This window comes from Paenibacillus sp. D2_2 (genome assembly GCF_031199965.1).
In the GTDB taxonomy this organism is placed as follows: Bacteria; Bacillota; Bacilli; order Paenibacillales; family Paenibacillaceae; genus Fontibacillus.
Window position 1 is genome coordinate 5,238,014 of record NZ_CP133605.1, and the last position, 230,686, is coordinate 5,468,699.

163 protein-coding genes, 46 pseudogenes and 4 riboswitches (2 of these 213 cut by a window edge) are annotated in these 230,686 nt (G+C 46.7%); of the genes and pseudogenes, 82 read left to right on the forward strand and 127 right to left on the reverse strand.

Going from position 1 to position 230,686, the window contains the following annotated elements:
* The 23 genes and pseudogenes from upp to cls all read right to left on the reverse strand — a co-directional run.
* A protein-coding gene (upp, locus tag RE628_RS26885; protein WP_309156414.1) for a uracil phosphoribosyltransferase crosses the window boundary here: on the reverse strand, positions 1-312 show its 5' portion. It extends 318 nt beyond the left edge of the window; 312 of the gene's 630 nt are visible here — the first part of the coding sequence; the start codon lies at positions 310-312; the stop codon falls past the left edge of the window.
* Between the two features lie 499 nt (positions 313-811).
* A pseudogene (glyA, locus tag RE628_RS26890) lies at positions 812-2,060 on the reverse strand (serine hydroxymethyltransferase).
* Between the two features lie 167 nt (positions 2,061-2,227).
* Positions 2,228-2,812: a TIGR01440 family protein gene (locus RE628_RS26895; protein WP_309156415.1), complete on the reverse strand. Its 585-nt coding sequence runs from the start codon at positions 2,810-2,812 to the stop codon at positions 2,228-2,230.
* Positions 2,813-2,986: 174 nt separating this feature from the next.
* A riboswitch (ZMP/ZTP riboswitch) is annotated at positions 2,987-3,069 on the reverse strand.
* A 250-nt stretch (positions 3,070-3,319) separates the two neighbouring features.
* Positions 3,320-3,919 (reverse strand): low molecular weight protein arginine phosphatase, encoded by a 600-nt coding sequence (locus tag RE628_RS26900; RefSeq protein WP_309156416.1) that lies wholly within the window; start codon positions 3,917-3,919, stop codon positions 3,320-3,322.
* Positions 3,920-3,999: 80 nt separating this feature from the next.
* A complete protein-coding gene (locus RE628_RS26905) occupies positions 4,000-4,512 on the reverse strand; it encodes a manganese efflux pump MntP (protein ID WP_309159584.1) in 513 nt (170 codons plus the stop codon).
* Between the two features lie 142 nt (positions 4,513-4,654).
* Positions 4,655-6,681 (reverse strand): annotated as a pseudogene (locus RE628_RS26910) (Na+/H+ antiporter).
* Positions 6,682-6,818: 137 nt separating this feature from the next.
* Entirely contained in the window at positions 6,819-7,685 is an 867-nt protein-coding gene (locus tag RE628_RS26915) for a DUF72 domain-containing protein (protein ID WP_309156417.1), read from the reverse strand.
* 83 nt (positions 7,686-7,768) lie between these two features.
* A complete protein-coding gene (locus tag RE628_RS26920; RefSeq protein WP_309156418.1) occupies positions 7,769-9,049 on the reverse strand; it encodes an L-threonylcarbamoyladenylate synthase in 1,281 nt (426 codons plus the stop codon).
* Between the two features lie 167 nt (positions 9,050-9,216).
* Positions 9,217-9,357, reverse strand: coding sequence for a hypothetical protein (locus RE628_RS26925; RefSeq protein ID WP_309156419.1), 141 nt, complete (start codon positions 9,355-9,357; stop codon positions 9,217-9,219).
* A gap of 257 nt (positions 9,358-9,614) precedes the next feature.
* The gene (gene spoIIR / locus RE628_RS26930; RefSeq protein ID WP_309156420.1) at positions 9,615-10,334 is read right to left on the reverse strand and encodes a stage II sporulation protein R; all 720 of its coding nucleotides are present in this window, start codon (positions 10,332-10,334) and stop codon (positions 9,615-9,617) included.
* 484 nt (positions 10,335-10,818) lie between these two features.
* Positions 10,819-12,006 carry an FtsW/RodA/SpoVE family cell cycle protein gene (locus RE628_RS26935; protein WP_309156421.1) on the reverse strand — a complete coding sequence of 396 codons (1,188 nt, stop codon included), beginning with the start codon at positions 12,004-12,006 and terminating at the stop codon, positions 10,819-10,821.
* A gap of 377 nt (positions 12,007-12,383) precedes the next feature.
* Positions 12,384-12,482 (reverse strand): annotated as a pseudogene (locus tag RE628_RS29890) (protein-(glutamine-N5) methyltransferase, release factor-specific); the annotation flags it as partial.
* A gap of 116 nt (positions 12,483-12,598) precedes the next feature.
* Positions 12,599-13,057, reverse strand: a pseudogene (locus tag RE628_RS29895) (HemK family protein methyltransferase); the annotation flags it as partial.
* A gap of 91 nt (positions 13,058-13,148) precedes the next feature.
* Positions 13,149-14,216 (reverse strand): peptide chain release factor 1, encoded by a 1,068-nt coding sequence (prfA, locus tag RE628_RS26945; protein ID WP_309156422.1) that lies wholly within the window; start codon positions 14,214-14,216, stop codon positions 13,149-13,151.
* A gap of 478 nt (positions 14,217-14,694) precedes the next feature.
* A complete protein-coding gene (locus RE628_RS26950; protein WP_309156423.1) occupies positions 14,695-15,150 on the reverse strand; it encodes a TM2 domain-containing protein in 456 nt (151 codons plus the stop codon).
* Entirely contained in the window at positions 15,150-15,494 is a 345-nt protein-coding gene (locus RE628_RS26955) for a TM2 domain-containing protein (RefSeq protein WP_309159586.1), read from the reverse strand. Before RE628_RS26955 ends, RE628_RS26950 begins: the two co-directional genes overlap by 1 nt.
* 217 nt (positions 15,495-15,711) lie before the next feature.
* A pseudogene (ychF, locus tag RE628_RS26960) lies at positions 15,712-16,813 on the reverse strand (redox-regulated ATPase YchF).
* A gap of 105 nt (positions 16,814-16,918) precedes the next feature.
* Positions 16,919-17,746, reverse strand: coding sequence for an energy-coupling factor transporter transmembrane component T family protein (locus tag RE628_RS26965; protein ID WP_309156424.1), 828 nt, complete (start codon positions 17,744-17,746; stop codon positions 16,919-16,921).
* A pseudogene (locus tag RE628_RS29900) lies at positions 17,743-19,561 on the reverse strand (DUF3744 domain-containing protein). Before RE628_RS29900 ends, RE628_RS26965 begins: the two are co-directional and overlap by 4 nt.
* A gap of 16 nt (positions 19,562-19,577) precedes the next feature.
* A complete protein-coding gene (locus RE628_RS26985; protein ID WP_309156429.1) occupies positions 19,578-20,138 on the reverse strand; it encodes an ECF-type riboflavin transporter substrate-binding protein in 561 nt (186 codons plus the stop codon).
* A 112-nt stretch (positions 20,139-20,250) separates the two neighbouring features.
* A pseudogene (fni, locus tag RE628_RS26990) lies at positions 20,251-21,278 on the reverse strand (type 2 isopentenyl-diphosphate Delta-isomerase).
* A gap of 271 nt (positions 21,279-21,549) precedes the next feature.
* Complete coding sequence (locus RE628_RS26995; RefSeq protein WP_309156430.1) at positions 21,550-22,833, reverse strand: phytoene desaturase family protein; 1,284 nt, start codon at positions 22,831-22,833, stop codon at positions 21,550-21,552.
* 64 nt (positions 22,834-22,897) lie between these two features.
* Positions 22,898-24,404 (reverse strand): annotated as a pseudogene (gene cls, locus RE628_RS27000) (cardiolipin synthase).
* Positions 24,405-24,610: 206 nt separating this feature from the next.
* Between cls and RE628_RS27005 the strand changes: the two are divergent.
* The 3 genes and pseudogenes from RE628_RS27005 (at position 24,611) to RE628_RS27015 (ending at position 28,791) form a co-directional block, all read left to right on the forward strand.
* Positions 24,611-24,979: a TetR/AcrR family transcriptional regulator gene (locus tag RE628_RS27005; protein WP_309156431.1), complete on the forward strand. Its 369-nt coding sequence runs from the start codon at positions 24,611-24,613 to the stop codon at positions 24,977-24,979.
* Positions 24,976-25,524, forward strand: coding sequence for a hypothetical protein (locus RE628_RS27010; RefSeq protein ID WP_309156432.1), 549 nt, complete (start codon positions 24,976-24,978; stop codon positions 25,522-25,524). The genes RE628_RS27005 and RE628_RS27010 overlap by 4 nt, the downstream gene beginning before the upstream one ends.
* Positions 25,525-25,573: 49 nt before the next feature.
* A pseudogene (locus RE628_RS27015) lies at positions 25,574-28,791 on the forward strand (efflux RND transporter permease subunit).
* Positions 28,792-28,874: 83 nt separating this feature from the next.
* Here the strand turns inward: RE628_RS27015 and RE628_RS27020 are convergent.
* Positions 28,875-29,561 carry a TorD/DmsD family molecular chaperone gene (locus RE628_RS27020; RefSeq protein WP_309156433.1) on the reverse strand — a complete coding sequence of 229 codons (687 nt, stop codon included), beginning with the start codon at positions 29,559-29,561 and terminating at the stop codon, positions 28,875-28,877.
* A gap of 195 nt (positions 29,562-29,756) precedes the next feature.
* Positions 29,757-30,389 (reverse strand): molybdenum cofactor guanylyltransferase, encoded by a 633-nt coding sequence (locus RE628_RS27025; protein WP_309156435.1) that lies wholly within the window; start codon positions 30,387-30,389, stop codon positions 29,757-29,759.
* Positions 30,390-30,537: 148 nt separating this feature from the next.
* Between RE628_RS27025 and RE628_RS27030 the strand changes: the two genes are divergently transcribed.
* Both RE628_RS27030 and RE628_RS27035 read left to right on the forward strand, forming a co-directional pair.
* Positions 30,538-31,752, forward strand: a complete 1,215-nt coding sequence (locus RE628_RS27030) for an MFS transporter (RefSeq protein WP_309156437.1) — start codon at positions 30,538-30,540, stop codon at positions 31,750-31,752.
* 162 nt (positions 31,753-31,914) lie between these two features.
* The gene (locus RE628_RS27035; RefSeq protein ID WP_309156440.1) at positions 31,915-32,892 is read left to right on the forward strand and encodes a LacI family DNA-binding transcriptional regulator; all 978 of its coding nucleotides are present in this window, start codon (positions 31,915-31,917) and stop codon (positions 32,890-32,892) included.
* Between the two features lie 45 nt (positions 32,893-32,937).
* Here RE628_RS27035 and RE628_RS27040 read toward each other — a convergent pair.
* The 19 genes and pseudogenes from RE628_RS27040 to RE628_RS27140 all read right to left on the reverse strand — a co-directional run bounded on the left by RE628_RS27040 (position 32,938) and on the right by RE628_RS27140 (position 52,566).
* Positions 32,938-34,124, reverse strand: a pseudogene (locus RE628_RS27040) (cation:proton antiporter).
* Positions 34,125-34,228: 104 nt separating this feature from the next.
* On the reverse strand, positions 34,229-35,926 hold the full coding sequence (locus RE628_RS27045; RefSeq protein ID WP_309156441.1) for a glutamine--tRNA ligase/YqeY domain fusion protein: 1,698 nt from the start codon (positions 35,924-35,926) through the stop codon (positions 34,229-34,231).
* Positions 35,927-36,078: 152 nt separating this feature from the next.
* Positions 36,079-36,564: a GNAT family N-acetyltransferase gene (locus RE628_RS27050; protein WP_309156442.1), complete on the reverse strand. Its 486-nt coding sequence runs from the start codon at positions 36,562-36,564 to the stop codon at positions 36,079-36,081.
* 88 nt (positions 36,565-36,652) lie between these two features.
* Positions 36,653-37,883: pseudogene (locus RE628_RS29905) on the reverse strand (MFS transporter).
* A 48-nt stretch (positions 37,884-37,931) separates the two neighbouring features.
* Positions 37,932-40,001, reverse strand: a complete 2,070-nt coding sequence (locus RE628_RS27065) for a molybdopterin-containing oxidoreductase family protein (protein ID WP_309156445.1) — start codon at positions 39,999-40,001, stop codon at positions 37,932-37,934.
* Positions 40,002-40,292: 291 nt separating this feature from the next.
* Positions 40,293-41,112, reverse strand: a pseudogene (locus tag RE628_RS27070) (formate/nitrite transporter family protein).
* A gap of 440 nt (positions 41,113-41,552) precedes the next feature.
* Positions 41,553-42,422, reverse strand: a complete 870-nt coding sequence (locus RE628_RS27075; RefSeq protein WP_309156447.1) for a M15 family metallopeptidase — start codon at positions 42,420-42,422, stop codon at positions 41,553-41,555.
* A gap of 330 nt (positions 42,423-42,752) precedes the next feature.
* A pseudogene (locus RE628_RS27080) lies at positions 42,753-44,422 on the reverse strand (AarF/UbiB family protein).
* Between the two features lie 3 nt (positions 44,423-44,425).
* Positions 44,426-44,734, reverse strand: a complete 309-nt coding sequence (locus RE628_RS27085) for a phasin family protein (protein WP_309156449.1) — start codon at positions 44,732-44,734, stop codon at positions 44,426-44,428.
* Between the two features lie 58 nt (positions 44,735-44,792).
* Positions 44,793-45,652, reverse strand: a pseudogene (locus RE628_RS27090) (uroporphyrinogen-III synthase).
* Between the two features lie 115 nt (positions 45,653-45,767).
* Positions 45,768-46,844, reverse strand: a complete 1,077-nt coding sequence (locus tag RE628_RS27095) for a GerAB/ArcD/ProY family transporter (RefSeq protein WP_309156452.1) — start codon at positions 46,842-46,844, stop codon at positions 45,768-45,770.
* A gap of 32 nt (positions 46,845-46,876) precedes the next feature.
* Positions 46,877-47,095, reverse strand: coding sequence for a hypothetical protein (locus RE628_RS27100; protein ID WP_309156454.1), 219 nt, complete (start codon positions 47,093-47,095; stop codon positions 46,877-46,879).
* The gene (locus RE628_RS27105; RefSeq protein ID WP_309156456.1) at positions 47,092-48,294 is read right to left on the reverse strand and encodes a Ger(x)C family spore germination protein; all 1,203 of its coding nucleotides are present in this window, start codon (positions 48,292-48,294) and stop codon (positions 47,092-47,094) included. The genes RE628_RS27100 and RE628_RS27105 overlap by 4 nt, the downstream gene beginning before the upstream one ends.
* Positions 48,281-49,785: pseudogene (locus RE628_RS27110) on the reverse strand (spore germination protein). Before RE628_RS27110 ends, RE628_RS27105 begins: the two are co-directional and overlap by 14 nt.
* Before the next feature lie 153 nt (positions 49,786-49,938).
* Entirely contained in the window at positions 49,939-50,127 is a 189-nt protein-coding gene (locus RE628_RS27120; RefSeq protein ID WP_309156459.1) for a hypothetical protein, read from the reverse strand.
* A complete protein-coding gene (locus RE628_RS27125; protein WP_309156460.1) occupies positions 50,124-50,492 on the reverse strand; it encodes a methyl-accepting chemotaxis protein in 369 nt (122 codons plus the stop codon). Before RE628_RS27125 ends, RE628_RS27120 begins: the two co-directional genes overlap by 4 nt.
* Positions 50,431-51,189 carry a methyl-accepting chemotaxis protein gene (locus RE628_RS27130; protein WP_309156461.1) on the reverse strand — a complete coding sequence of 253 codons (759 nt, stop codon included), beginning with the start codon at positions 51,187-51,189 and terminating at the stop codon, positions 50,431-50,433. Before RE628_RS27130 ends, RE628_RS27125 begins: the two co-directional genes overlap by 62 nt.
* A 187-nt stretch (positions 51,190-51,376) precedes the next feature.
* A complete protein-coding gene (locus RE628_RS27135; protein WP_309156462.1) occupies positions 51,377-52,195 on the reverse strand; it encodes a winged helix-turn-helix transcriptional regulator in 819 nt (272 codons plus the stop codon).
* Positions 52,177-52,566: a Fur family transcriptional regulator gene (locus RE628_RS27140; RefSeq protein ID WP_309156463.1), complete on the reverse strand. Its 390-nt coding sequence runs from the start codon at positions 52,564-52,566 to the stop codon at positions 52,177-52,179. The genes RE628_RS27135 and RE628_RS27140 overlap by 19 nt, the downstream gene beginning before the upstream one ends.
* A 200-nt stretch (positions 52,567-52,766) precedes the next feature.
* Between RE628_RS27140 and RE628_RS27145 the strand changes: the two are divergent.
* The 9 genes and pseudogenes from RE628_RS27145 to RE628_RS27185 all read left to right on the forward strand — a co-directional run bounded on the left by RE628_RS27145 (position 52,767) and on the right by RE628_RS27185 (position 61,247).
* A pseudogene (locus tag RE628_RS27145) lies at positions 52,767-54,324 on the forward strand (FAD-dependent oxidoreductase).
* A gap of 192 nt (positions 54,325-54,516) precedes the next feature.
* Positions 54,517-54,843 (forward strand): PadR family transcriptional regulator, encoded by a 327-nt coding sequence (locus tag RE628_RS27150; RefSeq protein WP_309156464.1) that lies wholly within the window; start codon positions 54,517-54,519, stop codon positions 54,841-54,843.
* Entirely contained in the window at positions 54,840-55,436 is a 597-nt protein-coding gene (locus RE628_RS27155; RefSeq protein ID WP_309156465.1) for a DUF1700 domain-containing protein, read from the forward strand. Before RE628_RS27150 ends, RE628_RS27155 begins: the two co-directional genes overlap by 4 nt.
* A gap of 60 nt (positions 55,437-55,496) precedes the next feature.
* Positions 55,497-56,384 carry a DUF4097 family beta strand repeat-containing protein gene (locus tag RE628_RS27160; protein WP_309156466.1) on the forward strand — a complete coding sequence of 296 codons (888 nt, stop codon included), beginning with the start codon at positions 55,497-55,499 and terminating at the stop codon, positions 56,382-56,384.
* Positions 56,385-56,614: 230 nt separating this feature from the next.
* A pseudogene (locus RE628_RS27165) lies at positions 56,615-57,957 on the forward strand (Nramp family divalent metal transporter).
* 432 nt (positions 57,958-58,389) lie between these two features.
* Positions 58,390-59,661, forward strand: coding sequence for an ArnT family glycosyltransferase (locus RE628_RS27170; RefSeq protein ID WP_309156467.1), 1,272 nt, complete (start codon positions 58,390-58,392; stop codon positions 59,659-59,661).
* Between the two features lie 201 nt (positions 59,662-59,862).
* The gene (locus RE628_RS27175; RefSeq protein WP_309156468.1) at positions 59,863-60,567 is read left to right on the forward strand and encodes a glycosyltransferase family 2 protein; all 705 of its coding nucleotides are present in this window, start codon (positions 59,863-59,865) and stop codon (positions 60,565-60,567) included.
* A gap of 1 nt (position 60,568) precedes the next feature.
* Positions 60,569-60,916, forward strand: coding sequence for a DUF2304 domain-containing protein (locus tag RE628_RS27180; RefSeq protein ID WP_309156469.1), 348 nt, complete (start codon positions 60,569-60,571; stop codon positions 60,914-60,916).
* Positions 60,900-61,247, forward strand: a complete 348-nt coding sequence (locus RE628_RS27185; RefSeq protein WP_309156470.1) for an EamA family transporter — start codon at positions 60,900-60,902, stop codon at positions 61,245-61,247. Before RE628_RS27180 ends, RE628_RS27185 begins: the two co-directional genes overlap by 17 nt.
* A 79-nt stretch (positions 61,248-61,326) precedes the next feature.
* Here RE628_RS27185 and RE628_RS27190 read toward each other — a convergent pair whose 3' ends face one another.
* The 3 genes from RE628_RS27190 to RE628_RS27200 form a co-directional block, all read right to left on the reverse strand.
* Complete coding sequence (locus RE628_RS27190; protein WP_309156471.1) at positions 61,327-62,520, reverse strand: methyl-accepting chemotaxis protein; 1,194 nt, start codon at positions 62,518-62,520, stop codon at positions 61,327-61,329.
* Positions 62,484-62,816 carry a hypothetical protein gene (locus RE628_RS27195; RefSeq protein WP_309156472.1) on the reverse strand — a complete coding sequence of 111 codons (333 nt, stop codon included), beginning with the start codon at positions 62,814-62,816 and terminating at the stop codon, positions 62,484-62,486. The genes RE628_RS27190 and RE628_RS27195 overlap by 37 nt, the downstream gene beginning before the upstream one ends.
* 320 nt (positions 62,817-63,136) lie before the next feature.
* Entirely contained in the window at positions 63,137-65,104 is a 1,968-nt protein-coding gene (locus RE628_RS27200) for a stalk domain-containing protein (protein WP_309156473.1), read from the reverse strand.
* A 183-nt stretch (positions 65,105-65,287) separates the two neighbouring features.
* Here RE628_RS27200 and RE628_RS27205 point away from each other — a divergent pair, with 183 nt between their 5' ends.
* From RE628_RS27205 to RE628_RS27235, 7 genes and pseudogenes are all read left to right on the forward strand, one after another.
* A complete protein-coding gene (locus RE628_RS27205) occupies positions 65,288-65,710 on the forward strand; it encodes a hypothetical protein (protein WP_309156474.1) in 423 nt (140 codons plus the stop codon).
* 95 nt (positions 65,711-65,805) lie between these two features.
* Entirely contained in the window at positions 65,806-67,053 is a 1,248-nt protein-coding gene (locus tag RE628_RS27210) for a sensor histidine kinase (RefSeq protein ID WP_309156475.1), read from the forward strand.
* On the forward strand, positions 67,050-67,658 hold the full coding sequence (locus RE628_RS27215) for a response regulator (protein WP_309156476.1): 609 nt from the start codon (positions 67,050-67,052) through the stop codon (positions 67,656-67,658). Before RE628_RS27210 ends, RE628_RS27215 begins: the two co-directional genes overlap by 4 nt.
* Positions 67,659-67,696: 38 nt before the next feature.
* Positions 67,697-68,611 carry a helix-turn-helix domain-containing protein gene (locus RE628_RS27220; RefSeq protein ID WP_375143012.1) on the forward strand — a complete coding sequence of 305 codons (915 nt, stop codon included), beginning with the start codon at positions 67,697-67,699 and terminating at the stop codon, positions 68,609-68,611.
* Between the two features lie 162 nt (positions 68,612-68,773).
* Positions 68,774-70,092 (forward strand): annotated as a pseudogene (locus RE628_RS27225) (extracellular solute-binding protein).
* Positions 70,093-70,196: 104 nt separating this feature from the next.
* A complete protein-coding gene (locus RE628_RS27230) occupies positions 70,197-71,072 on the forward strand; it encodes a carbohydrate ABC transporter permease (RefSeq protein WP_309156477.1) in 876 nt (291 codons plus the stop codon).
* Positions 71,073-71,089: 17 nt separating this feature from the next.
* A complete protein-coding gene (locus RE628_RS27235) occupies positions 71,090-71,965 on the forward strand; it encodes a carbohydrate ABC transporter permease (protein ID WP_309156478.1) in 876 nt (291 codons plus the stop codon).
* A 128-nt stretch (positions 71,966-72,093) separates the two neighbouring features.
* Here RE628_RS27235 and pdaA read toward each other — a convergent pair whose 3' ends face one another.
* The 3 genes and pseudogenes from pdaA to RE628_RS27250 all read right to left on the reverse strand — a co-directional run bounded on the left by pdaA (position 72,094) and on the right by RE628_RS27250 (position 75,442).
* Entirely contained in the window at positions 72,094-72,936 is an 843-nt protein-coding gene (gene pdaA / locus RE628_RS27240; RefSeq protein WP_309156479.1) for a delta-lactam-biosynthetic de-N-acetylase, read from the reverse strand.
* A 57-nt stretch (positions 72,937-72,993) separates the two neighbouring features.
* A pseudogene (locus RE628_RS27245) lies at positions 72,994-74,408 on the reverse strand (amino acid permease).
* A gap of 149 nt (positions 74,409-74,557) precedes the next feature.
* Positions 74,558-75,442, reverse strand: coding sequence for a cidABC operon transcriptional activator CidR (locus RE628_RS27250; RefSeq protein WP_309156480.1), 885 nt, complete (start codon positions 75,440-75,442; stop codon positions 74,558-74,560).
* A gap of 141 nt (positions 75,443-75,583) precedes the next feature.
* Between RE628_RS27250 and RE628_RS27255 the strand changes: the two genes are divergently transcribed.
* The 3 genes and pseudogenes from RE628_RS27255 to gdhA all read left to right on the forward strand — a co-directional run bounded on the left by RE628_RS27255 (position 75,584) and on the right by gdhA (position 78,508).
* Positions 75,584-75,955, forward strand: a complete 372-nt coding sequence (locus RE628_RS27255; RefSeq protein WP_375143138.1) for a CidA/LrgA family protein — start codon at positions 75,584-75,586, stop codon at positions 75,953-75,955.
* Positions 75,955-76,635 (forward strand): CidB/LrgB family autolysis modulator, encoded by a 681-nt coding sequence (locus RE628_RS27260; protein ID WP_309159589.1) that lies wholly within the window; start codon positions 75,955-75,957, stop codon positions 76,633-76,635. Before RE628_RS27255 ends, RE628_RS27260 begins: the two co-directional genes overlap by 1 nt.
* Before the next feature lie 498 nt (positions 76,636-77,133).
* A pseudogene (gene gdhA, locus RE628_RS27265) lies at positions 77,134-78,508 on the forward strand (NADP-specific glutamate dehydrogenase).
* A gap of 216 nt (positions 78,509-78,724) precedes the next feature.
* On the opposite strand, the gene RE628_RS27270 reads toward gdhA, so the two are convergent.
* The 3 genes and pseudogenes from RE628_RS27270 to RE628_RS27280 all read right to left on the reverse strand — a co-directional run bounded on the left by RE628_RS27270 (position 78,725) and on the right by RE628_RS27280 (position 81,603).
* Positions 78,725-79,903, reverse strand: a complete 1,179-nt coding sequence (locus tag RE628_RS27270) for an NAD(P)/FAD-dependent oxidoreductase (RefSeq protein WP_309156482.1) — start codon at positions 79,901-79,903, stop codon at positions 78,725-78,727.
* A gap of 57 nt (positions 79,904-79,960) precedes the next feature.
* Positions 79,961-80,398 (reverse strand): helical membrane plugin domain-containing protein, encoded by a 438-nt coding sequence (locus RE628_RS27275; RefSeq protein WP_309156483.1) that lies wholly within the window; start codon positions 80,396-80,398, stop codon positions 79,961-79,963.
* A 288-nt stretch (positions 80,399-80,686) separates the two neighbouring features.
* Positions 80,687-81,603 (reverse strand): annotated as a pseudogene (locus RE628_RS27280) (LysR family transcriptional regulator).
* 512 nt (positions 81,604-82,115) lie between these two features.
* On the opposite strand from RE628_RS27280, the gene RE628_RS27285 reads away from it, so the two are divergent.
* Entirely contained in the window at positions 82,116-85,427 is a 3,312-nt protein-coding gene (locus RE628_RS27285; protein WP_375143140.1) for a X2-like carbohydrate binding domain-containing protein, read from the forward strand.
* Between the two features lie 227 nt (positions 85,428-85,654).
* On the opposite strand, the gene cydC is transcribed toward RE628_RS27285, so the two are convergent.
* From cydC to RE628_RS27320, 7 genes and pseudogenes are all read right to left on the reverse strand, one after another.
* Positions 85,655-87,412, reverse strand: a complete 1,758-nt coding sequence (cydC, locus tag RE628_RS27290; protein WP_309159590.1) for a thiol reductant ABC exporter subunit CydC — start codon at positions 87,410-87,412, stop codon at positions 85,655-85,657.
* Positions 87,402-89,143: pseudogene (gene cydD / locus RE628_RS27295) on the reverse strand (thiol reductant ABC exporter subunit CydD). Before cydD ends, cydC begins: the two are co-directional and overlap by 11 nt.
* The gene (gene cydB / locus RE628_RS27300; RefSeq protein ID WP_309156485.1) at positions 89,143-90,156 is read right to left on the reverse strand and encodes a cytochrome d ubiquinol oxidase subunit II; all 1,014 of its coding nucleotides are present in this window, start codon (positions 90,154-90,156) and stop codon (positions 89,143-89,145) included. Before cydB ends, cydD begins: the two are co-directional and overlap by 1 nt.
* Positions 90,146-91,545, reverse strand: a pseudogene (locus RE628_RS27305) (cytochrome ubiquinol oxidase subunit I). The gene cydB and the pseudogene RE628_RS27305 overlap by 11 nt, the downstream one beginning before the upstream one ends.
* 282 nt (positions 91,546-91,827) lie before the next feature.
* Positions 91,828-93,489, reverse strand: coding sequence for a hypothetical protein (locus RE628_RS27310; RefSeq protein ID WP_309156486.1), 1,662 nt, complete (start codon positions 93,487-93,489; stop codon positions 91,828-91,830).
* Positions 93,482-94,276, reverse strand: a complete 795-nt coding sequence (locus RE628_RS27315) for an ABC transporter ATP-binding protein (protein ID WP_309156487.1) — start codon at positions 94,274-94,276, stop codon at positions 93,482-93,484. Before RE628_RS27315 ends, RE628_RS27310 begins: the two co-directional genes overlap by 8 nt.
* Before the next feature lie 202 nt (positions 94,277-94,478).
* Positions 94,479-95,936, reverse strand: a complete 1,458-nt coding sequence (locus RE628_RS27320) for a catalase (protein ID WP_309156489.1) — start codon at positions 95,934-95,936, stop codon at positions 94,479-94,481.
* 288 nt (positions 95,937-96,224) lie between these two features.
* On the opposite strand from RE628_RS27320, the gene RE628_RS27325 reads away from it, so the two are divergent.
* The 3 genes from RE628_RS27325 to RE628_RS27335 are packed head-to-tail and all read left to right on the forward strand — an operon-like array spanning position 96,225 to position 100,041.
* Entirely contained in the window at positions 96,225-98,015 is a 1,791-nt protein-coding gene (locus RE628_RS27325; RefSeq protein WP_375143013.1) for an ABC transporter ATP-binding protein, read from the forward strand.
* Positions 98,012-99,865 carry an ABC transporter ATP-binding protein gene (locus tag RE628_RS27330; RefSeq protein ID WP_309156491.1) on the forward strand — a complete coding sequence of 618 codons (1,854 nt, stop codon included), beginning with the start codon at positions 98,012-98,014 and terminating at the stop codon, positions 99,863-99,865. Before RE628_RS27325 ends, RE628_RS27330 begins: the two co-directional genes overlap by 4 nt.
* A gap of 44 nt (positions 99,866-99,909) precedes the next feature.
* On the forward strand, positions 99,910-100,041 hold the full coding sequence (locus RE628_RS27335) for a DUF4023 domain-containing protein (protein ID WP_309156493.1): 132 nt from the start codon (positions 99,910-99,912) through the stop codon (positions 100,039-100,041).
* A 72-nt stretch (positions 100,042-100,113) separates the two neighbouring features.
* Here the strand turns inward: RE628_RS27335 and RE628_RS27340 are convergent, their stop codons facing one another.
* The 3 genes from RE628_RS27340 to RE628_RS27350 all read right to left on the reverse strand — a co-directional run bounded on the left by RE628_RS27340 (position 100,114) and on the right by RE628_RS27350 (position 102,007).
* Entirely contained in the window at positions 100,114-100,326 is a 213-nt protein-coding gene (locus RE628_RS27340) for a hypothetical protein (RefSeq protein WP_309156495.1), read from the reverse strand.
* Between the two features lie 59 nt (positions 100,327-100,385).
* On the reverse strand, positions 100,386-101,114 hold the full coding sequence (locus RE628_RS27345; protein ID WP_309156497.1) for a DUF6081 family protein: 729 nt from the start codon (positions 101,112-101,114) through the stop codon (positions 100,386-100,388).
* A 68-nt stretch (positions 101,115-101,182) separates the two neighbouring features.
* On the reverse strand, positions 101,183-102,007 hold the full coding sequence (locus RE628_RS27350; RefSeq protein ID WP_309156499.1) for a prenyltransferase: 825 nt from the start codon (positions 102,005-102,007) through the stop codon (positions 101,183-101,185).
* Between the two features lie 447 nt (positions 102,008-102,454).
* On the opposite strand from RE628_RS27350, the gene RE628_RS27355 reads away from it, so the two are divergent.
* Positions 102,455-102,958, forward strand: a complete 504-nt coding sequence (locus RE628_RS27355) for a hypothetical protein (protein WP_309156501.1) — start codon at positions 102,455-102,457, stop codon at positions 102,956-102,958.
* A 26-nt stretch (positions 102,959-102,984) separates the two neighbouring features.
* Here RE628_RS27355 and RE628_RS27360 read toward each other — a convergent pair.
* A pseudogene (locus tag RE628_RS27360) lies at positions 102,985-103,931 on the reverse strand (1,4-dihydroxy-2-naphthoate polyprenyltransferase).
* 225 nt (positions 103,932-104,156) lie between these two features.
* Between RE628_RS27360 and RE628_RS27365 the strand changes: the two are divergent.
* Both RE628_RS27365 and RE628_RS27370 read left to right on the forward strand, forming a co-directional pair.
* Entirely contained in the window at positions 104,157-106,853 is a 2,697-nt protein-coding gene (locus RE628_RS27365; protein WP_309156503.1) for a putative bifunctional diguanylate cyclase/phosphodiesterase, read from the forward strand.
* A 113-nt stretch (positions 106,854-106,966) separates the two neighbouring features.
* Entirely contained in the window at positions 106,967-107,983 is a 1,017-nt protein-coding gene (locus RE628_RS27370) for an LCP family protein (RefSeq protein WP_309156505.1), read from the forward strand.
* Positions 107,984-108,056: 73 nt separating this feature from the next.
* Here the strand turns inward: RE628_RS27370 and RE628_RS27380 are convergent.
* Positions 108,057-109,318: pseudogene (locus tag RE628_RS27380) on the reverse strand (diguanylate cyclase domain-containing protein).
* 373 nt (positions 109,319-109,691) lie between these two features.
* Positions 109,692-110,213 carry a hypothetical protein gene (locus RE628_RS27385; RefSeq protein ID WP_309156506.1) on the reverse strand — a complete coding sequence of 174 codons (522 nt, stop codon included), beginning with the start codon at positions 110,211-110,213 and terminating at the stop codon, positions 109,692-109,694.
* Between the two features lie 315 nt (positions 110,214-110,528).
* On the opposite strand from RE628_RS27385, the gene RE628_RS27390 reads away from it, so the two are divergent.
* The 4 genes from RE628_RS27390 (at position 110,529) to RE628_RS27405 (ending at position 115,025) form a co-directional block, all read left to right on the forward strand.
* On the forward strand, positions 110,529-111,167 hold the full coding sequence (locus RE628_RS27390) for an SDR family NAD(P)-dependent oxidoreductase (RefSeq protein ID WP_309159594.1): 639 nt from the start codon (positions 110,529-110,531) through the stop codon (positions 111,165-111,167).
* 216 nt (positions 111,168-111,383) lie between these two features.
* Positions 111,384-112,499: an alanine dehydrogenase gene (gene ald, locus RE628_RS27395; RefSeq protein WP_309156507.1), complete on the forward strand. Its 1,116-nt coding sequence runs from the start codon at positions 111,384-111,386 to the stop codon at positions 112,497-112,499.
* A 193-nt stretch (positions 112,500-112,692) separates the two neighbouring features.
* Positions 112,693-113,739: an LLM class flavin-dependent oxidoreductase gene (locus RE628_RS27400; protein WP_309156508.1), complete on the forward strand. Its 1,047-nt coding sequence runs from the start codon at positions 112,693-112,695 to the stop codon at positions 113,737-113,739.
* Positions 113,740-114,170: 431 nt separating this feature from the next.
* A complete protein-coding gene (locus RE628_RS27405; protein WP_309156509.1) occupies positions 114,171-115,025 on the forward strand; it encodes an SDR family oxidoreductase in 855 nt (284 codons plus the stop codon).
* A gap of 107 nt (positions 115,026-115,132) precedes the next feature.
* Here the strand turns inward: RE628_RS27405 and RE628_RS29910 are convergent, their stop codons facing one another.
* The 11 genes and pseudogenes from RE628_RS29910 to RE628_RS27455 all read right to left on the reverse strand — a co-directional run bounded on the left by RE628_RS29910 (position 115,133) and on the right by RE628_RS27455 (position 125,432).
* Positions 115,133-115,219, reverse strand: coding sequence for a beta-xylosidase family glycoside hydrolase (locus RE628_RS29910; RefSeq protein ID WP_375143143.1), 87 nt, complete (start codon positions 115,217-115,219; stop codon positions 115,133-115,135).
* 83 nt (positions 115,220-115,302) lie between these two features.
* A pseudogene (locus tag RE628_RS29915) lies at positions 115,303-115,437 on the reverse strand (hypothetical protein); the annotation flags it as partial.
* 20 nt (positions 115,438-115,457) lie between these two features.
* Complete coding sequence (locus RE628_RS27415) at positions 115,458-116,174, reverse strand: family 43 glycosylhydrolase (RefSeq protein ID WP_309156511.1); 717 nt, start codon at positions 116,172-116,174, stop codon at positions 115,458-115,460.
* A gap of 11 nt (positions 116,175-116,185) precedes the next feature.
* Entirely contained in the window at positions 116,186-116,584 is a 399-nt protein-coding gene (locus tag RE628_RS27420; RefSeq protein WP_309156512.1) for a family 43 glycosylhydrolase, read from the reverse strand.
* Between the two features lie 82 nt (positions 116,585-116,666).
* Positions 116,667-117,625: pseudogene (locus RE628_RS27425) on the reverse strand (carbohydrate ABC transporter permease).
* 2 nt (positions 117,626-117,627) lie between these two features.
* Positions 117,628-118,575, reverse strand: a complete 948-nt coding sequence (locus RE628_RS27430; protein WP_309156513.1) for an ABC transporter permease — start codon at positions 118,573-118,575, stop codon at positions 117,628-117,630.
* Between the two features lie 82 nt (positions 118,576-118,657).
* Positions 118,658-120,332 (reverse strand): annotated as a pseudogene (locus tag RE628_RS27435) (sugar ABC transporter substrate-binding protein).
* Between the two features lie 162 nt (positions 120,333-120,494).
* Positions 120,495-120,665, reverse strand: coding sequence for a helix-turn-helix domain-containing protein (locus tag RE628_RS27440; RefSeq protein ID WP_309156514.1), 171 nt, complete (start codon positions 120,663-120,665; stop codon positions 120,495-120,497).
* 41 nt (positions 120,666-120,706) lie between these two features.
* On the reverse strand, positions 120,707-122,029 hold the full coding sequence (locus RE628_RS27445; protein WP_309156515.1) for a response regulator: 1,323 nt from the start codon (positions 122,027-122,029) through the stop codon (positions 120,707-120,709).
* Positions 122,030-122,072: 43 nt separating this feature from the next.
* A pseudogene (locus RE628_RS27450) lies at positions 122,073-123,877 on the reverse strand (sensor histidine kinase).
* Positions 123,878-123,893: 16 nt separating this feature from the next.
* Positions 123,894-125,432 carry a response regulator transcription factor gene (locus RE628_RS27455; RefSeq protein ID WP_309156516.1) on the reverse strand — a complete coding sequence of 513 codons (1,539 nt, stop codon included), beginning with the start codon at positions 125,430-125,432 and terminating at the stop codon, positions 123,894-123,896.
* A gap of 173 nt (positions 125,433-125,605) precedes the next feature.
* On the opposite strand from RE628_RS27455, the gene RE628_RS27460 reads away from it, so the two are divergent.
* Positions 125,606-126,229, forward strand: coding sequence for a polysaccharide deacetylase family protein (locus tag RE628_RS27460; protein ID WP_309156517.1), 624 nt, complete (start codon positions 125,606-125,608; stop codon positions 126,227-126,229).
* Between the two features lie 150 nt (positions 126,230-126,379).
* Here RE628_RS27460 and RE628_RS27465 read toward each other — a convergent pair.
* The 7 genes and pseudogenes from RE628_RS27465 to RE628_RS27495 all read right to left on the reverse strand — a co-directional run bounded on the left by RE628_RS27465 (position 126,380) and on the right by RE628_RS27495 (position 131,033).
* A pseudogene (locus tag RE628_RS27465) lies at positions 126,380-126,988 on the reverse strand (alpha/beta hydrolase).
* A pseudogene (locus tag RE628_RS27470) lies at positions 126,985-127,933 on the reverse strand (ring-cleaving dioxygenase). The pseudogenes RE628_RS27465 and RE628_RS27470 overlap by 4 nt, the downstream one beginning before the upstream one ends.
* A gap of 54 nt (positions 127,934-127,987) precedes the next feature.
* Positions 127,988-128,386: a DoxX family protein gene (locus RE628_RS27475; protein ID WP_309156519.1), complete on the reverse strand. Its 399-nt coding sequence runs from the start codon at positions 128,384-128,386 to the stop codon at positions 127,988-127,990.
* An 89-nt stretch (positions 128,387-128,475) separates the two neighbouring features.
* Positions 128,476-128,916 (reverse strand): MarR family winged helix-turn-helix transcriptional regulator, encoded by a 441-nt coding sequence (locus RE628_RS27480; RefSeq protein ID WP_309156520.1) that lies wholly within the window; start codon positions 128,914-128,916, stop codon positions 128,476-128,478.
* A gap of 191 nt (positions 128,917-129,107) precedes the next feature.
* A complete protein-coding gene (locus RE628_RS27485) occupies positions 129,108-129,488 on the reverse strand; it encodes a cytochrome-c oxidase (RefSeq protein ID WP_309156521.1) in 381 nt (126 codons plus the stop codon).
* A gap of 112 nt (positions 129,489-129,600) precedes the next feature.
* Positions 129,601-130,071 carry an FAD-dependent oxidoreductase gene (locus RE628_RS27490; protein ID WP_309156522.1) on the reverse strand — a complete coding sequence of 157 codons (471 nt, stop codon included), beginning with the start codon at positions 130,069-130,071 and terminating at the stop codon, positions 129,601-129,603.
* Positions 130,072-130,088: 17 nt separating this feature from the next.
* Positions 130,089-131,033 (reverse strand): FAD-dependent oxidoreductase, encoded by a 945-nt coding sequence (locus RE628_RS27495; RefSeq protein ID WP_309156523.1) that lies wholly within the window; start codon positions 131,031-131,033, stop codon positions 130,089-130,091.
* Between the two features lie 244 nt (positions 131,034-131,277).
* On the opposite strand from RE628_RS27495, the gene RE628_RS27500 reads away from it, so the two are divergent.
* Positions 131,278-132,480, forward strand: a complete 1,203-nt coding sequence (locus tag RE628_RS27500; protein WP_309156524.1) for an MFS transporter — start codon at positions 131,278-131,280, stop codon at positions 132,478-132,480.
* 268 nt (positions 132,481-132,748) lie between these two features.
* Here the strand turns inward: RE628_RS27500 and RE628_RS27505 are convergent, their stop codons facing one another.
* Positions 132,749-133,228 carry a TetR/AcrR family transcriptional regulator gene (locus RE628_RS27505; RefSeq protein WP_309156525.1) on the reverse strand — a complete coding sequence of 160 codons (480 nt, stop codon included), beginning with the start codon at positions 133,226-133,228 and terminating at the stop codon, positions 132,749-132,751.
* Positions 133,229-133,389: 161 nt separating this feature from the next.
* On the opposite strand from RE628_RS27505, the gene RE628_RS27510 reads away from it, so the two are divergent.
* From RE628_RS27510 to RE628_RS27535, 6 genes are all read left to right on the forward strand, one after another.
* Positions 133,390-134,034 (forward strand): FMN-dependent NADH-azoreductase, encoded by a 645-nt coding sequence (locus tag RE628_RS27510; protein ID WP_309156526.1) that lies wholly within the window; start codon positions 133,390-133,392, stop codon positions 134,032-134,034.
* Positions 134,035-134,060: 26 nt separating this feature from the next.
* A complete protein-coding gene (locus tag RE628_RS27515; RefSeq protein WP_309156527.1) occupies positions 134,061-134,438 on the forward strand; it encodes an SDR family NAD(P)-dependent oxidoreductase in 378 nt (125 codons plus the stop codon).
* A complete protein-coding gene (locus RE628_RS27520) occupies positions 134,387-134,773 on the forward strand; it encodes an SDR family oxidoreductase (RefSeq protein ID WP_309156528.1) in 387 nt (128 codons plus the stop codon). The genes RE628_RS27515 and RE628_RS27520 overlap by 52 nt, the downstream gene beginning before the upstream one ends.
* 39 nt (positions 134,774-134,812) lie before the next feature.
* Complete coding sequence (locus RE628_RS27525; protein WP_309156529.1) at positions 134,813-135,733, forward strand: VOC family protein; 921 nt, start codon at positions 134,813-134,815, stop codon at positions 135,731-135,733.
* A gap of 133 nt (positions 135,734-135,866) precedes the next feature.
* The gene (locus tag RE628_RS27530) at positions 135,867-136,343 is read left to right on the forward strand and encodes a MarR family transcriptional regulator (RefSeq protein WP_309156530.1); all 477 of its coding nucleotides are present in this window, start codon (positions 135,867-135,869) and stop codon (positions 136,341-136,343) included.
* 63 nt (positions 136,344-136,406) lie between these two features.
* Positions 136,407-136,637 (forward strand): DUF2798 domain-containing protein, encoded by a 231-nt coding sequence (locus tag RE628_RS27535; RefSeq protein ID WP_309156531.1) that lies wholly within the window; start codon positions 136,407-136,409, stop codon positions 136,635-136,637.
* 144 nt (positions 136,638-136,781) lie between these two features.
* Here RE628_RS27535 and RE628_RS27540 read toward each other — a convergent pair.
* Positions 136,782-138,382: pseudogene (locus RE628_RS27540) on the reverse strand (bifunctional metallophosphatase/5'-nucleotidase).
* Between the two features lie 172 nt (positions 138,383-138,554).
* Here RE628_RS27540 and RE628_RS27545 point away from each other — a divergent pair.
* The 8 genes and pseudogenes from RE628_RS27545 (at position 138,555) to RE628_RS27580 (ending at position 145,739) form a co-directional block, all read left to right on the forward strand.
* Positions 138,555-139,540, forward strand: a pseudogene (locus tag RE628_RS27545) (phosphate/phosphite/phosphonate ABC transporter substrate-binding protein).
* Between the two features lie 120 nt (positions 139,541-139,660).
* A complete protein-coding gene (gene phnC, locus RE628_RS27550) occupies positions 139,661-140,437 on the forward strand; it encodes a phosphonate ABC transporter ATP-binding protein (RefSeq protein WP_309156532.1) in 777 nt (258 codons plus the stop codon).
* Positions 140,434-141,237: a phosphonate ABC transporter, permease protein PhnE gene (gene phnE / locus RE628_RS27555; RefSeq protein ID WP_309156533.1), complete on the forward strand. Its 804-nt coding sequence runs from the start codon at positions 140,434-140,436 to the stop codon at positions 141,235-141,237. Before phnC ends, phnE (RE628_RS27555) begins: the two co-directional genes overlap by 4 nt.
* A complete protein-coding gene (gene phnE, locus RE628_RS27560) occupies positions 141,234-142,037 on the forward strand; it encodes a phosphonate ABC transporter, permease protein PhnE (RefSeq protein ID WP_309156534.1) in 804 nt (267 codons plus the stop codon). The genes phnE (RE628_RS27555) and phnE (RE628_RS27560) overlap by 4 nt, the downstream gene beginning before the upstream one ends.
* 192 nt (positions 142,038-142,229) lie before the next feature.
* A pseudogene (nirB, locus tag RE628_RS27565) lies at positions 142,230-144,631 on the forward strand (nitrite reductase large subunit NirB).
* Positions 144,632-144,644: 13 nt separating this feature from the next.
* Complete coding sequence (nirD, locus tag RE628_RS27570; RefSeq protein WP_309156535.1) at positions 144,645-144,965, forward strand: nitrite reductase small subunit NirD; 321 nt, start codon at positions 144,645-144,647, stop codon at positions 144,963-144,965.
* A 4-nt stretch (positions 144,966-144,969) separates the two neighbouring features.
* Positions 144,970-145,182, forward strand: a complete 213-nt coding sequence (locus RE628_RS27575; protein WP_309156536.1) for a hypothetical protein — start codon at positions 144,970-144,972, stop codon at positions 145,180-145,182.
* Complete coding sequence (locus RE628_RS27580) at positions 145,155-145,739, forward strand: formate/nitrite transporter family protein (RefSeq protein WP_309156537.1); 585 nt, start codon at positions 145,155-145,157, stop codon at positions 145,737-145,739. The genes RE628_RS27575 and RE628_RS27580 overlap by 28 nt, the downstream gene beginning before the upstream one ends.
* A 64-nt stretch (positions 145,740-145,803) precedes the next feature.
* Here the strand turns inward: RE628_RS27580 and RE628_RS27585 are convergent.
* The 7 genes and pseudogenes from RE628_RS27585 to RE628_RS27615 form a co-directional block, all read right to left on the reverse strand.
* Positions 145,804-146,798 (reverse strand): annotated as a pseudogene (locus RE628_RS27585) (LacI family DNA-binding transcriptional regulator).
* A 104-nt stretch (positions 146,799-146,902) separates the two neighbouring features.
* Positions 146,903-150,264: pseudogene (locus tag RE628_RS27590) on the reverse strand (GH36-type glycosyl hydrolase domain-containing protein).
* 122 nt (positions 150,265-150,386) lie between these two features.
* Positions 150,387-151,994, reverse strand: a complete 1,608-nt coding sequence (locus RE628_RS27595) for an extracellular solute-binding protein (RefSeq protein WP_309156538.1) — start codon at positions 151,992-151,994, stop codon at positions 150,387-150,389.
* A gap of 242 nt (positions 151,995-152,236) precedes the next feature.
* Positions 152,237-152,764 (reverse strand): carbohydrate ABC transporter permease, encoded by a 528-nt coding sequence (locus RE628_RS27600; protein WP_309156539.1) that lies wholly within the window; start codon positions 152,762-152,764, stop codon positions 152,237-152,239.
* Positions 152,761-153,138 (reverse strand): ABC transporter permease family protein, encoded by a 378-nt coding sequence (locus RE628_RS27605; RefSeq protein ID WP_309156540.1) that lies wholly within the window; start codon positions 153,136-153,138, stop codon positions 152,761-152,763. Before RE628_RS27605 ends, RE628_RS27600 begins: the two co-directional genes overlap by 4 nt.
* 19 nt (positions 153,139-153,157) lie before the next feature.
* Complete coding sequence (locus RE628_RS27610; RefSeq protein WP_309156541.1) at positions 153,158-154,117, reverse strand: ABC transporter permease; 960 nt, start codon at positions 154,115-154,117, stop codon at positions 153,158-153,160.
* 20 nt (positions 154,118-154,137) lie between these two features.
* A complete protein-coding gene (locus RE628_RS27615) occupies positions 154,138-154,788 on the reverse strand; it encodes an alpha/beta hydrolase (RefSeq protein ID WP_309156542.1) in 651 nt (216 codons plus the stop codon).
* 628 nt (positions 154,789-155,416) lie between these two features.
* On the opposite strand from RE628_RS27615, the gene RE628_RS27620 reads away from it, so the two are divergent.
* The 4 genes and pseudogenes from RE628_RS27620 (at position 155,417) to RE628_RS27635 (ending at position 158,705) form a co-directional block, all read left to right on the forward strand.
* On the forward strand, positions 155,417-156,328 hold the full coding sequence (locus RE628_RS27620; RefSeq protein ID WP_309156543.1) for a serine hydrolase domain-containing protein: 912 nt from the start codon (positions 155,417-155,419) through the stop codon (positions 156,326-156,328).
* Between the two features lie 118 nt (positions 156,329-156,446).
* Positions 156,447-156,626: a DUF2524 domain-containing protein gene (locus RE628_RS27625; RefSeq protein WP_309156544.1), complete on the forward strand. Its 180-nt coding sequence runs from the start codon at positions 156,447-156,449 to the stop codon at positions 156,624-156,626.
* A 178-nt stretch (positions 156,627-156,804) separates the two neighbouring features.
* A pseudogene (locus tag RE628_RS27630) lies at positions 156,805-158,048 on the forward strand (sugar MFS transporter).
* A 147-nt stretch (positions 158,049-158,195) separates the two neighbouring features.
* Positions 158,196-158,705 carry a DUF2165 family protein gene (locus RE628_RS27635; protein ID WP_309156545.1) on the forward strand — a complete coding sequence of 170 codons (510 nt, stop codon included), beginning with the start codon at positions 158,196-158,198 and terminating at the stop codon, positions 158,703-158,705.
* Between the two features lie 123 nt (positions 158,706-158,828).
* Here the strand turns inward: RE628_RS27635 and RE628_RS27640 are convergent.
* Positions 158,829-161,113: pseudogene (locus RE628_RS27640) on the reverse strand (glycoside hydrolase family 65 protein).
* A 109-nt stretch (positions 161,114-161,222) separates the two neighbouring features.
* On the opposite strand from RE628_RS27640, the gene RE628_RS27645 reads away from it, so the two are divergent.
* The gene (locus tag RE628_RS27645) at positions 161,223-161,969 is read left to right on the forward strand and encodes a helix-turn-helix domain-containing protein (protein ID WP_309156546.1); all 747 of its coding nucleotides are present in this window, start codon (positions 161,223-161,225) and stop codon (positions 161,967-161,969) included.
* 294 nt (positions 161,970-162,263) lie between these two features.
* Here RE628_RS27645 and rlmN read toward each other — a convergent pair whose 3' ends face one another.
* Positions 162,264-163,325 (reverse strand): dual-specificity RNA methyltransferase RlmN, encoded by a 1,062-nt coding sequence (gene rlmN, locus RE628_RS27650; RefSeq protein ID WP_309156547.1) that lies wholly within the window; start codon positions 163,323-163,325, stop codon positions 162,264-162,266.
* A gap of 279 nt (positions 163,326-163,604) precedes the next feature.
* A riboswitch (cyclic di-GMP riboswitch) is annotated at positions 163,605-163,696 on the forward strand.
* A 106-nt stretch (positions 163,697-163,802) separates the two neighbouring features.
* Positions 163,803-163,890: riboswitch (cyclic di-GMP riboswitch) on the forward strand.
* Between the two features lie 131 nt (positions 163,891-164,021).
* On the opposite strand from rlmN, the pseudogene RE628_RS27655 reads away from it, so the two are divergent.
* A pseudogene (locus RE628_RS27655) lies at positions 164,022-164,632 on the forward strand (hypothetical protein).
* 78 nt (positions 164,633-164,710) lie between these two features.
* Here RE628_RS27655 and RE628_RS27660 read toward each other — a convergent pair.
* From RE628_RS27660 to RE628_RS27700, 9 genes are all read right to left on the reverse strand, one after another.
* The gene (locus tag RE628_RS27660) at positions 164,711-167,749 is read right to left on the reverse strand and encodes an S-layer homology domain-containing protein (RefSeq protein ID WP_309156549.1); all 3,039 of its coding nucleotides are present in this window, start codon (positions 167,747-167,749) and stop codon (positions 164,711-164,713) included.
* 2 nt (positions 167,750-167,751) lie between these two features.
* Positions 167,752-169,533 carry a MucBP domain-containing protein gene (locus RE628_RS27665; RefSeq protein WP_309156550.1) on the reverse strand — a complete coding sequence of 594 codons (1,782 nt, stop codon included), beginning with the start codon at positions 169,531-169,533 and terminating at the stop codon, positions 167,752-167,754.
* Entirely contained in the window at positions 169,530-169,730 is a 201-nt protein-coding gene (locus RE628_RS27670) for a hypothetical protein (protein ID WP_309156551.1), read from the reverse strand. Before RE628_RS27670 ends, RE628_RS27665 begins: the two co-directional genes overlap by 4 nt.
* A gap of 186 nt (positions 169,731-169,916) precedes the next feature.
* Positions 169,917-170,019, reverse strand: a riboswitch (cyclic di-GMP riboswitch).
* Positions 170,020-170,161: 142 nt separating this feature from the next.
* The gene (locus RE628_RS27675) at positions 170,162-170,902 is read right to left on the reverse strand and encodes a Bax inhibitor-1/YccA family protein (RefSeq protein WP_309156552.1); all 741 of its coding nucleotides are present in this window, start codon (positions 170,900-170,902) and stop codon (positions 170,162-170,164) included.
* 130 nt (positions 170,903-171,032) lie between these two features.
* A complete protein-coding gene (locus tag RE628_RS27680) occupies positions 171,033-172,145 on the reverse strand; it encodes an FAD:protein FMN transferase (RefSeq protein ID WP_309156553.1) in 1,113 nt (370 codons plus the stop codon).
* Positions 172,146-172,261: 116 nt separating this feature from the next.
* Positions 172,262-173,410 (reverse strand): hypothetical protein, encoded by a 1,149-nt coding sequence (locus RE628_RS27685; RefSeq protein ID WP_309156554.1) that lies wholly within the window; start codon positions 173,408-173,410, stop codon positions 172,262-172,264.
* A 196-nt stretch (positions 173,411-173,606) separates the two neighbouring features.
* On the reverse strand, positions 173,607-173,867 hold the full coding sequence (locus RE628_RS27690; RefSeq protein WP_309156555.1) for a hypothetical protein: 261 nt from the start codon (positions 173,865-173,867) through the stop codon (positions 173,607-173,609).
* 121 nt (positions 173,868-173,988) lie between these two features.
* Positions 173,989-174,405 (reverse strand): hypothetical protein, encoded by a 417-nt coding sequence (locus tag RE628_RS27695; protein ID WP_309156556.1) that lies wholly within the window; start codon positions 174,403-174,405, stop codon positions 173,989-173,991.
* A gap of 11 nt (positions 174,406-174,416) precedes the next feature.
* On the reverse strand, positions 174,417-175,586 hold the full coding sequence (locus tag RE628_RS27700) for a M20/M25/M40 family metallo-hydrolase (RefSeq protein WP_309156557.1): 1,170 nt from the start codon (positions 175,584-175,586) through the stop codon (positions 174,417-174,419).
* Between the two features lie 315 nt (positions 175,587-175,901).
* Between RE628_RS27700 and thrC the strand changes: the two genes are divergently transcribed.
* Entirely contained in the window at positions 175,902-177,290 is a 1,389-nt protein-coding gene (thrC, locus tag RE628_RS27705; RefSeq protein WP_309156558.1) for a threonine synthase, read from the forward strand.
* A gap of 91 nt (positions 177,291-177,381) precedes the next feature.
* On the opposite strand, the gene RE628_RS27710 is transcribed toward thrC, so the two are convergent.
* Positions 177,382-178,404: an SDR family oxidoreductase gene (locus RE628_RS27710; protein WP_309156559.1), complete on the reverse strand. Its 1,023-nt coding sequence runs from the start codon at positions 178,402-178,404 to the stop codon at positions 177,382-177,384.
* 214 nt (positions 178,405-178,618) lie between these two features.
* Here RE628_RS27710 and RE628_RS27715 point away from each other — a divergent pair, with 214 nt between their 5' ends.
* The 4 genes from RE628_RS27715 to RE628_RS27730 all read left to right on the forward strand — a co-directional run bounded on the left by RE628_RS27715 (position 178,619) and on the right by RE628_RS27730 (position 183,122).
* Complete coding sequence (locus tag RE628_RS27715) at positions 178,619-179,308, forward strand: response regulator transcription factor (RefSeq protein ID WP_309156560.1); 690 nt, start codon at positions 178,619-178,621, stop codon at positions 179,306-179,308.
* Positions 179,309-180,313 (forward strand): sensor histidine kinase, encoded by a 1,005-nt coding sequence (locus RE628_RS27720; RefSeq protein ID WP_309156561.1) that lies wholly within the window; start codon positions 179,309-179,311, stop codon positions 180,311-180,313. It abuts the gene before it with no gap.
* A 99-nt stretch (positions 180,314-180,412) separates the two neighbouring features.
* Positions 180,413-181,183, forward strand: a complete 771-nt coding sequence (locus RE628_RS27725; RefSeq protein WP_309156562.1) for an ABC transporter ATP-binding protein — start codon at positions 180,413-180,415, stop codon at positions 181,181-181,183.
* Positions 181,173-183,122, forward strand: coding sequence for an FtsX-like permease family protein (locus RE628_RS27730; RefSeq protein ID WP_309159595.1), 1,950 nt, complete (start codon positions 181,173-181,175; stop codon positions 183,120-183,122). Before RE628_RS27725 ends, RE628_RS27730 begins: the two co-directional genes overlap by 11 nt.
* Positions 183,123-183,168: 46 nt before the next feature.
* Here the strand turns inward: RE628_RS27730 and RE628_RS27735 are convergent.
* Positions 183,169-184,229: pseudogene (locus RE628_RS27735) on the reverse strand (LLM class flavin-dependent oxidoreductase).
* Positions 184,230-184,446: 217 nt separating this feature from the next.
* Here RE628_RS27735 and RE628_RS27740 point away from each other — a divergent pair.
* Positions 184,447-185,436 carry a tetratricopeptide repeat protein gene (locus RE628_RS27740; protein WP_309156563.1) on the forward strand — a complete coding sequence of 330 codons (990 nt, stop codon included), beginning with the start codon at positions 184,447-184,449 and terminating at the stop codon, positions 185,434-185,436.
* 82 nt (positions 185,437-185,518) lie between these two features.
* Here RE628_RS27740 and RE628_RS27745 read toward each other — a convergent pair whose 3' ends face one another.
* Positions 185,519-186,106, reverse strand: coding sequence for an NAD(P)H-dependent oxidoreductase (locus tag RE628_RS27745; protein ID WP_309156564.1), 588 nt, complete (start codon positions 186,104-186,106; stop codon positions 185,519-185,521).
* Positions 186,107-186,215: 109 nt separating this feature from the next.
* On the opposite strand from RE628_RS27745, the gene RE628_RS27750 reads away from it, so the two are divergent.
* The gene (locus tag RE628_RS27750; RefSeq protein WP_309159596.1) at positions 186,216-186,668 is read left to right on the forward strand and encodes a MarR family winged helix-turn-helix transcriptional regulator; all 453 of its coding nucleotides are present in this window, start codon (positions 186,216-186,218) and stop codon (positions 186,666-186,668) included.
* 80 nt (positions 186,669-186,748) lie between these two features.
* On the opposite strand, the gene RE628_RS27755 is transcribed toward RE628_RS27750, so the two are convergent.
* On the reverse strand, positions 186,749-189,163 hold the full coding sequence (locus RE628_RS27755; protein ID WP_309156566.1) for a hypothetical protein: 2,415 nt from the start codon (positions 189,161-189,163) through the stop codon (positions 186,749-186,751).
* Positions 189,164-189,958: 795 nt separating this feature from the next.
* Between RE628_RS27755 and RE628_RS27760 the strand changes: the two genes are divergently transcribed.
* The 7 genes and pseudogenes from RE628_RS27760 to RE628_RS27790 all read left to right on the forward strand — a co-directional run bounded on the left by RE628_RS27760 (position 189,959) and on the right by RE628_RS27790 (position 198,609).
* A complete protein-coding gene (locus RE628_RS27760) occupies positions 189,959-190,945 on the forward strand; it encodes an endonuclease/exonuclease/phosphatase family protein (protein ID WP_375143014.1) in 987 nt (328 codons plus the stop codon).
* A 299-nt stretch (positions 190,946-191,244) separates the two neighbouring features.
* Entirely contained in the window at positions 191,245-193,023 is a 1,779-nt protein-coding gene (locus RE628_RS27765; RefSeq protein ID WP_309156567.1) for a sensor histidine kinase, read from the forward strand.
* Entirely contained in the window at positions 193,001-193,780 is a 780-nt protein-coding gene (locus RE628_RS27770) for a response regulator (RefSeq protein WP_309156568.1), read from the forward strand. The genes RE628_RS27765 and RE628_RS27770 overlap by 23 nt, the downstream gene beginning before the upstream one ends.
* Positions 193,781-193,904: 124 nt before the next feature.
* A pseudogene (locus tag RE628_RS27775) lies at positions 193,905-195,222 on the forward strand (extracellular solute-binding protein).
* Positions 195,223-195,316: 94 nt separating this feature from the next.
* Entirely contained in the window at positions 195,317-196,198 is an 882-nt protein-coding gene (locus RE628_RS27780) for a carbohydrate ABC transporter permease (protein ID WP_309156569.1), read from the forward strand.
* A 13-nt stretch (positions 196,199-196,211) separates the two neighbouring features.
* Complete coding sequence (locus RE628_RS27785; RefSeq protein WP_375143015.1) at positions 196,212-197,093, forward strand: carbohydrate ABC transporter permease; 882 nt, start codon at positions 196,212-196,214, stop codon at positions 197,091-197,093.
* 227 nt (positions 197,094-197,320) lie between these two features.
* Positions 197,321-198,609, forward strand: a pseudogene (locus RE628_RS27790) (MFS transporter).
* 73 nt (positions 198,610-198,682) lie between these two features.
* On the opposite strand, the gene RE628_RS27795 reads toward RE628_RS27790, so the two are convergent.
* Complete coding sequence (locus tag RE628_RS27795) at positions 198,683-199,435, reverse strand: SDR family NAD(P)-dependent oxidoreductase (protein ID WP_309156571.1); 753 nt, start codon at positions 199,433-199,435, stop codon at positions 198,683-198,685.
* Between the two features lie 298 nt (positions 199,436-199,733).
* On the opposite strand from RE628_RS27795, the gene RE628_RS27800 reads away from it, so the two are divergent.
* The 9 genes from RE628_RS27800 to RE628_RS27840 all read left to right on the forward strand — a co-directional run bounded on the left by RE628_RS27800 (position 199,734) and on the right by RE628_RS27840 (position 209,564).
* Positions 199,734-200,441 carry a response regulator transcription factor gene (locus RE628_RS27800; protein WP_309156572.1) on the forward strand — a complete coding sequence of 236 codons (708 nt, stop codon included), beginning with the start codon at positions 199,734-199,736 and terminating at the stop codon, positions 200,439-200,441.
* Between the two features lie 23 nt (positions 200,442-200,464).
* Positions 200,465-201,703, forward strand: a complete 1,239-nt coding sequence (locus RE628_RS27805; RefSeq protein ID WP_309156573.1) for a sensor histidine kinase — start codon at positions 200,465-200,467, stop codon at positions 201,701-201,703.
* Positions 201,704-202,254: 551 nt separating this feature from the next.
* Positions 202,255-203,166, forward strand: a complete 912-nt coding sequence (locus RE628_RS27810) for a hypothetical protein (protein ID WP_309156574.1) — start codon at positions 202,255-202,257, stop codon at positions 203,164-203,166.
* 2 nt (positions 203,167-203,168) lie between these two features.
* On the forward strand, positions 203,169-203,897 hold the full coding sequence (locus RE628_RS27815) for a glycosyltransferase family 2 protein (protein WP_309156575.1): 729 nt from the start codon (positions 203,169-203,171) through the stop codon (positions 203,895-203,897).
* A 19-nt stretch (positions 203,898-203,916) separates the two neighbouring features.
* Positions 203,917-204,273, forward strand: coding sequence for a DUF2304 domain-containing protein (locus tag RE628_RS27820; RefSeq protein WP_309156576.1), 357 nt, complete (start codon positions 203,917-203,919; stop codon positions 204,271-204,273).
* A gap of 29 nt (positions 204,274-204,302) precedes the next feature.
* Positions 204,303-204,560 (forward strand): hypothetical protein, encoded by a 258-nt coding sequence (locus RE628_RS27825; RefSeq protein WP_309156577.1) that lies wholly within the window; start codon positions 204,303-204,305, stop codon positions 204,558-204,560.
* An 11-nt stretch (positions 204,561-204,571) separates the two neighbouring features.
* Positions 204,572-206,320 (forward strand): stalk domain-containing protein, encoded by a 1,749-nt coding sequence (locus tag RE628_RS27830; RefSeq protein ID WP_309156578.1) that lies wholly within the window; start codon positions 204,572-204,574, stop codon positions 206,318-206,320.
* 395 nt (positions 206,321-206,715) lie between these two features.
* Complete coding sequence (locus RE628_RS27835; protein ID WP_309156579.1) at positions 206,716-207,597, forward strand: hypothetical protein; 882 nt, start codon at positions 206,716-206,718, stop codon at positions 207,595-207,597.
* Positions 207,594-209,564 carry an ATP-binding response regulator gene (locus RE628_RS27840; protein ID WP_309156580.1) on the forward strand — a complete coding sequence of 657 codons (1,971 nt, stop codon included), beginning with the start codon at positions 207,594-207,596 and terminating at the stop codon, positions 209,562-209,564. Before RE628_RS27835 ends, RE628_RS27840 begins: the two co-directional genes overlap by 4 nt.
* Positions 209,565-209,692: 128 nt before the next feature.
* Here the strand turns inward: RE628_RS27840 and RE628_RS27845 are convergent, their stop codons facing one another.
* The 18 genes and pseudogenes from RE628_RS27845 to RE628_RS27935 form a co-directional block, all read right to left on the reverse strand.
* Positions 209,693-210,553, reverse strand: a complete 861-nt coding sequence (locus RE628_RS27845) for a hypothetical protein (RefSeq protein WP_309156581.1) — start codon at positions 210,551-210,553, stop codon at positions 209,693-209,695.
* Positions 210,554-210,590: 37 nt separating this feature from the next.
* A complete protein-coding gene (locus tag RE628_RS27850; protein WP_309156582.1) occupies positions 210,591-211,235 on the reverse strand; it encodes an RNA polymerase sigma factor in 645 nt (214 codons plus the stop codon).
* A 357-nt stretch (positions 211,236-211,592) separates the two neighbouring features.
* Entirely contained in the window at positions 211,593-212,543 is a 951-nt protein-coding gene (locus RE628_RS27855) for an SMI1/KNR4 family protein (RefSeq protein WP_309159600.1), read from the reverse strand.
* Between the two features lie 255 nt (positions 212,544-212,798).
* Positions 212,799-213,173, reverse strand: a complete 375-nt coding sequence (locus RE628_RS27860; RefSeq protein ID WP_309156583.1) for a DoxX family protein — start codon at positions 213,171-213,173, stop codon at positions 212,799-212,801.
* A 174-nt stretch (positions 213,174-213,347) separates the two neighbouring features.
* Positions 213,348-214,405 (reverse strand): annotated as a pseudogene (locus RE628_RS27865) (hypothetical protein).
* A 195-nt stretch (positions 214,406-214,600) separates the two neighbouring features.
* On the reverse strand, positions 214,601-216,064 hold the full coding sequence (locus RE628_RS27870) for a protein adenylyltransferase SelO (protein WP_309156584.1): 1,464 nt from the start codon (positions 216,062-216,064) through the stop codon (positions 214,601-214,603).
* A 265-nt stretch (positions 216,065-216,329) separates the two neighbouring features.
* Positions 216,330-217,681: pseudogene (locus RE628_RS27875) on the reverse strand (FAD-dependent oxidoreductase).
* Positions 217,674-220,037 (reverse strand): helix-turn-helix domain-containing protein, encoded by a 2,364-nt coding sequence (locus RE628_RS27885; RefSeq protein WP_309156588.1) that lies wholly within the window; start codon positions 220,035-220,037, stop codon positions 217,674-217,676. The pseudogene RE628_RS27875 and the gene RE628_RS27885 overlap by 8 nt, the downstream one beginning before the upstream one ends.
* A gap of 99 nt (positions 220,038-220,136) precedes the next feature.
* Entirely contained in the window at positions 220,137-221,288 is a 1,152-nt protein-coding gene (locus RE628_RS27890; RefSeq protein WP_309156589.1) for an extracellular solute-binding protein, read from the reverse strand.
* Between the two features lie 32 nt (positions 221,289-221,320).
* On the reverse strand, positions 221,321-221,629 hold the full coding sequence (locus RE628_RS27895; RefSeq protein ID WP_309156590.1) for a hypothetical protein: 309 nt from the start codon (positions 221,627-221,629) through the stop codon (positions 221,321-221,323).
* A 128-nt stretch (positions 221,630-221,757) separates the two neighbouring features.
* Positions 221,758-222,634 (reverse strand): annotated as a pseudogene (locus RE628_RS27900) (carbohydrate ABC transporter permease).
* Positions 222,634-223,575: pseudogene (locus RE628_RS27905) on the reverse strand (ABC transporter permease). The pseudogenes RE628_RS27900 and RE628_RS27905 overlap by 1 nt, the downstream one beginning before the upstream one ends.
* Positions 223,576-223,700: 125 nt before the next feature.
* A complete protein-coding gene (locus RE628_RS27910) occupies positions 223,701-223,862 on the reverse strand; it encodes a hypothetical protein (RefSeq protein ID WP_309156591.1) in 162 nt (53 codons plus the stop codon).
* Between the two features lie 71 nt (positions 223,863-223,933).
* The gene (locus RE628_RS27915) at positions 223,934-225,661 is read right to left on the reverse strand and encodes a ligand-binding sensor domain-containing protein (RefSeq protein ID WP_309156593.1); all 1,728 of its coding nucleotides are present in this window, start codon (positions 225,659-225,661) and stop codon (positions 223,934-223,936) included.
* 298 nt (positions 225,662-225,959) lie between these two features.
* Positions 225,960-226,400 (reverse strand): SRPBCC family protein, encoded by a 441-nt coding sequence (locus RE628_RS27920; protein WP_309156594.1) that lies wholly within the window; start codon positions 226,398-226,400, stop codon positions 225,960-225,962.
* Between the two features lie 2 nt (positions 226,401-226,402).
* The gene (locus RE628_RS27925) at positions 226,403-226,846 is read right to left on the reverse strand and encodes an SRPBCC family protein (RefSeq protein WP_309156595.1); all 444 of its coding nucleotides are present in this window, start codon (positions 226,844-226,846) and stop codon (positions 226,403-226,405) included.
* The gene (locus RE628_RS27930) at positions 226,843-227,349 is read right to left on the reverse strand and encodes a MerR family transcriptional regulator (RefSeq protein ID WP_309156596.1); all 507 of its coding nucleotides are present in this window, start codon (positions 227,347-227,349) and stop codon (positions 226,843-226,845) included. The genes RE628_RS27925 and RE628_RS27930 overlap by 4 nt, the downstream gene beginning before the upstream one ends.
* 364 nt (positions 227,350-227,713) lie before the next feature.
* Positions 227,714-228,763: an NAD(P)/FAD-dependent oxidoreductase gene (locus RE628_RS27935; RefSeq protein ID WP_309156597.1), complete on the reverse strand. Its 1,050-nt coding sequence runs from the start codon at positions 228,761-228,763 to the stop codon at positions 227,714-227,716.
* 218 nt (positions 228,764-228,981) lie between these two features.
* Between RE628_RS27935 and RE628_RS27940 the strand changes: the two genes are divergently transcribed.
* Entirely contained in the window at positions 228,982-229,767 is a 786-nt protein-coding gene (locus RE628_RS27940; protein WP_309156598.1) for an ABC transporter ATP-binding protein, read from the forward strand.
* 39 nt (positions 229,768-229,806) lie between these two features.
* On the forward strand, positions 229,807-230,686 hold the 5' portion of the coding sequence (locus tag RE628_RS27945) for an iron-hydroxamate ABC transporter substrate-binding protein (RefSeq protein ID WP_309156599.1). 59 nt of this gene lie beyond the right edge of the window; the window shows 880 of its 939 coding nt (coding positions 1-880); the start codon lies at positions 229,807-229,809; the stop codon falls past the right edge of the window.

The following is a 230,686-nucleotide window of genomic DNA, read 5'->3' on the forward strand; positions in this document are numbered from 1 at the left end:
ACGGAAGAGACCAACATGACCCACTTTCGCCGCAGGAAGCAACTTCAGTACCCCGTCAAGCATACCAAGACCCGCGCGCAGAATCGGAATCAAACCGAGCATACGCCCGGAGATTACCTTGGCTTCTGTCTCAGTCACAGGAGTCTGCACTTTAATTGTCTCAAGCGGAATCTCCCTCGTAATCTCATAAGCCATCAAAGTGGCCACTTCATCAACTAATTCACGAAAATCCTTCGTATTCGTGTTCATGTCTCGAATGAACGTTAATTTGTGCTGAATTAAAGGGTGATCACATACGATTAATTTTCCCATTATATCCCTCCGATGGTTGTGTATAACTTTCAATTCTGGTTGCGGCGACATACTTCCGAGTAAATGCTCCACAAATCTCGTATATTATATCACTTTCGCCAATGCATTTTCACCCAAACTTATGCATGTTGCAAATCTTTCAAAAAATGAACTATCTCCTATAGTCCCCTGATCCACCTGCCTACATTCAGCTATTTATCACTTTATGGTAAAAAAAACCGGAAAGCATTGCTTCCCGGTTTGGCATTTTCAAAAGGGTCTTATAATTGAGTGTTCAAAAAGTACGGTTTTCAGCACCGAAGCTTATGCTTCCGATGTGCGTTTTTTCAAAACGCTGCAGTTGAGTGAAGCTAGGGACTGAGGAGCGGAGCTACACGTTTTCGTAGAAAACGACCTCGGAAGCATTTGCTTAGGCCCGGCTGAATTCAAAATTCAATGTCGTATAAGCTCACAGTGTTACTTCATGATCAAAAGCGGACTTTTTGAACTACCTCTATAATTAATAGGTAAGTTCTGAATATAGTGGGTAACGATCTGTCAAATTGGACACACGGGTACGGCAGTCAGCAAGAACCGTTTCATCTTGCGAAGACTTCAAGGTCGTAGCAATAATGCGACCGATCTCCTTCATCGCTTCCTCGTCCATACCTCTGGAGGTTGCTGCTGGAGTTCCGATGCGAATACCGCTGGTTACAAAAGGACTCGTCGGATCGAAAGGAATCGCATTTTTGTTCACTGTAATACCGATGGAATCGAGAACATGCTCCGCGTCTTTACCCGTGATGTTCAGGTTACGAGTGTCGATCAGCATCAAGTGGTTGTCTGTACCGCCGGAGACGAGGTTGAGCCCTTCCGAGATCAGCGTCTCAGCCAGCACTTTTGCGTTCTTCACCACATTCTCGGCATATACTTTGAATGACGGCTGCAGTGCTTCACCTAAAGCGACAGCTTTGGAAGCAATCACATGCATCAAAGGTCCGCCTTGTGAACCTGGGAATACCGCTTTGTCGATAGCAGCAGCCCAAGGCTTACGGCACAGGATCATCCCGCCGCGTGGTCCGCGCAATGTTTTATGTGTTGTCGTCGTTACAAAGTGAGCGTGAGGCACTGGACTTGGATGCAAGCCAGCAGCGACCAGACCTGGCAATATGCGCCATATCCACCATGAACAAAGCGCCTACATCATTAGCGATCTGTGCAATTTTCTCAAAATCAATAATGCGTGGATAAGCACTTGCACCGGCAACGATCAGACGAGGACGATGTTTGAAAGCCGCTTTGCGGATTTCATCATAATCGATCAGGAAGCTATCTTCTTGCACACCATAAGCTACGAAGTTATAGAGCAAGCCAGATGCATTAACAGGACTTCCATGTGTCAAATGGCCGCCATGGGCCAGATTCATACCAAGTACTGTATCTCCAGGCTTCAGAGCAGCGAGATATACGGCCATGTTCGCTTGAGCTCCAGAATGCGGCTGCACGTTGGCATGCTCAGCACCGAACAGCTCCTTCGCACGGTCACGCGCGATATCCTCAACGATATCGACATGCTCACAACCTCCGTAGTAGCGTTTGCCCGGATAACCTTCTGCATATTTGTTCGTCAGAACCGAGCCCATCGCTTCCATAACTGCCTCGCTAACGATGTTCTCCGACGCAATCAGCTCAATGTTGTTGCGTTGACGCTTCAGTTCCAGGTTCATTGCTTCCAGCACAGCCGGGTCTTGCTTTCTCAATTGATCCATTGGTAAGTTGCCTCCTTATATTAAAAAAAGAATAAATTAACATCATTGCACAAGCCCGCTTCTGATTTACTTTGGTCAAAAGTGGAGATTTTGAACTTCCTCTTAAAATAGTGTTCAATCACTTCCTGAGTTACTACGTGATCAAAAGTGATCTTTTTGAACTTCCTCTAATCACATAGGTTTGAATCTGTTGCGTCTGGCAACTTATATACCGCCCGTTCGCCACCGATCAGCTTAGGACGAGTCCATGCTGCTGTGACACGAGCTTCACCGACATAGCGTCTTGTAGAGCGGAAAGGAATGGCAACACGGCGCAGATGCATACCGATGAGAGTCTCGCCGATATCAATTCCGCCATGGGCCTCAATACTCTCCACCAGACAAGGAGCTTGCAGTTCCCGGTAAGCGAAGGCAGCCATGGAACCTCCCGCTTTCCTCACCGGAACCGCCGATACTTCAGTCAACCGCAGACGATCAAGCACTGCGCGTTCTACGACCAGAGCGCGATTCAAATGCTCACAGCATTGAAATGCAACATCAAAGCCGTATTTGCGTCGAACCTGATCGATTCCCGCAAACAACTCTGCTGCAACCTCTTCCGCTCCAGCCGTACCGATCCGCCTGCCGGCGACCTCGCTTGTACTGGTGCCAACAACGAGCAGATGGCCCGGACCGAACTTCGCCGTCACGCATAGTTCTTCGAGTATCTCTGCAACCTGCTGTCTAATCTCTTCAATATGTGTCGTTCCCATGTATGGCACCTCTCCTCTGATTTGAAGTTCGAAATTCCTTGGAATCAAAGCATATGTCCTTATTATATACCTAAATTCGGCAAAAAACGTAAACACTGCAGAACTCCAGTTCATCATCAGAGTAGACCGTCCAGCAATAACGAAAAAAGAGCATGACGCTATGAATCACGTCGTGCTCTTTGCCCAGGCGACCGGCCGTATATTCCGATGCTCCATCGTGGTTTAACCCACTCTTGTCGCCAGTTACATCGGATCTTCGTTTTAAAGGTTGTTCAAAAAGTCCACTTTTGATCACGAAGCTAAATCAGAAAGTTACTCGGCATCGAATCTTGAATTTAGCCGGGCCTTCCGGTGCTCACGTACCAACTACGTACGCTGCGCTCCTCATGCCCTAGCTCCATCCAACCTTCTCGGTGCTGAAAACCGGACTTTTTGAACACTCACTTTTATGATTTTAGAATAAAGCATCCCCTGAATAAATGCAACAGATTATTATGATCTATATCACTATGCCTTGCCGGAGTTCTCCGAGTCAGCCTGCTCTAGCTTGTCCAACAGCCGTTCCAGTGCGGATCTAATCTCCAACGCGACCCTATCATATTCCATCCGGGAACCCCCGAAAGGATCGGAAATATCGTAAGCAGGCATCTGCCGGATTAACTCAGCAAGCCGCCGCTGTCTTGCCTTATCTAGCTCCTTACCAAGCGCACGGTCAAGCTCCAGCTCCGCGACAAGGCGATGCAATTCGTCTTGGGCTTCGAGCACTTGTACATCATTCTCCGCATACTCTTTCAGCGTATATATTTTATCAGCTGCTGCAGGAAAATAATGAATGACATGCTTCATATGTCCACTGGTTAGCGTTAGTATCAAATCGGCCCAATCGACCAACCCCTCACTAAGCGGTGTCGAAGTAATCCGATCCTCAATCCCCTGGTCCCTAAGTACAGCTTCGGCATGCGCGGACATCGCAGCCCCATTAGTAGCTGCTACCCCAGCCGAGCGTACGTCCAGCGATAACCCACGATCCTTGGATAGCTTGCGGAGTATCCCTTCCGCCATAGGGCTTCGACATGTATTTCCCGTGCAGACAAATAAAATTCGCATCCTCATTCACCTCCATTAGAACCTAGCATTATGGACTCATAAAAACATATGTTCAAACAAAAATACTAGTGTTCATTTTATCAAAAAATAAACATTAATCCAAAAGCGAAAAGGATCGACCCACCTATCGCTTCCCCATAATCCCCCAGACTACGACTAACCCCTCGTCCAAGCACCAGCCCGAACAGGGACATGAGCCCACCGAACAAACCAAACGTAAGCACGGTTAATAACAGATTACTATGGAACATCCCCAAGGAGACGCCAACAGAGAAGGAATCCACACTAACGCTAAGCGAGAACAGAAATATGCCGGGCCAGGAACGGTAATTGATGAGCTGATTCGCACCACTCTTTAGCGAGCTATATAACATATGTCCGCCCAACAGCAGCAACAAGCCACCAGACACAAATTTGGTCAAATAACCTAACAATTCACCTACATAATGGCCTGTTAATATCCCAAGCACTGGCATCAAAATATGAAAGAGGGATACTGTCATGACGATCCGCATTACATCCCTGCGCCGTACGCCATTCACTCCGACACCGATTCCGAGGGAAAAGGCATCCATCCCCAAGGCAATTGCCATGAACAGGATCGTCAACAATTCCCGAGTCGCTCCAAGGCCTCATTCAAGCAGGTCACCACCCATCGCTGTTGTCCAAAATCACTTGTACAACCATATGCGACAAGCCTTGAATTCATGACATTAGGTGAAGTGCCCCGTGTAATTATTCCTCTCCTACGGTCAAAATCCCTGCTTCAGAGTAATTGATATACTGCCGTAGTTTACTGGCGGAAGTCCAACTAATTTCCCCATTTTCGAACATCGATTGGACCTCATTCCGCTGTGCTTGAATTCCCCGGATTCGAAGCTCATTTTTGTATTGATTCAACAGATCCTCATCTTCAATATCTACGGTAACGCCTCGCATACGCTGCTGTACTTCATCGTATTGGGCTAGAAGAGTCATAGCGGCCTGGCGGTTGTCATCATTCATCGATTCTTGAATTGCCTGGATCGCCGCCTTGGACGTACGTGCCCGAAGTGCGCGAACCTGATCCAGACTCCCGGCTGGAATACGCTTCTTATTGCTCTTCAGGAACAGCTTCGAGAAAAAGCGACGGAGCCGATATACCGAGATCAGCATGGCGACCTTGAACTTGTTGGACATGAGCATCTCCATCTGTTTCATACCCTCTTCAATCTTTGTGGCCAACTCGCCTGCGATCTCTCCGCCATCAAGCATGCTTTGGATTTCCCGACGCTCTGCTTGCAGGGCAATCATCCGCAATTTCATGGATTGCTTATCCCGCTTGCTATTCATCCAATCCATAATATCTTCATTATTATGCATAGTAAGCAACTGACGACGGTAATCCGAAATGATATAGCTTGCCGCTGTCCTATTCTCATCGGTCGTCGCTTCCTTAACCGCTTGGATCGCCGCTTTAATCATGCGAGTTTGCGCTTCTCTTTCCCGGCTCTCCTCATCTTCCAACGCGCCATCATCAGACTTAGATAATAAAGGTAGAATAACACTGGCAAGGATCAGTGAACAGAGGATGACCCCGGCCGCAAGGAAAATAATTAAATCCCGTTCTGGGAAAGGACTTCCGTCTTGTAAGAAGTAAGGAATAGAGAATGCCGCGGCTAAAGTCACCGCTCCTCTAACCCCTGACAAGGAGAGAAGCACCGATGAATTTAGCTTCGGTCTCTCTAGTGTGTCTCCGCTGCCAAGCAGCCAGGATCCTTCCCAGAATAGATACACCCAGATGAACCGGAGAAGAATTAAGCCTACCGATATGATTCCAATAAAGCCAAACACCTGAAGATTGCTATAATGCGGACTATGCAGTATCGTCTCTGTAGCTCCAGGGATTTGCAGTCCAAGCACCACGAATACAAGTCCGTTAAGGATATACAGAATAACTGACCAAGTATTTTGCGATACCACCTCAAGCTCTGCCTGCATCGATTCCGTGCGGTCCTTCTCTATCGCGTGCACGATCCCTCCAGCAACAACAGCCAAAATTCCGGAGAGCCCAAACCCTTCCGTAATCAAATAAATCGCGAACGGAGTTAGAATCTGAATGAGCATATGAATCGTCACATCTTCCATACCAAGACGCCGAATGAACATCCGAAGCCATACGATCAGGAAGGCGACAATTGTTCCGCAGACCAGTCCCCAACAGAAATCAATAAGAAGCTGCCAGTGGCTTCTGTGATCGAGAATACACCTGTAACCGTGGCGGCTATCGCAAATTTGAATGCAACCAGGCCAGAGGCATCGTTCATCAGCGACTCTCCCTCCAGCAGGCGGAGAATGCCCTTGGGCAGATGAATACGGCCTGCCAGAGAAGAGACCGCTACAGCATCGGTCGGAGATAGTATGGCCGCCAAGGCGAACGCTGCAGGCAGCGGAATGCTAGGAATCAGCCAATGAATAAAATAGCCACCAGCAAATACCGTAACAAACACAAGCCCAAGCGCGAGAAGCAGAATCGGAGCCCTCAGCTCCCATAGCTCTTCTCTCGGCGTCCGCTTACCATCGTTATATAATAGCGGAGCGATGAATAGAACTAGGAACAGCTCCGTATCCAGCTCCAAATGCAATCCTAAAGGTAGCAGCGCCGCGGCTGTCCCCAGAATAATCTGCAACAATGGAACAGGAACGGATGGTATAAAACGATTAATCACATTCGATATTCCGATCAAGCACAACATCATAAGTACAAGTTCTAATGTTTCCATAGGTTGTCCTCCCATAAGAAAGTCTCTAACGAGGCCACTCTGAGATGAGCGACCACTTATAAATTCCATATCTACATGAGAAGGGCTTGCCCTTCAACGCTAGTCTTTCATATAAATCGGCTAACATCTACCCGGTATTAAGAAGAATCTCCTCCTGCGAATAAATCAAGCTGCTGCGGTGGTAATTCTGCCGTCTCCTGTCCAAGAATAGTCATCATCTCTATGGCATTTATCGCTGCATCCCCACCAGAATTGTTATTGAAGATCATACAGATCTCCTTAGTACCCAAGGCCTGGATCTCAGTTAGCTTGCCCTGCCACTCCAGCAATTCATCACGGCTATAGCGATATAAATTGCGTACCTCCCGCCAATTCTCTGCCCCGCTCTGAGCCCAACCTTCGGCGTTGCGTCCGTGTAGTCTAATGAATGTCAGATCTGGATCGGTTGGGACTAGTACCGCCGGTACTGAACCTTGTCCCACTTGAGGCTCATCACATATGGTGTGGATCCAGCCCTGCTCACGCAGGAAAGCGATCGTTCCTTCCTGATGCTCCGGAGCATACCAGCTCTGATGGCGGAATTCGATAGCGAGGGGCAAACTCCCCATCCATTTGCGTATCGCCCGCAGTTGACGTACATGCTCCTGACAACAGTCAAACCATGGCGGAAATTGAAACAGTATCGCCTTCAAGCGTCCCGCTTCGGCGACTGGACGAATCGAATCCAGATAGGCCTGGAACATTTCTCCGGGGCCGCTATAGTTCATTTTGCCACGGGAATGCCCGGTCATGCCCTGAAATGCCTTGAGAAAAAATGAAAAATGAGCGGGCGTCTCGGCCAGCCAGCGACGATACGTATCTGGGTTAAGTACTGCATAGAAAGAACTATCCACTTCCACAATAGAAAAATGCCTTGCATACATGCTCAGTCTCCGGCTCGCCAGTGTGCCGAATGAGTACAAATCATCCTGATCTCCCCAGCCTACCAATCCAATCGTAATCATTGCCGTCTGGCCTCCTTTTCTTGATTTATTAGAATCCCTCTATTCCCTGCCCTTCTTTAGTTCAACATCTTTATAAACAAAATTTAAACATGAATTACGTGATGTCCGGCGGCCTTCGAGAGCCGGTTCATCACTGCGGAGCCGAGTCCTTCTTCTGAACATGACTCGGCCATGATGTAAGTGACGCCGCGAGCATCGAAGTGGCGAAGCGCTGCGTATAGACGGTGCGCAGCCGTCTCCAGCGCAGCCAGGCTGCCGAGCGAGAGGACCAGGTCAGCGCGGTAGTAGGCGATGTGCTCGTCAAAAGCGAGTACACCGGTCACTTCCCCGCGCTGGGCCGCCGCGTCGAGCTCGGCCTGGATCTTGGCCGCCACCGCCTCCGGGGCGGCCCCGCTCACGATGTGCATTGCGCCCTGCGGCGCATAATGCGCATACTTCATTCCCGGCGCGCGCGGCGCCGCCGGGATGTTCGTGCCGCCGCCCGCCTGCCGTAGGGCGGCGTCCAAGCGCACGCCCGCCGCGAAGCGGGCGAGCTGCTCTGCCGTGATCCCGCCAGGGCGGAGCACGGTCACAACCCCGTCACGGCCGACTTCCGCAACCGTCGACTCCAGGCCCACGCCCGTGGGCCCGCCGTCGACGATGCCATCGATACGGCCGTCAAGATCCTCGCCGACGTGGCTCGCCAGTGTCGGGCTCGGCCGCCCGGACAGGTTGGCGCTTGGCGCCGCAACCGGACAGCCCGCTGCGGCAATCACCCGCAGCGCAATATCGTTGGCGGGCATACGCACGCCAACGGTGGACAACCCCGCCGTCACGCGCGGCGAGACGGCGCCTTCGGCCACGGGCAGCACCAAGGTTAGTGGCCCGGGCCAGAATGCCTCCATCAGCCGCCGTGCGGTCTCGTTCACCTCTGTAACCAATCCGTCCAATTGCCCCATATCCGCGATATGAACGATCAGCGGATTGTCAGATGGACGTCCTTTGGCGGCAAAAACCGCCTCAACTGCCGCAGTGTTACGCGCGTCAGCCCCAAGACCATAGACTGTCTCGGTTGGAAAGGCAACTACACCACCCGCAGCAAGTAGCCTACCTGCTTCTAGGATTTGCTCATCGGCACGTTCCAAATCACTTTCTGCCGGCACCTCTGCGCTTGGGTCGCTGGCCTGAACCATACTTTGCCGCTCGTTGTCTCGCCCATAACCTTTGCCTTCGACTTTACTCTCACCTTCGCCATCACACTTCGCCACTAGTGATCGTACATCCCACCAGCATGTGCTCTTTGCTTGAGTCGAGCCTTCTCCGTCGGCAATTACCGATGGAGATATATCCTTGTCCACTTCCTGATTCTGATCTGACTGATTCATCTTATTATCATCCCAAACTTTTAATATAGAATATGGTACATATGAATGCCATTAATACCGCATGCACATCGAACTCATTTTTTTGCCTATCCTCTATTATAACCAATCCGATATACGATCTCACCCCGTTATACCAATCTGCCGAACCAAGTGAACAACAGCGGCTATCATCTAGAAGATTTCACCTCTATATCAATAAGCAAATAGACCAAATAACCGCCCTGTAATTTTCGAGCAGCCTCTGAGAATTCACCCATCATATTTAGCATGAGAACGATAACGGTCGCTCTACCTCTAGAGCGTGGCAAGACCTTTTTCTCAGCTTAATCAACTGTATCTCCAGAAAATTCAACTCATAAAATAATCATTGCAAAAAACACTTATTGATTGCAGTTTCTCCCGAATCAAAAAAATAGCTGCGTGTAGGCAACTATTTTCTAATTTAGACTATGATTTTGAAGAAAATCTATCGATAAGTGTACATAAGTAGTTATATTTCAAATTAGACCATTAAGAGTCCGGTTAATTGTAAATAAGCACTTATTCACTCTTCTGACCTACGATCTTAAAATAAACTTAGAATACCATGCCACAAATTCACCAGCGCGTCCCATAAGAAAAAACGCACCTCTGTCTTTTCAGGCTGTACCTGCTGCGGTTCATCAGAAGGGTCGACGGTGGCAGAAGCCGTCTTTACTTTTGCCTTCGGATTTTTTGCGGTATCCGACGAGGTGGAAGCATCCTTCTCAGTCGATTTCGCTCTATCCTTAGCAAGCGCATCTCCGCTGCCCGCATCCACAAAGCATAGCGGCGGAAAGAGCACGCACCACCAGTTCTTCCCTTTGCCCTCTCCCAGCGTTATGCGTAGCGCCTCATAATTACCAGCAGGGTAGACAGCGCCTCCGTACATTTTAGTAGGGAACGGAACAACACCGAGCTCGACCTTGTAGCTATACTCTTCACCATTATCGGCTAACGTCTGTTTGACTTGATCCCCGATCTCTGTCAAATGGGTTCGAATAACCCCTCTAGCCTCCTCCAGACTCTGTGGGTCTTCCAGTTCGCCAACCCAAGCATTCATCTGTTCAACTACCGCGTCTCGAACTTTCCGCTTGACCGCTTGATCGCCCACTCCATCGGAATTAGCCAATATTCTTAATCGGATCGACTCCTGAGGAATCAGTCCATCCGCCGCAGCCGTATCCACCTTCTGCCCTTCCCAAGACATAAATAGAATTAGTATACTAAAAAAAATGAGTGCAATAGACTTTCTAACCTTCCCCATGCCACTTCTCCCCTTCACGTATCCCTGATGTTTATCAGTATGGACAGGTCGGGAGTAGCATAAACCTAGCAATCTACTAAATTTGATAATAAAGATAGAAAGTAATAGAACCGCTTCAAGAGAAGCAGTCCCATAAGTCTCTGTATTTTTAAAAAACCGACTGGCTGCATTAGACATACCTTCGAATCGAGGTCCTTACTACAGCTTAATCAACTCTAACGAAACGTGGTATCGTTATTCGCACCAAAAAAGACTTCAAATTATTCTAACGAACCAGGGTATCGCTATTTTAGTAAATAAGCACCTCAAAACGGGTATTTCCCGAAATAACGTTCTGTAGTTTCGTTAGATTCCAAATCCCCTTGTTTTCGCCATAATAACGTTCTGTAGTTTCGTTAGAGTTCTGAACCTAAGGATCATTACGACACGACGGCATTAACAGGCTCTAGTCATAACTTGAGTCTCGTTAGAGCCCCCTACCGAATTATTGCGACTTTGCTGACGAGTGCCGTGTTGAAGCAGACGAGGTCTGCTCATCTTCCACTTCCTGTCCGTGTATCCGGATGCTCATCGCTATGCCGATACTTGCCATATTGATGACCAACGAGGTCCCGCCGTAGCTTATGAACGGCAGCGTAATCCCTGTCAGCGGCATCAGGCCGATGAACATGCCAATATTCTCGAAGATCTGGTAGAGGAACAAGGCGACAATCCCGACGATTATCAATGGCCCACTTCGATCCCTGCATTCCAATGAGATCAAAATCAGCCGGTGAATCAGTACAAAATACAGTAGAAGCAGTACCGAGCTTCCTAAAAAACCAAACTCTTCGGCGATCACTACAAAGATCGAGTCCGAATACGTTAACGGAACCCGTTCCGATTGTACGGTCGCCCCTTTCATATATCCTTCTCCCGTCATTCCGCCGGAAGCAATCGCGAGCTTGGCATTCTTCGTATGATAGATCGCCTTCTCCGTTGCCTTATCTGGCACGAGCCAAGGGTCTATCCGCTCAATCCAGTGCTCACGGCCAATTTCAGCAAAAAATTTATGGATCTCCTCATAATAAATCTTATAAGCGCTAATACCCCCGATAACTGATCCGGCGAAGATCGCCAGGGCAATCAGAGCATGGGTATACTTCATGCCACCGATCCACAGCATTCCTGCCAGAATGACAAGATAGCTTAGCGCATTACCAAGGTCATTCTGCGCCATAACTATCATAAATGGAACGAAGGTGATGAGACAAATCGGGATGACATCTCTCCAAAAAGCCAGCTGAGGCTTGCGCTTGCGATACAGCACATGAGCCAGAAATATAACAAGCAGCAGCTTGAAGAATTCCGCTGGCTGGAAGCTAAGTCCGCCTGGGAGCGTCATCCAGCCCGTCGCATTGTAATAGGTATTACCGATAAACATAACGACAACCAGTAACGCAATTCCAAGCAAATAAATGTATAGGGCGTACTTAACAATCACTCGAAAGTCTATCAAAGACAATCCAAAAAAAATAACAAAACCTATAACATAATACATAGCCATCCGAATCTGGTATCCATGATACTGCGTATTCGATGTAGCGCTATACAGCACAGCAATGCTGATGCCCATCAGGAGCAATAGGATGAACACGATCGTATAATCTATTTTCTTGAATTTGTTGAGCATGGATCCTGTCCCCCGTCCGCTGGATCAATCTTGTTGGCTGTTACCGCAGGTAACAACGATATAACACATGACAAAAAATTGTCTATTCTTCACATTGTAAAAAAAACTGCGTTCAAAGTCCATTCGCTGTGAACACCATATTCCTCCATACCTCACATCTCAATCCAAAAACGTATAAGGGATTCGATAAGTTACATTTTCAGTCTCCATGTTTACTACATGGCGGAGGCTCCTTAATCTCGGACACTCACACTTCATTAAGCTATGCCAATGACATGACGATCGATTCCGGCCAAGTCCGGGATCACCACGATCTCGCGCCAATGCCCAGCGGCAAGAAGCATATCAGCCACATCCTCCGCCTGACCCATACCAAGCTCGAAGCCGATCAGCTTCGGTGGTTGGGGCAACAGATCGAGTTGCTGCATCATGACGCGATATGGGTACAGCCCGTCCGGCCCGCCGTCCAGTGCGCCGCGTGGCTCATAATCGCGCACCTCCGGCTGCAGCCCTTCGATCGTATCCGCCGGAATGTAGGCGGATTAGACACCACGATGTCCAGCGGCTCGCCGGTGAATGGTTCAAGCAGATTCCCTTGCTTGAACCTGACACTCAGGCCGAGCCGCCGGACATTGTCCTGCGCCACCGCCAGCGCTTCCGGCGAGATATCACTCGCCGTGACGCTCCAGGCTGGACGCAGATGAGCTAAAGCGGCAGCGATCGCGCCGCTGCCGGTACCGATGTCGGCGGCCTGCGGAGCGCCGCCAGGCCATAGCAAATCGCCAAGCCTGGCGATTTGCTCCACCAGCAGCTCCGTCTCTGGGCGGGGGATCAGTACTGCCGGCGTGACCTTGAAGGTCAAGCCGTAAAATTCCTGTTCCCCGATAATGTACTGCGCTGGTTCACCTGCGGCCTTGCGGTTGATGGCCGCCTCCCAAGCCTCCTTGCTCACGGTCGGGAATGGGTCCCGAAGGGCGAGAAGGTACTTCGATCCTTCAAGTCCGAGTACGTGACGAAGCAGCAGCTCTGCGTTAGAATCCGGCTCGTTCACACCAACATCCGCCAAAAAAGAAGAAGCCTCTTTACGGGCTTCCAGAATTGTGAGCGCTCCAGATAGTTGATATCCGTTACGTTTCAAGGCATTATTCTCCTTTGTCCATGAGCTCTGCTTGCTCAGCGATGTTCAGGGCTGACACAATATCTTCAATCTCCCCGTTCATCACTTGATCAAGCTTGTGCAGAGTTAAGCCAATACGATGGTCGGTCACCCGACTTTGCGGGAAATTATAGGTCCGGATCCGTTCGCTACGGTCTCCGGTTCCTACCTTACTCTTACGTTCCCCAGCGTACTTGGCTTCCTCTTCCTGACGCATTACGTCCATGATTCGCGTCCGGAGTACTTGTAATGCCTTATCTTTGTTAGAGTTCTGCGATTTGCCATCCTGACAGGTCGCTACAATCCCCGTAGGAATATGAGTGACACGCACGGCAGATTTGGTCGTATTAACCGACTGTCCACCAGCACCGCTGGAGCAGAACGTATCTACACGAATATCCTTATCGAGAATCTCAATGTCCACTTCCTCAGCTTCCGGCAGAACGGCTACCGTCGAGGTCGAAGTATGAATACGTCCGCCAGACTCTGTCGCCGGAATCCGTTGCACACGATGTGCCCCGCTCTCATACTTCATTCTGCTATACGCGCCACGGCCATTAATCATGAAGATGATCTCTTTGAAGCCACCAAGATCGTTCTCGTTCACATCCATGACCTCTACACGCCAGCCTTGAGAATCAGCATACCGGGTATACATCCGGTACAGATCCGCTGCGAACAGTGCAGCTTCATCACCACCAGCAGCACCGCGAATTTCTACAATTACGTTTTTATCATCATTAGGGTCCTTCGGCAGAAGCAAAATGCGGATCTCTTCTTCCAATTCTTGCTTACGTGCAGAAAGTTCCTCGATTTCCATTTTGACCATTTCGCGCATTTCATCATCCAGCTTCTCCGCTTGCATCGCTTTAGCGGCATCAAGCTCCTCGATCACGCGCTTATATTCAGTGTAAGCCTCATAAGCCGGCTGTAAATCCGATTGTTCCTTGGAGTAATCACGAAGTTTCTTCGTATCATTGGCTACATCCGGATCACAGAGCAGCTCGCTAAGCTTCTCGTAACGATCAGCCAGGGATTGAAGTCGGTCCAACAAGGAAATTCACCTCTCTCAAATTACAATATCCTTAAAATTTGTCTAATAGAGGTTGTTTAAAAAGTCCCACTTTGATAAGAAAACCGATCGATGTAATTCAAGGAGGAGCGACCGCGCCCCAAGGTAGGTTTTCTTGCGATATAGAATTTCATCAGCTACGCTGATAACGAATAAATTCTATATCTAACACGAAGTAACTCAGGAAGCAAATTCGGCATCGAATCTTGAATTCATCCGGGCCTACCTGTGCTCACGTACACACTACGTACGCTCCGCTCCTCAGTCCCTAGCTTCATCCAACCTTCTCGGTGCTGAAAGTCTGACTTTTTAAACACTCACTTATATAAACAAAATTCAGCCGTTTCAGCTGACATTTCATTATACCATAGTGGACACACTCTTGCACATAACAAATATATATAAAAATAGCCGTGAACTCAACTGTAAAGTCAAGGTTCACGGCTATGCGGACAATTCCTTAATTGAACTGACCTGTACCTGGATGATTCATTGAATCTCCTACCGGTCTAAGCGCTACAATCTGGGCGATTAGCGTCTGCTCTAGATTGTAGTTCCAGCTTCTGACGATACCTGGCAGAAGGCAGGCATCCACAATAACCCAGATCGTTAGCGCGATGAAGCCAACCAACGCAATTCCCATGGCGATAAAGCCCGGTATAATTAAATTCGAATCTACAAGAGTATCGTCGATACCAACCAGCACAATAAACATGATGTAGGAAATAAACATAACAATAAATAACGCGAGTTGGATTATGCCGGAGACCGTTCTTTTCAAATACAAGCGATGTATCCCCAGATGCCCCATAAGGAGCATAAGATAGGCAAATACGAGCGATTTCTCTCGCTTGCGCATTTCTGAACTGAGGACGATCAACTCATTCGTTGTCAGATTCTGTTTACTGAATTGCATTAAATTGGGTACCTTTCAGAGATACCTCTGTTAGCAAGAATGTTGTCAATAATACGGTTCTCAACAACGGCATTGTGTTCCTTCACCCAAGTGTGAACGAGGAAAGCATCCACGATCCACCAGATAAAGGTAGCAATCATACCAATCACCGTGATCGAAAGAATTAATTGCGCAACTGCAGAACCAGTCTTGCCAAAATAAAAACGGTGTCCGCCAAAAATACCAAGGAAATACCAAAGTACATAAGCGATAACCATGTTTTTCCCCTGATTCTTGACTTCAGATTCAAGCAGCAACAATTCTCTGGAATCGAGCTGGCTCTTTCTAGCCACTGAGTAATCCATCCCCATAAAAAATCCCTCCTAAATTATAAAAAGACTTAAAAAATATCTTTTTTAGTATACTAAAGTGCCTCATTTCCTCTCAACACAAATTTTGGATATTTCCCCTAATAAACACGAAATATTAAATTTTTTCTCGAAAAAATGATGAAGCCTGCCGGAAATCGGCAGGCTTCTCTATTCAACCGCATAATTATTCTCACATTAACACGAATTCCAGTTACACATTAAAGCGGAAGTGCATAACATCTCCGTCTTGTACAACATACTCCTTGCCTTCCAGACGAAGTTGACCGCGTTCTTTCGCTACGTTCATCGAACCTGCAGCGACGAGATCTTCATAGGATACAACCTCTGCACGGATGAAGCCGCGTTCGAAGTCAGAGTGAATTACCCCTGCTGCTTGTGGAGCCTTCATACCTTTGCGGATGGTCCAAGCGCGAACCTCTTGTACACCAGCAGTGAAGTACGTATACAAGCCAAGCAGACGATACGCCGCTTTGATCAACCGATTAAGTCCTGATTCCGCCAGACCCAGCTCCTCGAGGAACATCGCTTTGTCCTCGCCTTCCAGCTCAGCGATCTCTGACTCAACCTTCGCGCTGATCGGCACGACCTCTGCATTCTCAGCAGCCGCGAACTCAATCACTTGCTGCACGAACGGATTGTTGTCCGTATCAGTAACGCCGTCTTCGCTAACATTAGCTGCGTAGAGCACTGGCTTCAAGGTCAACAAATGCAGGTCGCGGATGATCAGCTTCTCATCATCTGTCAATTCCACACTGCGCGCCTGGCATATCATTATAGAGGGCCTCCTTGATACGTTCAAGCAGGGCTACTTCTTGCTCATATTGCTTATTGCCACCCTTCATGTTCTTGCGGGCACGATCAATGCGCTTGTCCACGCTCTCCAAGTCAGCGAGGATCAACTCCAGATTAATCGTCTGAATATCGCTGATCGGATTGATCTTTCCATCCACATGAGTGATATTCTCATCTTCGAAGCAGCGAACGACATGAACGATCGCATCCACTTCACGGATATGAGCCAAAAATTTATTACCAAGGCCTTCGCCTTTACTTGCCCCGCGCACCAATCCGGCGATGTCCACGAATTCAAATGCAGTCGGCACCGTCTTATTCGGGGTAACGAGTTCGGTCAGCTTATCCAAGCGCTCATCCGGTACCTCTACAACTCCGACATTCGGATCGATCGTACAGAAAGGATAGTTTGCGGATTCCGCCCCCGCCTGGGTAATTGCGTTAAACAATGTGGATTTTCCAACGTTCGGAAGGCCCACGATACCTGCTTTCAAAGCCATATCTATGACAACTCCTCAGTATTTAATAACTTTATTCACCTTCAACCATAGTACATATCCGCAGCATATATTTCAAGAATATCGTTCACTAAATATCATCCATCCTTAAAATGGATACCAGAAATGCTGGACCATTTTCAGCTTCAATAGGATCGATACCGTCAGCAGAATCGCGCAGAGAACTAACGTCAGCTTATCACTTCGCGAAGTAGGAGTTCCCATATACCAGGTACGCTCGCGCTTCGTGCCAAAGCCACGCAAATCCATCGCATCGGACACCATCTCTACATGCTGCAGTGAGGATTGCAGCAATGGGACGATAACCAGCGACAGATTGCGAATTCTTACTTTTAGACTCCCGTCACTTCGCGAAATGCCAAGCCCTCTCATTTGCATCGCATTGAGGATACTGCGAAACTCCTGAGTCAGATCAGGAATATAACGTAGGGCAATGCTTATGGAATAAGCTAGCTTATAGGGAACTTTCAGCTTATTGAGACTGGCCGAGAACCGGCTCGGATGCGTAGTGAAGATAAACAGCAGCGTAATAGGCAACAAGGTAAAATACTTCAAAGATAAGGTCAGCACATAAAATAACGTCTCCGCATTGATGGTGTTATATCCAAGCGGAAGAAGCGGCGTATCCGATCCAGTTAGCGATGTTCCGAACCTCGGTGTAACGAGCAGAATAAAGATACTGTTTATAACGAGGAAGATCATCATCAACCAAAATAATACCGCCATTCTCTTGAAGGGGATCCCGGCGGAGAGCAGCATGAAGATCCCTCCGGTCAGCATTATGGCAAAGATGCGCACATCCATGAACAGAAAAGTACACACAGTCCATACAAGCAGCATAATAAGCTTAATTGCCCCGTCCATTCGATGAAAGAACGAATTTCCTTCAACATATAGATTCCCCGTCTTGTTCATCGGCCCTTTTTCTCCTTCTCCCTATCGATAAAGGCTTCTACGAACCGGGATGGTGAGGATAGCCCAAAGCTCCTTGCGAACCGCGATAGACTCGTCTCCCGCAAATTTGCCTGTTCCGCTACTAAGGAATCGGATAATACGTTGCTCACGGAATCCTCGGCAATAATCCGTCCCCCGCCATAACTGCAGCACGGTCCGCATATTCCAGTGCTAGATGCATGTCATGCGTAATGAACAAGAAGGCCATACCCTGCTTGGACAAGCTCGCTATAAATTCCATAAATTCAGTATAATGCCGATAATCCTGACCTGCCGTTGGTTCATCTAATATCATTAACTTGGGCTGCAGCGCTAGAATGGCGGCTATGCTCAGCCGCTTCTTCTGACCAAAGCTAAGCGCCGACACCGGCCAATTGCGATAAGGGTACAACCCGCAAATGTTCAGCACCTCGGCGATCCGCTGCTCCCGCTCCGCAGGGCTCATTCTTCGTGCCTTCAGCCCCAGTTCGATCTCATCCTTAATCATGTGCTGTGTAATCATGTGATTCGGGTTCTGCATCACATAGCCGATATCTTCGCCACGACGCCGGATCGACCATTTCGTCATATCCTCGCCTTGGTACAGAATCGACCCGCCCCTTGGCCGAAGTAACCCGGTAATCAGATTAGACAACGTTGATTTACCTGCTCCATTTCTGCCTAACAGGGCAACGGTCTCTCCTTCTCTGATCGAGAGCGACACGTCATGGATCGTATCTGAACCCGAATCGTAAGCGAAGCTCACATCCTTGAGTTCGAGTAGCATCGACGGGCTACTGGACTGAAGATGAGGTTGAACGGTCTCCACCCAGTGTTCCAGACGCTCCTTCACCTCGGTGAAGGCAGGACCTTTGTTCATGACGGCCGAGGTCAAAGACCCATTCTGCACTGTGGTCTCGTTCTCCACAGATACGTCGATATGACCTGTAGCAGAATTGTCTTCCAGGGAACTCTTCGCTCTGATGCCTTCAGGAGTGCTCAAATCATCTACTATCTCCAGCGGAACACCGGCATAACTAAGAGCATCGAGGTATAAAGGTTGTCTTAACCCATATTCCGGTAAGACCCAGACCGTAACAACTCATCCGGAGTGCCTGTCGCACAAATTTTACCGTCATTCATAATGATAATCCGATCGACTGGCTTACTAAGAACATCCTCAACCCGATGCTCAATGATGATAACTGTCTTGCCGCTCTTGCGGTGAATCTCATCGATCAACTCCATCGTCCGCATCCCACTCATTGGATCCAGATTAGCCAGTGGCTCGTCAAACAGCAGAATATCCGCTTGTGTAGAGAGCACCCCCGCAAGCGATACGCTCTGCTTCTGACCTCCAGACAGTTCATGCGGACTTTTCCCTTCATAATCCTCCATTCTGACCAGTTCCAGAGCCGAGATCACCTTGACCTTCATCTCTTCCTGTGACCGGGCTTCATTCTCCATTTGGAACGCTACATCTTCTCCGACCGTCAGTCCGACGAACTGAGCATCGGGATTCTGTAGAATCGTGCCGACTTGATGGCTGCGTTCAAATATCGTCAGCTTCGCCGCTTCCTGGTCGTTAATAAGCAGCTGACCGGAAATTTCTCCACCGTATGAAAAGGGAATAAGCCCATTGATACAATGGGCCAAAGTCGATTTGCCGGAGCCGCTAGGCCCAGCGATCCATATTTTCTCGCCTTTATAAATGTCTAGATGAATATCAGATAACGTCGCCTGAGACTGACTCTTGTAACGGAAGCTAAAATTACGAAAGGATAAGACCGCCTGCATAATATAATTGAATCTCCTATCTGTCCACGCTCAAATTGGTGTTGTTACGATTGCGCTTGGCAAAGGCCCAGACCGCAGGAAGACCCAGCACAATGAAGACAGCCAGATTGGCAGTGCCCGCGGCGACCGTCTGTATGACCATCTTGTCATTTGGTTCTCCCATCACATAAATGTCAAACAAGAAGGAGAATAACAGCGAAATGAAAATACCGAGTACGCCATATATGAAAAACTGTACAAAATGCTTCTTCTTGACTTCTCCGTCCATTGGATTAAAGCCCTTAACCAAGTATATTAGCCCCATAAAAGCGGCGGTTATGCCTGAGCCTAGGGCCCATCCCCACCATACCGTGCCGTATGTAATAAAGTCATTGATCACATGTCCGAGAAATCCGGCAATAAATCCGACAATAGGCCCGAACAACGCTCCAAGAATAGCGAGCAGGGCGATCGCGGGGCGGATCTGCGTATCGACGGTGATCGGAATGCCAATCCAACTTGTTGCTCCGTACAAGGCGGTCCCTACACCAATGGTTACTACCGTGCGGGTGTTCCACTTCCAAATGGATGGTTTCAAACGTCATTTCTCCCTTCTCATTATCACGATTATTCTCAATATAATAGGATAATCTAGAAGTCGTCAATGAAAATATAATAATTCTACCCGGATTTATCGGATATATATGAAGTTAGCTTCTACGAACCAGTCTTGAGGTGCTTCGAAGCTCATCGATATTCGCCGCCCCGATTCCGAACATAACCGTGCGTAACTCTAGCTCGACCCGTTCCAGCAGCTCATCGAGTCGCTTCTCTGAATTGACGGCAGGTTCTAGCACGGCACGGCCGAGCCCAACCAGATTTGCCCGAGTGCTAGCGCCTTGGCTGCATCAACCCCTGTATTCAATCCTCCGCTACCGATAATTGCTGCGCCAGGGATCTTACTCCGTACATCAACGATACATTCGGCGGTCGGATTGCCCCAGTCAGCGAAGGCCTCGGCAACCGCGCGGCGCACATGATCCTTATTACGGAATTTCTCAACCTGGCTCCAGGACGTTCCTCCCGCTCCAGCAACATCAATAAAGGCCACACCAGCCTCGTGCAGCTGACGAGCGGTCTCGCCGTCGATCCCCCAGCCTACTTCCTTGACCCCTACCGGTATCGGCAGTGTCCGGCATACATCCTCAATTCGCGCCAATAATCCAGCGAAGGCAGTATCCCCTTCCGGCTGGAACACTTCCTGTAAGCTATTCAAATGCAGTACCAGCATGTTCGCCCCAGCTATCTCGGCTACCCGCATGCATTCCTCCACGCCAAAGCCGTAGTTTAGCTGTACCGCACCCACATTGGCGATGATCGGAATGCTTGGGGCATAACGACGCACGGCGAAGGTTGGCGCAAGTTCCTTCTTCTCCACCGCAGCCCGGCCGGAACCGACGCCCATCGCCCAGCCCCTTCGCTCCGCGGCCTCGGCAAGACGCTCATTGATTGTTCCGGCCAGTTCGCTGCCTCCGGTCATTGAGCTAATGAGCAGCGGAGTCCGTACATCAATATTTAGAAATTCCGTATTGAGACGGATATCATTAAAATTTAGGTCCGGGAGAGCATTATGCCGGAACGCATACTTCTCCAGGCCGGTACTGATTCCCGTTCCGTTCACCTGTTCCTCCAGACAGAGCCGGATATGCTCCGTCTTGCGTTCAGATGTAGCGCCCATACTTCATTCCCCTTCTTCTTTATATAACAACTATATTTACCCAAATTGTGCTTGCAAATCCGCATCTTATCCCATCTCATGCGCGATATACCCAGCGACCAAATGGCCTGACAGAGTTACATAAGGTACTCCCCCTCCGGGATAAGTGGAGCTTCCTACATACCACAACCCTCGGACATCACGGCTGCGATTGCTTGGCCTGCGAAGGATTTGCCGCGGATTGTGTGTAGCAATTCCGTATATTCCCCACGATAGGCTCCCGTATCACGAGCTAACTGATCAGGCGAATAAGTACTGAGTACATGGTTCTTATTAATTCCCTGTAACCCGTATCCCGCAAAGTAGATAACACATTCTCTGCGTAGCTCTCACGCTGCTCCTCCCAATCCCAGCTATCGGATAAATACGGAGCATATGTCATGATGAACAGATTGCTATGTCCATCAGGGGCGGCCCCTTTCTCTGAATAAGAAGAGTTACATATGTATACGGATGGCTTGGAAGGCGGCTTTCGCTGATCAAAGATCTCGGTGAACTCCTCCTCATAGCGATCCGAGAAGAATACGGTATGATGAAGCAAACGATCATATAATGAGGGAACCCCAGCCAACTGTACGAACGCGGACAATGAAGGTTCCATGGAGGCGATCCTCCGATCATTTAACGAAGGCCTAAGCGCTTCACTTAACAGCTTCTGGGTGGTAGATAATAAGTCACCATTAATAACGATCAGCGGCGCTTCATAATATCCATCATTCGTCTCTATCCCGCAGGCTCGCCCTCCCTGAACGCGAATCTGTCTGGCCTCGACCCCTGTCTTAATCTTAACGCCCAGTTCCTCCGCGAGCTCCCGTAGCGCTTCAACAAGAGCATACGTACCGCCACGAACGCTATAAGTGCCGTGATCTATCTCGCAGCTGTGCATCATCCCATACAATGAAGGAGCCAGGAAAGGAGAAGAGCCAACCCGAGGTGCATACCTTCCGAATAAGGCCAGTGAATTGGGATGTGTAAAGAAGTGGCGCAGCTCCCGGTTCAGCGATCTCCTGAACAGAGGGACGACGCTTAACATCTCCCTCAACATGCCGACATTCCACTTCTCCCTGTTCCCGATCGGCAGTCGACTCATCAATCTCCCGTTGATGCTCTGGAACATCATCCGCGATTCCTGCAGAAATGCTGGATAATGTAGCGCATCTACCGGGCTGTATGTATCAATCTGATGCTGCATTGCCTCAACATCGCCGGTCATATCCACCACACTTCCGTCCGTGAATATATTCCGGGACCTGGGCTCGAGTGGGATCAGAGATACATAATCCTCCATTCTGCGTCCCACGCTACGGAACACATTGCGGAACACGAAAGGCAGCTCTATCGTGTTCGGCCCACAATCGAACCGGTAGCCATCGATAACGATCCGCTGCAACTTCCCACCTACAAGATCCTTACGCTCCAATATAGTCACCTGATAGCCCCGACCCGCGAGTCCTATCGCGCAAGCCAGTCCTCCGAAGCCCGATCCAACAATCAAGACCTTACCCTTCGCCGACATGATACCTGCCTCCTCATGTATCTCTAATTCACAAGCTGTAAGCTATAGAAGTTTGATCACGCACTTATAGCAATGGTGACATTAATCTGGCCGCCGATTCCATGAATCGCACATATATTTTCTTGTTCATGAAGGACTTCTTCTCGATCAACTTCGTAGAGAACAAATCCCGCTCAAAATCCTTCACCATCTTGGCTACACTATCGCTCTGAACAAGCAATGCGTTCACTTCAAAATTCAAATGGAAGCTGCGCATATCCATATTGGCTGTACCTACCGTCGCCACTTCCCCATCGACGATGAGCAGCTTGGAATGAAGGAAGCCCTTCTCATACTCATAGATCTTCACCCCAACCTCAAGTAGGGACGGAAAATAAGAATGAGAAGCGAGAAACGGTAGCCATTTATCCGGCCGCGCTGGGAACAGGATACGTACATCGATCCCTGACATCGCTGCGACCTGCAGAGCAGAGAGATATCATCATCCGGTATGAAATACGGAGTGGCCAGCCACACCGACTTCTTGGCTGATGTAATCATAGCAAAGAAGAGATTCTTCAGCGTCCGGCTCTCGTTATCCGGCCCGCTCGGAATGATCTGAATCGCCCCGCCGCAGCCAGGAACCAATTCGGGCGATAAATACTGCTGATCCATAATTCGCTCGCCATATACGTAATGCCAGTCCTGCAGAAATATAATCTGCAGGGACCTCACGGCCTCCCCTTTGACCAACATATGCGTATCGCGCCAGAAGCCATAGTTCTTATTGCGGCTCAAGTATTCGTCCCCTACATTAAGCCCGCCGATAAAGCCTGTTGTGCCATCAATGACCACGATTTTACGGTGGTTGCGATAGTTGACCCGGCTCGACAGCGCCAGAAAGCGCATCGGCCGTACACTCCGACCTTAACTCCAGCAGCCCGAAGTTCATTAATAAATGATTTTGAGAGCCCAATGCTGCCGACAGCATCATACATGAAGCGTACCTCGACACCTTCGCGAGCTTTATCGATTAACGTCTTCTGAATTTCTCGGCCAATCGCATCGGCACGGTATATATAGTACTCCATATGAATATGATGCTTAGCTAGTTTCAGCTCCCTGAGCAATGTCGAGAACGTCTCTTCCCCATTCGTTAACACTCTCGTACGGGAAGCCATAGAGAATGGCGTGCGGGCTAGACGCTGCGATAATTGCAGCATTCTCTGCTGGGCAGGCGTGAACTGAGATAGATCACGAGGTAACATGGTGGCGCTGTTATCAATTCGCTCGTAGCTCATTTGGTCCTGCTCCGCCTTGCGGTCGAATTTTCTTCTCTTGAAATAATTCTGGCCAAGCAGAAAATAGAGCACCAAGCCGACTACCGGCAGCAGTGCCAACACCAGGATCCAGGCTAGGGTACTGGAAGGATTACGGTTCTCCATGAATATAGCCAAACTGATCGTAATTACCGTCAGTGTCTGAAAAATACTGACCAGCATCCCTCCAAATTTACCGAATATACCAAATCCGAAAAAGTAGAACGCAAATAATATGATTGCGATCAATATGATCTGTAATCCACGTCTCATAACGGTACCTCTCTTCAAAAATACATGATCCTATTGTACATGAAGCTTGTCTTTCTTCCCACAGAATTTATGAGAATCCCTTGTTTGCCGCCAGTTTCGGCTTATTGGTGCAGCAAATTTGTATCCCCATTTTTTTGTACTATAATGATTCTGACTCAGGAGTCAGAATCAGTACTTATAAGTCAGAACGGGAAGGAGGTCACTCATTGTCTAGCAAATCTGACGACAAGAAACAGTTAATCTTGAGAACTGCCATGCAATTGTTCGCGGCAAAAGGCTCTTCTGCAACATCGATGCAAGAAATCGCAGAGTTGTGTGGAATGTCCAAGGGGAGTCTATATCTGCATTTCAAATCCAAGGATGAGCTGGAGCTTAGCCTCTTTCACTACTGCGTCCAGATGCTTCAAGCCGAATTGCTTCAGGTTGAGCAGGAAACGGATTTGTCGCCGCGAGACAGACTGATTCGTGCTGTCGAAGTATTATTTGAGCTGGTTCTTGAGCTAAGAGAGTTCTTGCTGATGCAATTTAAGGAATGGATCGTAAAAGGGAACATCTATAAGTACCCGACATCATGAATAATAATAATGCGAAGTTACTCCATTATACCAAAAAAGCACTTATATCCGCTTATGGAGAAATAATTGACCCTTATATGACCGATCTGATCATCTTCTCCCATGGCATGATTGGTACTTACGCCAAACTGGTATTCGATCATAACATGACCACAAATACGCACCGAATTGCCGTCTATCTGATCGATATACTGGATTCAACTGTAGAACTCCTGCTAAAGACTCGGCCCGAGCCATTAATACCAGAAGTACTTCTTTACAATTTCGGAAAATGCGGAGAGAACAGTCCTGAGCCGGTGAAGCATCCCCTTCTCACTATCAAAGAAATGAAGGAACTTCTAGAGAAAGAAAGCGGAGACGCTGGCGAGCGTGAACAAGGGATTGAAGCACTGCACATTCTTGAAGAAGAATTGCTGCGACCTCGGCCTCGCCGAGTCATTCTGAAAGGTATGGTTGCCGCGATGGAAGACCTTGATCTCCCGCAGATAGAGAGCAGCCTCGAGGAGCTGCAAAGATTGCTGCGACCATATTATGCCCAAGCGTAATATAAGATCAACTTATTAATAGGAGAAAGAGAGGAGCAGAACCCTGCTTATGAAGAGCATTATTAATTTCTCAATCCGCAATAAATTTGCGGTTTGGCTGCTGACGATCATTGTTACAGTTACTGGTCTATACAGCGGCCTGACGATGAAGCAAGAAAGCATTCCTAATATTGATGTTCCTTACCTTAGTATTACAGCCATCTATCCTGGAGCAGCGCCAGAGGGCGTCGTTCAGGATGTAACCAAGCCGCTCGAACAAAGATTGCGTAATGTCGACGGCGTTAAGACGATCACTTCAACCTCGATGGAGAATGCATCTTCCCTCTTCATTGAATTTCAATATGGCAAGAATCTAGACAATGCTACAGCATCTGTTCGTGAGGCGCTGAACGACGTACAGCTACCGGACGGTGTTAAGAAACCGCAAATCACAAGATTCAGCCTGAGCTCGATGCCAGTTATCTCACTCAGCGTATCCGATACGGAATCAGGCAATCTGGAGTCCCTCACTCGGCTGATCAATAACGAGATTGGTCCCGCTCTGGAGGATCTTGATGGCGTTGCCTCCGTGCAGATTGCCGGACAATATGTCAAGGAAGTCAGCCTAAAGTTCAATCAGGCAAAAATGAAAGAATTAGGCCTTAGCGAAGATACCGTTAAGGGAATCGTACAAGGCTCGGCACTGCGTGTTCCGCTCGGTCTGTTCAATATGGAACAGTCACAGAAAGCCGTCGTCGTTGATGGCAACATCATCACCGTCGATGATCTGAAGAATCTGGCCATTCCAGTCATTCCAAGTGCCTCCTCCGGTACTCCAAACGGAAGTGGAGCGGCTGGCGGACAGGGCAATATGCCTTCAGGTGCTCCAGGGGCAGCCGATGCAACTCCTGCCGCAGGCAGTGGCAATGAGGCTGGCGCAGCTCCACAGGGCGCAATGGGAGCCATCCCGGTTGGGATACCAACAGTAAAGCTTAGCGATATCGCCGATATCCAGACGATCGGTAAAGCTGAATCAATCTCACGTACGAACGGCAAGGAATCGATAGGCATTCAGATTGTCAAAGATAACGATGCCAATACGGTAGATGTCGTTAACCGCGTTAAGGACAAAACTGAAGAACTTCAGAAGCAATACGGTCATATCGGTTTCACCGTGATGCTCGACCAAGGACAGCCGATTACGGACTCTGTAAATACGATGCTAATGAAAGCCGTATTCGGAGCTTTGTTCGCAGTATTGATCATCCTGATCTTCCTGCGGAATTTACGCTCGACGATCATCTCCATTATTTCTATCCCGCTCTCGCTACTGATTGCGGTCCTGCTACTGAAGCAGATGGATATTACGCTTAATATGATGACGCTTGGAGCGATGACAGTCGCTATCGGACGGGTTGTCGACGACTCGATCGTCGTCATCGAGAATATTTACCGTAGGATGTCGCTTACCGGCGAGAAGCTGAGTGGCGGCAAGCTGATCGTAGCGGCTACGAGTGAAATGTTCGTTCCGATCATGTCTTCTACCATCGTAACGATCGCCGTCTTCCTGCCGATGGCATTCGTAAGCGGCATGGTTGGCCAATTGTTCAAACCGTTCGCCCTTACAATGGTATTCTCACTGTTGGCATCGTTACTCGTCGCTATTACCCTTGTTCCGGCGCTGGCTCATACCCTGTTCCGCAAGGGCTTGAAAAACACATATGACCATGACAGCAATCCGAAAGGCCTGGCGCTTTATTATAAAAAAGCTCTTAATTGGTGTCTGTCACATAAATTAATTACCTTCGGTGCAGCCGTCTTGTTGCTCGTCGGCAGCTTGTTCCTAACCCCGCTAGTCGGTGTAAGCTTCTTGCCGGAGCAAAGTGATAAATATGTAATGGTAACTTATTCGCCGGCTCCTGGTGAGCTGCTTGAAGATGTAGAAGCTAAAATGCAAAAGGTTGAGAAATATGTCCTGAATCAACCAGACGTAGAGAAATGCAGTACTCCATCGGCGGAAGCAATCCGATGGGCATGGGATCGTCTAACTCGGCACTCTTCTATATCGGTTATGATAAGGATACGAAGAAGTTCGATGATGTGAAGAATGAACTGATTGAAGGCTTAAAGAAAGAAATACCTGATGGCAGCTGGTCGGATATGTCTGCGATGATGATGGGCGGCCTGGGCGGAAGCTCCCTCAGCATCAACGTATTTGGAGATAGTCTAGAGCAGATTCAACCCGTCTCTGATCAGATCCTGAAGTGGATCGAGGAAGACTCGAAGCAGTTCGAGAAAGGCAAGACCAGCCTATCCGAGACCTATGATCAATATACCCTGGTTGCAGATCAACAGAAGCTGAGCTCACTCGGACTCACCGCAGGCCAGATCGCTATGAAGCTTAGCCCAACTCACGAACGTCCGGTATTGACAGAAGTGGATATTGACGGCAAGAACTATAATGTCTACATTGAAACGGACAGCAACACTTATTCCAGTATTGCAGATATCGAGAATGAGACAATAACCTCACCACTTGGTATGAAGGTACCTATCAAAGAAGTAGCGAAAGTCGAGAAAGGAACTTCTCCGAACTCGATCACGCGTATAGATGGCAAGATGGTCGTTGAAGTAAGCGCGAATGTGCTGACTTCGGACGTACAAAAGGCATCCACATCCTTGCAGGACAAAATCGACAAGATGGATATGCCAGAAGGCGTAACCGTTAAGTTCGGTGGCGTAACCGAACAAATTAACGACACCTTCGGCCAGTTGGGCATTGCGATGCTCGCAGCGATTGCCATTGTATACTTCGTTCTGGTTGTAACGTTTGGTGGTGGCTTAGCACCGTTCACCATTCTGTTCTCCTTGCCGTTTATCGTCATCGGTGCCATTGTTGGCCTATTGATTGGTGGCGAGACGCTGAACGTATCCGCATTGATGGGCGTATTGATGCTCATCGGTATTGTCGTCACGAACGCGATCGTATTGATCGACCGTGTTATTCATAAAGAACGCGAAGGTCTTACGACCCGGGAAGCGCTGCTTGAAGCCGGAGCTACCCGCTTGCGTCCAATTCTTATGACAGCTCTAGCTACGATCGGTGCTCTGTTACCGCTCGTAACAGGTATGGAGAACAGCGCAGGTATTATATCGCGTGGTCTCGGTATTACCGTTATCGGCGGTCTCATCAGCTCCACGCTGCTGACACTCGTGATCGTGCCGGTTGTCTATGAATTCTTGATGAAATTCCGCCGGCGTGGCCCGGTAACCCATGATTTAGATTAAAACGAATTATTCAGCATAAATAAAGAAGACCACTGCAGCAAATAACGCTGCAGTGGTCTTCTACTATTCATTCGAAATATTGATTAATGAAGCTGGGCACGCCATGCTTGCAATCTATTCAAATCTTCATTCAGAAATTCATTCATCATCTCAGCCAGCCCGATATACAACGGACTGGTGGTGGCCGCAGTCAAGCTGGATGTAAATCCTTCCGTCCACTTCAACAAATGCGACTCCAGGAACCTGATTTGCAGATCCAGTCCTTCCAGAAGACTTTGATGCAGATTTAACTTATCCAGCATTTCCTCCGACATGACAGCCATATACTCCAACTCCAGGGCGATATTGTCATCTCGCTCCCCATTTAGCTTATTAAATACGATGCCACTTTCCATATAGAACGTTCTAATATCTGAAGCGCATTCTAACGCATCGATCCCTTCCTCTCGGGCCCGGTACAAGCTCTCGCAAGTCGGCACCTTCGCTGTTGGACCCATGAACAAGCGTTCAAACTCCTCGGCCTCACTATAACAAGCCCGGCGAATTTCGTTCTCCGGTATGCTCTCTAAATAATTGATCAATCTGCGACCGCCACTACTCATAGGAACGGTGTTGTTCAACTCCACCTGGCTATGCCACTGTGCAATCAGAGACATACGAGGCGGTCTTCCCAAGAAATCCACCAGCAGCCGGTATCCCCAGCCCCTAAGCTTCAGCCACTTAGCCTGATCCTGCGATATGACAACCTGTTCAGTGAACAACATAGTCATTTTGGTTCATCTCCCTCTTCTATTCTGCGAAATATATATACAAGTTCAAACACACTTATACCACTTTATAAAAAAGATGACTTCCTTATTCTGTCGGAAATCATCTCTCTTCCATATACCGACACATGATTAAGGGGTATCATGTATCTATACTTCCATTATATCCTAATGAAAACGCTTTACTTGCGATATATATCACAACATTGTTACAGTTCTGACCCATTCATAATCCTCTATATGATTCATATTAAATTGCAGCATTCGTTCCGTGTCGCCGAGCTTATCAGCCAGATCCGCCCCATCTATATAGTCAACACGAAGACTAGCCACCCATTCGCTCATTCGGAGTCTTCCATTCTCTAGAGCAAGCTGCAATCCCGGTAGCACATCTCGACTATACGCCGCCAGTAAAGGCTGGATCCTTCCGCCAGCTTGGACAATGATGGCCTGGACACGCCCTTCTTGCTCGATAGAAGCATTCTCCTTCTCCACTTGTGCCACCCGCTCTACAATGGCTTCAAAGACACCTCTATGGACAAAAGGCATATCACAAGCCACTGCCAGGTTCCACTCTGTAATTGATACCTTTAATCCGGCATGTAATCCAGCAAGTGGGCCCATGTCCGGGTATTGATCAGCTACAACCTCTAAGCCAAGATGGTTATAATCATCGTGCTGTCCGCCTGCGATCAATATCTGCTGCGCTACCGGATTCAGTTCTCCGATCATCCTCTCAATAACCGTTATGCCGTTCAATGTCAGCAGCGCTTTATTGGTTCCCATACGACTTGACCTGCCACCCGCTATAATAATTGATGTGATCTCCACAGATTATCCACCTTCTATTTATAAATAATGTAAGATTAAAGAAAACTTGGTTTGTATCCCTTTTCATCTGTGTGTTAAATTGATGCTATAGAACTTTTGCATCAGGGTCAATCAGGACACCTCTTCGAACAACCACCAATAGAAAGGAATGGCGCTTTTGCCGGACAATCAACATCAATCGTCCTCTTTGCTATCATTGGGACTTCTGAATTTTTTCATCTATGGGACAACGGTTATCTTTGCAGCCTTCTTTCAATTATATTTGCAGGATATCGGAATGAACAAGCTGGAGATCGGTATTCTGATCTCGGCCGGACCGCTCATCTCTCTGCTGGCTCATCCCTTCTGGAGACTGATGAGTGATCGATCCCACAATATCCGGTTAATCCTGCTTGTCATGCTGATCGGCTTGCTCGCGATTGGTCATCTTTTGTTCAGAGTAGATACTTTTCAAATGCTATACATTGTGGTTATGCTGGTCTTCTTCTTCCAGAGTCCCTTGCTCTCGCAGAGCAACAGCCTGACTCTGGGATATGTGACCGATTCCAATCAGAGATTTGAGACCTATCGGTTATGGGGCTCCTTCGGTTGGGCAACCGCTGCTCTTGCAGCGGGAATTACGATCGATGCGACAGGAAAAAATGGCTTCTCCTTGCTGTTCAGCATTATGCTCATCCTGTCGATCAGCTCGACTTTAGTTCTTCCTTCATCTCGTTATACGGCGGATATGCCTTGGATCAGCGGAAGAGAATTCCGACAGGTACTGAAGAACAAATATTTTGTCCTCTTTATCGTGCTCGGGCTCTTCGTGGCCATACCCAACTCTATCAACGCCCTGTTCATGCCTTTGTTTATTAGCGATCTGGGCGGCAATAGACTTTCGGTTGGAATAGCGGTGTTCCTGTCCACACTGCTTGAGATGGCCGCCTTCGTTCTGTTAAACCGTTATCTGAAGAACAAAATAACTTATTTGATCGGCACCCTAACGATTGTAAGCATTCTGTTCGCCTTGCGTTGGAATCTGATGGCTGACGCTACACATCCCACCCAGATTATCATCATTCAACTGCTACATGCGATCACCTTTGGCGGATTCTTCTATGTCGGTACACGGTCGATCGCCTTGTTCCTCCCCAGCTCGTCGCGGGCTGCAGGACAAGCGGTATACAGCTTCATGCTTAGCGGGGTGACCGGGATCGTTGCAGGTCTTCTTGGCGGATTCACTTTTCAGGACTTCGGGCCTGTAATCATGTATCAAATGGGAATGATGATGACCCTCTTCGCAGCGATTGGCTTCGGAGCACTATGGTATCATTTCCATAAGAATGGTTATCCGCCCGTGATCTCACAACACAAATCATAATTATAATCAAAAAAAGAAAACAAATCTCCGACCGTCACGCCCCTTTGGTAACGCCGGTCGGAGGTTTGTTTTCTTTCTTGCCACTTCAGTTTACACTATGAAATGCATACCAGAGCAAGCCTTTTTTTTAGAATATCGATTTGCCCAGGAGGAAGCACTGTCATGCCGAATATTAAACAAATCGCCAAAGCCGCCGGTGTATCTGTATCTACCGTCTCCCGCGTGCTCAATCAGCATCCTTACGTGAGCGAAGCGAAACGAAGAGCGGTTGAAGATGCGATAGAACATCTAAAGTATGCACGGAATATGAATGCTGTCCACCTTATTAAGGGGAGAACGCAGACGGTTGCCGTTATTCTGCCGCACATCAACCATCCTTACTTCATGAGACTGATGGAGGGCATCGCCGGTGAAGCTCTAAAGTATAACTACCAGCTAATGTTGTGCCAGACCGCATATAACCATGATGAAGAGCTTAAGGTGTTAGACATGTTGAAGAACAAGCAAATCGACGGAGTCATCATTAGTTCCCGCTCCGCTTCACTTGATCAGATCGAGCCTTATTCCGCATACGGACCCATACTATTATGCGAGGATGTGAAGGATCGCCTTCTATCCTCTGTCTACTTCGATCATTACCTGAGCTTCCAGAGTGCTATAACCTTCCTATGGGAGAAGGGGCACCGAAACATCGGATTCGCCGTCAACCGTTTGAACAATTCCAGCGGCCGTAAACGGCTAAGTGCTTACTATGACACTCTGAAAGCATTAGGGGGCAGTGGGCGCGCAGAATGGGTACTGGACGGTTGCCGGGATATGAAGGATAGCGCTGCGATCTTCCCTTGGCTGCATAGCTTGGATGAGCGGCCCACCGCCTTGCTCATTACAGGAGATGAAGTCGCCGCTGGTTTTCTGCTCACCGCTCCAGAGCATGGATTCCGAGTTCCAGAGGACATTGCCATCATCGGCTTTGATAACCAGCCGATCTCGGAATTGCTTGGCATCACGACGATTGATATTCAATTGAATGATATCGGTGCCCGAGCCTTTGCAATCATTTATAAGCAAATTACGAATCGGGCAGAAGGGCCTTCCGTCGAGAGATTCCAATTCAAATTGATTGAGCGAGGAACCGCATAAAGCCCTTAGTGTGTGATCAAAAGCTGACTTTTTAAGTTTCCAATCTTAGTCCTCGATCTGCGGTTGATTCTGCTGCTCCTTCCCAAGCGTCGCCTTTAACAGCAGCGGAGTCACAATGGTAGTCAGAATGACGACGATCACAAGCACCGTGAAGTACTTCTGCTCCAAGAGACCACTCTCTAGGCCAATTGTTGCAATAATCAGCGCCACTTCTCCCCGTGACACCATTCCTGATCCGATCCCTAGAGCAGAAAGTCTGGAATATCCGGTGAGTCTGGCGCCGAGTCCAGAACCGATCAGCTTGGTCAGAAGGGCGATCACAAAGAACAGAAGTAATAATCCAATCTGGGAGCCAAGCCCTTTAAAGCTAACGGAAAATCCCACGCTGACGAAGAATATCGGCACAAATATCGTATAAGCAATTGGCTGTAATTTTTGCTCGACCTCATGCTTGTAGTCTGTCTGTGAAATCGCCAAACCTGCAGCAAAGGCACCAATAATACCAGCCACGCCGAACTGCTCCGCAAGATAGGCGAGGAAGAAGCATAGAATCAGACCTGCGCTAATAATCGCCTCGGTCACTCGCAGGGGAGCCAGCCAATTCATTACCCATTTCGCGATCTTCCAGATGAACAAGGCCACGATCACGAAGAAAATGAACTTATACCCGATCACCATCGCCAGATTTACTTCCTCACCTCCGACCATACTCATGACAAAGGCCAGTAGGATAACGACAAGAATATCATCAAGGATCGCTGCACCAAGCAAGGTCGTGCTCTCCTTACTCTTAAGTAACCCCAGATCCTTAAGACTCTGCACAGAAATACTTACCGATGTAGCCGATAGAAGTAGACCTAAGAAGATGGCCTTGGCTGCGTCCATACCAATAGCGACTCCTACCAAATATCCGCCGAGCATCGGTAGAATAATTCCCCAATCGCCACTGCCGTTGACGATTTGAAGGATCGCTTCAAATCCTCGATATTCGTCTCCAGTCCCGCCATGAACATAAGTAGCAGCACACCAATCTCGCTTAATTCCGCGATCATATGCGAATTTTCTACCCAGCCAAGCATTGCCGGACCAATAATGACACCTACCAATAGCTTACCTACTACCGCAGGCTGCCCTAATCTAACCATCAAGTCACCAGCCAGCTTCGTGGCCAGAAGAATAATCAGAATTGTCAAATAGAACATTAAATCCCTCCCTGTTATTTTAGATAGCATGCCCAAAAAAAGACAAAGAGGAGCCTGGTTTGACCAGGCTCCTCCATAAACGAACAGCTATTCACTTACCATCATGATAAATGATACACTACCTAAAAATCAACTTATTTATTTGGTAATTGGAACGAACTCTTCAAGGATACGATCAGGTTGAATACCGGATGCCCTGGCTTGGAGTATTTCGAATCGACATTGAAATACCCATGCCGGAAAAATTGGAACTTATCTTGCGGCTTAGCATCATTCATCCCCGGTTCAACAAAACCGTGCTTGATGGTAAGCGAGTTCGGGTTGATCATGTCCAGGAAGGACTTCTCTTCCACGACTTCCTCTTCTGTATCTTCGCTCTCATCCAGAATCAACGGTTCATACAGGCGGAATTCTGCAGGGACAGCGCTGCTGGCATCGACCCAGTGAATCGTCCCTTTGACTTTGCGGCCGGTAAATCCGCTACCGCTCTTCGTCTCCGGATCATACGTACAATGAATCTCAATTACATTGCCATCGGCATCCTTAATCACATCATTACATTTGATGAAATAAGCATTCTTCAAGCGGACTTCATTTCCCGGGAACAAACGGAAGTATTTGCTCGGTGGATTCTCCATGAAATCTTCTCGCTCGATGTAGATCTCCCGCGAGAACGGAATTTGACAATGTCCTAATTCTTCATTCTCACTATTGTTCTCGGCATCCAGCAGCTCGGACTCTCCCTCTGGATAGTTCGTAATCACGACCTTGAGCGGGTCGATTACAGCCATAGTCCGAGGCGCCTTGAGCTTGAGATCCTCGCGGATGAAATGCTCCAGCATCTTCAGGTCAATCTGACCATACGCCTTAGAAATCCCTGTCTCAAATACAAAGGATTTAATCGCCTCCGGCGTATAGCCCCGGCGGCGCAGACCAGAGATCGTCGGCATACGCGGATCATCCCAGCCATCAACATAGCCTTCATCAACCAGCAGCTTCAACTTCCGCTTACTCGTTACGGTTTGCTCTAAGTTAAGCCGTCCGAACTCGTACTGATGCGGAGTGCATGGCATCTCTGTCTCTTCGATCACCCAATCATAGAATGGACGTTGATCCTCGAACTCGAGCGAGCAGAGGGAATGCGTAACACCTTCAATTGCATCCTCTAGCGGATGGGCGAAAGCATACATCGGATAGATGCACCATTTATCCCCCGTATTGTGATGGGACGCATGAACGATCCGGTAAATGACTGGGTCACGAAGATTAATATTCGGCGAGGTCATATCGATCTTCGCACGCAATACCTTTTCTCCGTCCTTGAATTCTCCATCACGCATACGTGTGAACAGATCCAGGTTCTCCTCAATCGAGCGGTCGCGATACGGGCTGTTTTGCCCAGGCTCCGTTAGTGTACCGCGCATTTCGCGAATTTGATCAGCACTCAGATCGTCAATATACGCTTTGCCCTTCTTAATCAACAGAACAGCGCGGCTATACATCTCGTCGAAATAATCGGAAGCAAAGTGCAGCTCTTCCCAATCGAAGCCGAGCCATTTAACATCCTCTTTAATAGAGTTTACGTATTCTGTATCTTCCTTAGCAGGGTTCGTATCATCGAAGCGCAAATTGGTCCGGCCCCCGAACTCGTCAGCCAGAGCAAAGTTAATCCAGATCGCTTTGGCATGTCCGATATGCAAGTAACCGTTGGGCTCCGGAGGGAACCGCGTTACGATAGACGAATGTTTGCCAGTCTTCAAATCCTCAGAAATAATATTTTTAATAAAGTTAGGAGGAGTGGTGTTATTGGTGTTGTTCTCCACAGTTATCACCTTTCATTCATTTAAGTCTCTATCCGTTATTGATCACGAATTGTTATAGTACGTGTTCAACAAACAACCTCTTATAGGTTCCGATTTTTCTTCTTCTAAATATACCTATATCCAAGTTCAATGGCAAGATGAAGCCGAGTTGCCTGCTTCCATCATAACATACAGTACATTAGAATATCGTCGACATACTTCTCATTCAGATAAAACTCCTGGACCAGTCTACCCTGTTCTACAAATCCACAGTTCTGGTAAAATTCCACCGCTCTAGGATTAGTCGTCAGTACACGTAGGGACAATTTGCGCACCCCTTGCTCAGCAGCCCAAGCTTTCATTGCTTCTATAAGACGTTGTCCGATTCCCTGTCGTTGGAAATCCGGATGTACTGCAATATTAATATCTAGCACATGACGGTTGCTAGACAACGGGGTTGGATAATCAAAACCAACATATCCGCCAATTGTACCGCCCACCTCCGCTACTAGCTGGTTGCCCGGAGGACATTTCTGTAGGTAGTGCTCACGCGAGTTCCACTGAATCGGAGCCGGCGTCGAACGGGTGTCCCACACGAGCGAGTCGATCTCCATTAACGCGCCTGCATCGCGCATTTCAGACAATCTGATTTGAATCGAATTCGACATACCCTTTATTCCCTTTCCAAAAAATTAATGTACACAACCTCTAAAATTTATATTTATTATTATACCTCGTAATGCTGACTCCGTATCGCTAAAATCCGACCTTCTGATTCTCGACCAGCCCTCTCACTTTATCGCGATTGAATTGGCTATGCACCATGAAGGAAGCAATCGATAAAATAGAGATCAGTACAGCCAGGGTGGCTACCGGAACGAGACCATTCCAATCGAAAAGAACCCCCATCGCGTAAGGGCCTATCACCCTTCCCGCTACCCCCATGCCGCCAACCAGCCCAAGATAGAACGGGGCGGCCTTGCCAGTATGATCCGATATAAAGGAAGGAATCGCCGGGGAAATCAGCATTTCACCGAGAGTAATCAATACCATCGCCAACACCATGCTCGGATAAGTATGGAAGCTAAGAATCATGATATAGCCCAGCATATAAAATACAGCACTCGCCGTCATCTGTCTCAGCTCTGTCTCAGCAAAGGTACGTTTAACCCACGAAATGAGCGGCTGTGCGACGAAGATCAATATCCCGTTCAGCGTCCATAGAATACTGTAATTCCATTCTGGCATCCCGCGCGAGATCGTATAAGGCGACACTCCGTTATTCCATACACAGTTAGCTAGCCATATGAAAAGTGAGCCCATTCCCATGAAGAAATATACCTTGTAATTTAACATCAAATTCCAGTTATTCTTCTTATCTGCATTCTCTTTCTTTTTTCCACGTGGAACTTCCCTGTGTTTTTTGAACCCTGTTCAAATAAACCCAGAAGAAACCGGCAAATAAGGCCGAGATCAATCCATTCAATATAAAGCTCAAATTATATGAAATTTGCGCCAAAAATCCACTGACAGCGGTTCCCAGAGCTACACCGATATTGTTAGCCACATAAATAACATTGAATAATTCCGCACGCCTCTCTGTGAATCGGAAGCCGATAAAAGCCTGAATCGCCGGTAAAGCCATCGAGTTGAAAAATCCAACCAGCCCCATCAGCAGTAAGAACAAATGCCATTGTCCGCTCCCGTAGGGAAGCAACAGCAGAAATACAGCGTTAAGTCCGACTCCGCCTACGATGAGGCGCTTTACGCCAAGGCGATGATAAAGAGAACCTCCGAGTAATTGCCCAAATATGCCGCCTACTGACATAATCATTACAGCAAGGCCAGCATCTGTTACTGTTCTTCCAAGCACCTTGAATACAAACATCGTAATCAACGGCCACATCAAGGCGCCGCCCGCAGAGCTAATCAAGCTTGCCACCAGGAAAATCTTGACCTCACGCGGATATGAAGCTAGGCCTCTCATGCTGCAATCCTCCTTCTGCTCTGTCCATTCACTATAGTAAATCCCGAACTAAGCCTGCCGTTTTACTTCCACGACCGTGGAGAAGAACACCGCTCCACCGCCCATGTCAGCCAACCGATCGGAGGTTAGAGCATTTGCTCTGCGTGGTTTACCATTCTGCTCCCACCATAGCCCCTGACTAATTACAGTCCCAGGTAGCATCTTATCCGTTACTGAGGCCTTGACCTCATAACGTCCGCGATCATTCCATACAATGACCTCATCACCGTCTTCAATACCACGCTGCTCTGCGTCCTGCGGATGGATTTGCAGTAACGGCTGCTTCTCTAGCTCAATATGCTTACCGGCATTGCCGAAGGTAGAATTCAAGAAATTATGGTTAGGGGGCGAAATAAACATCAGCGGATACACATCGCCATCTCTCGGGCGCCGTTCACCATCATATCCCTCTTGAAGTGGAGTATATGTAGGCAGGGGCGGCAATCCCGCTTCTTCCATTCGCGCTGAGTAGAGCTCGATCTTGCCCGATGGCGTCGTTAGCTGCTGCAGAAATTGCCGCTTCGGTTCCATATTGAGCTTCATGAACCGCTGCTGCTTGAGACCTTCCAACGTGATCCCCTCCAGATATGGATTTGCTGTAAAATCGAGAGCCTGACGGATCATATCCTCTTCACGATCCTTGAAGGCATCCTCCTCGAACCCCATCGCTTCAGCCAGCAGCTTGAACATTTCCACATTGCTCTTGCTCTCTCCCTGGGCAGGGATGACCGGTTCCTGAAGCTGAACATAATGATGCCAATATGAATTATATAAATCCGTATTCTCGAATGAAGATGTCGCCGGTAAAACAATGTCGGCATACCTCGCCGTATCGGTCAAGAATAGATCATGCACAACCGTGAATAAATCCTCGCGAGATAACCCTTGCTCCACTTTCACCGTATCCGGTGCTACCACTGCCGGATTAGAGCAATAGACGAACAAGGCCCGAATTTTTGGCGTTAAAGTCAACAACGCTTCCCCGATTTGATTCATGCTTACGGTCCTCGCATCTGGGTTAGGCCGTAGATCCGGACGCTCCAAGGCATCATCGTTCACTTTGCCGTAGGCACCATTCGATTTATACGCCCCGCCACCAGTCACAAGCCATTGCCCTGTAAGGGCTGGCAGGCAAGTAATCGTCCGTACGGTCATACCGCCGTTATCATGATGTTGAAGGCCGTTCCCGACATGAATATAGGCCGGGGAGGTCTGCCCATACATGACGGCAAGAGAGACGATATCCTCTGCAGGAACACCGGTGATGACCGATACACGCTCCGGCGTATACTGGCGCACATGCTCCCGAAGCTGTTCATGACCGATCGTATACTGCTGTAGGAATTCTTCGTTCACAAGCTGCCGTTCAAATAGTACATGCATCATCCCTAGAGCCAGCGCACTGTCTGTTCCCGGATAAACAGGAATGAACCAGTCGGCGCGCTGCCCAGTCCGGTTACGATGAACATCGATCACGACCAGCTTGGCTCCCTGCTTCCGCGCCTTCTCAATTAGAGCGACCTGATGCATATTCGTGCTGACGATATTGCCTCCCCACACGATAATCAACTTCGCCTGCAATGTCTCCTCAGGACTCGTCCCGCCACCAAAGCCCATCGTATATTTCCAGCCTGTGTTCCCGGCGGCGTTGCATATTCCCTGTTGAAGCTGAGAAGAACCGAGCCGATGGAAGAAACGACGGTCCATCCCGTCCACAGTAAGCATCCCCATATTTCCATAGAAGCTGTAGGGCAGAATTGACTCTGAACCATGTTCGTTTATTAATCCTTTATACCGCTCTGCAATCTCTGTAATTGCCTCATCCCAGGTAATTCGTTCAAACTTACCTTCTCCCTTGGCACCTACACGACGGAGAGGATACAGTACCCGCTCTGGATGATAGATCCGCTCTGTCATATTCCTCACTTTATTACAAATCGCACCTTGGGTGATCGGATGGTCGGGATTGCCGGCCACCTTTACGATTCGTCCGTTCTCTTTGTGCAGCAGTAAACCGCAAGTGTCTGGGCAGTCCAGCGGGCATACTGCAGGAAATACTCCATTCTCCTCATGAACCATCTCTCATCCCTCCTAATTAGGTAATTGTATTTGATAATGAGCATGGATGTCTATAGATAGCATTTTGATCACGAAGCTTCTCAGACCCTAGCTTCAACCACCTGAAGCGTTTTGAAAAAACACACATCGGAAGTATAAGCATCGGTGCTGAAGAACGACCTTTTTGAACACGCACTTAAAGATAGGAATCTGAGAAACACAAATGACCCGCGGATGGGTCCCTTCATTTAAGGAACCCGACATACACGAGTCATTTATGATGAAGTATATATAGAATCTAATGACTGAGAGCTAAGCCTTCGCGTCGGTCTTGATAACCGCCGAATCGACTGCTGTCTCCTCCCTGGCATCTTTCAAGTAGGCGACCCAGTATGCTCCGGCAACGAACAATGCGCCGCCCGTCAAGTTTCCGAGCCAGACCGGAATAAAGTTCATGAAGTATTCTCCCCAAGAGAAGTAGCCTTCAAAGATAGCCGCCGGGATCAGGAACATATTTGCAACAACGTGCTGGAATCCGATCGCCACAAAGGCCATGGTCGGGAACCATATCCCAGTATTTTACCGCTGAAATTGTCTGCACCATAGGCCAGCCACACCGCTAGTGCTACCAGCCAGTTACAGCCAATACCGGATACGAACGCCTGCAGGAAGTTGTCATCCAACTTATGTCCTGCCATATCAACCAGCTTGTCGAGATAAACTCCGCTTGAAGTTAAGCCAACGACATGTCCGAAGAAAAAAGCTACAAACAATGCTCCAACAAAGTTGGAAATCGTAATCAAGATCAAATTTTTGAACATTTCACCGGTCGTAATTCTGTTCTTGAACCTGGCTAAGGACACAGCCATCATGTTCCCGGTCAACAGTTCGCCCCTGCCAGCAGTACTAGAATAAGGCCAACTGGGAATACCGCAGCGCCAATGAACGTTGCAATGCTTCCCCACTCTTTAGGCGCACCCGCAATCACGCGAATATCGAGCAGGAAACCAAGAGCAATGAACGCTCCACCCAGGAAACCGAGAATGAACACGGTCAAGAGTGGATTATGTGCCTTTTTCACCCCGGTCTCTACCGTTGCTTTGGCAATCTGATCCGGTTTGTAATAAGCCATGAAATCTCTCTCCCTTGAAGTATTTTTATATAGAAACTTAGCTTAATATCATTAAGCCAACCAAGTCTCGGCAATACTACTTACAGCGTGATTTTCATTTCGCCTTTCATTGTAACGTGGGTTATCATACGGTTATGTGATTATTATCACATAACCGTATGATATGACTTTTCCATCGCACAAAAAAAACCTCATCCTCCACTTGAACGTGAAATTTGAGATCTTAAGATGTGGGTACCTGTTCCCGCAATCGATCTAAATCTTTTTAAATTAGCAGGTGACAGGCCCAAACTCATGTCCGTTCATTGCCGTCATATAGATCATCGCTGCACATACTGTAAAAAAGGGACACCATCCTGGCGTCCCTTTTCCGTCATAGCTTATTCTGTATTCTGATCTCTTCTCGATCAATATATGGTCTCTCGATGTAATGTCTCATATTAAGGATTCGCTGTTACCGGAATCGATCCATAATATTCTTCTAGGGTAATTCCCTGATCGGCAATCTCGGATGCGATGTCAACACCGACGTAGCGGATATGCCAAGGTTCATACTTGTAGCCGGTAATACTATCTTTGCCTTCAGGATAACGAATAATGAAGCCATATTCTGAAGCATGCTGAGCAAGCCAATCTGCTTCCTTCGTGCCCCCGAAGCAATCTTCTGCAGCACATTTCCCATCACTACCGGACACATCGATGGCGAGCCCTGTCTCATGCTCACTATGCCCAGGCACAGCGCTATAGGTCTTGGCCTTCTCTTCGCCGTCCCTCTGAACATAGCGGTTGAACAGAGCAGTCTGCGTCTTATGGGAACGATAGCCCGATACCCCCGCCAAGTAAATACCATCCTTCTCCGCGCCGTCGAACAGATTCTCCAGCGCCTTAGCGGCTTCACTGCGCATCATTCGTTTCTCTATTTTCTCCTTGAACGTAAAGCGTACATTCGGATATACAAGATCTGACGGATTATAATCATCCGGCAATCCAAACTCCTTATTGACTAATACGGCAACACTATTCACATCAGAAGCTGCGGCCTTATCAGGTTCAGTGACATGGGATGTTCCCTCTTCTGCAGAACCCTTATTATCCGTCGAAGAATTGCCTTGATCCCCATTGCCTTTGCTGTTATCAGCTACGTTATCCCCGTTAGCTGCCGTTCCCTGATTGCCCGTACCAGAATTGTTCACGGACGGTTGATTGCCACCGGAGGCCGTCTTATTCGTGTCACCACAAGCTGTCACAAGTGCCATCGTAAGCAATAACGCGGACACCGTAACCAGCGTCTTCACCTTTGTTGTATTCATCCACTAAATCCTCCTGATACCTATTAAGAAAAGTCCTTACGATTGTAATCGAGGAACCGAACATTCGAACGATTCTACATCGTAGCCTTACTATTGTACCAGAGTTGATTATATTTTTCCCGCTTCATAGCAATTATAAAAGTGCGTGTTTAAAAAGTTAGACTTTCAGCACCGAGAAGGTTGGATGAAGCTAGGGCCCGAGGAGCGGAGCGTACGTTTTGGGTACGTGAGCACCGGAAGGCCCGGCTGAATTCAAGATTCGATGTCGATTAATCTACCAATGCTACTTCGTGAACAAAGAGGAACTTTTTAAACAACCTCTAAAGGTGATTAAAATCTACCTGATTTAAAAATAGAATACAACAACCAAATCACCATCAAAGTAGCAATAACAAAGCCTATATCGATAATCGGGATGTTCCAGAGCAGAATCGGACGATTCGTTAGTGAAGAACCGATGATAACCCCAACCATAATAATACTGAACGACAGCAACACGATGCTGAAGGAAAGGCGGTTCCCAATCTGATTGAACTTGCGCATGAGCTCTTCCATCCCAGGGATGTCCATCTCCGTCTTGATCTTGCCCTTACCGATGATAGAAGATAGGCGCTGCATTTGCCGTGGCAAATCGGTTAGGGATTCGCCGAATTCAACGGCTTCGCCCAGCAGCTTCTTCCCCAGTCTGCGCGCGTCCAGCTTCTCGCGCAGAAGCTTCTTACCGAACGGCTCAGCAAGATCAAGAATGCTGATATCCGGGTCCAGACTCTGTAAGACACCTTCTACAGTCAATAAGGATTTACCAAGCAGTAGTAGATCCGCCGGGAGCACAACGCCGTGCCGCTGTGCTGCAACAAACAGATCATTGATCGCGGTACCGATGCTGATCTGGGAGAAAGGAATATCGTAGTAGGTCTCCCGCAGTCGCTCAAGATCGAGGCGCAATCCATTCATATCTTCTACTTCGTCTAACAGACCCATTCGTAGGATGGCCCTTGTCATGCCCTCGGTATTGCGGCGCATCAGGGCAATAATCAGCGATGACAGCTGCTCCTTCATCTCGGAGCTGAGACGTCCTACCATTCCAAAATCGATAAAACAAGCCGGCCATCACGGAGCACCAGCACATTGCCGGGATGTGGATCTGCATGGAAATATCCGCTAATAAATATTTGATGGAGCATAGCATCGACCAAGGTTGCAGCGAGCTCCTTCACATCGATTCCGCACGCTTTTATCTCGGAAGCTTTATTCAATTGAATGCCATCTACAAAATCCATCGTTAACACCTTGGAGGTTGTACAGTCCCAGTACACTTTCGGAATGAATATTTTCCTGTTGGCTGTGAACTGCTTACTGATTCTCTCCATGTTCCGGCCTTCGCCTGTATAATCAAGCTCCGCCTTAATCGATCTAGAGAATTCCTCTACCATTTGCGGTATTTGATAATGTCCGACCCAGACCCAACGTTTCTTCGCAATCGCCGTCAGGTTCTTCAGTATGTCCAAATCGCGGTCAATGACAGGAACAATCCCCGGGCGTTGAATTTTTATAGCTACTCTCTCTCCACTAGTCAATAGCCCCTGATGAACTTGGCCAATGGAGGCGGCGGCTAACGGTACCTCATTGAATTCGGCCAGCAACTCCTCTACTGGCATTCGGAACTCCTTCTCCAGAATCGCTCTCGCTTCCCTAGCTGAGAACGGAGAAACCTGATCCTGGAGCTTGACCAACTCAGCGATGATCGATTCCGGAAGCAGATCCGATCTGGTACTAGCAAGCTGACCCAGCTTTACAAAAGTTGGGCCTAATTCCTCCAGTACGAGCCGGATTCGCTCCCCCAATGTATGGCTCTCCGGCTCGCTCTTCAGAATCCAGCGCAGCGGAACGGAGAACAGCCGGGTGAGTCCAATCTCCTCCGCAATATAACCAAAGCCATGGCGCCCCAGCGCCATGGCTATCTCCCGGTAACGTCCGGCATGCCGTACAGTAACCCGCATTACCTAGGACTGCCCGTTCTCTGCCAGCTTATTCTCCAACTCCGCCACCCGGCGCTTGAGTTCCTCCACTTCTTTTGCCGTCGCCAGTCCCATGCCCTGCATCACGGATCTAACCTGCTCATTGATCAGTTCCTTGAAGTGGTCCTGCTCCTCGACCCCTTTATCGATCAAGCGCTCCACCAGTTGCTTCGATTCCGAAGGAGCGAGCTCTCCACGCTTCACCAACTCGTCTACGATGCCCTCAATCTTCTCCTTGCTGACAATCGTAATCCCCCAGCCTAATGAAATAGCCTTCTTCAACAGATCACTCATCGGTTACACCCTTTCCAAAGTAGATTTGGCCTATATAACCCCTATATCCATTATATCCCTATCCTTCTGCCTCGGCTGTGTCCAATGCGACACGGCGGATACGGGAACCTTCCTCTGTCTCATAGAACTTGACCAACTCAACGATCATACTGCCCATCCGTTCTTCCTCCGGGTAGACCACACGCTCGATGCCTGCCTCAAATAACCCTTGCGCCGTCACTCTCCCCACCGATAACGCTACAACTGGACCATGTAGAGCATCCATGAGGGCTTGCCGCTTCCCCTGCCTATCGGCATACTCCAGGAGGAACCGGACCTGCGGACCGCTTGTAAAGGCAACAGCGTCAACTTGCCCGCTGACGATATCCAGGATCAATTGCTCTAAAGCTCCTTCAGGCGGGGCAATATGGCGGTAAGGCAAAATCTGTGAGCTGTTCGCTCCCTGCTCCTCAAGCCACGACATCAGCCGCGGAGCAGGATCTCCGTGCAGTTGGACAATAATAGAGCTGCGGCTCAGATCATGATTAGACAATCCGCGAATCAACCCTTCGATACTCCCGTCATCATCGCGCAGGACCGGAACTAGATTTCTTCTCTTTAATGCATTTACCGTCTTATAACCCCTGGCAGCTATCGAAGTGCTTCTCAGAATCTCCCACCAGGCCTCGGCAACGCCCATATCTTCAGCCATGTCGAAAAGAGCGTCGAGGCCCATGCCAGTCGTGAAGACAGACCATTGCGGCGGATTCTTGATCCACGAGACTATACCATTGCGCAGATCAATGTCATCAAGCAATACTGTCCCCTGAGCTGGTCGGTATAATGGGATTCCCCCAGATTCTCAACCAGCTTGCCTAGCTCCTGCGCCCGTCGTGGTCCAGTAAGCGCAATTCTTACACCTTCCAGTCTTCGTGCCATGCTTCTCTTCCCCCAGTTCTAATCATCCAACTATGCGTACTTTCATCGTATAGCTTCAGATTATACGACTGAACTGGTGAAGTAAATCCTTAAGGTGGAATAAAATGGAGTCATCTTATCCTGATTGGAGTCTCTGCTTCCTACGCGGCCATAGGGCAATAAACAGTAGAAGTGGAATGCCAATCTCGAATACGATGGAGAACAGCGTCAACGGCTCATTGAAATCAATCTGCTGAACCGGATTTTTAAAGAACCACACTCCGCATACGTAGCTTAGCACTCCCATCGGAGCTACCATTAACCTACCCGATACACCAGGTATTGTGATTTGTATTAGGTTGGCTAGAAGATAAATATTAAATCCAATCTTGCCAAATACGTTTGGAAGCCATAACGCCACTAGCAGCAGATCAAATCGGTCCATGAAGTCGGTGACCTGGACCTGACGGATAATCTCATAGGTCGGGTACATCAGCTTGGCGGAGAGAGGGATGCCCACGACCAGTTGAACCATAAGAATGAACACAATAAGGTATACGCTGCTGATCAACAAGCCTGTATAACCACCCTTAATCTTATAATACTTCCCCGACAAAATAAGCGGAAACAGGACCAGTTGTCCTACGCTGGAGAAAATTACCCAGAACCCATGAAATATGCCTCTCCAATAAAAGGGCAGGAACGGTTGAAGGTTGCGAACATCCGCGTCTCTCAGAGTCGTGAATACGATCAGCAGTACGGCTAGTATAAGGATCGGTACATAGATCTCGGCAATACCCACCAAGGATCTGATTCCTCCCTGGGCGATAATAATCACGGTGGCCATTACAATTAGTCCGATCACTACGAAAGGGGTTTGAAGCAATAAAGAAGAGTTAATGAAGTCCACGCAAGCCCGCATTTCTCCAGCAGATATCAACAGGAGGAAGGCCATAAATAGGACCGCAATGCATCTCCCTATAATAGGGTATCTCTCAATCATAGCGCCCACTACATTTCTACCGGAGAACCGCCTTATGATTCGGGAGATAACCCATAGTATTATAAGAGTGATCAGTAAACTCAGAGCATAAGAAACATACCCATGCTGCTGGGCAACCTCCGACAATCTGGAGGATATCTCCAAATAATTGAGAGAACACAGGTACATAACTGATAAGAGGGCCACCTGTCTGACTGTTATATTCTTCAACTTAGCTCACCCCTGCTTGTGAATCGAATCATTCATTGAAATGGACTCAAAGGCTGAAGAACCTCTTGCAACCATACCGTCGGATAGAAAATAGAGCCGCTTGTTGTGGTATATCCTAGTATCAGTAACGAGATGCCCATAATCAAATAAGACATCCAGCGGTTCATCTTGGATTCACGGCGCATTAACGGCCAATCCTTCCATAAACTATAGACAATAAGTAGAAGCATGAGAGTCAGCGATTCAATCATTGTTCTGGAGCTCCCCTTCTTACTCCGAGTGAATTCATCAGTTGGTTAGTACCTTTCAGATGAATTGTTGAATTCACCGAGACCTCGACCGTCGGTAATACCTCAGACCATTTGTCTTTTACCTTATCCCACTCCTGCGGGTAGCGGTTTTTGAATTCATGTCCGAATCCTAGAATATCTGAACGATACTCATGTTGAAGCTTGTCCACAACCTGCCCCAAACTCATGTTGATATGCTTGTTGCACTGCTCCTCCAACCCATTCAGATCTTGACCTTCAATATTCTCATTCGAAGTGTTCTCCAGAATAGATCCCTCGGCCTCCAATTGAGCCGTAATCGCAAATTTAGAATCATTCATATTCGGTTTCCACTTCACCTTGATCTCATCCAGGGTGATCGTAATTAACTTATCCTTACCTCCGCTAGATAGAACAATTTTCGGCTCCACCGCCTCTCCCATACCCATCAATGCGTACTGCGCCTCGTTCCCATTTAGAAAGCCCACGAGCCGATCGCCTCTGAACACACCAAGACCATCCATTTGGATCAAACTCTTGGATTTATCCGGTATCTCCTTACTGCTATCGCTAATATTCACGACTGGCAGCATCAAATCAACGCCATTAATTAGCAATTTATTCACCATTCGCTTGACGTTTATCGGGTGCTTCATTGTACTCTTGGCAATCTCTCGCACCATCTCCGCCGGGAATTGCTCTATAGACGCATCTGCAGATAGAATATCGTAACCTTTCCCTTGAGTCAGCACGATGTATGCGCTCATTCGATTCTCTGGGAAGCGGCCAAGGATATCAATCGCACTGCCGATACCGGCACGGGCAAATTCCTCTCCGAAGATCATGATCCTACGGTGGGAGAAGATCATAACGCGTGATAAACTCAATTGGGTCTTCCTATTGGCCAGATACATTGTCTTGGCTTGCTTCGAGATTAAGAGGTAGTTCTCATTGCCGGATGTTCCTCCGCCACCTGCTTCACTTCCCGTACCACCTAATTGACTGGGGAGAGCAATCTGAGCCGTAGAGATAATTTGGTCATTATTCTTATCGAAGGAGGAACCGATGACGAAGGCGACATTGTTAATTTCGATCCGATCCCAGCAGCCACTGAGTAATCCTAATGAGATCAGACTGCAGACGAGAAGTATGAACTTAGACCTTCTCTTACCACCCCTCATACTCCTCCCCCCTCCCTCTTTGCTTAGGGGTCCCGATTCTTCTTCTATTATCTAGCGGGGAGGAATGAGGACGATCCTCCATCTTCCACATAGGGACCCGTACAAAGATGTCCTTAAAGTCACGTAAGCGATAAGGGGTCACCCCTGTCAAATATGGAACTCCAAAGGACTTCAATTGTGTTAGATGAACGAGAATCCAGACCGTACCGACGACAATCCCAAACAGACCGAATACCGCAGCTAAGAACATAATGATGAATCGTAGCATTCTAACCGTCACCGCAAGATTGAACCGCGGTAGCGTGAACGAGGCAATCCCTGTCATGGATACAACGATTACCATGGGAGCCGAGACGATACCAGCTTGTACCGAAGCTTGACCAATAACTAGCGCACCAAGGATACTTACCGCCTGACCGATCGTCTTTGGTAGTCGGATTCCCGCTTCCTGAAGCGCCTCGAAGGATATCTCCATAATTAACGCTTCGATAATGACCGGAAATGGAATCCCCTCACGCGCCGTAGCGATGCTTAGCATCAAGGTGGAAGGAAGCATATCCTGATGGTATGTCGTCACTGCTATATACAATCCTGGTAGAATAAGCGCAACAACTAAGAAGAAGAGACGGATCCAGCGGATGAAATTGACGACAAAGTAGCGCTCATAATAATCTTCACTGGACTGAAGCAACTGCCACAATGTCACCGGAGCTACCAGTACAAACGGTGTACCGTCGACAAAGATCGCTATCTTCCCTTCTAACAGTTGAGCGGCAATCGTATCCGGGCGTTCAGAATACTGCATTTGCGGAAATGGAGAAGAGGGGTTATCTTCAATCCATTCCTCGATATAGCCTGATTCTAGAATTCCGTCCATATCGATTTGCTGCAGCCGATCCACCACGCTATCCACCAGTTCTTGCTTGGCCAGTCCATCGATGTAAGCTACGGCCACATCTGTCTTTGTGATCCTACCGACAACAAGTGACTTCAGTCTCATCTTGTCAGTCTTGATCTTGAAGCGAAGCAGCGCAGTATTGATCCGCAACGATTCCGTAAATCCTTCACGCGGCCCGCGAATAACCGTCTCTGTGGACGGCTCTTGCACGCTACGTCTGGCCCCCCCTTCACATCGCAGGTAAGCGCCTCATTCGAATCATCCATAAAAATAACGACATGCGCAGTCAGAATCGCTTCAATCACGTCTGTCCAATCAGATACAGTAGCCATCTGTGTTAGTGCTATACGGGTGAAAGGCAGCTCGCTAAGCCGCTCTACCTGCCTCTCTGCATTAACTAAACCTTCGATCAGGGGCGCTATAACAAGCTGCTCAACCCCTTTTGTATCGACCATCCCTTCAATATATACAACAAGCCCTTGTCGCGATTCAGTGAACTGAACAGTCCGGTACACCAGATCAGAGCTGTCCTGAAATATGTCCTTTAGAGCCTCCACATTCTGTGCAAGCTTGCGACTAAGCTTCTCCTTCATCTGGCAGCTCCCCCTGCTAAGGAAATCGATATAGATGTATGATGTTCCAAATGGGGATTAATATGTATTTGACCTGTTGAAGATCAACACAAAAAAACCGCCAGAATACATCTGGCGGTAAATAAATGATTGTATATAGAATTGTTATCTGGCTTATAGCTTCTTAACCTTAAAGCGCTTGACCAGTTCATCCAAATGAAGAGCCATTCGTGATAAGTCGTTAGAGGAAGCGGCAACCTCCTGAATGGAAGCGAGCTGTTCTTCTGCTGCTGCAGATATCGTGCGCACGTTGTCCAAATTACCTTCGGAGATCGAAGAGATTCCATTGATCGACTCGGTCACCTTCCGGCACCATTCTGCAGCTCTTGTGCAGCATCGGACACTTCTTCCATTTTGGATGCAGCTACACGAACCGCTTTACGGATCCGCGAGAAGGAGCGCCCAGAAGTATCTACCGCGACAATTCCTTCATTTACTCCAAGCTTGGCATTCTCCATCGTCTGTTGAGCAAGATGAACCTCACTCTGAATATTCCCAATCAAATCTTCAATCTGATGCGCCGATTGCTCGGATTCCTCGGCCAGCTTGCGGACTTCGGAAGCGACCACCGCGAAGCCTCGCCCTTCTTCCCCAGCCCTTGCCGCCTCAATCGAGGCGTTCAGCGCGAGTAGGCTTGTCTGCTTGGCGATACCTGGTAATTGCTCCAACGATACCACCGATATTCTCTGACAACGCACCGAGTGTCTGAATGACATTACCCAATTCATCAACAGTATGCTGTATATGCTCAATCTTCTCGACAACGCTTATGACCGAGGCATTTCCCTCCTCTGCAGTCACGTTTGTCTTATCCATCGTCTCCGTAACCTCGCGGATGTGCTCAGTAATCGACATGATCTGACTCGACATATTGCCCATCTCGTGAATACCGATCGCTACGCTATCCTTCTGCTGTTCACTGGCAATCGCCATCTCCTGGATCGCTACAGTCACATCCTCGATGGCTTTCGTCGTCTGCTCAGCTCCAGAAGCGAGCTGCTCCGCGGAACCGGCCACACTTCCCGTCGTATCACGAACACTTGTAATTGTACCGCTCAGATTATCCACCATTCTCTGGAAATGGTTGGACAGTTCTCCGATCTCATCCTTCCGCTGTGTATTCGCTAACCTCTTCGTCAAATCCCCTAGGCTTACTGTGTGTGTCATCTCAACCAGACGGCTCAGAGGTGAAGCTATGAAATGTATTGTAAACCATGCTGCAACCAACGCGACAACCAACGAAATTCCCAAGATGACTAGATTGCTTCCTATGCCGTCATGATTCAATATCATGTTCAGAACACTTGGCACAGCAGCAACAATGATCATTGAGATCAACAAGGTAATACGTATGCGTTTCTTCATAGATCATGGTCCTTTCCGAAAAGTACTTACTTTATTATCTGTTCGACATAAATCTAGTAATTTCCTCTCCCGGTTCGAAACCTGTCATACTTCTTGCACAAAAAAGGCCAGTACCGTCACTTATCAAACGATACTCGCCTAATCTAGAAACATAATATTTGTAGACATACACATTGGCATGCCATTCTTAATCCGCCAGACGATAGCCTACACCTCTTACTGTGGCAATATAGATTGAATCTACTGCCCGATCACCAAGCTTCTTGCGCAGACTCTTGATATGAACATCGACGATGTTACTACCACCCAGGAAAGTTGTTCCCCAGATTTCTGATAGTAGACCCTCGCGGGACAGTACCGTCCCCTCGTTATCTAATAGTTGAATGAACAACTCATATTCCGTCTTGGTCAACTCGATTTGCACACCGTCCCGGTACACTGCCATCTTCTTGCGATCGATCCACAGATCCTTATACACGGTTGGTGAACTGCCGTTCATCACGCTTAAGGATGTACTCCGTTCCCCTTGGCTGCGAATAATACGCTGCGCGTGGTAGAGGATCTCTCCCTTCCTCGCCGGCCATACGAGAAGTTCATGATTCATCAGGCTCTGATCCAGCCCAGTAAGGACAGATTCACTAACGAGCAGAAGGCAGGGAACATCCCCCGTCTGCTTCATCAAGGCTAGAACAGCAGCTGCATCCTCGATCTCACGATAAAAGGTAAAGTCAAAAATAAGCAAGTCGGCCGCTTGTGCATTGCGTATCCCCTGTTCAAGATGATGGAACACCATCACATCAAAGCAACCCTCCGATAAATCCCGAAGTAATTCATGAACCCCCGTTGGATTTGGACTAACAATAATGACCCGCTGCGTTACCGGACAGAAGACCGGAACCCCGGCCAGCTCTTCCAGCTTCATTTCATGCTCTTCCGTCTGGGTTCTGAATAGCGGCGTCGCCAAGGCGGAAGCTCTTTCCGCAGTATTCATCTCTTTGACTGACATGCCGGGCACACCCCCCCGAATACGACGTGAGCATGATGAACATCATATCCGGTTTCGTTGGCAACAGCATGGCTCCAGTCATCAGGTACTCTCGTCATGACTTCATCTACACGGCCACAGACCTCGCATAAAATATGCTGATGATCATCGAGCTTGGCATCATAGCGGCTCGCTGCTTCACCCAACTTCAATTCTCGGATCAATTCCTTCTCAGTCAAATAACGCAATGAATTATACACCGTTCCATAAGCAAAATTGTATCCCTGCTCCACAAGTCGGTTCATCACCTCAGCAGCTGTTGGGTGATCATCCGCTCTGCGAACGACATTGTATACAGCTTGGCGCTGAGTCGTTAAATTTAGTGATTTCATATATAGAGTCATTCCTTATGATTTATATTTTAGAATTAGTATAAGTCTTATTCTATTACCCGTCAATCAACATGCATCATTAAGATAATCATTTCCTTAACTCCGTTGAAACTGTTTCATCTGCAAATTATTGGAGACAATTGTACAAAGAATGAAAAATACCAATCTGGAGCTAAAACCTATAAGGAGGACTATTCCAAATGAACCACACATCCCATTCTGGACTACCGCGATTCCCCGAATCGATGTGGAGCCATACCTCTTCCCGGCCTTCGTTCCCAAGGCTGAATGAAGATATACAGTGTGATGTAGCCGTGATCGGGCCGGTATCACCGGGATTACGACCGCCTATGTATTGCTTGAAGCAGGACTGAAGGTCGCGATTATCGATGCGGGTCAAATCCTGCAAAGTACGACCAGCTTCACGACAGCCAAAGTCTCCTCGCAGCACGGCTTAATATACAACAGCCTGCTAAGCCACTTCGGGAAGGAAGCAGCGCGTCTCTATTATGAGGCCAATGAAGACGCGATCCGCTTCATATCAGATACGATACAGAAGCATAACATAGAGTGCCACTTCCAACGTGAAGATTCCTATTTATATGCCGATTCCGAGCAGCAGCTGGAGCAATTGAGACAAGAATGGGAGGCATACCGCCAGCTGGATCTGCCTGGCGAATGGATTGATGAGTTACCTCTACAGGTTGAATCGAAGGGCGCCATCGTCCTGCGCAATCAAGCTCATTTCCACCCACTTCAATATTTGTCCGCGCTCACGAACTACATTGTTGAGAAGGGCGGTCGCTTCTACGAGCATACGACCCTTGAAGACTATGCCAAAGAACAGGATGACGATAATATTATTCTCAAGACCGCAGAAGGGCACAAAGTTGCTTGCCAGTATGCCGTCTCAGCCTCCCACTTTCCTTTCTTTGACGGGGGTGGTCTCTACTTCACCAGGCTCCATGCCGAACGCTCTTATGTCATCGCCATCAAACCACAGAAGGCCTATCCCGGCGGCATGTACATCAACTGCGGCGAACCGAAACGTTCTATAAGACCTGCTATGTTTAACGAAAGCGAAGTCCTTCTTGTGGGGGTGAATCTCATAGGACAGGGACGAATGATTGCACGATCGAACGGTATGAGAAGCTGGAGAAATTCGCCAGGGATACCTTCGGGGTAGAACAGATTCCATATCGCTGGTCCACGCAGGATTTGATTACGATCGACGAGGTACCCTATATCGGCAGTGTAACCTCCAATCATCCTAGAGTCTATGTAGCTACGGGCTTTGCCAAATGGGGAATGACCACCGCTGCAGTATCGGCAACGCTGATCGCCGACCTGATCGCTGGTAGGGAAAACCGATACGCCCAGTTATTCACCCCTTCCCGGTTCAAGCTTAATCCAGGTCTCAAGAACCTTGTTGTTCAGAATGCGGAAGTAGCCAAGGAATTGATAGGCGGTAAAATAGAAGCCGTTCATCTGAAGGTGGAAGATTTGAGATCCGATCAAGGAGCCATCGTCAAATATCACGGCAAGAGGGCTGGAGCTTACAAAGATTCTAACGGTGTCGTCCACCTGGTGGATACCACTTGCCGCCACCTTGGCTGCGAGGTCAACTGGAATGAGGCTGAACGTACCTGGGACTGTCCTTGCCATGGTGCCAGATACAGCTATCAGGGCACTGTCATCGAAGGTCCGGCCACAGAGGATTTAATCCGATTAAATCCACACTATGGCGCAGAAAAGTAATATATGACGGATATGATTGCAGACAAAGCCGTATTCCCCAAACGAATGAGGAAACGGCTTTGTTTGAGGTTTTGTAAAAAATTAGGCTTCACTATCTTGCATTATTCAGTACTGCATGTTACTATTTACCTGTACTAATCATTATTCAGTACTAGATTATTTAATTTACCACAAGCAAATGAGGCGATAATTTTGGATATCAATGTTCAATTCAAAAAAGGCGCCCTTGAACTCTGTATACTGGTACTTATCCATGAGCGTGACCGATACGGATACGAATTAGCTCAGTCTGTCTCAGAGCATATCGAAGTCGCAGAAGGTGCACTGTATCCGCTGCTTAGACGGCTCGTCAACGAAGGATATTGTACAACATATTTACAGGAATCAACGGAAGGACCGCCTCGTAAGTATTACAAGTTAACCGCTCAAGGTGAGCTCCATATGAGGGAACTTATCGTTGAATGGAAGCATTTCGTAAATAGCGTATCATCTTTGATCGAGAAAGGAAGCCAGTCATGAACAAAAACGAATTTTTAGCGAGCCTTAATGCTCATTTATCCGTACTGCCTCCGGAAGAACGGAACGAGCTAATGAATGATTATGAGACACACTTCGCCTTTGGTCTGCAGAATGGCAAGACTGAAGCCGAAATTGTACATGAGCTTGGGAACCCTGAGGAATTAGCCAAGGAAGCGATTGGAGATCGTCAAATTCCACAACAACAGGTATACTGGTCCGACCCTAGGCGACCGCAGCAGGATCCACCTGCAACTCCAACCAAGACTCGAGGCAGCTTCGCCACGGTTATGGTATGTATAGGACTATTCTTTTTAGATATTATTGCAATTCCTTTTCTCATATCCTTCTGGGGCTTCGGTGTCTGTTTCGTTCTGCTTGCCGCCAGCGGATTGATAAGTCCGGTCTTACTTTTGCTTGAATATCTGATGAATGGCGTCTTCGTCCCTGCCAAAGGGTTCGCAGTGGTCGCATTAGTCGGTGTCGGCATGCTGTTCATCCCGGTCTCCCGCTACGCCATCCAAGGACTAACTCATACTAGCACCAGCTTTATAACCTGGAATAGGAAAGTACTCAAAGGAGGAGAACATAGATGAGAAGCGGTAAACGATGGTCATTTCTGGCTATAGTACTCATCATCATCGGTTTCGCCTGGCATGGCGTACCAAGGATTCAAATTCGGGGATGACCTCCCTTCTTACAGTCAGAAGCTAACTTTTGCAGGACTGAATTCCTTGACGATTGACAGTGACTATGATGTAAATGTGAAGTTTATCAATAGTCCAGACGGCACGGATTATATTGACGTTAGCGGCAACATGGAGAAAGAGACGATCAACAAGCTTAAAAATGCCGATACTTCGGCGAAAAACTTCACCCTTGATCTTACAAGAAAATCCAAATGGAGCTTCCTGCAGCTCAACTTCCAATCGAACGAACAGCAAATTACAGTTGCGCTGGCCGATCCTGCAAAGCTTGAACAATTCACTACCAAGTTAGGATCCAATAACGGCACTTTCTCAGAGCTAAACGCAGGGAACATCAATATTTCAGGTACATCCGGTAACCTCAACACGAGTTCCGTTACGGCCAAACAAATTATTATTAAAACAACTTCCGGCAACATTACAGCCAATGATATGAAGGGCGATACTGAAATCAAGCTCACTTCAGGTAATATCAAAGTTACAAATCTCGATGGTTCTGCTACCCTTCTGACAACATCCGGCAATATCAAAGCGGAGAATGTAAAAGGTTCAGCTGACGTATCCTTAGTTTCCGGCGATATCAAATTTGATAACTTTATCGGAAACGGCACCTTCAAAAGCACCTCCGGGAATATTACGCTGAATAATCAGCGTTCAGACTCCCTAGACATTACCGCTCATTCCGGCAACGTCAATCTTTCAGCAGACCCAGAATTCAAAGGGATCTACGATCTACGTGCAACCTCAGGTAACATACAATCCCCAGACTCCCCGATGAAAACCAAAGACGTTATCAAAATTCGGGTGACATGCGGGAATATCAAGATCAAGAACTAATATTGGATAAAGACTTCAGGTTCTTCCTGGAGTCTTTTTATTTGTTTGGGAAACCTATGATCACAGTAATATTCCGGTGTTTTCCTGCTTATTACGACCCCAAGTATTCTCATAAATGACAATGAATCATTGTGACTTTTTTTATAATTTACCTCTTGCTTTTCTACCTAAAAGGAGTACAATGTTTACCTAGGGAAACATTTTTGTACATAGGAAAAGGAGGAGAGATTATGGGAGAAGGAAAACTGTTTCATCGAACCCAAAATGGACTAAGTCTATCTGAAATAAATAATACTGTTCCGATTCCTCAGAATGCAGGATTCTGGCGGAAACTTCTAGCATATAGCGGGCCCGGCGCATTAGTGGCCGTTGGATATATGGATCCAGGTAACTGGGTAACATCTATCGCCGGTGGTGCACAGTATGGCTATCTACTCATAAGCGTAATTCTGATCTCCAGTCTTATTGCGATGCTGCTGCAGAGCATGTCCGCAAAGCTAGGAATTGTGACCGGAATGGACTTGGCTCAGATCACACGCTTGAAATCAGGCAAGAAGCTAGGTTTTGTATTATGGATTGTTACCGAGTTGGCCATCATGGCCACAGATATTGCCGAAGTTATCGGAAGTGCCGTAGCATTAAATTTATTGTTTGGAATTCCATTACTACTCGGTGTCATTATTACGGTACTCGACGTCTTTCTACTATTAATTCTTGCACGCTTCGGATTCAGAAAAATCGAGGCCATCGTGGCCACACTAATTGCCACTATATTCGTCGTCTTTTTGTACGAAGTCATTCTTTCTCAGCCTAATATAGCTCATATGTTTGGTGGCTTCATCCCTAAACCGGAGATCGTTACCGATAAGGGAGCTCTGTTCATCGCCCTCGGTATTGTCGGTGCCACAGTGATGCCGCATAATCTGTATTTGCATTCATCTATCGTTCAGGCACGTCAATACGATCGTAAAGATCGCGCTTCCCTAAAGAGGCTGTAAAATTTGCAACGATTGATTCGAATATTCAGTTAACCATCGCTTTTGTAATCAACTGCTTGCTGCTAATCCTGGGTGCCGCTCTGTTCTTCGGATATGGCGGAGAATTGGATACATTAGGACAGCTCTATCGAGCATTAAGCGATAATGCAATTGTAGGCGCAATTGCCAGTCCTGTACTCAGTGTATTATTCGCCGTCGCCTTGCTTGCATCCGGTCAGAACTCAACGATTACAGGAACATTATCCGGGCAAATTATTATGGAAGGCTTCATTCATATGAGAATGCCCATGTGGGCAAGAAGGATGATTACACGCTTATTGGCCATAATTCCGGTAATCGTATGCATTGTGGTATTTGGGGATACCGAGTCGGTCGTTGAGAAACTTCTGATTTATACGCAGGTATTCTTAAGTGTCGCTTTACCTTTCTCCATCATTCCTTTGACGGTCTTTACTAGTGATGAGAAATTGATGGGCGAGTTCAGGAACAGAAAATGGGTCGTGATCCTAGCCTGGATTACTGCCGTAGCTCTTACGGTATTAAATATTTGGCTAATCATCACCACATTTCAATAAAAAGCAGGTACCTATAAAAGCTCAAGTGTGAATGACAAATTCGCACTTGGGCTTTTTTTGCACAACTGCGCTAACCAATTCAGCGGATGGGTATACTTTACTTGGTTGTAACTTTTACCCCTCAGGGATACGTTAGTATAAAGGGATGTGTAAATTCGATTGGTTGAATCTCCCTTTTTTTGGGTATAAAATCAATAAATATGATTATTCAAATCTATAAGTGCGTGTTCAAAAAAGTTCGGTTTTCAGCACCGAGAAGGTTGGATGAAGCTAGGGACTGAGGAGCAGAGCGTACGTAGTTTGTACGTGAGCACCGGAAGGCCCGGCTGAATTCAAGATTCGATGTCGAATAAGCTCTAAGTGCTACTTCGTGATCAAAAGCGAACTTTTTGAACTACCTCTATAAATGAAGGTACTTAGGAGTGAGTTAAAGTGTCAGCAACACCAGCAATGAGTCCAATGGCCAAAAAGCTATTGATTGGCTTACTGATCTTCGTAGGGATCGTCTCATGTGCCATTGTTCTCTTTTATAATGATTATTTCTTCCTCGGCGACCCGATTCACCCCAATAACGATGACGTTAAATATATCCAAACATCACGTCTACTACTGAATGAGGGCGTGCTTGCCTACAATACTAAAGACAGGCCCTCTGCATTTATCATGCCCGGGTTGCCGCTCATCCTATCCGGTCTGATGGCGGTATTTGGTCAAGACCAGGGTGGCGTCATTGCCTTCCGGATCTTTCAATGCCTGCAGCAGGTGCTGTCCGTGTACTTGATCTTCTGGATCGGCCGACGGACGTTCAACGTTCGGACCGGCTTAATTGCGGCAGCGATCAGTGCCTTATATCTTCCGGATTATTTCTCTTCCGGGGTTATTCTAACGGAGACGACCTTCCGTACCATCCTGTTGTTGCTCGTCTGCGTTACTATTCTGGCGATGGAGCAGAACTTATCCCGATGGTATGTCTTAATCGGCGTGCTGACTGCAGCTGCTGCCTATTTCAAGCCTCACGCCACACTCTACCCTGCCGTATTTCTAATTATTTGGTGGAGAAATAAAATCCCTTGGCGCCTGATGCTGAAATACACGGGCTTAATGATCGGTGTCTACATCGTTCTACTTACACCTTGGTGGATTCGCAACTGGCTTACCTTTCACGAATTGATTCTGTTTACGAACTCTGCTGGAAGTCCTTTTCTGCTTGGCACGAGATTCTATGGACAACTTCCGCCAGCAGGCTTCTTCGAGGCCCACCCTGAATATTCACCAGAGACTTTATTCCAGGGTGCAGACAAAAATGCCATTCGCAAAGGCCTGGACGTTATTGCCTACGGCTTTACCCATGAGCCGCTGAAATATATATATTGGTACACGTTAGGAAGATGGATAGAGCTCTATTTCCATCCCTTCTATTCCCGTCCGATATGGCCGATCAGTCGGCCCGTGATGAATGTTCTACAGATCATCTTGATGCTCTTGAATATGGCTGGCCTCGTATTTGCAATGATCAAACGCCGCTATCGCCGCCTGCTGCCGCTTCTACTTGCGCTATGTTATTTTACGGTGATCTACTTTCCATTCATTGCCTTCAACCGCTACGGTTACCCTAACATGGCTCTGCTTATCCTGTTCGGAGCTTGCCTGATTGATCAAGCTATTAGCAGTAATTCAAAAAGTCCGCTTTTGATCACGAAGTAAATCAGGAAGCTACTCGGCGTCGAATCTTGAATTCAGCCGGGCCTTCTGGTGCTCACGTACAAACAACGTACGCTCCGCTCCTTAGGCCCTAGCTTCATCCAACCTTCTTGGTGCTGAAAACCGAACTTTTTGAACTCGAAATTATATCTCCTACACTCAACGTAACCGAAGTGAGCTGGAGAAAAGGAGAGTGACTACAACATGAAAACACTTATAATTATCCCTGCGTATAATGAGGAGGGCAGCATTGCCAAAGTTATAGCAGATATCCGCCATCACGCTCCCTCGGTAGATATTATCGTCATTAACGACGGCTCGAGCGACCGGACAGAGTGCGTTGCAACCGAAGCAGGAGCCCGCGTGTTAACCCTTCCGTATAATGTCGGTATCGGCGGAGGAATGCAGACCGGGTATATATATGCTCAGAGAATGGGCTACGATATTGCCGTACAGATGGACGCCGACGGACAGCATCCAGCAGCCGAACTACCCAAACTGATTGAGCAAGCCAAGGCATATGATCTGGTGATTGGCTCCAGGTATGTTGAAGCTACGGACTACCATTCTCCTTTGCTCCGTCGTCCCGGTATTCTATTCTTTTCAGCGCTCGTCACTCTTGTCACTCGCCAGCGTTTCACGGATACGACAAGCGGATTTCGAGCTGCTGGACGGAAGGTGATTGATCTATACGCCGATTACTATCCGATGGATTACCCGGAGGTCGAATCGATCGTCTACCTGAAGCGAAGGGGCTGCAGCATCACAGAGGTACGGGCAGAAATGCACGAGCGCCAGGCAGGCAAGTCCTCGATTACACCGATCAAATCGGTATACTACATGATCAAGGTTACACTGGCCGTACTCATGAGCGCACTACGGTTCAATCGAACGGCGGTGAGCAAATAAAATGCTTATCTACGTCATTTCAGTAGTGATTGCTGGCTTGTTCCTTCTCTCCATTCTTGAATTGGTCAGAAGGCAGAAGCTGAAGGAGCAGTATTCATTGCTCTGGATTCTGTTCAGCGTTATTCTGCTAATTATCTCATTCAATGTCAGTCTGGTCGAAAGAATTGCAGAATGGCTCGGTGTAAAATATGCGCCTGCCGTTCTTTTTCTGTTCGGCCTCTTATTCTGTTTCGCTATCATACTTCACCTCACCATCGTCATTACGAGACTCACCTCGCAGGTACTGCGACTGACCCAAGAAATGGCGATTCTGAAGGAACGGGAGGATTACCATGGACAAAATGATTAGTTATCTTCTACTGCTTGGCAACATTGTACTTCTGGTCACCGGGCAAGTTCTATTCAAGATCGGACTGGGCCGTTCTGGCGGTCTGCACTGGGGTAAGCTCATCACTTCCCCAGCTATCATCGGCGGAGTCGGTCTGTACGGTATAGCTACTCTACTCTGGTTCGCTGTGCTGACTCGGCTCCCGTTAAGCGTCGCCTATCCTATGCAGGCCTTTGCTTACGTGCTCGCCATGGTCCCAGCCTACTTTATATTCAAAGAGTCCATTACACCGCTGAAGCTAGCAGGCGTTGCTGTCATTCTGATCGGAGTCTATTTGTTGGCGAAATCTTAAGCAGATACACCTCTACTTACTTCAACAAAAAAAAGCCCTGGGTCGGTCTCTAATACCCCCCAAGGCTTTCAGATTCATTCTATCTTTCCATCTCCACTAGCTGTTTCACCGCCTGATCGGTCTCTTCAATCCGGCGGACCATCGGCTTGTTCTGTGCAGTTAGGTTGTCCACCGTAGCGAGCAATTCCTCAAGCGTAGCCGAGGATTGCTGCACAACTGCTACAAAGTCACTTACCGAACGCTCAATCTCTTCTGTCGATTCCTTAACGGAGGTTGTTACTTCCGTGATCTCTGAAGCGCCGGACGCTAATTCCCCCACGCTGTGATTGATAGTTTTAAAAGCCTCCTGGGTTCGATTAACCAGTAACAGGCTTTGCGTCATACTATCAACATTCTCTTCAAGACGGATCTGTGACAAATCGGCTTGGCGGGTCGCTTGTCCGACATTCTCCGTAATCTGGGTGGCCGACGCATTCGTTAGCTCAGCCAGCTTGCGGATTTCATGAGCGACCACCTCGAACCCACGTCCTTGTTCTCCCGCACGTGCTGCCTCAATACTGGCATTGAGTGATAGAAGACTGGTCTGACTTGCGATTTCCTGAATAGAGTTAGTCAGCTCGGAAATGAGATGGATATTGGCTACTAAAGCACTGATCTCCTCTTTCATACTATTCATATTACTGCTGAACGCATCGATGGTGCCTGTAAGCTGGTCGACAACATCGTGGCCCTCTACGGAGGACTGCTTCGCTACCCTAACAGTGCCAACCAACTGATCGAGCTGAGCAAACAGATGATTCACCTTCTGGTTCGAAGTGTAAATATGATCCGAAATCGTGCCGATGGTCTCCGTCTGCGCTGTTGCTCCGGAAGCCATCTCTTGGAAGGCGACATTCATCTCTTGGAACGCCTTCTGATTGTCCTGGCTGTTATCCCGAATCTCACTGATGCTGTTCGATATGGTAAGGGTTGCTTCCGAGGTTACCTTCTCCCGTTCTAATTCCTTGTTAAGCAGCTCCGTGGCCTCCTCACTCAAGGAGTTCACATGACGCATCATCCTTCTGCTTAAATACGATTGCGAAATCAGAACCGTTGATGCCAAAAGATAATAGAACATATAAGTAAATATAGCTTCACTCGTAGCCAAATGCTCATCGACAAAAATAAAATGGTTGGTAAAAATCAATATAAGGCCGGCGGCGAATCCGCTCCAGACAACCTTCGGGCTATTGTACATCAGGCCGATGGATAGAACAAAAAAGGCAGATAACACCTTACTTGTAGTTCCCCTCCATCCATGAATGAAACAAGCGAGATGATAAACATCCCAAAAATGGATACAATCGATATCCATTTCTCAAATCTACGAGCCAGATGTAATGCCCATACAGCAATTAACAGTACGGCATTCGGAATCATAATCCTCACACTAGAAGATACTTCAGAACTAGAACCTAACAATAATAACAAAGTGATTACTACGGTTACAGTTATAATCGAACAAATTAATTGATTCCTCTTGCGCATATCGTGGTAAATATACTGATCTTGCTGTTGATTCCCTACCATTCCTACCTCCTGGAAGTCCAAAAATTTATATAGTATAAATAAATATATCGGACTGCCTCATAGAAATATTTATAATATAAAAGTAAAATTTAGATATTTTCATTACTTTTGATCTAGGTTTATAGACCCCTCTTATCTTCGAAAAGACTATTACACCGTTGAAGCTAGCAGTCGTTGCTGTTATTTTGATCGGCGTTTATTTGCTAGCGAAATCTTAACTCTATTTTAGTTCAACTTATATATATCAGGAAAAATGCCCTGGGGGTCAGTCCCCTAGGGCATTTTAGATGCATGTAGCTAGCAATTTGTTATTCATTCTTTCAATAAATGATTACCGAAACCTTCCCGTTTATGAAGGCAATCGTATCAAAATTTCTGTAAACCCACGTTTCTATCGTCTTGCCGTTCTTCGCAACCGTGCTTTTCCCAGCCAGCTTACCCCAAGAAAACAGCACTTGCTCCTTCGTCATACCATAATCGATTTGTCCTGCCTTGATCTTATTCCAGACCGAAGCCGACCAGCTATACTTCTTGTAAGGATCATAATTCAAGAAGAAGTATCCATCGCTGAACAATTGCGACACGCTAGAAGAAGATAACGCATCGCTTTTCAGCGTCTTGCCGGAAGCGGATTTGAAGAACACCACGAAGGCGCCGGAGTCATTAGGCGAAATATCTGTGACTGTAACCTTAGAGAAGCGTTCCCATCCCAGATAATCGTTGACCCAGAAGCTTTTGCCGATATATTTGGCCAAACTGCCTTGCATGGCTTTTTTGACCAGCGATGCGGTTTCCGAAGATACAATGGTCATTTGGGCAGCGCCAAAAGAAATATTCGCTTGCTTCCATTTACTGTCCCACTTCACGGTCGCGCCAAGCTTATCCGTAAGTAGTGAAGCAGGGATCAACACTTCGCCTTTTTCCATTACAGGCGCCGCTTTTAACATGAAATTCTCCCCATTAAGTACGGCGCTCTTATCCTCTGCCTTGAAAAATAACGATGTATCACCAAGTTTCACGTCGAGCCCGCCACCCGAGGAAGAAGCCTTGCCGCCCAATGCTTGGAACACTGATTTTGCAGGTACATAGACAACTCCGCCGATCATCTTGGAATATTTCAGGTTACTGCGCAGACTGGCGGAAATCGTAACCGTTTCTGATATACCGCTCGAGGCGATCGTCACATTCGATTCGCCTACACCGAGAACTTTTAGGCTTCCGTCCGGTTCGATACGGAGCAGATGAGGCTTTTCTACAGACACATTACCATCGGTAGCGGTAACCTTGATGTTCGCACCGTTCGTGTAGGTTTCTTGAATATTTACATCGACAGTGTCACCCACAAAAGGCTTTAATTCGGATACAGCCACGGTTAATTTACTCGCCCGCGGCACCTCAAGTGGAGTGGTCTTGCCTTTGTCATACAGCAGCCAACTGCCATCACTCAGTTGAGCATAGAAATGCTCCATGTCATTAAGTACTCTCGTCTTAACAACTTTGCTTAGCCCGGATACCTGGTCAGTGAGCTTGACCCGGTCCTTGTAATTCCCCGTCGTCCATACCGTGCCATCTTTGCGAGTCACTAACAGCGCCTCCGTAGGATGTTCCACTGTCTTTGCGGCAAACTCGAGATGCAAGGCATCCTCGGTGACGGTATAAGGAATGAAATTTCCGTTATCGTCAAATTCGTAGGTTTGATACAAGACGACTTTTCCGCTGCTGTATAACAAGGCAACACGGCTTTCATATACGGCCATCACTGCCACGGAAGAGGCATCGGGGAGGGTCGCCAGTTTCTTAAAGACCTCTGGTTTATACGGGTCTCTAAAAAGCAATTCCCCATTTTGACTTAGAGCCGCCATCTGCTTGCCGCCGTAACTGATAAGAGCGATCCCTTCAAGATTCTTGACTTTGCCGGCGCTATCCCAGACCGTTCCGTCATTCTTCAGCCAATAAGGACCTGCAACCTGCTTCACTCCCGTTTGACCTTCTACCGCATGCGGAGCGGTTCCGATGTCCCATTCTACAAGCCTGCCGTCCGATGTCACGCCTAAACCGGAATAGACACTGCTTGAAGTAAACTCATCGACACTGCCCTGCGTCCGAATCAAGCGCTCACCGTCAATCGAGGACCAGATTGTCCCGTTGTCCATCAGCATCGTATCTTCCCGAATGATATCCTTAATTTGTAGTTTGGCATCGGCGCTTGCCGTCCCGATTCCCCAAGCTCCTTGTCCGATCCCGAGAATCAAGCCGATTGAGACGATCCAACTCAACGTTTTTCTCATTGCTTTTACTCCTTCTTTATAAGATCGATATAAACTAACCTCCTCTACTTCGCGAGTAGAGATCCCCAATCCTCCCAAATTTCCCTAAATTCCTTTAAATTTCGTATCGTTCATATTTCCCCCTTCTCAATGTCATGAATTCAGATATAATAGATGATAATTTTAGACAAAAGAGGGATCACAATGAAACGCTGGCTAGCTAGCTCACTCAAGCACAAACTATCATTTATGCTCGTCTGTTCGCTGTTGATTCCACTGTTGCTGCTGGGTGTTGTCTCCTATCAGCTAGCCTCGTCAGTTACCGAAGAGAATGCTAAGCAATCTGGTATGAACACGCTGCGGCAGATCCGTACTAATCTGGAATTCATCGTTCTGGACGCGGAGAATATGTCCGTGTTTCTAATCGGACACAGCGATACGCAGAAATACCTCACCCGTAATGATAATGATGCCAACGAGTATTTGAAGATGATCGGTTTCCTCACCAATCTAGCCTTCTCCAAAAAATACATATCCGACATTACGATTCAGCCCAACGGTACAAGACCTGCTCTATCTACCTTCTTCAACTATACCGTGACTCGCTCCGGGCCCCAGATCCGTTAATGATAGATCCTAACTACTATAAGGAACATTCTAAATACTGGACCTCCCTGTATGAAAATGAGACGATCAACGGTCCAAAGCGGGTAATATCGCTCATGCGACCAATCCGTGATATCAACAATTTTAGGACGCTTGGAAACCTGACGATCAGCCTCAATGAAGAAGTTATCTCAACCTATCTGAAGACATTGGGCCTGGTCAGCAACGGGTACGTTCTTCTGCTCGACTCCGACGGAGTCATTATCTCAGGCGGTGAACCAAAGTGGCTGAAGCATAAAGCGACCGACCTGTTCCCTGGTTTGACGATCTCGCGTGATGGGAGTGTTGTAAGCGGTTACGGTGAAGGCGAGGACAAGAAGACTATTCTATTCGACCAGATACCAAGCGTGCAATGGACCTTGATGGGCATCATCCCTTATAGCGAGTATAAAGCCCAGAACCGCTTCGTACTCTCTTTGACAGCGATAGCCTTGACGATCTCAATCATCCTGCTAGTGGGACTTGTACTCTATCTTGTACATCGGGTAACGAGACCGCTCTCACGCTTATCTGCTGTACTAAAGAGCGCCAACCCAGACGGTGAGATGCCCCGCTTCCCGGTAACGACGACAGATGAGATCGGGCAACTGATGCATACCTATAACAAATTCAGCAACCGGATCGTCCATTTGACTGAACAGGTAAAAGAGAATGAAGCCCGGAAGAAGGAAGCCGACATGAGGGCTCTGCAGGCACAGATCAATCCTCATTTCTTATACAATACACTGTCCTCAGTCCATTGGATGGCCTTAATGAACAAGGATGAGCGGATAGCGGAAATGGTCGGATCGCTGAGCGATTTTCTCAGATTCAGCCTGAACAATGGGGAGGAATTCTGCGCTGTATCGCAGGAAATTGCCCATGCCCGGCACTATGCACAGATCCAGTCGATCCGCTTCCCTGATCAGTTTGAGATTCACTTCATCATTCATCCCGCCCTGGATCAACAGAGGATGCTGAAGCTTCTGCTCCAGCCCCTGATCGAGAATGCACTAATCCATGGCATTCAGAAGCAGCAGCAGCCAGGTACGATCCACGTCATCGCCGATTATATCGATGGTCACATGAAGTTTACGGTCGAGGATACCGGCGTTGGCATGGAGAAGGAGACGCTAAGAGGGCTGCAGAAGCAGCTCGATTCCGCGCTGTACGGAGACGATGCGTCTGGCAGCTACGGACTGCGGAATGTCCAGCGCAGGCTCGTGCTGCATTATGGTATGGATTCCCGTTTAATGATAGACAGCGTACCGGGACAAGGCACCAAAGCGACATTTACAATACCGGTCAAGGAGGCAAGGGAATGATTCGATTATTAATCGTAGACGATGAAGTTATTATCCGAAATGGATTAAGCACCGTTATTGACTGGCAGGGGCTTGGTTTCAAGCTGCTGAACCCGGCCGCATCAGCCGAGGAAGCTTTGGATCGTATAGTGGAGGAGAAGCCGCATGTCATCCTGACAGATATCCGCATGGCTGGCAAGAGCGGGCTTGATCTTGCTCGTGAGGCACATCTTATCAACCCACAGATCGAGACAATTATCCTAACCGGTTACGATGATTTCAAATACGCACAGCAGGCTATTCGCTTCGGAGTTAGTGATTATCTACTGAAGACGAGCCGACCGGAGGAGATCATTCGAACGGTGATGAAGGCGAAGCAGCATATATTGCAACGTCGCGAGAACGCCAGGCAGGACCATACACATCGCCTGACCTACCGCAATCGTCTACTGGAGCGCCTGATGACAGAACAGGCTGGAGAGGAGTCCCTCATCAACGAGTGCGGCCAGCACCTACCGCGGATTCAGATCAATCCACCCGCAAATGGATCACTACAAGCCGTCGTTGTGACGACCAGTGGTTGGGGGGTGGGCCGCAGATTCGGAGCCGCCTGCTCTTCGCCGTAGACAATTGTCTGAACAATTTAGTGGAGTGCGAGACGCTAATGCGTAATGATGATATTGCTCTGGTGCTAAGGAGTACCACTGTAACGGAAGGTCGGACGCTGCTTAAGCAAGCGGCTTCTCAAATCCGCCAGACTCTGAAATGCGAGCTATTCGCTGCCATCGGCACGGAGGTCAGTCAATTCAGTGACTTGCATGAATCTTACCATCAAGCCCTCTATGCCTCTACCTTCCGGGGCTTGGTCGATGTGAATAACATCATTACATATGAACAGGTAAAAGACCGCAACGGTGGTCGAACCGTATGCTCGTTAGAAGAGGAAGCTGAATTAGCCAGCCTTCTGCAGAACGGCGGTTCTATTGAACTTAAAGCGTGGGTCACGGACACCATCGGCAAGCAGCTCAAGGATCCGGAGCTAACTCCCGAATCGCTGCGCGCCTTCCTTATATCCATTGTTGTATCCGGACATCGCTGGCTCGAACGAGTGATACGAGCTATTGGTAAAGGCGATCTTCCCGCGCTTGTATCCGCCAAGGATCTACCGGAATCGTTCAGCCTGGTCACCGAACCCGCCGAGTCCCTATTCCAGCATCTGATTGCGATTCGCGACGCTTACCACAAGTCAGCCGCAGATGGTCCTTCTTCTTACATTCAGCAATCGGTGGCTTACATTCAAGAGCATCTTGATAGCAATATTACGCTGCAGCAGGTTGCTGGGGCCGTGCATCTGCATCCTCATCATTTCAGCGAAGTATTCAAACGGGAGATGGGGATCAACTACATAGAATTTGTAACACGAGAGCGAATGCGGAGAGCTGAGGAACTGCTTACCCAATCCCCCGCCAAAATCAGTGAGATTGCCAAGAGTGTAGGATATGAAGATATCAAATACTTCGGCCAACTGTTCAAGAAGCATTCAGGTAAGACCCCTTCCGAATTCCGCGGTAAAGTTTAAATATAGGTCTAAAAAGTTCGGTTTTCAGCACTCTACCTATCCGAATTTTGTCTCCCCTTATGCTGTATATTGTCCCCTTCTGCCGGGCGATCCTTGCTCTTATACTGAACCTGAATACATAAAGGAGGGGAAGTCGTGAAGAAATTATTATTACTCACATTGATGTTTGTATTTACGGTTTCATTGATCGGTTGCTCATCCGGTGGGAATCAATCTGCAGACCCGGGAAAGACGCCAACCGCAAGCAATGGAAATTCCGCCAAGAAGACTGAAGAGAAAGTGAAGCTGTCCTTATGGCATAACTTCACCGGAAATGATCTTCGTGCCACGATGATGCGGGATCAAATCGATAAATTCCAGAAGGATCATCCGAATATCGAGCTCGATATTCAGGCTATCCCGCCGGACGGATATAAGACACGTCTGAAGACTGTCGCAGCAGCCAATGAGATGCCTGATGTGTTCATGATGTGGCCGGAGCGATGACGAAAGAATTCCATGATGGTGGATTGATTCAACCGATCAACGCCCTGCTGGACAGTAAGCCGGAATGGAAAGACGGATATTTACCAGGCTCCTTCGACTCCTTCACGATCGACGGCAACATATACAGCGCTACGCTCGGGTTGACACCAACATCGATCCTTTTCTATAACAAAGCAATTCTTAATAAATACAATCTTGATGTTCCGAAAACTTGGGATGAATTGTTGAATGCAGTCAAAGTGATCAAGGAAGGCGGTTTAACACCAATCGCTCTCGGCAATAAAGCCGCCTGGCTTGCACAATCCAGTATCATCAGCTCGTTGGCTGACCGTGTAACCGGAACGGAATGGTTCCTGAAGGCAGCCGCTCAAGACGGAGCCAAATTTACAGATCCGGAATTTGTGCAAGCGCTGACATATCTGCAAGAACTTTGGAAAGCAGGAGCCTTCCAAGAGGGCTTCAACAGCATCGATAACACGCAAATGGAAGTGATGTTCGCCCAAGGGCAGGCCGCAATGATGATTGACGGCGGATGGGCGCTCTCCAACTTGGCCGCTAACGCAACGCCTGAGCAATTGAAGGATATGGGAGCTACAGTTCTGCCTTCGATCCCTGGTGGCAAGGGTAACCCAAATTCCCTCTCTGGCGCGCTCGGATCGGCCTTCGGACTGAGCAGCAAGGTTGAAGGTAGCCGGTTGCAAGCTGCATATGATCTGATCTATGCCTTGTCTGGACCCGATGTGCAGAAGATGACGCTCGACAGCAGCAACCTTGTTAGCTATAAGGCTGAACTCGACGAGAGCAAGGTATCGCCGATATTCAGCGAAGTCTACAAGCTCGTCAACAGCGTTGAGAGAACCCCAGTATACGACGGCCTAATGACTTCGGCTGGTTCGGATGCTGTTAATAACGGACTGCAGGAGCTATTAATGGGCGGAGATCCACAGAAGATCGCGCAGAAGATTCAGGACGCGCAAGCGGCATCCCTGAAATAAAACCACCGCCGCTTAGTAAACGATCCATTCAGTAGCAAGTCCCTAATTTCGATTCGGAAAGCGCGTAACCTTCGCGCTTTCCGAAATTGTTTAGGAGGATACTTATGACAGCAAAGGCCCGTATTCGGGGAGTCATCATCGTCGGCCTCTTGCCGGCATTGTTCATATTCTCGTTCTTCGTCATCATTCCAATCCTGTGGTCTGCCTGGTATGGATTCTATGATTGGAAGGGCATCGGAGCGATGAAGTTCATCGGCTTCGGCAATTATATGGAGATTATTCAGGACCCTGTCTTCGCGAAATCACTGCGCAACAATCTAATCGTGGTGGCCGCATCTGTATTCGGACAGGTACCTATTGCTCTCGCCCTGGCTCTAGTGCTACGGCAGAGCACTATATTCCAACGTATCATCCGCTCTGTCGTATTTCTGCCTATGGTACTGTCCTCTGTCGTTATCGGTATCATCTGGGGATATATTTATCATCCGCAGATCGGGATTCTCAACTTCCTGCTAGACTGGATCGGACTCGGCACTTGGAAGCAGGCCTGGCTATCGAACCCGAACATATCCATGTACATGCTGGCGATTCCGATCATCTGGAACTTCATCGGCCCCTACATGATCATGTATATCGCTGCCCTACAGAATATCCCGTCGGAGATCGAGGATGCATCCGCCATTGATGGCGCCAAGCCGATGCGAATGTTATTCTCCATCCGGATTCCGATGATCTGGGATACGATCAAAGTAACTATCGTACTGTGCATATCAGGCAGTCTAAAGACATTCGATCTGATCTATGTCATGACAGGCGGCGGTCCGGCTCATTCAACGGAATTGCTTGCTTCCTATATGTACAACAATACATTCAGCATCTATCGCTTCGGCTACGGCAGTGCAATTTCGACTTCGATCATTATCATTAGTATTGTCTTAATCGCAGGCAGCCAGCTTCTCATGAGAAGAAATACAAGGTAAGGAGGCCTGAGCTGATTATGCAAACCCCGTTTGAAATAAAAAATGCATTGCCCGAGCGCCTGCCTGTTCTCAAAATCAAGATGTCGCGTGGGCTGCTCAATGTCCTGTTGACCATCTATGGATTTGTTACACTCTATCCGCTGGTCTGGCTGTTTCTGAGCGCATTCAAGTCAAATCCGGAATTTTATGAGTTTCCGTTTGGTCTACCGAAGGAGTGGCATCTGGAGAACTTCGCTGATGCCTGGAACGTAGCAAGAATGGGAGTCTCCTTCAAGAACTCCTTCATCGTTACGATCGCAGCCTTGATTCTTACACTAGTATTTGGCGCGATGGCCGCTTTCGTGTTGTCACGGTTCAAATTCCGCGGTAGAGCAGCTGTTATGGGGCTCTTCCTCTTAGGCATGCTGATTCCGATTCATAGTACGCTTGTCCCTTTGTTTATTATGATGAAGAAAATACATCTGCTAGATACTTACGGGGCGCTTATTTTCCCATATACCGCCTTTGAGCTGTCTCTAGCTATCTTTGTTACCATCGCGTACATGTCTTCGATTCCGAAGGAGATGGAAGAAGCTGCGTTAATCGACGAACCGGCTGACTGGGGCTTCTTCTTCCGCGTCATGCTGCCGCTCTCTGCGCCAGCCTTGGCAACGGTCGGCATTCTCGCTTTCCTGCGTTTCTGGAATGACTTCGCCTTCGCTCTCGTCTTCATTAGTAAGCCAGCGCTGCAGACGCTGCCGCTAAGCCTGTCCATGTTCGCCACTGGCTATATGACAGACTACCGTCTCACCTTTGCCGCACTTACACTGGCCGTCATCCCGACGATTGTCGTATACCTGCTGTTCCAGGAACAGGTCATGAAGGGAATGGTCGCCGGTGCTGTCAAAGGCTAATCTCTACGAATACAGCACAAAGCAGCCCGCAGGTCAACATTGACCCACGGGCTGCTCTATTTTCGTTCGCCTATATCAGGGCGTCTGATAGTTCTGAACGACCCTGATGATCTGATAACCTAATCATTCTAAGATACCGGCGGTTTGAAAGGATCAATATCTGTTGCACTCTGCAATGCATCCAAACTCTTGAATTCATACCCCTGACGTCGGGCCTCATCAATGATCGACGCTAAAGCTGCTGTGTTATCTCTTGAGATGGAATGCAGCAGGATAACCGCACCGGGATGAAGTTGGGATACTACATTTTTATATGCGTAGGCTTCGCCCTTCTGGTCGTTGACATCCCAATCTTTATAAGCGATGGACCAGAAGACGTTTTGATACCCCAAGCTTTTCGATACCGCCAAGGTTCGCTCATTGAATATTCCGCGAGGCGGACGTAAATAATTCATGTCTGACTTACCTGTAACATGTCCCGCTGCTTCCTTGACCCGATCCAGTTCCTGCTTAATCTCTGCATCAGAAATGGTCGTCATATCGGGATGGCTCCAGGAATGGTTACCAACCAAGTGTCCCTCAGCCACCATTCGCTTCATGAGCTCAGGCTGACTTTTGACATAATGACCCGTTACGAAGAAAATCGCCGGTACCTTCTTGGCCTTAAGCGTGTCCAATATTTTGGCGGTATATCCGTTCTCATACCCATTATCAAAGGTTAGAAACAGTTCCTTACGGGAAGTATCTCCAAGGAATACAGCTCCGTGCTTATCAACAATCTCCTTGAAGCCCTCTTCATTAATAGAAGGAAGCCGACCGCCTACGCTCTTCTTGAATCCGAAATGAAAGGCCTTATCTGAGAAGGCGCTCGCAGCGGCACCATTATCCCCCACGGTACGGGACCGAAGAGAAAACAGGCCAGCATCGCCACCATCAGGGCAAATTTCATGGTTCGCTCTCTCCCTCATCATAAGATGTATCGACTCCCCATTAATTTCTGCCTTTTGCCTTAACAATATTCACCCTGTTTATTTCTGCTTCTTCACCGTTGTTTGACCGGATAGTTTACTATGCTTGTAGCCATACAAACTGTATACGGACAGTCCGATGATCATCCAGATCAGGAAGGCGATCCATGTTATACCTGGCAAACTAATCAATAAATAGCCACAGCTCAAGATGGCAATCAGAGGAATAATCGGAACGAGCGGCACTTTGAAAGAACGCGGTAATTCTGGGTGTGTTCTGCGCAAAATGATGATGCCAAGTGATACAGCGATAAAAGCAAACAACGTGCCGATACTTACGAGATCGGCTAGTCTGTTAAGTGGGATCAGTCCGGCGAACAGAGCAACGATAATCCCGGTAGACCAAATACTTGTCGAAGGCGCTTCTGTCTTCGGATTAAGCCGCGATAATCGTTCCGGCAACAATCCATCACGCCCGATCGCGAACAAGAGACGAGATTGCCCGAATAGCAATACGAACAGCACTGTAGTTATACCGACGATTGCACCCAATGAAATGAACCCTGCCACCCAATCCTGATGGATGGCCTGCAGTGCATAAGCAACTGGATTCTTCACATTCAGCTGCGTATAAGGGACGATCCCGGTTAACACCGCGGTTACGATAATGTAGAGCAGTGAGCAAATAACCAGCGACCAAATGATCCCTAGCGGCAAATCTTTTTGCGGATTTTTCACTTCCTCGGCTGCCGTTGCCACGACATCGAACCCAATATAGGACAGAAATGCGGTGGCCGCTCCTGTAATCACTCCACTAAAGCCGAATGGCATGAAGGGACTCCAGTTCGATGGTTTCACGAAAAAGGCACCTACGATGACAAAGAGAAGAATAACTGCAATTTTAATAATAACCATAATCGAGTTGAGCCGCGTCGACTCCTTACCGCCTCTAGAAACAATAAAAGTCAGTAGCAGAACGATTAGGACAGCGGGTAAATCGATATAAGTGCCACCCGCAGGATGGAAAGCACTACTTAGCGCTGGCGGAATATTCAGACCGAAGCCGGACAATAAGCCTTGAAAATAACCTGACCAACCACTCGCTACCATCGAGGCAGCGAACCCATACTCAAGAATCAGGTCCCAGCCAAGGATCCAGGCAACCAGTTCACCAAAGGTAGCGTAACTGTACGTATAGGCGCTTCCGGATACCGGTACCATCGAGGCAAATTCTGCGTAACATAGCGCACAAAATGCACAGATGATTCCGGCCATCACGAAGGAGAGGATCAATCCCGGTCCGGCATGGTTAGCAGCGGCGACGCCGGTTAAGACGAAGATTCCTGTACCAACTACACACCCTACGCCGAGCATAGCCAGATCGAACACGCCCAGTTCTTTTTCAAATGTCCCTGGCCTGAAGCTTGTTGTTCCTTAATCATTGACGGTATTGATTTTTTTCTAAAGTAGTTCATGCTAGCGTATCTCCTATAAAAAAATTTCTACAGGATTCTAATTTTAACAAACTTCCTTGTCCAGGTCATAGAAAGTTGATTATATTATTGTGTCCAAATTAAAGAAAATTTCAGGAAATTGCATTTATTTTCGAATCTATCCTGTTTTTTCATTGAACGAGCACCTTCTTAGCAAAACGGATCCACTCCCGAGCCGAGAAGGATAAGTATCGGTCTTCACGCCAGACAATACCGAGATGCCAAGGAATAACCGGTTGGACCAATCCGATAATTCTCACTCGTCTCTGGTCAATCTCACGGCAGATCGTCTCCGGAAGCAGCGTGATACCAAGTCCAACCGTCACCATCTCACTAATTAAATCCCACTGTGAACTCTCATATACAACACGTGGCTGAAAGCCCACTTTGGCACATTCGGCGATTATCCGATCATGAAGCGTAAAGTCCTCGCGGAACAATACGAAGGAATCCTCTGCTAGCTCGTTCAGCTTTACCTCTTGACGTTCAGCCAGCGGGTGGGAGGGATGCACGACGAGATTCAGCTTCTCCTCTACAAATGGAAGGACCGTCAGACCCTCCTGTGTTGCCGGCAATACAACAACCCCTACATCCAATGAGCCATTGGCAACATCATATTCTACCTTCTTCGCCCCATCTTCAAAGAGCTGAATCGTGATCTCAGGATAGCGTTCGTGAAATTGACCGATCACCTTCGGGAAGAAGTTTGCTCCTACCATAGGTGGCAATCCAATGCGAATATGTCCTCGCTTCAGATTGCGCAAATCATCCAGTTCCGCCGTTAAATTCTGAAAAGATGCAACGATTTGCTGCGCCTGACTAACGATAATCTGACCCGCGTCCGTCAGTTCAATTCTTTTACCATTGCGGTTGAACAGAACAACTCCCAGTTCCTCCTCCAGCGATTTAATCGTCTTGCTAATGGTTGGTTGAGTAATATATAGCGCGTCGGCTGCCTTCGTGAAACTCTGATGTCTAGCTACTTCAACGAGATATTGCATCTGTCGTATATCCAAAATAAATCTTCTCCTATCATAGACAAATGGAATGCGAATCATTCTTTATATTCATTTTACTCATGAAAGTAGATGATGTAATATTTTCATTACAGTTACATGAGAACGAATTTAGAAAGGAAATGTATGTCGATGGGTAAGATAAAAAATCTTAGTATCATCATTCTTCAGGTCGCAGTTCTATTTTTTATCTCCCTGGCGATGAATTATATAGTGAAATGGCTGCACTTACCGATACCCGGTACAATTCTGGGCATTATTATTCTGTTCATCCTGCTGAAGACGAATGTGATCAAGCTGAGCTGGATTGAGCAGGGCGCAAACTGGCTGTTAGCCGAGTTGTTATTATTCTTCATTCCTGCAGCCGTGGGTGTGATGAACTATATGTCTCTACTGGAGCAAGACGGTATCCGAATTCTACTCGTTGTTATCTCCAGTACTGTCATTGTGATGGCAAGCTCCGGCCTAGTCGCATCGAGAATTTCCAAAAGGAAGGAGCAGAGAGCACAATGATGTTAGGAATTCTGTGGCTTATTATTACTTTAACGATTTATGCTTTATCCAAAAGATTATATAAGGCTTATCCAAGAGTGTATTTCTCGCCTCTTCTGCTTACGCCAATTACGCTAATTATAGGCTTGATGTTAACAAATGTCTCCTTTGAGACCTACAACGGAGGAGGAAAATGGTTGAGCACGATGCTACAACCTGCAACGGTCGCTTTTGCTATTCCTCTGTACAAATATTACAATGTGCTGAAAAAACATGCGATCGAAATATTAGCCAGCGTGCTGACCGGCTCTATCGTAGCTATCTTCTCTTCCGCATTATTCGCCGAATGGCTGCATCTGGATCAGCAGTTAATTAGCAGTCTTGTGCCTCGTTCAGTAACGACTCCAATCGCGATGAGCGTCTCACAGGTCATTGGCGGCGTACCGAATATTACAGCGGTATTCGTTATTATCACTGGTCTGTTAGGCTCCATGATCGGTCCTATGGTCGTAAGAGCACTACGTATTGATGGCGAGGTGGCCCGCGGTGTACTGCTGGGCACAAGTGCACATGGTACAGGTACTTCCAAAGCGTTCGAGCTTAGCTCACTGACAGGTACAATTTCCAGTATTTCGATGATTCTGGCAGCCCTGTTCACACTGACTACAGCTCCATTATTTATTACCCTGATCTTCCACTAATTAGGTTCCTCCCAAGTTTTTTTTATATAGATCTCTCTTGATTGACCTTTCCGAATGGAAAGGTCCCTTTTTATTCAGCAAAAATATATTTCAACAATACCCTATTCTTTAAATATCTATATATGGATGATAAATCCTTTGTGAAATCGTATACATGGTTATTTATTCCTAAAAATTCAAAGAGACACCAAAGTTCATCTCATTTGGTCATATACTTCATCTAAATAAAGCTTTGTTTGTTATATGGTTTAGACATTACAATGAGGTTAGATAAATCGTGAAATTATAAAGCAGTTCGAAAAGGCCGATTTTCAGCACCGAGAAGGTTGGATGAAGCTAGGGACAGAGGAGCGGAGTGTACGTAGTTTGTACATAAGCATCAGAAGGCCCGGCTGAATTCAAGATTCGATGCCGAGTTACTTCTTGATTCACTTCGTGATCAAAGTGGACTTTTTGAATTACCCCTATAAAAGAAAGGTGGAATCATTCATGGCTATTATGCAAGAGAAAGCTGAGCCAGGATTGGAATCAGCAAAGCAGTATGTCAACGAAGTGTATGAAACAGTGAAGAAACGCAATCCGGGAGAGAGTGAATTTCATCAAGCTATCAAAGAAATTCTTGATTCCTTAGTCCCTGTATTTGCGAAGCATGAAAAATACCGCAACAATGCAATTCTTGAGAGAATCGTTGAGCCAGAACGTCTAGTTTCTTTCCGCGTGCCATGGGTAGATGACCAAGGTAAGGTTCAAGTTAACCGCGGTTTCCGTGTTCAATTCAACAGCGCTATCGGCCCTTACAAAGGCGGACTTCGCTTCCACCCATCCGTTAATGCCAGCATCATCAAGTTCCTTGGTTTCGAACAAATCTTCAAGAACTCCCTGACTGGCCAACCAATCGGCGGCGGCAAGGGTGGTTCCGATTTCGATCCAAAGGGTAAATCCGATAACGAAGTTATGCGCTTCACACAAAGCTTTATGACTGAGCTATCCAGATATATCGGTCCAGATACAGACGTTCCTGCTGGTGACATCGGTGTTGGTGCGAGAGAGATCGGTTATATGTTCGGACAATATAAGCGCCTCTGCGGTGGCAATGAAGCTGGCGTTCTGACCTGGCAAAGGCTTAACCTATGGCGGTAGCTTGACTCGTACTGAAGCAACAGGTTATGGCCTCGTCTACTTCACAGCTGAGATGCTGAAGTCCAAGGGCGAGAGCTTTGAAGGCAAGACCGTTGTTGTATCCGGCTCCGGTAACGTAGCAATCTATGCTATCGAGAAGGCGACTCAGTTCGGTGCTAAAGTCGTAGCCTGCTCTGACTCTAATGGATACATTTATGACGAGAACGGAATCGATCTTGAGACAGTAAAACGTCTTAAAGAAGTGGAAAGAAAACGGATCAAGGAATACGTTGAGGTTCATCCTTCTGCGCAGTTTGTTGAGGGCTGCCAAAACATCTGGGATATTCCTTGCGATATCGCACTTCCTTGCGCTACACAGAATGAAATCGATGAAGCTGCGGCTAAGACGCTTGTAGCTAACGGCTGTAAGTATGTAGCTGAAGGTGCAAATATGCCTTCTTCCCTCGAAGCCATCGAAGTCTATCTGAACAACGGAGTCTACTTTGGACCAGCCAAAGCTGCTAACGCAGGTGGCGTAGCCGTATCCGCGTTGGAGATGGCGCAGAACAGCGCTAGATTGGCTTGGACATTCGAAGAGGTAGACGCTAAGTTGCAAGATATTATGACGAACATTTATAACAATAGCGTAAATGCAGCTGTAGAATACGGCCATGAAGGCAATCTGGTCGTCGGCTCCAACATCGCCGGTTTCCTTAAGGTAGCCGACACAATGATCGCCCACGGCGTGGTTTAATCCACTTTTGATCACGAAGTGACTCAAGAAGCCAATTCGACTTCGAATCTTGAATTCACCATACATCCCTGATTTCTAGACATCCGTCAAAGAGATTAGGGATTTTTTCTATAAGAGCTTAACCGCACCATCACAAGCTAGCAAGAAAAAAGCTCTGACACAGACTTACGTCTATATCAGAGCTTCATTTATATTAGTCAGATCTATGTCCAGCGATTAGTAAGCCAAAGTATCCAGAGATTTAATGTGAGCCAAGTAACGCATATTGCTGGCTTCCTTCATCAGTGTTGCCGGTAATCCACGCAGCTCGGTGTTGTTACCGCCGATGGTAGCAACAGCGTCCTTACGGCCCAAGCTAGCTAGCGTACCAGAGTTCACTGGATGGAATTCTTCAAGATGCTTGCCGATGATTGTCGCATAGAGGTTGTAGCCAACCAACTCACCCATTTGCCAAGCGTTCTGAGCCGTAGGGGCATATGGACGTCCATCAGGACCAAAGCTTACAGCACTGTCGCCAACGACGAATACATCTTGATGGGAAGTAGATTGCAAGAACTCATTAACGGTAGCACGGCCACGATTCACTTCAAGTCCCGATTCTCCTACGAGCGGGTTGCCTTGAACTCCACCAGTCCATACAAAGGTGTTGGCGGTAATCTTCGAGCCATCTTTCAAATCGATCACATTGCCTTCTACATTGGTAACAGGAAGGCCAGTCAAGAACTTCACGCCGCGTGCTTCGAGACTAGCTGTAGCGCGCTCGATCAGTACATCTGGCAATACCGGAAGGATCTTAGGACCTGCTTCAACGAGGGAAAGATTGATTTTCTTAGGATCAACCCCGTATTTCTTAGCAAGCGCAGGGATGCCGTCTGCGATCTCACCAACCAGTTCAACCCCAGTCAGACCGCCGCCGCCGATCAGAATCGTCGCATCAGCTTCGTTCTTCGTCTTCGCGTATTCCGCAATCTTACTTTCGATATGACGGTGGATGCGGTTAGCATCGTCCGCAGATTTCAGTACCATGCTGTATTTATCCAGCCCTGGAATTCCGAAATAAGCGGTCACACTACCCAGACCAACTACGAGTGAGTCATAGCTGAGAGTAGTTCCGTCAGACAACTTCACTTCTTTATTGTCTACGGAGAATTTCTCAACTTTGGCGATGCGAAGATCGATATCTTTTCCTTTGAATACCTTCTCCAAAGGCAAGGCAACTGCGCGTTCAGAGATATTACCTGCTGCCAGACGATGCAGCTCAGTAATAATCTGATGAGTAGGAAACTGATTGATCACAGTGATCCGTGCTTCTGATTTTTGCAAATATTTGCGAACGGTCAAAGCGCTAAGAACACCGCCATAACCGGCACCTAAGATGACAATATGTTTTGACATGACTCCGTCCTCCGTTCATGCATTAGTTAATATTTTGGACTCGCATTTATATGAATACTATTTCTGATTATTACGTTCTCCGGCAACTTGCAGATAAGCATTAAAGAAACGGAAGATTTTCTGAGCTTCAGGATCCTTAACCATTTTAAGCAGACCAAAAAGACCGATAACCTCTTGGCTCGCATCTGCACGATCCTTGGCTTCGATCACATTGGCAGCCATATGCTTCACCTTGTCCTTAACTGGTCCCACGATCTCTGTGATAGCCCCAACCGTATCATTCTTGAGGATCTCATCTGTAGATACAGATTTAGCAAAATCATACGATTTCGTCATTACATTAACGAGCTCGGTCAACTTCGGAAGCTGCTGCACCAGGGCTGTCAATGATTCCTGAACTTCAGGGGTTAACAGTTGATCAATAATATCCCGTCCACCTTGGTTGGACGATACTGTCTCTTGTTCAGACTTCGTTTCTGTGATCGCTTCTGACATAGCTGATTCTCCTTTGCAATAAGCAACAACGCTTGAAATTTGGGAGGTTTAGAGGCCCCCATAGCCTTTCTCGCTTAAATAAAGTTAGTGAAAAACTGAACAACTTCTCACACTTGAACACCCATAATTAATTTTACCACATTTTCAACAAAAAAAGTCATTAAGTTATGAACTTAATGACAAATATCACAGCGTTTATTTAGAGTTAACAAATTGGACAAACATCACACTCTAATATTAGGTAATACAGGTGTTATTTATGTAAGGAAAAAGCCTATACTATCCATTTCACTTCACTTCATAACTGCTCTCGAACCCGAACATATCGGAATTGTTCTTCAGGAACTCATAGAACAGCTTCTCTGTCGGGGCAGCTCGCGATTGGCAGGAATAATAACTCCGACATCCCTCGTAACAACCCGTTCAATAACCGGTAAAGTAATAATCGTAGAAGCGATATGCTCGTTCAGAGCGATCTCCGGCAGAATGGTCAGACCCATTCCTGCTCCTACCAAGCCCTTAATCGCGTCCAGATCATCTCCTTCAAAAGCGACCTTCGGCTTGAAACCCAGATTCGAGCAGGCATTCACAACGATCTCCCTTAGGATGAAGCCTTCTGGAAACAGTACGAAATAATCGTCCTTTAGTTCGTTAAGACGGATCGCGCTCTGCTTGGCTAATCGGTGATTCGCCGGTAGCATAGCGACGAATTTCTCCTGGAATAGAACCTCGCTCTTTATCAGCGGTTCATGTTGTGGCACAGGCCCCATAATCGCCAGATTCATATCGCCCTGAATGACCGACTCCACCAGCTCCTTGTAGGAGCCATGCTGCAATTGAAAATGGACTGCAGGGTAGCGATCACGGAAGGCCGAGACCACTTTCGGAATCATCTGCGCTGCCAAACTGCTGGGAAATCCGATGCGGACCGTACCGCGCTCTGGGTCCAGAAATTCGTTGATCTCCTGCTGGGCATTATCAATGACCTTCATTAATTGTTCCATATGGGACAGAAATAACCGGCCGATCGGCATCAACTTCACCTTACGTCCCTCATGGATGAACAGATTAACTCCAAGCTCCGATTCCAGCTTGAAGATTTGCCGGCTTACTGCAGACTGCGACACATGCAACACATAAGAGGCTTCAGTCACATGCTCAAGCTTCGCTACCTCAATGAAATATTGAATCTGTCTCAGTTCCAAATCCCTTCACCTCCAAATTTTTGGCGGTCATTCTCCATGTATATCATTCATGTCTCAGGTTTCATGAGAGTGGATAATATCCCTTGAGTATAATTAATCACCATTATATCGGCTATCCGCTGCAAGTGAAAGCTATCTACGAAAACCCCGTACAAACGGTTTGCCCTCAACTAGAAATATCTAATTTTTACCTGATTTTTAAACTTCTTCATATAGAAATTAGTGGTGTTTATTACAAATTATTGATCTATTTATCGTGTTCAGTTAGTCTGTTGGCAAAAGGCCCGTTTACTCACATGAGATTGTCAGCCCGTGTTGTTCCCATCGCAAAGGCTTGGGCCTTTCACAATCCGAACCATGATGAAGACAAGCTAGTAATTAATAAAAGAAAGAAGGTGAAGCAAAGAAATGTAATTTTCACCCTTATGAGAATATACACCATCTATCTTCCAAATTAATCGAATCGGGAGGTTTTCAAGTTGGGGAATAACAGATTGCTCAGAGGTTTTCCTATTTTACTACTTGCTATCATCATTGCAGGAGCTTCCTTTATTGAAATCCCATCAAAGGCAAACGCCGCACCAAACGAAGCCTATGTATGGAATAAAGCTGTGACTGGAGGTGGAGGCGGATTTGTACCCGGCATCATTTTTAATTCATCCGAACCCGACCTGATCTATGCCAGAACCGATATCGGAGGTGCCTATCGCTGGAATCCGGCCGATAACAGTTGGATCCAGCTGTTAGATTGGGTAGGCTTCGAGGAATGGGGCAAGACCGGCGTCGACGCTCTAGCCACAGACCCAATAGACCCGAACCGTGTTTATTTAGCTGTAGGAACCTATACGAACAGCTGGGATCCGAACAACGGAAGCATATTACGTTCTACCGATCGTGGTAAGACATGGCAGAGTGCGAGCCTGCCCTTCAAGGTTGGTGGTAATATGCCAGGACGCTCAATGGGAGAGCGGCTTGTCATTGACCCTAATAAGAACAACATTCTCTATTTCGGTGCAAGAAGCGGCAACGGACTGTGGCGGAGTACCGACTACGGAGCTACCTGGAGCCAAGTGACCAGCTTCCCAAATCCAGGAACCTACGTGGAGGATCCTAGCAACGAATATCAAAGCGACATCGTCGGTCTGGCCTGGATCGCCTTCGATCCATCCACCGGGTCTACCAACCAGACGACCCAGAGTATTTATGTCGGGGTCGCCGACAAGAATCAAAGCGTATACCACAGTTCCGATGGTGGTATTACCTGGTCAGCTGTACCCGGACAGCCTACAGGCTACCTTCCCCACCATGGTGTCATTTCAGCTAACGGGCATTTATACATTTCTTACAGCAATGGGGCAGGTCCCTATGATGGGACCAAGGGGCAAGTCTGGAAGCTGAACCTCTCAACAGGGGCATGGACAAATATTAGTCCCGTATCCAGCACCAGCGATGACAATTACTATGGGTATGGCGGGCTGGCTGTTGATGCTCAGCATCCGAATACGATTATGGTAGCTACACTAAACTCCTGGTGGCCGGACGCGATCATCTTCCGCAGCACCGATGGAGGTTCCACTTGGACTAGAATTTGGGACTGGAACGGCTATCCGGACCGTACGCTTAGGTACACACAGGATATTTCTGCAGCTCCCTGGCTTACTTTTGGTACGAACCCGTCTCCGCCTGAAATTACGCCAAAATTGGGTTGGATGATCGGCGATCTGGAGATCGATCCGTTCAACTCCAACCGGATGATGTACGGAACAGGAGCTACCATCTACGGAACGAACAATCTGACCGATTGGGATCTAGGGAAGAAGATTAATCTAAGCGTTATGGCCAAGGGAATAGAGGAAACTGCTGTTATCGATTTGATCAGTCCCCCTTCAGGTGCCCATCTGATTAGCGGACTTGGCGACGTTACCGGCTTCCGGCATGACAATCTGACACAAGCCCCGGCCAAAATGATGACTAACCCGAACAGCACAACGGATATTGATTATGCCGAACTTGATCCAAGCTATATCGTCCGCGTAGGCACAGCGGATAAATCAGCAGATCCGAACGCGAAGTCCATCGGCTATTCCCGTGACGGCGGAAGCAATTGGTATGCGGGTAATAGTGAGCCACCTGGAACGGCCGGCGGTGGGAAGATCGCTTTATCTGCCAGCGGTGACTCCCTCGCCTGGAGCACTTCTGATAAGGGCGTATTTTACTCTAAAAATAACGGTAACTCCTGGACGGCGAGCACCGGGATACCAGCAGGCGCCAAGATTGCTTCCGACCGTGTAAATTCAAACAAATTCTACGCTTGGTCAGCCGGAAAGTTCTATATCAGCACAAACGGCGGTGCTTCCTTCATCCAAACCTCCGCCTCCGGGCTTCCTGTTGAAGGAGATCTGGACTTCAAAGCGATGCCAGGTGTGGAAGGCGATATTTGGCTGGCTGGCGGAAACCAAACTAGTGGAATCTACGGATTATGGCATTCTACCAACTCCGGCTCATCCTTCACAAAGCTGGCTAATGTTCAAGAGGCCAACGTAATCGGCTTCGGCAAGGCCGCACCGGGAAGCAGCTATATGGTACTTTACACAAGCGCCAAAATCGATGGAGTACGCGGCATTTTCCGCTCTAATGACGCGGGAGCGAGCTGGGTCAGAATCAATGATAACCAGCATCAATATGCTTCGACCAATTCGGCCATCACTGGCGACCCAAGAATTTACGGCCGTGTCTACATCGGGACTAACGGGCTCGGTATTGTTTATGGCGACGCCTTGAGTGAACCGAATCCGGTCGTAAATTCGGAAATCACACCAACCTCCGCTACCTTCGACAAAAAGATCGGGATTCAAGCTAACATTCCGGTCTCGATGACTTTGAACGGCAACACGCTTAGTAAGATAACAAACGGAACGGCTGCTCTCGTCCAAGGGACGGATTATACCATCTCGGGATCTACTGTTACCATCCTTAGCAGCTATCTTGCCGCACAGCCACTCGATACGGTTAATTTGACCTTCCAGTTCAGTGCGGGCGCTAACGCGATACTATCTGTAACAGTTACCGACAGCTCAGCAGTCAATTCGGAGATAAGTCCGACAAGTGCTTCCTTTGATAAGAAGCTCGAAAATCAGGCTAATATTCCAGTGTCGATGACTTTTAACGGCAACACGCTTAGCAAGATAACGAACGGAACGGCTACTCTCGTCCAAGGGACGGATTATTCCGTCTCGGGAACTACTGTTACCATCCTTAGCAGTTATCTTGCTGCACAGCCGCTCGGTACAGTTAACTTAACCTTCCAGTTCAGTGCAGGAGCCACAAAGGTTCTTAGCGTTAATGTCATTGATACCACTTCAACTATTAGCGGCAATATCCAGGTGCAGATGTATAACAGCTCGGTTATTTCCAACGTGAATACGATCAGTCCAAGAATCAAATTGACCAATACCAGTACTAATGCAATTAATCTATCCGACGTTAAGCTTCGCTACTACTACACCATTGATGGAGAGAAGCCACAGAACTTCTTCTGCGACTGGTCCCAGGTCGGGAGCAGCAATGTCACTGGCAGCTTTGTGAAGATGACGACCGCTAAACCAGGCGCTGACTATTATGCCGAATTCGGGTTCACCAGCGGAGCCGGCAGCCTCGCCGCTGGTCAAAGCATCGACCTGCAGATCCGTCTCTCCAAATCGGACTGGACGAATTATAATCAAAGCGATGATTACTCCTTCAATCCAGCTGCAACTGCTTATCAAGACAGCCCCAAGCTCACTGGGTACATCGGTGGACAGATTGTCTGGGGAGTAGAGCCGTAAGAGGTTATTCAAAAAGTCCACTACCCGTTTCAAATTAAAAAAAGGTCGAGTCCAGGCTTAAACTTGCCTGGTGCTCGACCTTTTTTTTACTGCCTTTCTCACGGAACTAGGAGACGCTATTCAGCCTGATTGAAGGGATTCGAGCCTTATTCAATCCAAATAGTGTACCTGAGTTCCGTTAGATTTATTAAACCGATTATTTTTGCCTTAATAGCGGCCCCATAGCATTATTCTCCAAGACGAATTGGCCGATCCAAATGATACAGATTGCGGTATCGTGGCTCGCGCTCCATCAATTCAGCATGAGTCCCACGCATGATAATACGACCATGCTCCATGAATATGATCTCATCCATCTGTTCCGCACCAACTAGGTGATGTGTCACCCAGATCAGCGATTTGCCAGCTGTCGCTTGGAAAATCGTAGACAGTAGCGCCCGCTCAGTCCGAGGATCCAGCCCTACCGTAGGCTCATCAAGAATGAGTACAGGTGTATTCTGCAGTAACACCCTAGCCAGCGCGATACGTTGTCGCTCCCCACCCGAGAAGCGCTGTCCCGTCTCGCGCATCGGTGTATTCAGCCCTTCCGGAAGTGAAGCGATCAATTCACCCATTCGCGCCTGTTCAGCGGCGCGCAGAATTTCTTCCTCGCTGGCCTCCGGACGGCCAAGCAAAATATTGTTCGCTACTGTTGTATCGAACAGATGAGGGCTTTGATTCAATACGGAGATTAGTCCTGGAATCTCCTCGCCATAATCCACGGCTGCTCGATTATTAATCAAGACCGAACCATCCGTCGGTGCCAGAGCCCCCTGGATCAGCTTCAGCAACGTCGATTTACCTGCACCACTGCGACCAATCACGGCGATTCGCTTACCTTGAGGTATATCAATCGATACGCCTTCTACGGAATTGGCTCCCTCTTCTTCGTAAGCAAATTTAACATGCTCCAGCCTCAAGTGGGCTCGCTCAGCCGGTTGACTTAGTTTATTCTTCGAAATCCCCTCTAAGCCGACGTCTCCTTGGCCCTCGATCCGCTTCAGCCGCTCCAGCGACTCTTTATACTCGGGGATTCGCTCCACTGCATCCGCTACCGGTAGAAAAGCATCTGCCAGCGGGAATACGACGAGCACGAAAGCCGCGATTAAGGTAGGATCAATGTGTCCAGACGCCGCTTGGCCACTAGACCAATAGATCATGGCGACTGCGGCAAGGCCAATGACGAGCTGGCCGATTAGCCCTCTCCATCTCGACCAGACATGCAGCTTGCGCTCCTTGTTGGCAACGGTCGCTTCAGCCCGTTCATAATCGGCTAGAAAATCATGATGCCGACCGCTGATGACCCAATCACCGATCCCCATAACCGCATCTGTCAGCTTCTGATAGAGCCCGTTGCGCTCGCGTTTGACTTCGGCATTCGTTCTCTGCGTCAGTTTCAAAGAGATATAAGGAAGCACGACAATAAGAATTAATATATACAGTGCGACCAAGAGAGCAAACACCACATCGAATACACCCAGACCTACAACGACAGCAGCATATAAGACGATGGCTATTAGGCTCGGGAACACAGTACGAATGTATACGTTCTGAAGCTGTTCAATGTCATCGGCTAGCGCTCCGAGAATATCGCCTGTCCGGTAGCGCGAACGGATGAATAGGGCTTGCGGCTCCAGTACGCGATACAAACGAACCCGCATCCGCGACAAAATGCGCAGCACCGCATCATGGCCAACCAATCGCTCCACATAATGGATGACAGACCGTCCAATACCGAATGCCCGTACACCGACGATAGGAACATACACAAGTAGAACATTGTAAGGCATTGTAGATGATTTCGTGATCAGGTAACCCGAAGTAAACATCAGCATTGATGCAGATAGAAGGGTCAGGATCCCCAGAATCAAGTACAAAGCAAAACGGCCGCTATAGAGGCGAAAATACGGCGTGATCCAACCTTTTCCCGAAAGATTATCCTTCATCATATCCCTCCTGCTGCGAAACCATCAGTTGATAGAAAGCTCCCTTGCCTTCTATTAACTGTTCTGGTGTGCCGTACTCTGCAACACGCCCCTTCTCCATAACGACAACACGATCCATATCCTGCATCCAGTGCAGGCGATGTGTAGCTAAAATGACCAATTTATGTTCAAACAGAGGGAGCATCGTCTCCTTCAGTTCATATTCGGTCTCGATATCTAGATGAGCCGTTGGTTCATCTAGAAGAATAATCGGCCGCTCGCTGAGCAAGGCCCGGGCCAATGCTACGCGCTGCTCTTGACCGCCGCTCAACGGCCTTCCCCCGCCGCCAATAGGCTCATCCAGCCCAAGTGGTAAGCTATCGATCAAGCCTCCGAGCCCTGTCGCTTCAGCCGCCTTGGCCGCATCCTCTATCGATGCTTCTGGTCTGTTGAAGCGAATATTATCAGCCAAGCTGCTGCTGAAAATATACGGCTTCTGCGGAATATACGTAATCAAGTCCCTCCACCCGGAGGCACCAAGATCTCCTAATGTACAGCCATTGAGCTCAAATGTCCCCGAGGTCGGACGTAGAATCCGCCCAGAACATCAATCAGCGTGGATTTACCGGCTCCACTCTCGCCGATAATACCTATTTTGCCTATGCCGCCGAACGTCACATTCACGTCTTCCAGAGATGCGCGGCCCGCCTCTTCATACTTCAAACCAATCGAATGGAGAATCAGCTGACTCTCTGGCTTCCAACTAAAATCGGCATCTGCAGGAACAACCGCCGCTTTAGCGGATTCCTGCTCCGCTTCTTTAATAATACTGTCCATCGCTTCTCCAGCTTCCTTGCCGTCAAGCGTCGCATGATAATCCGCACCGACCATGCGCACAGGCAGGAAGTATTCCGGCGCAAGAATCAGCACCGTCAAGCCGGTTAGCAAGGTCATTCGCCCATCGATAAGCCTTAGGCCAAGGCTTACGGCAACCGAAGCAACCGACAGCATGGTAAAGAAATCGAGCGCGAATGAAGATAGAAACGCTACACGAAGCGTCCGCATCGTCGCTGAGCGATAAGAATTGCTAACCCGATCGATCGAATCAATATGCGTTCTGCTGCGTCCAAGGAATTTGAGCGTCTCCAGTCCACGCAGCGAATCTACGAAATGATTCGATAGCATCCGATAAGACTCCCATTGACGATCCATCTGCTTGCGAGCTGCAAGCCCGATCAAGATCATAAAGATAATCAGAATCGGCATCGTCACAGTCAAGATAATCCCGGAGGTTATATCCAATGTAAATACATAGGCTAGGATCAGAATCGGTGTAATTCCTGTAGCCAACATCCGTGGCAAGAATAGCTCCAGATATTTACGGAACTTGGCGATCCCCTCAAGGATCAATGTCACCAAGTTACCTGTCCCTTCGCGGCCGACAAACCGCGGCCCAAGCTCGAATAGCTTGGACAGTACCTGTTCCCGCAGAGAACTACCAGTCTCCTCAGCAAAACGGAAGGCAAGCTTCTGCTCAGCCAGTCCACATAACTGCCGCACCAGAAAAGCAAACAGGAACAAGCCAACTGTTCCGGCCTGTTCCTGTAACTTGGCGCCGGCAAACAGAGCGGATACCGCCTCCGCAAGCCATTTTGCCTGCAATATAATCGCTATCGTCTGAATAAAGGTCAAGCCGGCCATTAAGCATAAGACCGGCTTGATTCCTTTGAACTTCATTAGTCCCTTACCCATTAGTATTCCAAATGCTCCTTCTCATGAACACGCTTATGGAAAACGAAATAACTCCAAATTTGATAACCCAATACGAATGGTAGCAGCGACAATGCCACGATCGTCATGACCTTCAGCGAATAGTTCCCGGAAGATGCGTTATAGACCGTCAGCGAGAAAGTCTCACTGATCGAGCTGACCATGACGCGCGGGAATAAACCAACGAACACGCCGGAGATCGAGAGAGCGATCAATGTCCCTGTCATACCAAACGCCCAGCCGTCTCTCTGCTTGGAGATGAACCATCCAGCCAAGAGGAAGGCAACAAGGCCAACGACAGCGAGCAGGGTAAGCGGCAAGCCGCGAACTTCAAATACATCTGTCTGGAAGTAAGTCATGACTGCAAAAATAACAAACAATGCAGCCAGAGGAATCAACATTGTCTTAGCCAGCTTACGAGCCCGCTTCTGCAGATCCCCTGTTGTCCGCAACGAAGCGAACAGCAGACCATGTACCAAACATAGCACAACTACCGTAATTCCGCCAACCAATGTATACAGGTTGACCATATCGAACAATCCAGCCTTCATTTCCATATCTCCGTCAATCGGCAAGCCCTTAATCAAACCGGAGAATACGACGCCGAGTAGGAACGGAGGTAGCAGACTACCGAGAAAAATCGACATATCCCAAGCCGACTTCCATTTGGTGTTATCCACCTTACCGCGGAATTCAAACGCTACGCCACGGGCGATGAGTGCGAGCAGCAATACGACCAACGGAGTATAGTAACCGCTGAACATCGTCGCATACCAGTTCGGAAATGCTGCGAACATTGCGCCGCCGGCTGTAAGCAGCCAGACTTCGTTAGCATCCCAGAATGGACCGATCGAATTAATCAGCACCCGGCGTTCCATATCATTCTTGGCCAGAAAACGGGTACTCATACCAATACCGAAGTCAAAGCCCTCCAGGAAGAAAAAGCCGATGAACAATACGGCGACCAATACAAACCAAAGCTCACTAAGAGACATGGTATCCCTCCTTAGAGAATGGATCGATCGAATGGCTATCATCGATACCCTCAGCATAAGGGCCTTTTTTAATAACCTTCACGAACAGATAGACCATCGAAATAGCAAGTATAGTGAAAATAGCGGTAAATGCAATGATCGAGAACAGAAGCTGTCCCGAAGTTACGCTCGGCGAGACACTATCCTGCGTCTGCATTAACCCGAATACCGTCCACGGCTGACGACCGAACTCTGTCATCACCCATCCTGCCGTATTTGCGATAAATGGAAGTGAAATCGACCATAGCATAAATCTATAGAACCAAGTATTTTTGTTATCCAATTTTTTGCGCCATGCCAGATATGCCCCGTATAGCGACAGCACAATCATCAACGACCCTGCCGCTACCATGATGCGGAAGCTCCAGAATGTAGTACGCACCGGTGGAATGTAATCCCCAGGGCCATATGTTTGTTCATACTCCGCTTGCAACTCGTTCATCCCTTTAACTTCACCGGAGAAGCTACTGTAAGACAGGAAGCTGAGCAAATACGGAATTTGAATTTCAAAAGAATTTTCACCCGTTTTCGGGTTGATATGAGCATACACCGTCCACGGAGCAGGGTCACCACTCTTACCCCACAATCCCTCGGAGGCAGCCATTTTCATAGGCTGAGTCTTAACCAGATACTGCGCTTGTTGGTGACCGTACAGAGCCGTTCCTATGGAAGTAATCAACCCAACGATAACAGCAAGCTTAAATGATCTCTTGAAGAAATCAACATCTTTACGACGCAACAGCTTATAAGCACTTATGCCTGCAATCAGGAAAGCGGCTGTTGAAAATGCACCCAGCACGGTGTGAGGGAATTCAACCAACAACTGACCATTGGTGATCAAGGCGAAGAAATCATTCATTTCTGCACGTCCATTGTTCATTTCAAAACCAACCGGATGTTGCATAAATGAGTTTGCTGCCAGAATCCAGAAGGCCGATACAGTCGTTCCAATTGCGACGAGCCATATGCAGAGCAAGTGAACTCGCTTCGACAATCTATCCCACCCGAAGATCCATAGTCCGAGGAAGGTGGACTCCATAAAGAAGGCAAATAAAGCTTCCACCGCAAGCGGTGCGCCAAATACGTCACCGACAAAACGTGAATAGTCGGACCAGTTCATTCCAAACTGGAATTCCTGAATAATCCCGGTAACAACACCTACAGCAAAGTTAATGAGGAACAGCTTGCCCAGAATTTTGCCATGCGCTTGTATTCTTCTTTGCCCTTGACTACGTACATCGTCTCCATGATCGCGATCAGGAGAGCCAGACCGATAGACACCGGAACGAAGAAGAAGTGAAAAATTGTCGTCACCGCAAACTGAAGTCGTGCAAGCACTAACGGATCCATAATTTTTCTTCCCTACTTTCTTTCATTCAATTTTAACTAATGTGAATTCTATCACGGAAAAATGAAAGTGAACGTTCAAAATTTAATAATTTTGTGACGAGAATCACATGATAAATATCACAAAAGAAATTTTATCGCGTAAACGCAGTAATGACGCGGGTTTTGGGACTCTCTCCCAAATTGTGAAACTTTTTTGTCTGAGCATAATGTTCCTGCAATGTGATTCATAAAAACGGGTGAATCAGCTGTACAAGCTCTCATCACCCGACTCATTATTCAAAACTATTCTATACCCGCCCTACGAATAAATCTGCCAAATAGCTTACGGTTCGGGTGCCATACAAAGAAATTAAGCACAATCAACAGTAGCGTATAAATATATACCCCATAATGGATTTGGGTCATAACCAAGTGTAGAACTCCAAACCCTCCCAGCAACAGCATTAACGGAAGAGTCTTCATCCCTTCACTTTGTACTGCTTCAAAGGGACGTGTGAAGGGTAAATTGCTATTCAGTAAGAAACAACAAATCGCCGTATACAACAACATCCCTAGTCCAGCTGTAATCAAATCCGGAATAATGACGGCCCCGAATAAGAAGCAAAATATGATGCATTGCAAAATGAACAACGGCATGATCAAGCGGACAAATGCAGCAATTAAAGTCCCTCTGTATACTTGTACATAGTCGCTGATCGGCAATGCTTTATATATCCAAGAGGCTTTATATTTGCTGGAATACTGCAGCATCATGATGATTGTAGAGATCATCGCCCCGGAAAAATAAATGAACAGATATTTCTCTGTCCCCCGAAGCTCTGAGATCCCACTCCCCATCCCGGGGCCTAAGAGAAATATAAACGGGAAAATGATCGAAAACCCTAGCATAGGATAAACTTTAAGTTTAAAATCCCGTTCATTCCCCATCATGGACCAAGCCAAGCGGAAGAATCCGCGTTCCTGCGGGCTTGGACAAAATATACGGGACAGCCAATAAGGCAGTCGTCCCCTTCCCCTAGCAGGTCGTCCGCCGGGATCGGCCAGCTTCTGTAAGTGGCGTTCCATCGAAGGCATCAGCCGGATATAGATCATGAATGCAAGGACCGGAAGAATGAGTCCAGATAAGGAGAATACCGTGAATATCAAATCCCCGTTGCGATGAAGCACGCTCTCAAACGGTGCCGCGAACCATACCGGTATGATATAGAACTGGTACCATTTCGGCTGGAACTTTACATGCATATCGATAAGATTAAACATCCGGGATAACAATTGATACCCTATTGTCATTCCGATCGTAAGTCCAATCTGAACATAATTGATAATATCCTTCAGCTTCTCGCCATCGAAAAATTTAAGCACGGTTAAATAGATCAGCGCAGTGAGAGCTACGATAAGCAAATCCATAAAGATTAGTTCGATCACGAATATCAGGAAAAATAATATCCCGTGCTTAATCAACCCGGTAACGAGTGGTATTGAGGCAATCGCCCCCGTTAGCATGAGCAAATAGATACAAACATGCAGCGCCTTGGCCATCGCCAATGTCCGACGATGAACAGGCTTGGTCGCTAGTATATTACGATCCCGGATATCTAGCAGTACAGATGAAAAGTCAGAAATCAGTGAAGTCATAATGATAAACATCAGAACACCGAAGGTCAGGCTCATTTGGAAAAAGTAGTCATCCCCGATCCACATGAAAACGGAGCATAATGCACCATAAATAGCGTAGACCCATAACGAACGCATAAACTGATTTCGCTCGTCCATGGCCGAACTATCGCTCGACTGCTTCGACTTGCCTACAATCGTAGGAACCCTCCGGGCATCCATCGTCAGCTTCACCTGTAAGATACGTCTCATAACAGGATAATCGATACCTAGACGGGAAAATATACCTTGAAAGCGATCAAGTAGTCGCAAGGACCTTGGCTCATACATCCGCCTCACCTCTCACAATGGCTACGAATTGCTCGGCGATCTGCTTGTGCTCATTAAAGCCAGTCAATTGATTGAAGATTTGCTCCAGCGAACCCTCCTGACTCTTCCCCTTCAGCTCTTCAAAGCTGCCGTCCGCAACAACTCGTCCGCCGTCGAGCAGAATAATGCGATTGCTGATCTTCTCCACCACATCCATCATATGCGAGGAATAAAAGATCGTCTTACCCGAAGCCGCCAGCAGAGCCAAAATCTCCTTCACTACCATAACACTGTTGGCGTCAAGACCGCTGAGCGGCTCATCGAGAAACAGAATATCCGGATTATGCAGCAGGCTAGATATAATCAGTACTTTCTGTTTCATCCCCTTGGAGAATGATGCGATACGCTGATTGAACACCTGCTCCAGCCCGAAGCGATCCATCAATTTCCGCGCCTTATATTCCGCTTCATCCATCGATAAACCATACAACTCGCCAATAAAGGTCAAATATTCCCGAGCTGTTAGCGTATCGTACATCTCCGCGACCTCCGGTACATAACCGATTCTACGTTTATACTCTACATCCCCAGTGTCAGGGCTCTGGCCCATAATACTGACATCACCTGAATATTCGCCGACAAGGCCAAGCATGATCTTCACCGTCGTGCTCTTCCCCGCCCCATTCGGTCCAATGTACCCGATAATTTGCCCAGGGTATACATCCAGATCAACCCCGTTAAGTACGTAACGATCCCCATAGCGCTTACGTAAATCGCGAATCGTTATGATCGGCTTTCCACTGTTCATCACTTCATCTCCTTAAACCGGATTAGAGGATAGCTCCATTTTAGTAATTATGTTCGAATATATGTTTTTGTTCCAATATACCATGACTTTGGAAGGTTTTCAGTTACCGTTGGGTGGATATACAGCAAAGAACCGCCAACAATTATCGGCGGTTCTTCTCGATTCTAATATTGATTCATTAATATAATAGATTCTATCTGTACTATTTCCCCTGAGGCATAAATCCACTAATATCAATGCCCAGCTCCTGGGCCAGACGCATGCCATATCCACTGTCAGCACGGAAGAAATTACAGATCGCCCGTAATTGAATCTGCTCATTCGTCTGGCGCAGGTCACTCACCAGATTAGAGATCAGATGGTTCTGCTCCTCAGCTGTGAAGCTGCGGTAAAGTTCTCCGACCTGCGTGAAGTCATCAGTCTTGGCAATCCGTTCCCGTCCGACCTGACCATGAAGCGGCGCTACGCTGTCCTGGTATTCGGACGCTTCCTTAGGGCTGTCCTCGAAGCTGTTCGGTTCATAGTTGACAGGTGAAGGATCCTGTTTCACATTCATTAAGCCGTCACGCTGATGGTTACGTACTGGAGCATACGGGCAATTCACCGGAATTTGCAAATAGTTGGCTCCAAGACGATAACGCTGGGTATCTGGATAAGAGAACAGACGCCCTTGCAGCAGCTTATCCTCAGAAGGCTCAATTCCCGGCACGAGTACACTCGGTGAGAAGGCAGCCTGCTCTACTTCAGCAAAATAATTGACCGGATTCTGGTTCAACATCATCGTGCCGATCTTAACGAGTGGGTAATGATCCTCCGGCCATACCTTGGTAGGATCAAGTGGGTCGAAGCCCCAACGGTCCAAATCCTCCACCGGCATCAACTGTACATTTAGTTCCCACTGCGGGAAATCCCCTTGTTCAATATGATCGTGCAGATCACGGGTCGCATGGTTGAAGTCACGTCCTTGTACCTCCTGAACCTCTGCGGCCGACAGATTTCTTACACCTTGCTTCGATCTCCACGTATACTTCACATACGTCATCTTGCCCTCAGCATTGATCCATTTAAAAGCGTGGACGCCGAACCCATCCATCTGCCGGTAGTTGGCTGGAGTTCCGTTATCCGAGAACAGCCAGGTCATCATATGCGTCGATTCTGTCGATAAGGTCATGAAGTCCCAGTAACGAGCCGGGTCTTGAATATTTGTATTTGGTGCCGGCTTCAACGAATGGACCATATCCGGAAATTTGATCGCATCACGGATGAAGAAGACCGGAAGATGGTTCCCGACTAGATCATAATTCCCTTCCTCCGTATAGAACTTAACAGCGAAGCCCCGTGGATCACGGGCGGTCTCCGGTGAGCCTGTGCCATGAATTACTGTAGAGAAACGGACGAATACTGGTGTCTCCCGGCCAACCTCTTGCAGGAAATGAGCTTTCGTATACTTAGACATGCTCTGTTCTGTCAAAAATACGCCGTGCGCACCCGCCCCCCGTGCATGAACGACACGTTCCGGGATGCGTTCACGATCGAAATGTCCCAACTTCTCCAGCAGATGATAATCCTCGAGCAATGTCGGCCCGCTCTGTCCTGCTGTACGTGAATTCTGATTATCACCAACTGGTGCACCATGATTTGTCGTTAATCGGTTATTCATATATGATCCATCCTTTCAGGTTTTCTATATTTAGACTTATTCTAAGTTCTAAAATAAATTCTAACATTTTCACCCGAAGCTTTACGTGTAGATCATATGTGAATCATGTGTAGGTCAAATGAAGATACATGAAGATTAATAAATTTTAATTGTCAACTACTTAAAATTTTTTGGATCTATTGTGGGAACGTATGTTTTCTATTACAATTCTAATAGGTAAAATAAGGGACGTACTGAACATCAGATGACGCTCCTACCATGATGTCTATATTTGAAAGGAGCGTCGCGATGGCCGAGATTCAATCCTCCCCTGCTTCAATCACAGGACGCAAACGGCGTACTTGGGGAGATTATTACGAGATGTTAGGGAAATATGTACTACCACACCGCAAGCTTATGTTCTGGCTCACCCTGCTGCTGATCTTTTCGATCGGACTCCAACTTATTAATCCACAAATTATCCGCTATTTCATTGATGCTGCCCAAGGACAGGGAAGCTTGTACAATCTGTACTATGCCGCAGCTCTATTTATCGGCTTCTCGTTATTTCAGCAGATCGTGTCAGTATGCGCCGCGTATTTCAGTGAGAATCTAGGCTGGACGACAACCAACCAACTCAGAGCCGATCTAGTGGAACACTGCCTCGGGCTCGATATGTCATTTCATAAGACACACACTTCAGGTTCGCTTATTGAGCGGGTCGATGGCGACGTAAACGCGCTGGCGAACTTCTTCTCCAGCTTCATCATTCATCTACTGGGCAATATCGTACTGATGCTAGGAATCCTGCTGCTCCTGTTCCGTGAGAATATATGGATCGGCATGGCAATGTGCCTGTTCGTCGTAAGTGCCATGTTCGTGATTCAGAAGATTCGCAAATTCACGGTCCCAGTCTGGACACGCTGGAGGAGCTTAAACGCAGAGTTCTACGGCTTCATCGGCGAGCAGCTTGAAGGCACTGAGGATACACGGGCCAACGGTGCGGCGGGCTATGTAATGGATCGATTCTATAGTCTCTCCCGTCGGATGCTACCCGTGCGGGTCCGTGCCTTTATGGGGTTCTGCATGATGTGGTGTACAACCATACTCGTGTTCACTCTTGGAAACGCTACCGCCTTTGTTATCTGTTATTACCTTTGGAAGCAAGGAGAACTCTCCATTGGCTCCGTATATCTCGTATTCTACTACACTGAGCTACTAGCTAAGCCGATTGAGAAGATCCGTACCCAGCTTGAGGATTTGCAAAAAGCTGATGCCAGCCTTGTCCGCGTCCGAGAGCTGTTAAATACACAATCTAAAATCACAGACGGTCCAGGCGCACCTCTACCGCTGGCCCCACTAAGCGTCGAATTTGAAGGTCTTACCTTCTCCTATGAGGAAGGTATTGAACCCACGTTACATCAACTGAATTTCCATCTAGAACCTGGCCAAACGATGGGCCTACTAGGACGAACGGGAAGCGGCAAGACAACGATTGCCCGTATGTTGCTTCGCTTCTATGATCCGCAAGAAGGATGCATCAAGCTGTCTGGTATCGATATCAAAGATTGCAAGCTGCATGAATTAAGACAGGGAGTCGCGATGGTGACGCAAAACATTGAAATCATGGAAGGGACCGTGAGGGACAATCTCACCCTGTTCGATACTACAATTCAGGATGGGGCCATTGTGTCCGTTCTAGAAGAGCTCGGTTTAAAGGAATGGTATGCAGCGCTACCGGACGGCCTGGATACTACACTTGCTTCTGGTGGCGGCAGCTTATCCGCAGGAGAAGCTCAACTGCTCGCCTTTGCTCGGGTATTTCTTACGAATCCCGGACTGGTCATCTTGGATGAAGCGTCATCCCGGCTTGATCCGCTAACGGAGAATCGAATTGAAGCGGCTATCAGCAAACTGCTTGAGGAGCGAACTTGCATTATAATCGCACATCGCTTATCCACCGTGCAGCGTGCGGACCAAATCCTTATTCTTGAGAATGGCCGAATATTGGAAAAGGGCGGGCGGAAAGAGCTAGCCGCAAATCCAGATTCCCGGTTCAGCCGCATGCTGGCCGTTGGATTAGAGGAGGTGCTGGCATGAAGACGCGCCATTTTTTCTGGAGATTGGTAACCTACCGCCCTATCCTCTACCTGACGAACCTATTGATGTGGACGATCGTGCATATGATTCCGTTGGTGCCGGGGCTAGCTACTAAGGCCTTCTTCGATCAGTTAGAAGGTAATGTCTCCTTTCCTTACGGCGTATGGGGAATTATAGCCTTACTTATTAGCGCAGCACTAGTAAGAATTATGTTTATTGCACTCGGATTTTTGACGGATGTACGGTTCCGTTTTCGTATCGGTATGCTTATGCGCCGTAACCTGTTGGCGCACGTATTGAAACAGCCTGGAGCCAGGGCCATTCCTTGCTCACCAGGCGAAGGAATCAGTAACTTTCGCGATGACATCGATCAAACGGAGGAAGCGGTAAGCTGGTCAGTAGATGGATTGGGCCTAGCCGGGTTTGCGGTCGTTGCCAGCTTTATTCTCATATCTATCGATGCGCAGATGACCTTTTTCGTATTCGTCCCGTTAATCTTGGTCGTATGTACAGCCCAATTGGCAACTTCACGAATACAGAAATACCGAGCAGCTAGCCGGGAAGCTACGGCGAAGGTCACTGGCTCAATCAGTGAGATGTTCGGCAATGTTCAGGCCATTCAAGTGGCCGGCGCAGAGGGGCGAATCGTCGAGCGGTTTATTAAGCTTAGCGATCAACGCAGAAAGACGATGGTTAAGGATAAGCTGATCACTGAAGCGTTATCCTCTATTTTTACCAATTCGGTCAATCTTGGAACAGGCCTGATTCTTATTCTGGCCGGCTACAAAATGCGCAGTGGAGCATTTACAGTTGGAGACTTGTCCTTATTTATTTATTATTTGACTTTCGTAACCCAACTCATCGGTAATTTAGGCAACTTCATGACGTTCTACAAGCAGATGGGAATTAGCTTTGAACGGCTCAAAAATATGCTGCAAGGCACTCATGCTTCTGTGCTGACCAAACCCGCATATATAGGCATTGGCAGCGATCAAGAAAGAGCAGCTGATTCAGCGTCCTACCTTACCTTGAACGAGGCGGTCAGTGAAATGAACCAAGCTGACTTCGAGTCACTTCAGCATTTAGAGACGCGGCGGCTGACATACCGCTATCCGGAGACAGGACGCGGTATTCATAATATTGATCTTAACCTAACCCGCGGTTCATTTACGGTCATTACGGGCATGATCGGTTCAGGCAAAACGACGCTTGTCCGTTCCCTGCTCGGATTATTACCGGCTGAATCCGGGGAAATCGTCTGGAACGGACATAAGGTATCTAATCCGGCCGACTTCTTCGTTCCTCCGTATAGCGCTTATACTTCGCAAATTCCGCGCTTGTACAGTGATAAGCTGAAGCATAATATTCTGCTTGGTGAACCAGAGGTTGCGGAAACATTACAACGATCAATCTATACCGCGGTCATGGAGAACGATATCAATCATCTTCAGGATGGGCTCGATACGATGGTCGGCCCGCGCGGCGTCAAATTGTCGGGCGGTCAAGCCCAACGGACGGCGACCGCACGTATGCTAGCGCGAGACGCACAGCTCTATGTATTCGACGACTTGTCGAGCGCGCTTGATGTGGAGACGGAACGTATTCTGTGGGAGCGTATTTTCCGCGAAAGAAGTGAGGCCACCTACTTAGTTGTCTCTCACCGCAAAGCGGCGCTTACCCATGCCGATCATATCATCGTGCTTAAGGATGGGATGATCGAAGCGGAGGGTACCGTTGATTCTCTACTTGAAACGAGTCAAAGCTTCCGTGAGCTTTGGCATGGTGAGAGTACGGAGAATGAAGATACTACGACAACCTTTCAGGATGAAAAGCGATCGATTGAGGCATAGTAAATTTGATATTTTGAATACGCGAATCAGGGAGGATCTCTCGAATGGATAATACGCATGAATTTGTAGAGAAGCTGCATGATAAACAAGCCAAGGATGAGGCTAACAAACGGCGCAATGGGAATGGGAATCCAGAAGGACGGCTTTCCAGCAAAAGACATGGTACTCAGAAATAAAGATCATTGAAAGTAACAAGGAGCCGTCCTCGCAGTCAAACTGCAAGAATGGCTCCTTTATTATTGGGTTGGTTAACCCCGGTATTTGTCGGTTCCAGATATGAATTCATCCGGGACCCCTTCTCCACTCTTGGAATGGTTCTTAATTTGACTTAGGCGTCCAGCACCGCCTTCCCCACCATTTCCGGTGGTTGCATTCTGCCCGTTGCTGCTGCCATTGCCCGCTTGCTTACCTCGCTTCGCCACGCCGCGATTCACCTCCAAATTGAGTTGGCTGAAAATCATCAATCGCTTATTAGCGTCTGCTGCGAAGTCCGTTTTTATGCGGGTAGCCCTGACAGGCTCTATTCCTTAATCGTCACCGTAACCGGAGAATACTCGGCAATGACCGTTTGTCCGTGAACGGATACGCTACCTTCTGGTGAAATGTCCTTCTCTGTCATAATTCCGAGTGCGATCGTGAAGCGGTTGAACTTGATCGGAACCCCGCTCTCCCGGCGCACTTCTGTCCCGTTGAGATAGAAGATAACTTCATCCTCAGCACGGTTATAAGTGATTTTATAGGTATTAAATTCACGTGCTTTGAAGTTGGTATCCTCCTTGAACACGCAGAAATACTTCGTCTTATCACTATCCGGTACCTTGACTCCCGGGAATGGCAACACTGCATAGACACTCGCATATTTATCATTACCGGCGAAGAAATCGAGCGCAGCACCAGTAGTGAAGTCAAGCAGGTTCAGCGACACATAGCCATCATATAGATCTCCAGGTACCGTATTCTGCGTACGAGCGCGAATTTGCAATTCGAAGCTAATCTCGCCCTCTTCGGGAACGACGACATCCTCAACAGAATAATACATATGCTTGGCATTATCGAGAATTTGGATTTGATTATTCTGTCTGCTAAGCGGTGCACGTACATATAGAATCCCATTACGTACGATCACAACCGCCTCAGGCTCACGATATTCCCAGAACGAACCGTCGGGTAGCGGGAAACCACCCATTTTCCAAACTTGTCCTTCGTTTAAAATCGTATGAAAATCTCCAAATATTTTTTGCTCTTCCATTATGTTCGTCTCTCTTTCTCTTAGAAATTATTGAATAATACCTTGAATTAACAGTGTTAAGATCATAATCAAACCGCAGCGGACCGATGCTTTCTGCGAAGCCCCATTAGCGGCAAATATGCCGTGGATGGATTATGCTCCTTCAACCTACCGTATACCCGGTATAGCGGAACCGCCGTTACTAGACCAATTAAGGAATAGAGCGGCAGGATTCGTAGTACAACACAGAGTACCAGTGAAGCATAAGCGAGTAACAGTAACATTTTGGAGAAGGCCAAAGCCCGTTTCTCTCCCCATACGACGACCAATGTATTCTTACCAGCCTGCTTGTCCGCTTGCCAGTGAAGGAAATGATGGTTAAACAACAGTAGTGTCGTCAGAATACCGATCGGCAGCGACAGCAGGGCTGAGCGAAAGCTCAAATCGCCTGTCTGTACGTAATATGACCCCATAATGGGTAGAACACCAAAAGAGAGCAGGATTGCCAGCTCGCTAAGTCCTTTTCCCCTATACCCGAATTGGATTGGGGGCGCCACATAGTAATAAGCGATCAGGCCTCCCAGTGCTGAGAAGACGAGAATAGGCCAGCCGCTGAATATACTGAGTACAACACCGCAAAGCACAGCCAAGCCTAACAATGACCAAGTGATGGTAGCAAAGCTCTTCTCGGACATGGTACCGTTGTCTAGGTATCCCGAATTCGTCGAGATCACCTCTGGAGTGCTGTTGGCCGCCGTATCCGCGCCACTGCGATAATCCCATAGATCATTAATCATGTTCGAGAACAGATGCGCCGCACCTGCACCGATTAATGTAATTATAAAAAGTACCGGATGAAATACTCCCTCCCACACATAGGCTCCAAGCACTCCTAGGAATACGGGAACCAACATGACGGGAATAACTTTGAACCGTGAAGCTTTCTTGAATCTTGTCCATACGCTAACCAGCTACTCCACGCTCCTTTCATGGTTGTATATGTGATATGTGATATTTATCACTATTCATTATACACCTTTTCATGAAGAGGGATAGTGGAAAAATACTTCACCTAGCAACTGGACTAAAGTCTAGATTTTTACTTCCCCGAGACTGAAGTAAGGCATGGACTTTTATGGTACGATGTTACCAGATAATTTTAAAGTGTGTGTTCAAAAAGTGCGGTTTTCAGCACCGAGAAAGTTGGATGAAGCTAGGGGCTGAGGAGCGGAGCGTACGTTTTGGGTACGTGAGCACCGGAGGACCCGGCTGAATTCAAGATTCGATGCCGAGTTACTTCTTGATTCACTTCGTGATCAAAAGCGAACTTTTTGAACTACCTCTTGAAAGGACGGAAATTAATGAATAAGAAATCATGGTTTGGCCCGGTGCTAATTTTGCTTGGCATGTACCTGCTCTTCTTTCGCAGAGAAGCGATCAGTGCCGGCACCCTATTCGGGCAATTCTGGCCAACGATGTTCGTGCTGCCCCTCGGCCTGTTCTTCCACTGGATGTACTTCTCTGTAACCAGCCGCAGAGCGATCGGACTACTCATCCCTGGCGGCATTTTGTTCACTGTAGGCCTTGTCTGCCAAATCTCCACTCTGTTCGATAGCTGGCAGTATTTATGGCCAGGCTTCATCCTTGCTCCTGCAGTGGGGCTGTTCGAGTTCTACTGGTTCGGCAACCGCAATAAGTACCTGCTCATCCCGATTAACATTCTGGCTGGACTCTCCTTGCTGTTCTTCGCTGTCTTCTCTCTAGGAGCGCTGTACAACCGTATGATCTTCGGACAACCTGTGTTAGCCATTGCCCTTGTCGTCATCGGCGCCGGAATTATGATTGCACCAAAAAAGCGGATCTAGTTGATCCGCTTTTTTTATTTCTTACTTTACTGAGATATGAGCATCGCCACAGCAAGAACTACAATCCTCGCCCCACTCATCATCATGAAATTTTTGACTGCGAGTCCGAACGTATCCTTCTTGGTCTGCAGCTTGGTGAACTGCCCGATATTTCTATTGATCGGAATCAGGATTAATAAGGTTAGCAGACAGAGCAGCGGGTTGACGCCCAGGAAGATCAGAACGATCAGATCGATGAAAGCCGCATAATACATCAGCCTGAACAGCAATAATGCATTGGCTTTGCCGATATAGACTGGAAGCGTGTATCTCTTGTTCTCAATATCCTCCTCAATATCACAGATGTTGTTGGCCAGCATAATATTCGCAATACCGAGAATCGCCGGAACCGATACTAGAAAGAGAAGCACGACCTCCAAAAGGTGCACCTGAAGCACAGCCACTCCCCCTTCCAGAGTCAGGGAGGCTAGTCGTTCACCGACCTGAATATAAGCCGATATGAACATAATGACAAAGCCCATGAACAGACCCGAGAAGATCTCCCCGAGCGGCATTCTCGAAATCGGAATCGGTCCGAATGAATAGAGAATCCCCACCGCGAACGAGAGCCCACCCAGGAGTAATATTAGCAGATCAGTCTGCAAAAATAGAGTGAGACCCGCACCTACCGCAATCAGCAGCAAGATACCGATCAGCAAGACAACCAGAGCCGGTCTCATCTTATAGCTCACAATCGGATTATGAACCTCATAGCCATATCCATGCTTCCGGCTGCTTTTTTATAATCATAGTAATTATTCAAGGCCGTTGTCGCCATGTCGAAGCTGAGCAATGAGAACAGCATCAACAGAAAATGCTCTACCCGGAATTCATGAAAACGAAATATTGCATATACCGTTCCGAACAGAAACGGAATCATACTAGCCGTCTTTGTCTTGATTTCTACTAACTGCAAAAATTTCTTTATCGCCATTCTAATGTCATTCCTTCCACATTTTCGACAATGAAACCAATTTGTCAGCAATTATTTTTGATTTTTTCCCGGGTAATTTGGTGATAATGGAGGATAATTATGTAAACATGTAGAAATCAAATGAGGCGTGCTCAAAAATCAGACTCAAATCCATAGCACATTTTCTGAGCAACTTTACAATATCTCCTACATTCCACTAATTCACTGTTCCATAGGGGGCACCAAATGATTCAAAGGAGATCAAGAAACCTGCTTCTCGCCGGGGCTTATCTGGTCGGTCTAGGGCTTGCCCTATATTGTGAGTCGCATGAACTGCGCCTTATTTTCAGCATCTCATTGTCGTTCACAAACGTAATCCTACTCTTATTACTCCGCTGCTATGGCAATATTTACGGTATTGCTGCATCTATTCTTGTCTATGGCATGTCCATATTCATGTGGGACAGACCTTATATTGTGCTGCTGTCTCTGCTTGAGATCATTGCCATTGGCCTTTCTCTAAAGTGGAGTAAGAGAGACCGAATGCTGCGCACGGATGCGCTGTTCTGGACTATAATCGGTATCCCCGCCATTTTCCTGAGCTATTGGGCGATATACCATACTGTCACCATGGAACTATGGCTGCTGATCACGATTTCTGCGACCAACGGGCTGTTCAATGTGATGTTCGCTGATATCATATGGAAATACTTGCCTAAACGCTGGCTTAAGCCGGGAATCTCGTTCCGGAGAGAGCCGCTATTTTTCAGTAAAGTGTTGTTCCATATTATCATTGTATCCATTGCATTACCGTTTCTTATTTTTATCTTAAATAATAGCTGGAGCAGCTATGCTTCAGTATCGCAGTATTCATATAAGCTAGCAAGCAGTGCGGCCAGCTCAATATCTAAAGAATTATCCGCCTTACAACAAATGAAAAGCCAGTCACTGTCCACGGAAGATTACCGGATCTACATCCAGGAACTTACACAGCAGCCTGTATCGGACGGATACTATCAGATCGCTATCATCGACCATAACAACTCCATCATTGCCTCCAGCCATGCTCCGATTCCGTTAGAAGGCTCCCATTACGATATCGATTCACCTCATGAAGCCAGCCAACATGAATTCTATATGAATGTTCCTAACTATGAAATACAGATCTTTCCGATTCAAGGATGGAATGAAGCTTCCTATGTATATAAAATACCACTAGAGTCAGAGTCGCCAGAGGCGCTGCAAATGCTAATTTATGTCCCGATGAAGTATGATCAAGAACTGATCTATAAGCAATTTTTGATCCAGTTCTTGAGTCTACTCCTGTTCGTTATCTGCGGCTCGACGATCGGCCAGTGGTTGAACCACCGCCTGCTGCGCGGATTGACACAGTTGGCCACCCTGACGACGGATCTGCCCGATAAGCTGTATACAGCCCAGAAGATCAAGTGGCCAGAAAGCTCAATCTACGAAATTCGCTCACTGATTCACAATATCAAATATATGTCCGGCAATTTAATTCATATGTTTCAGAATTCCCTCAAGAATACTAGCCTGTTGGAGGAACAAACGACAAGGCTGCTGAAATCAGAGAAGAAGCTGCTTCATTTGGCGTACTATGATGAATTGACCGGGCTACCCAATCGTCTTCATTTCCAGGAATACATCAAGACACTCGGACTCGACAAACCACTCGAGAATCCAGAGGATTCACCTGCCTTTGCCATCATGTTCGCCGATTTAAACCGATTCAAACAGGTCAATGACACGCTCGGGCATGCCATCGGCAATGAACTTCTACATGATATAGCCCAACGCTTCTCTAGAATTATATCCGAGCAATGCAAGGTATTCCGACTTAGCGGCGATGAGTTCCTGTTCATCCTTCATTACGAGCGTATTTCCGATGTTCAGCAAATCGCCCAGACCATTTGTGATATATGTGAGGAACCGTTCGAAATTAATGGAAGGGCTCTCTACATGTCAGTTAGCGTCGGTATCAGTGTATATCCCTACGATGGGAACAATATCGATGCCGTCATGCGTAACGCCGACATTGCGATGTATGTAGCCAAAGAGCAAGGCGATGGTCTGTATCATTTCTATGACAGCTTGATTGAGAACCAGCGCGAGGAGAATATGCGGCTCGAGAACGAGCTGAAGAACGCTCTTCTGGAAGGTCAATTTAAACTCTATTACCAGCCCAAAATCGATGCTGCATCAGGCGAAGTGATCGGAGCAGAAGCACTGATCCGTTGGCTCCATCCGGAATATGGTATGGTGTCTCCTGCCAAGTTCATCCCGCTCGCGGAGAATTCCGGGGTCATCCTTGATATCGATGAATGGGTGCTGCGGGAAGCCTGCCGCCAGAACAAAATCTGGCAGTTGCAAGGAATGCCGCGCTTCCCTGTCGCCGTCAATATTTCCGCCCGGCATTTCTATCAGAGCGACTTGATTCCGGCGATTACCCGAATTCTTCAGGAAACTGGCTTAGAGCCTAAGTATCTCCTGCTGGAGATTACCGAGGGGACGCTTATCAGAAACGTTGAGTATGGCGTGCGGATGATGGAGGATCTGAAGAAAATGGGTATTCACATCTCCATGGACGATTTCGGAACCGGCTATTCTTCGCTTAGCCAATTGGACCGTCTACCGATCAGCGAGATGAAGCTGGACCGCTCTTTCATACAAGGCATTACTGAAGACAGTAGAAAATCCTCTATTGTACGTGCCGTCATCGAGCTAGGGCACTATATGGATCTGAAGGTTGTTGCCGAGGGAATTGAGTCCCCGGATGAACTCAAATATTTGACCAAGTTGGAATGCGACCAATTCCAGGGCTACCTATTCAGCAAACCTCTGCCTGAGCTGGAATTCTCTAAATTCGTGCTTCGGTGGGATGGCAGTTCAATTCCGGCAGATGGTTCCGCCTCCACAGGATAACAGTTTACGGATGGGGTTGCCATCCGTTACAATCCAATTAGATATGAAATTTCATGCGCTTGCAACTAAGCTCGACGTCTAATTATTCGTCTAAGGGAGGCTTATTCAGCGGCATGAAATTGAGAAATTGGAAAATCAAGAAGAGATATATTTATTTAAGCGCGGCCTTGCTTCTACTCGTAGGAGCAGGCCTCTATATGTATTGGAGGTTTGAGCCCTCCGCCCACTTTCGTAATACCGATATTCCAGTGCTGGCCATACCCGAGGAGGATTCAACATCTCCAAAAGTACAGAACGAGGCGCAGACAGATCCTTCACCTCAAAGTTCCACTCCAACCTATAATTCCTCCCAACAGACTAGCTTCAATATTCTGATCCTCGGGACCGATGCTAGGGACCACGAGGCATCACGAACCGATGTCATCATGCTTGCTCACGTTAATTCCGATAAAAAAACGATTAGTCTGATCTCCATCCCTCGCGATACACAGGTTAACATTGCCGGGGTCGGCTATACCAAGATCAATCACGCCCATATCCTCGGAGAAATGAAACACGGTGATTCCCATTCCGGTACACTAGCCTCTATTCAGGCCGTCAGCAATCTCTTCTCCTGCTCTATCAACTACTATATCAAGACTGACTTTGAAGGCTTTGAACATTTCATTGATACCATCGGCGGACTCGATGTTCATCTGGATAAACCAATCAAGCTGACATATGGTGATCAGACCTTCCCTGCAGGAGATAATCACCTTAGTGGTGCTGAAGCGCTCAATCTCGTGCGCGAGCGTAAGTCGCTGCCCGGAGGCGATTTCGGCAGACAGGCCAATCAGGCAATGGTGCTAAAAGAAATCATGCATACCGTTATTAAACCCCAGAACATCACCAAGCTTCCCTCCTTAATCAGCCAGGTAAGGGAGGATATTCTTGACACAAACTTAAGTGATAGCGATATGATCAGTCTGGCCTGGATGGCCAAGGACGTGAAGGAAGACGATCTCCAGTATGTGCAGTTGCCTGGCCACAGTGGTAAAGCAATGGATCCGATTGTCAAATCCGAGCTGTACTACTGGATTCCCGATATGGATGAATGGGCTAAATCTTCAGAACATTTATTAGAAGATTAAGAAAGCAAAGAACCCCTACAAAAAGAATAGAAGCCCCTCTCGCCGTTATTTACGGAAGAAAGGCTTCTATTTTTTATGTAGGAGATGGATTAACAGCGTATTGGTTACGCCCGCTCCGCTTGGCCTCATACATCGCTTCATCGGCCAGATGAATCATCTGATCCAAATCTTCACAGTCGTCCGGTGGACAATAGATTCCGATACTAGCCGTCGCTTGAAGCGGATGCTGATTGCAATGGAACGGTGCTGCCAGGCTAGTAATAATCCGCTGCGCTACTGTACTAGCGTGTTTCTCATCACTATTAGTGAGCAGAATCAGAAATTCGTCCCGCCAAGCCGGCAGATCAGATCACTCTCTCTGATTTGCTGGAAGAGACGCTTGGCAATCTCCTGCAATAACCTATCCCCAACATGATGACCGTATGTATCATTAACGTCTTTGAAATTGTCCAGATCGATAAACATTAATGCCTTGTTATTGGTACCGTCACTACTATACTGCTTAAGTCGCATATGGAAATATGCACGATTCGGAAGCCCGGTCAGATCATCGTGATACGCCAAATACTCCATGCGCTCCTCGCGTTCCTTGCTCTCTGTAATATCGATCAATACCCCTTCGAGATGGACGAGGTGACCCCTTTCATTCAGCTGTGGAGTACCACGAACCTGAACCCAGCATATGTCTCCCTTTATTCGGCGTAGCCTGCATTCCAACAAAACCTCTCTCCGCCCAATAATCATCTCCTTCTGGGAATGCTGCACGAGCGGTATATCCGCTGGATCCACAAGTTCAAGCAAGGACCGGAAATCCGTGAACGTATCTGCAGGCAGACCTGTCAGCCTTGTGATCCCGGGTGATAGACTGAGCCGAGATGAGCCTAAATCGTAGACCCAGGTCGTAATATCGATATTCTCCAGAATATGATTGAGGCTTGTAAGACCATGCTCAGATTTGCTCCATCTTCCCTTTACGAGATTAATGAGTACCCAAGAGAATGTCATCACGTACAAGTCGAATATAACGGCATAGACTAAGTCACTGCGATCTGAACCGGCGACCATCTCAGCCCGAAACAAAACTCTGGACCAATACGTTGCAGTTATTAAGTACAGAAGACCCGAGAGTATTACAAGGCGGATATCAAGATAGATCAAGCTCACTAGTATTGCGAAGCCTAACAGAATGAAGTTAAGCGGATTCAATCTGATGGCCATCAAAGATAAAAGAAACAAGTAAGGGGAGCAGATCATCAGAAGCATCGCAACCACTGGGTAGCGACGACATAGTACTAGCAGCACTATGACGCTCCCCAATGCGATGCTTAACGGCATAGATAAATCAGCAAAGCCCCCGCCTGTAAGGAGATGTCCCCCTAGCGATACCAAGTAGAATCCGCTTAATATTTTCAATAATATATTATTTTTGGAATGAACATCATGCACCCTGTTCACATCGATCCACACTCTCAACAGAAATATAGTCAAAAAGAACTAGTTTTTATCCACTTTCCATATTACACCTTATTTATAGATATAGATACCTTTTCCTGTAAAATCATGCTCTATTCCGCGGATAACACTATTTTTTCTTTCTAAATCCTTCTAGCCTCGACCGTGACTTAAGTCCCTGTTTAGGCCGTTTCATTACTCTATAGATATTAAAAAAAGACCACTAACAGTGGTCTCTTTCCTATGATAAGCAAACTTAAGGAATATATTGTTGAACAATCGAAGTGATCTGACCTTTCTCGATCGTAATATGATACGGGAAATAGCTTAGATCGAACAGGTCACTCTGGCCAAAAATATGAATGAATTTCTCCAAACTGACGGGTTCATTCCACGATATATCACTGTCCATCCCGCCGCGATCATAAATCTGCATCAGCACTTCAGCATTAGCAGCGACAGGATAAGTTACCAGAGTATCATCAGGATTCACAATATAGTAGCCATCCAAAGGGCCATCAATATCGGCATCCGGTTCATATTTGACAAAGGCTTTTTGTGCGGCCTCTCCCTCATACCATTCAATCGGATCAACCACAGCATGAACACCGCTCTTATCGGAACGAAGCTCATGTATGTACACTGTCTCAGTCTGTGTGCCAGGCTTAGCAACAAACGGTTTATATTCAGGCTCTGCAGCTTCGGAATTCGATACCATCGAAGACGACATTACGATAATCAGAAGCAGAGGCATCAACAACAAAGCAATTTTCTTCATATTTCTCATCCACCTTTTTCAGTTCAGAACAGTACCTGTTATTACTATCTCCATTATATTACCTAAGGGGAAAAAGGATCACAACAAAGTTAAAAGGGGTGACAAAATCTTAATTCAAAAAAATTAGGGAAATTCGTCCCTTCTTCTGGTACATTTGAAATAGTCCTAAGGATACATATATAAAATATGGTAAAGGAGTTCTTCTAGCATGAGTAGTAAACAACCCTCCACTAAAGTTGCCTTAATCACCGGAGCAAGCCGGGAATCGGAAAAGCCATCGCTCTTGAATTCGCTAAGGCTGGGATCCATATCCTGATTAACTACTATGGGGATGACAAAGAAGCACTTGATGTCAAACACCAGGTAGAAGGCTACGGCGTTCAAGCAGAGTTATTCCATGGAGATGTTAGTGATCCGCAGCAGGTACAGCAGATGTTCGCCGAGCTGGACCGTTTATTCGGTAAGATCGATATCCTTGTTAACAATGCAGGAATTGCGAAGACCGCCAAAATCACGGAGATGACCAATGAAGAATGGGATCGGATGATCCGCATTCATCTATACGGTGCTTTTTATACCTCACGGGAGGCCGCCCGCCGGATGTTGCCGCAGAAATCGGGCAAGATCATTAACGTAACCTCCGACCTGGCCAGCCATGGCGCTGCCGAACTGTCGCACTATGCCGCCGCCAAAGGCGGTGTCACCGCTCTGACCAAATCATTGGCCCGCGAGTTGGCTCCTCATATCCTTGTAAACGCTGTAGCACCCGGAGGTACCTTTACGGATGTCCGTTCTTCCCTTGAGGAGAGTCATAACAATTCCCGATATTTACTGGGACGTCTAGCATTCCCACAGGAAATCGCCAAGTCGGTTCTCTTCCTCACCTCGGACGATGCTAGCATGTTCACCTGTCAAGTACTGGGAGCAAACGGCGGCAGCGTCATGAACGGATAGGCTTTGATTCCATAATCATTATGGCTAGTGTCACCGAGCACCTCTTGACCCGCTCTTAGAAGCGGATTGAGAGGTGTTTTTTAGAGTAATCTATAATATCCTTGTTCTATGCAACGTTGCTCTGGATTAACGAGGTAAAGCAGATGTTTGAAACGTTCACAAATCCGTAATAAATTTATAGTGAAAGGTCAATTTATCGGGAAGGAAGTAATCAGTATGCGCGTAGGAATTCCCAAGGAGATTAAAAATAACGAGAATCGAGTCGGCATTACACCTGCCGGAGTAAAAACGCTCGTTAATGCCGGACATGAGGTTGCCGTAGAAAAATCAGCAGGACTTGGTAGCGGCTTCAGCGATGAGGAATATCGGACTCACGGAGCAGTCATCATGGATCATGCGGCAGAGGTATGGAATTTTGCGGAAATGATCATGAAGGTGAAGGAGCCGCTACCCGAGGAATTTAGCTTCTTCCGAGAAGGCTTGATACTCTTCACTTATCTTCACCTCGCTCCTGAACCGGAACTGACCAAGACATTATTAACCCAAAAGGTACGGGCTGTCGCTTATGAAACCGTGCAATTGAATGACGGATCACTACCGCTGCTCACCCCAATGAGCGAAGTAGCTGGACGGATGGCTGTGCAGATCGGTGCGCAGTTCCTCGAGAAGCCTTATGGCGGCAAAGGTGTGCTACTCGGAGGGGTACCTGGCGTGCAGCAGGCTGAGGTCGCTATTATTGGCGGTGGTGTCGTCGGTACGAATGCGGCCAAAGTTGCGCTAGGCATGGGAGCACATGTGACTCTGCTCGATCTCAATGCCAATCGATTAAGATATCTGGATGATATTTTCGAAGGAAAGGTCGCTACGCTTATGTCCGATTCATACCATATCGAACAAGCAGTAGCTAAAGCGGACCTCGTCATCGGAGCAGTGCTTATTCCAGGCTCCAGAGCGCCGAAGTTGGTAAAGGATTACATGGTTCGGCAGATGTCAGAAGGCTCTGTCATTGTCGATGTCGCGATTGATCAAGGCGGTTCTATCGAGACAATCGACCGTGTCACGACACATGCTGATCCGACTTATGTGAAGCATGGCGTCGTCCATTATGCCGTTGCCAATATGCCGGGAGCTGTCGCTCGTACGTCGACGCTCGCCCTAACGAATGTAACGACTCCCTACGCACTTAAGATAGCTAATCAAGGGCTGGAAGCCTGCGCCAAGCTCCTCCCTGAAGTTGCAAAAGGCATCAATGTCTATGACGGTCACATTACGAATGCGGGCGTAGCCGACAGTCTCGGGTATTCATATACCAAGATCGAGGAATTGTTCTAACCTCTACCGTGGTCATTTCTGACGTTCAGGCAGCAGATGCTGTTCTGCTTGCCTGAACGCTCATCAGCCCTCCCCTTTTTTTATCAGTTCTTCCTATGATATATTATTTACATACCCTGCTGGGTATGCCATTAGAGGTAGTTCTACTCTTAATAATATTTCGAATCTCGAAATCTCAGGAGGGATGGATTTCATGACACAAGATATCCAGTCAACATCACAATCTACAAGCTTATCCGAGATTCCATTCTCCGTACTGGATCTCGCTCCAATTACCGTAGAAAGCACAGCAGCGCAGTCGTTGAAAAATACGTTAGACCTTGCCCAGCATGCTGAGAAATGGGGTTATACCCGCTACTGGCTTGCCGAGCATCATGGCATGCCTGGGATTGCCAGCTCGGCGACATCCCTCGTCATCGGCTATGTAGCCGGAGGTACCCAGACAATTCGCGTCGGCTCCGGCGGGGTAATGCTACCTAACCATGCCCCATTGGTCATTGCCGAGCAATTCGGTACCCTCGAATCGCTGTACCCTGGCCGCATCGACCTCGGTTTAGGCAGGGCGCCCGGATCTGACCAGCTAACTTCCTACGCCCTACGACGCGGATCTGGCAGCGATGGTCAGGATTTCCCACAGCGACTGCGCGAGCTGCGCGAATACTTCAAGCCTGATTCCCAGTCATCGCTGCGTGTCCGAGCCATCCCTGGAGAAGGTCTTGATATCCCAATCTGGCTGCTCGGCTCTAGCGGCTTCAGTGCCAGGTTATCTGCGGAGCTAGGCTTGCCATTTGCATTTGCCAGTCATTTCGCACCGGATTATCTGCTAGCCGCACTAGAGCTATATCGCAATCAGTTCACCCCCTCAGAGTCGTTACCTGCACCGTACGCCATGATCGGGGTTAACGTCGTCGTTGCCGATACCGATGCTGAAGCCGAGAGGTTGGCCACATCGCAGGCTCAACAATTCCTCAGCCTGATCCGCAATCGTCCTGGTCAATTGCGACCTCCAGTGGATGATATGGATTCGATCTGGACCGCCCATGAGAAGGCGCTCTTCGAGAAGCAACGCGCTTATGCAGCTGTCGGCTCACCTAATACAGTACGACAACGGCTGAACGATATTTGGCAAGAGACGAGAGCCGATGAGATCATCGTGGCCTCGCAAATCTATGACCATTCAGCCCGCCTACACTCTTATGAGCTGCTTGCTCATGAAGTCATTGGGATTAAACAGCAATAATCCCATGCTTTATGACCAGATACAAAGAAATGAACGAGCCTCCGCCTGATCCGGCGAGGCTCGTTCATCTTTTAACCCATAAAAAAACGTATAATATCAAAAATTTATCGTGATCTTTCAAAATCTCTTTCTACTATAAATGTGGTAGTATGAAATTTAAGAGGTTCGAGCATTTCTATTTATTAGTGCTGTTTAAAAAGTCAGACTTTCAGCACCGAGATGGTTGGATGAAGATAGGGACTGGGAGCGGAGCGTAGGCAAAACCTACGTGAGCACCGGAAGGCCCGGCTGAATTCAAGATTCGATGTCGAATAAGCTCTCAGTGTTACTTCGTGATCAAAGGGGGACTTTTTAAACAACCTCTATTACATATCAGACGATTAACCATCGTGGCAATTCTATCTCACTATCGTGAAGGAGGATTCTTCGTTATGAGTATTTTACCCAAACATGCTTCTCTGGAAGGAAAGACAGCCGTCATTACAGGTGGTTCCGGCGTACTCTGCCAAGCCATGGCTCTAGAACTCGCGAGACAAGGCGTGAAAGTAGCGATTCTGAACCGTACACAGGCAAAAGGCGAGCAGATCGTAGCCCAAATTGCAGCTGAAGGAGGCACAGCGATTGCCATATCCTGCGACGTTACCGATGAGGACAGCGTAAAACAGGCTGAGCAAGAAGTAACCCGCCAATTCGGCCCTTGCGACATTCTGATCAATGGAGCTGGCGGCAATCAGCCAAGCGCGAATACCACAAATGAAACCTATCGTGAAGAGGATCTAGCAGACGCTAATGTAACGAGCTTCTTCGATCTGAGCTTCTCTGGGGTTCGAAAGGTATTCGATCTCAATTTCGTCGGCACCCTGATTCCGACACAAATTTTCGCTCGTGGCATGATCCATCGCCCCGGGGCAACGATCCTGAATATCTCCTCAATGAGCTCATATAGCCCGATGACCAAAGTACCTGCTTACAGCGCAGCTAAGGCTGCTATTAATAACTTCACCCAGTGGTTGTCCGTTCATCTGGCTGATGCCGGAATTCGAGTCAATTCGATCGCGCCCGGGTTCTTCCTGACTGAACAGAACCGTGACCTGCTGACCAACAAGGACGGATCGCTTACAGAGCGTTCCCACAAGATTATGACGCACACACCTATGCGCCGCTTTGGCGTTCCTGAGGATCTACTAGGAACGATGCTATGGCTGGCTGACTCGGATACATCAGGCTTCGTAACCGGAACGGTAATCCCGGTTGACGGCGGCTTCATGGCTTACTCCGGGGTATAATCCACACATAGAAAAGAACCTTCAAGTCAGCAATACGCTGAATTTGGAGGTTCTTTTTATAACAATATCTAGCCCCGCTCTAACCTTGCAATCCACTTAGAAAATGCCTAATTGACTCTATATTCAAACCAATCGAAATAGGCAGGAACGGTACTTGCTTCACTTCGGCCAGTGGCATACAATCCGATAACCACCCCGGTAAAGCATAATTTCTCCCGTCCGTTACCCCTTCCGGCGACAAGCAATAAGCTTCACCCATACCTAGCGAGACCCAGCTGTCCCCATCCAACGAATACAACATTTCATATTCCGTGATGTCAGCCTTGATTTTCAAATGCACCCGATCGACTTCCACTGGTACCTCAGCTTTCACTTTGGTCTCCCCGCCAATGGTTAGATGGGCTGCGATCAATCTTTGACCATCGCACTGTTTTAAGCAAATTTCGTAGTGAGCGCGCTCGTCTCTCCTTGCACTTCAGCCGCCTCTTCCCCGTCCGCTGCCGTCTTAAACTCCAACAAGGTACTCCACTCTGCCTGGATGTGCTGCTGCCTTCTGCCTACGAAGGAGATTTGACTCACATCGCTAAGTCCTGCAGCTTGGCCGTACAATGAGAGCCATCCGGTCCTGTCATTCAGCGACCAACTGCCGTCGGCCGGATTTCGAACTGAAATCCAGGACAAAGATAGCTTGGAATGATTGAAATCGTCTTTGCCCTCATATACAGGCATATCGGTTACTCCAGCTACGCGCTCAGCCGTCATTTCCAGCTTGACAGTCCCCTCATTGTTATCGATCATAGGCCAGCCTTGATCATTCCAGGTAACCGGAGCTATAAAAGTCTCTCTTCCAAGTACACTATAGCCTGTTTCCGTTAACCGTACACCGAGGAATACGGCCCACCAATCACCATTGCCGTCTTCCATCAAATCTGCATGACCCAAATACTGAATCGGATGCTCTATCCGGTTATGAGTCAGAATCGGTTCCGGGAACCGCTCAAATGGACCATACGGACTACTGGAGTGGCCGATAATCTCGCGATGCTCCTTGGCGGTTCCGCCGGACGCGGACATAATGTAGTACATTCCGTTGATTTTATACAGATGAGGACCTTCCGTCCATGGCCCACCGTCGCCAGTCCAGATCACTACCGGTTCTGTCAGAGCTTCCCGGTAGCAATATCGATCTCATACTGGATGGCATGCGAATCGTAATCTGCTCCCTGCTGAGTCGTAACATAGACTTTACCATCATCATCGAACATGAGTGACGGATCGATTCCGCCATAAGGAATCCGAATCGGATCGGACCAAGGACCAGCCGGATTATCAGTAGTAACATAGAAATTACCGATCCCGCGTACATCAGTCGTGATCATATAGAAAATTCCCTCATGATACCGGATTGATGGGGCATATATTCCATCGGAGCTACGCCGGTTACGAAGATCAAGCTGGCTGATACGATCCAGTACATGACCGATCTGCCGCCAATGGATCAGATCGCGGCTATGAAAGATAGGCACCCCCGGAAAATACTCGAATGAGCTGCAGACCATATAATAATCGTCCCGGCTCTAGTAACGCTCGGATCAGGATAAAATCCCGGCAGTACCGGATTAGAATATCGAATTGACATATCTATTCTTTTACACTCCCTACGTTCAGACCAACCACAAAGTATTTCTGCATGAAAGGATATACTAGCAAAATTGGTACGGAAGCTACGACGGTTACTGCTGCTCGAATCGACAGAGGCGTTACCATTGATGCAGCAGCATCCTTGCTCATTCCTGCTCCATTTGCCACCGCTGGGTTGCTATTCGCATTCATACTAGATGAGAGCAGCTTCATCAACTCATATTGTAGAGTGCTGAGTTCTTGTTTTGAAGAGGTATAAATAAATGCATCAAACCAGGAGTTCCATGCCCCTACGGCAACAAACAAAGCAATCGTAGCCAATACAGGTTTACAGAGCGGGAATATGATACTCATAAAGATCTTAAATTCGCCAGCCCCATCAATTCTTGCCGACTCGATCAGACTCTCCGGAATCGTCCCGATATAGGTGCGGATGACGATCATGTTAAAGGCGCTGATCATCGAGGGAACGACATAAACCCAAAACGTTTTAATCAAGTGCAGGTCCTTCATCAAGAAATATCCTGGAATCAGACCAGCGTTAAAATACATCGTTAGGATAAAAACAAGAGTGATTGGTTTTCGAAATACGTATTCCGCCGGCTGAGCGTATAAGCAAGCATCGTTGTCAGGATTATGTTCAACACTGTAGAGAGTAACGTTCTCGCTACGGATATCCAGAAGGCTTGGTAGATCGTGCCTGAAGCAAATATGGCTTTATAGTTCTGCCAGGTAAACTCTCTTGGCCACAAATATAATCCGCCGCGGATGGTATCATTCCCTGCATTTAGGGATACAACGATCGTGTTCAGGAACGGATACAAGGTAACAATAACAAGCGAGATCATGAAAATAATGTTAAACGTATTAAAAAGGAACGGCTCAATGCTCCCTCTTCTGATTCTTCTATTCACTGCGGCAGCGGATGCTGGCCCAGGATTGATGGTTTGGTTCGCCATAGCTATAACAGCCTCTCTTCCCCTAGTCGTTTCGCGATCCAGTTGGCAAAGAGCAGCATCGTCACGCTTACGACCGTTTTAAATATACCGGCAGCAGTAGCTAATGAGTAATTACCTTGCTTAAAACCGTAGTTTAAGACGAAGATGTCTACCGTCTGCGACCAGTCCACAACAAGTCCGTTACCTAGTAAGTATTGAACTTCAAATCCGGCCTCCAATATGTGACCGATGGACATGATCAGCAAGATGACAATCGTAGGCTTAATACCCGGTAAAGTGATGTGATACATTTTACGATAGCGGTTAGCTCCGTCGATCTCAGCAGCTTCGTACAGTGCCGGATCGATCGATGCCATAGCAGCTAAATATATAATCGTATTCCAGCCAACTTCTTTCCACACATGCGAGGCTCCGACAATTCCCCAGAAATATTTACCTTCACTGAGCCATTGAATCGGTTCTTGAATGAGGTGGAGCTTGAGCAGAACATCATTAATGATTCCATCGGAAGCTAATGATGTCGCTACAATCCCGGTTACGATAATCCAGGACAGAAAATGCGGAAGATATGAAATTGTCTGTACGGTTCTTTTCCAAAATATTTTTTTGATCTCATTCAACAACAGAGCAAGGACAATTGCGGTTACAAATCCAAGGATAAGGTTAATAACACTCATCGCAAGTGTGTTGCGAAGTACTTGCATGAAGTTATCGTCTTTAAATAGAAATTCAAAATGCTTGAACCCTACCCACTTCTGCTCGCTGAAACTTTTAGCTGGTTTATAGTCCTGAAATGCCATCGACCATCCCCAAATCGGGACATAGGCGAACAACATAATGTAAGCGAGCAGCGGCACCGACATATATATCAGCTGTCTCTGGCTTTTGATAAGGGCCCCAGTGATCTTGGGCTTCCGGACGGTGCGGTCTTTCTTTAATGTCTCATCCATAGTATTTTCTCCCCAGAACCTATTATTTCGGAAAGTGGAAGACAAAGACTGTCCTCCACCTTCCCGATTTAACGTCTCTAGCTTATTTAACTGTCCAGGTATCGGTTCTCCACTTAATGATTTCATTGATACGGTCTTCATACGCTTTGATGTTCAGTTTACCGAGTTCCTTAGTGTAATCATCCCATACTCCATCGAAATCTGCCGGTTTTGCCAGAATAGCCTTAGGCAAGTATTTCGTGGACAATTCGTTCTGCTTCGTGTTGACGATCTTTGCTTCGGATCCGTCTACCAAATCGATGGACCAAGCCGGATATGCGATATCATTTTCCGGTGCCGGGCTAAGAAGTCGACATAACTGTTGTAGCCATAAGCTTCAAGGAATTTCTTATCGTAATCCTTCAAACCAGCTTTGTATTCTTCAGGCTGCGCAGCGGCGTCAGTAGCGTTACCGTCAGCGAAGTAACCTTCCATTTTAGGCATGAATTTGAACAGCATCTTTGCTTTATTACCCAATTCCCATGTTGCATCTGTAAAGTTATGGCGCTGTTCTTCCGTTTTCATGTAACGACCTTGGTCATTGACGTAGTAGTCTTCGCCTTCAATACCCCAAGTGAGAATCCGTTGCCAATCTTCCTCAATTAACTTATCCAACAGCTTAATAATTTTTACTGCTTTATCCTTGGCATTGATGCTTACACCAAAACCGTTGTTCAGGTTAAGCGGCGGACGATCCTTATAGTGGTCCTTGATACTCGTATCATATACGAGTGGCAGACCTACATAAGTTCTATCAAGTTTCTCCTGAGTAATCAGGGAATTCTCTGCATCTTGAAAGTTCCAGTGCTGGTCGAACATCCCGAGAACCGCGCCACTGGATATCTTCGCCATATATTGGTCAAAGTTCTGTGTAAATGCTTCTTTATCGATCAAACCTAACGAATTGACTTCATTCAGCTTCTGATAGTACCTCTTCGCATAGTCCTTGTCGGCGAAAATTTGCGCTACACCGTTCTCAACAACAACCCCGCCATCGTTCGGATGACCGATCAAATGTTGCGGTGCGTTGAAGAGCCCCAGTTTCTCCAGTCATAGTTCAGAATCTCAAACCCAATCGTCGGAGTTCCATCGATCGTTGGATGCTTCTCCTTGTATTTCGTGAGCAAATCAAAATATTCATCTAACGTTTTAATTTGAGGATAGCCTGCTTCCTCCATAACAGCCTTTTGAACCCAGAAGGCCGGACCAGAGTACCACGTACTAGCAGGGTCAGCGTTATATACGCCATAGTTCGGAAGAATATAGATATGTCCATCGTTCGGGTCTTTCATCATGTTCCAGTACTTCTCATAGTGCTTCTTCAAATTAGGTGCATACTGTTCGATTAGATCTTCCAGAGGAATATACGCGCCTGCTGCCGTCAGTTTAACGTTACCCGTCATCATGTCAGGATAATCGGATCCAGCAATCATTACGCCAAGCTTCTGGTCAATGTCGCCTGCCAGGAACTCGAATTTAAAGGATGCTCCCGTCTTATCCTGAATCATCTTGTAAATCTTGTTGTCAGCTGTTGGCTGTTGGCTAGCTTCACCGATGAACACTGAGATTTCAAATGGTTCCACTGTGTCTCCAGCTTTCTCCACAGCTGCCTGTCCATTATTATTTGCACCCTTTGTGGTATTCTTCGCGGTATCCTTCGTGCTGTTCCCACCACCGCAAGCAGATAAGACGAGGCCAAGCGAAAGCAGCAGCAGCATGCTGAACCGGAGTACAGATTTTTTGTTGCCCCCATTTAATGCACCTCCGAAATGTTTTAGTTACCCAAAGGAAATTGTAAGCCCTTTCAATAACTTATTTATATTGTAAAAGCGCTGCCTAAAGGCGACTATGGCACAATTAAAGCATTACCCCCAAATATTTTAGAACTTAACATTCTTATATTGGTTAGGCGACATTCCCATTCTGCGTTCAAATTGCTTCGCGAACTGTCCATAACTGTTGTATCCGACCCGCTCCGCGATTTCACTATTCTTATAATGATGGTCATGCAGCAATCTAACGGCTTCCTCGATTCTAAGCTTATGTATCATGTCGTTGAAGCTTAATCCATTCCTCTTGATCAGCAGTTGGCCTAAATAGACCGGATGAAGAAGAACACTTCTGCCAGTTTCTTGATCGTCAGACCTTCCCGATAATGCTCTTGGATATACTGATTAATCTCAAATATGACACCCTGCGCCCGCTGAGACTGCTCCTTCAATAATAAATCGATCACTTCCATACCACTGGCTCGTAAGCGCCCTATCAACTGGTCTAAATTCAGAACACTACCTGCAATTTCATACACTCCATACTTCTCTAAAATTGCTTCCTCCGAAGTATCCTTGACTATACTAGTAAGCTCTGCGATTCTATACATCGTATGGACGACGATCTTCTTGACGATATCCGGTTCCGTTGAAGAACTGAGGAAAGCTTCCTGGGATCTATTCACAGCTCCAATGAATTCATCTTGGTCCATGATTTCAACAGCCCGTAATATCGTATCCATAAGCTGTAATTGATCATAAGGATGACTGAACTGCTTGCCTTCATTGTCCCGATAGAGTGCTAAACTATCATAATTGAGATCGTAGAACTTATATTTTACGGCGGACTTTGCGGTGCAATAGCTTCGTCCGATTTCCAATAGCGATGACTGGCTGAGCCCTGCCCCGATAAATATACGCTGGCCCTTATAAGTTTCAGCGATCTCCTTGATCTTACACCAGCTATTACTCTCAAATTCATCTCCAGTAAATCCATAGATGATGGCTAGATAGCCCTGATCGGCTTCGATCAGGAACATGGATGAAGTAGCCGAGATGACAGACAATACTTTCTCTCTCAGTTCAGTCAGAAGAGGCGCATCCACCTGCAGCAAGCATATATTCCAATGCTCTTGCAGAGCTGATATTCCCCGAATCATGACCTGCTCTCCTTCTTCTAACGGCTGTACCATCATCAGCTTCTTCAACATGGTGATCGTCTCTTCATAATCTGCGAGCCGCTCCAAGTGCTGCCTCTTTGATCTTCGCATCAACTCCGCACGGATGTCGTACAGCTCTTTCTCCGCCTCTTCTGCAATTAGCGGCTTCAAAAAATAATGGTGAACCCCGTATTGCATCGCCTTCTGAGCGTATTCGAACTCGGAATACCCGCTAACTACAACGAAGCTCACCTCTGATTTGCCTTGTTCCCGCCAAGCCCTGATCATCTCAAGACCGCTCATAATCGGCATATTCACATCTGTGATCACTAGATCAGGCTTTAGCTCACGAATCTTCTCCAATCCCTTCATTCCATTGTCACAGGTTCCGCAGATTTCAAAGCCTATTTCCTCCCAAGGGACCCACATCTCCATCCCCTCGAGTGCCCCCGGTTCGTCATCGATTAACAGTACTTTGAATGCCATATTCCTCATACCTCCCCTAACTAAGGTATTTTGAACACATAATTTATGTAAATTTACGCTCAAGGAGATTCACCGGGATCTCAAAAGAAACAGTCGTACCCTGACCCTGCTTGCTAACGATATCAAAACCTGCCTGATTGTTATAATTCAGCTCCAGTCTCCGGTATACATTCCGGATTCCGATACTAGTACCGGATGAGTTCTCATTACGAACCGACAGAATGATCTCACGAAGCTTCTCTGGCTCAATTCCTTTTCCGTTATCGCTAACAGCGACGCGAAGCTTCCCATCAGCTACTTTCACACTAACTGTCACCAGGCCTTGTTCATGGATCATCTGCACCCCGTGTTTACAGGAATTCTTACGAGAGGCTGGATGCTCATCTTAGGAATTTTATATAGCAATGCTTCTTCGTCGATCTCGAACTCATAATCGATTTTGTCGCGGAAACGGAATTTCTCGATTTTCAAATACATTTCTATGAACATGATCTCTTCCTGAAGTGTAACGATATCCTCTTTCCAGCTTAGCAATCGGCGCAGCAGCCTGGATAAGCTCTTGATCACATCGGTCACGTCATCATAGTTGTTCTTCGTGCAGACGACCAGAATCGCATTCAACGTATTGAACAGAAAGTGGGGGTTCATCTGACTCTGAAGCAGATTCAGCTCAGCCCTTACCCGTTCCATCTCCAGGTTCTTCTTCTGAATCTCCAGTTTGTACACATTGTTAATCAATGAATTGATCCTTGACGTCATGCGGTTGAAGTTCTGGATCAATCCGCCGATTTCATCCCGTCCCTCTTCAATAGAGATTAAGTCGAACTTCTCATTCGTGACCTTCTGCATATGTCTCGATAGGCGTTTTACCCGATAATTGTAGGATCTCAGCATAATGTAGATAAAGAGCGTTGCCGCTAAGGTCACTGCTATAGCCAACAGTCCTACGGACACGCGCATCTCTAACAACGCCTTGGAGATCCTTGTTCCTTCCGGTAGCCCTACCAGCTTCCAGCCCTTAACATACTTCGCTGTCCCGATCGATATGGTATGGATATCATCCTCGCTGTATTGCTCCGGTAGTTTGAATACAGGATATTGATCGGAAATCCGATCTTTTCGATAGCCGCTATCCGCAGACATAATTACCTGGTTGTTCTCGTTCAGCAAATACAAATTCAAATAATTCTTCTCTCGCATAATGACGTCATATAATTTGTTAAGCGAAATATCGATACGCAGCACCTTTTCGTAGGTATTGTATTTATCGTAGTAATCCATTCTCTCCATAACACTGAGATAGGGGACCGTGGATGCAAGGTTACTCGCTTCTGTTGCTATATAAGCGGCGACATATACTGGGTCCGAATTGGACTTCCATAGACCATACCAATCGCTACCCTTCACATTGTCATTGATGAACTGATAGTTGCCCCCTGATACAATGGACGGATTTTTCGTAAAGATCGTAATCCGTTCGATCTGATTATTTACAGGTATGTAGCTGGTTACTCGATTCCTAAGCTGCTCATCAAAGGTCTCATAGAAATCCAATTGACTTTCATAAGTTCGATCTAGCATTTCGTTCAATGCCTTGTCGGTATTCAACGCATGGCTCACGGCCACCCCGCCATCAATATAATCATGAATATCCTTCCGGGCCCGTTCCAATGAAATATCAAGGTTCTGCTCCTCCCTTGCCCAAATAAAGCCCGACATCCGATCCATGAACACGAGATTGACGATAATAATAGGCAGTAACACACCAATGACCAGAATCATGAGAAATTTAAAGTTCAACGGTATGTCATCAATGATCCTTCTGTGCCTAAGTTTTCCGAGCTTCATATGAACACCTCCTGGATCATTGCTGCCTGTTCTCGGTTACACCTCGGTATATAGAGGGTAGAACACCTGTGTATTGCTTGAATTTATTGTTGAAGTAGTCCGCATTGGGATAACCCACCTGCAACGCTACTTTGGAAATCTTGGTCTGCGTTCTCTTCAGGAGCTTCTTGGCTTCCTCGATCCGCTTCTCATTTAAATATTCATTGAATGGCTTACTGGTATATTGCTTGAATAACTGCCCCAAATAAGCGGAATTCATATGGAATTTAGCGGCCAGTTCCCGAAGCTGCAGCTTGTTCCTAAATTCTAGATCCACATATTGAATGACCTGAAAGATGGTGTTGTGCTCATTCTCCTTCCTCAGGGCACCCAATTGGGTGGCCCCCAATAAACATAAAGAATGTACATAACCCTTGAGCATTTTCATCTCATCCAGTTCATCCTGTCCCGCAAAGTCGATCTGAACCTGTCGCATAAATCCGGCCGGATCACCATTCATTTCCGTTAACCATTTGCATATCTTCAGCTCTAAATCAGAGACACATACACGTACCACTTCCATATCCGGCAAGCTACAGAACCAAGTTTCGAAGATACTAATGATACCGCTTTCAATTTGCTGAAGATTCCCGGATTCCACGGATTCTATAAGCTGCTTGAACTTGGCTTTAGGAATATCAGGCTGCTCTATTCTGTGGATGTCTCGATAATAGAATACCCCTTGCTTCTCCTGATTCCGCCTAATCCTTCTGACTTCAACGCTCTGTAGATAAAGCCCTCGGATTGCCTCGATTCCCGTATCTCGATCGCTTATGGCAATTACGCCGGACCGATCTGATCTTGCCTTCAGGTCGCTTAACAAGGATTGGGTGATCTCATGAAACTGCCCATCAGGTATCATCTCTACCAGTACAATAAACCCGCATCTTCCTGCGCTATCCTGAAAAGGGAAGACAAGACCCGGAGGGAAGAAACTCATCCCCCAAGGTCCAAAATCGACCAAATCGTAAGCTGTCTCCATGATCATGCACACCATCTGTTGTGTATCAGTTAGATTCATGGACACGTGTGCCTGCTCCACAAGCGACGAATTATACTCGCCAAGAATTAATCGGTTAATGACATGATTGACCGCAAAGAGCTGCCTATTCGCTTCAAGCTGCTTAGCCGCCTCCTCCTCTCGAATCTGCTCGCCAAGCTTAAGAAGCAAAGCCTCAATCTCTTCATCATCGATTGGTTTGAGTAGGTATTCTACAACACGTTGCTGCATTGCAGTAATCGCATATTGAAAATCATCATACCCGCTCAATACAACAAATTTGGGAGGATGCTGCAGGAGCCGATTCGACTTCTCAATGAGCTCAAGACCGCTAATCTCAGGCATATTAATATCGGTAAAGACCAGATCCGGCCGATGCTCCTCGATTTGTCGAAATGCTTCATTGCTGTTCATTGCCTCTCCACATACCCGAAATCCGAACCTGTTCCAGTCAACCATTGTTCTTAATCCTTCCAGAATCCAAGGCTCATCGTCTACCAGAAGAACATTCATCATGGCTAATTACTCCTTTAATCAAGTATTGAGAGCGCGTTCATAAATTAGTATTCTGGATATGTCAAATAAGTTATATCTGTCTAAATGACATTATACATGATGATTAGGAAAAAAGGAGAAGTTGAGGTTTAAAAAGGATATTAGATTCTACCAACCTAAAGGAGAGCTGAAGAATGGAAAATCCCTTAATGATTGGACAAGTAAATACGAAAGAGAAGGTTATCGCCTTCACATTTGATGATGGTCCTAACGCTACCTATACCCCGCAAATTCTAGACATTTTTCAGCAAGCCGAGGCCAAAGCCACCTTCTTCACGATCGGAGAGCAGATAGAACAGAATCTCGATCTACTGCGAGAGATGTTCCGCTATGGTCATGAGATCGGAAATCATACTTATACCCATCCACACTTAACTGAATTGGATGAGGCCGGATATCGGTATGAAATCGGCCAAACGGAGAAACTTATTACAGAAGTCACAGGAGTTAAGCCACAAGTGTTCCGGCCACCATTTTTTGATATCAATCCAGAAGTATACCGCATGATCTCGGCGCTAGATTACTCATCCATTGGTGCTGTAAATACCGCTTCCCTGGACTGGGAACAACCCGGTGTCCAGCACATCATTGATACAACAAAGTCGACAGCACAACCCGGCAGCATACTATTGTTCCATGACGGATATGGGGACCGCACTCAGACCATCGAAGCCGTCCGCAAACTTGTAAAAGACTACACCGCAAATGGTTATAAACTAGTAACAGTAAGCCAATTGCTGCAGCCAAATCCCTATTGAATATAGTACTTACATATCAAATATATGGAAGTTTGTGTTTTGGAGTAATAGCAAAACTAAAGATCTTACCCCAATAATTATAGGTCGACTTACAGTTATTAGAAAAAAGAATCGCCGACGTCTTCGTCAGCGATTCTTTATATTTTCTGATTATATAAAATTACGACCAAACCATTTCGTAGCGGCATCCACTTCGGAAGGAGACAATTGATGTCCAAAATGCTCCCAATGTACATCAACTACAGCGCCTACTGCCGTCAGCAATTGATTCAGCTCCTCTGTCTCGTGTGCAGGAGAGATTGGGTCGTTCTTTCCGGCTCCTATAAAGACCTGGTACGCCGGATAGCTGCGGAAGCTCAATGCCACGGCGTGGAACCATCGGATGGTGCAAAATTGCTCCACGCAAAGCATCTTTATAGTGGAACAACAGAGATCCTGCGATATTAGCTCCATTGGAGTAGCCTACCGCCACGATATTGCTGCGGTCAAATTGATGCTCGGCAGCCGCCTGATCTAGGAACTCATTTAGCTCCTTCGTACGGAAGATGAGATCCTCTTCATCGAATACGCCTTCCGCCAAACGGCGGAAGAAGCGCGGCATACCATTCTCCAACACATTTCCTCTTACACTTAGAACCGAGGAGGATGGAGATATGGTTTGGGCCAGTGGAAGCAAATCCTGTTCGTTCCCCCGGTACCATGCAGGAGCAGCAGTACCGGAGCATTAGTATCAGGTCCTTGTTGAAATATATGTCTCATTCTTGATCCTCCTTCAGCACCCGAACTTCAAATTGCTCAAGATTCTTCTCAATCAATTCGCGATGATCTTCGTACCATGGTGGCAGCATAAGCTTCTCACCCAATTGCTCCAAAGGCTCATCACGAGTGAAACCTGGAGGATCTGTAGCGATCTCGAACAGTATGCCGCCTGGCTCCCGGAAATAGAGGGCATTGAAGTATTGACGATCTACAACCGGTGTTGGATGAAGTCCGCTTGCAGATACCTTTGTGCGCCATTCAGCATGCTCTGTATCGTCCTTCGCCCGCCAAGCGATGTGGTGAACTGTACCTGAACCTGCTTTGCCTGGCAGGTACCGATCCGATATTCAAATCGATGATATTGCCAATTTCACCGAACCCTTTATAGCGGGCATATCCACCCTCAACACCTATTTTCTCCAGACCTAACACACTCTCTAATACCATTTCTGTATCTTTTGGTGCGGTGCTGTAAAGAACAGCGCCCCCGAAGCCCATAATCGCCTTATCTGCAGGTATTCCGCCGAAGCTCCATGTGCTCTTCGGTCCTTTGCGTTCTACAAGCTCGATTTGTAAGCCGTCTTTATCTGCGAAATGCAGCGACTTCTCAGAAAATCTTGTTCTTTCTGTAAAAGATACGTTAAATTTCTTCAACCGCTCTTCCCAGAAATCCATCGAACCTTCCGGAATCGCATAGGTTGTAATTCCAACCTGTCCGTTGCCGACAATACCGCGGCGAGATTCCGGCCATGGGAAGAAAGTAATGGCTGTACCAGGGCTACCCACTTCGTCACCGAAGTATAGATGGTATACTTCAGGTGCATCAAAGTTGATGGTCTTCTTCACCAGACGAAGTCCCAATATACCTGAATAGAAATCCGTTGTATCCTGTGCGCTTCTAACAAATGCGGTAATATGATGAATACCTGCCGTAGCTTTAACCATGTGTATCCACTCCTCATTAGTATTTTTCAATAATTTGAGCCTTAATTATTCAACTTATAAAATAGCGTCTAACGAATATGCTCCTGCACCAATCAAGCTGACTCCAATAACAACTGCAATAATTAACAAGTTCATTTCATAACCGTTAGCTGTATTCCAATATCCGTTCTTACCATGAACAGAGATAATAGCGAACAGCATCGTAATTGCAATAAGGGCTCCGGCAATCGGGGTGAGCAGTCCAGCGGCAAATAACAACCCGCCCACGAACTCACCTAATCCCGCCATCAAAGCCATCAGTATGCCCGGCTTGAGACCAAGCGAATCCATCCAGCCCCCTGTTCCCTTCAGACCATAACCACCAAACCATCCAAACAGCTTCTGCGCACCATGCGCAATGAAAGAAATCCCTACAACCAAACGGATAATTAACAAACCTAATGCTATACTCACTTTAAAAACTCCTTTATATTTTATTTTGAGAATCTTTATATTAAGATATATGATAAAAAAGGGGATATTTCTGTCATTTTCTCATCGACCTATTTATATCCCTCTTGTGCATGCTTCCCCAATTTCTTCAACAAAGATGCCGCCAGTTGCTGTTCTTCAACGGTCAAGCCAGCTACCGATTGCTCGATGATATCGACATGATGTGGGAACACTTCCTCAATGAACTTAGAACCCTCATCTGTAATTTCTGCATAAATACAACGGCGATCCTCAGAAGAAGCATTTCGACGAACATAACCTTTCTGAACAAGCTTATCTACAACATAAGTGATATTGCCGCTGCTCATCAGCACTTTATCACCAATCCGCTGAATCGGTTGCGCTCCCTTATGGTATAATAACTCAAGTACACCAAATTCGGTACGTGTTAAACCATAATCACGAATGTTACGATCGCTTACAGCATTCACCCACTGGCTTGCCCGAGACAGAGCAATAAATAAATTCAAGGCAACATCTTTCTCATTCATATCCGTTTGACCTCCCTTCAAAAATCTTAACATCAAGTATCTTGATTTAAAGATAATACAAATGTTTTGATCTGTCAACACTTCACTCAAACTTTCTTCGGCATAGCTGCAAAAATAAAACAGATGCCGCCGATAAATCTTGGCACCTGTTTTATAGGAAATCGTTTAACTGCTCTACCAGTGGCAATACTTCATCTGCTGCCAGCTTTCGTTCCGACATTAAGGAACACATTAACCGCAAAAATAATAACGCTTACAACAACCAAAGTAGAACCCACGCCCATCAAGACCTCGACTTGATCGTTTCCCTTTAATATTAATGCAAGGCAAATCATCATGACCGGTAAGCTAATCGTGTGCACCCAGAACTGAATTTTGCTTAGAAGATTATTACCCGCTTTAGGGAACAGCCAATATATCACTCCAGCTAATGCAAATGAGGCCCAACCCAGCAAATTAATATGAACGTGCACTCCAGTTAATGTGTAATCATGCACCATCGACATGTATATACCGAGACCTACTCCAATGACGAAATAAACCAAGGCGACCTTAATATACGCAATCCCCATGCTTTACCTCCATTCTTCATTGATTGAGACATTGTATTCTACTTTATTAACAATCATGTTAAATAAAATAAAAAGACCTCAGATATCTATCAATCCGAGGTCTACTACTTCTTTATTTATCGACGACAAGTTTATAATCTTTGGCCAAATACTTGTGAATCCGTTTGAAGTCAGCCTGTGTTAATTCACTTAAATGCTTATTTTGCTTCGTCTCTCTGCCAAGAATGATGCCTATACTCTGAGCAGCCATAGCAGTGGTAGCCATAATTCTAGCACTTCCGTAAGCTTTAATCGTCGTACCTACACTTTTCCCTACAACAATTACATTATCATATGATTTTAGTAGAAAAGAGCGCAGGGGTATACCGTAACGATCAGGCTTACCAAATCCCATTCCAAGCGGCAATGCCCTTGTGCCTTGAAGATCAATAGCATAGCTTCCTAATGTTACGTTATCCCAGAACATTCGACTTGACTTGAGGTCTGGATAGTCCAGCACATACTTTGTCTCATACCGATCATAATCACGGATATATAAATAATCGACGTACCCATTAAGCTCCGCCTTCTCAAATCCAGGCATTACCTCACGTAAGTACTTTAAGATATGGGGAGATTCCGCTTTCCCTTATTTACAGCCGATTCTACTGATTTAGGATTTGAAGGGTCCACATCATATATTAACAATGCATTAACTATTGCTTCACCTTCCTTTTGATAAGTCACATTTAGTCCACGAAGTTTTAATTGAGAATCTGTCGGTTGGTACTTATGCATGATTTCACTAAATCCCGTCGCAAAATCCCAATCGACATATGTATTAGGTCCATATTTTTTCTGAACATTCGTCAGAGGATAATCTTTAAGTATGGCTTGGTGCAGTTTACCCCAATTCACCTTTTTGAGTCTTATCATATAGGTTGCGGCCATATAGTCCGGCTTCTTCCCATTGTATAAGCTCTCCATCCCAGGTATCCGTTTAACATCAAGCTTGGCCGTAAGTGCATTAGAATCTGTATTTTCTACCCAGTAGTTAGCCCGAACTGTATGTATCTTCCCGTCATTTGTCCGATAACTAATAGATTGTATCGACTTCTCGCCTTTTGTAGCAATCTCATCAATGGACTGAATAGTAATTCCACTCTGCACAGTTATGCCTTTAAGTAACTTGTTATAATAACGTTCAAATTCTGAAGCCTTACGTATAGTACCCGCATTATAAGCATCGAATAGTTTTTTAATTTCTCCTTGAATCACACTCTTGCCCTTTTTATCATTCGTCTCATCCAGGACCTGCATCTGACCTTGTATTAATTCACCACCAAGTTTGTCCATCGGGTCAAGAATTAGAACGTCTAATCCTTCCTCTTTAGCGGCCTTAGCTAATAGCACACCTTGAATCTCGCTCCCTATAACAACAATGTCATAGGATGACTTTGCTTCGACTTCTTGAGATCCTAAGTTCACTGCAACCATTTGAAAAACTAGTATTATAACGATTACTCCGACAAAATATTTAGTCCTTTTCTTCAGCGCATCCCTCATTAAAATAATTAGAGCTCCTTCCATAAAATATTGAATACTTAGCATATTATGTACTTTAGGTTACTATATTCCCCATTGGGTTTACATGTATTAATTTACAGTTCCCTTATTTAGCCTTCTTTTCTTTTGACACAGTCTTCGGCACTCCCTCCTTCCTATAATTCTATTTTCGCGTATAATGTATAACTGTTCCTATCTGTATTCTGGTTTAATACTTATTTATAGAAAGGTAGATCAATTCAGCATGAACTCACCGCAAGTTGTTTCCGCTGAACGTGCCGTTTCCAAGGAGCGATTCCCTATTGCTCTGTTGTCGTTGACAGTCGGCGCCTTCGCGATCGGTATGACGGAATTTGTTATTATGGGTCTGCTGCCAAATGTAGCTGAAGACCTGAATGTAACTATCTCATCTGCAGGACAGTTGATTACGGCTTATGCGATGGGCGTGGCCATTGGCGCACCGATTCTTACAATGATTACCCATCGGCTTCCGCAAAAGCTACTACTATGCCTGCTCATGATTCTATTCATTGTAGGCAATGGCATTTCCGCCTTTGCTCCTAATTATGCTTTCTTGATGACAGCAAGAATCATTACAGCATTAACGCACGGTACATTCTTCGGAGTCGGAGCTGTAATCGCTGCTGGTCTTGTCCGCCCGGATAAGAAGGCCGGAGCCGTGTCGATCATGATGGCCGGACTGACCATCGCCAACATTATTGGTGTGCCGTTCGGCACTTTCGTCGGGCAGCATATGGGCTGGCGCGCTTCCTTTGGTGCTATCGCTATTGCAGGAGTTATTGCGTTATTTGGAATCATATTGTTTATTCCCAAACTCAAGCAAGAACAAGCCAGCAATATGGGAGCACAATTAAAAGCCTTGGTACGACCTAAATTGCTGTTCTTCCTCTTGATCTGTGCACTTGGAAATTCTAGTCTATTCGCCGTCTTCACTTATATAGCGCCGATGCTGCAGCAAATTTCCGGCTTTGCTGAGCATAGCGTGACCTGGATTCTCGTACTATTCGGATGCGGGGTCACAATTGGTAATATCATTGGTGGCAGACTAGCGGACTGGAAGCTTATGCCTTCCATCCTCGGCATTTATGTTGTGATTTGTGTTCTTCTTACGATCTTTACCTTTACAGTCAAGCAACCGATACTCGCGGTCATTACTATCTTCCTGTGGGGTGCAGCTTCCTTCAGTATTATGCCAGGTCTACAGATCAAGATCATGAGTCTGGCAGAAGCAGCTCCGGCACTGGCCTCGACTTCAAGCCATTCGGCTGGTAATCTGGGCAATGCCTGCGGAGCTTTTATCGGTGGTATCGTCATTACTCATCTGGGTTTAACCTCACTGCCCTGGGTAGGCGCACTGCTTGCCGCTTCTGCCCTAACGCTTGGATCGATCAGTTATATCCTGGATCGCAAGCATGGCATAGCATAATCAGAAAATTACCGTTGGATTTTAAGGAAAGGGGAGTTCTGTTACGTATAACAGAACTCCCCTTCTATTATTTTGCTTCTCTTAATCTCGTTACTACAGTGTCTTCCGCCAGCATCGTATATGCTAATTCTGTAACTACAATAGAAATACCTCCTGGAAGCTGCTTGTTGCATAAACTATTCACTATAAGCCCTTATTCCGTTCGTTATGAATGGTAATGCTTTTCTTATATATTCTTCTGCAGGCGTACTACTATGGTATTGCCAATTTATTGTTGCACCATATATCCCCAACTTAACATATTAGCTACTATTTTTAATTCTTCTTCACTATAGCCTATCTTTTTTTCTAATAATAACTTGTAGAAAAATTGTTCAAGTTCTTCTTTTATAGTTATTTCTATATTTGACTTGAAGGACTCAAAGCTTTTCATACATTGAGATTTAATAGAGTTTTGAAATTCAGTAATTGAAATGAAAATTTTTATGATTGTTTCTTCATTAATCTCAGTGTGATCGTTAATTTGTCCGAGAACTTTCGGTATCATATCTTCATTTATTACTTGTTTCATTAGATCATACTTATCTGTGAAATGATAATAGAAGGTCGCCCGATTTAGCGTAGCTTTTTCTGTAATATCCTTAATCGTAATGTTATCAAAATCTTTTATTTTTGATAATTGGATAAAGGCATCCATAATTAATTTACGTGTTCTAATGATTCGTGGATCAAGTTTTGGTCCTCCCATGTTGGCTCTCCTTTATTAGTTTTTATTCAATTTTCTTAATATGTTGGATATCCAACATATTAAGAAATTAGTCGGTTGATTGATATTTAATTGAAGACTACAATCCAATTGTACAACAAGTGTTGTATAGAATACACATGCAGAAAATAGGGAGGATTAAAATGAATATTTTAGTCGTAAAAGCAAATAATCGACCAGAAGGTATATCAAACAAAATGTATGAGACCTTCATGGAACGAATCAAGGATGCTGATCATTTAAACATAAAGGTTTTCGATGTGTTTGAAGAGGATATGCCCTACTTTGGGCAAGATTTCTTTAGTGCAGCTCATAAAAAACAAAATCATTTTGAATTATCGGACATAGAACAGCGTATCTTGGCAGCTAAGCAAAAAGCAATGGACGCCCTTAAAGAAGCGGACGTAATCGTGTTTGCATTTCCATTATGGAATTTTACTATCCCAGCCAAGTTACAAACATTTGTTGACTATGTTGCTGAGGCAGGCTTTTCTTTTAAATACAGTCCGGAGGGTAAGTTAATTCAGCTTATGACCGACAAAAAAGTAATCTTATTAAATGCACGTGGTGGAATTTACAGCTCACCAGAAAGAGCGCCGATTGAAATGGCAGTAACATATATAAAAAATACGTTTAACGGTATGTTCGGTATGGAAATTATAGATGAAGTCATTATTGAAGGGCATAATGCCATGAGGGATAAAAGGGAAGAAATTATCGAAGAAGGGTTAAAAAAGGTATCAAAAGCAGCAAATATTCTAGTGGAGCAAACAAAAATAATCGTTTAACTTTTATATAGAAAGGATTAGTCATTATGAAAGATCTTACTGGTAAAAAGATAATTGTATTAGGAGCAACTGGTGGGATTGGTGAAGGAATTACGAGGCAATTGCTTCATAATGGAGCAACCGTTGTAGCTCTTTGTAGGACAGATGAAAAGGCACAAGGATTAACTAGCTATGTGTCTGACATCCAAAGCGGTGAGTTTGTTCCTTTAGTTGTTAACATAGATCAACCTGATCACGAGCGAAAAATAATACAAAGCCAGCTTGCTACTCAATTTGGTCAATTTGATGGTGCAATTATTACTATTGGAGCTTGGGTACCACTGGAATTCCACTCGTCAACATTACAGATGATATGTGGGATCAAGCTATTAGAGATAATCTTACTAGTCATTTTCGGGCCATGAGGGTATTGGTTCCTCTTCTAAAAGAAAGTGGAGCGCTAATCCATCTTAGTGGACTTAGTGCAGATACTCCCTATCCCGGAGCAGGTTTGATTGGTTTAACAAATGCAGCTAAAAAATCACTTATATTAACTCTAGCAACTGAACAATCACAACTAGATCCTCGTATTTACGAGATTATCATTGGACCTATTCGTACTCGTGAAAGAATTAAAAATGGAATAGCTCGAAATAATTGGTTTAACCCAGAGGATATCGGAGAGTATTCATCTGAGCTTATTCTTGGGAACACTCCTGCTTCGAATGAAAAATTACACTACTTAGTAGAAAAACACTAATATGTGTTTAATTTCGACTGACAAAAGGAGTGATAGTCCATGCAACATAAAAATTCTTCTCATCAAACAATAGGTCAGAATAAACATATCGGCTATGTGTCGTTAAATACCGGAAACCTCGATCAAGCAATTTGGTTTTATCATTCTATAGTAGGCTTTTTAATTATAAAAAGATACGAGAAGTCTGCAATTCTTGGGACATTTGAAAATCATCCTTTATTAATACTAACTGAAATAGCTCATGCAACAAAACGAGAGAAAAATGAGACTGGACTAGATCATTTCGCTATTCTAGTACCCAATCGGAAGGAATTATCTAGACATTTCCGTGTCGTTGTTGACAATAACTATCCCATCAGTATGATTGCAGACCATATGGTAAACGAATCCTTCTACATTCATGATCCAGATGGCAATCTAATTGAGTTCACACGCGATTTAACAGCCGAAGAATTAATTATTCATAGCCCTCTTCATTCAACTGAGTTAGCAAATATTCTTTTTACACTTAATGGTCCATTGCAAACACATACAGTATCTCCTTATACACGGATAGGGCATGTATTGCTGCGAGTAACCGATCTTATGGAATCTGAGAAGTTTTACACAAAAAGTATAGGGTTCGAAGTATCTATGAGAATGCAAGGTGCAGTATTTGTTGCTGCTGGAGATTATCATCATCACTTAGGTTTTCATGTTTGGGAAACATTAAAAGGAAAAGCTCCTTCAAAATCTACTGTTGGCTTACGCTATTTCACTATTCAAGTTCCTGTATATGAGTCCTTTTCTAAAATTAGAGAAGCTTTCCGGGAGGCGGATTCAGAAATAAAAATTGAAGGGCAAAAAATAAGCGTTCATGATCCTTCCGGCAACGGTATATTAGTAACATCAAAATATGGTGATACTTCAGAAGAAGCTATTGAATTAGAAGCATTTTTCCAAAAGGGAAATAAAAGTTAACTAATACCCTGAATTCCTAAAAGACTATAGCGAATTCGGGGCTTTTTCTTGTATAGAATAGTATTGACTTATTCTACTTAAAATGATAAATTATTTTTTGTTAACCGGTTAACAAAAAGAGGTGAATACTAAAATGGATTTAAAACAAAAGCAATTAGCTTTAAAGGTTATTGAGGAATTTATTGTACAAAGAGAAGAAAAGATGAATAAACGTAAGTCAATCACTACGGCAGAATATCCGATTAGTGAATTGACACTAACGCAACTTCACATAATAGCACTTATTAAAGAACATTCATCTGAGGCTAATAATACTTTTCTTTCTATTCAACTAAGTATCTCAAAACCAGCAGTGACAAAAGCTGTTAATCAATTAATGAAAAAAGGTCTTATTCTTTCAGAGAAGAAAGAGGGAAATCAAAAATCTGTCTATTACTATCTAACACAATCTGGGGAACAGTTAGCATCTGTGCATAGAGAGATACATCGAAAAGTAATAGAACGTTATGAAGAGTTATTAAATAAATTTACTGAAGATGAATTGAGTGTCATTATACGGTTTATGTCTGAATGGACTAATCAAATAAAAAAAACAGATTTAGTGGAATGAACACTAAAAGTTATATAGTTTGAACAATTGAGGTTAAAAAATAATGAATGAAGGATGATAGCTTTGAAAATAAATAAGAAATATGAACATATTATCTTTACGATCTTAATGGGTCTGGGAATATCCTTTTTTATTTCTTTTGTTTTGGTTTCCATCAACATGGGCTACAATAATATGTTTATGACAAAGTGGTTAAATATGTGGGGAGAGGCATTTATTTGTGCAGTTCCATGTGCTTATTTTTTTCCGAAAGGAATAAAAAAGGTAATGAAAAGAATCACTTTTGTAGAATAGAAAAAATCTCATTAAAATACGAACACAACTTTACTAATGATTTTTGGATGCAGATGCCTTTAAATGCAAAAAAATAAAACAATTTTAAAGAGCCTTACTACACACTAAATTGTAGCAAGGCTCTTATATTGCTCCGGCTATCCCTTAAGCTTCTGCCCCTTGCTGAACACTAACCTTCCAATTATGATCACAGCCTGCCCGAATAACCTGATGCTTCGCAATATATTCACAGACCAGATCGGCCATATCGATGGTAATCTCACGGACAACGGGTCGGCCTTGATACATCTCATAATCCCCGCCCCCGCCTGCGCGATAGCTGTTCATCACAACATCCATCTCCGCTTCGGCAGCCAATTCTGCATCGTTATAATTCAACTTAACTACCCGTTCACCTACCGGACGGGAAATATCCAACTCATATTCAATGCCTTCCCACATGTCATAGTTGTAATGCTGAGCCTTCGGCTCCAAGAAGGCCGAATTGATCATCAGTTCTCCGTCAGATCCCAGTTGCCAATAGGTGGCGGTCTGCTCCAACGCAGCGCGGATATCCTTACCCGTTAGCCTTAATACAGCAATCGTATTAGGATAAATGAAATTAGCTAGTACATCTCGGCGCGTAATCATATCCCGGAACCCAAGCGATTGCTCGTTAAGCAGCGCCGTATTGGATACATGAGCACCGCTGACCTCCATCTGAACCCGATTGACGAATTCAATGAAGGGATGGTCCTCCAGGCGACAATCAAGCGAGCTCAATACGCTCATATCCCCATCTACGGTTCCGATCGGTTCATCCAGCCATTCTTGGGTCTCTTCCTCAAGCTCGCGGCATAAATCGAGTACTCCCTGATCCGCTTCTACCGACTCATCCGGGACGAGCAGGTCTGCGTGGCGGTCTGTAATCTCCCAATCCCAGCTCTCCCCTCTACGGAAGCTAACTTGAACTCTGCCCAGCGCCTGACCGAGACAACCAGGTTGCACAATCGTTACCCCATTTACCTCTCCGGCAAGGCTGCGATGCTGATGGCCTGTGATGAGAATATCTATCCCCTCCACCTCCGCGCACATCGCATAGGCCTGATTCTCTCCAGTCAGACGTTCCACCGGCTCGCCAGTCCACAGGTCGCGTTCAAATCCGCCGTGATAGGCTACAATCAGCAGATCCGGCCGCTCCTCTCTACGAATCATCGGTACCCAGAAGCGTACCGTCTCTAATGCATCGGCGAACTCCAAGCCCGCAATATGCTGGGGATTCTCCCAATGCGGAATATAATGAGTCGTTACTCCCAGCACAGCGAGCTTCAATCCGTTCTCCAGCACCTTCGTTATATAAGGTTGCCCGAACGCAGGTTTCCCGCCCCCTTCACCGTAATCCCCGCAGAAAGCCATGGAAATTGCGAATCCTCAACCACCTGATACAAAGTGCTTAATCCGTAATTAAATTCGTGATTCCCTGGCACTGCCGCATCATAACCTAGCCGATTAAGAACCTCGATCGTCGGGTGAACTCCTTGCTTGTTTTTTACAAAATAGGTCGATAGGGGTGTCCCTTGAATCAGATCTCCATTATCAAGCAAGAGCAGCTCCGGATGAGTAAGTCTCTCTCTTCCAATCAATGTCGCCAGCTTCGCCAAACCCAATTGGCATTCGCCAGCCGAACGGTAATCCGTCGGATAGATATGTCCATGAATATCGCTGGATACTAGAATCTCACACGTGGTCTCTTGTAGATGCTCCATCTTCAATAACACTCCCTTTTCGTGTTTTTCTTGATTCTATCAAGCGAAATGCAGATTTATATTAAATCCCTTTAATTTACAAAAATTTATCATTCCACTGACGATCCGATAATAAATGAGCATTATATTTAATCCAGTAACAAAAAAATAGATTCTATGGAGGTCATCTCGCTTGAAAAAAATCGTTAAGCTTGCTCTTCCCTTATTCTTATCCATTGCTTTCCTTGGAGGCTGTGGACAGAACTCTGCTTCCGTTAACAGTACCGATGGCAAAGCAGCAGCAAACTCCAGCCAATCTAATCAGACCGAAGAGAAGACGAATAAAGATACAGGTTATGTTCCAACTACACTGACTGTCCAATTCGTACCTTCGCAAAATGCAGACACACTGGAAGCAAAAGCGAAGCCGCTTGAGAAGTTGCTCTCCGACAAGATCGGCATTCCTGTCAAAGTCAGCGTCTCCACCGACTACAATACAATCATCGAAGCAATGGCTTCCAAGAAGGTTGATGTAGGCTTCCTGCCACCGACCGCTTATGTATTGGCCAAACAAAAAGGTGCAGCAGAGGTTATTCTGCAAGCTCAACGTTTCGGTGTGCAAGATGATACTGGCGCGCCGACAACTGATCTAGTTGATTTCTACAAGTCGATGATCATCGTGAAGAAAGATTCCAACATTCAATCTGTCGCCGATCTGAAGGGCAAGAAGATTGCTTATCAGAATGTAACTTCCTCCGCTGGATTCGTATGGCCTGCCGCTAAATTGATGGACGCAGGACTTGACCCACTGAAGGACGTAGAAGCCATTACCGTTAAAGGTCATGACCAAGGCGTACTTGCTGTACTGAACGGCGATGTGGATGCAGCCGCCATCTTCCAAGATGCGCGTAACACAGTGAAAAAGACTATCCTTCCGTATTTGAAGATACTCGTGTCCTTGCCTATACAGAGCCTATCCCTAACGATACGATCAGTGTTCGCTCGGATATGAGTCAAGAATGGATTGAGAAGCTGCAAAATGCCTTTATTGAACTTGGCAAAGATGAAGAAGGTCATAAGATCATTTCCGAAATTTACACCCATGAAGGGTATGTAAAATCCGATGACAGTCGTTTCGATATCGTCCGCGAATATGGGGAAAAGGTAAAAACCGAATAGTCCCTGGTCTCTCGCATTCATATAATCACCCATTTTGCAACACCGCCAGCCGGAGTGCTTCCGCACTGCAGCTGGCCTCTTTTATTTCACGATTATTTATTGAAAAAGGAGAATCGCCAAGTGATTGAATTACGCAATGTAACAAAGACATACCCCAATGGCACCAAGGGTCTAAATCAGATCAACCTGACGGTTGAAAAAGGGGAGTTCATCGCCATTGTCGGCTTATCCGGCGCGGGTAAATCCACACTGCTGCGTTCTATCAACCGACTTCATGATATTACAGATGGCGAGATTCTCATTGATGGGAAATCGATCACCACAGCGAAAGGCAAAGAACTGAGGATGATTCGCCGCGATATCGGTATGATCTTCCAAAGTTTCAACCTGGTGAAGCGTACGACCGTGCTGCGCAATGTATTAGCTGGGCGAGTGGGCCATCATTCGGTTCTCCGTACCCTACTGGGCATGTTCCCGAGGGAAGATATCGACCTCGCTTTCGAGGCGCTCGACCGCGTCAACATCGTCCAGAAAGCTTATGCTCGCGCCGATGAATTATCTGGCGGACAGCAGCAGCGTGTCGCAATTGCCCGCGTGCTTGCTCAGAAGGCCAAAATCATTCTCGCCGATGAACCTGTCGCTTCACTGGACCCCCTTACGACGAAGCAAGTCATGGACGATCTGAAGCGCATCAATATGGATCTCGACATTACAACGATCGTCAATCTACATTCCATTGATCTGGCTAGGCAGTATGCAACTCGCATTATCGGGCTGCAAGCAGGCGAAGTCGTCTTTGACGGTCCAGTATCAGAAGCGACAGATGAGCGCTTCGCCGAGATTTACGGACGTCCGTTCCATGAGGAGAATCATTTATTGGAGGAAGCCGTTGTATGAAGGCGCAAGTAAAATCTTCACAGCAGACACTCCGGCCCAAGGCGCCGGGTAAGATGAAGCATTACTTCACAGTAGCGATTGTCATTCTATTGTTATGGGGCAGCGCGGTCCAGACTGAGGCCACCTTCGGAGAGCTGATTCAGGGTCTCCCGAATATGCTCGATCTTTTAAAAGAAATGTTTCCACCCAAATGGGGCTATCTAAGTAAAATATGGTCCGCTATGCTGGAGACGATCCGCATGGCGCTTCTCGGCACTACGTTCGGCGCAATCATGGCTGTGCCTATTGCGCTACTGAGCGCCTCCAATATTGCTAGGCATAAATGGATCTACTATCCTATTCGCTTCATCCTGAACTTGATTCGCACCATTCCCGATCTGCTACTCGCAGCTCTCTTTGTTGCCATAATCGGACTAGGCGCTCTGCCAGGTATACTCGCACTCGCGTTCTTCTCGCTAGGAGTTATCGCCAAGCTGACTTATGAAGCCCTGGAGACGATCGATCCCGGGCCGCTAGAAGCAATGACGGCCGCAGGAGCACATCCGTTGCAAATCATCAAATTTGGTGTCGTTCCGCAGATCAAGCCTCACTTCATCTCGTTCCTGCTCTACACCTTCGAGATTAATGTCCGTGCTGCGGCCGTGCTCGGCCTGGTCGGTGCCGGCGGTATCGGCCATTATTATGAAGTTACTTTAGGATTCCTGGAGTACGACAAGACCTGCATGATCATTATCGTTACTTTAGCTGTCGTACTGGCCATCGATTATATCAGCTCTAAGCTGCGGGAGAAATTGTTATGACAAAATCATGGAATGATATCATACCTAAGCCTAAGAAGAACCGTTATCGCCTACTCATTTATATCGCACTTATTCTTGTCTATATCTGGGCTTTTGCTGGCATACCCTATTCCGGCATTAAAGAAACAGCCTGCCAAGTAAGTAAGTCGATCCTGGCCGGACTGTTCTCTCCGGATTGGGGTTACGTCTACCTGCCGGATGGAGAGGATTTACTAAGGGGACTATTGGATACGTTGGCTATCTCTGTTCTTGGTACCTTCATATCGACGATCATCTGTATTCCGTTCGCCTTCTGGTCAGCGGTTAATATGAGCCGTGGCAAGGTTATATCCGGCTCCGGTAAGGTATTCCTCAGCCTGATCCGTACTTTTCCGGAAGTGGTTATGGCGATCCTATTCATCAAAGCAGTAGGCCCCGGATCATTCGCCGGAGTTCTAGCGTTAGGCCTGCATTCCGTAGGTATGCTCGGTAAATTGTTCGCCGATGAAGTTGAAAATATCGACAACGGTCCACTGGAGGCGCTTATGGCGGTGGGAGCAAGCCGTTTGCAAATTCTATGGTTTGCAGTCATCCCGCAGGTTCTGCCCGGCTTCTTGTCATATACACTCTACCGCTTTGAGCTTAATCTCCGTTCGGCGACGATTCTTGGCATTATAGGCGCTGGCGGTATCGGCACGCCACTGATCTTCGCCCTGAGTACCCGCAACTGGGATCGCGTTGGTATTATCCTGCTCGGCATCATTATTATGATCACAACCATAGACCTGATCTCCGGTACGATCCGCAAGAAGCTAGTCTAATAATGTTAAGAACCAAGCGCGAATATTATCGCTACTAGCCTTACTCCTTACTACAGGGGTAAGGCTAGTAGCTTTTAGTATTAATAAAAAGTCCATAGATAACGTGACCCCAATCACTCCGTGCTACTCGAATACTAGATAACATGGTCTCAGATATGTGATTTCATTCACAAAGATATTGGAGGAGTAAGGATGAGAAGTCATTTGGTGATGATCGGCAATGGTATGGCAGGCACACGCTGCATTGAGGAAATCATAAAGAGAAATCCTGATTTGTATGACATCACGATGATTGGGGATGAACCTTACCCGAACTACAATAGGATCATGCTCTCCAACGTGCTGCAAGGCAAGACAAACTTTAATGAAATAAACATTAATGACTGGGATTGGTACGAAGCAAATCAAATTCGTCTGATCTCTAACGAGCATGTTACGCAAATTCGACGTGAAGAACAACAGGTTATAACGGATAAAGGAACGATCATTTCATACGATAAGCTCATAATTGCAACCGGCTCAAGCGCCTTTATTCTGCCTGTTCCAGGGCATGAGTTGGAAGGCGTTGTTGGCTTCCGAACTATAGATGATACGCAGTTAATGATGGACGCTGCGAAACAGTATAAAAAGGCCGTCGTTATTGGTGGAGGCCTGCTTGGATTAGAAGCGGCTCGCGGGTTACTGGATCGTGGTATGGAAGTTCATGTTGTCCATCTATTGGCCGATTTAATGGAGATGCAGCTTGATCATGCGGCGGCAGCCCTATTAAAGCGCGACCTTGAGAAGCAACGCATGAAATTCCTGATGGAGAAAAAGACAGCTGAAATTTATGGTGATAAACGTGTAGAAGGCATACGATTCGAAGACGGAACGAGTGTCGAATGCGACCTTGTCGTAATGGCTGTAGGAATACGCCCGAATGTGGCGATTGCAAGAGAAGCGGATTTAGAAGTAGGCCGCGCTATTTGTGTAAATGATGTCTTACAGACTTCAGATCCAGCTATTTATGCGGTAGGAGAATGCGCTGAACACCGGGGATTGCATATGGTTTAGTGGCTCCATTATATGATCAGGCTATTGTGCTGGCTGACTATTTGACCGGTAATCCTACAACAGGCTATCAGGGAAGTATATTATCGACACAGCTGAAGGTTGCAGGCTGCGACCTGTTCTCTGGAGGCGAGATCCACCCATGTGAGAATACGAAGGCGATCGTCGTCCAGGACGAATGCTTAGGTACGTATAAAAAAGTGCTCGTTCGCGACAACAAGGTCGTCGGCATAGTACTCTATGGTGATGCTTCAGATGGAACCCGATTGTTCAGCATGCTGAAGAAGCAGTCCGATATCTCAGAGTTTACAAATGCTTCAGTACTCCATAAGGCAGGAGAAGAGAGCGGTCTGGATGTTGCCTCCATGAGTGCCGACGAGACGGTATGCGGTTGTAATGGGGTAACTAAAGGAACAATCGTAGGGGCGATCCTCGAGCATGGACTGACGAGCTTTAACGAAGTGAAGACGATTACCAAGGCAGGCGGTTCTTGTGGCAAATGCCGCGGCATGGTTGAAGCAATCCTTGCCCATACGTTAGGTGATAAGTTTGACGCCTCAGCTGAAGTAAGTGGAATGTGTGGGTGCACTTCGTTATCGAGAGACGAAGTCGTTGCTGCTATAAAAGAAAAGGGCCTGCATACTCCTAAAGAGGTTCGCAATGTGCTCGGATTCAAGAATGAAGAGGGCTGCTCCAAATGTCGTCCTGCATTGAACTATTACCTACGTATGATTCGTCCAGACGAATATGAGGATGACAAGGCCTCACGCTTCGTTAATGAACGAATGGAAGGCAATATTCAGAAGGATGGAACCTTCTCCATCATTCCGCGGATGTACGGCGGTACAACCTCACCAGACGACCTGATTCGGATCGGAGAAGTCGCCAAGAAATACAATGTTCCCCTCGTCAAAATCACGGGGGCTAGCCGGGTTGGGCTCTATGGAGTGAAGAAAGAGGATGTGCCGAAAATATGGGCTGATCTCGAGATGCGTTCGGGCTATGCTTACTCCAAATCACTTCGCAATGTGAAATCTTGTGTTGGCTCTAGGTTCTGCCGCTTCGGTACTCAGGATTCGCTCGGACTTGGCATTCGTCTGGAGCAAGAAATTGAAATGGTAGACACGCCTCACAAAATGAAAATGGGCGTATCCGGTTGCCCACGCAATTGCGCGGAGGTGCTGACAAAAGACTTTGGCGTTGTCTGTGTAGAGAATGGCTATCAGCTCTATATCGGTGGCAATGGCGGAACGGAAGTGCGCCAATGTGACAGCCTTACAACGGTAACGACAGAGGATGAAGTGCTCTTAATGGCGAAAGCCTACGTGCAAATGTATCGGGAGACTGGGATTTATGGGGAGCGTACAGCACCATGGGTAGAGCGTATCGGTGTGGATGCCGTTCGCAAAGCGCTCGCCGATCAAGAACAGGTAGCCTCGCTTGCGGTAAGATTCGAGCATGCACGGGATACGTATGCTGAAGCCTGGGGCGAAGCTTTGATAGACGATCAGCGTAAGCAACTCTATACAGTGGAGAAGCGATAAGAGAGGGAACACAATGACCATGACGACAGATAAGGTGAAAGTAATGAAACTTGAGGATTTACCCGTACAGATCGGTAAAGAGGTGCAGTTGAACGGTCAGTCAATCGCGATCTTTCGTTTGTCAAATGGAGATGTTCGTGCCGTAAGCAATCGCTGTCCTCATAAGAACGGGCCACTCGCTGAAGGAATTGTCTCAGGGGAATTTGTCTTCTGCCCGCTTCATGATTGGAAAATTTCTCTTGTGACTGGAGAAGTACAAAAACCAGATGACGGCTGTATACAAACCTACGAGACCGAGATCATCGACGGATTAGTGTATATAGGAGGAGTATAAGTCGGTGAACGATATCATTCAGCAGATCAACCAGGCAGGGCTTAGCAAAGTCAACCTGCTTAAACAGAGTAAAGGCAAATATTTAGTCTCTTCCATGCTTGCTGGATTATTCGTTGGTCTTGGCATTATCCTTATTTTTACGATAGGCGGTCTATTATCCCCGCTCAAGTTCCAAGTACGAAGATCATCATGGGCATCTCTTTTGGAATCGCCCTAAGTCTTGTCATCATGGCCGGAAGTGAGTTATTTACGGGGAACAATTTTGTGATGACCGTAAGTTCACTTGAAAAAGAGACATCCTGGCTCGAGACTTTGAAAATATGGCTTTACAACTATGTCGGCAATTTTATAGGCTCATTTCTGGTTGCCGCCATCTTTGTCCTGACAGGACTTGTGAAAGGTGGTGTTGCCGAATTTATTAATTCGGTGGCCAGCGTAAAGATGAATGCACCTTTTATGGAACTGTTCATGCGAGGAATTCTATGTAATATTCTTGTATGTCTAGCGGTATGGTGCTCCATGAAAATGAAGGATGAAACCGCAAAGCTGATTATGATCTTCTGGTGCTTGTTCGCATTTATTACCTCTGGCTTCGAGCATAGTGTTGCGAATATGACGCTCCTCTCCATCTCGCTGCTGGTTCCCCATCCGGAAACTGTAACACTGGCGGGTCTTGCCGCGAACCTGATTCCGGTATCTCTGGGCAATATGGTAGGAGGGATCCTATTTGTAGGGGTGCCTTATTGGTATATTGGCAAGGCTAAGCGAGTTTAATGTCCCCCAACATACAAAATGACCCGAGTTGAGACACTTGTCAGAAGTGTCTCAACTCGGGTCATTATTTAATTCGTATACGCCATACTCCTCTTCGGTCCCGGCCAACAGAGCTACCGTGCACTAACGTTACATAAATCCGTTCATGCTCAACCGGCTCTCCGGAAATGATCTTGATAAGCTGCTCAGCTGCGAGCGCTCCCCATTTACGCTTGGAGTAGTCGATTGTCGCTAATCGTGGCTGCATATAACGGCTTAGCTCGATATTATCGAAGCCGATCAAGTGAATATGCTCGCCGATGATAAAGTCCGTGTCAGCCAGACGATTGCACAAGCCGATGGCCATCTCATCATTCAGGCAGAAAACGGCGACCGGTTCTGTATACTCCTGAATAATCCGTTCGGCAGCTCTCTCCCCACCACTCTTCTTGAAGTTCCCGGGCAGCTCGATCCATTCCACATCATCAGCCCGACCCGCGACCAGATTTACAGCCTTCATCCGCTGAATCGAGTCGAAAGAATCCTCTGGCAGGTTACGACATAAATCTTCTTATGCCCCTGTTCAACGAGGTATTCTGTAGCCAAAGTCGCACCCGCTTTATTATCAAGCAGCACCTGATTAATGTTCGGATGCTCCAGTTCCCGGTCCAATACGACAATCTTATGATCACGCCGTGCGTGCTTGAGCAGTTCTTCACTCGAGAAGGTATGATCAAGGATAACTGCACCATCAATCATCCGTTCTGGAAGCATACGGTGAGACTGTTCACCACTGCAGACGATCAGGTCATAACCCTGTGAATTACAAACTTCCTTCATGCCATCAAGAAGCTCTCCGTACACATCCCCCTTGAAATCGGTCAAGAACACGCCGAGGATCCTAGACTCCTTCTTCTTCAGAGTTCTTGCGGCCGCATTAGGGATATAATTCAGCTCGTCGGCAACATGAAGAATTCTGTTCCGTGTCTCATCCGTCACCTTACTACTGCCATTAAGGGCATAGGATACTGTCGAGATGGAGACACCAGCCTTCTTGGCGATATCTTTAATGCTTGTCAATTTATCCTCGCTCCTTCATCTTCTCAACCAAACACTATAATTGGAGGCATACCCTCCAGCTACTGTAATTATGGAAAAGGGCGATCTATAAGATCGCCATAAGCTTACATGAAAATGTCGATGACATTATCCTCTTGATTCATCGTTTGTTCGAAGACGGACCTGGATAGCCGTATTCCGCCTTGACGATAAGGATTCGCCAATCTCTCTATATCAATTTGATTCCCGTTCAGGGCCACTGCGTTCACCGCTCCGCCGGTTATATGATAGATGAAAGTAATCTTCACTCCATCATATTGGAAATCGAAGTGCAATCCATCCAATTCGGTTGGCAATACCGGATCAATCACGAGATCTCCCTGATCCTGGCGAATGCCAAGTGCATTGGATATCAGCTGGTTCATATAGATCCCCGGGCCGCTTGAGTAGATTCTCCACCCACCCTTGACTTGAACCTGGCCGCTGCGTAGCTGTTCAAAGTCCGTCTGGGCATCATACCTCGTATTGAACTTACCGTCCGAGCTGCTGAAATAAGCATTGCTCTGACGAATCTCCGCATTCGGGACTACATCCTGGATGCCTACTGGATTAATCACCTGCAATCCATGCCATACGTCCTCCGCATGTCCCAGCTTGGCCATCGCTTCTACGAAGCGGATATGAGCATGAACATATTGAAGTCCGACCTCGCGGCCGAAGTTGGCAGCTTGCTCCGCCCGTTTGAAATGCGTGCTAACTCCGCCGGCATAATGAGCAGGACGATCCATCAATCGCACGCCATCCGGGAAGAACAACTTCTCCTTAATGAGCTCGTAATGCAATGTCGCACGCTGCGGATCAAGCAGCTCGGCAATCATACTCCGAGTCATCGGAAGCAGACGATACTGAATGCCTGTCTCCGTATCCGAAGGATGCAGCATCAGCTTGGCTGATTCGGGATTCTCCAAGTAGAGGAAGCCCGGGATCACATCCGTTTGCAGCATATAATGATAGTAATCTTGTCTGATCCGTTCGGTCATCTCCGCAAGCTCAGCTGCTAAATCCGGTTGAACGGATGCCAATGCCTTAGACAATTGCTTCAGAGACTGGTAAGTCAAAGCAACTGTCCAGCTGCTGACCATGTACTTCTTCAACTGTGCATTAGCCGGCTGTAGCGTATCATCCCAATCCCCGTCTCCATATGAGGACAGATGCGTATCATGCAGGAAGTGGCTGCGGATATAACCAATCTCTCTATTCATATGATCGAGGATAGTATAGGCTTGATCCGTAAAGTTGAAGCTTCCCTTCACTGTATATGGTACTGTTTGCTCCAGAATGCCATAGTCCTGTGTAGCCGTTAAGTAATCACCAAGCACCTTCAGTGGCCAGACGATAATATCGCCATGGCTCTCCTCCTGCTGTATCTGAGCATAGCGGTCAAACATGAACCATTGCGGCCAATTCCCGTCATCTTCAAATTGATGGCTGTATACTGTGAGGAGAATATCGCGCACCTGTTCGAACTTCTGAGTGGCCATGAAGTATTCCGTCGGACCCTGGCATACATCGCGTGTTCCCCAGGCTGCTCCCCCGTATTGCTCCAATCCGTGAGGTTCAGAATAGTGCACCAACATATTGTGCGTATACCACCAGGACAGTGCATTGAACTTGAACAAATCATCTCGATCCTGTCCGTCCGCATCTCTCAGACGGAATCCATTCATGACATTACTCAGGAAGCTGCGATAGGCTTCGATCTCTGTCTCAGCATTCGATATCGCGTCCATAGCGATCTCTTCACCTTCAAGCAGCCCTTGCATCGTAAGGCTCCACTCACTTGTAGATGCAAGCTTCATATTCACCAGCGATGCCGAGCCAGAAGGAATTCCGCCTATAAGCATAGCTTCATCGCCAATTTCAACGTCAGTCCCTTGCACCTGCATCCGGTATTTCAAATTCGGATAAGCATTAACTCTGATCTCATCCTGACCGCCATAGAACGTCAGGACACCCTGTTCCTCCGTCATACGGACTGAGGACCCGTATTCATTAACATCCATCGTAATTTGATTGGTCATCAGGAATTTGTACTTCTTGCCGTTGTTCGACTTCACATGCAAGCGAACGACTGGCAATTCAGCGGCGGTATTATTCGTGATCACAAGAACATCATCGGCCAGCTTATAATGCCAACGTACGTAATTGAAGCCGATCTCGAACATCGACGGCATCGTCAACAATCGATACTCACCACCGAGTTCTACATAGATCCGCTGTCCGGCTGTCTTCGGCACGTTAAGCGCACTGCGGGCGTTGCTCATCATTTTATTGAGGTTCGTATTGCCGACAACAAGATGAGAATTGAAAATACCGTACATATATGAGGTTGTCGTAACTACCTTAGCTCCCAGTTCTACATTGCCGCCGCTCATTAGGATATGCCCATGTGGGCGTTCGACGAGCAGTTCTTTCTCCTTCAAAACAATATGTTCATAAGCTTCTGTGAAGAAAGCGAGCAGCTTCCCGTCCCCGCGCTCTTCCTGATGTCTAGTCGACTGTGGGAACAGGGTGTTCACTTCCTCTTCGGTCATGGATAGACCCTGCAATGGACAGCCGAATTCCGATTTAAAGTGGACAGGCTGCAGTTGTCTGAGTTCAGCCGTCTTCACTTCCGGATTATAAGCCTGCCACGCCTTAACAATCTCATCTCTATATTCCAACTCCGTCACAGCGGCCGCATGATCTGACTTTAAGAGACCATAGAACACAAAGCGTGCTTCGCCATTCAGCGAGACCAGCTCCGACTGGAGCGCTGTATATGCAAATTCATATTGATAAATTTCGTTAGCTAGCTTGGGTTTGCTCAAGCTAGACGGTACATTTGTCTCCTTATAGGAGAGTCCGAAGAATTGAAATCCATCTGTAGAGAATCCGGCCGCACGGGTTAGAGAGCCCTGCTGCAAATACGGAAATCCCCCGCTCTGCGGCATATTTTGTCTTGAACAGACGACATAGCCGTAGTCCTCATCCTTGAATACGGAATGATCAATATATTGCGATAAATAAGCTTCATTACTACGTACGGCTCCGATATCTGCATTACCAATATCCTGCCCATACACAATGTCGATGGTAACGTCCTTGCCCCGGGCAGTCACATCCCAGAACCAGATGCCCTGTGCTGACAATGTGAAAATTACTCGATAATCTACCCTGCGGCAGCTCCTTCCCACACAACACGATCCCTGCCGACGCTTACTGTACTTCCTGATTGAATGCCCAGTAGCGGGTAAAAGGAAATGCCTGATTCGCTATGAATGCGTAAGTATATATTGTTCAGGGACCCTTCCACAGGACTAGTCACAAGCTGGTTGATCATGGTTGAGCCGCTGATAGCCTGATGCAAGTCTCCGCTCTCCCAAAAGGTAAAGCACAGATCACCGGCCTGAATGCTATATTTCGAATCTGTAATGGTGGCTGCCATATCTCTCTATTCCTCCTATCCTTCATAAAAAGAAACCCGGCTGCATCCTATCCTGCATGCCGGGTTCCATAGACTCGGACTGCGGACAATCGCCTCAGCCCAAATCTGATTGAAGCGGTATCCTACTTATTCAAATTGTTCAGTTCATCCAGAACCGGCTGAACCAAGGATTGTTTGCTATCTACCCATTTCTTCCAATTGGCCTCCAAATCACCTGGTTGCAAAATCAAGTTGGCATATTCATTCTGATATTCGAACGATGCTTGGCTCTTCGCCTTGGAATCATACAATTGCACATCCCAATCATAAGTAGCCAGCTTGCCGCCTTCTGTTCCCAGCTTCGCTTTTTCTTTGAAGAGATCTATAGCTCTATCACGATATTCCTTCTTGATTGCTGGATTGATAACACTGAAGTCATCGCCTAGGACATACAAGCCTTCAAAACGAGCTGGATATTTATCTGACATGGAAGTTCCTTCAGGAAGCAGGCTCACAAGCTCGTTGTTATCGCCATATTTCCAGTCCGTGCCTTCGAAGCCCATATTCAGCAGCAATTGGCCTTCCTTGCTTGTCGAGTAATCAATTAGATCCATAATGCGCTCGAATTTCTCCTTACTAATGTTTGGAGAGAAGATCAATGAAGACCAGAAGTTAGGCTGTTCCAGGTTGCGGTACTTACCGTCATCCCCAAGAACAATCGCTGTATGAACAAGCTCATCACTCTCTACACCGAGATTCTTCTTCATCTGTGTATCCATGTCTTGTCTGTAAGATGCTAGACCGCCAAGGCTTGTCATAGCCGCTACACCCTTGACTCTGAAGTTATCGCTACCTTCATTGTTCTTCCAGGTGTAGAATTCTGGATTCAAGAGGCCTTCCTTGTAGGCTTGTTGCATTAATTTAAGACCAGTCAGCGTCTCAGGGTCAGCAGGACCCCAATGGAATTTGCCGTCCTCACCTTTGTAGAATGCGGACTCTACACGGGAGTGCTCGCTATTCGCCATAATGATATTCGTCAGAGCATCATCGGCATTGTACGAGATCGGAACGAGCTTGGAGCCCAGCTTACCAGGATCCTTCTCTTTTACCAATCTTGCATATTCCATCAGTTCGCTAGTTGTATAAGCATCCTTCAGTTCAAAACCAACTGCCTCCGCCCAATCCTTACGCAGTGCGATAACACCGATCTGGTTCGTAAGCGGATCCGCAGGTTTATTCTCGAAGTATACTGGTTTTGGCAGGATGTAAGTTCCGCCAGTCAACTCTTCCAGCTTGTCTCCAAGTCCAGTCAGCTTATAAGCAGCCGCAACATTCGGCCAACGTTCCTTCCAATCATCCGGGAATTTATAGAGAAGTCCTTGATCTACATAGTTCATGAAATCGCCGTGTACATAGTTCCAGCTTGCCACATCAGGAAGGTCGCCGGAGTTGATCCAGAGGCGAAGCTTCTCAGCCCAGGAATCCCATTGTACATAGTTGTAATCCCACTCGATATTGAATTTGTCCGTCCAGAACTTATGGAACTCATTGTCCATTTGGCCGTCCTTTACCTCAGTGAGCTGTGCGGTGGAAATTTTCAATTTGTCTTTGTATCCACCGTTCTCATCCTTGGCATTGCCTCCAGCATTGGACGCATTATCCTGCTTCGAGGAGCATGCCGTCAACATCATCGTTAGTACAAGTACGACAGCCAGAAGAGGTTTTACTGACAACTTTTTGTTCGTTTTCATACTTTACCCCCGTGTTAATAAGATTTTTGTTACCAGTTCAGTTTTCAGCACCGAGAAGGTTGAATGAAGCTAGGGCTCGAGGAGCGCAGCGTACGTAGTTGGTACGTTAGCACCTGAGATGTTTCCAGAGGAAACATGACTTCGTAAGCAATCGCTTAGGCCCGGCTGAGTTCAAGATTCGATGCCGAATTAGCTTCCTGATCCACTTCGTGATCAAAAGTGAACTAAAAATCTATTGGTTATCAGGTCTTGATTGCCCCTGTTAACACCCCTTTGGCGAAATGCTTCTGCAGCATTGGGAAGAAGCACATAATCGGCACCATCGATACAAAGACCGAGGCCATCTTCATCCCTGTGGAGAAGCCCGATTTGGTCAGAGCATCCACACTGGCAGCGTTGGATACGTTCGTAGTCGATTCTACAATGATTGTCCGCAGGACGTTCTGCAGTGGGAGCTGTTCCGCCTTGCGCAGGAAGATCATCGCATCATACCATCCGTTCCAGAAAGACACGCCATAGAACAAAGTAATTGTTGCCATAATCGGAGCCGCAAGCGGCAGTACAATGGAGAAGAGAATTTTCCATTCCCCCGCTCCGTCAAGTCTCGCCGATTCCATCAGCGATTCAGGCAGCCCCTGGAAATAGTTCATCATCAAAATCATATTGAAGGCACTGAAGCTTCCCACCAAGATGACCGACCAGAGTGATCCAGTCAGGTGGAGCGACTTCATGACCAGATATAGCGGAACGATCCCACCGTTGAATATCATCGTGAACAGGACGATGAAGAAGATCCCCTTTTACCAGGGAACTTATTCCTGCTTAGACCGTAGGCCATCGTACTCGTCAGGAACAAGCTGAGCGGCAGACCGATGATCAATATCTTAAACGTGTTCAGGAAACCCGTGAGAAGTCTTCCATCTTGGAATAGTGCCCGGTATGCGTCCAGCGTAGGGTGCTTCGGCCACAGCATCATCGGATTATCCGCATATTCCTTCTGGGTCGCGAACGAGATCATAATGACGTTCCAGAAAGGAATGATGATCATCAAGGACAATATCGTTAATAGGACTAATAGAAAATAATCCATAAACGTCATTTTTCCGACCCGAAATTTATGTCGTTTTGCAGCTTTCGTACTCATCTATCTCTACACTCCTTTCCTAACGGAATAATCCGTCTCCGCCCATCATTTTTGCAATCCGGTCCGCAGACAGCAGCAGAACCATATTCACCAATGACCGGAACAAGCTGACCGCCGTCGAGAACGAGAAGTCCGTTGAAGACTGGAACGTAATCCGGTAAATATACACGTCCAGCACCTGAGACACGTTCTGCGTAGCTGCATTCGCCAAGTTGAAGATCTGATCGAAACCGGCTGACATCAAACCGCCCACATTCAAAATGAACATTACCGTAACGGTTGGCAGAATGTTTGGAAGCGTAATTTTGAATATTTGTTGCATCCGTGATGCGCCGTCGATCTGTGCTGATTCATATTGATCCTGATCAATCCCGGAGATGGCGGCTAGGAAGATAATCGCTCCCCATCCTGTTGATTTCCAGATATCCGTAAGGATCAGCATCGGTAGGAACATCTTCTCGGAGCCAAGGAAATTGATCGTCGACAGTCCAAGCATTGAGAGCAAACTGTTCAGCAGACCATCATAAGACAGTACATTGATGATGATCCCGGACACGATAATCCAAGATAGAAATTGTGGAAAAGTAAATACCGTCTGGAACACTTTCTTCATCTTTCCCATCCGCAGCTCATTCAGCAAAAGAGCAAGCAGAATCGGGAATGGAAACGAAATAAAGAGTTTGATTATGTTGACGTATAACGTTCTCCATATCGCATCGACAAAGGTTGGATCACGGAAGACATACTTAAAATTCTCCCAGCCCACCCAAGGGCTTCCCCAGATCCCCATATTGGCTTTGTAATGCTTAAAGGCTAGCGATAAACCACCCATCGGCATATAAGCAAATACAAATAACCAAATCAAGCCGGGTAGGAGCAGCGTATAGGTCATCCGGTGTTTCCAGATTTCCATGAACCAGGACCGTGGTTTTGAACGCGTATTTGTTTTTTGTTCAGGTCCTATGGCAGCAGGTTTCAAATTGCATCCCCTCACTCTTCTTAATTCTTATCATCAAACAGGAATTCAAAAGTCGTCTTGAGATGTTCCTCCCAGAAGAACCAATCATGGGTTCCCGGGCCTTCCACATACTCGAAATTAAATGGTGTAGAACGCATATGATCGGCGAACTCGCGATTCATCCCAATGAAGGGATCCTCCGTACCGCAGCAGCAAAGCAGAGCCGGGAGCTTCGCACCTTCTTCAATCCGTTTGGCAGCAAGCGCATATAAATCCTGCTCCGGCTTAACGAGAAGCTCGGTTCCAAAGACAGCCTGCATCTCTCTGGCCATCCCCGATTCCATCTTCGGATCACGAAGACGCTGCTGAATATCAGTTACCCCTGACAGCGATACAGCCTTGGCATATCGGTCCGGATAAGTGAGAGCAGCCTTCAACGCGCCATATCCGCCCATGGACAACCCTGTAATATAGGTGTGCTGCGGATCATTGTTCAGCTTGAACAGACGAGAACAAAATGCGGGCAGCTCCTGCGTGACATAATGGAAATAATCCAGGCCATACTCCATATCGGTGTAATAGCTACGATTCACTTGCGGCATGATAACCGTGCAGCCATATCTGGCAGCATACAGTTCCACCGTTGTCAGACGATGCCAGGTGCTCGCATTATCGCCTGCACCATGCAGCAAATACAAAGTACTTTCTGAAGGAACTCCGCTATCAACCGGGAGATCACATGGATACTAGTTGTCATTCGCAATGTCGGCGATCCTGTATCTATCGTGATGTGCGCCATATGTAACCCCTTTCATCAACGCTTGATTTTGAGCGGCTTCATTACTAGCAGCTTCAATGATCTATTAACGTAATCCACCCCCTGGTGGACTACAAGACCCATACAGACACGAAACGTTTCTCAGTTCACATAAAATCATATTAAAATAGATAAAAAGCCTACTTCCTCCTGTACCATTAGGGTACAAGCCTATGATACTCATGTTAATTAGACCTGGATACAGGAAAATAAAGGATGATGTAAGCGATTAACTCGAATCGTTTCGATAACATCATATTCCTGTTCCTAGATCGTGTCAACCATATTTTTTACAAATTATTTTTCGAACTCCTGGACTGGAAAATCATCGGGAAACTGTGTTTTATCATATACTTACGGCCTGTAATAGGAATTGATCTTGAATCGGTAATCGCTTCCACTCTGACGGTTGACACCTTGGTGAAAATATAATAAATTCTTTTTTGATAGTGTTTTTATGAAACGTTTCTATTCATTCCAACAAGAAAGAAGGCTCCCTAACCATGGCTCTGTCACTTACAGGCTTTGTCGATCGTGTTACTGAGCAAGGATTAAACGTATTGTCCTCACGTGTGCTCCAGCATGGAGAGCTTGCAGCACAGTGGGATCTAACCATAGATGAGCGGCGAATTCAGCACTCTATCAGCAAATCCTTTACCTGTATGGCTGCAGGACTGGCAATCTCAGAAGGAAAGCTGTCATTACATACGAAGCTGAAAGAATTTTTCCCGCAATATGTCTTTGAAGACGCTAATATAGAGCCAGCCATGCACCCCGGTGATCTAACATTATATGATCTGCTCCGCATGACTTCCGGACATGACAACCCTCCGCTTACTATGACGGAGAGAGCAAGCCTTGAAGAGAAGGACTGGGTAAAATACTATATGTCTCTACCTCTGGACAGAGCTCCAGGAGAGTTGTTTACCTATAGTAGTGGTGACACCTTTATCATCTCAGCATTAATCCAAGCCGCAACGGGACAGACCGTGCAGGATTATTTAACCCCGCGCTTATTCGAACCATTGGGGATTCATGATGTATATTGGGAGACTTCCCCGCTTGGCATTACGCTCGGATGCGCCGGATTGGTCATTAACAATGAGGAGCTTAGCCGCTTTGGTCAATTTTTGCTGCAGAGAGGTTTGTGGGAAGGCAAGCAATTGGTGCCTGCGGAGTGGATTGACTTTGTAACGCGCAAGCAAATCGACAACCAAGGCAGCTCGGATTGGAGCCAGGGCTATGGCTGCCAATTCTGGATGTGTACCCATGACGTCTATCGTGCGGATGGGGCCTATGGTCAGTTCTGTATCGTATTGTCCGATCAGGACGCTGTAATTGCTATCAATAGCCAGGAAGAGCATATGCAAGAGATTCTGGATATTGTATGGGCTGAAATCTTCCCGCAGTTATAAGGTAACTACAATTTCGTTGAATAACTTCACATCGAAAACCGCCATAATATGCAGTGTTACGGATTGTCCACGAGGACAAGATAATCCGAGTCCAATCGATATTATGGAGGGTTAGACCATGCTGGAGGATATTAATAGCAATTATGACTGCTCTCGATCCGGAGATGATCTTCATCAACTGATACAAGAGCTTGAATCCCTGCGCGGACAAGGTACAGCAAGCAAGGAGATTCAAGAACGGGTTCATCGTCTAGAGAATCAAATCTCATTCATCAGGAACAAATGCGATATTCCATAATGTATCATTAGGGACCCGGGAACCTCCGTGGTCCTTTTCTTTTATTAGTGCCTAGTTCGGTGTAAGCGAATGTCTATTTTTGACCATCAAAGCGCATTTTTCAACTAGCTGGATCGCTTGAACTGTGATACGCTCTCACTTATTCATAACATCATTATCATGGATCGGAGAGGGCATTTTGATTACATCATCAAAAGCTTCAAAGCGTAATTACATATTCCAGGTGTTGACCGTATTTATCGGTTTCCTGGTATTCGGTTTCTCCGAGAACGTTAAAGGCCCGGCCATTCCGCGAATTCAGATGAATTTCGGCTTGGACGAGATGCAGATTGGAACGCTGCTATCGCTGAATTCACTCGGCTATCTGCTGGCCTGTTCATTTACCGCCTTCTTGGTGCGGAAGTGGGGCGTCAAATGCGTCACATTAATCGCTTTTGGCTCGATGGTCGCCTCCGGAATTTTCATATTCCTATCTCAAAGCTACCCTGCGTTAACAGGCTCCTATTTCTTCATGTATCTCGGCAACGGGATGCTGGAGATCGCGCTGGCCGTACTAGGCGCCCAAATCTTCATCAAAAATACCGGCACGATGATGAACTTATCGCATTTCTTCTACGGCTTAAGTTCAACGGTCGCTCCGATGCTCGCATCAGGTCTGATGACTGTCACTCTCTTCGGACACACGCTCGATTGGAGAGGCATGTATCTGGTCGTGTTGTCCTTATGTCTCATCCCGATGATCCCGGCTCTGCTTGGCCGGTTTCAGACCAGAACAATTCGGAGGAAGAACGAACGCCGATGAAGGCATTCCTGCGTGATCCGGTCATGTGGTTGCTCGTTACCATTCTATCCTTCGGTGTCGTCTCTGAGTTGGCCGTAGGCGGATGGCTCGTTAACTTCCTGGAGAAGGCTTATCATTGGGATACTACCGCAGCCGCGGGGATGTTATCCGGATTCTTCCTATGCTTCACCTTAGCCCGGCTGGTCATAGGCCCCATTGTTGACCGGATCGGCTTCACATTATCCTTAATTATTCTGGCAGCCTTTACTGGCGTCTGTACCTTCGCAGCCATTCTAATCGGCGAGCCGGGGGCGGTTCTGTTCGCAATTGCCGGGATCGGTATCGCACCGGTCTATCCGACCATTATGGCGTTGATCGCCAAGCGATACCGCAGCAACAGCGACACCGCCATCACCTTCATCGTCACGCTGATGGGCGTCGGCAGTGTCATCGGCAACTATCTAATCGGGGCAATTACTGACGGTATCAAGCGACTATTTATGTCCAGCCAAGGCCCAGAGCTCGGCTTGCTTCGCGGACTGCAGGCCGGATATGGCTTCATCGGCTTATGTGCGATCATCTGCTCGCTAGCTAGCCTTGTTCTGTACCGTCATTTGAAGCGGAGACAAGAACTTCTGTAAGTATTTTCTATCGAACCTCATATACTTGTAACATTGCTTTTAAAAAAGCAACTGAGATTCTACTCCTAGAGGTATATCACCAAGTTCGAGATTCATTCGTTGAACTTTGGTGCCATATATACTTCAACACAAGCAAGGGGGTTATGTATGTCAGAGTTCAAGTATGTACGTTTGTTAAAAATTGCGGCTATCTTTCTGCCAGGTTTGTTCGCTACATTTGTATTTCTGGGTAATCTGATGGATTTTGGATCGAACTATGAGTTTGTTAAGCATGTTCTCTCCATGGACACAACCTTTGAGGGTAATGATCTTATGTGGCGTTCGATCACGAGCCCAGCAGCATGGCTGGTTGCTTACTGGGTATTGATTATTGCTGAAGGGGCGGTTGCGGTTCTTGGTTGGGCTGCAGCAATCCAAATGCTCAGGGCGATCAACAAAGATTCCCAGACGTTCTCATCTACGAAGAAATTAGGGTACATTGCATTTCTCCTAGCTCTTTGTATTTGGTTTGTAGGATTTATTGTGATCGGTTCCGAATGGTTTGCTATGTGGCAATCACAGATTTGGAATGGTAAACAAACCGCTATGGACATTACCGAAGTACTCCTAGGATTTATGATTCTATTCAGTCTTCCTGAAGGAACCACGAAGAAATAAGATTATAAGCAAAAAGAAACCCCTCCTTGGTAGAAGGTAGTTACACACACTACACTACTAACGGAGAGGTTTCTTATTTTTCTGCATTCTTGTCTGAGAACTTTAATTCTTTAACACTGGTTATTAACTCTGAAGTGGTCGCTTAACTGGCTGCCCTGGCACTAGCCTTACTTCCTCGTCATAGAGCTTGATCGTAATGACTTCACCCTCTACAAGCTCTACAGTTACATCGTCCCGCCCAATCGATACACCGATGAGACGTCCGCGGAAGTTGAGACGGAACGCATATTTCTGCCAATCCTGTGGAATGGCTGGCGCGAGCGAAAGACCGCTCTCCTTCAGACGCATGCCAGCAAAGCCGAATACAATCGACATCCATGTGCCGCCCATATTGGCCATATGCAAGCCGTCTTTCGTATTGCCATGCGTATTATCCAGATCCAAACGCGCAGTCTCGATGAAGTACTCATACGCCTTTTCCATATTGCCGATCTTCGAAGCCATAATGCTGAAGATGCAGGATGACAAAGAAGAATCATGTGTCGTGATTCCTTCATAGTAGTCGTATGAACGCTTGATTGTCTCTTCGCTCTGCTCATCCTCAAGCAGGAAGTGAGCTAGCACAGTATCCGCCTGTTTACACACTTGATAGCGATAAATGGTCAACGGATGATAGTGCAGCAATAACGGGTGATTCTCCTTCGGTGTGTTCTCAAAGTCCCATACTGCCTTGCGAAGGAACGTATCATCCTGCGGGTTAATGCCAAGCGCCTCATCATATGGCAACAGCATAGCATCGGCAGCTTTATCCCAAGCGGAAATCTCCTCTTCGGTAATTCCAAGGCGGACACAGAGAGCCTTAAACCCGGCAGCATTGTAGTCCTTCAGGATCGCACAGCTCTTGGCTGCCCACTTCAAGTTATGTTTGGCCATCACATTCGTGTAATAGTTATTGTTCACACAGCAGGTGTATTCATCTGGCCCAGTTACCTCATCGATATGGAAGGCCCCATTATAATAGTGGCCAATCTCAGCCCATAGACGAGCTGTCTCAATCAACACCTCTGCCCCATAGGACAGAAGGAAGCCCTTATCCTGCTCAGCGAGATAATACTGGATATAGCTGTATGCGATATCCGCGCTAATATGATACTGCGCCGTTCCCGCCGGGAAGAACGAGGAACATTCCGTACCTGCGATCGTGCGCCATGGGAATAATGCCCCCTGCTTATGCCCCATCTCGCGAGCTCTTGCCCTGGCATGATCGAGCGATGAATATCGATACAGCAGGAGCTGACGGGCTATGTCCGGCTGCGTCATCAGGAACACTGGGAACATATAAATTTCCGTATCCCAGAAATAATGGCCTTCATAACCTTCCCCGCTCAAGCCTTTGGCAGAGATATTGCTGTGTTCATCCCGACCCGCTGATTGCAGCAATTGGAACAGGTTGAAGCGAATCCCTTCCTGTAGCTGCGCATCATTCTCGATCAGCACATCAGCGGATTTCCAATATTGTTGCATATATTCCGTCTGTTCTGCCAACAATTCCTCGAAAGAAAACTCCTTCAGATGTTCTTGCAATCGAATCCCCTGTTCGACAATCGCTTCGCCATGGCGGAGGTTGTCTGTGTACAGGTTATACTTCGTCAGAGTCGCCGCTTCTGTCAACGTGAAGGAAGCTGTATAAGTCACTTGACCTGCATCGGCCTGCAATTGAACGTCGGCATTGGTGCTCAGATCATGACGAGTTACGCAGGCCGCCCGCAGCTTAGATACCATCGTCTCATCGACGACATAGCCTATGTCACCTTCAACTCCAGCATCAACCACCTTCATCCGCTCGGCATGTCCGGCCCCGACCCTTGGGTCGTTGGCGTTCGTATAGTTCGTCACTTTACCATTAACGGTCGAGACGATTCTTACTTGGCCATTGTAATTCACCGGCTCGATCCGCATCTGGATCGCGAACAACTCGCGGTGGGTGAAGGATACAAAGCGGCGGAAGATTAGTTTGATCTCTTTGCCGGCAGGTGATCTCCACTGCAGCATTCTCTCTGCATACCCTTTATCCATATGCAGGCTGCGCTCATGCACGGTGATCGTTCCCTGATCAAGACGGAACGGCTCTTCTTCATCACCTAAGTAGATCAGAATCGTCTGTGCATCGATATTATTAACGAGCTTCTGTTGTGTATCAGGAAAGGCGAACAATTTCTCGCCGTAAGGAATTTCTATAACATCGTGAAAGGCATTCAGATAAGTACCGCGAATCGTGGACATTCTGCCCCATAACCTTCTTCAAAGTTGCCTCGCACCCCTAAGTAACCGTTTCCAAGTGCAAAAATACTTTCCATATTCAACAAAGCTTGCTGTGACAGTTCAGCGTTTGATATTCTCCAGGTCATGATCGGTCCTTCCTCCCTAACAGGTTATGCTTGAATTTTAGTGCGAAAAGAAATTATGTTATACTAAAATATCAAGTTTTTTATCAATATTTTTAGGTGGTGGGAAATAATGAACAAGTCCTCCCGTCCGGACAATCAGCCATATTATGTATCATCCCGGATGCAATATTTGCGTGACAATTTCATCCATCCCCCCTTCGATTATGAGCATGAGCTGCTGGAAGCGATCCGCTTCGGCGATGAACATAGAGCGATGGACATGCTGCACAAAATTAATGAGCTAGAGGCCGCAGTTCTTGCCGCCTACCCACTACGTTCCAAGAAGAATGCCTTGATCGCTTCCTGCACTTTATTCACTCGAGCGATTATCAAGGGTGGGGTTGATCCGGAGATCGCCTTTCATTTAAGCGATACGATGATATTGGAAATTGAGAAGGCTGGGGATGTCGAGCGACTCATTCATTTCGAATATGAAATGCTAGTGCAGTTCGTGGCGATGATCCGTTCCGAGAAAGCTGAGCTGCCTTACTCTCATATTGTAAATCTGGCGATTCGCTACATCCGCGAGCATATTTTTGAAGAACTAACCCTACAGAAGATAGCAGATGTCCTTCAGGTTCATCCCAGCTATCTGTCAGACCGATTCAAGCGGGAGACAGGCACTCCAATCACAACCTTCATTAATGGGCGAAAAATCGAAGAATCCAAGCATCTGTTGATCCATACAAATCAATCTATATCTGAAATTGCCTTTACGTTCAAATTCTGCAATCAGAGTTATTATACGCAGTTATTCAAGAATTTTACTGGCATGACCCCGAGAAAATTCCGTATCAGTGGCGCTGAGAGGGCGTAATTGGATCTAGACGGATAGATCGACTATTTCCTTCGAGCTCTAACGAATCTACAAATCGTTATATCCAAATAAACGAGGGGAATTTGAGTCTAACGAAACACCATATCGTTATTTGAGGGAATTGCTGATTTTTTGCCCCTTATTTGCATCAATAGCGATACTGAGTTTCGTTAAAAGTTCTAGCAGCATATTTTGAGGCAAATAACGATACTCTGTTTCGTTAAAAATAAAAAGCAGCCCTTCCTCCTCAGGAAATGGCTGCTTTTATTCACTAGGTTGTAAATGCGGGAGTCCTTATGCTTGCTGCTTCATCTGCTTGCTTCTAAGCTGTCCGCAAGCGGCATCGATGTCCGTGCCATGCTCCATCCGAACGCTGCAGCTAATACCCTGCTTCTTCAGCTCGTCATAGAACTCAAGCACGGATTCCTTATCACTGCGCTGATATTGGCTGTGCTCATCTACCGGATTGTAAGGAATCAAGTTCACATTAACATATGACCTGCGACTGTCCAACAGCTCCGTCAACTCCACAGCCTGCTCCCGGCCATCGTTCACACCCCGGAGTAGTATATACTCGATCGTAATCCGCTGATTCGTGCGATCTAGATAATAATCAATCGCCTCCATCAGCTTCTCGATCGGAATGCCGCGATTGATCTTCATGATTCTAGTCCGCAGCTCATTGTTCGGAGCATGCAGAGAGATCGCCAGATTGACTCGCAGGTTAAGATCGGCAAATTCCTTAATTTTCTCTGCTAGACCGCTAGTTGAGACCGTAATATGTCTTGGGCCAATCGCCAGTCCCTTGTGGTCGGTCATCACTTTCAAGAAATTAATGACATTCTCAAAATTGTCGAATGGCTCGCCAATACCCATAACTACGATATGACTAACAAGTTCTCCGCGCTGTACCTCATCCAGATAGAGCTGAACTTTCATAATTTGCTCTACAATTTCACCCGTGGACAGGTCTCTGCTCTTCTTCAGCAATCCACTCGCGCAGAAGCTACAGCCGATATTGCATCCCACCTGGGTCGTTACGCAGACGGATAGACCGAACTTATGCCTCATCAGTACCGTCTCAATCAGATTTCCATCCTGTAATTTGAACAGAAATTTTACAGTACCGTCCTTGGACTCCTGCCGAGTATGCTCGGACATTGTCTGCATCGTCATATGGTCGCTTAGCAGCTGTACACACTGTTCCGGAACATCTACCATCTCCGAAATACTCTTAACCCGCTTGCGATATAAGTTATCCCAGACGAACCCAGCCCTTGATCTCTTCTCGCCATGTTCTTCGAGCCAAGCTCCAAGCTGGTCTAATGTATATCCATAAATGGATGTATTATTCATGCCAGTTCCTCTTTTCAAAACTGTAAAATAGCCTCTCATCTGTCAATCCGCGAGAGGACTGTAATCTGTACTATTGTCCCAAATTTTCAGTATTAACACAAGGGCTATGCCGCGCTTGCCAACACTTGCTTTCTTTCATCAACTGCATCATTTCATTAACTTGTAAATTCCACTCTAATACAGGCTCTTTATGATAGAAAATAGTTGACTATTTACTCTATTAGATTTATGTTTATTAATAGGTAGATTCATATTTTTTCCAAATCAATTCATCTCTTAAATGGATCAAGGCAAACCCTTCGAAAGACGGGGACGCAAAGCTATAGGGGCTTCGTGAGGACAACTCCTTCACATGCCAGCCAGTTGCCGATATAGAAGCGTAGAGCGTTATTATCGCTTGAACCGTCCTTCTTACTCGGTAAGAAGGTTTTTTTGTTTCTATGAAACTCTCATTTTTGAACTTTATTGCTATTTTCATATTGATAAGGGCAAACCCTTCGAAAGATGGGGGCGCAAAGCTATAGGGGCTACAGCGGATATACCGCCAGGCCAGCCAGCTGCCGATATGGAGAATGAATACTTCATTCATTTCTTCCGATTCGGTGAATTATGCGAATTTTTGAAATGAATGGAGAGATTATTTTGAAGCTGATCAGACGTATCCCGATCCTGTTTCTTACCTGCCTACTCTTTGTTATGAGCTTCTCGAACACATTCAGCTACGCTCAGGCCGACAATAACCTGCTTAAGGACATCGTGATATTACCCCAAGGCAATTACAACAAGCTTGAAGCCGATAAGATGATGAATCATCTGGCACTTATACCTACTCCACTTCTGCAGGGCCTCAAGGACAAGCATGTAAATATTAAGCTGGTCTCCGGTAAAATAACCGATGAGCCCGAATTCTCGCAGTATAAGGGAATCACCCCACGGGGATGGGAGAATACCGGCCTCACTTGGGACGATGTTCCTGGCGTTAGCTCTAATATCGTTATAGCTAGAATCGGCTATAGCGACCAGGGTAAAGGCCACAACGGGCAGAACTTAGAGCTTCATGAGACTTTCCACGCCATAGACCGTCTTGTACTCGACAACATCAGCTCTTCCTCTAAATTCTTAGACATTTGGAAGAAGAAGCCGACGTAGATTATAAGGGAGATGGGTATGTATCAACTTACTCTACCGAATATTTTGCAGAGACCGCAACGCTCTATCTATATAGTGAACAGACACAAGCTAAGCTTAAGAAGGACATGCCGTTAACCTATGATTTTATGAATGAGTTATTCTCTAAATATCAATAAATATAACAAAAGAGGCTCCGTTCCGGCTATATCACATCCCGGACAGGAGCCTCTTCTTCATTTTAAATCACTTATTCCTTAAGGTTCGACTCTATGCGGCTTGAGTTGTTCCCAAGTCTCATAACCGTCAGCATTGCGTGAGTAATCATGGTTATTGGTCGCTTCGATGACATCCTCATAATACCAGCTTGTTGCTGGATTATCCGGCCACTTCTTGGCATCCTCAAGGATTCCAGATTCCTTCACTTTGCGATTCAATACACTATTGATGAAGGACATAGCCTCCGCTCTAGTAATATATTGGTTCGGCTTGAAGGTTCCGTCTGTATAGCCCTTGATCCATCCTTTGTTACCTGCCGAAAGAATGTACTTCTCAGCCCAATGTCCACTAATGTCTGTAAACAATCCGCTCTTCCGATCATCAAGCTTATCGAATCTGGCAGCAATTGCGGCAAATTCAGCCCGAGTGATCGGTTGACCTGGTTTGAATGTTCCATCCGGATAACCGGTAATAATACCTGCATTGACCATCGTCGAAATATGCTTATTGGACCAACGCGTGTTCTTCACATCACTAAATGAATTGGATGTGGAGTAATAGTTAGCCCGACTTTCATCATCCATCAGACGATAGAAAATCGCTGCCACTTCTTCACGACTGATATTGTTCTGCGGCTTCACATTGCCATCTGGATAGCCTTGGATATAATCGAAGTGGTTCTCGGTATCCAATTTAGGCGGTACTGGCGGCAATGGTGTTACCGGTGGCGGAGGAGGTAATGGTGTTGTATAAGAGCCTCCTGGGCTAGGACCGCTCGGGTCCGGATTGCCTGAAGAATTCTTCGTGTAATAGAAGATGTACTCTAGCGATTCGCCCTCTTTAATCTCATACGATACGCTTGACTTCGTCGGAGTATATCCTGACACGCTTACTGCTTTTAATGTCAGTATATCTCCTAACTTGCCTTTCTCTGTACTTGGAGTGGCAAGCTGACGATTGGTGCCCTGCTCAAGGTATTTGATGGTTACTGTGTACTCGGCTGGTTCTGGATCTACTTGTTTGTTGTAGTAGAATTCATAATATTGCTCCAGAGCATCAGTAAACGTATAAGAATGACTCGATTCCTCTGGTACGTACACTGCATCCGTTACAGTTGGAACCTTTGCATGTAAGTCAATCTCCTTACCCTCAAATCCATATTTCCTATCCGGGTCTGCTACAGGCTCCCCAGTCTCTCGATCAAGATAGTAGATCGTGAGCATCAGACTCTCTTCAGGTTCTGTAGGTTCATCTTTGGTGTAGTAGAAGACAACCTCATTATATTCCTTATCTTCTACCAAGTAACTATAAGTGGTAGGATCCTCAGGCGTATAACCCGTAAACTGCTTCGCCTCAAGATCAATCCGATCTCCGACGATAGCATTCTCAATCACTTCCCGACCAAGTTCTTCCGTCGATTCACGATCCACATATTTTACAGTCACCGATGTAAATTTCTTTTCAGGTTCAGTAGGCTCATCTTTGGTGTAGTAGAAGACAACCTCATTATATTCCTTATCTTCTACCAAATAATCAACTGAGGTAGGAGCTACCTTTGTATAACCCTGAATTGTCTTCGCCTCGAGATTGATAAGCTTGCCGACGACAGCATTATCAATTACCTCTCGATCAATTTCTTCATTCGATTTGCTATCTACATACCTTACAGTTACCGTCGTAAATTTCTCTTCAGGTTCAGTAGGCTCATCTTTGGTGTAGTAGAAGATATACTCATTTCCTTCGGCCTTCAACACATAAGTGTCTTCCGACTTCTCTGGTGTATATCCCTCTACTTCTGCGGCTGTTACCTTCACCGTTTCTCCGGTCTTCCCTGGAACTGAAGTTGACGGGGATAACTCCTTATTCGTTCCCTTCTCCAGGTATTTCACCGTTACCGCCTGCTTATTCGCAGTGTAGTAGAAGATGTACTCGTTACCCTTGGCCTTCACTGTATACGTGTCTTCCAACTTCTCTGGTGTATATCCCGCTACTTTTGCGGCTGTTACCTTCACCGTTTCTCCGGTCTTCCCTGGAACTGAAGTTGACGGGGATAACTCCTTATTCGTTCCCTTCTCCAGGTATTTCACCGTTACCGCCTGCTTATTCGCAGTGTAGTAGAAGATGTACTCGTTACCCTTGGCCTTCACTGTATACGTGTCTTCCAACTTCTCTGGTGTATATCCCGCTACTTTTGCGGCTGTTACCTTCACCTTTTCTCCGGTCTTCCCTGAAACTGAAGTGGACGGGGATAACTCCTTATTCGTTCCCTTCTCCAGGTACTTCACCGTCACCACTTGCTTATTCGCAGTATAGTAGAAGATATATTCGTTATTTCCGGCCTTCATTGTATAACTGTCTTCCGATTTCTCTGGTGTATATCCCGCTACTTTTACGGCTGTTAACTTCACCGTTTCACCGGTCTTCCCTGGAACTGAAGTGGACGGGGATAACTCCTTATTCGTTCCCTTCTCCAGGTACTTCACCGTCACCACTTGCTTATTCGCAGTATAGTAGAAGATATACTCGTTATTTCCGGCCTTCATTGTATAACTGTCTTCCGATTTCTCTGGTGTATATCCCGCTACTTTTGCGGCTGTTACCTTCACCTTTTCTCCGATCTTCCCTGAAACTGAAGTGGACGGGGATAACTCCTTATTCGTTCCCTTCTCCAGGTACTTCACCGTCACCGCTTGCTTATTCGCAGTGTAGTAGAAAATGTACTCGTTTCCTTCGGCCTTCATCGTATACGTGTCTTCCGACTTCTCTGGTGTATATCCCGCTACTTCTGCGGCTGTTACCTTCACCGTTTCTCCGGTCTTCCCTGGAACTGAAGTGGACGGGGATAACTCTTTCTTCGTTCCCTTCTCCAGGTACTTCACCGTTACCGCTTGCTCTTTCGCGGTGTAGTAGAAGATATACTCATTTCCTTCGGCCTTCAACACATAAGTGTCTTCCGACTTCTCCGGTGTATATCCCGCTACTTCTGCGGCTGTTACCTTCACCGTTTCTCCGGTCTTCCCTGGAACTGAAGTTGACGGGGATAACTCCTTATCCGTTCCCTCCTCCAGGTACTTCACCGTTACCGCTTGCTCTTCGCCGTGTAGTAGAAGATATACTCATTTCCTTCGGCCTTCAACACATAAGTGTCTTCCGACTTCTCCGGTGTATATCCCGCTACTTCTGCGGCTGTTACCTTCACCGTTTCTCCGGTCTTCCCTGGAACTGAAGTTGACGGGGATAACTCCTTATCCGTTCCCTCCTCCAGGTACTTCACCGTTACCGCTTGCTCTTTCGCCGTGTAGTAGAAGATATACTCATTTCCTTCGGCCTTCAACACATAAGTGTCTTCCGACTTCTCCGGTGTATATCCCGCTACTTCTGCGGCTGTTACCTTCACCGTTTCTCCGGTCTTCCCTGGAACTGAAGTGGACGGGGATAACTCCTTATCCGTTCCCTCCTCCAGGTACTTCACCGTTACCGTTTGCTCTTTCGCGGTGTAGTAGAAGATATACTCATTTCCTTCGGCCTTCAACACATAAATGTCTTCCGACTTCTCTGGTGTATATCCCGCTACTTCTGCGGCTGTTACCTTCACCGGTTCTCCGGTTTTCCCTGAAACTGAAGTTGACGGAGATAACTCTTTCTTCGTTCCCTTCTCCAGGTACTTCACCGTCACCTTTTGCTCGTTGGCGGTGTAGTAGAAGATATCCTCGTTACCCTTGTCCTTCACTTTGTACTCATGAGTTGCCTCTTTCGCTGTATAACCCGGAATGCTCTTCGCTACCAGCGTCAAAGTCTTACCCGGTACTCCCGGTACCTCTGTAGGTTCCGAAAGTTGTTTGTTCGTACCTTCTTCCAGATACTTCACTTTCACCGCAGTGATACTGACCTGAGGTATAGGGAAATTCTTAGAAGTTTTCTGATCATTCACATTCATGTAATCGATCGTTGTCGTCTTGTTCGTTGGGTACAATGTATCTATGACAGGATCTTTGGAAGGATCAATCACTACAATGTAGGTCAGGGTAGCAGATTTCCCCTCAGTGAGTGGTCCAACGGTCCACTTAAATGTTTCAGACGTTGCATCCCAAGATACTTCACCTTGAGAAACTTCATAATCCTTGCCATTGATGCCTTTCGGCTTCAGGTTAAACTTATCGCCCATAGGGTCTGTCACAACCGCACTCCTGACAGTGGACTTGATATCGCTAGATATCTCGCCAAACACCTTCAGTAGATCGTCACTATTCGCAGAATAGTAGCCTTGTTCCTGGGCGCTGTTACGCAATACGTATTCAGCATTGTTATTGCTACCGACTTCTAATCCAATAGTATAAATGCCAATACCTTTGTCGCGTAGAAGCTTGGCATGTGAAATTGTCGGAAGCCCATTATCCGTGACATTATACGAACCGATTTTATACCCGTTATACGAATTTAAAATTATAAAACCCTCTTTAGGTAAAACAAAATCCGATCCATTTCCCTTTAGAGTAGTATTAGAATCAGTAATCGCAAAGTTATATTTGTTTCCTGGCCAGGAATAGTCCTTTGCCTTCGTTCCCTGATAACTATACGTTGGCTCGCCGTCACTTAACAGCACAATATATTTCTTTCTCTGAGCATTACTATTCTTCGAAAAGAGATCATCGGCCATTTTAAGTCCGGCTTGAATATTTGTACCGCCAGATGCACTGATTCCATCAATTGCATCTATGAATTGTTTCTTCTTAGAAACATCCGTGAAACCAATTTCTTCTTTAGCCGTCTTTTCAAATGAAACAGCCGCCAGACGTACGTCCGATCCAGCCGTTAGTAGATTATTTGCGAAGCTCTTGGCCGCTTCTTTCGCACTTTTCAAGCGAGTGCCTTTCCCTTCCCCATACTGCCCGATTTGTCGATAACGAGCACAATATCCGTAGGGGTCTGGGTCTTCAACTGCTTTCCTTCGACTGTCAGTGTAACCTGCCACTCTCCATAATTACCTGTAGACGTCGCTCTTTTGTCCAATTGTGCAAAGTCCTGATCGCTTGTATCATTGCCAGCACCCAATGCCATCAGCCGGCATACCCAATAAGAGCGATATCATGCACAACCAAGTAACAATAAGTTTAATTCCTCTTCTCATAGCTCCTCCTCAATTGGGTATCCCCACTCCCTTGCTTGCATATTCCGATAATAATCCCCCTTTCACAAGCGGAAAGAAAACAAAAAAAATCCGCCTGCACCAACGATATACGTCGTGAATGCAGCCGGACTGTCATTAGCCTGATCAGAATACTGATCAGAACCCGAAGACTCCAGAGCTTTGCGACCTAACCTTTCGGTTAGTGTGCCGAAATGTGGAATATAAAAGAGGTCCCTGTTCTCTAGATGAAGAACAACGGCCTCTGTGTTGAAATTAATATATTCCACAATGACAACTGGAGTCAATATCTAAAAATGTCGAAAAATGACTAGTTTTGTCGAATTTAAATCGCTTTTTTTGTCTAATCTCTGCTCCAAATTTTGGCGATTAAACGAAGTAATTCAAGATACAACCAGACAAGCGTAACCATCAGACCGAAAGCCCCATACCATTCCATATACTTAGGAGCCCCGTTCTGTGCACCGTTCTCGATAAAATCAAAATCGAGAACGAGATTCAGCGCAGCGATAATTACAATCACCACAGAAATCCCGATACCGAGAGGCGTACTGTCATGCAAATAAGGGATTTGTACACCAAACATCCGCAGAACAATGCTTAGCAGATAGAGCAGTGCTACACCGCCGGTTGCCGCAAATACACCGAGTTTGAAATTCTCTGTCGCCTTAATAATTCTCGTCTTGTAAGCAAGCAACAGGGCAAGGAAGACTCCCATAGTCAGCAAGGCTGCCTGCAAAGTGATACCATGGTACAGATTCTCGTAGATCGCTGAGATCGCACCGAGGAAGAAACCCTCACAAAGGGCATAAATCGGTACTAAATAAGGAGAAGCAGATGGCTTGAACGCGAGAATTAACGCAATGACTAGCCCGATAACAGCTCCGCCAATGGCGAAAGGGACCACATTCTTCTCTTCGAAGAACATCATCCATGTACCGAAGGCACTAGCCAGCAAAATAATGAGCGTAATAAACGCCTTATTCACTGTACCTCCGATTGTCATCCGATCCAAATCGCTAAACTGACCGGCTCTTTCAAAAGTCTTGTCATTTAGAGTGGGATTACCGCTACGACCTATCAAGAATTAATCACCTCATCAATGAATTTGCTTATATATTACCATAATACTCGAGCCAGTCCCATAAAATCCCTACAATTTTGAAAATAGCAATACATCCTCAGATCATCTGCCTAGCTTCCACTTATTCTATCTATGACGCTCTTGCTCCGGTTGCTCCATGACTCTTCATCATCTTCTGCATCCCGTTCGTTGCTCTCACCGTACCATCAGGCATCACCCATAGCGCCTCGACTCCATCCAGCTTCTTCACAAGTGCAGCGCTCTGCTCATAAGGCAGTAAAAAGACAACCGTCGACAAAAAATCCGCCAAACCCGAATCCTCGGTAATAACCGTCACCGCTCGATAATAATCACCCGGCATTAAGGTCTTCGGATCGATCAAATGATGGTACTTCACGCCGTCTACCGTGTAATAACGCTGATAATCACCACTGCTGACGACAGATGCATCGCGGATAAATACCGTATCCAGTAGATTATCCTCTTCTATCGCAATGAATTTATTCGGATTCTGGATACCAACGCCCCAACGCTGCCGCACACCATCCAGCGGTTTCCCTACAGAACGGATATTCCCGCCGGCGCTGATCATGAAGGAGTTCATTCCTTGCGCCTTCATTTCCTTGGCCACCAGTTCAGTCGCGAAGCCCTTGGCTACAGCGCCGACATCCAGAGACATTTTTGCATCTTCCAAATATACCGTGCTATTGGCCTCATCGATAATAACCTTGCTGAAATCAATATGCTCCGCAGCCTTCTTCAGTCCTTCCATCGGCGGTAGCTTAGCCTGATCTGGATTGGCAATACCCGCTTCACGATAGTCATGCCATAGCTCCAGAACCGATCCCATAGCTATATTGGTCTCACCAACCTTGTCATACCATTCCTTAGAGAACTGGATTAAATCGATGATCTCCTTGCTGACCTTAACAGGCTCAATTCCGGCTTGATCATTGATCGTCTTCACATTGTTCAAACCTTCATAGTTATTGTAAATATCATATAACTGGTGCAGCTCCAGAAATCGTTCATGGATTTGCTCGAAGTACTGTTGGAATTGTTCCTCACTCTCCGTATACGCTACAACCTGAGTCATCGTATCGAAAGCGTCAAAGAAACTATCGCTGTATTTAGAATATACCACGTCCAACTGATCAGCCTTGGCCGCCGTACAGCCTGTCAATAACACAACCGCAAGTATAATCCCTACCCACCATCTGCTCTCTTTCACTACTCTGTACATAAATTCACCTCTCTACTGCTTCGCCTAATACCTTCTTCTCGTGTAATACGGTGTTTAAGCAAAACTCCCCCATAAACATGGGGGAGTCCGTATCGTTCGATAATTAAAGAACCATATTATTTAGCGTTATCGTAGGATTCAGCCAAACCTGCGATATAGTCTTGAACACTGATTGTAACCGAAGAGGTCAGATCCGCTTCATCTGGAACAGCCGGGTGAGCTTCGTCCTTTTGCTTCGTCTTCATCCCTTTGATCTCATCCACGGACTTGCCAACCATCCAATCGCCAAGTGCTCCCGCTTGCTCATACCAGTCCTTGCCGATCGAGGAAGCCTTCTTCATGCCGTATTCATCGCCAAGCTCAACCTTCGTCTTGATCTCAGCATTCTTATCGGATGTCACTTTACCGTTCTTGTCAAAGTTCACTTTCGTCTGTGCGTTATCGATAATCGTACCTGCAACTTTACCGTCTTTATCAAAGGCTGTAGCTACCATTACCGTGTTAACCTCAGCTGATGGAAGTACTTCCTGACCATCCTTGGTGGACAGCCCTTTTGACTTAGCAATGGAAATGTTATGTCCAAGGCCAAATTTCTCAGCACCGGCCTTCACCTCAATCGCATGATCGTATGCCTCAGTTACGCCTGCAATGAAATCAGATACATTAATCGTTACCGTAGAAGCCAAATCGGCTTCATCCGGAACAGCCGGGTGATGATCATCTTTTGCTTTTGTTTTCATAGCCTTGATTTCATCAATGCTCTTACCAACCATCCAATCGCCAAGCGCTTTCGCTTGCTCATACCACTCTTTACCGATGGATGATGCTTTTTTCATTCCATAACCTTCGCCAAGCTCTACCTTGGTCTTATTGTCGGCATTCAGATCAGAAGTCACTTGCAAATCTTTATCGTATTCAATTTTTGATTGTGCATTATCGATATCAATCTTTACTACTTTACCATCTTTATCAAATGCGGCTGCAACAATCGTTGTGTCCACTTGTGCTGTAGCCAGCGTATCGCCTTCCATGTCCTTCGAGCTACCAATAGATGTAATATGGCCAAGGCCGATTTTGGCAATTTGCCCTGAAGCTGCAGTATCTGCGTTATTCGCCGCTCCATTATTCGTGGAAGCATTGTTGGTTGGTTCTTTAGCAGGTTGGTTAGAATTAGCTGAATTTGAGTTCTTAGAACCGCAGCCAGCCAGCATGGAGATAGCAACCATAGATACTAACAACGCATACATCATTTTCCTCATTTTCATGAAAGCCCCCTAAGATATACTTTTTTAAATTAAGTTAAATATTTCACTATATGAGTGAATTCTATCACAAACTTTTTTGGTATACAATACCTCTATTTCCTTTTTGAAAAGTGAAAGCTCTGTGAACTACAAAAAACCTGCAGAGCTCATAGGGCCCTACAGGTTGAACAGAAAACGATTAGCGTTCTGACAGTCTCTATTGCTGATTCAGCTTAGCAAGTCTACTTTTCTCATCGGCCAGCATCTCTTCAGCCAATTCAACCCCCTGGGGCCCTAATGAACGGTTCACCTGCCGAACAGAATGTTCGGCGTGCTCGAGGCTGTTTTGAGCCTGCTCTACGGTCTGTTCATTCGGGTGGCTCAGTGCCTGAGATACGGCATAGTGCAGCTTGTTAACAGAATTTTGCGCGCGAGCTACAGTGCTGTCTGCTTGCAGACTGGAATCGTAACGTTTCATGAATGAGATACTCTCCCTTCTGAAATGCTTCTGTTCCCCATTAGCATGATGTATCTCGGTACTTCTTATACCTTGGAACTCCGCATGAACCGTATAACGTATAGAATTCTACCCTTTGTACCTAGCCGAACATATCTCGCTTCCGATTCAGACAAGGTCTGCAGAACAAGGGGAAAATTAAAGAAAATGCCAGAGTTGCAATCACCATAAGTGCACCCGCCATCCCCAATGTCATCAGATAGTAGACAAGATAGCAGATCGGCGCCAGCAGCACGAAGCCGGGTACAGCGAATAGAGTAGACAGCCAGCCCCTCGCTTCTTCCTCCATGAACAAGAATAAATTCAGGCCAATAAGGCTGAAGATAAGCGACCAGGTAAACACATAGCTGCCGCCGGGCAGAGAGACACTCGTTCCGATACACAGCAAGAGCCAAAGCGTCAATACACCAAACCATATATTTTCTGACCGGATATATCGAGATCCTAATCTAACAATTAATATAGCCAGCAGTAACGTAACCAACAGCGACCCTGCCAAATAATATACACTCACCTGAGGATCCTCAAGAATCTGTCGGTATCGTTCTTCAGATATCCTGGAGCGGAGTATCCCCATAGCAAGGTGTTAGCAACATAAATAGCGACCAAGGCAAGCAGACTCACGAACAGTCCACCAAACAACCCCTTCCAGCGGAATCTTCTTGCATATATTCCGTGCCACACAGTCACAATAAACAGCAATACGGCAAGGATAGTGAACCATGGTATCCAAGACTGCGGATAACTGATCATGCTCCAGCCAATAGCGTTGAAATAGACCCGATCCTGCTGGTTGATCTGGCCCAGATCTAGATTGCCGAAGTGACGGGCTAGACTCAACATATAATCGCCTTGGTGCTGTAAGCTGGACGGATCAAGATTAGCCGGTGTGTCCAGTTCAGTATGATAGGCATTCAAGCCAATCCCAAAAGCAAAGTTGAGGCCAGGTATCCCTGCGTTTTTAAACATCGTTAAATCCGTATCATTGGGCATCAATTTATATAGGTTGTAAATGAGCGAATAGGCTACCGGATGCGGAGCGGCCTTAATAAACTCTTGAATAATCCAACCGTTCTGATTGCTAGTCTCAAACATAAATGAAGGTCCCTTGTTGCCGCGTGCTTCATAATTTAACACCAAGCCCACTTCACGAGTCCATGGCTGTTCGTTCACTAACGTTTTGGCTCCGAGTAACCCCTGTTCCTCACCGTCAGTCATCAACAGAATCAGATCGTTCTTCAGCGGGCCCGATGCCTGCAGCGCCCTTACCGTCTCCAGCATAGCAGCAATGCCTGAAGCATCATCAGCCGCTCCCGGTCCTGATGCAACGGAGTCATAATGGGCCGCCAACATAAGCGGCTTGCTCGGTTCCGTCCCGGGAATGCGGACGACAATATTGTCGAGCCTACCCGAATATCGTTTGGACATTCCTGGCATAACTTCAGTTTGCTGAATCTCCGGATGCAATCCGAGATGTTCAAGCTCGGCAATAATATAATCGCGTACCTCATCATGAGCCGAAGAACCCGACGGATGCGGTTCTCTAGCGATTATCTTTACCTTCTCCATCGCCCGTGCGGATGAGAAATCTTCTGGCGGTGCATCCATACCGACTGGCTGCGGAGAGCGAATCTGCAGCAAACCAGCCAATATGGCTGCAATAAGAATGATCGTTATCAATATTCCCCGTAACCATTTGCCATATCTTGGCAGGTACGGTGGCTTGCTCGAATCGGAGTTACATAGTAATCGGACTTCACGGCGTCCCCCTATAATCATCGTAAATTTATTATATTCGTTTATTAATTCTATATAAGGGTTAATTTACCTTTAAGAAAGTTACAGCATCTCCCCAAATACGATATAAACCGACGAAATCGGGGCCGTCGGTTTTTCGGAATACTATATATCCATTTCCCTTCTGAACTTTTCCCTTAACAAAAGGTAATTTTCTGATACAATAATGAAAAACTATCAAGCGGGGGAAACCATTCTATGTACTATAAAAGCACGAGAGGCCAAGTCGCTGGAATCGGCTTCATCGATGCCATCCTGATGGGTCTGGCTGACGACGGCGGCTTGCTTGTACCTGAACACATTCCGCAAGTGTCTGCCGAGACGCTAAAGAGCTGGCAGTCTCTTAGTTATGCGGAACTTGCTACCGAAGTATTCTCGCTCTTCGTGAATGACGAAATACCACGCTCTGATCTAGAGAAGCTTGTCCAAGACAGCTACGGGACGTTCCGTCACCCTGATGTAACGCCAGTCCGTAAGATCCGTGACGACCTTCATATTATGGAGCTGTTCCATGGCCCAACCTTTGCCTTCAAGGACGTTGCTCTGCAGTTTTTAGGCAATCTGTACTCTTATATATCCCGTAAGACCGGCTCGGTCATTCATATACTCGGCGCAACTTCAGGGGATACGGGAGCCTCAGCTATTGAGGGTGTTCGCGGCAAAGAAGGGATCCGCATCTGTATTCTGCACCCGCATCAGAAGGTAAGTAAGGTACAAGAGCTTCAAATGACTACGGTTGATAACGAGAATGTACTCAATCTGGCCGTAAAAGGAACCTTCGACGATTGCCAGCGGATCATCAAGGAACTGTTCGCAGACGTTGACTTCAAACACCACTACCATCTGCGCGCGATCAATTCCATCAACATCGCTCGTATACTCGCGCAGACCGTTTATTATTTCTATGCCTATCTGCAGCTCGCACAGCAAGGCATTACGGGCAAGCTGAATTTCAGTGTACCGACAGGTAATTTCGGCGACATCTTCGCCGGCTATTTGGCTCAGCGCATGGGCTTGCCAATTCATAAACTCATCCTCGCTACGAATGAGAATAATATTCTGGAGCGTTTTGTGAACGAGGGAGTCTACCAACCAGGTGATTTCCGCGGTACTTATAGCCCATCCATGGATATCCAGGTCGCCAGCAACTTCGAACGTTACCTGTTCTATCTGTACGGTGAGAACGCAGCAGAGGTAGCTTCATTGATGGACCTGCTCAAAGCAGAGGGTAAAATTGTTATCCCCGAGGACAAAAAAGCTGCAGTTAATGCTGAGTTCGCTGCACACGCTGTACAAAACGACGAATGTCTCGTAGTCATTGGCAAATATTACGATGACTACGACTATCTGCTCGATCCGCATACAGCATGCGGAGTAGCAGCTTCTGACGAGCTTACATCGACAGGTGAAGTGACAGTTACACTGTCCACCGCCCATCCTGCCAAGTTCAACGAAGCTATTGCTCTATGCGAGATTAAGCAGACGTATCCTGAACAAATCGGGGCACTTTTCTCCAAGTCACAGCATCAAACCATCGTCGATGGGACCAATGAAGCGGTTCGAGATAAGCTCGTTCAATTCTTCTAATCACCAAGTGGAACAATAAAAAAATGGCCATCCCCTCGGGATTGGCCATTTTTCTTTTTTAAGCTCTATGTAGGCTTATATTTGTTCAACCTTAACGAGCTTCATTAAGCATCTTAACAGCAGACTCCAGAGCTTGAATGACTTTATCGCACCATACGTCGAACTCCGGATCCTCAACTTGATATTCCGAATGTGCCAGAATATGCTCTACGGTCCGCTTGATCCCCTGATCCAACCGCGTAGTTGCCACAAATTCCGGAACGAGCCGCTTCAGCTTAGAGTTATCGAAGACCACGGAATTGGCCTTATCCCCTAACAGACCCCCACGGAAATCCTCATCACTGCAGGCATCAAGGAATTCCGACGATACATGCACCGCATTCAGCTTGACCCCAAGCGCATCAGCGATGATCTCATAGATCTGATTCCAGGTTACTGTCTCATCTGAAGTAATATGAACGGCTTCCCCAATCGCATGAATATTACCCATCAATCCGATGAAGCCTTTAGCAAAATCGCTGTTATGCGTCATGGTCCACAAAGAGGTACCGTCCCCATGAATAATGACCGGTTTATTCTCCAGCATCCGCTTCGCCACTTGCCAGCTTCCCTTGCTTCCATGGACACCAAGCGGGATCGAACGCTCATCATACGTATGGCTCGGCCTTACAAGTGTAATCGGGAAGCCATGGTCCCGGTACTGCTTCATTAGATATTCCTCGCAAGCTATCTTATTCCGGGAATACTCCCAGTATGGATTGGATAGCGGAGTTCCTTCCGTAATTCTATAATCCGATAACGGAGTCTGATAAGCAGAAGCCGAGCTGATGAACATATACTGCTTGGTTTTATCTTTAAACAGACGATAATCCCGCTCAACGTGCTCAGGATGAAAGGCGATAAACTCAGCCACTACGTCAAATTGCATATCTTGAATCAGTTCCGCAACCTTGACCTCATCGTTAATATCGGCCTGGATGATCTTTGCTCCAGTTGGCATAGAATTGTTACGGGTTCCCCTGTTCAACAGATAGAGCTCACAATCCTTGTCCAATAACTGTCTAGTAATCTCCGAACTGATTGTACCTGTTCCTCCGATAAATAGCGCCTTCATATTCCACCTCCGTAATAGTAAAAGTCCTCTATTCCTGCCCATGCATGGCATTACAGCTATAACGATAGCACCAGTCCCCTAGGTTGACAATCCACAAATACGAAAACAGTCTGCACAACTAAATTGTCTAGCTGCTCGTTCCTACTCTAGTCCATGATTCTGCTATAATAATCGACAAATACATATCATATTATAACGCTTGGTGGTGGCCTTCTTGTTCAAGATCATGTTGATAGAAGATGATGCGAGTCTCTTCAATGAAATAAAAAGTAGACTATCACAATGGGCCTATGAGATTCATGGCGCCAGTGATTTCAGCAATATCATGCAGGACTTCACAGCTGTGAAGCCTGATCTAGTCATTATCGATATCCAATTGCCCAAATTCGACGGCTTTCATTGGTGCCGGATGATCCGTGCGCATTCGAATGTGCCGATTATCTTCCTGTCCTCACGCGACCATCCAACCGATATGGTGATGTCTATGCAGCTCGGCGCCGACGACTTCGTGCAGAAGCCGTTTCATTTCAATGTCCTGATCGCAAAGATCCAAGCGACGCTACGACGCGCATACGACTATAACACAGATGCGGTCTCCCTAAAAACCTGGTGCGGGGCAACTGTAGATTACGAGAAGAATACCGTAATCAATGAGCGAGGATGCATCGAGTTAACCAAGAACGAGATCTTCATTCTCAAGCAAATGTTGGAACAGAAGAACAAGATTATAACCCGGGAAGAGTTGATCCGAAATCTATGGAATGATGAGCGCTTCATCAGTGACAACACCCTTACCGTGAATGTAAATCGCCTGCGCAAGAAGCTGGAGACGATCGATTTAGGCAGAATGATCGAGACCAAAGTCGGACAAGGATATATCGCGATTGAAGAAGGGGCCCTGTAAATGATCAGAAAATTCCTATTAGAGCGCCTCAGCTGGATTATCTTGTTTCTCTGCCTGCAGATCCTAACCTTATCCATGGCTTTTTTGGATCCGGATATCCCTGTTGGCCCCCTACTCTATGTCACCTTCATATCAGCAATCATCTTCGTCGTTTTCCTGGCCATCCGCTACTCTAGTGAGACCCGCTTCTACAGGAGATTGGAGGAGTGGGATCCTCATCTCGATTTGACTGAATTATCGCCAGGTAGCAGCCCGTTCGAGCAGATTGTACAAACCCATCTCTATGACCAGACGGAGCGGCTTAGGGAGGAGGCCACCTTGAATCGCAGCATGTTGGAGGCCGAGAAGGATGAACTGCTAGCCTGGATTCATGATGTGAAAACACCTCTGACCGCGATGCAGCTCATGATTGAGCGTCTGGATGATCAGACCGCCCGGGAGCAACTTACTTATGAGTGGCTGCGTATCCACCTCCTGCTTGATCGCCAGCTGCATCAGAAGCGTATTCCTTTTATGGAAAATGACCTGTTCATTGAACAAGTGGAGCTAAAGTCTCTGCTGTCCCAAGAAATTCGCACACTTCGGCCATGGTGTATGCGCCGTGGAATCGGCTTCGAACTAGATCTTAAGATAAGCGAAGTACTATGCGATGCCAAATGGCTCGCCTTCATTGTCAGACAGCTCCTTACCAATTCCGTGAAATATAGTGAGGATTCAGATATCACCGTTACAAGCTACCTTCAATCGAAGCACCCGCTGCTCGAGATCAGGGATGATGGACGGGGCATCGATCCCAAGGATCTGCCACGCATATTCGATAAGGGCTTCACTTCAACCCTAGTGCACAATGATCCAAAAGCAACAGGCATGGGCCTCTATTTAGCTCGAAGAGCGGCTAAGCCGCTGCATATTCGGATTGAAGCCAATTCACAGCTGGGTGAAGGCACCAGTATGAAGCTGATCTTTCCGTCCAAGAATGAGTTCGTGCAGATTAGGGGCATGTGACAACAATGTCACATGCCTCTATCTTTTGTTCGGCGAATCGAAGGATCGGTACGGACACCTCACCTTATAATGGAGCTACCAAGTGAAGGAGTGTGGGTAATGAATATTCTCGAAGCTACTAAAATTCATAAAAGCTATGGCAATAAATTCAATAGACAAGAAGTGTTAAAGGGAATTGATATGGCGATTGGGCAAGGGGAATTTGTCAGTATTATGGGTGCCTCTGGCTCAGGCAAGACGACCTTGCTGAATGTGCTGTCCTCGATCGACAAGGTCAGTCAAGGTAGCGTCATCATCAATAGCCAGGAGATGACCACACTTCGAGAGAAGCAATTAGCGGAGTTTCGCAAGCAGCATCTCGGCTTTATTTTTCAGGATTACAATCTGCTGGATACTTTAACTGTAAAAGAGAACATCCTGCTACCGCTATCGATTACAGGGGTCTCAAAAAAAGCAGCCGACCAGAAGTTCCAGACTCTTGCGAATGAACTGGGGATCTACGAGATCAAGGACAAGTACCCTAATGAAATCTCCGGGGGGCAGAAGCAGCGGACGTCGGCTGCTCGGGCATTCATTCATGAACCGAGCGTTATCTTTGCAGATGAGCCGACAGGGGCACTCGATTCCAAATCGGCCTCCGATCTATTGAATAAGCTAAGTCAGTTGAATCACCAGCGCCAAGCCACCATTCTGATGGTCACTCATGATCCAGTCGCCGCAAGTTATTGCAGCAGAGTGATCTTCATCAAGGATGGGCTGATCTACACCCAGCTTCATCGCGGGAACGAGTCGAGACAAGCCTTCTTCAAGGATATCATGAAGACCCAAGGCGTTCTGGGAGGGGTACAGGATGAACAAGCTGAGTATTAATTACATCATTGCCCGCAACTTCCGGAAGAACATCAAGAACTATTATTTATACGTCTTTGCTCTCGTCTTCAGCGTGGCGCTCTATTTCGCCTTCGTCACAATACAGTTCGATCCGGCGCTCGAGGAGATCCAGAGTAGCATCAAGGGGGCCGCGGCCATTAAGGCAGGTTCGGTGCTGCTGATTTCCATCGTGACTATCTTCCTGCTCTATGCCAATCAATTGTTCATCAAGAGGCGCAGTAAGGAAATCGGGCTGTACCAATTGACCGGCTTGACCAAGCAGAAGATCTTCCGCATTCTATCGGCCGAAAACTCCATTCTCTATTGCGGTTCCCTGGCGATCGGTATCTTGATCGGGTTCTCCTTCTCCAGGCTCGTCGCGATGGTATTGTTCAAAATTACGAATGTTAAGATTTCTGCGACACTGCAGTTCTCTACGAATGCGTTCGTTCAGACGGTAATCGTATTTCTGGTCATCTTCTTACTCATACTGCTGATGAACTATTTATATATAAAGCGGCAGAGCATCCTGTCTCTGTTCAGAGTGCAATCCTCCACAGAGGAGAAGGTTAAGCGTGTTACGCTAAATGAGATGGTAGTCGGCCTGTTCGGCATCGCTCTGATTCTCACTGGATACTATATCTCGTCCAGATTATTCTCAGGGCACTTCACCAGTGTCAATCAGCTTATGCTCGCTATGATTATGATTTTGGGCTCGGTCATCCTCGGTACCTACTTGTTTTATCGAGGTTCGGTCCGCTTTGTTTTCTATCTGATTCGCAGGCAAAAGGGCGGATATCTGAACATTCGCGAGGTGTTGTCTCTCTCCTCAATCATGTTCCGTATGAAATCAAACGCAATTCTGCTTACCGTCATCACAACGGTGTCGGCTCTGGCAATCGGTCTGCTGTCCCTCTCCTACATCTCTTACTATTCCGCAGAGAAAACAGCGAAGAATGACTCTCCCGCCGATTTTTCCATCATTAACGTACAGGATTCGGAGCAGTTCAAGCAGAGTTTGTCCAGTAAGGGCATTGATTACAAAGAGACACGCATCAATGTCATCAATACAATCGTAGATCTGAGCCAGATTATGGACATCCCGATGGATAACATAATGATGAATATTCAGCATCTGGACATTGCTGTTGTTAGCGCCAAAGATGTGGGGAACGTCCAGCTTGCCGAAGATGAGATGATGCTGGCTGGATTCAACGATATGCTCAAATCAATGTTCTCCTTTAAAGGGTCCGGACCCGTCAAGTTCCATGGGTTGCATCAGACCATATCCAAGGAGTTGATTGGCCTGAAGAAGAACACAGTCGTCTCCTGGCAGTTCTCGCGAGGGAGGGGACCGGTTGCGATCGTCTCAGATTCCACCTTCTCACAATTGAAGCAGGACCTTGATCCGGAGCTCCAGATCAGGTATCCAACCTACATCGGCATTGATATTGTGGACCGTGATCAACTGGAATCGGCGAACGAGGTATTCCAAACCTTGCCGACTGGGGATGGTCCGTACCATAACGAATCCCAGCTTGATTCCGCCAATGGGCAGAAACAGACGATGGGACTGATGATGTTCATCGTTGGTTTCCTGGGCCTGACCTTCCTCGTTACCTCTGGCTGCATTCTTTACTTCAAGCAGATGGATGAAGGCGAAGAAGAGAAGCCGAGCTTCACAATTCTGCGTAAGCTCGGCTTCACCCAAGGGGATCTATTAAGCGGAGTACAGATCAAGCAGCTGTTCAACTTCGGCATTCCGCTCATCATCGGCCTGTCGCACAGCTACTTTGCCATCAAATCCGGCTGGTTCTTCTTCGGAACCGAGTTGTGGACGCCAATGTTCCTGGTTATGCTGCTGTACACTGCGCTCTACTCCATCTTCGGTATCCTATCGGTCCTCTATTATAAAAAAGTGATTCGAACAGCCCTGTAACCACAGGGCTTTTTCTATCCAGTGCTAAGCAGCACACCACCAGCTCTTATTCCTCCGGCTCGCCGGCTGCTTCCCAACGCGAAATTTCATCTCGCACCCGTGGCGCTACTTCCGTGCCCAGCAGCTCAATTGCGCGCATCACGTCTGCATGCGGCATTGTGCCGAGCGGACAGTGAAGCATGAAGCGTGTGATGCCCACTTTCTTGCGCAGATGAATGATCTTACGAGCTACCGTATCGGGATCACCGACATAAAGTGCCCCCTCCGGACTCCGAGCCGCATCATAGCTAGCCCGAGTATAATGTCCCCAGCCGCGTTCCCTACCGATGACATTCATGCTTGCCTGAGTAGGCAGGAAGAACTTCTCCACCGCATCATCCAGATTGTCGGCGATAAAGCCATGTGAATGCGAAGCCACCGGCAGCTTCGATACGTCGTGGCCCGCTTGGGCTGCCGCCTTCTTATACAGCTGCACCAGCGGCGCAAACTGTACTGGACGTCCTCCGATAATTGCCAGCACTAATGGCAGACCTAGGAGACCAGCACGAACGACAGACTCTGGATTTCCACCGCTACCGATCCATACTGGCAGTGGATCTTGTACCGGACGCGGATACACGCCTAAATTGTGAATCGCCGGGCGATGCTTGCCCTCCCAAGTTATAAATTCAGATTCGCGGAGCTTCAGCAATAGCTCCAGCTTCTCATCGAACAGTTCGTCATAATCATCCAAATCATATCCAAAGAGCGGAAAAGACTCGATGAAAGATCCCGGCCGGCCATAATCTCAGCACGTCCATTGGAAATGCCGTCTAAAGTCGCGAAATCCTGGAACACGCGCACCGGATCATCTGAGGATAACACGGTTACTGCACTAGTTAGCCTAATCCGCTTCGTCTGTGATGCAGCAGCGGCCAACACAAGCGTGGGCGAAGAAGCCGCATAATCCTTGCGATGATGCTCCCCTACTCCATATACATCAAGCCCTACCTGATCGGCGAGCACGATTTCCTCTACAATCTCGCGTAGTCTCTGCGCGTGGCTCATCACCTCGCCGGTATGTACATCTGGCGAAGTCTCTGCAAAAGTACTTATCCCTATTTCCACCTTACAATCCCTCCTATTTATCTGATCTGAATGCAATGTTGTCTATATTGTGACGCTTATACTAAGCTTTTTCAAGCAATTAGGAGAAAAGCATCAAGCCCTCCCGAACTTCATTTCTCACCTAAGAACAGTGTACAATGGAGTGTGTACTTACTTTCAGTCATTAGAGAAAGGAAACATGGCAGCGATGGAATTGCAAACGAAGGAAAAATTGGACATGGACAGACTGCTCCGGCAAGCTAAACGCGGCGAGGCCGAGGCTCAATTTGCTCTAGGTGAGGTATACCGCAATTTTAAAGACTATTGGCGTGCTATTTATTGGTTGAAGAAGGCCGCAAAGCAGGGATGGGCTCAAGCTGGACTAGCCATTGCCGATATTTATCGTACCCAAAACAAGCACAAGAAGGCCGAGAAATGGTACAGTGCTGCGGAACAAATGGGCTTGGACGCTTCCGATCTCAATGATCATGATTATCGCGAGGATGACGTAGAGTCAATGGCATCTGACTCTTCCAGCCTCTCTGAGCTAACCAACGATGGAACAGAATCATTCGAGGATTGTGAGACCGCGGCAGCCGAAGGTGATGTGGAAGCGATGTATCGCCTTGGAACCTATTATGAGGATCAGAACAACACCCAGATGGCCGTCCACTGGTACGATCTGGCCGTTGTAGAAGGACATATCCAGGCCGCATTTAATCTGGCCCTGATCTATTCCAAAGCAGGACAAAAGAAATATGCCCTGGAGCTGTTCAAGCTGGCGGCCGAGGAAGGTCATGATCAGGCCCAGTACCGGCTATCTCTGCTGTTGATTGCGGAAGGACAGAGGAATGAGGCCAAGAAGTGGTGCGAGATGGCGGCAAGACAAGGTCTAATCAACGCACAATTCCAGATGGCTGCCCTGTTGGAAGAAGAACAGCGGTTCGATGAAGCGATTGAATGGTATACGGTTGCCGCCAACAAGGGAGACATTGACTCACAATATAATCTTGCCAACTTACTTGCCCAGAAGGGTGACCTTACGGAAGCGATGAGATGGTTCCAAGCTGCGGCTGAGCAGGGCGACGCCATGGCTCAACATAATTATGCCATCTTATTGCATCAGGCAGGTCGGATTGACGAAGCGTTAACGATGTACAAGGCGGCCGCAAGACAAGGCCTGGAGGTTAGTCAGCAAGTGCTGCAGAGGAAAAAAGAAACCTGGTAGAGGTTATTCTAGGTTGTGGCTAGACGGCTTTGCGATACAGGAGATATCGCATATGCCGTCTTTTTTATAAGCCTGAGTATGGTCAATGGCTCACTGCCTGAAAATATCGCTGTACCCGCTCCAGCTTCTGTTCCTGCCTTCCCTTCGCGCTCTCCATATTTCCAAATTCAAAAAATTTAACGCTACGAATGCCAACATACTGGAGCAAGGCCTTACGCATTAACACCTTATGCGCATTGTTCAACCAGAACAGCGGATAGAGCGCCGGTCCCTTCATTACCGAGATACAGACGGCCGATTTCCCCTTCAATAACCCCTCCGGGAGTAAACCACCCTTGTCCTGATAAGCGAATCCCGAGGCGAACATTCTATCGATATATCCAAGCAGCATCGCCGGAGGACGTCCCCACCAAATTGGATAAATAAAAATAATTTTTTCCGCCCAGATCAATCGTTCTCGATACCCCTCAAGGCTCGGTTCTTTATGCATATCTCTCCGACGCCTCTGTTCATTGAAGACCAGCACAGGGTCGAAGCCTTCCTTATACAAATCAAGCACCTTAACCTCATCTACCTCTGTATTCTCTTGGCAGCCCTGAATTGTTCTCTGCAAAAATGCATGGCTAAGGCTTTGGCGGTTCGGATGTGTATAAATGATCAGCACGTTCATTTCTCTCTCTCCTTTGCTTATCATTTGATAACAATATCATATCCAGTCATAAATTAGTTGTCAAATGATAATTGTTATTTGATAATTAGTTTGTTATCTTGTGAGGGAGGTGATTCTGTTGGACAAAGCTCTCCTGTTCCAAAAATTCGTTAAATTTACGACATTTGTACATCAAATGACCCATGAGATCACGATGGGTGTCAGAGAAGATACAATTACTCCCCTTCAATACAGCATTCTGGAATATATCGCTGTGACTGGGCTTGTAACTCCAAGTCAAATCAGCGATTGCCTGTATATCTCTCTGCCGAATACGAGCCGCGAGATCAAGAAGCTAGCTCAGAAGGGGCTATGTGAAAAATATACAGCTCCTGAGGATCGGCGCATGCAGTACATCCGCCTTACCTATCAAGGAGAGATTATGATTAACAAGGCATTTGCCACCATTGAAGCTCGCTTCTGGGAACGGGCCGGGCATATGACCACAGAGGAGATGGCCGAGATCGAGCAGGCTATCGAATTGCTGGAATCGAAGGTATTCCATAAGGGGAAGCCCCTGTAAGCATTGCGGTTGAAAGACCCTGAATATACACAAAAAAAGAACCCCTATCAGACAAATTGATAGGGGCTCCTGTTCATAAGCTAGAAAATGTATCCAAATCTCAATGGAAGCATGGTCTCGACAGAATTATCGATCAGCTTCTTCTCATTCTTGCCACGGTATTCCCACAGGTCGCCAGATTTCTTGCTGACGCTGTAATCTGTAATATAGAAGAGATGATTGCCTTTATCGTAATTGTAGAAGCTCACATCATCATTAATTTTTACACTTTCGCCTTGCCCATGCTTTGAATATAAGGAGCCCATATGGCGCTTGGTGTTGTAATCGGCAATATAGAGTACCGTGTTATCCTCTGGATAGATGGCCGTATTACCTATTTGGACATCAAAAGCGATCTTCGTCTTCTTCCCATCCGAATAAGTGGCTAACTCACCCTTACCATCCTTCACGTCCTTGTAATACCAGATCACACCGTCCAGAATCCTATATTGGTCGACATTCTCGTCAATCACTTTGCGATTGCCGAGTTTGCCATCTAATGCGTCAGAAACGACCAGTGTACCGGAAGATTTACTTAGATCCCCTTCCATATAGTACAGCTTCTTGCCATCTAAACTGAATTGAAAGCCGTAATAGCCCTCAGCTTCTCCAGTCATCTCTTGCTCCAAACCGCCATTCAGTATGATATACCTGCCCTTGCTCTCCATCTCAGATGAATCGCCCTCGAAGTGATCTCTAGCATCATAGATGCTCTTGATCTCCGAAATTTTAATTTTGCCAACTGGACCTTTATCTGTATTCGCCTTGGAATAGATTACTGATTTATTAGCTACATCCGCGAAGTTGACCCAGCCGATATTATCGACTAGCTCTTTCTCCTTCCCTTCCGAATAGAAGAACAATTGCTTGCTTGTCGTGGAGATTTCTTCTTCCTTCAAGCTACTACGGAGACTATCGCGGTCAAGCTTGTCCATATAGATATCGTAAGCTTCATAATATTTGTCATAATCGACCTCAGTCGATGTATACTCATATCCCCATGCATCATAAGTATATTCATACTCGAAATCACTATAGTGAGGTTCCGTTATCTTCAGGTCGCTATCTGCCAGATCGTCATCAACTAGATCAGCAAGTTTGGTCTTATTCTCGTTCGTACGCGTGAAGTAGAACACTCCGTTGCTATCACTAGATTCGATGGTAGTGAAGTCAGCAATCAGCTTCTGCTTGTCCTTGCCCTCCTCTTTCAGATAGAGCGAGTTATAGTTCAAATCGTCTAGATCACCGTTGTTCTTGACATAATAGATCTTCTTGAAATCATCACTATAGTTAACAACATAGCTGACCTCACTGTCGATCTTCACTCTGTCGCTCTTCCCATCAAGCGATTTGATAAACAAATCGTAGCTATAGGAATCCGAATCCGTCGCTTTCGTGTACATCACCATGGACTCGTCTTTAGAAATAAAATAGTATCCATGCACGTCGTTGTCGACCAGTTTCTCCTCTTTCAAATCGTTGATGTATAGACTGCCGCTGTACTCTTTCTCATCATAATTTTTGAAATAGAGTACACGGTCTCCTGATTCAGTAATTTGAAATGGAGCATATTTATTAGCGCCAATGCTTATATTCGAAGCTACACGTTCCCCTTGATCCACATCTTCCTTCTTGGATTTAGCCATCTTAGCCGGATCATTGTAATACAGATTAGCGGTACCATCATCCCGAACCTTGCCCAGATAGAACATGCGTGAGCCGTTCTTATTGAATTTAATCCAGTGCCCAATCCCCTCACCCAATATGGAAAACTCCGTACTGTCGTCATCCGAGAAATACGACAAGTTGAGATACTCATCCTTGGTGTTATCATCCAGATCGAGCCAGTTCTTTACCGCCTTAACAGGCTCACTCTTGCCAGCAGTCAGCATCAAATCCTTATCCTTAACGTAGATCAAAGCTGAATTGGATTTGGAAGCATTAAGCGATATTATTGTCCAAACAGCGCCGCCAACGAGTAAAAGACCGATCAGAATAGCGCCGATAATAAGCGGAATCTTCAGTTTCGACTTCTTCTTCCCGGAGCCTTCAAGAGCATCGGCGATTTCATTCCAGGCCGGAGTAGCTGCAGGCGTAGAGCCTATCGCGCCGTTCACACTCTGCATGGTCGGTACATTTCCCGCTGGTGGAACCACCGAAGGAATGGCAGCTGGTACTGAATTTGTCATTACGGGCACGGTTGGAGGTACCTCATTTAACGCAGCAGAACTCCCAGCATCATTTGTAGGTGAAGCAGGCGTCGGCGTCTCTACGGGTGCTGCCGGTTGAATAGGCGCTACCTGTTCCGCTGGTGTATCGACAGATGCGGGAATAGTATTCTCTCCTGACGGTATAGACAAGGTGGACACATCATCGGACGGAGCCGGAGTCCCCTCTATCGTTGGCTCAACTGAGGTCGGCACTGCTGCTGCAGGCTGTTCCGGGCTTACAGGCACAGTAGATTCTACCTGAGGTTCGACACCGGTTGATCCCTCTACTGAAGTAGGTTCCTCCTGTGAGAACGGTTGGCCGCATTCTCTACAGAATTTAGCGGACTCCCTTCTAGGAGCACCACAATTTTCACAAAACTTATCCATGCTTTCTATCAATTCCCCTCTTCTTCTTATTGTCCGTTCCCCAGCAGACTTTTGAAAGAACAAACTAGGAGACGACTATCCTGCCTGGGCCTATCTCATTTTTTTGAGCAATTAGCTCAATCTATCAAATGTCATGTCATCAAATCGCTAGCGTTAGAAATTCGTCTCGAGAGGCTTTATTAAGCGGTAATTCTCGATTGGCTCCGACGGGGCATGCCTCATTATTTAGGCAAATTGGGAGGTTCCTTGAGAGGTATACGGCTGTTGAAATAGTTATGTATGTCATATAGAAATTAATTATCGAGACAACAACACAGAGCATTGCCGGCAGCGGCTAAATATATGTATGTAGAAACATTCCATTCGACCTTATGTATGTCTTCAACTTGCTGAGACGAGCGCCCCTGACCCCTGATTTGACAGGTGAGAACCCCCTGAGTACCTTGACATTGTATAGATAGGATAGATTACCCAAACTTTCCAGTCTCCTTTAAGAATATAGTATATATAGATCAACAATCCTGCGCCATAGTTTTACTTAAAATTTCTTTTATCGACATCTTGCGAGATTATTTTCTAAGCCTCATCTCGCCCACAATGCTATATAATCATCATAAATACGAACTGTTCTACCAAGGAGGCGACATTCACTAAATGATCAGGCTGACACTTAAAGGAATCATCTGGATTGTACTCACACTTATCGCTGTATTTGCCATCTTCCTTATCTACATCACTGCCACTGACTATAAACCCGCAGCCGAGGTTAAGCTCACGGTAGATCGCAATCCTGAACTCAGACTCGAGCAAGGCAAGCCTTTCTCTATCACGACGTTCAACATCGGTTATGCCGGACTTGATCAAGGGCAAGATTTCTTCATGGATGGCGGTAGCATGTCCCGTTCCAGCAGCCGCGACCAGACGGAGACCAATCTACAGGCGATCACCCATTTTCTAGAAAATGAGGGCTCCAGCTTCTACTTGCTGCAGGAGGTAGATGTCAATTCCTCAAGAAGCAACCACATCAATGAGGTCAAGCACATCAGCGATACGCTACAGAGCTACGGCAATACTTTCGCTTACAACTACAAAGTACCATGGGTACCCGTCCCCATTACTAAACCAATGGGCGCAGTAAAAAGTGGCTTGTTGACCTTATCCTCCTTCCACAGCATAAGCCAGACCCGCTACGATCTGCCCGGTAAGGAGAGTTGGCCGGTTCAATTATTCGAACTGGACCGCGCCTTTATTGAGAACAGAATTCCAGTAGATCAAGGTAAAGAGCTGATCCTAATTAATCTGCACTTGTCAGCCTTTGATAAAGGCGGCAAAATCCGCAAGCAGCAGCTCGACTTCTTGGAGAAATATATCCAGCGGGAAATAGATAAAGACAACTATCTGATCATCGGTGGTGATTGGAATCATGCCCTTCCTGGCACGGATCCTAGCTTATTCCCGACTAAGCAGGAGTGGCCGGAATGGTTGCAGCCATTTCCAGACAACTTCGGCCCTAGTGATTTCAAATGGGCTGTAGACCCTAGTACACCCAGCGTGCGGACCGTGGACACCGCCTATCAGGAAGGCGTTAATTTCCTAGCCGTCATCGACGGCTTCCTCGTATCCCCAATGTCGAGGTTGTAAGTGTCACTGGACACAATCTAGGCTTCAGCAACAGCGATCACAATCCGGTGACTGGGCAATTTATTCTGAAATAGCAATCGAGCATCATGGAGCTCTGTTCCTTTACAGGACAGGGCTTTATTTCTTCTCAAACAATCTCATATAAGTTGAGCAGAGTAACAGGTGAGTACTACCTGATCACTTTGTGTCCTATAGCAAACTTTTTAAAGGACCCCTTATCATGAAAATGAAAGGGGTTTCTCTTTCAGAACAGGCATGTATATTAAATGAGGAGTACTATCGAAGGGGAGTGTCGCTGTTTGAACAAGCTACATGGATGGAATACACTACGCAACCAGATCTTCATTGGGTTCATGCTCGTGATGATCATCGTACTAACTGCCATTGGAGTGTTCACCTATAATCAAGTCTCCGTCCTGTTGCGTGCCAGCGCTGAACGGCATATTAAGCAGACAGCCGTCCAGACGACTGGCAAACTAGATGCTTTGTTCCAGCAGATCGATTCCTTGATGATGCAGGTCTCTACCAATAGCTTGGTACAGAAGAAGCTCGCGCAGGAAATGGACGACCAGACACTTAGCTTCTCTGAGCGTCAATCGCTTCAGGAGGAAGTGCGCAGCTATGAAGCATATGCAACCGGAATCCGTTCTCTGGAGTTGTATACTTCGGATTACCGCAGATTGCTGCCGCTGGATGATGTTCAGCTCAATGATCGGGTTCCGAAGCCCTGGATTCAGCTAGCCGACAAACAGAAAGGCCGGCTTGTATGGCTCGGATTGGATCCGCTGGATCCGAATACTGTCATTGCGATCCGCAGCGTCAGATTAATAGATCGTTCCTATATGCATGCCGGGTATTTGATGCTGCGCATCGACCGTAATTATTTCGAACTCGCCGGAACCACCGATGAGTCCGGAGAAGATAGCCGTGAAACGATGCTATTATTCGATGGCGCAGGCCATGAGATCATCGCTGATTCTCCACTCAGGCTGAACAAAGATATATTGCTCGATATGAATCATGATTCGGTAACGATCGATGGAGAGACCTTCATTGAAGTAAGGCACCAGTCGGAGCTAAGCGGCTGGACACTGGTCATTCTAACCCCGGCCAGATATACGACCGAAGGCATATCCGTCCTGCAGACAGCGCTCTTCGTCTCTATTGCTGTAGGCGGGTTCCTATTCCTGATCTGCTCCTTTATTTTATCAACGATGATTACTAGGCCAATCCTAAATCTAATCCGGACGATGCGTGGAGCAAGGTTCGGTACCTTGAAGCGTAATCCGGACAAGTCATCGACGATGGAGCTCATGGAGCTGAATCATACGTATAACCAAATGGTAGATTCCATGAATGAGATGATTCAGGTTGTCTATCAGAAGGAGATCATTCAGAGTCGTACCGAACTAAAGGCGCTGCAAGCCCAGATCAACCCGCATTTCCTCTTCAACACCTTGGAAGCCTTCTTCTGGGCGCTAGACGAGAAGGGTGAAGACGAGCTGGCCGACAACGTACTAGCCATGTCGGGATTATTCCGTTACGTCATCAGTCGTTCTGATGATGTTGAATGGGTGACCATCGGGAATGAAGTGGATCATGCAGAGTTATATTTTAAAATTATGGAAATGAGGCTTATCGATCGTCTAGAATGGAGAATTGACATTGAGGATGCTTTCCGTCATATCCCTATTCCGAAGCTGATGATTCAGCCTTTAGTTGAGAATGCGATTATGCACGGTGTTGAGAAAAGTAACGAACCTGGCACGGTGGTCCTATCAATCCAGGCTTCAGACCGAAAGGGCTATACGAGAGTTACGGTATCCGATAGCGGGCCTGGGATGGATGAGAGTAAGCTCAATGAACTGTATAACACCTTGCAAACAGATGAGATGCATCATTCTGGGAAACAAGGAATTGGCTTGATTAACGTTGAGCGCAGACTTCGTCTATACTATGATTCCAAGGCGTCCGGGTTAACGATAGAAAGCCAGCTTGGACAAGGAACCTCAATCATGTTCGAAATTCCTAATGAATTTCAAGGAGGGGAAACACATGAAAACCATTCTTATCGTTGATGATGAACCGAGAACAAGACAAGGGATCAAACGCACTCTGGAGGCCTGGTCTCCCGGTCACTATCATTTCGAGACCTTAGCTAGCGCCCAGGAAGCAATGGACTGGCTGGAGTCGAATGAAGCTGTCCTGCTAATCACGGATATTCGTATGCCTGAGATTACGGGACTTCGGCTGATCGAAGAAATTAACGGTAAACATCCTTCTCTATTCGTCATCGTTATCTCCGGATACTCCGAATTTGAATATGCCAGAACCGCTCTGCAATATGGTGTAATCGATTATTTATTGAAACCGATCGACAAGAATAAATTAACTCATGCCGTTGAGGTAGCACTGGAGAGGAACGACCAGCAACAGAGAATCGAGCGAATGGAGAAAATCGTCGATACCCGGCTAATGGATACGTCAGACGGAAATAATCAATACAGCGAACCCGTACGGGAAGCCATTAACTATATTGAAGCCCATCTGGAGGAACCGATCTCCTTGCGTGAGCTGGCAGAGGTATCGCATATGAATGCCAATTACTTCAGCGTGCTGTTCAAAGAGCATACCGGGCTGACTTTTAGCGATTATCTAACCAGACGCAGAGTTCAGCGGGCGAAGGAACTGATTGTTGGTACAAAATTATCGGTAAATGAAATCTCCGAGCGCGTCGGGTACCAGACCGCAAAATACTTCATCAAGGTCTTCAGGAAGCTTGAAGGCATGAGTCCAGGACAATATAGACAACAAATGAATGAGAGCAACAACTGATAATAGTGGTATTAGTCCTAATCTCAGTTACCTTACAAGTCTTTAACTCTAGAGATACAATTTAATTATTAAAGCGTTTACAGAAAGCGCTTGATAATTTCTTTTAGAAAAGGGGACCTACAGCATGAAGAAGAAGGCATGGTCAGTACTCTTACTCACGATTTGTATGGCAGTCATCGTATCGGCTTGCGGCGGGGCTAAAGGCAATAATACTTCGAAGGGAAATGATACCGCTTCCGGTGGAGAGAAAGTAACCGTTAAGTTAATGCACTTGTGGCCAGAAGGCGTATCCGCCGGTCAGAACAAAATTGTTAACCAAATCATTAAAGAATATCAAGATGAGAACCCGAATGTTACGATCAAGCAGGAAGTACTGGATAACGAACAATATAAAAATAAATTAAAAGTTCTATCCGCTTCCAACGAGCTCCCTGATGTCGGCGTAACCTGGGCAGCAGGCTTCATGCAGCCTTATGTAGAAGGCAATCTGTTCACTCCACTTGATGACTTGTTGAACGGTGAACTGAAGGACAAGTTCATCAGCCGGTACCACTGAGGCTTACGCAGTTAACGGCAAAACATATGCACTCCCGATCGAATTCAACATCGCACCGATCTATTACAATAAAGACCTATTCGAAAAGAACGGTCTCAGCGTTCCTACAACTTATGATGAATTTAAAAATATTGTAAAAACGCTGTCTGATAAGGGTATCGCCCCAATCGCACTTGGCAACAAAGACCGTTGGACAGGCTCCCTCTGGTACATGTACCTGGCAGACCGCATCGCTGGACAGAAGACACTCGCTGACACGATTAGCGGCTCCGCTTCGTTCACCGACCCAGGTCTGGTTCAAGCGGCTCAAGAAGTGCAATGGCTCGTTGACAACAACGCATTTATCAAGGGCTTCAACGGCCAATCCAACGAAGAAGCTAAATCGGAATTCCTGAATGAAAAAGCAGCGATGTACCTAATGGGCTCCTGGGATATTCCAAACTTCACAACGAACGAAGAAATTCCGAAGGAATTCCGTGATAAAGTAGGATTCTTCAAATTCCCGACCGTGGACGGCGGCAAAGGCGATATTAACAGCTGGGTTGGCGGTCCTGGTGTAGGCTTGTTCGTAGCTGAGAACTCCAAAGTTAAAGAAGAAGCTAAAAAATTCGTAGAATATTTCGTAACAAAATGGGGCGAACAGTCCGTTACTGACGCTGGCGTAATTCCAGCAACGAAGGTTGACGCAGAGAACATGGATTTGCCGCAGCTCTACAAAGATCTGTTCAAAGAGATGAACCAAGCAAGTAGCGTCACTCTATTCGCAGACGTTCAAATGCCAGCCAGAGCAGCTGAGGCGCATTTGAATTTGATTCAGGCATTGTTCGGCAAGGCAATAACACCTCAGGAGTTCGCGGCTGAGCACGATAAAGCGCTCGCTAAATAATTTCTAGGATGTATGCTAGGAGGACTTATCCCCGGAAATTGTCCAAAGGATAGGTCCTCTCCTCCAATGATCGAAAGGAATGGAGCTGAACAATATGGATAAAGTACTTTCCAACAAGAAAATGATTGCTCTCTACGTCCTCCCCTCATTATTGCTCATTCTAACTATCGTCTATATTCCGATTATTCTTACCGGATATTACGGTCTAAATGAATGGAATGGCATTGGCAGTATGAAATTTATTGGGCTGGAGAATTACGCTAACTTAATGAAAGACGGGAAGTTTTGGGATAGCGCATGGCATTCTTTGCTCTTGGCCCTATTCTCAGGCCTTAGTCTCGTTATCTATTTGATGATTTCCATGGTATTGGCTGCCCGGATTAAAGGGGCTAACTTGTTCCGTAAAATTTATCTTATTCCTATGCTGTTGTCTTCCGTGGCCATCGCTCAACTATGGCTCAGAATTTACAACCCGTCCAACGGTATATTGAACAGTGTCTTGCAATCCATTGGAGTTGATAATCCTCCCGCTTGGCTGGCAGAGCCATCACTGGTATTGTTGGCTCTATTCATTCCAATCCTGTGGCAGTATGCGGGTTTTTATATTCTGATTTACTACGCAGCACTTAAGAATATTCCGACATCCTTGGATGAAGCTGCTCGCATTGACGGCGCCACTTCCTGGCAGATCGCCTGGAAGATCAAGTTCCCGCTTATTATGGAGACGGTGAAAGTAACGATCGTACTCGCTGTTGTCGGATCGCTGAAATATTTCGATCTCATCTTCGTGATGACAGACGGTGGCCCGAACGGATCTAGTGAGGTTATGGCCTCGTATATGTATCATACCGCGTTCAGAGCTTATGATTTCGGATACGGTAGTGCGACTGCCTTCTTACTTCTTGTCATCTGTCTTGTAGTTACCTGGATCATTCGCTGGTTAACCAGATCGAAAGATACCATTCAATATTCATAAGAGGGAGGCGTAAATGATGACCGGAAACGTAGAACTGCAAACTAGTGTTAACAGCGGGGGATGGCGGTGGCTTGGACGGATCGGCTATACGATCATGTATATTGTTCTGATTATTGTCGCCATTTTTCAGTTATTCCCGCTCGTCTGGCTGATGTTCTTCTCACTCAAGAACAATCAGGAAGTCTTTAACCTCCCTCCGCTCTCTTTGCCGATGCATCCGCGCTGGGAGAACTATTCGAAGGTATGGAATGCAGGGAATATTGATGTATATTTCCTGAATAGCTTATGGATTACCGTCGTAGCCACAGTGTTAACCGTTGTCCTTGGTAGTCTTGTAACCTATGCGATTACTCGTATGAAATGGAAGGGCAGCTCTCTCGTCCTGGGCCTGTTCATGGTAGCCATGATGATTCCTGTCCATTCTACATTGATTCCGCTGTTCAGTTTCTTCAATAAAGTAGGATTGACGGACCATCCTTTATCTTTGGTTCTCTCCTATGTTGCATTTAATATGCCGATTACGATCATGATTCTACTTGGATTCTATTATGCGCTTCCGCGCGAAGTAGAAGAGGCAGCAATCATTGACGGCTGTTCCGTAAACCGGATGTTCTTCCGGATCGTACTGCCGATGACGGGTTCTGTTGTCGCAACGACAGCGATCATTAATATGATCTACAACTGGAATGAATTTATCTTCGTAAATACATTCATCAGTTCAGACTCCTACAAGACACTGACTGTCGGCGTCCAGAACTTCGTCGGACAATACACGACGGACTGGGGCGCAATCGGGGCAACGCTGATGATCAGCATCCTCCCAATCTTGATTATGTTCCTGTTCCTAAGCGACCGGATCGTAGAAGGTATAGCGGCAGGGTCTGTAAAAGGCTAATGAAATGATAAGCATATCGTAAATATCAAACAGGGTAAGCTTCCAATGAAGGAAGCTTGCCCTGTTTAGTTGAACTAATAATTGTATGGTTTGAAGGCAGCCGGGTGAAATGTTCTTCCGATCGCTGTTCATTACTTTAGTTCAACTTTTATAGCAACTCCACGATTATATTAAATTCATTCGAGGAATATAATCTCTATAATTATCAATCCAAGGAGGGGAGCTGCTTGAAGCATAAATGGATCAATTCACCATACACCTTTGCGTTTGGCATGTTTGCTATGATGGTTCCAAGTCAGGCATTCAGTTCTTTCTATAGTTATTTCTATGTGGAGAAGCTGGGGCTCGGAATAGGGCTAGCTACCCTAGCGCGAACGATCTTTCTGATCTGGGATGCGGTGAATAATCCCTTATTCGGATATTGGTCAGATCGCACAAATACTCGTTACGGACGGCGTCGCCCCTGGGTATTTGGCACGATTCCGTTGTTCATGCTATTCTTCATCATGATATACTCCCTCCCGGCGGATTAACTCAGAATACGCTCTTCACCTGGTTCCTAACGGCACTTATTCTGTTCGAAGCTGCGGCCACGGTGCTATGGGTAAATTACGGGGCACTGTTCCCTGAATTGTTCCGTGGTGATCAGCTGCGAGCCAAAGCCTCTGCGATTCAACAGGGCTACCAAGTCGTGGCGCTGCTTATCGCGTCTGCATTGACTCCAATTATATATACCGCACTGAACTTCCCAAGCATGGCTCTGATCTATGCCCTCGTATTTGGAGTATTTATGTTCCTCTGCATGATGTATGTACGGGAACGGCCTGAGACTTCCAAAGAACAACCGCTGAAGCTGGCCAAGGCTTTCAAATTAACGTTAAGCAACAAAAAGTTCTGGATATTCAATATATCCAATTCCTTTGCTCAGACTGTAAATGGGTTGATTAGCTCAATCATCCCCTTTTATGCCAAATATGTCTTGAGAATACCTGAAGCCCAGGTCTCAATCCTGCTTGCCTCCGTATTTGTTTCAGTCATTCCGCTCGTATTCGTATGGTATTGGATCATCCGTAGAATGGATGGGGTCAAGGCTTGGAGATTATCCCTTATCGCATACGCTTTATCGGTTATTCCGCTCTGGTTCAGCACTGATCTTATTAGCGGCATCATTTCCGGTGTCGCTGTTGGCTTCGGATTGGCTGGCTTCCTCGTTACTCCAGCGGTTGTCAGCGGAAGAATCATTGATGAGGACGCAGAGAATACGGGATTACGAAGAGAAGGCATATATACTGCAGTCGCCGGATTTATTACCCGCTCGAGCGGTCTAATCTCAGCACTAGCCTTCTTCATCGTCGGCCTTATCTTTGGTTATGAGAGCGGCGATAACCCCGGGCCAGATCCTGAGCTGACCTTCCGTTACCTGATTAGCGCCGTTCCCCTCTGCCTGCTAATCGTAGCCGTTCTCATCTCCTACTCTACAAAATTCAAATTTAAAGATAATCCATCATCTAAATAAACACGGCTAATGTAAAATAAGAACCAGGTCGTGGCCTGAGGCCCTGTCCGGTCTTATTCATATATTTGATGTATTAGATTATATAAGGTGCAGCTTCCATCGCATCTGCTTTGGCTACAGCCTCTTCCAGACTCATACCCGTAAAGCTCTGTGCCGGGAAATATCTTCCGCTCTTCCGTGTCTCCAGAAACGCACCTACGACGATGCCCGGGATAACACTCTCAACAGAATTAGGTGCCTGCTGACCGCCCAGATCTGTGCGACACCAACCTGGATCATTCAAGCTAATTACGACATCCGTACCCTCTAAGCGAGAAGCCAAGTCTTTTGTGAATTTATCTAGCGCTGCTTTGCTGGCTGCATAGCCTGCTTGCTCCGGCTCGTTCTTAATCCCGCTAGTTGTATTAATAACCCGCCCGAACCCTCGTTCAATCATCTTAGGAATAAGGCGGTTGCAAATCATCACAGGCGAGATGAAGTTAATATGGAAGCTCCCTTCGAAGTCTTCTACCGGGGTCTTCCAATAATCTTTGCGGTAAGCTATCTGAACCGCCGCATTATTGAAGATAATATCCACCTGTGTCCCTATGGCCTCAATCTCGTCGAGCATAGCAACCGTCTCTTCAATGTGGTTCAGCTCGGCCGTAACCGCATAAGCCTCCACACCAAGCGCCTTCACTTCATCGAGAACCTTTGCCGTGTGCTCTAGACTACGGCTTTGCAAGATCAGATTGCAGCCCTGCTTGGCCATGTAAATAGCGGTTTGATAGCCAATGCCTCTGCTTGCTCCGGTAACCAAGGCCCATCTTCCTCTTACATCGATCATAAGCTAGTAACCCTCCTCATCCTCAACAGGAAAACGTTTTCATTTTATGCCGCAACAGTAGTAATTACAGCAAAGCGTAGCAATATAATTGTAACGATTATACATATTGTACCATATAGTATTGCCGTTGTATTCTAGCATTTTGATCCCCAAATGACGATTTTAGCCTCCATTTGGTAATATAGTATTAGCGTTAAAAAAGTTAAGTGATTCTTAAGAAATAAGCTTGAATGAACATGTTATAGTTTTTTTAGAGCATCCTAATACATATATAATACATTTAACCAGGAGGATATCCATGTCTGCTAGAGGAACGATATTACTTGTCGATGATGAGAAAGAAATTATTAAGTTGATGGATATATATCTTAAGAATGAGGGATACAACCTATTAAAAGCATCCGACGGCCAAGAAGCGCTTGAAATTCTAGAACGCCATCCGGTAGATCTGATCGTGCTAGATGTGATGATGCCGCGGATGGACGGGATTGAAGCCTGTATGAAAATCCGCGAAAATAAAAGCATGCCCATTATCATGTTATCCGCAAAGGGCCAGGATATGGACAAAATTGCTGGGCTCAGTATTGGGGCCGATGATTATGTTACGAAGCCATTCAACCCGCTTGAGCTAATGGCTCGAATCAAATCGCAACTACGGCGTTATCATCAATTCAGTGGCCCGAACCAGTCACAACTGGATGAGAACGAGATTGAAATAGACGAGCTTGTCATCAACATTTCAACGCATCAAGTCACTATAGAAGGACAAGAAGTACAATTAACGCCTCGGGAGTTTGCCATTCTGAAGCTGTTGGCTGTGAATCAAGGAATTGTAATCAGCATGGAGAAGATCTATCAAGAGGTATGGAACGAACCGTTCATGGAGTCGAAAAATACCGTCATGGTTCATATTCGCAGAATTCGCGAGAAGATTGAGAAGGATACCCAGAATCCTAAATATATTAAGACCATCTGGGGAATCGGTTATAAGATGGAACGACTCTAAATCTCTAAAGAAGGAGAATCATCATGAATTTAAAATGGGTCAATACGGTGCGGTGGAAGTTCTTAGCGATCGTACTGGCCAGCTTAGGGTTAACGGGAATTCTGTTATATCTCGGGTACCAGCTTGGCGTTTTCCTTATCGCGATCCCTCCGTTCACGAATTACCTAAACTACTTCATCGTTAAGTATGGCTCTACCATGGTTATGAGTATAGTAGGTCCTATCCTATTTATTATTCTGTATTATTTATTAACACGGACAACCATCCGCCGTCTGGAGAATGTCAACAATAGCTTGCAGCAGCTTGCTGCCAGCGACTTTGATCAAGAGCTTCGTACCTCATCGCGCGATGAGATTGGGCGGATTACCCATAGTGTGAATGATCTAGCCCTACAATTACGCACCAATTCAGACAAAATTTCTTCCGGATTAGGGCAGATAGCCAGCGGTCAGTTGGATCATCGCCTTCATCTGGAGGATGATCCATCAAGTGAATGGATGAAGATGGCGGATAGCATCAATAGAATGGCGGAGCAGCTTGACCGCTCGATTCAAGAAGAACGAAATGCCGAGAAGACCAAGAACGATCTGATTACCGGTGTCTCTCATGATCTTCGAACTCCACTAACTTTGATTCTCGGCTTCCTGGGGGTTATTGAGAATGACCGTTATCATGATGAGGTAGAGCTGCGGCATTATGTCAATATTGCCTATGATAAATCGCTAGCTCTGAAGAAGCTGGTTGATGAACTATTCGAATATACCCGTATCAATAACGGTATGCCCCTACATGTAGTGGAACTGGATATGGTCGCTTTCCTTCGTCAGCTGGCGGAAGAATTTGTCCCTAGTCTTCGAAAGGCCAATATGACCTGCCGTATTTCAACGGAACTAAGCTCCCTTATGATTGACGGAGACGGGGATCTGCTTGCTCGTGGATTTGAGAATTTGATATCCAATGCCATCCGATATGGCCGCAAGGGTGAATACGTGGATATTGATATTAGCTGCTCCAAAGATTACGCGATAATCAAAGTGATCAACTACGGGGAGCCGATACCGCAAAGCGACCTGCAATTTATTTTTGAACGTTTCTACAGAGGTGACCAATCCAGATCATCGGGAGGCACTGGCCTCGGACTTGCGATTGTGAAGAGCATTATGGAAGTGCATGGAGGCAGCATTTCTGCCAAGAGCGACCGCTCACAGACGGAGTTTGAAGCAAGGATTCCTTTGCGTTTATCCAAACCCATCACTGACTAAATTCGCTTTACTCGATATGACCGATTTTTATGCTCACGGAGATTCGTGGGTATAGGAGTCGGTTTTTTTGCGCAATTTCCCTGCTCAACATTGTTAAGAAAATTTTAAGGTTTTGGGTAGGAAGTTATTAAGAATTCCTTTATGGGGTAATAAGAACTCTTTTATATGCTTAAATAAGCCGCCAGTCGGACGGGAATATAGAGAGGAGTACACAAACCCCCATGTTTAAAAATATTACTTATACGTTAAAGCGTTCAGCTAACCTGAAGACCTTAATATGTATTCTTATTTTTGCGACAGCTTTATTTGTCCGCATCGATTTTGTAAATTCAGTTGAGCATCATATCCCCATGACAGCTTGAATTATGACATTATGGTCAGACAGCTGCTGGAGAAGGGTGTTTATGCATATAAGAGCGAAGAGCCAAATGCTCAAGTTTCCCCGGATACCCTTTATTCATGGCAGGCGCATACATACTTGCCGATTACAAGAATCATGATCCGTATCCCTTGATTAGATACATTCAGATTGGATTCAGCATGGTGACATTATGGCTCGTCTATTTGACAGGCCGAAAGTTAGGCAGACAATGGGCAGGCATCATTGCGGCAGCGATCATGGCCGTATATCCCCCTTTGTCTGGGCGAACGGGGCCATATTAACCGAGACGATGGCCGCTATGCTATTCATGCTATATGTATATTTACAGCTCAGGGTATTCGAGAAAGAGACGGCTCAATCCGCCCTGCTAGCCGGAGGAGTGCTTGGTTTACTCGTCCTTACCAGACCGGAATTTCTCATACTTATCCTACCTGCGTATGCCTTCTACTGGCTGTGGCGAAAAAGATCCGCTCACGTCGTGAAGCTGGCAGCAATCTCTTGTCTGGGGATCGTCATTGCATTGTCGCCTTGGATTGTACGAAACATGGTTACCATGCACCAATTCGTTATAGCCTCGACGCAGGTTAATCCATTTGCAGCCGGCACTTATCCGAATAAGGACTATGCCGACAAAATGGTCGAGACAAAGGGCAAAACCCAGATGGAAGTCGCCAAGGAACGTTTGAAGGTAGGATTCACCGAGCATACCTGGACCTTCGTTAAATGGTACACCATTGGCAAGGTCCGCTATATTTACGGACGAATGTTCTTTGGAGCTGGGCATGCGCCATTATATCCCGTCATTCCGCTAGGAACGTTGTACCACAGAATGATTCTACTGGGTGGGTTCATATCCACGATTACCATGCTGCGAAGATGGCGGCAGCCTGCCGTTCTGCTCGTCGTCCTGGTGGTAGCCATCAGCATTACAAGATTGGCCTTCGTTCCAGAATTTCGCTATAACTTTACAGCGATGCCGCTGTTCATCATACTCACTAGCCTGCTCGCCACCACGTTCCTGGACTATTTGCTCGGGCGGCGATCAAATAAAGCACAATTACCTGTCGGAGAGGAGTTATGAAAATGAATCAAAAAGTACTTATTATTATTCCCGCCTATAACGAAGCAGAAGGAATCCGGCGGGTGATTGCCGATGTCCGCCACCATATTCCCTATGCCGATATTCTGGTTGTGAATGACGGATCGAATGATCTAACCGGTGATGAAGCCGCCAAAGAGGGTGCGCTCGTCGTCAACCTCAGCTGCAATCTAGGCATTGGAGGTGCCGTTCAGACTGGTTATAAATATGCGCAAAGACATGGATACCACTATGCAGCCCAATTGGATGGGGACGGACAGCATAACCCCCGTGACTTCGACAAGCTGCTAGATGAACTCCTGCGAAGCCGCACGGATATGGTTATTGGCTCCCGTTTCATGGAGAAGCAAGGATTTCAGTCCACCTTCGCTCGCAGAATCGGCATCGATCTGCTGTCAGGGCTGCTGACACTGCTGCTTCGCCGCAAAGTGACAGATCCTACCTCCGGCTACCGTGTCTGTGGGCCACGTGCCATTGCATTATTCGCTCAGGAGTACCCTGCCGATTATCCGGAGGTTGAAGCGCTTGTCCAGCTTGATAACTGCGGTTGTACTTTTCATGAGGTTCCCGTCGTCATGCGCCAGCGGTTAACTGGAAGTTCAAGCATTCGAGCGCTGGGCTCCGTCTACTATATGGTTAAGGTTATTCTGTCCGTGCTAATTACAAGAACTAAAAAGAAAGAAAAGAAGTGGGATCCAAGCTATGAAAATTGATGTTTTTATTCTCAGTTTCATGATCTGTATGATTTTTCTAGGCATCACCATATATTTGATCCGTAACGGAAAGCTACGCGAACAGTATGCGATTCTCTGGATTATTCTTACGGCCGTCATGATGCTGCTGTCGCTATTCCCTTCATTGATTGACTTCATGGCCAAGCAAATCGGCGTATCCTATGCGCCTTCCCTGCTCTATCTGCTCGGTCTGATCAGCGTTCTATTCATCCTGCTTCATTTAACGATAGCCGTATCTTCGCTAAGTGCGCGGTTTATAGTATTAACGCAAAAGATAGGGATGCTGGAGCAAGAGAACCTAGCGCTCCGCCAAGGAAATAAAGAGTTCGCTGCCGATTCAGCAGTTCAGAACTAATCTATCAGCTATGTAAGTAGAGAGGAGAAGTGAGAGACATTAAGAACTTAGGAAAAGTAACTGCAGGACTGGCTGCGCTGTTGATCACAGGCCAATTGGCCACGGCCATCCCTGCCGCAAAAGCAGAGGCTGCTTCTGAAGAGCCATTGCAAGAGAGCAAAGTATCGTTGGAGAAATCAAATTGGAGTCATATCGCTATTTTTATGGGTAGTAGCAAAGTAGAGCAGGACGGCAAGACATATCAAGCCCCCGCCCTGCCATCGTCAAGAATGGAGCCACTTATGTAGGACTTCGCTTCATGGCTGAACGCCTGGGAGCAACCGTAACTATAAACTCCAAGACCAATGAGACGATTATTCAGCTTGAAGGCGTGGAGTTGAAATATAAGAACAACAGTAAGAGCTATGTCCTTAACGGAACATCTTACCCTTTGAAGACTGCTCCTTATACGGACAACAACGTGCTAATGGTCCCTCTAATTCCATTCCTTCAATGCTTGAATATTCCTTATACAGTGGAAAACAAGACCATCACCTTGCAACGTTCCACTAAGCCAGTAGCTTCGTTCAAAGTGCAACCAGAGGAGATTGTCGCCGGTGAGACGACTGTAATCTATGAGCCATATTCATATTCCCCGCTGGGACTGGATATTGTCGATGAACGTTGGGAAGGAAAGGAAGAGGTATTCGATAAACCCGGCTCCTATTCCGTTAGTTACTCCGTGCAGGACTCGGAAGGGGTATGGAGCGATCCTTTTAAAGTAAATTTGGAAGTAGTCAAACCCAACGAACCTCCAGTCGCTAATTTCTCAACCGATAAAGACGAATACCGCATGGGCGAACCGATCATTTATACGGACCTAAGCTCGGATGATGAGGACGCCATAGTCGACAGGATATGGTCAAATAAGGAAGAAGCCTTCTTCACACCGGGCAGCGTTACAATAAACCTTGAGGTGAAGGACCGGCACGGAGCCATAGGTGAATTCAGCAAAACAATCAAAATTTCCAATGAAACGCTGTATACCCATGAAGAGTTCTACAAGCTTTTTACACCGATAGGGAATAAACTCGCTATTGATGGCTACTCCGTGAAAGCGATGGAAGCAATTCCTTATAGCTACCAGACAGAGCCCATAACCTTATTCCGCAGTAGTGGACCCGAATCGATCAATTCAGAAGGCATTCTCTATCAGGATACAATCTCCGGTGACGCCAGATTTCTGCTGCATCATAAGAACCAAATCGGACAGCTAGCCAAACTCTATGTTCTTGCTGAGAATCCAGGCACTTCACCAGTTACCATCACGCTCAAGAATGAAGCCATGGCTGGTCCGACATCCTATGCGGAATGGGCAGGCCGAATGTCGTTAACCCGTTACTTTGAGGGTTTATTGGCCGGGAAGAATGCTCAGAAGATAACCCTACAACCGGGAGAGAAACGAATCATCTGGAATAGTATCAATAAGAATCCGATGAAACCTAATGAGATTATCACCTTCACCGGGGACCTAAGCAGTGATGCGCCTATTCGTTACACCTCTATGCTGGTCTCGGCGAAACGTGACCCGATCGCTGATCTAGAGAAATTACCTTATCTAGACCCTAATGAATCTATTGTCCGTGGAACCTTTGCGGATTCGACACGCGTATTTGTATATAACGATCCTGTCGGTACCCGCTCGGTCAAGCTCTCTCTAACCGACAATAGAGAAGATCCATTTCAACAAGGACTAGATGGGATCAAAGGGACTGAAGCCTTGAATTCCGGTAATTATGGCTTGATTTACAAGCTGAAATTAAATCATGTTGCAGCGAATACACTAATTCTGTTCAATCCGCGTGGCGGACTGTTTGTTGGATCTGCGGTCGTAAATGGCGAAGTAGTCACCTTCGGTCATAGCGGCAAAGAAGATATATCCAGTACCGCCAGTGTACTCTATCGGACAGGCAACCAGGAGGAAAGCGTAGAGATTTGGATCAGCCCTGCAGCAGGTAGCAATCTTCCTTTTGTGCTGCTGTTCGAGCCTTTGCCGCTGAAGAAATAGCAGAGTCGGTACTAGGTCAGTGCCCCGTTCTCATTTCAAATTTTAATAAATAATATGGGCCATCAGATGTTCCGCTCAAGGAATCATCCCCTTTCTTGTCGAATTCTTATTGTTATGATGCGATTAAAACATTCAACCACGAAATATATAGCAATTGTCACCTTGTTTATAAGTATTTTGCTCGGCCTCCGCTGGGTTTGGTCCGAGGTTATCTTTCCCCCAGCGGAGCCCTTGAGCGCTGTCAACGGTATGATTGATCTCCGCGGCAGAGAGTTAAACAATACCTCTACCTTTGCTCTAAATGGGCAATGGGAATTCTATCCGGGGCAGTTGTTATCTCACCAGGATCTGCAGGCGAGCAAACAAACGGCTAACTATGTCCAAGTTCCGGGTAATTGGGGAAGAACATCTCCGAGGGAGTGAATCTATCTTATGGCTACGGAACCTATCGGCTGAGGATTCTGTTCGATCCGCTAGAACAGCCCGTCGCATTCTGGCTGCGGGGCATTCAAGCTTCTTCTGCTGTACAACTAAATGGAGTAGCCGAGAGTTCCATCGGTAAACCGGATGTAGATAAACGGTATTATAAGCCAAGTAATCCTTCCTATACCTCCTCCTATTCAAGACTAGGAACAAGAGAAATCGAGCTGATCATTCAAGTCGCTAATTTTGATAATCCTTACAATGGAGGTATCGTACAATCGATTCGTTTCGGTTCCCAGGCCGCAATCGATTATACACGCTGGTACTCGATTGGATTCCAGTTGGTCACATTTATTACGCTAATGCTTCATGGCCTATACATCTTTATTTTTTATCTGTTCAACCCTAAAGAGAGGACCCTAGCGCTAGTCTTCCTATTAACGATAGCAGTGGCTACAGCGACAATAGCAGGCTATGATAATCTGCTCTTGGTATGGCTTCCGATTAACTATACATGGGCACTCAAAGTGAAGCTGCTCTCCCAGTTGTGGCAGCCCCTGCTTATCCTACTTGTATTCAGAGGGCTCACTTCTTACAAGTTGAACAGTGTCTGGTGGTTGAATATCTATACCACATTGCTTACTCTATATACTGCATCTCTACTAGTCGCACCTGCTACATTCGCCAATAGATCCATTGATCTGGGGATATTCGGATTACTATATATACTGCCATTTCTTAGGTTCGTTTACGCAATAATTCTAATCATTCTCAAAGAACAGAATGACACCGCAGGTTCTTCCTGCTGCTGTCTGCGACAGGTATCATATCGAACATACTCTGGACCTTATTGAACTCCTACAAAGATACGTCTGTCGTCTACTATCCCTTGGACTTGATCGCAGCGATTATCGGTTTCGCAACATACTGGTTCAGAGAGTTCTTCCTCAAATCTGCTGAGAATGCCAAGCTCACTGAGAAGCTGAAGAAGGAAGACAAGCTCAAGGATCAATTTCTTGCCAATACTTCACATGAACTGAGAACGCCGCTACATGGAATTATGAATATTGCTAATACCATCCTGACCAAGGAACAGCAGAAGCTTGACCAGACGAGTCTAAAAAATATGAACCTACTTATCACGATAAGTCGCCGTATGTCATATCTGCTAGACGATCTGCTAAATGTCGCCCGCCTTCAGGAGCATCGTATTACTCTGCAGAAGGAGCCACTAGAAATTCAAGCGATCGTTCCTGGAATATTCGAAATGCTGCGGTACATGGTAGAGGACAAACCTATCCGACTTGATATGCATATTGCCGAATCTTTACCTGCAGTTACAGCTGATGAGAAGAGGCTCGTTCAAATCTTATATAATTTATTGCATAACGCGATCAAGTACACGGAGGAAGGAAACATTTCTGTGTCCGCTGAAGTGAAGGATGGTCGTGTCCTTATTCAAGTCTCCGATACAGGAGTGGGCATAGATAAAGAGACGCAAAGTCGCATATTTCTCCCTTATGAACAAGGGATGTACGGAATAAATGATGGAAGAGGAATCGGACTAGGATTAAGCATCTGCCAACAATTCATTGCTCTGCATGGAGGAACATTGAGTGTCCGTTCGGAGAGTGGCAAGGGTTCGGTATTCAGCTTCGACTTGCCGTTAGCCAGTTCATCAGATACCCCAGAATCGCACAGTTCTCCACATCACCAAGAGACGGCCAATCGGTTCAAGGAGGATTACGCCGAACTGGTTCTGCCAGACACTTCAATTGGTGAATTAACAGAGACCGGGATGAGCCCTGCCCTCCTTGATGGCGCACCCGTGCATATTCTTGCCGTTGATGATGATCCGGTCAACTTGAATGTACTTGCCGGCATTCTCTCCATGGATCCATACTGCATTACGAAGGCTCATTCTGCTCAGGAAGCCCTTAAGTTACTTGGTTCTAGACAATGGGATCTGGTGATTGCCGACGTGATGATGCCGTATATGTCTGGTTATGAGCTGACACAGAGAATTAGGGTGAATTACTCCGTATCCGAGCTTCCAGTCCTGCTGTTGACAGCACGCAGCCAACCAGCCGATATCTATACGGGATTCTTGTCCGGTGCCAATGATTATATGAGCAAGCCCGTGGACGCGATGGAGCTACGATACCGAATCAAGGCGCTGACCACTCTGAAGAGGTCTATCAATGAACGACTGCGCATGGAGGCCGCCTATCTGCAGGCGCAGATTCATCCGCATTTTCTGTTCAATACGCTGAATTCCATTATGGCACTAAGCGAAGTTGACTCAGAGAAAATGATCAAGCTTGGAGATGCCTTTGCATCCTTCTTGCGTATTAGCTTTGACTTCCTTAATACAGGAGAGCTCGTTCCACTATCCCACGAGCTACAACTGGTTGAGGCCTACTTATATATTGAGAAGGAGCGCTTCGGAGACAGATTATCCATTGTGTGGGAGGCCCGGGAGGATATTCACCTGATGCTACCTCCCCTGTCCATACAGCCACTCGTCGAGAATGCCGTCAGACACGGCCTGCTAAGACGCTTAAAGGGCGGTACCGTACGAATTAGCATTGTACAACAGAAGAGCGATACACTCATCGAAGTCTGCGATGACGGTAATGGCATGGATCAGGACATAATCGACCAACTGCTTAATCCGATTATGAAAGGTAAGAGCGGAATTGGAGTAACGAACACTCATCGGCGGCTGATCCAATTGTACGGCCAGGGTTTGTCCATTAGCAGCAAGCCCGGTGAAGGCACGACGGTATCCTTTATCGTACCGGATCATCGAAATCGCTAGAACAGTCAATAGAAGGCTTATATATAAAAAAGCACAGAGCATAGCTAATCCCAACATGCTTGCTCTGTGCTTTTTCGTTTCCCCTAAAACGCTTGGGGTCTTCTCAATATGAATGTTGTGAGTCAGAGTTAATCTGATGATTTCTGTAAATAAGCTTTGGCAATCGTAAGCAAATCATCCTTGGCAACTCCCTTTGAAGCTTCAATATAATAATTAATGTGAAAATCGCTATTAGGAATATTGTAAATAAAACGTATGCCCTGGCTGCCACTTTCGTATGTGGAATACAACATCTCACTACCGTCTACCATAATTGTCTCTGCGGGTGACTCCTCGGAAAGATGTACAGTCACCTTTTCGTTCGTTCTTATGGGCTGAACAAGAATGGTCTGCCCTTCACCCTTATAAGTAGCCATCATGCTCCAAGACTCTTTGGACACATCCAGCAGTTCCATCGCGTATTCTTGTTGGGAATCCCGGGCTTCCTTCGCTAATTGATCTGTTAGCCCAGCTCTTTCTTGATCGGTAAGCTCATTAGGGTGATATCTCAAGGAACTGCCGACAAAATCATACTTATCTTGGAGCTTATCAAAAATATGTGCGCCAGACCCCTTCAGCTCATTGCGAAGTGAAGCAGCATCTGAAAATTCAAAACCTGATCCTCTGACGATATGAAGCTCTCCTTCAGAGTTATCTCCTGCCATATAAATTGCCGCTGCTTGGTCTGGCTGCAACAATTCTTGTCCTAAACCGTATGCCTTCAAGCTGCGTATCTGCTTTTCCTTCGTATTGCCCGGAATGACTGAATCCTCAAACTTCTTCTGTTCATAGACAACATCACCTTTGCTGTTACTCAATGTGTTCAGATGTGTAGCCGCAAAGGCTGATGAAGCTATCAACAGCGTCCCTATAGCAACAAGAGTACTCACCTTATATTTAGCAATAAATTTAACGCGTTTGTTCACTTGATCTTCCTCCAATTTATTCATTACAGATCTCGTTACATCTGCCTCAGGTATTTTGACATTATAAAATATGGTTTTGAGGTCTTGATGATTGTCGTGCTCCATCCGATATCCCCCCTGTAGTATGAGCATGATACTTTCTGAATTTGGCGGCCGTTCGTTCAAATTTCTTACGGAGACTGCTGCTGTTCTGCTGCAGAATTTCACCAATCTCCTTATAGCTCTTATCCTCTACACAACGCAGGATCAACAGGCTTCGTTCCTCAGGCGTCAGTTTGGACATTGTTCGAAGAACATGCTCGTTGTAGTAGTTATCCTCAATGGCTTGATCTACATGTTGGTTATGTTCATCACTTCGATAGAGGAATGGGAGATATTTAGCAAGCCTTCGCTTGCGAATAATATCAATGCAGGTGTTATAGGCTATTGTGTACAACCAGGCTTCAAAAGGCTTCTCTAGCTTATATTTGCTCAAGTTCCGGAACGCCTTAATAAATACCTCCTGTGTGCCATCCTCCGCTTCTGTATGACCTAACATATGGTAACAGTACAAAAAGATCTGTTTCTGGTATCTGCGCATGATCTTTTCAAACTGAGAAGCATCCCCTTTGAGGATATCCGGGATAACCTGATGTAAGTCAATCTCATCCATCTCCCCACTCCTTTCCTGGATGTATTGATCCTTAATACCATAGTCATTCTTCAAATCAATAGATCTTCTGATGTGTTAGGTGGAAAATTACATTATTGCTCTGTATAACATCAGAAGGATCAGGTTCTTTAGGCGCCCATTTGAACCCTCTCTATTCTGTACTACGCACGAGCCCCGCCCTAATGTGACAGTCCGGAGAAAAAACTAAAATTTCATTACACATCCAAGCTTGAATGAAACTGGCTACTGTCACAAAGGTCGAGGTACTGCAATGATAATAGACAAAAAAATACCGGATGGAGGATCTAAATACAACAGTACATTTGGCATAAGTAGATACAGTTGCAATGGCTGTACTACTTGTACTGCTGCAGTCAGATTCGTTTCTCCATCCGGTCTTCTTAATTTTAGTTATCCTTCAGTATTCTCCGCTTTCATTAATCCTTGAATAAAGGCTTCAAAGTTATCGGCCAGCTTGATGATCTTGTTATTGCTCTCACGGTCCACATAGATAACCTCCGGCTCGCCGTCATTTCCAGCCGGACGGTAATCCAGCATCACCGCATCGCCTACGGAAGGGCAGTCACAAATGACTACGCCTATTTCGGGATAGTTATAGTTCTCAACCATATATCGGCTGCCCCGTTTTCCGCATAGCGACTTGGGCTTGTCCCGTCCAATTCCGAAAATACCCGAAATAACGATGTAGTCTTTACCATGAGAGGTTGGCTGCCCTACCGGGTATCGTGTAGCGTGAGGAATCCCTCCATTATGTATCTTCATCATGTTGATATAGGATGCGGGCAGCTTGAAGACCAGTTGTTCTTCCACAGAGCTAATCTGCTCATCCGTGACTGGCTTGGAGATATACTCATTCGCGTGTTCGCTATCCTCCCAAAAGTCGTTCATATCGGTATTCTGTGGCGAAAATGAACTCTTAACCAGGCTAGCCTCCGCTTGGCTCTCCGATTCAGCCTTCAACTCTTCACGGGACTCCGGCGCGGATTCTTCAGCAGTCTTACTCGCGATCCACTCCAGGAACTCCAACGTATCCTCATCACCCGGATCTAATTTGTCAGCCAGCTCGAATTCCCTGCGGGCATCCTCATACCGTTCGAGGTAATAATAGGCTAGTCCAGTGCGATAATGCCACAAAGGGTCATCCTGGCCTTCTTCGGCGATGGTCAGAAACTGTTCGACTGCCTCTTCATACCGCTCCAGATTATTCATTGCACGGCCTAAATGACTGGTCAGCTCATAATCTCGATCTTCTGCGGGGATTTCCATTATGGTATTTACAATTTCTTCGAATTCATCTGCTTCATGCAGCCCGTCCAACTTAGCTATAAGATCGTCTCTCATCATTTATACCTCCCAAGGCGATAACTCTAATTATAGAAATTATACCATTCCCTATATCCTAAAATGAAATTCATCTTATCATTCCAAGGCGAATTCGATTGTAAAAGGGATCAATTTGTGACAATCCGGGCTAAACTGCTAGCAATCGGTAACTACACTAACACCACTTTGGGACTTCTTCGAAATAAGATAAAGCCTGCAAATATGCAGGCTTATTCGTTCAATCCTTGGAATTACTGACCTGTGGCTCGTTTATCATTTAAACCCTGGAAAATCGGCTAGATTAGATGCATGAATGACAAACAATACAATGCTAATAATGCCCAGCAAAAAAATCATGAACATTTGTTTGAAAGAATCCTGGGCCCGAAGATGCGTCATAATCCCGCCAATGCCTGTGATTCCAAGGATTAACGCTCCAAGAGCCACCCAGCTCAAATCCCAATAACCGACGATTAAGGCTACAGCACCTGCAAGTTCAACTATTCCTGTAACAATCCGGAACCATTGCGGAAGCCGCCAATGTTGAAAGTTCTCAATATGCATTTTGAATCCCGCTAATTTTCCCAAACCCGCTATTAGAAATAAGAGTGCCAATAAACTTTGCAGTACGATCGATAAGACTTCCATTCAAAAGCCTCCTCTTCGCAAATTCATTAATAATATCAGTCTTCTTTAAATATACAAATCGCCGCTTGTCTTTAATACCTGATATGCGACCCCATATAAAAATAGAAATGAGCCGATCACATTGATCGGCCCAAACCATTCACCAAAGCAAATTAAATTGCACTTTCCCTACTATTAATTAAGAACCTCCAAACGTCCTCTGAAGAAAAGCTCTGAAGGTTCAGCCCCATCCGTCTCACCATCCAGAATTCGCTTAACATCTTCTATTGTTTCATAAAGTGTCAGCCACTCGCCTGTTTTCTGAGTATATGGCTCCGAAACATAGAATGGTTGCGCTAGATAAGCTTCAAGCCTCTCTCCCGCTTGTAAAGCTGCGAATCTAATTCAGATATTTTGTCAAAACCTTGTACGGTTACAAGCGCTCTTAGCTCTCTATAACGACGAAGTAGTTTCCTTGCGCGCTGCTGCGTAGCTAAATGAACAGCATCAAGATATGCCCCTTCAAGGACCGTCGAAGTAGATACGATTGGATCAATTGCCGGATAAATGCTACGGCTAATTAAGTCTGAATCAAATCTCCATAGTGTATCCAGCGGACCATATGCAGCTTCTTCGTCAGCAACTTCACATTTAATATCTACGAGCGCTATGGTAATCGGCCTAGCACCAGCTTCTTTTAGTCTTTCTCGTAAAGACAGCAATTCACCGGATAGAACCTTGCTTCGATCAGCCCCAAGCAAGACATCTTTCTCATCACGGAGATCTGCAATACGACTATAAACTTCATCCTCTGTAGCATGTGTAAATTCAGATTGTGCTTGAACGTGATGGATACCAGGAACATCTGAACCTGGATCCCAGAAGATCGTTGCAAACCCACGCTTTTTCATTCTCAGCATAAATTCCGCTAACAACACCAATTGTCCCATATTAGGTCTAGCCACAAAGCCGATCGTTCCGCCACGCACTGCTGGAGCCAATAAATCCAAGGCTTTAATTCCTGTCTCGATCATCCGTACTCCACTCCCTCTAATAATGAGTTCATCAAGACTACATCCTGCCAAATTAGCGAGTGCCACCAAGGTCCTCACTTCAGCCCGGCCGACTGGTATCTTCCCCGTACATAGGTTAGAAACAGTCGCCGCTCTCAGTCCAGCTTCCCGTGCCGCAGTAGTAAGATTGGGAACACGACGACGCAATAGCGGAACGTTTAGCTGCAACTCTTCATCCATATTCTGGCACCTCCTTACTTTACATAGTAATTATTTTTACTCTAAAACGCAATATATTTTTAGGGATATTTCACCAAATGGCCAATTAAAAAAGATACGGCCCCCATTCCTATAGATGGGAACCGTACCCTAGTTAATAACTCCAATCTCCATGACTAGGCCGTCGTAGCCTAATGCCGACCGTCGAATAGCTGATCACGTTCCACAATAGGTTCGGTATGGCTTGGTCCATTCAGGTAATGAGCAGTACTCCATTTGCTCTTCAGAATATCCATACGGATTGGATAGAGCATTCAGAAGCCGTTCCATGACGCTGAGGTCTCCCTGCTCCGTCGCTGCTTCCAATGCAGCTTCAACCCGATGATTCCGTGGAATTATGGCAGGATTGCTATTACGCATCAACTCATTTGAGGACATCTCTGATTCCTGTTGTCGGCCTAGTCTCTCCTTCCAAAGTTCATACCACTTAACGAACTCGGGAGCTCTAAACAGGTCCGTATCTTCAGGTGTAGCTAGAGTTAGTGCACGGAAGGTGTTGGTATAATCTGCACGATACTTTTCCATCATGCTGAGAAGATCATTAATGAGTTGCTCATCCTGCTTCTCTTCATTCATTATCCCTAGCTTAGCTCTCATGCCCGTGAGCCATTTCTCATGATACAAATCCATAAACGTAGAAATCTTGTCCTGAGCCAACTCGATTGCCTGCTCCTGGTCATCGTGCAAGAGCGGCAGCAGCGTCTCGGCGAACCTTGCCAGATTCCAGCCTGCGATATATGGTTGATTGCCATAAGCATAGCGTCCTTGCGAATCAATAGAACTGAACACTGTTGCAGGATCATAGGTATCCATAAAGGCACAAGGTCCATAATCGATTGTTTCCCCGCTAATGGTCATGTTGTCCGTGTTCATCACTCCATGAATGAAGCCAACAAGCTGCCATTTAGCAATAAGCGCGGCCTGCCGCTGGGTGACTTCTTCAAGAAACTTAAGGTATCGGCTACCATCCGCTTCTATACCCGGATAATGGCGCTCTATTGTATAGTCAGCCAGGATGCGTAGATCCTGAACCGTGCCATAATTAGCCACGTATTGAAATGTACCCACCCTTATATGACTGGCCGCTATTCGTGTTAGAATGGCTCCCGGAAACTCTCGCTCACGGGTTACGGGCTGTCCTGTTGCCACTACGGCCAGACTACGGGTAGTAGGTATACCTAGCGCATGCATAGCTTCGCTAATGATATATTCACGTAGCATAGGACCAAGCGCAGCCCGGCCATCTCCGCCACGAGAATAGGGTGTTCTACCTGGGCCCTTAAGTTGGATATCCAACCTCTTCCCTTGTGGCGAGATCTGTTCACCTAACAGTATGGCCCGGCCGTCTCCCAGCATATTAAAATAACCGAACTGATGCCCTGCATATGCTTGAGCAATAGGTGTAGTCCCCTCGGGGGTCAGGTTCCCCGCAAGTACCGCAACACCTTCATCGCTTTGCAGTGCCTTAATATCCAGCCCCAGATAGGATGCTAACGGATGATTGAGTACTATCAACTTTGGCGAGCGCACCGGAGTTGGGTCAATACGGGTAAAAAATGATTCTGGCAATCGGGCATAGCTGTTATCGAAGTTCCATCCCATTTCTTTATCCTTTGTCATAGTCTCTCCTTTGCTTCCGCCTGTTTTTTTCTAGATCATTTACATATCAGTTGTATATTCCATTGAACACATTGTCTTATTCTTATGTTAATGTCCACTTCTAACCATATATTATACCGTTTCGCAGTGGAACAGCGATTGTAGATTTGCTATTCAAAAACCGAAAAAGCCCGATTTGCTCTTAATCAAGCGAATCGGGCCTCGTCATTTTCCGGGCTGAGCTATTGCCTAGTTACTTCCGATACTTTAGAGCAGAAGTACAATGCTACTCTACCTCTTTTCTTCCTAATTCTGCACCCGCAGCGCGCAATTTCCGCTGCAGTTCCTTCACCGGTATATCCCGGACGTCGGAATTGCGGGCGCTGGCAAGTGCAGCAGCTATCCCCGCCGCTTGACCGAGTGCCATACAGCTTGATGTCAGTCGAGTCGTCGCCTGTGCTTCATGCGTTGTTGAGATGCAGCGGCCAGCAAGCAATATGTTTTCTACACCAACCGGTACCAAAGAACGGTACGGAATATCGTAAGCACCGCCATCCTTTATGAAGTTTGCTGTCACTCCGCTTCCTTGAGGGTTATGGATGTCGATCGGATAACCACTTCGCGCAATGACGTCATCGAACGTACGGCCGCTTAGCACATCAACCCCATTTAGCACATACTCGCCCACTATACGCCGTGTTTCCCTCACTCCGATCTGAGCCCCGGTCTGAGACACATAAGCGCCAGAGAAGCCTTGAATGTCTGATCTGAAGAACCGCTCTAGAAGTTGCACCTGCTCATGCCCTTCAATTTCCGCCGCTGTTAAATCCTCGGGCTTGGTCGGGTCCAGACCGGAGACACGTGACACATTGATTAACACCTCGTCAGGCTCCGGCCCAGTGAAGAACAAGACTCCGTCTCTCGGAATGGGAAGTCCAGCCTGCCGCCACTTGCTGTAGAATCCCATAACTCCCGTCAGTGGAAGATGTCCCAGCTCGGAGATCAATGATTTCTCATAGAACTCCTCAGGATGCCGTTTCATATATTCAGTCACTTCATCCAATCTGACGCCCTTCATCCGGAACTTCATCGTCATTGGCTGAACTTTTCCCGCTTCATTGCCCTGCTCAAAGCTAGCGCCAGCTAAATACGCAACATCCGCATCTCCTGTCGCATCAACGAATACCCTTGCCTCTATCGTCATTTTCCCGCCTTTGTTCCAGACGGCGACTCCGTCAAGATGCTTGCCGGACATTTGCACCTCTACTACAAGTGAATGCAGCAGAAGCTTCACTCCGGCCTCCTGAAGCATGCGAAACACCAGCCATTTAAATACTTCGGGACGAAACGGAGTCAAAGTATGCACAAAACCGATCGTATCCGTAAATGACCTGGAGACGCCCCTAACGCAATGAGGCGATCAACTATCTCCTGCGGAATCCCTTTAACCACCTGCTCTCCGGAAGCCGTATGGAATGTCATCCATGGATATACCAGGGAAGCGGTTGACATCCCGCCTAAGAATCCGTACCGCTCCACTAGAATAACGCTCGCACCACAACGCGCAGCCGCTAATGCTGCCGCGATGCCGGCAGGGCCGCCACCTATTACAGCAACATCGTAGACTTGGTTACTCAATTGTCCCACTTCCCTTCCCTAACCTCGTCGGCTGCCCGCTAGCCAGCTTGTTAGTACCCGAAGATCGACCCATCCATGACGCCCTGAAATCCCCTGGAGTAGATCCATGGATCCGCTTGAACACACGAATGAAGTTCTGAGAATTGTTATAACGCAGCTTCTCTGCAATTTCCGCTACCTTCATATCCGTAGAAGCTAGCAGCTCCTTAGCCTTCTCCATTCGATACGCGATCAAATAGTCGCTGAACGTCATGCCCAGTTCCTCCTTGAAAATATGACTGAAATGCGAGGCTGGCATGCCTGCTAACTCCGCCATCATCGGCTGGGATAGATCATCGTCATAATGCTGCTCAATATAATGCAGCACCGTCTCGATCGATTTATGATTACTGTCATTCCGACGGTACATAATATGGCGCGAAATAATCGGGAACACCTCATCCTTCAACCAAGCGATCATTTGGTTCATCGTCCGCAGTCCGTTCACCCGCTCATACAGGCTATATGTGAACAGCAGCGGGCCACCATCAGGATCAAGCTCATACAACTCGCGCAGCACCCGCGATATGAGCTGCATAAACGCCATCCGCACATGCTCCGTCGAGATACCGTCCTGCTGCTTCAATCCTTGACCAAACTTGTCTAGGAGCATAGCGAGCTGCTGTTCATTACCCAACTTGACCTGCAGCATAATCTGCTGCTCCAGCTCGGCCGGATAAGTGAACGGGTGCCGCTCCGTATCAGGCTCAACCTGGCCTACATATATTACCTTTCCGCTACCAGCAATAAGCCGATATTGCAGCGCCTCCGTTGCCTCCTTGAATGAATGGCGTATATTGCTGAACCCCTCATGGCATCTCCCAACGCCGACTGTAGCCGTTATATTCAATACACACTCCACCATGGTGTGAATCTCCTCCGCCAGACGGAAGGCCTCGGTTTTCCTTACTGCAGTCATCTCCTCTGGCTTATGATTGATGAGCAAAACAACATCGGCACGCATCTTGATAACCGTTCCACAGGGGCCAAGAACTTCTTCAGCAATATTCTTGACCGCATATACGAACAAATTGATATCCCGCTCCGTCTGCCCTCGTATGTTGTCCAACTCAACGCGCATCACTGTATAGTACGGGCTAATATGCGGCAGGTCGTAGTAATCGAACTTCTCGCTCAGCTCATCAGCTGGAACCGCCTCCGTCAGAACATGCTGCACAAATCCCGCGGCCAGTACTGGCCTCGACTCCTCAATCTGATCATTCAATGAGTCGTTGACCGAGTGAAGCATCTCCACATAATGCCGAATAATGCTGAATTCATCCTGCTTACCGCTTGATGTCGGGAATCGGCTCGCCTTGCCACGAATCAGGTCCAATATATTTTTGATCAGCTGATAGAAATGCTTGGAGAGCATAAGCGCTGCCGTTAAGCAGCCGATAATGAGCGTCAGGCACAGCAGAAGTGTCAACTGCTTAATACGAATGAACAGTGGTGTAAGCTCCTTGACCGGAACCACAGATACATATTTCCACCCGTTATAAGGCGACTGCCAATAATTGATGAGCATGTCTTGCCCATCGACCTTTGCTGTATAACCATTCTCCTGCAGCCCGCTCACTTTAATGTCCAATAAGAAGCGGTACGAAGCGAGATCGTCCTGCAGCAGACTTTTATTCCAATCTGAGAAAATGTTGCCCGAAGCCGTCAGGACGAGCATCTCACTGTTCACTTCCCGGTCCATCTCGCTATATATCTGAAAGAATGCCCGGTCGTTTAATTTGACAATGATATATCCACGAGGAGTATCTCCCTGAACCGGGACCTCCCGAACATACGTAACCTCTTGCGAACCACCGCGCGTCATCTGACTATCCGTCTTTCGATCGATCCAGAAGTACGGTTCATGGTGCCCTTGAAGCCTGGCTTTCAACTCAGGGTCCATATTCTCGGCCGAATTCAATCCGTTATTCACGGACAGAATTTTATCCTCCTTCATAAAATACAGCTCCGCTGAATCGACGTTATCAACCAGCACCTCAATCGAGTTTAAGATTGCCACAGCCTCTTTATAAAGCCTAAGATCCTTATATGGATCATCCAATTTTAGAAATTCGTCTAAGGAAGGATTGAATAGATGCTGAAGGATCGTTTTATTCAGGGCAACGAGCTTGTCGTCAATCCTCTGCTGGACCTGCTTCAGCGTTTCTCGCTTGGCCCGACCTACTTCCTGCTGTAAACTGGTAGATGCGATCTGATACGAACCGATACTAACGATGAGTACCGGAAGGATCGACAATAGACAGGCGGCCAGCACCAGCTTCAAACGGATATTGCGCTTCACGGAAAACCGCTTCATGAGTGCTCACTTCCTATGGACAGTAGTCGGTTGCCTTTTGCGGACACAAGCAAGAACAGGGACCGTAAAGTCCCCGCAAAAAAATAAGTAAATTTTCTATTACTGTTGCTTATACCATTCGTTCACTTCATCCGTCATTTTCTTGCCGCCTTTATTCATCCACTCCTCCACATACTTATCGAATGAATTTAACGGCAAATCACCGGTAACGATCTTGATAAATGTCTCAGTACTATACTTCTCAAGATCGACCATCTTCTCCTGCATGGTAGGGGTCAAAGCGGCGATTGCCGGGTTAGGAACACCGAGCTGTTCAATGTTCTTCCATTGATCAAGCTGCGCCTGTGCAACTTCCTCTGTCGCGCCAGGCGTCGTGAAATAAGGATTATATTTGTTATGTGCGATCAGGTTGATGACACCATCGGCATTATATTGATCATTCACGACAGGAGCGCCATTATCGAGTTTATAGTGAACGCCTTCGATCCCAGTACGCTTGAAATTCATCGCTTCATCGGTGGCCTCCCAATCGAGAATCTCCATGATTTTATTCACCTTCTCCTGCGAAGCCTTGGAGCTGATAACCCAATGCCCGTAAAGTCCGGCAGACTGCGGCGTTCCCTTCGTACCACTCGGTCCGGTTGGCGGATCAATCATTATAATCTCGGCGTTCGGATTCACCTTCTTCATATCAACTGTGAACTGCCCGTAGTTGGCGATACCACCGCCGATCAGAATTCCGGCCTTGCCGGCGATAAATTTATCATTCACCTGCGTATACTTCAGAACCGGAAAGTCCTTATCGATGGCGCCCTGCTTATAAAGATCCGCTAGCCAGCCAAGCGCCTCCTTGCGTCCCGGTGTAACATCTGAGTTCATCAGCGTGCCATCCTCCATCTTGCGCCAGCCATTCCCCGCATCAAAGGCCATCCATAGCTGATCGAGGAAGCTTAGATCCTCACCTACACCGATACCGAACGTATCCGCCTTGCCATTCTTGTCCGGGTCATCCGTCGTGAACTTGAGCGCGACATTCGTGAAGTCCTCCGTCGTTACAGGAACCGGGAGCCCCAGATTATCAAGCCAGTCCTTGCGGATCAAGACAGCGTTCGTCTGCAGCGGACGCGTGCGTGGAACTGAATACAGCTTCTTATCCACCTTCACATTATCAAATGCCTGCTGTGGCGTCTCCATCAGATTCTTATAATTGCCAATAATATCGTCAAGCTTAAAGAAAGCGCCTTGCTTCACGTATTTGACAAATTCCGGGTCCGGATACGTGTTCAGACCATCATATCCGGAAGCTCACCTGATGCAACAGTTAATCTAAGCTTCTCGGTATATCCGTTAGCTGGGATCGCCATTAGATCTAGCTCAACATTAAATTTGTCCTCCAGCCACTTCCAGGCTTCGCCCTTCTTCGGGGCATCCCCGCTAAGCGGATACATCATACTGATCTTGAGTCTGTCTTTCGAATCCTTACCGCTTCCCGTATCACTCTTGCCCGCCTTGCTGCCACAGCCCGTAACAATGGTCGCTAGCAAAGCCGACGCTACAGTGAAGCTAACAATTTTTCTCCAGTTCATCTTCATATTTTCATTGACCCTCCTTAAATGATGATATATCGCAAGCAGATACTCTGCAGCTTGCCGTTAATGTATGCGCATTCATTTTTAGGTAAGGCATTAAGTCTGAGCGTTATTTCGACCGGTTGGGTAAATCAGCCTTTGACCGACCCAAGCAACACGCCCTTGGCAAAATGCTTCTGCAGGAATGGATAGACGAGCAGAATTGGAACCGTAGCGACTACAATCGCTGCCATTTTGATCGTCATCGGAAGAACCTGGATGCCTTCATTGGCAATAGCCGCTTGATACTCCTCTGTAGAGCCCTGTATAATCATCTGTCTCAGAATGACTTGAATCGGCCACATATTCGAATTCGTTACATACATAATCGATTGAAAGAATTGATTCCAATGCCCGACCGCATAAAATAATGTAAAGGTAGCCAAGGCAGGCATCGAAAGTGGCAGTACGATTTTTAACAATACTCTGAAATGGCTGCACCCATCAATGCGGGCCGATTCCTCAAGCGCCTCAGGAATGCTCTGGAAGAAGTTTTTCAGAATAATCAGATTAAATGCGCTGATTGCGCCCGGCATAATGACTGACCAGAATGAATTCAGTAAATTCAGCCATTTCATTACTAGGTAACTGGGAATCATCCCCCACTGAACAGCATCGTAAATAGGACGAGAAACAGAATAGCGCGCCGTCCCTTTAATCGGGTTTTGGAGAGTGGATAGGCCATCAATACGGTCAAAGCCAGATTAGTAGCCGTTCCGACGATTGTAATCGATATGGTCATCCAGAGCGCTTGCATGAAATGTGAATTTGAGAGAATCATCGAATAGGAATCCCAGTTGAATTTCTCTGGCCACAAAATCAGTCCCCGCGCATAACCTGCTCCATTGGCGACAGCGATACTGCTACCACATAAAGGAAAGGAAACAATGTAGCAGTTCCGCAAAGAATCAACAAGAAGCCATTAATGCCCCTGAATATTACGTCCCCGGATAGGCGAAATTGTCTCATCAGTACACTCCCTCCTCCCGAAGCGTTTGGCTAGACGGTTCGCCATGACGACCATAATCAGGCCAACCACCGATTTAAAAAGTCCAACCGCAGTAGTATAGCTATAGTTACCGCCTACGAGACCTTCGCGATAGACATATGTTTCAAATACGTCGCCGACCTCGTAAGTCGTAGCATTCAGCATCAGAAAAATTTGTTCGAACCCGTTATCAAGAACATGGCCTAGTCTCAAAATCAGCATAATGAGGATGGTACTTCGAATCGCCGGCAGCGTAATATGCCAGATCTGTCTCCAACGGTTCGCACCATCCACAACTGCCGCTTCGTAGAGTTGAGGATCAATGCCGGACAGAGCAGCAAGGAAAATAATCGTTCCCCACCCCGCTTCTTTCCAAATGCTCTGCGATACAATCAAGCCGCGGAACCAGTTATTCGAGGTTAGGAAATTGACCGGTTCACCCCCAGCTTTGACGATGAACTCATTTACGACTCCCCCTGTGTACCCAGAAGCAAATAAGTGATCCCAGCCACGACAACCCATGAAATAAAATGAGGCATGTAAATAATCGACTGAATCGTATTGCGGAAAGCCCGTTTGCGAACCTCGTTCAGCATCAGTGCCAAAATAATCGGCATCGGGAAGTAAAAAACCAAGTTCAGCATACTAAGCACAATCGAGTTGCGAAATATACGCCAGAACCCGTCATACTGCAGCAGCGCTTCGAAATGCCTAAGACCGACCCAATCGCTCTTCCAGATTCCGCCGAACGGATTATAATCCTGGAAGGAGATGATGATTCCCCACATTGGGAAATATCTAAACAGAATAAAAAACAACGCCCAGGAATTAACATCATGTATAATTCCCAGTCTTTCCATGAGCTCCTACGCCGAACTCGCCGAACAAGTTCGAGTTTGGACAGGAACGGTTGCTGGTTCATAGATTGAGCTCCCTTCTTCGTTGTCGATGTCTTCATAACGGCGTTCGTTATCCATACTTCTTCCAGCCTTCATAACTAGCTGTCGTGCCCACATCATATGACGAAAATGATTGATAACGAAATAATCATTTAAAAAGATTACCCGGCGGAATAAGCCGATACAGCTCTTTTCCTTTGGCATAATACAACCGTCCGTAACGATCAAGATCCATAATGCCAACAACCTCTTCACTAAGCTGTACGTATTCAAGTGTAATCGGGTTAACAACGATCAAGCGCCTCGCCAAGGTGGTGTACAAATAACCATCTTCACCCCATCTTAAATAAATCGGCCGGTACTTGCTGTACTTGTACTCGCTTAGAAGAAGATTCTGCTCTTAACGATCCGGGTCGTCGCTGGATCCATGGCGAATAACGTTCCGTCTATCGCACCCCAGATCAATCCGTCAGGGCCAGCGCTCAGCCCACCAATCATACAAGGCGGCATATCCATATCAGGAATATCAGGCACGAATTCCGCAATCTTCGTCCGCTTAGCCACATCCCAGATGAACATACGGGCTGGCCCCTCTGCGGGCGCTGTCCCAAGCCCGCCCCATATGCTCGTGCCCCCGTATATCAATCCGTCTTTATAGGCCACGCCCTGGATACTATGCTCCGATACGATGTCCGGGTAAACCTCCCATGTACCAACAGCAGGATCGTACATCGCCAATACTCCGCCTCGCAGACCATAATCCGGCACTGTACCAGCAAAGACACGTCCTCCGCCTCTTGTCATAGCGAATGGACGATCCTGTGAATGCCCGAGCTCCCCAATCCAACCCGGATTATGTTCAGGCTTGAAGCCAAAATCGATAGGACGATGCGGATCGAAGCGGAACATATGTGCATGCGTATATGTACCTAAATAAGCTATACCATCAAGAAACGTCATTCCTTCTGGCTGCGGAAACAATTCAAACGTGCGCTCGATCGTATCCGTATCCGGATCAAACAGGCTAAAACCCCGTTGATACCCCCCAATATACAGCTTGCCATCATCACCAGTCTCCAAACAATGAATCAGGATTGGCTGCGGCTCAATTTCCAGGTTTCGCACCATAACCCGGTTATCCACCAAGCGAATAATAGCCACCTGCGCGTTGACTGTTACTAAAGCGAGCACAGGTTCACCACTTCCGTCGACCTGCCCTTCCATACTGTCAGGTAAGTCGTTTGCGTGCACCCACTCCATCGCTTTAGCCCTGCCCTCCGGCAGTGTTTGAATCTCCGTCTCGTTCCAGTCTTCCTGCGCGATATCCCAATAACACAGCTTCCTGCCATGCTTGAAATAAACTCTTCCCGGATAACGATCATTAGGCTCGACTAACATGTTGTCAAAAGAGAATGTATCGACATGAGCAAGTGAACCAAGATGAAAGACGCGCATCTCCGTGTAATTGCACGATACGAATAAATAACCTTCTATCACCCATATCCGGTCCACAAAACCTTGCGAACCGCTTATTCCTTCAAGCTGTAACTCCTCTAATTCACCAGTTGTCCGATGGATTCGAACCAAATGCTTAGTGGCTCCGATCCCTGCGTAGATCCATTGTCCATCTGCCGTAATACCGCGGACGTAGTCTTGACCATCTTTTACTATCCCATAATCGCGGAACGCGCCTGTCCCGATGTCATACTCAAAAACCTTGGCCCCTGGGTAGGTGCCGCCAAATACTTTTCCATGGGTACTAAATAGCTGCCACACCCAAAGATCTGACGGATTTGGGCCAATCGCTTGCAGTCCGTCTGATGAATACCGATATAGCAAACCATCACTGATTCCACTTAGATAGACATCGCCATTCTCCGCAGAACACATGCCCCAACAGCAGTCCGTATTAGGAATCGGCTCACGAAATAGCAAGTCGCCGGACATCAAATCAAATTCCTGGAGAATCGCCGGAACGCCATTACTTGCGAAGCATACTGTATAGCGCTTGCCATCGAAACGAATCGCTGCTCCTTGTCCAAAGCGGGACTGAATCATCGTCCCCAGATTCTGTTCGCTTGGTATTTGAATCCCCTCCTTCTTTTTCACTCATAAACAATCATTTCGATAGCCCGAGTGAAAGGATGATGTACCTGGATTGTAACGACCACAACAGTTATAAAGAAATAATCAGATCAAATGATTATTATGGAGGGTTGAAAATTGAGTTTATCTATTGCAGAAAGGATACGATTAGGAGAAACTTGAAGAAAAGATATTAGAGAGCTGACGTGGAGATACAAATGAGGAAAAAGATATAATTGTAGAAAATGATAAAGGACAGGGCGATTTTTGCCCTGTCCTTATTTTTCTTAAATCCCTTGAATAAAACTCTCCCGTATTAGAGCTAGGTAGCCATCTCCTCCAATACCTTACCAAGACGGTCCAAATTTTGTTCGTTGCCTTGAGCGCAATAACCCTTGACTTGTTCTAACACTTCTTTGGTCTTAAAATGCTGATGGAAAGTCACTTTGGTATGGCCCCCCAAGTCCTCAAAGGTAGCCGTAACCCGAAATTCGGGGTGGTCTAGATGATCGAGCACAATTTTCTCCAGAGGCACAATCTCGATAAAAACGCTATGGTTCGGGTAGTCCACGACATTTGGTCCGTGCATCGTGAATTCCCACGTTCCGCCTGGCCTTATCTCACACTTATGAAAAGTATTCGTGAAGCCATGCGGGCCCCACCACTGGGCTAGTAAATCTGGGGTTGTCCAAGCCCGAAACACAAGCTCCCGCGGTGCATCAAACTCGCGTGAATTAACAACTTCATTCTCATTGATTGCCATGCTCACATTTCCCCTTCCACTACTTTGCCTAGTGTGTCCAACATGAGGTTAGTACCGTGCTCCCGTATTTCCGGTGTATCATGCCCGTCAAAGTATGCCCCTTGCTCCGTATAAATCAGTTTCGTGCCGTCCTCCACCTTGATAAACTCGATCGTTGTGATTGAGACGGACATACGTGTGCTGCCTGAATCCAAAGTGTAAGTATAAACAATGCGCTGATCTGGAATAAGCTCCTGGTAAATGGCGTTATACGTAAAGATCGGCCCTTCCGGCGGCCCTCCACAGCTGTACTCGCGTCCACCCACCTGAAATTCGAAAATGTCTGGCTTCGAGAACCACTTGGCTTTGATTATTGGGTCGGCCCAAGCTTGGTGAACAGATTCCGGCGAAGCGGCATAAGTTCGCTCGATAACGAAAGTAGCATGCTTAACATATCGTTCGTTCATTGATTCTCCTCCTTATGGATTGACATTTCACTATCACCAGTAAGAACGCTTCCCAACAGATCCAAATGCCGCTCCCAAGTCCTTTGGCGTTCAATAATTGGCTTCTCAAATTCCATCTTCATCGCTTGCAGAAGAGCCGTGAAATCATCAACCGTTAATTGCTCCTTACCCTGTATAAGTTTGGATGCATGCCTGAGTTGATCCAATAATTTCTGCTGCAATTTGATCTGCTCTTTAATTCGGTCCATCTGTAGGTTTACGATCTCAAGCGGACTGATTTGACTATCGCTTAATACCGATTTAATCTCCTCGAGAGATAACCCAAGCTCCTTGAGCGATAAGATCTGGTGCAAACTGGCCAAATCAGATTCACAGTACAATCTGTGGCCGGATTCTGTCTGTCCGGATGGAGAGAATAGCCCAATCTGATCATAGAACCGTAAAGTTCGTACGGTTATCCCCGTCAGCTTGGCCAGATCCCCGACCTTCCAATATCTCTTCATTGACCATCCCCTCACTTTTACGCTAGCTATATACCGGTAGCCTTATTATAAAACCTTACGTTACGTTAGGTGCAAGCGTTATCGTGAAGCTCTACTGCAGATTTTAGAAATTTTCTGGAGAGCCTCATTTTTATTCCGAAAGTACATATTACCGATATAAAAAAAATTCCACCTCCAAGACCCTCATGTCTTGGGGACGAAATTTCGTGGTGCCACCTTCTCATTATCAAGTTTGATTATTGCATTCATGATACCGAAAAATCCCTATTTTTGTAAACGATGATTCGTAGCTTCGCTACAAGACATAGAGGCCCCCTCATATGAGGGAGCCGTATTTTTACGTGAGGAAAGGAGTCGGGCGGGGTTAGCTCATCATTTTCTTGACCAGCTCTTTGTTCCGATCCTTGAGAAGCTCATTATGCGAAGAAACCATAGCGTATCCGTCCGCTTCCGGTTCAATGAACTGCTTCGCCTTATTTACCGCGTTAGCCGCATCCTGGAAGGCACCTAAGATTAGATGCAGTTTGCCTTCATGCTTCAAAATGTCGCCTGCCGCATACAGGCCCGGTACGGAAGATTCGCTATTCGGCGTGCCAGCGATATAATACTCGTCGGCAATTTCGATTTTGAGATCACTGTTTTCCAGCAATGTCATATCACGCTCGTAGCCATGATTGATGATGACATCGTCCACGTACAGCTCCATGACCTCGCCAGTCTGATGATGAGTCAGCTCGACACGTTCAATAACTTCGCGATCTTCGCGGGCATGCAGCTTTGTAATGGAAGTGTGGAACAAACATTCCACCGAACTACCTAACAGATGGCCCACCGAGGCTTCATGTCCATTCAGTGTATCCTTGCGGTAAGAGACATACACTTTCTTGGCTATGGGCTCAAGTTCATTGGCCCAATCGATAGCCGCATTACCTCCGCCAGAAATAATCACCGTCTTATCCTTAAACTGTCTCAGCGATTTCACTGTGTAATGCAGATTGCTGACTTCAAAACGGCTTGCTCCTGCAATGTCCAGCTTCTGGGGATTTAATATACCACCGCCAACAGCTACGATAACCGTCTTGGACAAATGGATGTGGCCCGAGCTTCCATGCAGCTCGAAAATACTATCTTCACGGCGCGTAATGGACTCGATTTTCTCGTTCAGCACGACTTCAGGGCTAAACGTCAGTCCCTGCTGCACCAGCTGCTCAATAAGCTTGGCGCCGGTAACTGGCGTCATTCCACCGACATCCCAGATCATTTTCTCTGGATACACATGGACTTTGCCACCCAGTTCAGGTTGAAATTCAATGATTTTCGTCTTCATTTCTCTTAACCCGCTATAAAAAGCGGAGTACAGTCCGGCAGGTCCTCCACCGACTACCGTCAAATCGAAAATTTCTTCCTGGTCCATTCCCGCTCGCTCCTCAAAATTTATTGTAAATATTTAATTGATAACAATTCTCATTCTCATTAAGAATATACATGTGTTTTTCCCTATTTTCAAGATTCTGTTGACATTTTATCTAAGTCACCTTATCCTTTTTATTGATATTGAGAATCATTTTCAATCCAGTTTGAAGTTTATCTCAGATCTTCTTTAAATTTACGGGATATATAAGGAGGCAAGTCATGGTCCGGCTGTACACTAGCGAATTAAACATTGGATATGGCGAACGCTCAATTGTCAAAAATCTCAGCGTTAGCATTCCCGATAAAAAAATTACCGCAATCATCGGTTCCAACGGATGCGGCAAATCCACGCTGCTAAAAGCGATCACCCGTATCATTCCGCATCAGGCCGGGACAGTGATTCTCGACGGCCAAAACATCGTCAAGGAAAATACGAAGCAGTTGGCGAGGAAAATGGCCATTCTTCCACAATCGCCTGAAAGTGCAGCGGGACTGACGGTGGGCGAGCTGGTATCTTACGGACGTTTTCCTTATCAAAAGGGGTTCGGACGCCTGACAGCCAGGGATTATGAAGTGATTGACTGGGCCCTGGAGGAAACAGGAACCAAGGATTATAAATTCCGTTCGGTGGATACGCTCTCGGGCGGACAACGCCAGCGGGTATGGATTGCCATGGCGCTCGCTCAGGAAACAGATATCATTTTCCTCGACGAGCCAACTACCTACCTCGATATGGCGCATCAGCTGGAAGTTCTGGAGCTATTAGAGAAGCTGAATCTGGAGCAGCAGCGAACCATCGTCATGGTACTACATGATATCAATCAAGCAGCACGTTTTGCCGATTACCTCATTGCGCTCAAGGATGGAGAGATTGTAAAGACAGGAAGCAGCGAGGAAGTCATCTGTCCAGAAGTTCTGGAACAGGTCTATCAAATCGATGCGGCCGTCGGACGCGACCCCCGGACAAATAAGCCGATGTGCATCACCTATAACCTAATCCGGTAACGGACAGATTCTATAAAACCCTAAAGGAGAAATTCCATCATGAAAAAAGCATATTTCCCACTTTTATTATGTCTCATCCTGATCCTAAGCGCATGTGGCAATAAACAAGCTAGCGAGTCGTCCAGTGGAACAGCGGCAGGAAACGCAGCCGCCGAGGACACCAAACCTCAAACGATCACTTACCAATCGGAAAATGGCCCTGTCGAGGTCCCAGCCAATCCAAAACGCGTTGTCGTTCTGTCGTCGTTCACCGGTAATGTACTGTCACTGGGTGTCAACCTTGTCGGCGTCGATTCTTGGTCAAAGACGAACCCTAACTTTCAAGATAAGTTAAAGGATGTGCAGGAGGTATCTGACGAGAATCTGGAAAAGATCATTGAACTGAATCCGGACCTGATTATCGGCCTGTCCAATACGAAAAATATTGATAAGCTGAAGCAAATTGCTCCAACTGTTACCTTTACGTATGGAAAAGTGGATTATTTGACGCAGCATCTGGAGATTGGCAAACTACTTAATAAAGAAAAGAGGCTCAAGCCTGGATCGATAGCTTCAAACAACGGGCGGAAAAGCGGCGAAGAGATCAAAGCCAAAATCGGTGAAAATGCTACAGTATCCGTTATCGAAAGCTTTGACAAGCAGTTGTACGTCTTTGGCGACAATTGGGCACGCGGCACTGAAATCCTGTATCAACAAATGAAGCTGAAAATGCCGGAAAAAGTGAAGGCTTCCGCTTTGAAAGAAGGTTATTACGCCTTGTCTCCGGAAGTGCTGCCTGAATTCGCAGGTGATTATGTGATCTTCAGTAAAAATAATGACGCGGACAATTCATTCGAAAATACCGAGACCTATAAAAATATCCCTGCCGTCAAAAACAATCATGTTTTCGTTGCCGACGCCAAAGCGTTCTACTTCAACG

Excerpts from the sequence above, each read along its gene's own strand:
- RE628_RS26895 (WP_309156415.1), bottom strand. The coding sequence starts at position 2,812 with ATGGGAACGACACATATTGAAGAGATTAGACAGCAGGTTGCAGAGATA.
- RE628_RS26900 (WP_309156416.1), bottom strand. The coding sequence starts at position 3,919 with ATGCGAATTTTATTTGTCTGCACGGGAAATACATGTCGAAGCCCTATG.
- RE628_RS26905 (WP_309159584.1), bottom strand. The coding sequence starts at position 4,512 with ATGGCAATTGCCTTGGGGATGGATGCCTTTTCCCTCGGAATCGGTGTC.
- RE628_RS26915 (WP_309156417.1), bottom strand. The coding sequence starts at position 7,685 with ATGATTACGATTGGATTGGTAGGCTGGGGAGATCAGGATGATTTGTAC.
- RE628_RS26920 (WP_309156418.1), bottom strand. The coding sequence starts at position 9,049 with ATGAATCAGTCAGATCAGAATCAGGAAGTGGACAAGGATATATCTCCA.
- spoIIR (WP_309156420.1), bottom strand. The coding sequence starts at position 10,334 with ATGGGGAAGGTTAGAAAGTCTATTGCACTCATTTTTTTTAGTATACTA.
- RE628_RS26935 (WP_309156421.1), bottom strand. The coding sequence starts at position 12,006 with ATGCTCAACAAATTCAAGAAAATAGATTATACGATCGTGTTCATCCTA.
- RE628_RS26950 (WP_309156423.1), bottom strand. The coding sequence starts at position 15,150 with ATGCAATTCAGTAAACAGAATCTGACAACGAATGAGTTGATCGTCCTC.
- RE628_RS26955 (WP_309159586.1), bottom strand. The coding sequence starts at position 15,494 with ATGGATTACTCAGTGGCTAGAAAGAGCCAGCTCGATTCCAGAGAATTG.
- RE628_RS26965 (WP_309156424.1), bottom strand. The coding sequence starts at position 17,746 with ATGAACAAGACGGGGAATCTATATGTTGAAGGAAATTCGTTCTTTCAT.
- RE628_RS26995 (WP_309156430.1), bottom strand. The coding sequence starts at position 22,833 with ATGTCGGCGAAGGGTAAGGTCTTGATTGTTGGATCGGGCTTCGGAGGA.
- RE628_RS27010 (WP_309156432.1), top strand. The coding sequence starts at position 24,976 with ATGAATAATAATAATGCGAAGTTACTCCATTATACCAAAAAAGCACTT.
- RE628_RS27020 (WP_309156433.1), bottom strand. The coding sequence starts at position 29,561 with ATGACTATGTTGTTCACTGAACAGGTTGTCATATCGCAGGATCAGGCT.
- RE628_RS27030 (WP_309156437.1), top strand. The coding sequence starts at position 30,538 with ATGGCGCTTTTGCCGGACAATCAACATCAATCGTCCTCTTTGCTATCA.
- RE628_RS27035 (WP_309156440.1), top strand. The coding sequence starts at position 31,915 with ATGCCGAATATTAAACAAATCGCCAAAGCCGCCGGTGTATCTGTATCT.
- RE628_RS27050 (WP_309156442.1), bottom strand. The coding sequence starts at position 36,564 with ATGTCGAATTCGATTCAAATCAGATTGTCTGAAATGCGCGATGCAGGC.
- RE628_RS27065 (WP_309156445.1), bottom strand. The coding sequence starts at position 40,001 with ATGGTTCATGAGGAGAATGGAGTATTTCCTGCAGTATGCCCGCTGGAC.
- RE628_RS27075 (WP_309156447.1), bottom strand. The coding sequence starts at position 42,422 with ATGAATACAACAAAGGTGAAGACGCTGGTTACGGTGTCCGCGTTATTG.
- RE628_RS27085 (WP_309156449.1), bottom strand. The coding sequence starts at position 44,734 with ATGAGTGATCTGTTGAAGAAGGCTATTTCATTAGGCTGGGGGATTACG.
- RE628_RS27100 (WP_309156454.1), bottom strand. The coding sequence starts at position 47,095 with ATGATTGAATCGCTGACTCTCATGCTTCTACTTATTGTCTATAGTTTA.
- RE628_RS27105 (WP_309156456.1), bottom strand. The coding sequence starts at position 48,294 with ATGAGGGGTGGTAAGAGAAGGTCTAAGTTCATACTTCTCGTCTGCAGT.
- RE628_RS27130 (WP_309156461.1), bottom strand. The coding sequence starts at position 51,189 with ATGAAGAAACGCATACGTATTACCTTGTTGATCTCAATGATCATTGTT.
- RE628_RS27135 (WP_309156462.1), bottom strand. The coding sequence starts at position 52,195 with ATGTCAGTCAAAGAGATGAATACTGCGGAAAGAGCTTCCGCCTTGGCG.
- RE628_RS27140 (WP_309156463.1), bottom strand. The coding sequence starts at position 52,566 with ATGAAATCACTAAATTTAACGACTCAGCGCCAAGCTGTATACAATGTC.
- RE628_RS27155 (WP_309156465.1), top strand. The coding sequence starts at position 54,840 with ATGAACAAAAACGAATTTTTAGCGAGCCTTAATGCTCATTTATCCGTA.
- RE628_RS27160 (WP_309156466.1), top strand. The coding sequence starts at position 55,497 with ATGGCGTACCAAGGATTCAAATTCGGGGATGACCTCCCTTCTTACAGT.
- RE628_RS27175 (WP_309156468.1), top strand. The coding sequence starts at position 59,863 with ATGAAAACACTTATAATTATCCCTGCGTATAATGAGGAGGGCAGCATT.
- RE628_RS27180 (WP_309156469.1), top strand. The coding sequence starts at position 60,569 with ATGCTTATCTACGTCATTTCAGTAGTGATTGCTGGCTTGTTCCTTCTC.
- RE628_RS27185 (WP_309156470.1), top strand. The coding sequence starts at position 60,900 with ATGGACAAAATGATTAGTTATCTTCTACTGCTTGGCAACATTGTACTT.
- RE628_RS27195 (WP_309156472.1), bottom strand. The coding sequence starts at position 62,816 with ATGGTAGGGAATCAACAGCAAGATCAGTATATTTACCACGATATGCGC.
- RE628_RS27200 (WP_309156473.1), bottom strand. The coding sequence starts at position 65,104 with ATGAGAAAAACGTTGAGTTGGATCGTCTCAATCGGCTTGATTCTCGGG.
- RE628_RS27205 (WP_309156474.1), top strand. The coding sequence starts at position 65,288 with ATGAAACGCTGGCTAGCTAGCTCACTCAAGCACAAACTATCATTTATG.
- RE628_RS27210 (WP_309156475.1), top strand. The coding sequence starts at position 65,806 with ATGCGACCAATCCGTGATATCAACAATTTTAGGACGCTTGGAAACCTG.
- RE628_RS27215 (WP_309156476.1), top strand. The coding sequence starts at position 67,050 with ATGATTCGATTATTAATCGTAGACGATGAAGTTATTATCCGAAATGGA.
- RE628_RS27220 (WP_375143012.1), top strand. The coding sequence starts at position 67,697 with ATGCGTAATGATGATATTGCTCTGGTGCTAAGGAGTACCACTGTAACG.
- RE628_RS27230 (WP_309156477.1), top strand. The coding sequence starts at position 70,197 with ATGACAGCAAAGGCCCGTATTCGGGGAGTCATCATCGTCGGCCTCTTG.
- RE628_RS27235 (WP_309156478.1), top strand. The coding sequence starts at position 71,090 with ATGCAAACCCCGTTTGAAATAAAAAATGCATTGCCCGAGCGCCTGCCT.
- pdaA (WP_309156479.1), bottom strand. The coding sequence starts at position 72,936 with ATGATGAGGGAGAGAGCGAACCATGAAATTTGCCCTGATGGTGGCGAT.
- RE628_RS27260 (WP_309159589.1), top strand. The coding sequence starts at position 75,955 with ATGTTAGGAATTCTGTGGCTTATTATTACTTTAACGATTTATGCTTTA.
- RE628_RS27270 (WP_309156482.1), bottom strand. The coding sequence starts at position 79,903 with ATGTCAAAACATATTGTCATCTTAGGTGCCGGTTATGGCGGTGTTCTT.
- RE628_RS27275 (WP_309156483.1), bottom strand. The coding sequence starts at position 80,398 with ATGTCAGAAGCGATCACAGAAACGAAGTCTGAACAAGAGACAGTATCG.
- cydC (WP_309159590.1), bottom strand. The coding sequence starts at position 87,412 with ATGAAGGATAATCTTTCGGGAAAAGGTTGGATCACGCCGTATTTTCGC.
- cydB (WP_309156485.1), bottom strand. The coding sequence starts at position 90,156 with ATGTCTCTTAGTGAGCTTTGGTTTGTATTGGTCGCCGTATTGTTCATC.
- RE628_RS27310 (WP_309156486.1), bottom strand. The coding sequence starts at position 93,489 with ATGTATGAGCCAAGGTCCTTGCGACTACTTGATCGCTTTCAAGGTATA.
- RE628_RS27315 (WP_309156487.1), bottom strand. The coding sequence starts at position 94,276 with ATGAACAGTGGAAAGCCGATCATAACGATTCGCGATTTACGTAAGCGC.
- RE628_RS27320 (WP_309156489.1), bottom strand. The coding sequence starts at position 95,936 with ATGAATAACCGATTAACGACAAATCATGGTGCACCAGTTGGTGATAAT.
- RE628_RS27325 (WP_375143013.1), top strand. The coding sequence starts at position 96,225 with ATGGCCGAGATTCAATCCTCCCCTGCTTCAATCACAGGACGCAAACGG.
- RE628_RS27330 (WP_309156491.1), top strand. The coding sequence starts at position 98,012 with ATGAAGACGCGCCATTTTTTCTGGAGATTGGTAACCTACCGCCCTATC.
- RE628_RS27335 (WP_309156493.1), top strand. The coding sequence starts at position 99,910 with ATGGATAATACGCATGAATTTGTAGAGAAGCTGCATGATAAACAAGCC.
- RE628_RS27340 (WP_309156495.1), bottom strand. The coding sequence starts at position 100,326 with ATGATTTTCAGCCAACTCAATTTGGAGGTGAATCGCGGCGTGGCGAAG.
- RE628_RS27345 (WP_309156497.1), bottom strand. The coding sequence starts at position 101,114 with ATGGAAGAGCAAAAAATATTTGGAGATTTTCATACGATTTTAAACGAA.
- RE628_RS27350 (WP_309156499.1), bottom strand. The coding sequence starts at position 102,007 with ATGTTGGTTCCCGTATTCCTAGGAGTGCTTGGAGCCTATGTGTGGGAG.
- RE628_RS27355 (WP_309156501.1), top strand. The coding sequence starts at position 102,455 with ATGAATAAGAAATCATGGTTTGGCCCGGTGCTAATTTTGCTTGGCATG.
- RE628_RS27365 (WP_309156503.1), top strand. The coding sequence starts at position 104,157 with ATGATTCAAAGGAGATCAAGAAACCTGCTTCTCGCCGGGGCTTATCTG.
- RE628_RS27370 (WP_309156505.1), top strand. The coding sequence starts at position 106,967 with ATGAAATTGAGAAATTGGAAAATCAAGAAGAGATATATTTATTTAAGC.
- RE628_RS27385 (WP_309156506.1), bottom strand. The coding sequence starts at position 110,213 with ATGAAGAAAATTGCTTTGTTGTTGATGCCTCTGCTTCTGATTATCGTA.
- ald (WP_309156507.1), top strand. The coding sequence starts at position 111,384 with ATGCGCGTAGGAATTCCCAAGGAGATTAAAAATAACGAGAATCGAGTC.
- RE628_RS27400 (WP_309156508.1), top strand. The coding sequence starts at position 112,693 with ATGACACAAGATATCCAGTCAACATCACAATCTACAAGCTTATCCGAG.
- RE628_RS27405 (WP_309156509.1), top strand. The coding sequence starts at position 114,171 with ATGAGTATTTTACCCAAACATGCTTCTCTGGAAGGAAAGACAGCCGTC.
- RE628_RS27420 (WP_309156512.1), bottom strand. The coding sequence starts at position 116,584 with ATGGTCTGCAGCTCATTCGAGTATTTTCCGGGGGTGCCTATCTTTCAT.
- RE628_RS27430 (WP_309156513.1), bottom strand. The coding sequence starts at position 118,575 with ATGGATGAGACATTAAAGAAAGACCGCACCGTCCGGAAGCCCAAGATC.
- RE628_RS27440 (WP_309156514.1), bottom strand. The coding sequence starts at position 120,665 with ATGATACATAAGCTTAGAATCGAGGAAGCCGTTAGATTGCTGCATGAC.
- RE628_RS27445 (WP_309156515.1), bottom strand. The coding sequence starts at position 122,029 with ATGGCATTCAAAGTACTGTTAATCGATGACGAACCGGGGGCACTCGAG.
- RE628_RS27455 (WP_309156516.1), bottom strand. The coding sequence starts at position 125,432 with ATGATGAATGTTCTTCTGGTAGACGATGAGCCTTGGATTCTGGAAGGA.
- RE628_RS27460 (WP_309156517.1), top strand. The coding sequence starts at position 125,606 with ATGGAAAATCCCTTAATGATTGGACAAGTAAATACGAAAGAGAAGGTT.
- RE628_RS27480 (WP_309156520.1), bottom strand. The coding sequence starts at position 128,916 with ATGAATGAGAAAGATGTTGCCTTGAATTTATTTATTGCTCTGTCTCGG.
- RE628_RS27485 (WP_309156521.1), bottom strand. The coding sequence starts at position 129,488 with ATGGGGATTGCGTATATTAAGGTCGCCTTGGTTTATTTCGTCATTGGA.
- RE628_RS27490 (WP_309156522.1), bottom strand. The coding sequence starts at position 130,071 with ATGCCTGGATTTGAGAAGGCGGAGCTTAATGGGTACGTCGATTATTTA.
- RE628_RS27495 (WP_309156523.1), bottom strand. The coding sequence starts at position 131,033 with ATGAGGGATGCGCTGAAGAAAAGGACTAAATATTTTGTCGGAGTAATC.
- RE628_RS27500 (WP_309156524.1), top strand. The coding sequence starts at position 131,278 with ATGAACTCACCGCAAGTTGTTTCCGCTGAACGTGCCGTTTCCAAGGAG.
- RE628_RS27505 (WP_309156525.1), bottom strand. The coding sequence starts at position 133,228 with ATGGGAGGACCAAAACTTGATCCACGAATCATTAGAACACGTAAATTA.
- RE628_RS27510 (WP_309156526.1), top strand. The coding sequence starts at position 133,390 with ATGAATATTTTAGTCGTAAAAGCAAATAATCGACCAGAAGGTATATCA.
- RE628_RS27515 (WP_309156527.1), top strand. The coding sequence starts at position 134,061 with ATGAAAGATCTTACTGGTAAAAAGATAATTGTATTAGGAGCAACTGGT.
- RE628_RS27520 (WP_309156528.1), top strand. The coding sequence starts at position 134,387 with ATGTGGGATCAAGCTATTAGAGATAATCTTACTAGTCATTTTCGGGCC.
- RE628_RS27525 (WP_309156529.1), top strand. The coding sequence starts at position 134,813 with ATGCAACATAAAAATTCTTCTCATCAAACAATAGGTCAGAATAAACAT.
- RE628_RS27530 (WP_309156530.1), top strand. The coding sequence starts at position 135,867 with ATGGATTTAAAACAAAAGCAATTAGCTTTAAAGGTTATTGAGGAATTT.
- phnE (WP_309156533.1), top strand. The coding sequence starts at position 140,434 with ATGAAGGCGCAAGTAAAATCTTCACAGCAGACACTCCGGCCCAAGGCG.
- phnE (WP_309156534.1), top strand. The coding sequence starts at position 141,234 with ATGACAAAATCATGGAATGATATCATACCTAAGCCTAAGAAGAACCGT.
- nirD (WP_309156535.1), top strand. The coding sequence starts at position 144,645 with ATGACCATGACGACAGATAAGGTGAAAGTAATGAAACTTGAGGATTTA.
- RE628_RS27580 (WP_309156537.1), top strand. The coding sequence starts at position 145,155 with ATGGGCATCTCTTTTGGAATCGCCCTAAGTCTTGTCATCATGGCCGGA.
- RE628_RS27595 (WP_309156538.1), bottom strand. The coding sequence starts at position 151,994 with ATGAAAACGAACAAAAAGTTGTCAGTAAAACCTCTTCTGGCTGTCGTA.
- RE628_RS27600 (WP_309156539.1), bottom strand. The coding sequence starts at position 152,764 with ATGATATTCAACGGTGGGATCGTTCCGCTATATCTGGTCATGAAGTCG.
- RE628_RS27605 (WP_309156540.1), bottom strand. The coding sequence starts at position 153,138 with ATGAGTACGAAAGCTGCAAAACGACATAAATTTCGGGTCGGAAAAATG.
- RE628_RS27620 (WP_309156543.1), top strand. The coding sequence starts at position 155,417 with ATGGCTCTGTCACTTACAGGCTTTGTCGATCGTGTTACTGAGCAAGGA.
- RE628_RS27625 (WP_309156544.1), top strand. The coding sequence starts at position 156,447 with ATGCTGGAGGATATTAATAGCAATTATGACTGCTCTCGATCCGGAGAT.
- RE628_RS27635 (WP_309156545.1), top strand. The coding sequence starts at position 158,196 with ATGTCAGAGTTCAAGTATGTACGTTTGTTAAAAATTGCGGCTATCTTT.
- RE628_RS27645 (WP_309156546.1), top strand. The coding sequence starts at position 161,223 with ATGAACAAGTCCTCCCGTCCGGACAATCAGCCATATTATGTATCATCC.
- rlmN (WP_309156547.1), bottom strand. The coding sequence starts at position 163,325 with ATGAATAATACATCCATTTATGGATATACATTAGACCAGCTTGGAGCT.
- RE628_RS27670 (WP_309156551.1), bottom strand. The coding sequence starts at position 169,730 with ATGGCATTGGGTGCTGGCAATGATACAAGCGATCAGGACTTTGCACAA.
- RE628_RS27680 (WP_309156553.1), bottom strand. The coding sequence starts at position 172,145 with ATGTACAGAGTAGTGAAAGAGAGCAGATGGTGGGTAGGGATTATACTT.
- RE628_RS27685 (WP_309156554.1), bottom strand. The coding sequence starts at position 173,410 with ATGAAAATGAGGAAAATGATGTATGCGTTGTTAGTATCTATGGTTGCT.
- RE628_RS27690 (WP_309156555.1), bottom strand. The coding sequence starts at position 173,867 with ATGAAACGTTACGATTCCAGTCTGCAAGCAGACAGCACTGTAGCTCGC.
- thrC (WP_309156558.1), top strand. The coding sequence starts at position 175,902 with ATGTACTATAAAAGCACGAGAGGCCAAGTCGCTGGAATCGGCTTCATC.
- RE628_RS27710 (WP_309156559.1), bottom strand. The coding sequence starts at position 178,404 with ATGAAGGCGCTATTTATCGGAGGAACAGGTACAATCAGTTCGGAGATT.
- RE628_RS27720 (WP_309156561.1), top strand. The coding sequence starts at position 179,309 with ATGATCAGAAAATTCCTATTAGAGCGCCTCAGCTGGATTATCTTGTTT.
- RE628_RS27725 (WP_309156562.1), top strand. The coding sequence starts at position 180,413 with ATGAATATTCTCGAAGCTACTAAAATTCATAAAAGCTATGGCAATAAA.
- RE628_RS27740 (WP_309156563.1), top strand. The coding sequence starts at position 184,447 with ATGGACAGACTGCTCCGGCAAGCTAAACGCGGCGAGGCCGAGGCTCAA.
- RE628_RS27745 (WP_309156564.1), bottom strand. The coding sequence starts at position 186,106 with ATGAACGTGCTGATCATTTATACACATCCGAACCGCCAAAGCCTTAGC.
- RE628_RS27760 (WP_375143014.1), top strand. The coding sequence starts at position 189,959 with ATGATCAGGCTGACACTTAAAGGAATCATCTGGATTGTACTCACACTT.
- RE628_RS27770 (WP_309156568.1), top strand. The coding sequence starts at position 193,001 with ATGAAAACCATTCTTATCGTTGATGATGAACCGAGAACAAGACAAGGG.
- RE628_RS27780 (WP_309156569.1), top strand. The coding sequence starts at position 195,317 with ATGGATAAAGTACTTTCCAACAAGAAAATGATTGCTCTCTACGTCCTC.
- RE628_RS27785 (WP_375143015.1), top strand. The coding sequence starts at position 196,212 with ATGATGACCGGAAACGTAGAACTGCAAACTAGTGTTAACAGCGGGGGA.
- RE628_RS27795 (WP_309156571.1), bottom strand. The coding sequence starts at position 199,435 with ATGATCGATGTAAGAGGAAGATGGGCCTTGGTTACCGGAGCAAGCAGA.
- RE628_RS27800 (WP_309156572.1), top strand. The coding sequence starts at position 199,734 with ATGTCTGCTAGAGGAACGATATTACTTGTCGATGATGAGAAAGAAATT.
- RE628_RS27805 (WP_309156573.1), top strand. The coding sequence starts at position 200,465 with ATGAATTTAAAATGGGTCAATACGGTGCGGTGGAAGTTCTTAGCGATC.
- RE628_RS27810 (WP_309156574.1), top strand. The coding sequence starts at position 202,255 with ATGGCTCGTCTATTTGACAGGCCGAAAGTTAGGCAGACAATGGGCAGG.
- RE628_RS27815 (WP_309156575.1), top strand. The coding sequence starts at position 203,169 with ATGAATCAAAAAGTACTTATTATTATTCCCGCCTATAACGAAGCAGAA.
- RE628_RS27820 (WP_309156576.1), top strand. The coding sequence starts at position 203,917 with ATGATCTGTATGATTTTTCTAGGCATCACCATATATTTGATCCGTAAC.
- RE628_RS27830 (WP_309156578.1), top strand. The coding sequence starts at position 204,572 with ATGGCTGAACGCCTGGGAGCAACCGTAACTATAAACTCCAAGACCAAT.
- RE628_RS27845 (WP_309156581.1), bottom strand. The coding sequence starts at position 210,553 with ATGAATAAATTGGAGGAAGATCAAGTGAACAAACGCGTTAAATTTATT.
- RE628_RS27855 (WP_309159600.1), bottom strand. The coding sequence starts at position 212,543 with ATGAGAGACGATCTTATAGCTAAGTTGGACGGGCTGCATGAAGCAGAT.
- RE628_RS27860 (WP_309156583.1), bottom strand. The coding sequence starts at position 213,173 with ATGGAAGTCTTATCGATCGTACTGCAAAGTTTATTGGCACTCTTATTT.
- RE628_RS27870 (WP_309156584.1), bottom strand. The coding sequence starts at position 216,064 with ATGACAAAGGATAAAGAAATGGGATGGAACTTCGATAACAGCTATGCC.
- RE628_RS27885 (WP_309156588.1), bottom strand. The coding sequence starts at position 220,037 with ATGAAGCGGTTTTCCGTGAAGCGCAATATCCGTTTGAAGCTGGTGCTG.
- RE628_RS27895 (WP_309156590.1), bottom strand. The coding sequence starts at position 221,629 with ATGAAGATGAACTGGAGAAAAATTGTTAGCTTCACTGTAGCGTCGGCT.
- RE628_RS27920 (WP_309156594.1), bottom strand. The coding sequence starts at position 226,400 with ATGGCAATCAATGAGAATGAAGTTGTTAATTCACGCGAGTTTGATGCA.
- RE628_RS27925 (WP_309156595.1), bottom strand. The coding sequence starts at position 226,846 with ATGAACGAACGATATGTTAAGCATGCTACTTTCGTTATCGAGCGAACT.
- RE628_RS27930 (WP_309156596.1), bottom strand. The coding sequence starts at position 227,349 with ATGAAGAGATATTGGAAGGTCGGGGATCTGGCCAAGCTGACGGGGATA.
- RE628_RS27935 (WP_309156597.1), bottom strand. The coding sequence starts at position 228,763 with ATGGACCAGGAAGAAATTTTCGATTTGACGGTAGTCGGTGGAGGACCT.
- RE628_RS27940 (WP_309156598.1), top strand. The coding sequence starts at position 228,982 with ATGGTCCGGCTGTACACTAGCGAATTAAACATTGGATATGGCGAACGC.